Here is a 230686-nt window from a genome sequence, read left to right on the forward strand (position 1 = left end):
GTGATTGGCATATTGAATATTATCTTTTTCAGAATAGGCAGTATCTCCAATGACGGTATCGATCTTCATACCTGTGTCACGACTTTTTTCAATGAGAGTTTGGAGTTGTTTTCCATCACTTTTCTCACCAGTCGTAATTACCGCAGCTGTAATAATTCGTTCTCCATTCATAGCAAAATGTGTTTTGTAACCGAAGAACGAGGAGTCTGCCGTTTTGTGACCTATTCGTGCATCTGGATCATTGCTGAGTTGAAAGTGCTCATGGTGATCAGCTATGATTTCTTTTAAGTAGTTCAGCTTTTCTTTCACCTTTGGGTATTCACAGAGAGATTCTTCTTTTTCTACTGCATCTACAACTTTTTGGCAATAGTCCAGTTCATCAGATAATTCGTTCGTCGTTGTTTTCGGTGGGAATTTATCCTTCATTTTTTCATCGATCTTGTAAACGGATTTTCTCAACAACTTAGACTTTTGCATTAATATTTCTTTGGGTGATAGCTGATTAAATCGCGCTTTCGTATGGGTGGCATCCACAATAATTGCGCTGCTTTTGATAATTTCTTTCTCCAACGCGATCTTCATGGTCTTTTGAATTAGTATGTCGAGGAGGTTCACATCTTTCAAGCGAAGCTTGCGAAACTTCGTTAGTGAACTAGGATTAATGACTTCATCTTCAGGCGCCATATCTAAAAAGTACTTAAAGGACATGTCATATTTAGAACGTTCCACAACATCCGCATCGGATACATCGAAAATGGATTTCAACAATAGGTATTTGAACATTCGAATGGGAGGCACTGCATTGCGACCATTGTCGAGGCAGTATCTATGCTGCAATTCTACCTGAACAAATGAAAAATCTACGAGATCATTGATTTGACGAAGCATATTATCTTTAGGTACGACGATATCGTATATGTCCATAAATGCACTAAGGTTAAGAGATTGTTGGTTTGAAATCATCCGAGACACCACCTGAAATTAATCATTTAATTATACAGGAAAACAAATATCCCTCCTCAAAAAAATGAGGAGGGATATCTGTTTATAGATGTTGGACTTTTTCAGTGGCCTCGTAATTTCACAGCGTCATCTTTTTTGTTACCTGTAAGTTCACGTACTCTTAGTGATTTAGCATCATCGCTTAGCGGAAACCTTACCTGCTCCAGGCAGTTTGTGATCCAATCCCGACCACTTCGCGACAATCGCAGTGATGATCAGTGCAAGTCCATTAATGATAAAAATCCAGCGTATCGGCAACCAGCCACCGAGAACACCACCAATAATCGGTCCAGCCATCGTCCCGATCTGGGCAGCGGATTGATTCAGACTAAAAGCCCTGCCCCGGAAACTCGATGCGGTAGCCTGCACAATCATGGCGTTAATTGCCGGAAATACAGCGGCAAAGAATAAACCATACACAAATCGTAAAATGCCGAATGCGATATAACCTGTTGTAAAGAACTGCAGAAGATTCCCTACAGCCCCACCAACCAGTCCAATGATCAACACTTTACCGTATCCAATCCTTGAACCAATCTTGCCCCAACGCGGCGCCATAATAACTGTTGCTACCCCGACCGCTGAGAAAATAATACCCGAGCTGAGTGAGGCACGATCCGGCTGAACGCCCATTTCCATCACATAGACCGTCAATAGTGGCTCCAGAATCATGACGGAGAATGTACATATGCCCATCATGCCAAGCACCGTCATAAACAAACGATTCGCTCTTGCTTCACGAATGTCATCCATGACGTGGGAACGCGCTTTGTTCCGGTTGAAGTTCTCTTCTTTTACCCAGAAGGTTGCGATGATCGCGGAGACTAACACAACAATAGCCGAAAACAAAAATGCATTCCGGTTCCCATAATAATGACTCACCACGCCACCAATTAACGGTCCAATAATACCACCAGTGGCTCCTGCAGTGGACATAATACCAAGTGCATAACCCGTCTTCTCTTCAGGTGTATTCGTGCCTACCAGGGCTATCGCTGCTGGAACAAACCCTGCAAGCAGACCCTGAAACAATCGAACAACAATCAGAGAATACGGGTCCTGCACGAAATAATTGATTAAATACAAGACGGCAAGGCTGTATCCCGACCGAATCAGCATGGGCTTGCGTCCGTATTTGTCAGCCAGTGATCCCCAGAACGGAGACACGAGTGCACTCGCGAGAAACGTAATGCCAAATGCCAGTCCTGACCATAACTCCAGGTGATCACGAACCCCCAAGTCAGCACTTAGAAACAGGGGCAGAAATGGAATCGAGATCGAATAGGCGGTGCTGCAAAAAAATACACCAATCCACAATATGACCAGATTGCGCTTCCACGAGAAGTTCATATACCCGCACGCCCTTTCCGTTACTGACGCCGGGACTGCCGTGTATTGGAGCGGACGGAACAGACCCGTACGTCCCCGATGCGGAAGCATTTTCCTTATTTTACACCCATCATTCCATGAAGGCCATCCCTTGTTCACCACAAACACATGTATTACATTGCCATCCTGTCCACAAAAACGGTATGATAGTTGGGTAAATATCCAAATATGATTTGGAGAAAATATATAATGCAGAGATGCAAGGAGGAACGTTTTCATGTCTTTACGATGGAAAAAAAACACAGTGGTTTCGCTGGTTCTCGCGATGCTGCTTATCGGCATTAGTGGTTGTGGACGCCCTTCGAGTGGCGCTACAGAAACACCAGCTCCAGTTGAACCAACGGGTCCCAATCCGGTAGCTACTATTGAAATGGCAGATGGACAGAAGATCGTCATTGAGCTATATCCGGAAATTGCGCCCAATACGGTGAACAACTTTATTTCACTAGCGAATCAGGGTTTCTATGATGGCACAATCTTTCACCGTGTTATTCCAGGTTTCATGATTCAGGGCGGAGATCCAGACGGTAATGGTCGAGGTGGCCCAGGGTATGCCATTAAGGGTGAATTTACATCCAACGGTCACAAAAATCACCTGAATCATACCCGCGGAGTCATTTCCATGGCACGCGGAGATAATTTGGATTCGGCTGGTTCTCAGTTCTTCATCATGTTAGCTGACGCGGATCATCTTGATAATGCCTATGCTTCCTTTGGTAAAGTAACCGAAGGTTTAGAAGTCGTTGATGGTATTGCAGCTCAGAAAATAAGCAAAATCAAGGACAAACCCGATACCGATCAGGTCATGAAAAAAGTTACGGTAGACACCCATGGTCTGGAGTATCCAGAGCCGGTAAAAGTGCCTTAATCAGCAGCTTAGCCAAACAGATGAAACCTCATTTTTATATCTCGTTAATGAGTTAATAAACTGCAAAACAAACAAAAGCTCTGTCCTGTGCGTATCTCGCAAGGCAGAGCTTTATTTATTGATTTTAATGATAACGGTTACATATATGACTTTATAAAAAATGACCTCTTCCGGCATCATCCTCAATACATCCATCCCATTAAACGTAACCAGCCGATAATCGCAATCCATAACGGGCAGCTAAAGGCAACGCCCCATGCAAGCCCTTTCAGTAAACCACGGTTTACTTCCACGAACAACGACTCCTTTCTCCAGGGAATAGTCGCAGTATCGGTAATAGTATATGATTTTATACCCGTTTTCATTCGTCACGCAACCCTCGTTTTCCTGCTTTTGTTCCGCAGATTCATGGAATGCTTTACGGGAACCTGATATACTATGACTACTGTACGATAAATGGAACCTGATTCATGTTTGGAAAGGAGATTTTCCTATGGCAAAATCCAAAAAACGCACTCCTGCTCCCAAAGCAGCAGTAGCACAGGATAAACCCACAACACTGAAGGATCTGCTTAGCAGTGATGTGCTGGAGAAGCTGAAAGCTCAGGCGGATGAAGCCAAGGCTGCAGAAGCGGCTCTTAAAGAGCAGGAACGTCAGCAGGCAGAAGAAGCTCGCCAAGCGGAGCAGAAGCGCCGGGATAACGATTTCGAATATTTGCTCAATAACAGTGCAATGGACTGGAAGAAACATAAGTAAGCCAGGGCATGACCTAGGGGTGTCTCCTATCACACATGCCAAAATAATATTACAGCAGACAGATCATGAAGATGATCTGTTCAAAGAACAGGGCCGCATTGCGGTCCTGTTCTTTTTGATATATACACATATGATTCACGCATCTTGAGCCGGGTATGTTAGAAGTAGAGCGTACAACGATAATCTAACTCATGGAGGGATCAGAGATGACAGAACAACGTTTGGAAGGCAAAGTCGCGATTGTAACCGGAGGTGGATCCGGTATTGGTCAAGCTACCGCTATTCGTTTCGCCGAGCATGGAGCCAAAGTGTACATGCTGGATCGAACACCCGAAAATGCGGAGGAAACAAAACAGACGATTGAAAAGGCTGGCGGAGAAGCGTATGTGATCGAATGTGATATCTCCAAACCGGATAATGTGCAGAAGGCAATCAATCAGGCTGCGGCTGAAGCGGGTAAACTGGATATCATATTTGCGAATGCCGGCATTAACGGAACGATGGCCCCGATTGAAACGATGGAAATTGAGGACTGGGACCAAACGATGGAGATTAATATGCGCGGAACCTTCGCAACCGTCAAATATGCTATTCCCCATCTGAAAGAACATGGCGGCAGCATCATTATCACCAGTTCCATCAACGGTAACCGGGTCTTCTCAGGGATCGGTTTCTCTGCATACGCTTCCAGCAAAGCGGGACAAACTGCGTTTACCAAGATGGCTGCACTGGAGCTGGCTCGTTATAAGATCCGTGTTAACGCCGTCTGCCCAGGAGCCATCGATACCAACATTGATGATAACACCTACCCGTCGGATGATCTGAAAGAAGTACAGATTCCTGTTGAATTCCCTGAGGGTCACGAACATCCGCTCAAGGGCGAACCTGGAACGTCGAAGCAAGTGGCGAACCTCGTTCTGTTCCTCGCTTCCGATGAAGCCTCTCATGTTACAGGTACACGAATCTACGTGGATGGTGCGGAATCTCTGCTCCGTGGATAAAAATATCAATATAAGTTGGCCCCTTTCAGGGACAACGCCCAAACATCCCGTAAGTAATCTGATCCGTTCAGATTACTGCGGGATGTTTTATATATAAAGAGTTTATAGTACGGCGCAGGCGCAACTACAAGGATTATCCCTATACCGCGGAGCTTTTACCTTTTTTCACACGATGCTTCAACCGATCTGGAATGGCAAAGAGCAAAATGTACATCAGCGAGAACAAGACTAGCGCAAGTATCTCTTCCCCAAGGATGTACATTGGATAAGGACCTAACATATCAAGCACCGAGGGTGTACTCGGCTTGTGTCTCAAAAACATGTAATTCGCGTCAAGCATGACATCTACAACGTATACGATTAGTGCAGCCACATTCACAAATATCATGGAACCTGCTACAGATCTCCAGCTAGGTCGCAGCTGTTCCACCCAAGTCATGTAGAGTAAAGCCAGAATGATACAGGCATGAGCAACGAAAAATTGAATAAATCGAAAATGTGCATAACCATAACCTAGATTAGGAGTCAGGATCGCCATAAGGGCTCCAGCAATGCCTGCAAACAGCAATGCAGAATGTAACAGTCGACTGCGTGTCAGTAGTAACAACGCCGATAATAGCAGAGACAGACTGCATAGTTCGAGTGGCAGTGACGTCTGCAGGCTCCATATCCCTCCATACACATACCAGAGTTGCAGCACAATTTCACAGGCAAACATGATACAAGCCAGAACAATTCGCAGTATGCGGCGTGCCCTCTCTGACCATGATCGAAGATGGTGTCGAAGCAAAAACATCAGTACAATCATTGCTGTAATTACGCTAATTGAAACGATATGTGAAGTGGAGAACAGGATAAACGGCTCTGCATCATACGGGTCCAGCCATGGTGGATACGCCATGCATCTCTTCTCTCCTTTACAAGGATCTCACCAACATTATCTCTCTTTAATGTTAACTTTTTCATTTTGCCATTGAATGAAAGAGCTGTCCAGTTGGAATTCTAAATAAGCATTGTAATTTAAATATCTTTATGTTAAGATAAATTCAGAACCAAAACAAACGAAAAGTTAGTAACTTTCTTAATCGAAATAAAATATACCGTACTTAACAATTGTTCAACTAAACATTTACACTATCCCAATTCATCTAGGAGGAAATATTATGCAAATCAAAGGACTTCACCACGTATCAGCTCTAACAGCACATGCCGATCAGAACTATCGTTTCTACACCAACATCATGGGTATGCGCCTCATTAAAAAAACAGTCAATCAGGACGACGTGTCCGTCTACCATCTCTTCTATGGCGATGAAAAAGGCAAACCGGGTACCGAACTTACCTTCTTTGAGATTCCGATGGCCGGACAGACTCGTGAAGGGGTGAACAGCATATCCGGAACGTCACTGCGCGTTCCAAGTGATGCGGCACTTACGTACTGGCAGCAACGTTTTGACGAATTCGAAGTCCCACACGGAGAGATTGTTGAACGGGATGGCCGTGCCACGCTCTCGTTCACAGACTTTGAAGGACAACGTCTGATTCTGGTCTCAGATGAAAATAATAAAGGTGTCGCTGGTGGTAAACCATGGGATCAGAGCCCTGTGCCTGCCGAGTATGGCATTGTAGGCCTTGGCCCTATCCATCTTACGGTAAAAGATGCTTCCCTTACCGCTCCGGTTCTTACCGAACTGCTCGGTTTCAGAGCTAAAGGAAGTTATCCTGCCTTTACTCCAGGTCAACCTGATGTACTCGTTTTTGAATCCGGTGAAGGTGGCAGTGGCTCCGAGGTGCATGTTGAGGAACGGAATGACCTTGCCCAAGAGCGTCCTGGACGTGGCAGCGTACACCACGTTGCGTTCCGTGTAGATAACGAAGAAGAACTGAAACAATGGGTGGAACGGGTTCGTAACTTCCAATTCCCTAACTCCGGTTTTGTAGATCGCTTCTACTTCCGCTCCCTATATTTCCGTGAAGCAAACGGTATTCTGTTCGAACTTGCAACCGATGGTCCGGGATTTGATACAGACGAAGAATTGGAGCATCTGGGTGAATCGCTTGCTTTGCCTCCATTCCTTGAAGGTCGCCGCGCCGAGATTGAAGCCAATCTTAAACCGCTGGATACCGTCATTCGTTAATATTCGTAACAAAAAGAAAATAAAAAACGATGTTCACCAGGCAACTCTGAATACCGGATACGGTTCAGGAATCGCCTAGTGAATCATCGTTTTTTTATGTTTATGCTTGTCTTGCCCCTTCTGTAAGGTCGCAAACTTGCAGATTGTGTTTTACTTCGTCAGATACGATGTTGTGAGCGGTACAAACAGAGCCGAACCCGGATCTTCAGATACAATCTCTACATAGACAGCGTCTGTACCTTTAACATCCACATCTAGACTCATCATACCGCTTTCTGGAGTGATATTGAACTTTTTGAGTGTCGCGAGATCCTGATCATAGATATGAATCTCCTGATTTCCTTTCAGCGCGGCAAGTTCCAAGTGCAGAGAAGAATACTTTTTACCCGTATTAATCTGGATATCATCCCCCTGTTTCGTAGGATCATTATGCAGATAAACATCCTTGTAATCCTTGCCTTTATATGTGGTATCCTTAGGATCTTTGGTGTGCCAAGCGGTAGATCCCAGTACGGATGTTCCAAGTGCACTCAGCGTTACTTTTCCGTTGGTTACGGGCGCAGATCCATTCTTTCCGCCAATCAGGACGGATGAAGTTGCACTGTCATAAGTGATCTCTGTCCCAAGCAAAGATCCCACAGCACGCACAGGCAAATAAGTCGTTCCGTTGTAAGTGATAGGCAACACTGTTTTACCATTGGCATCTTTGGCTGTCACCGTGGCACCATCCATTTTTAGCGTAATCTTGCTGTTTAGATAGGCTTTAATCTGCTCCAACCCTGTTGCTGCGAGTGCACCTGTTCCGATCCCAAGCGTTAGTGTGCCTACCATCAAACCCAGTACAACTTTTTTCTTCATCAAAATCCCTCCTGAATGTTAAAATGATTTGTCCTTTATACATTTAAACGACTAAAGTGATAATGTCAATTGTTTACTGCATTTTTAGTACACATTGCCTATTTCCGGGCAGCACAAAACGAGGCTGTATGTCCCCATTTTTTTCAGCCTCGCCCTGTTTCCCATTGTCCGTATACGGAGAAAGGAAGATATTCTTGTCAGTTGTTCACTTAACTCCACAATCGAGAACTTTTAATTCCCACTGCACTATGATATCAACAGGATGATATCAATCAAAAGATTCATAATATTCTTCTTCATACACTTCCATGCTGTACTTCAAATCTACGGCCTTCCACTCGCCATCTTGATACTCATAAGCAAATGTCAGATCACCCGCATACAAAGCCGCACCGTAAGATCCTGCTGCTGATACAACAAGCTGGCCATCCTCTACACTGTAATAGGTAACTCCACCGAATCCCAACTCTTCGTTATATACGCCGCCACTCGTATCTTCCTCGATCCGTAAAGGTTCTGCTTGAACGCCATCAACGGCGACATCAACATCCACACGGTCTGATCTAACCGTAACTTTTGACTTCACATGCTGTTTCGCAATCTCATCCAGAGATTGCATCTTCATCTCTTCCAGCGTTACCGGATTAATGATACGTGCTTGTCCCAAATAAATACCTGTTCCATGACCTTCCGTGTACAAAACGATAATTTCTTTCTGGCCGTCTCCATTCAGATCCAACTCGTGCACTTCGGGTTTGTAAGACCCGCCTTCTCCCTGCCAATCACTAAATTCTCGCGTTTTGCCGTCCACTTCCAAAATCATTCCGTTATATATATATCCTGAACCCTCAACTTTCATAGGGTATAATCTGACGTTCTCATTCTCTGGAGCTACCGAAACGTATTCCTCTTTCACAGGAATGGATTCCTGTGTTGTCTTCGTTGTGTCATGCAGTTTATCTATATTGGAAGCCTCGACCACTTCGGTCTGGCTGGATTGATCATCTATGTTAAGCTGTTTTTGCGATTCATTCATGGTTCTGGCAGCCGAAGTTGTACTAATCGTAGCTACCGCCAAAATAATCATCAGCAGGATACCTGTCCAAGTTTTCAATATACTGGGCTCCTTTATCTGTTGTGATAATCCTATTATATCTTCATTTATCGCCTGCAAGTTGCGAATTTGTTAATCTTTCATAAAATAATCTTTACAAATTTTCGTTTTCACGAAAGAACGTTCGGCTTTAACCAGAATAAGCAAATTATCATGCCAAAACTGTGCTCCAAAAACAAAAAAAATCCCGAACACAGCTTAAGGCTGCATCCGGAATGCTTTGGTTTTGTCCAATAACCGATCGGTTAATTGTCTCAGTTCTTCAGCCGAGGATGAAATCTCCTCCATGATGGCTGTCTCTTCGTGTGCGGCATCCATAATTCGTCTCGCCTCATCCGAGAACGATCCAGCTTTCCCTTGGATCTTCTTCACATGACCGTGCGTTTGCTCCACGCGACCGGTCTGTTCTGCAATCTTGGAGCCGATATCATGCGCACCCTTCATAAATACTTCCACTGTTCCTGTCAGTTCATGCAACGTCTGATCCACAGAGACGGTCCGCTCTGATTCATTAACCACGAGACCATGCTGCTCATGAGACAGTTGGGCTGTCTCCCTGATCCGCTCTTGCACACGACTAATCAGCTCATTAATACGGTGTACCGATTCCTTACTTTCGTCTGCCAGCTTGCGGATCTGTTGCGCCACGACTGCAAAACCAGAACCCTCTTCGCCAGCTCGTGCAGCCTCAATGGAAGCATTCAGGGCAAGTAACCCTGTTTCCTCTGCGATGTTTTTGACAGACTGGGTAATTACCTCGATATCGGAGGCTTCCTTCTCCAGCAACAACATAATATCGCGGGAACGATTGTGCGACTCGGCCAGCTCGTCCATCCCTTTCATCAACGATGAGAAAGTCTGTTTGGTATGATCCACCGATCGTTCCATCTGACCGGACATCTCTGTCATATCCATGGACTGGCTATGCATACGCTGGAAATCGTTCAGCATCTCATCCGCAGTGATCAGAGATTGATGGGAAGTGACCTTCTGCTCTTCTACGCCTACCGCAATATGATCCACTGCATCCGACATCATCTCGATCTGTTCAGCGGCCTGGGTAATCGCTTCACTCAGAGACTGTGCGTTCTGTGAAGTCGTTCTTGTACTGTCTGCAATATCATTTACAATGCTTCGAAGGTTAGAAACCATTGCGCGAAAAGCATCATATAATACAGTAAGTTCATCCTGCGTGCGTCGCTGCGGAATCTCGGTTGTCAGATCTCCCGCTGATACCTGCTGTGCAGCCCGGGACAGGTGAACGATTGGACGAGTCAGCCAGCGTGAGGCAAACCATCCCAGAATCCCGTTCCAGCATACTCCCATGATCAGGATAATCGATATGTATACCCAATTCGGAATATCTAACGTAACCCAGTCTTTGACAAAAAATATAAAAAAGCCGCTAGTTCCGTAGGTAATAATCGAAATCAGTACCAGACCTGCGACAGTCTTTGCTCCTAAAGTCCATTTCATGTGCACACCCCGTAGTCCTTTTTTCCTATTTTACCAATCAAGTACCAAATTTCATGTGATATACATCACTGAAAACGTTCTATTCCCCCTCATATTTGCCGTTCATGCATGACTTCTCTACCATATAGCGCATAATGTATAAGACAAGCTTGGATATCCCTCACTTTCTTAAAAATTGAATAATATCCCATTTAAATATCCCTAATTTTATTTATTATCGGCACAAGAGGCCAAATGATTTAGATTGGCATCCATTTTGCTTAAATGATATACTGAGTGCGCTTCAGCAACGCTGGAGCCGAACTATTTTTATTGATGCCACTGGAGGCGAACGAGATGTCTACTATGTCCACACGGACGGAGAAAGATTTTATCGGTGAAAAAGAAATCCCGGCTTATGCTTATTACGGAATTCAAACGGTACGGGCCGTGGAAAACTTCCCGATTACCGGCGTTCCGGTACACCGGGAGCTGATCACGGCTCTGGCTGCGGTGAAGAAGGCAGCAGCCATTACCAACATGGAGTTGAAGATGCTGCCGAGCAAGATTGGCGATGTGATCGTCATGGCAGCTGAAGAAATGATGAAAGGCCATCATCTGGATCATTTTATTGTAGACTCCATTCAGGGCGGTGCAGGCACCTCCATGAATATGAATATGAATGAAATTTTGGCCAACCGCGGGCTGGAACTGTTAACCAAAAGCAAGGGAGACTACTTCCATTGCAATCCCAATAATCATGTGAACATGTCCCAATCTACTAATGACGTGGTTCCTACAGCACTGCGCATTGCGGCGTACCGACTGTCGGAGACGTTACTCGCTACCATGAAAAGACTACAGGATGCGTTCCGTAAAAAAGAAGTGGAATTTAACGATGTGGTCAAGGTTGGCCGTACCCATCTTCAGGATGCCGTACCTATTCGCCTTGGACAAGAATTCGGAGCTTATGCCCGTGTAATCGGACGGGATATTGAGCGTCTTGAATTCGCCAATCGCCGCTTGCTTACCATTAACATGGGTGCAACTGCGGTAGGTACAGGACTCAATGCCAAACCCGAATATATCGTCAAGGTTACAGAGCACCTGTCTGATGTTACCGGACTTCCACTACAAACAGCTGAGGATCTCGTGGATGCAACGCAGAACACAGATGCCTATCTGGAACTTTCAGCGGCGCTGAAGGTATGTGCGGTTAGCCTTTCCAAAATCTGTAATGATATTCGCCTGATGGCTTCAGGTCCGCGTGCAGGATTCAATGAATTGCGCCTGCCACCGCGTCAGCCAGGTTCGTCCATTATGCCGGGCAAAGTCAACCCCGTTATGGCAGAAGTCATTAACCAGGTATCTTTCCAGGTGATGGGGAACGACCATACGATCTGTATGGCGTGTGAAGCCGGTCAATTCGAGCTGAATGTCATGGGCCCAGTTATTGCGTTCAACTTGCTGCAATCGCTGAAAATTATGAATAACGGCATCGATGTTTTCACGCGTTATGCAGTTGAAGAGATGGAAGCTAACCGTGAGCGCTGCGAATTAATCATGAAGCAAAGTTTCAGTGTGGTTACGGCGTTGAACCCACACTTAGGTTATAATGTGGCAGCTTCCATTGTGAAGGAAGCACTCAAGACTGGACTTTCCTTGCAAGAGATTATTCTCGAACGCGGATTGTTAACACCGGAAGAACTGGAAGAGATTCTTCATCCGGAACAGATGACTACACCAGGGATTGCCGGAGAACACTTCCTGCGTAATATGGAACGTTTGTAGGTAATCAGGAAAACTGATGCAGCAACCCAAACACAAATAATTAACAAGAACCCTCGCAGACCGTTCATCCGGTTTGCGGGGGTTCTTGTATTCAGAGATGATAAGACGCCAGCTATTCGATTAAGCCCACCTTTTACGCTCAAGGGAAGGCAGAATCTGAAGTTCCTCCCTGTACTTGGCAACCGTTCTGCGGGAGATGACAATCCCCTCCTCGGCGAGCAATGTGGCCAAATGACTATCCGAGTATGGACGCTGAGCCTGTTCCGTGCGAATGATTTCTTTTAATCTACGTTTCACCGCTGATGCTGATGTTTTATCCCCTGACGTTGTACTGATTCCCGAGGCAAAAAAAGCCCTGAGTTCATATACACCATGTGGGGTCTCAATGTATTTACCGTTCACCGCACGACTTACCGTTGATTCATGTATGCCAATCTTCTCTGCAATAACAGCCAGTTTAAGTGGTTTTAGCGCGGATGGGCCTTTGACCAAAAAGTGCTTCTGCTCTTCCATCACTGCCGTCAACACACGTACTAAAGTCCTTCGCCGCAAGTGTACACTCCGAATGATAGCCCTCGCTTCTGCCACGCGGGTAGACCAGGTTGCGTCGGGAGCCTCTTCCCTGATCCAGCGGAAGCACGCTTCATTCATCGATACCCGAGGGTTACCTGCTGCATGCAAACTATAATGGACCTCACCGTTACGCAACCCAACAATGGCATCCGGAATAATGTAATGTGGCCGTTCCGTACATCCGATCGATCGACAGGGCTTGGGGTCCAGACGTGTAATATAGTCATAGGCAGTCTGAGCTTCCCGTGAAGTCATACCTAATCGACTCCCTGTTCTACCTGGGTGAAAAGGAACCAGTGCTTCCAATCCCGCTTCCACCATCCACTCCGCATTCAGCGCTGCTGATGGATCACGTCTAATCTGGAGCAATAGACATTCTTGCAGATTCCGCGCCCCTACACCAGCAGGGTCCAGCGATTGGAGAAGATCCAGTCCCGCTGCAATCTTGCTCATCGGAAGCTCAAGTGTTGCTTGCACCTCTGCCAGTTCAACCGTCAGATAACCATCATCATTAACGCACCCTGCCAAATATACGGCCATATTTTCCAATTCGTCTGGAATTTTCATCACTCGAATTTGCGCAATCAGCAATTGTTCCAGAGTAGGTTCGGCACCTTTGGCCTGAAGCAGCGGATCATAGGAACCATACCTGCGCTGATCCATTCGCCGCGGAATCCGGGCGAGGGGCGCGGCTTGTTCTTCCAGTTCGAGTACTGGATTTTCCTCCGCCGCATCCAGCAAGTAACGGGTCAGATCCTGGCCAGACATGGTTAGCAAATGAAAGGATTGTTTCATCTCCGGCGTGATGGACAGCCGAATACGTTGTTCCTGTACCAACTGAACACCCAACATCCGTTACCCTCCTTATACCTTCGGCAATAAGCATCTGTGTTTCTTATACGAACAAAAGGATTTGCAGGGATAATAGCATACTATTCAAGCAAATGTAAGAAGTTTTTAGTCGGATCATGGGTTTCTGTCTAGTATTTCTCCGATACCAGCTTCGCCTGGGTAAACAACAGCAGATAGTCTCTTCCACCTGCCTTGGAATCCGTGCCTGACATGTTAAATCCGCCAAATGGATGTGTGCCTACTAGTGCTCCGGTACATTTCCGGTTGAAATACAGATTACCCGCAAAGTACTCACGTCTTGCCTGCTCCAGATGTTCACGATTACGTGAGATCACCGCGCCGGTCAGACCATAGTCTGTATTATTGGCGATATCCAATGCATCCTGGAATGATTCTGCTTTGATGAACGCAAGCACAGGACCAAAAATCTCATCCTGAGCAATCCGGGCTTTGGGATCCACATCGGCAATTATGGTTGGTTCAATGAAATAACCTTCAACGTTCCCGGTACCGCCACCGTGCACAAGACGTCCCTCGCCCTTGCCAATTTCAATATATTCCGTGATCTTTGCATATGCCTTGTCATCGATAACTGGTCCAACCTGACTGCCAACTTCAAGTGGACTGCCCATCGTCAGTTTCTGTGTCCGTTCAATCACTTTTTGCAACACTTCATCATATACATCCTTATGAATAATGGCACGGGAACACGCCGAACATTTCTGTCCTGAGAAACCAAATGCCGAAGCGGTAATGGACTCTGCCGCGAGTTCCAGATCACTGTCACTGTCTACAACGATAGAATCCTTGCCGCCCATTTCTGCAATAACCCGTTTAATCCACTTCTGACCTGGAGCAGTACGTGCTGCACGTTCATTAATTCGCAGTCCTACATCTCGGGAACCGGTGAAACTGATAAACCGGGTGAGCGCATGATCCACAAGATAATCACCCACTTCACTGCCTGGTCCAGGTAAAAAGTTCACGACGCCATCCGGCAGACCAACTTCTGCGAGCAGCTCCATAAACTTCGCGGCAATCACCGGAGTTGTGCTGGCGGGCTTTAATACTACCGTGTTGCCGGATACCAGTGCAGCAGAGGTCATACCTGCCATAATCGCCAGTGGGAAGTTCCAAGGTGGAATAACAACACCAACGCCCAGCGGTATATAACTCAGTTCATTATCTTCCCCTGCAATCCGCACGAGGGGCTGCGGTTCACTCAGTCGCTGCATATCCCGTGCATAGAATTCCATAAAATCAATGGCTTCCGCTGTGTCCGCATCCGCTTCAGGCCAAGTCTTGCCGGCTTCATAGACCATCCATGCGGAGAATTCATGCTTGCGACGGCGCATAATGGCAGCTGCTTTGTATAGATAACGGGCCCGTTCATTCGGGTCAGTATGTTTCCATGTGTGGAATGTCTCCGCCGCTTTCTGAATGGCCTTTTCGGCCAATTCTCGATCTGCCTGATGGATCGTTCCGACAACTTGATTCTTGGCTGCGGGGTTCACGGAAGTTAACGTGCGGCTGCTTGTTATTTTTTTCCCACCAATAATAATCGGGTATTCCTGCCCAAGTTCAGCTTCTACCTGACGAAGTGCGTCTTCAAATGCTTCCTGGTTCGCCTGGACTGCAAAGGGTGTGAATGGTTCGTTAACAAAAGGGATATTCATCAATGATTCCTCCTTCAGGATGTAAGATTCGCTGGCTGCTCGCCTGAATTATTTTGCATGTTACTCATCACCAAATATATGTAGCAAAATCCGTGCCAACTCCGGTTGAGATTGAAATATTTTTCTCGTTAAATTTAACTAAAGAAAATTCACACGGGCCACTCCGATGACAGAATAACCTTCCGATCGCTGTTATCCCCAGATTTTTTTGATTCCTTTTTATAAAGTTAAAATTTCCATGAAAAATAGTAGACCATCGCCAAATCTGGCACGTTTCTTGCTTGAATTAAGGATGCACAATGCTGAAGGAGGAAACGAAAATGAGTGTGGGAACGGAAATATATCGCAAAACCTTATTAACCGTGGCAGGCAACAAAGCTGTAGAGAACCTGTCCATTAGATATGGTAAGAAGCTGGCAGGCAAATTTATTGCAGGAAACACCTTGGAAGAAGCTCTCGAAGAGATCCGCATACTCAATAACAAAGGCATTATGGCTACGCTCGATCATCTGGGTGAAGGCATCACCCGCCTGAGCGAAGCGGCATTGTACAGGGATGAGTATGTACGCCTGGTAGAAGGCATTGCACGTGAAGGCGTAGACTCCAACGTCTCGCTAAAACCAACCCAGATGGGCCTCGCACTTGACCCGGAAGAGGGTTACCAAAATATCCGTACCGTTGCCGCACAAGCCAAATCACATGATCTATTTGTTCGAATTGATATGGAGGATAGTCCATTTACTCAAGCGACGCTGGATATTGTCCGAAGACTGCACTCGGAAGGACTGCATAATACAGGCACAGTATTGCAAGCCTACCTGCATCGCACCGAAGAAGATACACGTGATATGATTCGGGAAGGTATTCGGCTTCGGCTGGTTAAAGGTGCTTACAAAGAACCCGGATCAGTCGCCTATCAGAATACTTCTGAAGTCATTCATCAATTCAAAACGATGATTCGTAATCACCTCGATCAGGGTGTGTACACTGCGGTTGCCTCGCATGATGATCACATCATTAACTGGACGAAACAATACGCCAAGGATCGGGGAATCTCGCCGGATGCCTTTGAATTCCAGATGTTATATGGTCTGCGGATGAGCGAACAGGAACGTCTCGCCAAAGAAGGCTATCGCATTCGCTGTTACGTACCTTATGGCACCATGTGGTATCCGTACTATACCCGCCGTTTGGCCGAAAAACCGGCTAATCTCTGGATGGTCGTTAAGAATATGTTCCGATAGTTATTCTCCAACTGGATCAATATATATGAAAAAAGACAAAAGAAAACCATGTTTCCTCTTTTTTTTCTGGGCACATGGTTTTTTCTGTACGAACACTTTACGAGAGCATCCAACTTGACGAATGGTCTAAACAAAAGTTGACAACTATATAGTTAGGCACCATACTATATGTATGGACAATCAAAACAAATCAACAACTGATATGTACCTCATCCCTTCGTTAGTACAAACCAAGCGTCAGGTTGATCGCTATCAATTAGACGTGGATGCACAAGCCGTGCTTGTCGCATCCAGACTGATGGTAGCAGGAGCCAAACTTGGGCATGCTGCGGAAATCCATTTCTCCAGATTCGGTTTATCGACAGGTCGATATCGTCTGTTGGCAGATCTTGAAGATCATGAAGGAGAAGAACTGCCCTCCCAACTGGCGGAAAATCTGGGTGTAACCCGTGCTACCGTAACTGGTCTAATCGAGATTTTAGAACGTGACGGACTGGTTGCTCGTCGGACGAGTTCCGTTGATGGTCGTCAGAAGTCAGTCATTTTGACCGCCAAAGGTGCGAAGAAACTAACGGATATGGCTGCTGAACATTTTGCTAGACTGGAAGCGATGGTCGGATTACTTACGATCGAGGAAAGGAGTGTGTTTCTCAACCTGCTGGGGCGTGTAACACAAGGTATTGCTGCACTTACAGATGAGTCACACGACTTGTCCGAACCAAAATCCTAGGAGCATAACGAAGAAAGGTAAACCGGGCTAGTTCAACTAGCCCATTTTCATCCCCATATAGTTAGGCTCCTAATTATATATAAATGAAAGCAAATCAGTGATTTCTAAACAAAAAAGGAGTAGTGATATGGTTAACCTTAATGACCCCATTCATTCCGAGGAAGCTTATCCAAACCGAGCCGCTAATCCTCCCCCAAAACCTTTTGTGCTGTGGCGTGAATTAATCCCGGCCTACTTGTCTCCTGCCATCATGGCAAGCATCGGGGGAATCGTTACCGCTGATAAAGTCCTTCAGTTACGAGCTTTAACAACGATTGGAGGGGCGTCTCTACTTATGGCTCTATGGGCCGGACTCTGGCTTCGTAACCGTAAGAACCGCACACAGTGGGTGGCGAAAGCACCCCGAATCGTTGTCGTGGGCTGCTTGGCACTTGCAGGCGCAGGGTTTGGCTTGGTGGCGGCGTGGGGGATTTCTAATGTATTGCAGATCGTAAACCCGAGTTCTTCATGGGCTTGGTTGGATCATATTGGGTTCGATTTTCCATTGTCCGGTGCAATAGCTTGTACGATCATGACATGGCGCTGGCGAGCTTACATTATCAAATAAACAAGTTCATTATAAGGAGAGATTGAAACATGATTACTATTATTGGAGCAACAGGCATGATTGGAAATGCACTTTTGAGACGTTTGATGAAAAGAGATATTCCCGTTCGGGCAGTAAGTAGAAAGCCGGATAAGCTTCGTCAACAAATGGCGGACTTGGCGTTGTCCGGGATTGAAATCTGTGCTGCCGATGCAAATGATTCCGAATCCATGCGTAGAGCTTTGGCGGGTACCAGTCAACTATTTCTAGCGTTATCCAACAACCCTAAACAAGTGGAACTAGAGACATCCATTATTCAGATGGCTGCGCAAGAGGGAGTCAAGCATGTCGTCAAAATATCCAGCCCAGCATATGACGAACGTTCACCAGTAACTGTAGCAGGCTGGCATGAACAAATCGAGCAAGCTCTAGTGAAATCCGGGATGACATATACAATGCTGCGGCCCTATGCTTTTATGCAAAATCTGCTCCGACTCGCACCAACCATTACAACTCAAGATGTATTCTTCGGCTGCATTGGAGATTCCCCGTGCAACTTCATCGATTGCCGAGACATCGCAGATATTGCCACAGAAGTGCTGACTAGAGACAAACCAGTGAACCGCATCTACACGCTTACCGGTTCCGAAGCATTCACTTATGCACAGATTGCAGATAAAATGTCCACCCTGTTCAATCGTCCGATCGGATTCTTCAACCTCAAACCCGAGGAGCTTCGAACGGATCTGATCGAACATGGACAGATGCCTCCTTGGCTTGCAGACCACGTTGTGGAAATTCAGACGATGTCTTCCGTTGTGCCAGAGAAGCCTACGGATACGGTCCAACGCTTGCTTGGCAGAGCGCCGCGTTCACTTGATGCATTCCTGAGAGAACATCGAGATGCATTTAAACCAAGGCTGTAAACCAAGTTATACAATAACGAAAAGGGGCTCTCTCGCTCCAAGCGCTAACGACCCCACCGCATATTAAAGCGATAAACAAAAATGCTAAGTTTAACGAACTTCAGCGTTCTAGAGGATGGTTATGAGCTCTACAGGAATCCTAGCCGGTAATAATGTTTTTAATGAGAGAACTTAACTATTAATTAAGCTAAAGTCTAGCCACTCAAAAAGAGCGGCTAGACTTTATATTATGACTCTTTTAATGCGAAAATTATTAAAGTGAGAACTTCCCATGATTTGCGACCGAAGACTGTCAACCACTAATTATGAGATAGGACCACAATTTTAAATGTCTATTTTTCTGGACACACCCATTTATTATTTAAAAGTTAACCACTTAACTGTTGAATAAGAATAGAAGCATTAGCATTGGTCTGTGTTCCACCTGCTAGTGTTTGCAGACCAACAGCTGATGCGCTGGAATGATTCCGTAATGTCAGCACATCACCGGGAGCAGCCGTAATAATGACCATGCCTGGATTCGGTTGAGTCCCAGCTCCTGAACCATAGACACTGCCACCTACAGGGGCTCCGTTTTGATAAAGGGTGAATTGGTTTGCCTGCACACCTGCAACGTTGAAAAACACCGCATAGTCCCCGGCATTACCAATAATAATCGCAGCGGTATTGGGCGCATGAGTAATATTAGTAAGATTTTGGTTGCTGTCGAAGATTACATCCGCTTCAATAGCTACAGTTTGAGCTGAAGTATTAAAAATATAGGCATAAGAGGACAACCCTTGCCCTGCTGTACCGGTTGCTCCAGTGACACCTGTTGTTCCGGTAACCCCAGTGCTTCCTGTTACTCCGGTAGCCCCGGTACTTCCCGTTGCTCCTGTCACTCCAGTAGCTCCAGTGCTTCCCGTTACTCCAGAAATGCCCGTGGCTCCTGTCACTCCGGTAGCCCCGATACTTCCCGTTGCTCCTGTAACACCAGTCGCTCCTGTCACTCCAGTAGCTCCAGTGCTTCCCGTTACTCCCGTAATACCCGTGGCTCCTGTTATTCCGGTGGCCCCTGTAACGCCCGTTGCTCCTGTCACTCCAGTAGCCCCGGTGCTTCCCGTTGCTCCCGTAACACCAGTGGCTCCTGTCACTCCAGTAGCCCCGGTGCTTCCCGTTGCTCCCGTAACACCAGTGGCTCCTGTCACTCCGGTAGCCCCGGTACTTCCCGTTGCTCCTGTAACACCAGTCGCTCCTGTCACTCCAGTAGCTCCAGTGCTTCCCGTTACTCCCGTAACACCCGTGGCTCCTGTCACTCCGGTGGCCCCGGTGCTTCCCGTTACTCCCGTAACACCCGTGGCTCCTGTCACTCCGGTGGCCCCGGTGCTTCCCGTTACTCCCGTAACGCCCGTGGCTCCTGTTATTCCGGTGGCCCCTGTGCCTCCTGTTACTCCCGTAACGCCCGTGGTTCCTGTCACTCCGGTGGCCCCGGTGCTTCCCGTTGCTCCCGTAACGCCCGTCGCTCCTGTTACTCCGGTGACCCCGGTGCTTCCCGTTACTCCCGTAACGCCCGTGGCTCCTGTTACTCCGGTGGTCCCAGTGCCTCCCGTTACTCCCGTAATACCCGTGGCTCCAGTGGCTCCAGTTACACCCGTTGTGCTCAGCGTTTCTCCCAATAACTCCTGGGATACCAATCGGTGAGCCGCGACTAATTCGCCTGCGGCATTTTTACCCCATACGGATATTTGTGCTTCTGGAGCAGCCGTGTCTGAGGTTGAAAATACAAACTCAAAAGCATCAAAATTCCCATTATAAACTTTGGTTATGACCTGATTAGGTGATACATTGAGCAGTTCTTCTACATATAATGTTCTGACTCCATTAAGGTAATAGCCCCGAAGAAGCACTGTGAACACATCTGTCGCATTCCGGTTATCGATTTTGACCGTAACGGATTGAGTTGGTCGGATCCCCGTTATTCCTGAAATATTATTCTCAATGGGCCCAGTTGATAGAATCGCCATTTCATCACCCTCCTTCGATTGAATTCATTCATTTCAGTCCTTGGTATAGTATTATTCAGACGATACTTAATGGTGTGGACAAATTGAGAGTCAACATATAGAATCACTTAACCTGCCCAGTGAATGTGTTGAGATTAACGAACTGATACTGTCATGTTCATGAATGCTTCACTTTCGCTTCAGATTGAGAGCGTATTCTAGTTGTACAAAACAAAATTAACCACTATTTCCGATTGTCTTATGTATGATTCATGTCAAAAAATCTATACACACTTCACTTTGAAAGCTATAATATGGATAACTATCTCACTCAAATATTTCCATTTATTCAGATCATAAAAGTTCCTTGTAACAGGTACAGGTTTACGTACAGTTCTGAAAGTTATGCCCAAACTGAGGTGATATCGATGAAACATTTACTTCCAGAATTAATGTCTTTATTGCGTACGGATATGGATATTCTGGATACAGACCTCTCCACACTTACCATTCCGTCCTCAACATCGTTGGTAGATGCCTTCTGCTTATTCGACACATCTTCTTTTCTATTCATTCAGGATGATGGCCCCCTATTGGGATATATCGCCGTATCCGATGTTTTGCATGCCATGATGCATGCGCATCGCCTAATAGAAGCTTATTTTGAGACCACACTGGAGACAGCGGGTTCAGCTCTGACATTAATTAATGAAGATGCCAAGGTGGCCTACTGGACAACTGGCGCGGAGCATGTTTTTTCGATCAGCAAAAAAGACATCATTGGACAACCCGCAGCGGACTTTTTCCCTCCAGATCGGCTACAGTCTCTCAAAACGTTGTATACCGGTGAAACGGTCTATCGCAAACAACATCAGCCACGGCCCGACCTCTTCGCCCTGATTAATGCTCGTCCTGTCCAACTGGATGGACATATTGTGGGTGCAGTTGCTGCCGAAGTGGATATAACAACCGAAATCCGATTACATCAGGAACTATTACATATGACCTCCAAAGTCCAGCACCTGGAGAAAGCCGTTGCTCGGCTACGTCCCGAATTAGATCCATTTGCCAGAATCAAGGGCAGCAGCCCGGTCATCAAGCAGTGCATGGAGACCATTCGCAAGATCAGTACCACCTCAGCAACCGTACTTATTCTCGGGGAGAGCGGCACAGGCAAGGAGTTATTCGCCAAAGCCATTCATGATCTTCGTGAATTGCAGACTGCACCGTTCATCGCTATTAACTGTGGGGCAATCCCTGCTTCCTTGTTTGAAAGTGAGTTATTCGGCTACGAAAAAGGCGCCTTCTCCGGAGCAGATCCCAAAGGCAAAAAGGGCAAGATTGAGCTTGCCGAAGGGGGTACTCTTTTTCTGGATGAGATCGGTGAGATGCCATTGGAATTGCAAGTGAAACTGCTTCGGGTGTTGCAGGAGAAGAGTTACTTTCCTGTGGGCGGAACGCGTATGAAACAGGCCGACTGCCGGATTATCGCAGCAACCAACCAGAATCTAATGAGTATGATTGCCCGTAATCAATTCCGAGAAGATCTCTACTATCGGCTGAATGTCATTAACCTAGTCATCCCTCCTCTGCGTATGCGCAAGGAAGATATATATGAATTAACCCAGACGTTCCTTCAAGAATTCTCATTGCTCTATAACCGTCATATTGAGTTGGTTCCACCTGAAGTGTTCAAGTTGCTGTTCCAATATGATTGGCCAGGCAACGTACGTGAATTACGAAATGTGATCGAACGCCTGACCATTCTGACGACAGATGGTGAGGTGAAGCAGGAATATCTGCCCGATCCCCTCACTTCCCTCACCATACAAGAACAGTCCGAAATTCAACTGACATCCGGAATCCATTCACACGCCAACAACGAAAATCAACAACGTCAGGATTCGGCGGGAGCAGAACAAGAACCTCGAACAGTTGCAAATATGGACGAAACAGATACCTCGAATGATTCCGAACTTGTCTCAGGTGTTACCTACCAGCAAAAATTGGACACCTATGAGGCGCAGCTTCTAATTCAATATCTGAAAGCAGCAGATGGCAACAAACGAACACTCGCCAAGCAACTTGGCATCTCCAGGGCAACGCTCTATAACCGCATGAAGAGGCTTGGTCTATGACCAGCCTCTTCTTGTCCTCATTATCGGTATGACGAACGAATAGAACCCTACAAAATCCGCGCCAAGCGAGTCAGCGCTGTTCTGAGATGGCGATAAAATGTCGCCCGACTCATGGAACACGTCTGGGCTGCGGCAGTTGGATTGCCAGCATGCGTCCAGTAGGCCGCGCATAACAGCATCTGATCCTGTGGAGATAGGCCATGTACTCTGCCTTCCAACAGATCCATGACATACAGCTGTAACTGGATTCCATCCTTTACTCCTCTAACCCTGTCAGCATATTCATGCAATTCTCCCGGGGAACGAAGATCCCCCAACATCTTGCGAACATCCTGTTCAGTCCAGATGACACCATCCACTTCTGTTGTTTCCGGCTGTATACGATCTTCTGTTGATTTCGGATCAAGCAGAGACATGACCCACTCTCCGAAATGCCCGCTACGCAAATCCAAATCAAGTATGTCCGCCTGGTCCTCGAATCTGTCACAGACACGAGTGCGGGTTCTTCGCATCTGGAATCCAATACTTTGCAAAAATAGTTTCAGGTGAGGATTCGTTGCAACGAGTATCGCTCGCGCACCATCACCCAGTAGAGACAGTCGGTCCAGTGCCATATACCCCACCAGTTCTTCTCGTGTGTAACCAGGCACGTCATCTCTTGCCGCAGCCAGCAAAGCAAAGTGAGTATCACTCTGATCCGGATCATTGCCAAGCTCCTGTGGTGTGAAGCATTCATTCATCTCATTTGGAAAATACTTCAGTAGCAGCCCGCTACTTTCCCTATGTACTAGCACTGTAATGAACATGGCGATTGACTCTCCAAGCTGGTCACGCATCAATACGATCCCTTCGGGATAACGGTGCGCCAGCTCATCCAGGAACGGGCCATAGGACACAGCCTGCCATGGTTCCACGCTGTACTCGCACCATTGCTGTAACAAGCTGTGCAGAGCGGGCAGATCCTCTTTTCTCATCGTCTCAAGAGGGGAGAACAGGGAATCACGAGACACGTCTGCGTACTTGCGGTATTGAAGCATCGATTCCTGACAGAGCAGCAGCATCTTTCGGGCGATTTGACGACGCTCATGAGCCCCTGCGTGTTCATGTAGCGGTTTCAGCAGCTTCGCAATCTTGATACGCAATGTCTGCAACCGATGTGGCTCACGCTGTCGAAAATCCCGTAGCAGATGTACCCTGGCCATGTCATGCAGTCCAAGACCATCCGGACCGGAACGGATAAACGACATCTGTCTCAGCATGTGGTAGTCTTCTTGCGTCACAGTCATGTCCAGGACAGATGATAACAATTCCTGATTGGCTGTCTCAATCAGTGTCAGTACCTCCACCATGGGATGTAGACGGGAATTCGTCAGTTCCAATAACAATCGTGCACTGATCATATGTGACAGTTCAGCCCATTCGGACTGTGGAAGATTCCTCCTCTGATCCGCAGCTTCTACAGCAAGGGCCAGCCCCAGCGGATGTCCATCGGTCATTCGCGTAATGGTACCCGCCATCCCCTGATTCAGAAAGCCTGCCACCGTGATGTATTCCGTAATCTCATCAACTGTAAAATGTTGAAGCCGCATCTGTATAAATCTCTGATGTAATCGGGGATGTGTCCGCCAGGTGGACGCCAGTTCCGGGCGTGATGCAAGAATGACAAGTATCCCTCTTAACGGAAGTTTGGATACAAAGACTTCCATGAACCAGCTTTCTAACAGAGCAAGCTCTTCATAATTATCCACGGCCAGAACCAATCTCTTCTCGATCGATGTGTCTCTCAGCAGACTCAATGGTCGCGGGTATCCTTCACTATCCATTGTTTCCAAGCCTAATGTAGAGGACAAATAATCCATAAAAACGGAAGGAGTTGCCCCACATGATCGACCATCCATCCATATTGCCGTCGCACCTCGATCCCGAGAGACAGATAACATCTCTGAAAGCAAGGAAGATTTACCAATGCCTCCCATACCCGTAATTGAAAATATGGTTAATGGGGCTTCCGGATGATTGAACCACCGCTCCAGTGTCGTCAGTTCCTTGGTTCGACCAATGAAACGTTTGCCATCCTCAAGATATTTGTCGTATTGAGCCTCACTACTGTTTCCCATATATGTCCTCCGTACTAGATACTGGTACTTTTAATATACTTTTTTCTCTCACAAAATTGAGACTATATTGAGACGCGCAATTGCATGTGAAGTGATAGAATCTTGTTAAAAGCCAATTTAATGGAAATATTCAAAACAGCGGACATGGAAACGTATAACAAGGTATACATAAACGCCTCCGCATTATTTCTTATCATAATGGATCATTCCGCCGATCAAACTGCAATCAACATGTTACATGAGCATTTACTGATCTCGAATTCATGCTTCCCTTTCATACCCTACTACCAGCCCGATATTCCAGGAAAGGCGGATTTGTGTGAGAATAAACCTCGATATCTGTAATCTGAGCGGACAACTCGGAATCAATCCCAAACGACTTAATGAATGGCTGCACCAAAGTGGCATTTCAATGGAGGACAACGTCGCAGAACCGGAAGGACTCCCTGACCGGTCATCCCCCCCGTATCGGCTGGCTGCACCTTCTTCCTTATCACTGGCACCATCCTCCGGTCAAGTGAAGCTTTATCGGGGCCGACGCTCCACTTCCACTCTGCAACGCCTGCCTGCTTCATTACAACATACCCGGCGGATTAGTAGAAACTGCTAGACTGTGCTCAAGGTAGTGTAAGATGGGTGCACAGTCTGTGTTGCATCCCTTTCACCTCATCAAGAGGATTGCCACTGCCCATTCTCAATCATCGCGTGCGCGAGCAGCGCCATCTCCAGACAGATTCTTCTCCCTTGATCCATGTAACCTGGACCCATCAGTTCTTCCAGCTTCTCCAGTCTGTTGTACAACGTTTGCCGATGAATAAATAACTGGGCAGCTGCATCCCGTTTGGAACCAAAGTTCTGCAGGTAAGCATCCAACGTCTCTACCAATCGCAGGTGATGCGTTTGGTCATGTTCAATCAACATACCCAGGTGATCCTGGACAAAGGGTTGCAGGAAGGATTGGGGTAATGCCTTTAACATTTGATATATACCCATACGTTCGTAAAAGTGAACATGTTCCATCGAATCTACCGATCTCGAAACTTCGATCACCTGATAGGCCTCCTGAAGGCTCTCCGGCAGACTGGTCAAACGGCTGCGAAACTTGCCAAATCCTACATGAATCATAACCTGGTTCAAGTTGCGGCTGGCAAACCGCTTCACATCCAGGGCGATTCCTTCCAGCAATCGCAGCAGTTGATGACGTGCAGCGGCCGTTACCGCTTCCTTCGCACAGCACAGATATACCTGGTTGTTCTTCAGCATAATCAGGCTAGGCAGATTGTTCTTCTTGAGCAGGGAACGAAGCAGGACAAGCACATCCTGATGATTCGCTTCCATCCTCTCCCGGCCCGTACCCTTCAATCGATGCTCAATCTCGATGACCCCTCCCGCAAACCAGTACTGTCCCTTCACCAGCAAACGAAGTCCCATTCGGGTCTGGGCCTGCTCCTCCTGATGGATGTTGCCATTCATCAGATCCTGGATCAGCTCGTTCTGATTGCGGACCATCTTCTCTTCAAGAAACTGGGAGCGAAGCGTGAGCGCTGCCGCTGCCTTCGCTGAATAGTCGAGCAACAGCTTGAGATATTCGACTGGAGCTGCGGGATGCACAATCATGCCTACAGCCGAAAATACCTGGCCAAAACAGACGACCGGATGACACAACAGAGCCTTCTCTTCGTCGATGTGGAACCATAATTCAGTATCCGAATCATTCAGATCCAGATGTTCTACCTCCTGTTCATACCAGGTATAGATTGCTTGCTCCATCTCCGGAGCAAGTTCGGGCACAAAGCTACCCGGCTCCATAGACGAGATGTACACCACCGGTTTTGCAGCGTATTCATGCAACAGGTTCAGCACAGCAGACATGTCCGTACTCTGTAATGTACGCTGCTGAAGCTGGCGGGAGTAGGCTTCCAGACTTTTCAACAGTTGGTGCTGATGATTAATGAGCAGTGAGTGAATATCCTGTGTAATCTCGACAAAACGGACCGGTTGCTCAAATACGATCAGCGGAAACTGGTGTCTGTCCGCCAGTTCAATCAGTTCTTCCGGGATTCCGTATATGCTGGTACCAAACTCCACACACAGCCCGGCTGCCTCACTGCCAATGAGCTGAAGCAGATACTCTTCGCGCCCTTCTTCCGATTGAAGCCACAGTCCAGTGGATAAAATAAGATCATGGGGGCTTACGAATGGAGATACATTGGTAATCTCCAATACATGAACCCAGCCAACCTGACGGTTCACTCCATCCTTCCCTGCCGCTAGTCGTGCTCGGCCAAATACCGGACGTGCAAGGATATCTTTGATCGTAAACACACGGTCATTTCGCAATGGCGATCCCTCTTCGTGTTATTTTTTCTTACATTATAATCCATGGACAAATGTCCTGAACAGTCTTTTTCGACAATATGTTGAGTTCGATTCCTAAAAATTAGACATCAAGTAAGGTGCAAAACGATTATTCAAGTCATAAACTTGTAGTATAAGCTAACAACCAATAAATGGACGAGGTGCATGGTGATGAGAATCGGAATTCCCAAAGAAATCAAGAACAATGAGAATCGTGTAGCAATGACTCCGGCCGGGGCTGCTGATTTCATCAGAGCCGGTCACCAGGTACTGATTGAACAAGGCGCGGGGATCGGCAGTGGATTCACGGATCATGAATATCAAGCTGCGGGCGCCGAGATTCGGATGGATGCCAAGTCAGTGTGGACCGAAGCCGATATGATCATCAAGGTGAAAGAACCGCTTGCCAGTGAATATGGATATTTTCGTCCGGGACTGATTCTGTTCACATACCTGCACCTCGCAGCGGAACCGGAGCTTGCCAAAGCCCTTATTAAAAGTCGGGTAACGGCTATTGCGTATGAGACGTTGGAGGTCAACAGTGCTCTCCCCCTGTTAACCCCTATGAGTGAAGTTGCAGGCCGCATGGCCTCCCAGATCGGAGCACAACTACTGGAGAAAACGGAAGGTGGCAAGGGTATTCTGTTGTCCGGCGTACCAGGCGTCAGTCGGGGGAAAGTGGTCATTATTGGTGGTGGAACGGTGGGAACAAATGCAGCCAAAATAGCTATTGGTCTTGGCGCCGATGTGACCATCCTTGACCTGAATCTGAATCGTCTGCGCCAGTTGGATGATATCTTTGGCAATCAGATCCACACGCTAGTATCCAGCCCGTCCAACATCGCAACAGCTGTTGCCGCGGCAGATCTGTTGATCTGTGCGGTGCTGATTCCGGGCGCCAAGGCGCCAACACTTGTCAGCGAGCAAGTGGTGAAGACGATGGCACCGGGTTCGGTCATTGTGGATGTGGCGATTGATCAGGGCGGTATTGTTGAGACCATTGATCATATCACAACCCACGATGAACCGACCTATGTGAAACATGGTGTCGTGCATTACGCGGTGGCGAACATGCCAGGCGCCGTGCCGCGTACGTCCACGGTGGCGCTAACCAACGCCACCATGCCTTATGCGCTGCAGCTGGCCAACCACGGTGCAGCCGCCGCGATTCGTGGCAGTTCGTCCATTCGCAGCGCGGTCAACGCGCTGAATGGACACATCACGTATGAGGCGGTTGCCCGGGATCTCGGGCATGCCTATGTTCCTGCGGGTCAGGCGCTGGAGAATACCGCCGCTGTCCAGTAATCTTGATATGATCGTTCCACCCGGCGCCTTGTCGCCAGGCCTGTGGGACGCAATAGAAGCGCAAGTCGGGCAGATGATGTTCCCGGCTTGCGCTTCTTGATTTTTTTCACATAAGAAATAGCTTGTTAGTTGGTATAAGGCCTTTAGGTTGTTCCGGTTTTGGCGCTTCAGACTGCTCGCTCACTGCACACTTCGCGGAAGTTGCAATCCCGGCAGGACCGGTGCGATGGCATCGCTATGAAGTAGGTGACGTCCTTGGGACGGTTGTAATACTCATCCTCCACGCAGGATCGCATCTCCTCAATGTAACGACCTACGTTCTCCTCCACCTTCCGGATATCCTCTTCTGTCGCTGTAAACTCCCGGTGTTTTCTGGTTAACAGGTACTCCACTCGCAGCTCAATCTGCTCCAAAGGGATTCGGTAGTGTTCTCTCACATAGGACGCGTACAGCATTAGCTGATCCGAGAAGTCATCTTCTTTGCCCGTCTTCCAGTCCACAATAACAATATTGCCGTTACTGCGTCGATACAATAAATCCATCTTCACATACACACGTGTATCGTGCAGCATCATGGTATCCCATTTCTCGATCTCCAGAATATCCGTACTCGCACGGGACAAGTCCTCCCACGTAAGCGTCTGGTACAGGTTACTGACACAGGCCGAAGCCCGTTCCTTAATCGTGGCGATCCGGTCATTCAACGTGTCATCCCCGTAATAGATCTCGGACAGCATCGTGCGATTCTTGGGGTTCAACCGCCACTGATCCGCGTCCATAGATTCCACATACGCCTGATTCAGCAGCTTGCGTATCGTCTGTTCCAGGAAGTGTTCACGCGGTTTATCTTTACCCTCTTCCCTGCTGCGTACCGCCGACTCACACATCCGATGTGCGAGATCCCCGAAGACAAGATACAGATTGCTGAGCTGCTTCAGACGGTACAGACGAACTTGCATCTCATCAGCAGCGTCTGTCTTCCAACCGTTATGGGCACCGTAATAATGATAATAATATTTGCGCAGGCACTCATCGAACATACTCGCCCGCGACTGCGAATAAGACCACTGCGGGTATTGTGCCATAAGTAATCTGCCTTTCTGTATGCCGGATCTGCATGAGATCCCTTAATGCTCACAGTATAAAGCCCGGGCAACCTTGCCGCAAGCGTGCTTCCGTTATTTTCTTCTGACGCAACCGTTTCCGATTCGATCCGTATCGTTTATATAGTAACATCACCAAAAGATGAAATTGCGGAGCAGAACGCATAATATACTCTATAGAGGGCAGCGAATCTGGAACCGGGAGGCTAGTACGGGTCTAGCCCGGGGCTAGTGCGGGGCCAGTGCAGGCCCGGCGCTAACGAATCTCACACACCTTATCACGTGGATCACGAGGTTTTACGGAATCTAACGAACCCCAGACAAGCTAATTAGTCTTATTTCGGTTGGAGAACGTGTTTACTGCGAGCAAATGAGCCAATAGCTTGTCTCTGATTCGTTACATTTTCAGATCTGCCAATTTACGTGAAATAAGACTTACTCAGTTCGTTAGAAAATGATTATATGAAAAAAAATTGTACAGGCATATCCTAAAAGGAGGCACCACCCATGAATCGACCGGATTGGTTCCAGGCGGAAGAAGCATTACAACAGATCCAAGTCATCGGAAGCGACCGGAATGAGCTCGTGAACATCATCGGCGATGTAGAAGGATTGAATTGCATTGGCACAGGTACGGATGCGGCTGTATTTACGTATGACGGCTTGCCGCAGTATGCCTTCAAGATGTACTCGGATCATGCCTTGGACAAACTCGAAAATGAAAAACAGGTATACGAGCAGCTCAAAGGCCTGCCATACTTCCCTACCTATTACGGCAGCGGCCGGAATGTACTCGTGATCAGTTTTGAACCCGGGGATACCTTGCTGGAATGTTTGGAAAAAGGAATCGCTGTCCCCGAGCAGGTGATGCTCGATGTGGACGCAGCTCGAGAAGCCGTTCGCAGCCGCGGGTTGAACCCTCGCGACATTCATCTGAAAAATGTAATTCTCCAGAACGGACGCGGGAAAGTGATTGACGTATCCGAGTATATTCAGGACGGCAATGACAATCGCTGGGAGCATCTTGTCTGGGCCTATCACAACATCTATCCACGGATCAAAGGAACGCCCATATCCCCACGCATGCTGCAAACGATCAAATGGGGATACAATCAGTTCGATCATGCCAACGTCAAAATGGACGACCTCGCCAAGAAAGCCAATCGTCTGTTCTCCAGATTTATGAAATGAGTATCCAAATTCACTTCACTTTAACCTAAATTCAGATGTTGCAGCTTATCCGGGTTACGCAAGATATAGATCCGCTCAACACAATCGTTTCTAAAAGCTAGGCTGACCACAGTCGGGAATGCCTCAGAGGGGCTGCTTAATACAAATCCTAGTTGTCCATTGACCTTGACCAGACGTACAATACCAGCGCTGTCCCCTTTGGATAAGAGCCCTTGAATGAACGCCAGCACCCGCTGGCTTGATGTAACGGGTTTAATTGCTGCCACAACTTTACCACCACCATCACTGTACAAGGCGACATCGTGGGAAAGCATTTTTAATAGTCCTCCCATGTCTCCACTCGACGTGGCTTGGAGGAAACGAAGCGCAAGCTGCTCGGACTGAACGCTGGGAGTCAACTCGACTTCCGGCTCGTCCTGGATTTTACGTTTAAGACGACTGTATATTTTCCGGCAGCCGACCTCCGTCTTGTTCAAGAAGTCTGCTATATCGCCATAATCAAATTCAAAAGCTTCTCGCAGAATAAATACCGCGCGCTCAATTGGGGTTAGCCGATCAAGCATGACCAGGAAGGCGTACGAAATCGTATCTTCCAGTTCAATCGTTTGAAGTGGATCATGTTCCACGGCTGATACTGATTCTCGAGCAGCCTTATAATTTTGCACCAGAGGTTCCGGTAGCCATGTCCCGACGTATAGTTCCCTTTTTTTACGTGTTGATTTCAAGTAATCGAGACAACGGTTAGTTACCATTTTGCATAAGTATGCTTTCAGGTTCCGAACAGAGCTACTCTCTTTATGAATACCCTGCTGCTGTACTGTTACAAATGCGTCCTGAACCACATCCTCAGCATGAATGACAGATCCCAGCATACGATATGCGATAGAAAGAAGAAGGGGTCTATATGTCCTGTATACCAATTCAATCTCCATAATGTATTCCTTCCTTATCTATTCCTCTACCTTCTATTATCATTTGAGCAGCCCGTTTTGCGCTCGCCAGAGAGGCATTAATCAGCATCCCTTCATCCCCTACCCAATCGCCAGCAACATAGAGCCCCGGTCTTCCTGTGATCTCAGATCCAGGTCTACCCGAGAGACCTCCGTTCTCAGCTGTGACACTGCCATGTGAGACAAGCATTCGTGGAAGAAACCGTTGCTTAATGATATGCTCGCGCCACCCCGGCTGAATCAAATCGAGAAAGCCCTTTAGTTCGTCTTCATCCTGCCTTGGATCCGATTTTGATGATTCCGACAAATACTTCATCACATGCACAACTTCATGTACAGGGTTCTCTGATAAGGAGGCCGCGGCGGAATGGTTGGAGTAGTACCAAGGATGATTTACGCCTAAAACAAATTTTGTTTTCGGTTGAGGCATCCCGGACACGACGAGATCCAGACATGCGGCTCGAACAGGAGTTAACTTGTGATACAGTTTGGCTTCAATGGGTGAAAGAGCAGGATTAAGCAGAGCTAAAGTATCCAATGGGCCAGCCGTTGATAAGACGTGGCGAGTCGTCAACTGTGAACCATCTTTTAAGGAAACCATCATCTGAGGATAACTTCCGGCAATTTCTCGTACGACCGAGCTTGTGCGGATGGATACACCCGCCTGCTGAGCTTGTTCTGTGAGCCGACTAACGAGGAATTGCCAACCTCCATCTATATACAATACTTGGTTCTGTTTGAGTTGTTCAATGACGGCGCCAGCACTGACCTGATCAGGAGCATCGCAATAGGTGCTCAAACGAACAAGCGCAAATACGACACTACGTACACGTGGACTGGATACCAGGGTTTCCAGGTAAGTCTGCAAACTAACGTTATGCAAAACGGATGTATCTACCTTTCGGAGAGAACTGTAGAACCGAAGAAGCTGGCACTTCTCTCTCCATTTCAAATACGATCCGAGCAAGAGCTGTGCTAGGGAAATTGTCTTATTCCCGCCGTTTGTTCCTTCAAACACCAATGTATCTGGCGGTTTCGGTACTGATCCGATAGGTGTGACGCCTACCTCATGGAGAATGGGTAACGCTGCTTTACTGAGAGCATGAGCCCCCAAGTTTACGCGTGCTCCCGCAATCTCATTTGAGATAGCGCGTCCTCCGAGCTGTACCCCTTTGTCGAGCAACAGTACAGTCTTTCCTGCACGGGCCAGATAAATCGAGGCGGTCAAACCGGCAATGCCTGCTCCAATGATGATAATATCCCATTCTGGCTCATTATGATGCTCTGTCATGTACATCAATCCCCTCCGCTTAATGCATACATGACGATGAGCAGCGGACTTTTGTGACTCAGACTTGCTTCTTCATTCGCCCCCCAGAAGGAGTTACTCCCTTGTACTGTTTGTATAACTTCGTAAAATAGTTCGCATTGTCGCAGCCAACTCTGGCGGCGATCTCCGTAATGGTCAGACTACTGCCTTGCAGCAGTTGCTCTGCCTCACTCATCCTGCACCCGTTCACGTATTCCACGAAGGTACGTCCGGTCAGCTTTTTGAACATTTTGCAGAAGTGATACGCATTTAATCCCACATGACTTGCCGCTTCCGTAACAGACATCTTACCTGTGGGGTCCGCTTCAATCTGTGCAATCAACTGTTTGAAACGTTCGCGGTTTGGAAAATACGATCCGACCGATCTATCCGGTAGCTGCTGCGGCATAAAGGTTCGCGCAAGCAGGGTGAACAAGGCATGCAGCTTGGATTTCACCACGAGCTGATAAGCCGGGGGCTGTAACGCCATTTCCTCCACAGCTTCATTTAACAAAGAATAATAGCCTGTGCAGGCTGTGTTTTCCTCTGCCGGTTTGACCGGAAACCTCACCCTTCCTTCCAAGTACGGCGCGACATATTGCTCATGCACAGGATCATGAGTGAAATCATGGAACAGTGCACGGTTGACCACAACGGAATCATAATGCACGTCCCCGTCATCCAGAGCATATCCAACATGCAATGTACCTCCAGGAATGATGATGACCTCACCTGCTCGAACCATATAAGGTTTGCTATCAATATGAAACAGCGCACTGCCCTTGCGCATAATAATCAGCTCAAAATGTTCATGCCAATGCAAATACAAAATGCATTCTTCCGCTTTCATATCTGAACACCGATTTTGGAACAGCTGAAATGGATGTGATTTATGGTCAATTCGGGTATTTTCGTGAAGCGCTTTCAGATCCAGCACGACTTCTTCCCCCTCTTCACAAGATCCGACTATTAATACACAAGATTGTTTAGAGCCATCCCGTTAATCCACGGCTATAATGAGTGTCACGAAGTACTATAAGCCAATATTGGAGTGAATTACAACCATGAATAAATCATTACGCATCGGTACCCTTGTAGGCGGGCAGGACGCCGTCCGCGTTACCCCGCAGATCATGCAACACGGCTTCGAATCATTTAACCTGACCTTCTGGCAAACGACTGGTGACCTGGACTTGGCAGAGACAGCCAAACGTGTCCGTGAAATCGTGGACGAACAAGGTATCGTCATCTCCGCGGTGAGTGTATTTGGTAACCCGCTCACCGGAGCCGGAGACAACGCCGATACACTGGCAAGCTGGGAGCGGGTGATTGATCATGCACAGCTCTTCGGTGCAGATATCGTCTCCGGGTTCACCGGACGTCTGACCGATCAACCCATTAACGAGTCCATCCCCCGGTTCAAGGAAGTATTTGGTGAACTGGCACGTCGGGCAGCAGACCGGGGTGTACGCATTGCTTTTGAAAACTGTGATATGGGTGGCACCTGGCAGACAGGCGACTGGAACATTGCCCATAACCCGACGGCCTGGGAGATGATGTTTGATGCTGTTCCAGATGAAAATGTTGGGCTGGAGTGGGAGCCTTGCCATCAAATGTCCAGCCTGATTGATCCTATTCCACAGCTGCGCAAATGGGCACATAAAGTCTTCCACGTACATGGCAAAGATGCCACGATTGCCTGGGATATTGTCAAGGAATACGGTGTGCATGGCCCACGTGAATTTGTCTGGCACCGCACACCCGGCTTCGGGGATAACAACTGGGCAGACATTATCACCATTCTGCGCCAGAACGGTTATCAGGGCACGATTGATATTGAAGGCTGGCATGATCCCGTCTACAAAGACGAACTCGAAATGACCGGACAGGTGCATGCATTGCGATATTTGAAACAATGCCGCGGCGGCGATTTTGTGCCCAATCCGGTATAGGAAACCATGCGAGCTGTATAACACAATCCATGCGAAGGAGATGAGAACATGACTCATCCTTATCGGGTAATTATCGCCGGCTGCGGTGCCATGGCAAACACGTGGGCGGATTATGCCTTGCAAAGGCCGGATACAGAAATCGTCGGGCTGGTCGATCTGTATGAACAGACAGCCCTTACTTTTGCTTCAAGACATGGCCTCACCTGCCCCACGTTCACCGATATCCGCGAAGCCATTCAAACGACTGGTGCAAATATCGTATTCGATGTCACGATTCCGGCGAGTCATTACGGCATTGCCATGACAGCCTTGAAGGAAGGATGTCACGTATTTGGCGAGAAACCACTGGCAGAGTCCTTCTCCGACTGCACAGATATTGTGCAAACCGCTCGCAGCACAGGACACATTCAAGCCGTCATGCAGAATCGCCGTTTTGATCCGCGTATCCGCGCCTACCAGCACCTCATTTCCGGCGGAGCTATAGGGCAGGTAGGTTACGCAGGAGCCGACTTTTTCCTCGGGCCACACTTCGGTGGATTCCGTGATCTGATGGATAGTCCACTGCTGCTCGATATGGCGATACATACATTTGATCAGGCACGGTATATTCTCGGAGCCAATCCGGTATCGGTGTACTGCCATGAGTTCAATCCTCCAGGTTCCTGGTATCAGGGCAATGCGATGGCGTTATGTATATTTGAGATGTCCGACGGGTCCGTATTCAACTATCGCGGGTCCTGGTGCGCAGAAGGTGTACCCACATCATGGGAAGCAAACTGGCGCGTAATCGGTGAAAAAGGAACCGCCATCTGGGATGGTCATGATGACATCTATGCTGAAGTAGTTACTGCGCAAAGCCTGAATGCTGATGGAAAACCATCCTTTTTCCAGCCAAGTGAGCGGATTGAAGCGGAACTGCCTGTCATGGACAAAACAGGTCATCACGGCTGTCTCGAAGACATGTTCGCTGCACTGGAATCCGGCCGACTGCCTGAGACCGATTGCAGCGATAACCAGTTCAGCATGGCCATGGTCCTCGCTTCCCTGGAAAGCGCCCGCACAGGACAGAAAGTGTTCATCGCCGATCTACTGAAAAACACATAGCAAAGCGCCTGTGTTTTTCATATTAAACAAAGCCCAACTGCAAAGTTCAGCAGTTTGGGCTTTCTTGTTTTTTTTACCTACTCACCTATTCTAAAAATGATATCGTTCAAAAACAGTCGCGCTCGATAGTAAAAGTAGTGTAGGGGACGAAATCGATTCTGAAGAAGCAAAGTGTTCGCCTAAAAGCTTTCTGAAAGAAAGCTGCATCGGAAGCATACGCTTATCACCGGATTTCGACTTTACAAAAGTCGATCAGGAAATCCGGGGATAACAGCGATCAAAAGAACGATTCGTAACCGGAACGGCTGCTTCGCGAGCAGTGAGTATTTTTTTGAACTTTCATCATTTTATAGAATTCCTTTTTTCATTGCCTTATACACCAGTTGCGAGAACAGGCTGTTGGACCAGGCAAACCATGGTCTAGTGAACGTGTTGGGATCATCGGCGTGGAAGCCCTCATGCATATATCCGGTACCCGCATCCGTACTTTCCAGCAATTCAATCATCGCCAGTATTTCCTCGTCATTGTTTGCGGTTAAGCCCTGCATGGATAACGCCATGTGCCAGATGTATCCCGGAGGGGTGTGGGGGCTACCTATTCCTTTGGCTACCTTCCCTTCATAATAAAACGGATTTTCCTTACTCAAAATGAATCGCCGTGTGTTCTGATACACCCTGTCTTCAATCGAAGCATACTCGATATACGGAATGGACATCAGTCCAGGCGTACCCGCATCATCCATCAGACAAAAGTTTCCGTAACCGTCCGTCTCATAGGCATAAATCTGCCCATACTCTGGATGACGATAAGTACCGTACAGAGAGATACCGTGTCGTATTTCTTCTTCCAAACGAGCCATCCGGCTTACCAGTTGTTCATCCCGGAACACCCACTTCGCGATCTCCCCCATCTGGCGCAAGGTTACCGCAGCGAACATATTCGCCGGAATATTATAATGAAAATCACAAGCATCATCACTCGGACGAAATCCAGACCAGATCATCCCCGTATAATTCACGGGCATACCCAATCCTTCATTTCGCAGCGTATCATGGGCTGGACAATTGCGCCGCATGAACCGGTAAGGTGAACGCTCTGCGTGATGCTGTTCTGTCTCCCACAGGTTTACGATATTCTCCATCACTTTCTTGAAGCGCTCGTCAAATATATCCGTAAGTTCAGTCTCCCGCCAATATGTATAAGCCAGCTTCATGGAGAAACAGAGGGAATCCAGTTCAAACTTCCGTTCCCACACCCAAGGTGACATCTCCGTCTCATCATTGGCATCCCAATGCCACCCATTCGCCGTTTCATTGAACGCATTGGCATAGATATCCATATCAGCGTAGAACGTATGGCGTTTGATCAGGCCTCCTATAATACGTTGCAACTTCTCGTCATCCTTCGCAAGCGGAACATAATGCATGACCTGCTCTACCGAATCCCTTAACCACATCGCGGGAATATCCCCTGTAATCACAAAGGTTGTCCCATCCTCCAGTAGCTTCGTGGTCGTTTCCAGTGTATTGGGAAAACAATTGCGAAACTGAGCCAGCAATCTCGGTCGATGTTGCAAGCGCTTCTCTGCCTCAGTCAGAATATCCTGCACAGCTTGCGGCAATTCCAGATGCGGCATAGGGATTTTCGGTAATCTGAACTGTTCCATGGATGTTGTCTCCTTATAACTATATTGTTATTTTTGTTATGATAATTTATAATAACATTATTATTTGTAAGTGTACTGTGTCAGAAGATGATCGTCAAATGAAGGAGTAATGATATGTCACGCAAAGTATCCATTCAGACGCTGGCTGACCAGCTCGGATTATCCAAATATGCCGTCTCCCGCGCACTCAGTGGCAAGACGGGTGTCAGTGAAGGAACACGCGCACGGGTTCTGGAACTCGCTCGGGCACTGGGGTATCGCCAAAGTACTCCAGGTACTAGCAATAGTTCTGCTACTGCAAACCATGCAGATCCGTCCGATCCACCGTTTGTTCTCATTTGCATGAATCAGCTCAACCGCGGTGAACCCCACTACTGGCAACGTGTTCTGTCAGGCATGATCTCCGCCTGTAATGAGCGTGGTTGGCATCATGCCATTGTATCTCCCTCACTCGGAGTGACGGACGAGAACACCTCTCCCGAAAAAGCTATTGCTCCTCACTTGGACTGGGAACGTTGTGCCGGGATTATTGTCATGGGAGCTTTCCCGCATACGGTTCTGCAACGACTCTCTCAGACGGGTCGGCCTATTATTTTGGTAGATCATCAGGAACCCCTGCTGAATTGTGATACGATCAGCCATGATAATCTGGAAGCTGGCATCACCGTGGCTAGATATCTAATGTCTATGAATTGCCGACGGATCGGCCTCATCACAGATGATGGTCGTGCTGCGAGCTTTGCCCAGCGGAAAATCGGGATAGAGTTGGCTTTGAACCATTTCCATGTGGATACCAGTCATACGACCAGCTTCAGAGAATGGAACATTCCGTATGAGAACGGCGAATGGGTTAACCAACTCGCTACCACCATTCAAAACATGCCAGATAACAAACGTCCCGATGCCTGGATTGGTGTTAATGATGATATTGCCTTGCAATGGATGCACAAATTACAGGAAATGGGCATCTCCACACCGAAAGATTGCCTTGTCATCGGTATCGACAATGTGCACTCCGCAGTCACGTCTTCTCCCCCTCTAACCACAGTTAATCTGTGCAAAGAGGAACTTGGACAGCGTGCCGTTGAAGCTTTACAACGCCGGATAGAACGCCCGGGGACACCAAAAGAAACCGTCATGTTATCGACCACGTTGATTCCAAGGGAATCGGCATAATTCGGAAAAGGTAACCACTCTTTTCTGAAGATGAATTCGTTAGGTACTTGCTGTCCCGTGAGTCTGGTACATATGAAAGAGGCCCCGCATACCATTATGCAGGGCCTCTTTCGTATATTAGGCTTATATCCTTATATTCCTGTACATTCACACTTAAATCTACTGATTCATCCACCCATCCTTATATCATCCATTCGAAGCTTCATTTACTTCATGTCTAAGAATTGTACTACTGGTTATTTCAGCCAAGGCAGGCTACTGTACGACGGAAGATCCACTTCCCAATTCACATCGCGATACTCTCTATTGACTACGGTTCTTTTCAAAGTGAATTTTGTACCCTTTTCTTCGTTAAACCCCCGAATTTTTAATTGCAGATCATCTTCAACGTATTCACCGTTATTATTAGGTTGATCCGGATAACCGTTCACTTCAACAGGATACTCTTTTCCATCCGAATCTACTGCAACCCAGCGATCACCCATGAAAGCATTTCGGAACGTCCCACTCCCCTTCAGAACTAGTGAATACCCTTCCTTTACATCAATCTTCGGAGGATCATACGATTCCATCAGTGGCTCGTACTCAAAATCATAGAATAATATTTTATCTCCAAGCTGTTCAAATTGTGCAAAAGTATAAAAATTCGTGTCCTTACGCCTCTTATTCAGATCAACTTCCACTGATTTCTCTTCTTTCACCGGCAGGGTGTAACCATCCAGAACAAAGCGAATGTTCTTCGCATCTACCGTTACCAACGCAGGGTCCCATGTCTCTGACAACTTCAACGGCCCACCGTTCCTCAAGTCACTCTGATCTTGGAGCTGGAACTTGGCTTGACGGGCATCTGGTCTTATTCCATTGAAAATTCGATATTCATTTGTTTCAGGAATCTCAAGATGGTAGATGATACTCATATAGCTCGCCCAATTCTCATCAACTTTGGCACGAAGTTCATCATCCAGACTCACATTCAGGTCAAGCCGGGTTCCGTTTGGCGTGCGTACAAGCTGTGTCATATCAAGCTTTAGTCCTTCTGGCGTCGTATATGTGTTATCCATAGAATTTTCAACAGCCAATGATTTGGCTTTGGTCATATCGATCTTGAATTTGAAGCTCCAATCCACCGTAACATCTCTATCTTCGTAGGATTTCTTCTCGTAATCATAATATCTGCCCACATTTAAATTACGCAGTTCACCCCGCACGACCACTTGATCCGGAATTTCATCATGAAACTGGAATAACAATCGTTCAGTTAGAGGGCCCTTTGTTCTTGCATCTCTTGCAAGAGTGGCGACCTGTCGCCCCTCTTCATCCGTAACATGAATTCTCCCCAACTCAGGCAGAAACCGTGATACCCCTAATCCATCAGGTGTTGTTTGTTGCATGGTCATTACCATATGAGATCGGTCTACAAGCACGTCTTCAATTTTAAGCGTGTAGCCCTGGTCATTGATATTGATATCTGGATTAACTACAAGTCCGAGAGGTTTAAGACGTTTGTAATCATCTGCAAAATAGGAATATTTCAACTCTTCCGGCACAGCCATGTTCGGTAGCGAGGTGCGATCCACAGCGCTCACTGAGGGTGAGGGTGGCTCTGCTGTTCGGTCAAAAGCAAACCACCCCCCTCCCGCAAGAATCACAACTGCCGCTGCAGCAATTCCAGTCCGGCGCATCCAAGGCGCTCTCTTGGATTTTTTCACGAATGGATGCTCATCTTCTCCATTTTCCATAGATACGCCATCCAGCTTCTGCATGACCTTAAGCGTAAAATCTGCGTCCGGCTCCTCACGGTACAGGTGCTCCTCCCACAACCGATCTTCATCCCTTGAAATAGGCTTCATACGTAGCTAAACCTCCTTTGCGTTCCATTTGCTTCCTCAGCGTTTTTTTCCCGCGATAAAGGGCGTTTCGTACTTTGGTTGAACTCATGCCTGTAATGTCTGCAATCTCTTCATAGCTCAACTCGTTTGTGTACTTTAGTAATAACACCAGACGATACGATTCAGGTAATTGTTCGAGCTGGCGGTATATTTCACGCTGCATCTCTTTATGCAGCACACGTTTTTCCGGTGTTTCATTACTGACAGGTTCGATCGCCTGATCGACCGGAGACATGACGGTTTTCTTTTCCCGCATAAAATCCCGCATCCGATTCACGGCAATGGTGTACACCCACGACGAGAAACTGCTTCCCTCCCGCCGCGACGGGAGATAACGATAGATACGAATGAACGTATCCTGAGCGAGATCCTGTGCATCCGGATGACTCGCGCCCATTCCGCGCATGATGCCGTAGACTTTATTTTTATATCGATCCACTAGCACGGAGAACAACTGCTTATCCCCTGCAACAATGCGCTGAATAAGCTCCTCCTCCGGTATCTGTTGAGTCATGTAATCCCCCTTCTCTACAGCTTCCATGCATGGTTCTGTACTATATAGACGGAAGCCGTTCCCGAAACCTCTCACTTTATCCAAAAAAAAGAATTCGCCCTTATCGGCAAAGCCGACTGGGTGAACTCTGCATACCTACATTCTGTGATTGCCGCTGCACATTCTCTATAGGCTTCGTGGTGAATTTTATGGAACCCCGAATCCACATTCCGTGGCAGTATATTCTTGCTATCTTTCTCTCTCCTGCCTTACTTGCCTCTTAATCTTCCCTGTTCTTCTCCGCAACAAAATCAGCAAGCTGGGAATAGATCGCCACAATCTCATCCATCGACATGCGCACGAGTCCACTGGACGACGGAGCGACGAACTCCTGAATTTCCTTGACGACCGGGTCGTCCTGAAATCCCCATTGCACTTTGGTACGCTTGCTGTACTGGGTGTACACTCCTTTTCCGACAAAACAGGCGATGTCTGGTCGGTATTCCTCCAGCTTTTGCCGTAAAATCTGTCGTCCTTCTGCGTACTCTTCCTTCGTAATATCCTCCATACCTCTGGTGGGACGGGCCACAATATTCGTGAATCCATATCCCAGCTTCAGCAACTCTCCATCCTCCTGTGCATCATATAAACGCGGGGTTAATCCCGAACGTTCAAGAATGCGCCAGAACCGGTTTCCTTTGTAAGCATAATGATGACCCGTCTCTCCAGACGTAATGCTCGGATTGAAACCAATAAACAATATCGATAAACCAACATCCAGATGATCTGGAATCATGATGGGAAGCCCCCTTATCTTTTTTAGCTAATTAAATCTTTCGTGTGTGTATAAAATGATATAATAAGCAAAGTATTTTCGAAATCGGATTGAAATTTTCATGAAAAAGGAAGCTGAACTAATGATTGCAGACATCATGCTTGAAGTCGTCCTGCCCGTCTTTCTCCTGATCGCCGTCGGGTCCTGGATGCAAAAGGTGTTCAAGCTGGACTTGTACACCCTCGCCAAAATCAATTTCTATTGTATTACCCCCGCAGCCGTCTTTATGAGCATGTACCACTCGGATATGTCGGGCGAACTGCTTGGGACCGTGACACTCTTTTACGCGATATATGTATTGATTCTCTATATTGTAGGTTCTGTATTTGCGCGCTCGCTTCGGATGAATAAAGGCATGAAGGCTGCTTTCAACAACAGTATTATGCTGGATAACGCAGGCAACTATGGACTGCCCATTAATGCACTGGTATTCCGTGGCGATCCACTAGCCTCATCCATTCAGGCGCTGGTCATGTCTTTACAAGCATTACTGACATTCACCTATGGTGTGTTGTCCATTCAGGGCGCGAAGCTCAAAGGTAATTACCGTGCCGTGATTATTGGATTTCTTAAAATGCCCGTTCCGTATGCACTCTTGCTGGGGATTCTGTTACACATGTGGAAGGTTCCCTTGCCTACGTTCCTGTCCATGCCGCTGACCTATGCGCAGCAAAGTATGGTTGCCGTGGCGCTTCTGACACTCGGGGCACAGATTGTAAAATATCCAATTCAACTGTATCGCCTTGATGTGTATATTAGCACATTTTTGCGTCTTCTGATTGGCCCGGCTATCGGGATTTCAATTGTGCTACTGCTTGGGTTGGAAGGTATCGCTGCACAGGCACTTATTATCGCTTCCGGTATGCCGACGGGTGTCAACGCATCCATTCTCGCAGAAGAATACGATAACGAACCCGACTTTGCAGCCCAGACAGTACTAATCTCAACGTTGCTTAACATCATCACAATTACGGCACTTATCTCTTATGCCAAAACGTTCTGAAACGAAAAATAAGTCCATGACCCATGAGCAGGGTTGTGGACTTATTTTTGCGGTGCTAAAACTATGTTTCAAACGTCGTTCGTTCCGGGAACTTGCCGCCTTCCCTGAATAAACATCGTACCAGTCGCTGCGCGGCTCGGTTAAAGAAAAAACTCGGGCTTACCCCATCCACCTGGACAGGTTCCAGTTCCTTCACACTTTCCTTAATCTTATTCATCTCAATGAGCCCCATCTTTCGCTCATTCGGTCCGAAGCGATAAATAACCTTCTCATCGTCCTCCGTCTGTTTCACCAGCAGAATCACAGATGCCATACAGGTTACCCCCTATCGTTACGTTATGAGATTCCATTAATCACTTGCCTACTATAATTATTACCCAGATTCTAGTGGAAGGATATAGGACTTAAGTTAGTTATACCTAAATTAAATATCCTGATATAAAGATTCTCTGGAATGAGTCGTTAGGCTCACAAACACCGTGTTTACACTATCCTAATGGATAGTCACTGTCATGAAAGTGCGTACTGCCCAAGTCGTTTTTCTCCGTTTATACTAACCTTATCTTGAATTCCCAAAGGAGAGAAACTTATGACTACAGCTCAAATATATAGCCACGGTGTCCCGTGGGAAGAAGCATTTAGCGTTGCTCAGGGATACAGCATTAACGGTACGATCTACATTGCAGGACAATTTTCGCATGATATGCAGGGAACGTTTATTGGTGTCGATGATATTGAAGCACAGGTTCGCCAGACATTGAATAACTTGGATCGCGTGCTCGCAGGATTTAACGTGACCAAGTCGAACATTGCTGAACTGGAGATTTTTTTGGTTCACCCGCAGGAGCATCTTGAGCCATGTGTTGCTGTGTATAAAGAGTATATTGGTACTCATCGTCCGGCTGTTACGATGGTTGGGACATCGGGTCTGGCCTTCCCTCATCAACTGATTGAGATTCGCGCCGTTGCTCATACCGACTGATCCAGGTCATGTCAAAAGTTGCAGCGCCAAGTAAAATGGCCTGATAAGGTTTCGCTTTAACGAAGTTCATATACAAAAAAAGAAGCAGGGCCGGATAAACTCCTAACCTGCTTCTTTATGAATTCTTATTCTTATTATTTGACTTTCACCGTCAGCGTATTACCAGATGAAGTGAGGGATGCCCCAAGCCCTTCTACCAAAACTCTGAGGGGAATGTACGTCGTTCCCTTAATTTCCTTGGGTGCTGCCTGTAGGGTGACTTCTTTTCCGTTCACCTTCACCTTTTTACTGCCCAAGGTAAAGATTAGCTTGTACTTGTCTTTGGTAACGGTAATGGTCTGAGTCTTACTGTCCCAAGACGTTTTGGCTTTCATTGCTTTGGCCATCTCACGCAGAGGTACGAGATTTGTGTTATTCATTATAATTGGAGACTCGGTGAAAATAACCTTGGAACCATTCACCTTCACCTGAATAGCAGACTTGATATATTCTGGTTTAGGAGTGGCTTTCTTTTGGGTTGCCGTTGAAGACTTATTACTTTTCTTGGTACTTCCTGAACTGGATGAACTTGAAGAGGAAGATTTGGAACTCGAAGAAGAACCTCCGTTGTGATAATGATATTCCCCTTGTTTCAGCCCCCATTTTGCACAGTTGGTTCGACAGGTATGTCCCCCATTTGCATCTGTTCTTCCCGGATGGGCAGATGCAACAGTAGCAAAAATCATAAAAATGGCAAGCAAACTGCTTATTAATTTGATACGCATACGGATAACCTCCAGCAATTAGTTTGGCCAGAGTATCATACCATAATTACCCATACAATATAGGTTAATAACAAAATTTATTTTCACATAACAGTTTACAAACGCGGGTCTACTCGCTCTGATTCTAGCGAAAGCGTCGCCAGCACGCATTCATGAATTCGTTCCACTGGCTCTCTGCGTATAAAGCGCTCGATCCCCTCCATGCCCAAAGCACTCTCCATTAAGGCGTGACGTTCTTTTTTGGACGTTTTGCGTTTACGAAGCCGGGACAGATTGTCGGGTGCCAGGTAATCCATACCATAGATGATGTGCAAATATGCACGTCCTCGTACTTTTATCGCAGGCTGGATGATTTTGTTGCTATTCCAGGCGCGGAATGTTTCGGGTTTGATCACAATCCCCTCATGTCCTTCCGCCGTAATCTCATCCCACCAACGAATGACATCCGCTTCATCTGCCTCACTTGCAATCACGCGATATTCCGTCTTCATCATCAATTTTGATATCCGGGCAAACTCACGGTTTTGTTCCATGTGCCATTCATGCGTTTGCTCCCAAAATGCTCCTGAGCTATGTGCCAGTGTGTGGAACGGCGCAATCCGAATATCTCCGATATCATCCACATCCCAGCAGTATTTCTGGAATACATCGCGAAATGTCTCCGCATTAGCGAGTTTACCTGCTGTCTCCTGCAACCAGTCATCTACATTACGACCTGCCGCTTCAGCTTCGCGCAGTTTGTCCAGCACCGTAGAGCGATCCATGAGCGAAGCTTCGGCCACATGTGCATATTGTGAAGCAATCAGCTCACGCGCCTTCAGATTCCAAGGTACAATCTCTGCATCGAGCAGTACGAACTCCGTCTGATGACGATCAAAATACCCATCTGCAGTCAAGTCCGTATGTAACCTTGACAGCACATCTTGCTCTGTTGAAGGGTCAAAAAAGGATCGGCCTGTCCGTGTCACAATGTTCCCCAGCATAGGTCGGCCCACTCGCTGCACCGCAGCTTGCTCATCGCGGAAAAGAAGTAAAATGGCCCGGCTGCCCATGTGTTTCTTCTCGGCAACCATACGGGTAACGCCCTGTGAGCGATAATACTGGAACGCATCCTGCGGATGCTCCTGATACCCCTCTACAGAACAGACACCCGGGGGCGGACTCATCGTAGGCGGGATGTAGAGCAGTTCTTCCAGCGGCACAGTATAATGGGAAAACGTATCAATCGCCGTCTTCGCCACCTCACCGTGCACAGACACGTCGAGTTTGGATGCTGTCTGAACTGTGAAACCCTCCTTGAACTTACGTATGTTTGGCGGAGCAAAACGCCGCTGTTCCCAGCGCTTTAATGGACTATCCGGATCTCCAGAATAATCCTGCTTCGCCGGAACACTGACTGCCTCACGTTCTGGCATTCGCCAAGCAGTGAGCATGCCACCAAAAACGACACCTTGATCAATGTTGACCGTATCATTCACAATCGTAGGATATGGACGGGGATCATGTCCCCAGACGATGCATTCACCCGAATTGTGATCCACATACCAATCCTTGCGCACTGGCCGACCCTGCTCATCCGTACCTTCCACATCGCCATACCGGCAGTAATCCTGAATACGTTTGGACTGTTTTCCGATAAAATGATCTCGTATCCCTGCGTGTGCCACAACCACCTGTCTTACCCCATTTCGGGAAAAGACCAGATGAGATGGTGCATCAAGCAGAAAGGTCCTAAGCTCTGCACGTACTCGCTTTGCTGTCTCTTGGCCGTGCTCCTGCTCAAACTGTAGCAGTTCCATCTCCACCCGTTCGTCACCATGACTCAGCGTAACGTCTCGACCATCCAGATAACGTGCGATCTTCCAGCCGTGATTACTGTCAATCATGTAGGCGAGCTCGGCGGCACAATGACGTTGCCAGAACAACAGACATTTTAACGATTCAGGTCCACGGCTCGTTACGTCACCAACGGAGACCAATTTGCGTCCTTCAGGGTGACGGTACAGGCCACTTCCGTCCTTGTCCACATATCCGAGGCGCACGATTAATTCCATCATTTCATCATAACAACCGTGAATATCTCCGATGATATCAATACCTGTACCCATGTCAGTCACCAGCGGATTGGATGTGCGGACAAACGTAATCTCATCTGGCCGCTTCAGCACATAACTGGCATCAAAGCCATCCTCACGGATCGAGCGTAATGTGCGCTTGAACTGCTGCACCTGTTGTTTCACCCGTTGACGGCCACGCGGATACTCCCGCTGGGCATCACGTTCCAGTAGTTCTTTTTCCGGAATATCCAACACGACAGCAATCACAGGCACATGAGCCTTTCTCGCCACCTGAATCAGGCGCTCGCGATCCTCGGGATACAGATGTGTCGCATCCACCCAGGTCAGCTTGTTCAGGCGGCAGCGGGTTGCCAGAATCGCCTCCATCGCTTCAAATGCTTTGGCCGATACTTGCTGATACTCCGCATAGATCACATCCGCTTCACTGCGGGGACGGTGTTTCCAATCCACATACTCATCATCTCCAACCAGCATGCGGAATTGATCGGATGAGACGGCTTCCGTGCGGCGAATGACGCTTTCTGCAACAAGACGATCCAGCAACGTACTTTTGCCACTGTTGGACGGGCCGACAAGAACGACAATGCCTGCGTTGGGTAGATGAATCTCACGCTGTCTTTCCTCCGTCCCACTTTCCCTATCCTGCTGCCCTCTGCCTACATCCGAGATTTCGTTCGGTGTTATTATTCTCCTCATGATTGGCTCTCCTTTCTCCGCTCAAAAATGACCAGTTGGGTAGGTTTTCCATAACCTTCTGCATGCTCACCGATACCTTTAATTTCATAGGCATAGTTCCCTTGTTGCGTCCATTCCTCACACCGGGAAACCAGCTCCGCACGGGTCCACTCAAAGCGATGATCATGGTGGCGAAAGCTTTCCTGCTCCATAGCATACACTTCGTTATATTCCTTGTTTGGTGTAGTGACCAGCAGCACTTCTGGCTGATATTCGTTCATGATTGTATCCATAATTCCGTTTAGACGATATTCCTCAATATGCTCAATCACTTCGCACAGGATCATGACGTCCTGGTTTTGCATCTGCTCGTCAAAATAAAACAGTGAACCGATGATTGGTTCCGGCATAGCCACCACTCCTGAACGACCCTCCAACTTAGCAAAGCGCTCCATGGCCCGGAGCCGCGACTGACCGGAAGGTTCAACGGCCAGAATTGCCTCCACACCGGGAATGTACGCCAAACGGGCAGAAAGCTTGCCTTCACCCGCTCCCATATCAACAATGCGCCGTTTGACTGGCAACGCTGCAACCACATCTGTAATCGCACGATAACGCAACTCGTTTAACCGCACAGGAGGTTCAGATTGTTCAGATTGCCCGCCATCTCCTCCAGCTGTACCTGTATCTACATCAGCAATCTTTGCATCACCATCTTCTATCTCTGTATCTGCATCCGTACCTTCACCTGTACCTCTAGAATCTGCATTCAGTTGCTTCTCATCGCTATCGGACTCGGACCCCAGGTGCTCTTGTTCTCCTTCTTCCTGATGTCCTGCTTTATTCTCCTGAATAATCGCTTCCGAGGTGTGGCCTATTCCTCTGTCCTGTCCAAAGGACACAGTCAAAGCACCCTCTTGACGCTCATACTGCCGAATCAGTTCGGTAAAACGTAGCGTACGCTTCACTATGAGTTCTTTCAGTGGGTGAGCATCCAGCCACCCTTCACCATACCGTTTGATTTTATCGATCTCATCTTCACTGATGAAATAATGTTTGTAATTATCCAGCACTGGAATCAGTAGAAAAAGCTGACGCAGTGCATGTTGTACCGTATTACGTCCACGCAGGATGATATGGCGAACCGTGCTTTTATTTTTCAGATCAAATGAATACGATAGTTCTCCACGCTCCACCGAAACGGCGTATCCTAATGGCGAGAATAATTCTTCCACAACTCGATCCGGCAGATCGGAAGCCACTGGTCCAAAGGTCAGTTCCAACTCAAAAGCATGACCTACCCATTGCACATAGTCTTCCTTGGGCTTACCATTCAAGGCCGTCCCTAGCGCCCCACGTATGTAGGAGCAGAACAAGCTGCTGGTCACGAACTCACGATCATTGATATATTGCGTAATGTCATACCCATCAGGTGTACCTCTGACCAGATCCACAGGATCAGGCTCGGCATGAATTAGTACTTCTGTTTCGTTCTCTGTAGCCGCAGTGTACACCATTCTTACACGCACACCTTTGTCTACGCGGTCATATATATTCAGCGGATTCTTCGCTAATAAATGGGATACAACCCCCGCGTCAGCGCCGCTTGCTTTCAAGATCAGATGCATCAGTTCTCCTCCTTATATATGAAAAATGTCGTCACGCACTAGTGCGTTTCTTGCAAACCTGCTGAAAGCCCAAGCGTACTTAAACGTCCCTGAGCCAAAGCAGCACAAGTGCATGATGGAGCGCTAACGAATCGCTGGCGTCTTATTTCATGATGAGAAGCCCCCTTGAAACCTAACGAACCCAAGTCACGCTATATGGGGCTAAACCGCCATTTTCCAGCCTTTTATCCGACTTTTTCGGACAATAACGTGTCCCATGTTCCTTACATTTTAAAAAGGCACCCTGGAGGCCATATAAGACGTCCTGTGTTCCTTAGAACATACTCTCCCTAGCAATTGCAATTCGTCACAATCAGCCAGCCGACCTGGACTATAAAACATTCGGACGCGGACATTCATCATCGAATCGCTTGCCTGGGTGAGAAGAAACGTCCTAATTGTTCCCCCATACTTCTTGCAGTGCCAAACGGAAAATCCGGTCCAATTCTTCAAATTGAATAATCCGCTCATTCTCCATCTGGCCGGCCAGTTGTTCAAAATGCTCAATCTTCTCCGCCAAAAAAGCCTGTATTGCGGGCAGTTGCGGCTCCAGATCCAGTTCCTCGCCCGCCTTTTTCCGGCGCAGCAATTCATGAATCTCCATATATAGCGGCGTAGTCGCAGGTACAAGTTCTTGCACAAGCTCTTCAAATGCCATCGGTGGCATCGCATCATAACGTTCAATCCAGCCACAAGCGAGCAATGGACGTAGAACATAGAAATACTTTTTGATCTTCACCTGCTCACCTTGTAAATAATCGCGGAAGTTCCCCTTTGCCATATTGAGATAATGATACATGCAGGACTTGGGCGAGAAGGTCAAAGGCGACAGTGCACGGATATGCTGTGCCACGTTATACTGTTCATCATACTGAATGGGGGATTGCAGCCACTCCAGTAACGGTGGATTTGATTTGCGAAACAGCTTCAAAGCCTTACGCAGATCCCAACCATTAATATCGAGCTGATCACTGATGGGGCGTTCGATAACATCCCTTTTATCCTCAATCGACAAGTACCACTCCAGCGGTCTTACATACAAGAAACGAACATCATAATCACTATCCTGTGAAGGAAACCCCCACGCCCGACTGCCAGATTCACAGGCATAGATGATCCTTACCTGCTCCTCCTGTTCAATCTGCTTCAGCTGTTGTCTAATCGTATCTCTCATTTCTTCATGAACGTAGGTCATGGTCCGTCCCCTCCAAATTCCCCAATTTAAATCTCTATCTCTCTCACCCGGTTCGCGAGTGTATCATATCCTGCCACAGTCTCGGCAATATACGTCAATACCGTTTCACTCCAACCGTAGATGTAAAAGGTTTTGCCATCCCGTGGCGGTACCATTGCCTGCTGATAAGGTGCTATATCCACAATAAATACCTTCAGCTCCGGATTCATCATCCGGCGATATCGCTCAAGCTCAGCATATAACGGGCTGCCTTCATTCTGCTGTTCATCGGTGATCATAATGATCTGATCCACTTTTTCTCCGATATCCCGAAGTTCCCGCACCGGTCGACCGGTGTCTGTTCCACCTTGTGCGCGAATAAGGTGAGCTTGGGAAAGGATGCTCTCATCCATCTTGGGACGAGCATCCTCAACCATATGGTCGAATAACCAGAACAGTGCGTTACCTCTTGTTTGTTTATAAAGCGCCAGTGCCAGCACCGAACCAATCCGTAAATAATCCCCTTGCATGGAACCGGAACGATCCAGGAAAATAGCCGTTCTTCCCGGCAGCGTTGGTAGGTTGCCAATGGATAGCTCTACCGCTTGTCGCAAAGCATCCCGCAGTTCTTCCCTCGCAATCATTTCATACGCACTGGCGAATCGGAAAGGTAAGATGCGCGACTTACGCAGGGCTTCTGCATCCGTTAGACGACCTGTTACGTAATCGATATTTTTCGATTTCTCAAAAACACCCGCACGATCCATTGCATTCAGATGGCGCAGCAACGCAAAAGTCGGCATTTGTGACATTAACGCCTCCCACACCGTACGTGTCGGTTGCATGATCGAGGTGACCACCGAATACGGGAGTTTACCTTTCTCGATCAGATGCATCCGGCTTGCCGGGTTTGGGGTAGCTTTCAGCTTTTCAAGCGCCTGCAACTGCGGAAGTTCCGTAAGATCCACCTCATGCCCGCGCAAATAACGGAATAAGGCTTTTTGCTTCGTATCTATCGGCTTGGGATGTGCTGTAGCGATCATATCGCCCAGACTGTATCCACGCCCACGCCCGTTGTATTTGATCGCCCAATATTCAGTAATGCCGTTCAAAAATTGACTCACCTGACGCTTCACCGCTCGGCCGCCCTGCCCCCGACCCAATCCTCTCAGAATGGTCAGAAAATCAGCCAAATCAGCCGGTGTCTGTACGACTTGGGAGAACACCTTTGCAAAATGATCCACATCCACTTTGGACAGCAGTGCCAGCCCGTATAGAGGCTGTAACCGCATCAAACCTTCATTACGAGCATAGACCAGCGCCCGCGCCATAAACCCTGCATCGACCTCAGCCATCTCCTGATGACTGACCATCGCATCGTCCATCAGTTGCTGGGTATCTGCATAGAACGTATTGTTCAAAGTATTGGTCATCAACATCTGTATATATTGTTCCTCCACCAATCGCTCATAGGCTCCGTAGCCCCCATGATTACGTGTCGTTGGCTGAGGTTGATTAAATAATTGTTTCGCTCTGCTCATCACTCATGACCTCCCGGTGTGAGTCTATTTACTGATATTCCATAATAAAATGTTCCGAGGAAAAAGGTGGGAAGGTATAATACCCGCTCTACCGCTGAGCTACACCGCCATGTACGGCGGCGATTGGATTCGAACCAACGACCTGGTCGATTAACAGTCGAAGTAACCCTCCCTGGCGCCTCGGAACCTTGATCCGCAGCGTTTGTTGCTGCCCCGCTTCACAACCTTATTATGCCTCACACATCTGCACGCGAACATGGCGAAAGTATGGCGACCATCATAAGTTTAAAATGAAACCTGCCACTCATCCTGCTACAATGAAGGGATAACAAGGAGTGAATGTTCATGGCAAGAGAGAGTTTTGACAAAGAAATTCAGTTCTTACGCATGTTATCCCTAACAAGCGGTGCATATAACCGCAAACAATATGCCGAGCGGCTTGGCATATCCGTACATACCTTTGATAAAACCAATCGCAGATTAAAAGAAATCATGCAGACCGTCGCCGACCAACGCTCAAGTGCCGAAGCAGGCCGGGAAATGGCAGATCTCGTCCGCTTCCAATACGGGGAGTCGGCAGAGCCTATGTTGCTCTTCCTCTTCCGCGCCAAGTCGATGAAAGAGACTGAAGTTCAGCGGCTTTCTGTCCTTTTGCATACCTTACAACATAAAACCCTGACCGCGATGGAACTGCTGGACGCCTGCTGTGCTGATCTGCCGGAGGATCTGGCGTTACCTGACGAGAAAACCATTCGTTCCGATCTAAAGTATCTGGAAGAGGTTGGGGTTATTCGAAAAGAGCCGGGTGGCAGGCCATATCAATATGCCTTACAACAGGACGTCCTTACCCAATTAACAGTGGAGGAACAGCTGGAGTTGTATGATTTTGTGGATATGATGGCGAACACCCAGGTTCCTTCCGTACAGGGGTACTTATTGCGCGACAGTTTAAAAAAAGCCATTACGGCAAGTTTCCCGCAAGAAGAAGCTACCGAGCCCTATATCTATAAGTATCACTATTATTCTCGTATCCTGGACGAAGCTCATCTCTACACGCTGCTTAGTGCGATTCGTCAGCGTAAACGTGTGCAGTTCCTATACTATTCACCGAAAAAACCATCCAGCTACAGTTCACAGAATACGAATCCGCGCTTTGAACGGGAAGCAGGTGGTCGATCCAACCGGATCGTGCCCCTTGAAGTGATCTATGACCATCAGTATGGTCGTTGGTATGTAATTGGATATCAGGGCCGGCGCGGCTTTGTGAAATTCCGCATGGAAGGCATAACACAGTTGGAGGAACAGGATTCAGTAGAAGAGCAATACATGCTCAAACTGAAGCAGCAGTGGACCGACATTAGTCGCTACAGTTGGCTCGTGGATACGGGAAATACCGTGACGGTTCAAGCTCGCTTTTTCCACCCGGAGCGTGGTCAGCGCAACTTTATTCTGGATCGGGTTCGTCTGCAAGGTCAATGGGGCAAAATTATACCCGAAACGGATCATACCTTTCTCTACGAAATCCAGGTCAACGGTACCACTGAGATCAAACCGTGGTTGCGGAGTTTTGGCTCAAGCTGTGAAGTAATCGCACCTCAGAGACTACGCCAAGAGATGATCAAGGAATGGAAGGAGATTGCGGAATATTATGAACCTGTTCGAGAAGATGTTCAACTATCAGATGATGACACGACTGAATGAAACCGGACTGTTCACCTGGACCTCACAGGAACGGGCCTGGCTTCGCATGATGCTGAATCACCCTGCTACGAGAGAAGCGCTGAGCCCTGTAACGTTGGATAAAATGCACAATATGTTGAATAGTGAGCAGGACCTGAACCTTCAAGATTACCTGACCGAAAAAGCCAAAAGCGAAGAAAACAGTGTCTCTCACCCACTACTTCGACAGTTACGGCTAATCATTCTGCATCATCAGGGATTTCGCATGACGGGTCGCGTCCGCAATGGACGCACGAGCCATGATGAATTCGGCTTCCCGTATAAACTGGAGTATTCCATGGTCAAAAAAGAATGGTACGTGCTCTGGTATGCTCCTCGCTTCGACAAACTCATGTCGACCAAGCTGCACAGCATCGTTACCGTGGAAGCCCAACCGGTTGAACCGGATACCGCCTCGGGTTACACTGCCCGAATTGCTGCGATAACAGAGAAGCGTAAAACGACCATCACCATCGAGGTACTGCCCGAGTTCAATCAGGAGCTGTCCCGAATCCTCTATGCCTTCTCCTGCTTCGAAAAACAGGTCGAGTACCTGGAAGCCAAGCAGACATATCGGATCGAGCTGACCGTTCCGCGCAATGAGATGGATTACGTCTTATCCAAAATGCGTTTTCTCGGCAAACGGGTTCGAATTGCTGACCACACAGTACTGCGGGAGCGAATGTCCGAAACAGCTGCGAAGGCACTGGCACGTTATGCGGAAAAAGATCCTGATACGGACTCCGAATGCTCCAATGAAGTTCAGCACCACCAACGTGAGGAAAAGCCCCTTGCGAAAGCCGATGGTCAATGATTTTGTAAGATTGGGTTAACCATAACTATTGCTCAAAAGCCAAATCAAATCCATATACGAAAAAAAAAGGTCTGGATAATTTCATCCAAACCTTTTTGGTATACTTGCTTGCTCGTAAAATATCGTGAAGTGGCAACCAGCTTTACTCCGTTCCACTTAAAATCGTTTCCAGTGTCCAACACATTGCTATGAACAAGGTTAAGCGAGTCTTGAAGGGACTGCCTTTGCTAAGATGACGGTTAATGCGCTCCTGTACTACGTTCCACCACTGCTGGCAGCCGAGTTCCGTCTTTTGTTAATCGCGTGCACGCCCATGACCACTGCAATTAATTCATACGTGTCCAGTTGTTCCGACTGGTTATCTAATACAAATGCCCCTGAACTAAACCAGCCGCTGGTGCGACGGAAACTGGCCACGATGCGGCCACCACTGCCACTTATATCATATTCCTGCGAAAATGCTGGAGCAGACACATCATATGTACCGCGTGATCCTGCGTCATATTCATACTTTTTACTAAAAAAACTGAATCTCGCCCGCAACACACCCAGATGTCTCCCATCTGCTGCAGTGATATCCCAACGATTCGTTAACATGCGAAATTTGCCGCTGCAGACCAATCCCGTGTTATCCGATACATCGAGCGAAGAACCAAAGACACTTTTCAAATCCAGATGCCCGGCCTGTTCCTGATTCGGATTCATAATCTCGGTGTAACCCGCGTTAAAAAAGTTATCCCTGAAGTATAGTTCCATAACGCTTCCTCCTTTCGCTTACATATCCTTTTGTTCTCTTTAACCTATTCTCGCCTCAAGCACACAATATATTTATATATACGTATAATTAATGGTAATGGATTCAAAAAGTGGATTATTACTGGATGTAAAAAAACGAGCAACCCTGGTTGCTCGCATCACGTTCAAATTATCCTGTCATCAAACTTCGACTTTTTTGTTGTTCAGGTAAATGGTAGCCCACACCAAGATGACCGCCACAATGACTTCAAATACAATGCTTCCCCACATGCCGTCCGACCATAGTACACCATTGGCTGTGATTGCAATACCTGTACTTTCTTCCGTATACCGGAACATCTCATTTGGACTAAAACGTCCTGTCGTAATGATATTTTCCAACCAGCCAAGCAGATTAACGAGGACAAAGAATGCAACGATTCCAATCCAAGGCCCCGTTCTCCAACGGAAGCTGCCTGCAATCGAGATCGAAAGGAAGATAATGACGGTCATGAATACCATAACCCATGCGCTAAACAGCAACAAACTAATATAATCCGAAACATGCAGACCCGAAAGATCAATATTGGTAGCCATGTTCATTCGTAGCTTCATTGAGATATAGATGTAGGCATGAGTCGCGAATATAATGACTAACCCCAACCCGCAAAGTAGTCCAAAGATCAAAGGAGACAACACATGTGATAGGCCCGTTACGGGTAACAGACGGCGATTATAAGAGCGGATATTGGACGTGTATGTTTTGATCATTTTCACATAAATAGCCACACCAACTCCAACATAACCCATAATGCCAAGCACAATCCCTGTGACCTCAGACACGAAAAGGGAAAGCCCCACTTGCGCGATAATCAAAATAACTAGCCCAGCCAGCAGTGTATTCCAGTTCCTTCTAAAGTCATACTTCAATAATGTCATCATTCCGCATAGACCTCCTTGAACATCTCATCCACACTTTTCCCATATTTCAGACGGAGCGTTTCCACTTCTTCCCGCATCACCAGCTCACCCTCGCGAATAAAGACAACTTCATCAAAAATCCGTTCGATATCATTCACAAGATGCGTGGAGATAATCAGACTGCTGTCTTCATCATAGAATTTGACGATCGCATCCAGAATCTTGCCACGCGCGACCGGATCTACTCCGCCAATCGGTTCATCCAGCAAATACAGACGAGCCTTACGAGAAAGTGCCAGTGTTAGTTGTAGTCGTTCATTCATACCTTTTGACAGATGTCGTACCCGGTCACTCTCGACAAGGTTCATGAAGTCCAGCATCTCCCGCGCCTTCTCCTCATCAAAATCAGCATAGAAATCGCGATAATACGCAATCGCATCCCGCACTCTCATCCACTTCTCGGTTAATGGGCGATCCGGCATAAATGAAACCAGCGCCTTTGTCTCCAGCCCAACAGGCTTACCTGTGACTTGAATCGTTCCGCTGCTCGGATGTAACAACCCTGCAACCAGCTTCATGAGCGTACTTTTTCCACTACCGTTGCTACCCAGCAGACCTACGATTCGTCCTGGAGCAATATCCAATGTAATATTACTGAGCGCTTTCTTATTGCCATATGTCTTATTGATCTGGTTCAGTTCAAGGATGTTACTCATGCGTTGTTCCTCCCTTTCCTTCCGCAACGGCATCGGCTACGATGGATAAGATATCCTGCTCTTCGATCCCCAGTTCCTGCATTCCGGTCAGAAAGCGTTCCAGCAATTCACCGGCCATCTCTTTTTTGATCGTCATAATCTTCCGCTCCTCACTGGTCACATATCTGCCCAAGCCCCGTTTGGTTTCGACCACTTCTTCCCGCTCAAGCTCCTGAAATGTCCGTTGTACTGTATTTGGATTGATCTGTAGTTCAGCCGCCAGTTCACGAACCGAAGGAATTTTGTCACCTGCTTGAAGTGTCCCGGTTACAATCTGTCTCTTGATGTACTGCATGATCTGCAGATAGATTGGTAAATTGTTATCAAATTCTATAGTCACAAAGCTCTCGCTCCCCTCTGTACTGGTGTGTTAGTTACATAGTACACTAGTGAAATAGTGTTGTAAAGCCCATTTGTTAAAATATATATTCGCTCAATTGATGGGCAAGCTTCTGCTATCGATATCCATACAAAAAAAGAGCAGATCGTGAAGATCTGCTCTGCATAACTTTATTAATCGTATTGTTATCTATTTTACACGATATCTAGAGGTACTTTGCCTTTAGGTGCAGGGAATGCCTCATCCAAACGGGCGAGTTCCTCTTGTGTCAAAACGATACTCACTGCTGCTGCATTGTCTGCCACATGATTCAGCTGTACCGCCTTCGGAATCGCCAGTACATCTCCATCCCTGATCACCCAGGCTAATGCGATCTGAGAAGTCGTAACTCCTCGATCCTGCGCAATCTTCTGAATAACTGGATGCTCCAACAATTCACTTCGAAGTCTGCCACCCTGTGCCAGTGGACAATACGCCATTACAGGAACGCTCCGTTCCCGCATCCAGGGAAGCAGATCATGTTCAATACCACGCGAAGCTGCATGGTAGAGCACCTGATTCACCATGCACTGAGACCCCTCCGGCAGACTCCATAACTCCTGCATATCCCTTGTATCCAGGTTTGATACACCCCAGCGAATGATTTTACCGGATTGCTTCAATTGTTCCAAAGCCTCAACCGTCTCTTCGAGCGGTACTCCTCCACGCCAGTGAAGCAAATACAGATCCAGACGATCTGTACCAAGACGCGTGAGACTACGCTCACAAGCGGTAATCATCTGTTTGTGATCCGCATGATGGGGATACACTTTGGATACGAGAAAAACTTCATCACGATAGCCCGCGATGGCCTTTCCCGTAACAACTTCTGCCCCACCTTCTGCATACATCTCCGCCGTATCAATTACGGTCATTCCCAGTTCAATACCGGAACGCAGTGCGCGTACTTCTTCTTGCTGGCTGGATTGCTTCTCTCCCATGTTCCATGTGCCTTGTCCTATCGCAGGCAAGGCAGTTCCATCCGGAAGTAGAATCGTGCGTGTTTGATTACCATGCATCATCTATATTCCTCCATTCTGAAGACTCTATGGACATTGTGACCTCTCTAACGACGACTATACGAATCATAAATCATATTATCACTCACATGTCTCCAGTGGCTCATCATCATGATATACAATTGATCCAGCGGCACTGTGAGGCTACTTTGGGCAACGCTGATGGTTGCATCGACCATATTGCTGTTGACCGTCATCAATTTGCGTTTCATCCCGTTCTGGCGATCCAGAAAGGCTTTCTCGTCCCGTAACTTGACCCCGATCATTTTCTGTCCCATCAATTCATACATAAAAATATTCTCAACGTCTTTCCAGGCCACGGCTCCTCCTGCGGTATAAGAAGATGCATCCACAAACCCATCCTCATCGATTACAAAAGAAGGTTCCTTCTTAATCATCTTTACCAGACTGTAGCAGAAACATAGCCCAAAAAACAAAATGGATAGAAGTCCAATCACATCCGAAAGGATGGAATCATTCGTAACTGAAGAACGATCAAAAATCAAAAAAAATCCGGCTGCCACAAAAAGTGCTGCCCCTGCCGTGAGCCACGCCATTCGTTTCCGGTTTGGATATTCCACATGTTGCTCATAGGATGTGCTCAACGTGACGTTCCTCCTCCATTGTGACTGAATCATACAAGTTCTATATAAACGAATGGCTATGAACCAAATAGCTGAATGTAGAACAGGAATTGCATTGTACATTAAACCAAATTCACCAATGTTAAACATTGAATTACGACCATTTTTCGTCATTTCTGCGCTTATTCAACATTAGGATTCGTCATCCTTCGAGCAAATCCTTTTAACACACCTATATGAATTGAACAAAGAATATTTACACTTGCCACTCCGATGACAGAACAACCTTCCGATCGCTGTTATAAAAGTCTCCCCTCCCATCCTTAGTCATATTGTCCTGTCCCTAGCTTTCCGTTAATATAAATGGAAAGGTTAGGAAATTAACCAATTCTAATTCATGGTGGGAGGACAAACAATGATGAGTCAGCGCGGCATAACATCGGAAGATCTTTATCAGATTACATGGGTTAATGATCCAACTCCGTCCCCTCAAGGCGGACAACTGGTATATGTAAGCCGGAAAACGAATGAAGCACGTGACGGTTATTGTTCTCACCTGAGACTGCTGCATCTGGGGAGTCAGAAGGACAGGCCCTTTACCTCTGGTGAGAAGGATCATTCCCCTGCCTGGTCGCCCGATGGGTCTCAGCTTGCCTTTTTAAGAGAGGTTGATGGGAAATACCAAGTTTGGATTATCGCATCAGATGGCGGAGAAGCACAGCAAATCAGTCACCTGAAACATGGCGTCAGTTCTCTGCTCTGGTCACCGGATGGTCATACCATACTTGCGAAATCATCCGTGGATATGAGCGGAAATGAAGAATCAGAACATACAGATCCTATAGACGATAAACCCAAACTGCTGCAAGAACATGTCGTAGACCGGATTCGCATGAAGTCAGATGCCAGTGGATTGTGGAACGGTCGACGTTCCCACCTTTTCGCTCTCGCACCGATCGATGCGGAAGCAATTCCTGTAACTACAGGTCATTATGACGTCGGAGACTACGCCTGGTCCCCGGACGGAACATCCATCGCTTGGATTGCGCAGATGCCTGAAGAAGGCGAGGACCATAATGATTACACCCTGACTAATCATGTGTACCTTGCCAAAGCAGACGGATCGGATGTGAAGCAGTTGACCCCGGAAGGATATACGTTCAGCCGACTGGCCTTTGCACCGGATGGACAATCTCTTGCACTGCTCGCCAGTGACCGTTCCTATGGAAATGCCACACTTTTGAAGTTGTACACCCTTCAGATATCAGGTGGTGAACTCGTATGTCTGAGCACGGATTGGGACGTACAGTTGAATCACAGCATTGTTGGCGACATGCGTTCACATCTGACAACCACGGGGCCTGTATTCAGCAGAGATGGTTCTTCAATCTTCTGTCTGGCGACCATCCATGGTAGTGTACGCATCGCCAAATTCGCTCGAGACGGCAGCAGTGCCGACTATATATGGCCTGACGAACGGGAGATTTATCAATTTGCCGAGTTGGAAAACGGGCAGATCGTTGCCGCTTTAGCCGATACACTAAATCCTGGTGATCTCTATATATATGAACAAGCGGAAAATCCCGGGGTAGAACCGATTCAGCTCACCCGCAGCAATCCACAGCTTGAGGATGAGATCCATCTAAGTACACCTGAGACCTTCTGGTTCAATTCCTCAGATGGCCTACGGCTGCAAGGATGGATCATGAAACCTCATGGCATGGTCGACGGGGCCAAAATTCCGACCATTCTGGAGATTCATGGCGGCCCGCACATGATGTATGGTTTTACATTTATGCACGAGTTCCAGATTCTCGCCGCACAAGGCTACGCTGTTGTGTATATCAATCCACGCGGTGGCCTCGGATACGGGCAGCAGTTTGTAGACGCCTGTCGCGGAGATTATGGCGGTGGCGATTATCGCGATCTCATGGAGAGTGTGGATTATGCCCTGTCCCAGTATGAGTTTATCGATGAATCCAGATTGGGCGTAACCGGGGGCAGTTATGGTGGCTTCATGACCAACTGGATTGTTGGACACACGGACCGCTTTAAGGCGGCTGTTACCCAGCGTTCCATCTCCAATTGGCTATCCTTCTACGGTGTAAGTGACATTGGATATTTCTTCACGGAAGACCAGATTGGCGGTAACGCGTGGGATGACACGGAAAAATTATGGAAACATTCCCCGCTCGCTTATGTCGGTAACGTGAACACCCCGCTGCTCATTTTGCATGGCGAACAGGATCTGCGGTGTCCAATTGAACAGGCTGAGCAATTGTTCATTGCGCTGAAACGGCGCAAGCAGACCACCAGGCTTGTTCGTTTCCCAGGTGCCAACCATGAGTTGTCCCGTGGAGGTCATCCTCATCTGAGGGTACGCCGTCTGGAGCATATTGCCGGATGGTTTAACGAGTACCTGTAACGGACTAATATTTAGACTATTAGTTCAGATTATAGAACCAGATATGGATACAACCCTAAAAGCCGTCCAATGAAATCTGTTATGATTTCAACGGGCGGCTTTGGCTGTTCACCTTTTATGGAAGGAAAGATTACTCTTCGCCCCACACTACGGTGATTTCATTCAGATCCTTGTTGGTTGCAGACACCGAACCTGTGATGGTTACGGCATATTTGCCATCTTCACGACCCACAATGCTGAAGCCATCTGCCTGGATATCCTGAGTGTTCTGGCTCAAGTTTTTGGTCTGGTAGTAGTCTTTGTAGGATGTTCCAACGGTTAGCAACGTTTCTTTGGTTGTGTACGTGAGCACTACTTTTTTGTCACCATCCATTATGTTCTCAATGAGACTTGTTGCCTTCGCATCCTTCGGTAATGGGAAATCAGCCGGAAGATACTTGGACTTTACTCCTGCCGCCTGTGTGTTTGTACCTGTTGAGGGCGATGTCGATCCGCTGTTGCCTGTGGATGTTGACCCACCAGAAGAGCTTGAAGAACCGATGCTTACTTTATTGTTTTGGGAATCATACTTCACTTCGGTCTTTAACGCATCGGCAATCGAACGAACGGGGAGATATGTACTGCCTTGATATGTAATTGGCGCAAGCTTTTTGCCCTGGTCACCTGTCGGTGTAAATTTCTGTCCGTTCACTTCGATGGCGAGCCCATGGTTCAGATAAGCTTTGATTGTCTCCAGTTGTGTACCTGCATATACACCTGCCGATCCGGTTAACACCATGCCAAACACACCCGCAGCAACCAACCACTTTTTGCTTTTCATCTCTAAACGCCTCCTGAGTTCAAATGTCAGCCTTATGCATAATACGATTCAAGACGATCGCTCGATGTACGCGAAAGACTCATGTAGTTATGCTCATCATGTATGGGTACGAGCTTATTCAGATAACAGCCCGTTGTTCCACCAAATGTTAGCAATATAATAGCATCTGACAAGAGGTTGTAAACGATAAATGGACAAAACAGGACCAAGGGCGTACAAAAATAGTCTTTGTCGTATGCCCGCTGTACTCTCGCTCGTTAAGTTGTTCTTATATGAATAAAGTCCTGAATTCCGGACCATACATATGAAGCTAATCATACACGCACAATAGTTGCGAAATTAACCAATGTATTAGATAATTATTTGTCGATTTGTGGTCGAAGGAACGGAACTCAAGGGGGATTAAATACGATGAACAACAATAACAGCACATTTGACCAGCCTATTAACCGGATCTCTACCGGATCAGAAAAATGGGATGCGCTTGAGGATATCTTCGGAGCCGCTGATGCGCTTCCGATGTGGGTGGCCGATATGGATTTTGCTGCCCCACCATCCGTCATTCAGGCCCTGAAAACACGGATGGAGCACGGGGTTTTTGGTTATACAGTACGGACTGAGGCGTATCATGCAGCTGTTGCAGGCTGGATGGAACGGCGCCACAACTGGAAAATTAACGATGACTGGATTGTATTCACTCCAGGTATTGTGCCTGCACTCAGCATTGCTGTACAACGATTCACTCAACCGGGAGATGCAGTGGTCATCCAAACTCCGGTGTATGCTCCCTTCTATGAAGTAGTACGTGGTCAGGGCCGTGAACTGATCACCAATCCTTTGGTAGAGAATAACGGTCATTACACGATGGATCTGGAACAACTGGAATCCAGCTTACAGACCGGTCGGGTCAAAATGCTGATTCTGTGCAGTCCTCATAACCCGGTTGGACGGGTATGGACTCGTGAAGAGCTTGAAGGGCTTACGTCATTGTGTCTGCAATACAACGTACTGATGGTTTCAGATGAAATCCATGCCGATCTTGTTCATCAGCGCGGAACTCATACACCACTGACCCTGATCTCGGACGCCGTCTCTGATCTAAGTATCATCTGTACGGCTCCAAGCAAAACGTTCAACATTCCTGGCCTCTGCACATCCAACATCATTATCCCCAATGCTAAGTTACGGGAATCGTTCGCTCAGGGTGTAAAAACGATGGGACTTGCCAATATCAGCACACTGGGAGCTGTCGCAACCGAAGCTGCTTACAATGATGCCGAGGAATGGCTGGATGAGTGCCTTGCCTATATCCGTGGAAATATGGAGTATGTACAGCAATATGTTGCGGAACATATGCCTCAGATTAAGATGCATCTGCCCGAAGCGACCTATCTGTTATGGATGGATTTCCGGGAGCTGAATATCCCACATGCACAACTATGCAATATGCTTCTTCATGAAGCAGGGCTTGCTTTCAATGACGGGAGCTTCTTTGGAACAGAGGGCTCAGGGTTCATGCGCATTAATGTAGCCTGTCCACGTTCCACGGTTGAAGAGGCGATGCGCAGGTTATCTGTGTTGTTAAGCAATGTGTCGGGCAAATAAGCTGTCCAGTTACATCTGTGTACGTTGCGAACAAAACGTGTACTGTTTGTTAAATGGTGAATATTTGTCAAAATAGAAAAAGGGGGGCCTCGTAGTCAAGTCCATGACTCATATTCATGGTCAATGACTTCACAAGGGTCACCCTTTTTGCATTCGATCATTTTATTTATTCGAACATAATTAAAATTACAGTGACATCGATATCGGCATCGGTGTAATTCTGTCGCACAACCTGTTCAACAAATCTCGATCATGGCTTATGATCAGTAATCCCAGATCACGCTGGCGAGCCACTTCCATCACGGTATGCCAGATCTGTGCCTGAGTGATTGCATCCAGCATCGTTGTCATCTCATCTGCGATCACATAACGTGTCGCTGTGCCAAGCGCCCGCGCCACACAGAAACGTTGCAGTTCTCCACCGGATAATTCAGTCGGCCTACGGTCCAACCAGGTCTGCTGAATACCCAAAGCTTCGAGCAACTGTTCATCCTGCACAGACGCCTCCTGAAGTACACGACGCATTCGCCAGCGTGGATTCACAGCTTTCTCCGGATGTTGGAATACCAGCTGAACCGGACATACTCCTGTACGTGGGAGTGGGTTCCCATCCAGAAGCACTTGTCCTGCCACAGGTTCGGCATATCCTGCAAGGATGCGTCCAAGGCTTGTTTTTCCACAGCCACTTGGTCCCCACAAGCCAACGACTTCGCCTTGTTTCACCTGCATATTCATCTGCTGGAACACCCACGATTTCGGATCATAACGGTAACTCACGTCCCGTGCTTCAAGTGACATGGAAACACCTCACTTCTCCGCCTCGTACCTTACGAAGCGCTGGACGCTCACCGATACATACAGCGGTTGCTGCATTACATCGGGGAGCAAATGAACATCCTGTCGTGATCTCTTGACCTGCCAACGGTTGGGAGCCTGGGAGTGGTTGAAATCCGTTCTGCGGCAACGCATTCCAGAGCGCTTTTGTATATGGATGACGCAGACGTTCTCCATTCCCTTTAAAATCATCCACCTGCGCCGCCTCTACATTGGTCCCCGCGTAAAATACAGCGATGCGATCGGCAGCCGTCAGCGCTGTCGTAACATCATGCGTAATCCATAGGATACCTACGCCTTCATTTGCAAGCTTGCGAAATTGCTTCATCGTCTCGGCCAACACTTCGGGATGGATTCCTGGTGTTGGCTCATCCGCAATGATCAGCTTTGGCTGACCTGAGGTCGCTGTAGCCATTAACACCCGCCTTGCCATACCTCCGGACAACTCAAACGGGTATTTCCCGGCTGTTCCTTGAGGAAGATGATAACGATCCGTCAGCTCCTGCTCCGTCTTTTTCAAGTGGATTTGATTCATAAATCTACGCTTCCTTCCCAAATCTCGGGTTACCGGCTGAACTTGCCTTCCCACCTTCATCAAAGGGTCCAAATAACTGACGGATTGTGGAATCAACATCAGCTCTTCACCACGCAGATGAAGCTGCCGCTCTGGGGGCAAAGGCTCGCCGCTATAGCTAATACGTCCCTCTAACCTGGCATTGGCAGGCAGAATGCCCATGATGGCCTGCGCCAGCACACTTTTACCCGATCCACTTGCGCCTACAACAGCCACGATCTCGCCCTTGTTTACGGAAAGATCCAGATTCTGAATGACATAAGTCTGTTCGTGCCCAAACCAACCACGAGCGCGCCGAAATGACACCGACACTCCCTCAATATCAAGAAGAGCCATATTTACCTCACCTCCCTTGAACTACCTGTACCCGTCAATGTCTTCAGACTGTTGCCCAATACATCAAACGCACGAACAACCAGCAACAATGCCAGTCCGGGGAAAAAGGCGAGCCACCACATACCAGCAGATAAATATCTCATCGACTCTGACAAAATAATTCCAATTGCCGGTTGTTGCGGGGACAACCCCAGCCCCAGAAACGTAATGGCTGCCTCATGCAGAATCGCATGGGGAAAGATTAGCAATATGCCCACGAACAGCTGCGGGACCAGATGTGGCAGCATATGTTGCATCGCAACCTGTAACCTCGATTGGCCCAACTTGTGTGAAACCTGAATGTATTCTGCGGATTTCAGTTGAATCATCTCCGCTCTTACAATCCGGGCCAGATTCGGCCAATGCGTCAGCGCAATCGCTGCCGCCACTCCTGCCAGACCTCCACCGAATACAAAGGCCAGCATAACTAGCGATACCAGATGAGGTACACTCAGGAACAGGTCGATAATCCATGAGATTACCCGGTCAGCAGCCTTGCTTGAAGCGGCAGTCAAACCCAACAGCAGTGCGATCAATCCGCCACCACATGCAGCAAGCAATCCCACTTGAATGCTGGTTGCCAATCCTTTTAACGTACGCATGAACATATCTCTTCCGAGCCAATCTGTGCCAAATGGATGGGCCCAGGTTGGAGCCAAATTCCGATCCATTAGTGAAGTCAGCGTAGAACCAGCCGGAAGCAGCCTGCCCGTCAACCACACAACGGCAATCCAGATCACCGCGAGGCTTCCCCAGATCACCGCTCTTTGGCGAGGGTTGCGGAAATTTTGGTCTCTGGCAGCCGTATACTCTTTTCTCGTTTGGCGTGTTGTTCCTGTTCCTTTTCCAGTCTCAGCTTGTAGAGACCCGGTATTAATGTTGTACCGTACCTCTTGACTCGCAGTTTTCACTTTCTGTACTTCGGCTATTTCTGTCGTCTGCTCGGAGGAGCGTTCTACCGTCTGCTTCATGACATCAGCTCCTCCTTCATCCGTGGATCAATCAAGCGATACAGAATGTCGGCAACCATATTACCTGTGAAAACAAAAATCGCACTGCACATCACAAGTCCAAGCAGCAGTGGAACATCTCCACGCAACCCCGCCTGAACCGTCGCCTGACCAAGGCCGGGGTATGAAAATACCTGTTCTGCAAGCACAGCCCCACCAAACAGTTCACTGAACGAAGCAAATTGTAGTGTTATGGCTGGCAAAACAACATGTCTGAACCCATGTCGACGGAACAGCTGAAATCCACGCTCACCCCGCGCTCTCGCAAACAGAATATAATCTGACTCGAGCACATCCGTGAGCTTCTGCCGGGTATGCAAAGCAATGGAAGCTACCCCAGTCAAACTGAGAGTCAACGCTGGTAGAATCATATGAATAGCCCGATCTCCCCAGGTCACCTGATCAGCTGACATTCCTGCGGGTACCCCAAGGCCAACTGGAAGCCATCCGAGCCACACCCCAAATACCATCAGCAGCAACAGCGCAATCCAGAATACCGGCGTGGAGGCCAGCGTATAACAATACCAACAGATCAGGCGATCCAGCTTCGAATTCCGTCTCATGGCAGCAACTACACCAAGAGTGAAACCAATGATGCCGGATAATATCCAAGCCACAGCCATAAGTGCAACAGAATTCATGAACCGTTCCTGGATAATATCCGCTACAGGCTGTCTGTAGATCATTGATGTCCCCAGATCTCCCTGAATCAGCGCTTGTCCCCAGGTTAGTAATCGTTCCACGGGAGATTCATTCAATCCCCAACGTTCTTCGATTAAACTGCGCTGTTCGGCGCTTACCCTGATCATGTCTCCACCAATGTAGGCTTCTATCGGGTCCACAGGAGAGAATTGCATTAATATAAAAGACAACACACTGACTCCAACCAATAAAGATACAAGTCGCAACATTTTAAAACCAACAAATCTCGCCCATCCATTCCTGCCTGTCATCCAATCTCTCCCCAATTCAGGCTAAAGCTACCGGTACGTTTCCTACTTTGTACTGTTATCCCAGGACCATTCCTCCAGATTGGTTGTCACCGGCCAGCCGTGACCATGAGGATGGATCTGCTGCTCACCAATGTTCAGTCCATTCGTAACCAGATACAGATGATCTATATTTACGAGCCATGCCCATGGCGCATCACCCTGATAACTGAAACCTGTTGTTCCATCCCATTCCGCTTTCTGCCAGAACGGCAATGCCTCTTCTTCACTTGTTGCCTTAAGGGCTTTGTCCATCCAAGAATCCACGACAGGATTACTGTACAGCCCCACATTGTAATACCCTTCTCCTTTATGAGTACTGCTATAGAGGTTATAGGTTTCCAAAGGATCATGACTGCCCCACCCAAACAATACAGCGTTGGAGTAAGCCATCTTTTTTGTCTCTTCACGGCTTTTGCCTTCAACATTGATTTTGATTCCCGCCTGGGCTACCATATCCGCAGCAGCCAGTGCCAGAGATTGTCTTGTTAAATCACCTGCAAAATAAAGCAGATTGAACTCGGCCTTAACGCCGTTTTTCTCGACGATACCATCACCATCCGCATCCACCCAGCCACCAGACGCCAGAATGCGCTTCGCTTCTTCGAGATTGGCATCTGTAAATACAGCTTCTGCATTGCTCCAAGGCAGATCATCACTGACGGAATACGCTGGACGACCGTACCCTTCCAGTACACCCTCAACCAAAGCCTTACGATCAATCACAACATTCACCGCTTGGCGAATCGCCAGATCAGATGTCACATCATTCCCTGCGGGAAGACCATCGCCCGACTTGGCACCAGCAGGTTGCATGGGGAACATGATGCCCCGGTTATCTACGGTTTTCACGGCCTCTAATGTCATGCCATTCACCTGTTGTTTGCTAAACGCTGCCGGGATAGCAGCGATATCCACCGTACCTGCCTGCGCAGCGGCGTAGGCTGCATCTTCATCCAGATAGAGGAAGGTGAGTTTGTGGAATGCAGATTTGTTACCATAATATTCTTCATTCGCTTCCACGATGGCCTGTTGTCCTTTGTCCCACTGAACCAGCTTGTACGGTCCCGAACCGACAGGATGTTCTGCGTAATCAGCCCCATAGGCGTGTTCAGGCACAATGCCAAGTGTCGTCAGCAGACTGATGAAAGTAGACTGTGGCGACTTCAGTGTAAATACAACCGTGCTATCATCAGGTGCCTTCACATCAGCCATATTCGTCAAATCAATGACAGACCCACTCTGAGCAGCCGTATCAAACGTAAATTTCACATCTTCAGCCGTAAGTGGCTCCCCATCAGAGAATTTTACATCGTTCCGAAGTGTAACCGTCCAGGTCAGCCCATCTTCACTAACTGAGTATGCCGTTGCCAGATCGTTAACCAGTTGTAACTTGGCATCCCTCTTCAGCAAGGTACTCTGGAAAAGTGGTGACCCATATTGCCCCCATCCGGTTGTTGGATCAAACCCACCTTCCGGCTCGGTGCCAACCGCCAGCACCAATTCGTCTTTGGTTGAGGTTGTTCCTGATTGTCCATTCTCTGCTGATGAAGCTGTTGGCGCTGTGCTCTGTGCACAACCAGATAAACCAATGGAACATACAAGCAAAATGCCTAATCCTGTTCTACCTTTTCGTTTTCCCCATCTCCATGAAAATCTGCCCATTCTGGTCGTTCCCCCTCTAAATATGTGCTGCACTCACTTGTTTCGTGTTACTTATTAGAGAAATTGTAGCACAAAAACTAAAAAGCATGTCAATAAAGTTGACTTCATAATCCATATTTTTTCATATTTTAGAATTAATAATTAAAAAGTTATATAATCGAGCATTTGTAGCGCTCTATAAAGTCAGGTATTATAACAAACAAAAAAACAGACGGTTGGCATCTAACCAATAGTCTGTTTTTTTTAGATTTGCTATATTTTCATAGAAATTACACCCATATTTGTCTTACTCCGCAGAGCGATGATGATGACTGTGACCATGCTGACCCGCACCTTGATTGTGATCCAGACTTTGATCCGGGTTGCCATCCTGACGACTCTGAGCATGAGCCAGTTTGTTGAGTTCATCTACATAAGTCACAGACAGCTCCGCATACAAAACACCTTTTTGTACCTGGATCTGTTGATGCAAATGACGCAATCGTCCCAGGTTACCCCGTACGGCAATTACCTCCAGGCATTGGTCATGGTTCAGGTGCACGTGCATATTGGAAATGATGTCATGATGCGCCTCATGCTGGAGCTCCATCAAACGAATGGGAAGATCACTGATATGGTGATCGTAGACCATAACAATGGTGCCGGCCACATCCTGATCGGATTGTAATGCAGAAGGTTGCAGTAATGTTTTGCGAACAAGATCACGGAAAGCCTCAGATCGGTTTTTGTATCCCTGTTCCTCAATATACTGGTCAAACTGCTCAATTAGAGGTGTAGGAAACGCCACCCCGAACCGGGTCAAATCTTCTTTATCTGCCATACTTCTCCTCCTGCGCCCTCATTTGCTTCGAGTGTACCACAGACTTGTCTGCTCATCGACTATACTGTTGCATGAATCGTACTGCCGAATGTATCGCCTGTTGTCCAGCGTCACTCTCCAGATCAAATTGATAATCATGTCCCAGCTTCTCTGATGAGTTTGAGAAAAACAAGGTTTCCACCTCAACATCAAGGCGCTTCAATACTTGTGCCAGCTCAATCGATTGACTGGTCAACGGGTCATCATTGCCTGAGGTAATAAATGCAGGCGGGTACGCTGCTGTGGCCTGAAGCACGGTCGACATTTCATGCAGTCGTGGATAGTCTTCGAATGTTTTGACTCCCGTATATGACCAGAGAAATGTCCGTATGAGTGGAAAGCCTGTATTGGCTACCGTGCTTAGATTGTATGGACCACAGAATAGCAGAACCCCACGCAACTCTTCCGGCTGGGCGGCTGGTGTTATGTTCATCAGCTTGGCGAGAGATGGATTGGTCACCACTGCCGCAGTCTGACTTGCAATCTGGGCACCTGCCGAATTGCCTGCGAGAAATATGTTTTCCGGGTCACCGTGATACTCACTGACATGGTTCTTCACGTAAGTCAAAGCCTGATTCGTCTGGATCACGGGAATGGGATATTTCGTATCCGGTGCGAGCGCATAATTCATACTGACCACAACGTAACCCTGTTTGGCTAATTGTACGGCATAATCTGCGATATCCTTTTTGTCACCCAAGACCCATCCACCACCATGAACCCACAACACGACAGGCAAAGGTTCCGATGTTACGGAAGGATAATAGATATCCAGCGTACTGTCATTACGCCCATCGTCTGCATAGGGTACATCCGCAACACGAGTTATCCCATCCGAGAGCATAGTGTCCTTGCTATTTGTGTCTGTATTAGTAGTTTCAATTAATGATTTTAATAAAAACACCGTTATTTTGGGTGTCCATTGTGTACCAATCCCAATAAAAGCTATGATCAAAATTAGTACAACGCTGGGAATCCAGTAACGTTTACGTTTAAAACCTTTTGCCCTCGTACGTTTCGTTTCCAACTTGGACTGCAATAGTTTCACCTCGTTCCATCATCATCGAAGCGTCTTTACATCTAAAGTTGTGTACGTTGCGGAGAGGACCAGGTTTCCTCTTATTTGGGTCTCTTAGCGATTTCCTGTCTGACTTTCACATACGTAGTGGATACTTTTTGCTCCAGTGTGTGGATATGTTGTTTTGTGCCTGCCCACTTCTCTGCTGCAGACGCCAAGGTGTTCAATGAGCTGAGTACACGTGACGTTTGGCTTTGTTTTGTACTCTGTTTGAACTGTTGTAGAGCGTTGGAATATCGTTCTTTTGCCAGACTCGCCTGTTTTTTAGCCGTTTGAATCTGTTTCTTCGCGGAGTCGGCCCCTGCTAGCATAGCTCGTAAACGTTTTATTTCAGCGCTCTTCCGTTTACGTGCTTCAGCAAGTTCCTTTTTCTTGATCCCGATGTCTTCTCTGGCAAGCTTCACAAAGGGTCTCAACGTCTCTGCCTGTGTGCGGATCGTTGCACTCCATTCCTTATTTTTGATGGCTTTGGCTGCATCCAACTGTCGATTGACTGAACTATAGAGGGCGAATAGCGGTTCATATCGGGCCTGTGTTTGCTTTACCTTTTCAGCTAGAGCTGCGACCTTCGCATCATCGATTTGTCTTATTTCTACACGTAATCGCTCCAATTCCGCGGTATTGGCGGCATGAAGTGTCTTTAGTTTTTGTTCCCAAACCTGCTCTTGAGCCTTCCAGTTCCCCACTTTCTCGTACGCTTGCTTCAACGTTAACTTGGTTTGTGCATCAGCTTTGTTCAAAACAGAATCCCATGCTTTTTGCGCGGTTACGCCAAGATCTATGCCCGCAGCCTCCACTGAAGAAGCAAAATAGATCGTGCCTGCGCTGAACAGAATTACAAGCCCTATAAGCAGGCGTGATCCAAAAATAAGATGAGTCATCGATGGCAATTGACGACGCCGGACGTTACTTTGTTCCATCATGTGACTATGGCTACCTGCTATTGGAGAAGGGAATAGAATGTCACTCGTCTCCATTAAAGCTATTTCTTCTGTAGATATATCTTCGATATGCTGTCGCCCCTTCTTCTCTTCTACTAAACCGTGATGTTCTATGAAGTTATGAGAGCTTGATCGTTCCAATAGGGAACAACATACCATGGCCTCCTGTTCATTTATCGTTTCCTTCCATGCTTCTGTTTGCATGCGTCTCTACACCCTTTCTTCTAAAATATTTAGCAGAATAGCCAACGAAATCAACGAACGACAAAAAAGCACCCGCAAGTCAGGCATTTGCCTGCTCTTACGGGTGCTTCCCTCATAAGCCGTTCCATATGAGATTCGATTGAACGAGTCACTCGAACCTTTCCTTTTTCTAATATATTCCATTCACTGTGTCTGGTCAAGTAAATCTGGTTTCACTGGTTGAATAAAACTTTCGATCAACGGGAGAACCCTTCCCGCTTATAGTTAACAACTGATACAGCCCAGCTTATTGATTGACCAAAATAGCTTTCATTTCCTCGGTCAGATCCTCTTCTTTCAGCATCATATAGATGTTCGGTCCCCTTACCGAGTTGAGCTTAATTTGGTAGACCGTATCCTGATCGGTGTAAAAACCGGTTCTTTGTCGCAGTAGCAGATCGCTGATTATTTTTTTATTTTTGGTAGCGACCTGTCTGTTACCATCGATATTTACATCCACAAAATTAGGCTCAGGATACACCATTCTGTATTTACCTTGATTATCAATCTCCTGTTTAACAAATTGGGCAGAAGCCATATCCTCAGCCGATACCGTAAGTTGATCATAGAGATTGTTCTGTTTGAGCCATTCCATCAAGCGGCCATAGCTTGCCTTGAACTGATAACTCACACTGTGGCTCGGTCGATCCAGCTTTTCTTTGGAAGATGCTTCATCAAGATAATCCTGATAGACTTCTATCGAAGCGAACGATTCCCATGAGGATAGCTGGTCCTCATATGTCTGATTGAGTATTTCAGACTTCAAAAGTTCCTTGAATTCACGAATCAGCTTAGGATCGCTAATGAATACTTTACGCTCCGAGTTGAGACTGGATCGAATACCAATACTGCGAACATCTTCATCCAGTGCATAGGTGTCATAAGTCGTTGATTTATAATCTTCCCACTGTTTCACCTCTGCTAATTCCTGCCTGAATTCTTCTTCGGGAATCTGATACCTACGTGTCATCGTTTTCCCATTATTGAGTTGGTAGTCGATCAATACATATTCATCGTTGCTTCTGTTCTGACCGCTGTTCTGATTACGTACTCTTTCGAGCAAAGGCAGATCAGAGTGCACAATTTTCTGATGCAGTGCAAGCACAGCATCCACATAACCCGGGGTATCTGAATAAAATGGGCTATCATCCAGTTTTACACTTTTATCATTCACATAGATGTAATGGTCTCCTCCCAGTCGTACCATTTGTACATTTTCCTTTGAGGGCACATTATTAGCGTAACCGTTCCAATCGGCTACAGGGATATACAAAATTAATCCTGCCACGATACCATATACTGCAAACCGGGGGAGTAACCTGCTGCTCCAGATGAGCCATGTTTTACGTATAATCATCTCAGCACCAATATAACCAACCACACCACCTAGCAGATAACCAAAGATACCCCATACACCTGATCCTTCAGGAGCAATTCTGGTAAAGTAGGCACCTCCTAATAATACCAATGTGAACATGAATCCAAAACGGAAGATGGGTTTGACGATCCTGAACGTAATTGCTTGTGTCGCCGACTCTACATGTCTTCTCGCATACAGCACATAACACAACACGAAGAGTATACAAGTTATAGCCGCATAAATTCCCAATTCCCCCCATTCTGGAGGATAATAACCCATAGAGCTCATTCGGAAGAGCAGGGATGTTTTTTCCATGTTAAAGTTACTCGAATTATTGTACGTAAAGCCAAGCAAATAACGTTGTAAATGAAGCTCATAAACTCCCCAAAAGATCACCGGAATTAATATTAGACCAAAAACTGTAAGTCCTTGCAGAATAGATTGGCCTATACACATTCCCACGGCAACCGTCAGGGTAAACATAAACAATGAGAAGATGCTCATCGTCACGCCCCACATCCAGATATCATGACCACTGAAAATATAGGATGGTTGATCGAGCACCGCCCATACCCACCCGGTAATCCCGGTGGTTATCCAGATCGGAAGCAGAATCATGACATATCCAGTCAACAGATTCATCGTTAACAGATGTTTACGCTGTAAGGGCAGACTGTGGTATAAGTCCGCAGGTGCACCAGTTTGAATATAGCGGAAGAGTAGCAGAGCTATGGCGACAGGAAAGGTCAGCGCAAATACCAGATGAATTTCATTGGCCTGAAACAGACTGGTGATTTCCAGAGGTACTTCTATATATTGTGTTCCAATATATAGCGGAAGTGAGAACAACAATGTGATGAGATATAAAATGCCTATCCATCCATGTTGTCTGAAATTTTGGATCAGGATGCCCCGGTTACAGAACAATCGGTTGAATATCATACCCTGCGTCCTCCATTTCGTAAATAAAGATTTCTTCTAGCGTCAAAGGCAGTACATCCAGCAGATACGGATCATGTATACGGAATTGATCCGTTACCTGTTGTCGGTTGCCTTTGACAATGTACAGGGATACACTTCCCCGTTTCTCTTCATGCAAAATATCAATCTGCTCATCCATGGCTTTCGCATGGTCCGGGTGGCGGAAAGCAACCTGGATTTTATGCGTATCGGCCTTCAGATCATCAAGATCCTTCTCTACAATAATTCTGCCTTTGTGCATAATCGCCACATGGTCACACAGATCTTCAATCTCACGTAAATTGTGGGACGAGATAACAATAGTTACTTGGCGCTCAGCTGCTTCCTGAAACAACAAGTTTTTGATCTGCTGACGCATGACCGGGTCAAGGCCATCAATCGGCTCATCCATCAGTAGCACTTCAGGCATACAGCTAAGTCCCAGCCATACGGCTGCCTGACGGCGCATGCCTTTGGACATGCGATGCAGCTTGCGTTTTACATCCAGTTTGAACACGGTAGCCAGTTGCTTGAACCGTTCCTCATTCCAGCGCGGATATACCGAACGATAAAATGCAGCCATCTGAGTTATTGAAGATTGCGGGAAAAAGTAGGGTGAATCTGCCATAAAAATTGTGCGGCCTTTGAGATCCATATTTTCATAAATCTCATTATCTTCGATACGAACAGTCCCGCTGTCCTGACGGTAAATACCAGCCATCATTTTGAGCAGAGATGTCTTGCCTGCCCCGTTGGAACCGAGCAAACCATAGATCGACCCCTTATGTATGTGCATCGTTACGCCATCCACTGCCTTTTCCTGTTCAAATGCTTTGACGACTTGATTCAGCTCAATCATGAGGCTCCTCCTTCTCTATACGGGCCATCGCTTCCTCAAACAAAAGCGTCATATCCGCTTTGGTCAAACCGGAATACGAAGCTTCTGCAATCAACTTCACCAGAGACTCTCTGATCTCATCTCTCATGGCTTCATTCGGATGTTCCACTGACGATGATACGAAGCTCCCTTTTCCCTGCAAAGAATAAATGTAACCTTCACGTTCAAGCTCACGATACGCTTTCTGAATCGTATTTGGATTCACGGTCAGCTGCGTGGATAACGCACGAACGGAAGGAAGCTGCTCGTCGGGCTTTAGAATACCGTATACGATCATTTCTTTGACTTTGTCCACTAGTTGCTCGTAGATCGCCTTACGGCTGCGTACATCTAATTCGAACATCCCGCACCTCCTTTCTGTAAATGTGTGAAATAACCCATGGGTTTTAAATGACTGTATCTGAGGTGTATGTGTAGTTATCTGGCTGTAAAAAGGCATTACCTAAGCTGTACAGCTGTACGTATTCAACTCTTAGGTGTATTAACTGTACTACTATTATTAATACAGTTAAAGCGAATTGTCAACCGTTGACTTTGACTTCTTGTTTTATTGAGAGTACGTTAATAAAGATAGGTTATATGGTTTAAATGACATATATAATTTGGGAAGCAGGTCCATTCCGGCTTAGGACGGGGCACGATCAGGGTGGCGTTCACATGAAGTGAGGCAAAACGGCTATCTGAAGCGATGTGGCTAGATGTGGCTACTCGAAGTGATACGGCTACCCGCAACCTTTGCTTGATTGCTTTTGACAGAATTACATGCAAAGGTTGTTCAGGTCTTTCCCCTTCCGTTATGATGGAGATGAAATATTGTTCAATAATCACTATATCTTTGTTACTTTTTGTGCGCGTTTAACCTGATTGATTGTTAGGTCTGTTATGCGTTAATTGTGTTGTGTTGTGTTGTCTCGCGTTATAGATCTATTGTCTGCACAAACGGTAGGCCGTACAGTAGCAGCTAAATTAGAGTTAGCGAGACTTTGTATTTGCTTTAAATTCGGGTTTGCACAAATAAGCTACTATGCAGTGGTCGAGTGTAGACTGGGCCCGTTATTCATTTGGCTTGTTGGTCTAAAATCCTAAGGCTTTATATGATTCGCGTTGGATGGGTCGGGCAGACTCCAGCCTTTTTAATCGTTTATCTGTTCGTTTGGAGTGCCAACTCGTGCTGTCCGCACTGAGCATACATATTGCATATTTGTCTTTTAAAGGGTGGACATGGACATGAGAAATCACCCTGGAATTGATATTCTACATATAGATCATTTTTAATTTTATATCTGAAAACATCTATATGTAGTGTCTCATTTTCCTGGATCGATATAGTATCTTTTTAGAAAAAGTGTCCACTCTTTGAAAGACAAAATGAAGATAAATGTCCTTTTGTAGTGGACAAATATATCCCCGAATTCCATTTATATAAGTTGAACTATACATTTACACGGAAATATAGAAGTCAGTAATAACCCTAAGAAGTGTAACTAGAAGCTTGCTGTAAGAAAGATACTATGGAAGCATATGTTACACTGCTAATACCTCACAAGGAGAATCCGATATGAATGAACATAGACAGGATGAAGATCAGAATATTAAAGCGAACGCATCATTCGAGACTAGTGACCAACAGGGAGAATTAAGCGGGGCAACAACGACTTCAGATACTAGTCCGGTACAAGCAAATTTATCACAACGTGTGTTAATTGTAACCGCGGTTGATGCGGAAAAAGATGCGGTCCTCCGTGGTTTGGGAGACATGGCCGCGGAACGATTTGACGTCATCGCTGCGGGCGTTGGCCCAGCCTCGGCCGCAGCAGGAACAGCCGCTACATTGGCATATGCCGTAGCGGCTGCGAGCACTAGGGCGTTGGCGCAGGGTTCCAATGCGCCAAGCCCATCCGATGTGGCACAGGCATCTGCCACATCTTCAAGGCCGGGGCCCCTTGCCGGGACCGGTAGTTCACCAGCCTACATGCTGGTGATCAGTGCCGGCATCGGCGGCGGGTTCCCCGGCCGGGCAGACGTCGGCTCCCTCGTAGTAGCCGACGCCATGGTTGCTGCCGATCTGGGCTCGCAGACGCCAGACGGCTTCCTTAGTGTGGACGAGCTTGGATTCGGCTCGTCCATTGTGGCGGCGGACGCGGAGCTTGCCGCTCGCCTGCGCCATGAGCTGCAGCGGTCTGGGCTCGCTGTCAGCGGAGGCACTGCGGTCACCGTGTCCACGGCGACCGGAACAGCGGAGACGGCCGCGGAGCTATTGCGCCGCGTGCCGGATGCCGCCGCCGAAGGCATGGAAGGCTTCGGCGTGGCAACAGCTGCCCAGCAGTTCGGCGTGCCAGCACTCGAACTGCGGGCCATATCCAACGCGGTCGGTCCACGCGACCGCAACGCTTGGCGCATCAAGGATGCCCTCGATGCGCTTCAGGCTGCAAGTTCCATTTTACGGGAGGTTATTACATCATGAAAATTGCATTTTCCCCTTGTCCAAACGATACATTTATCTTTCACGCGTGGGTGCATGGGTTAATCCCGGGCGCACCTGAGCTGGATGTCCGTTATGCGGATATTGATATTACCAATGGTCTGGCGGCAAATCCCGATGGACCCGATACACCTGAAGTGATGAAAATATCTTATGCAGCACTGCCATACGTCCTGTCTGACTATGCTCTGCTTCCAGCTGGTGGTGCACTCGGCAGAGGATGCGGCCCGCTGGTTCTGACCGCAAATGGCACGACCGATCCAGCATATCTGTCTGGACGACGGGTTGCTGTGCCAAGTGAACGCTCGACAGCATATCTATTATTCCGTCTGTGGGCAGCGCAAAATGTTCCTGGCGGTGTAGGCGAGATTGTTGTCATGCCATTCGACCAGATCATGCCTGCTGTTCGTGACGGCAAGATCGATGCCGGACTTGTCATCCATGAAGCACGCTTCACGTACCAGAATTATGATCTCAAACTAATGACAGATCTCGGGAACTGGTGGGAAAGCGACACAGGCCTTCCGATCCCGCTTGGAGCGATCATCGCACGTCGCAACATGGATGCTCATGCCCTCGCCGGATGGGCACGCGCCTCCGTTGAATATGCATGGGCGCACCCGGATGAGTCGAGAGCATACGTTATGGAACATGCCCAAGAAATGGACCCTGACGTAGCTGCACAACATATCGGCCTGTACGTTAACGAGTTCAGCGCCAACCTGGGTGATGATGGTTACGGTGCAATCACTGCACTGCTTGGTCGTGCCATGAAAGAAGGACTCGTTCCTGAGTTCGATCTTGATCTGTTGCGAATCTAACTTTGATTTAATTTGATTTAGTTTCTCTTCGCTCTATATCTAAAGAACACAGCACATCTTATTTAGCCGAATAACGTGGTATGAGAATTCTAAAGAATCTCAGACACCGTATTCGGCTAAATCTCGTTCAAATTGCCGATAACTCTCACACTCAAGCACAATAACGATCTTACGATTCGTTAGAAATTGGTATGTGCAGATTTTCCTAGAATAGCGTGTGCTCGGTTCGTTAGAGTTCGTTCCAAGACGCTCTGAGGAGCAAGCTTCGTAGAAGCCTATTCGGGGATTCGAAATTTAAGTGGTTTGTAAAAGTAGACTTAGGGTGCTACAAATTCGCAGTTTTTTTCTCTTACGAACCCAGTGCACCTTATTTAGCCAAATATCATGCTACGAAAATTCTAACGAATCCCAGACACTCTATTCAGCTAGAATTCGGTCATATCACCGACAAACTCGATTAATTCCACACAATAACGATCCTACGATTCGTTAGAAATTGGTATGTGCAGATTTTCCTAGAATAGCGTGTGCTCGGTTCGTTTGAGTCCGTTCCAAGGTGTTCTGAGGAGTAAGCTTCGTAGAAGACTATTCGGGGTTTTCGTGGATACAAACCACTTAGCTAGCTAAGATGATGGCTTTATCCTTGCGTCTTGTTTCTTAAGAGCTTGGTTACTTCGGGTTAATAGAGGTTGTATTCAGAAGCTTAGAAGGCTCACGAATCGGAGTCTGCCCTTTAACTCCCCCTGTACCTATTTCGCTGAATCTCTACTTTCCAGCAACAGTTATATAAGCCTTACCGGGTTTCGGGTTTCGGGTTTCGGGTTTCGGGTTTCGGGTTTGCGGTTTTAGAGTCTATTTTTTACCTAGGCAAAAAACTTTCATCAAGATACTTGCTGCAAACTAGTGACCTCACTAACCATGTTGGACTACACTACACATGACACATGACACACGAAATAGAAAGAGCTGTCCCCTAACGTCAGACTTATGACGATGGGACAGCTCTTTTTTTCACTTTATATTCAACTTCATATTTATACTCATATCTAACACTCTGCTCAACCCAAGATCGAAGCAGACAAAAACCATGCAACTACACGCTCTCCACGTCATCTTGAACCCTACTGTACCTCCATCACCCCAACTCACTACTCTCCATCTCACAACGGTGGTCTACGAATTCAACCGTCGCCTACGATCTGCTGCAACCGCAGCCGAACAATCGGAACCATCCCTACGAATTAGCCACAACCGTACGAATCATAATCCGCAGTGCATCCAGCATCATGGGAATAGGCAGCGACGGGACGGAAGGCTGCAACACAGCCATCTCTGTGGAGGCGGGAAAGTGTACAAATCCGGCACGAATCGGAAGCTGCCCTATACGAATGTAATCCAGAACCCGGTACATCGTGTTGTTGCAGATATATGTACCTGCTGTATTGGACACGGTAGCTGGAATACCCGCTGCGGACATGTCATTCACCATGGCACGTATGGGCAACGTGGAGAACAAACCGTCCGGGCTGCCATCTACAATTGGCTCGTCCACAGGACGTTGTCCCTGGTTATCCGCGTAGGAGCCTGGCGGAATATCTTTGACATTCACGGCGATCCGCTCCGGTGTGATGGATGTTCTGCCCTTGGCCAGCCCACAGGCAATAACGACATCTGGCCGATAGGCTTCCATCTCTGCGATCAGCAGGTCTGCACATTCATCGAAGTGCACGGGCAACAGTACTGTTTTTAGCTCAGCACCCTCGATCACTTCGTTTGCAAGAGCATCCATTAATGCCCCCGTCGGATTCACCGCATCCCCGCCAAAAGGTTCAAACCCGGATATCAGAATCTTCACCATCACACGTCAGCTCCTGTCTGTTTACTCCGATTTGTAACGTAATCCCCACTGGCCCCGAATCGTGTCCATCAGCTTCATGATTTCCAAGGATTCGTCCAGTTTAATGGTGTTGCTCTCCGTCCGACCTTCGAGGATACAACGTCCCGCTTCTTCTGCCTCAAAAGCATAACCAATACATGTTCGATCATCCGTGAACTTCTCCGGCTCGTCCTGACCATTCACATGCAGATAGGCTTCTTTACCCGCCAAGAATAAAGGAAGACGAATCTTGCCTTCCGTACCGTATATGACCGCTTCATTGCTAAGGTTCAGACGAATGGCAGCACTCAGTGATGCAGAACGTCCCTCGGAATAGGACAACAACACGGAAAATTGCTCGTCCACACCCGTCTCACCGATATTGGCTGTACTCCATACATGCTGGGGCTGTTCACCAAAGATCATCGATGCAAAGGAGATCGGGTACACCCCTGCATCCAACAATGCGCCTCCACCCAGATCCGGATTAAGCAACCTACCTTCCGGCTCCCAGCCGACACGGAATCCAAAGTCTGCCTGGAGCAAACGTACTTCACCAATTCGTCCTTCTGCAATCCATGCTCTGGCTTGAGCGATCGGTGGCAAAAAGCGTGTCCACATCCCTTCCATCAGGAAAAGGTTACGCTCCCGTGCCGTCTCCACCAGTTGCTCCAACTGACGCGCGTTCATCGTAAACGGCTTTTCACATAGCACCGCCTTGCCTGCCTCCAGACAAGCCATTACATTCTCCTTATGCACAGGGTGAGGTGTTGCCACATAGATAATATCTACCTCAGGATCTTGCAGCATTTCATCATAAGAACCGTAAGCGCGTGCAAAACCATATTCAGCTGCAAACTTCTCCGCACTTCCCGCTGTCCGTGAACCTACCGCTGCTTTCACAGCGTTTCCCGCATGCTCCAAATCCCTTGCAAACTGGGATGCAATCCATCCCGTGCCCATAATGCCCCAGCGTACTTTGTCCCGTCCCACTACTTCTGTCATATTAAAGCCTCCCTACTGCAATTTGAGTTGAAAAGGTTCATGATTCAGATCAGGCCAACATGTTATCCCCTGTATTTTACCAAAAAGAAACGCTTACGTCAGAAAACGATTTCGATTATGTGCTTTCAATAGACTTCAAGCTCATCAGGGCCTCGAACATATCTGTGTACATTTCAATTCTCCAGTAGATTTGCTAAGATTATCAGCAGACTAGGGCCAAGAAGTCTTGTCCGTAAACATACTTGTAACTAGCGACAATCTGGTTAAACTATCGATCACATCTGATAACGGGATCATATACCCTGTGCTATTCATAAAACATCTGACTATACTGCAAACGCGCTTTTGACAAGACAGTCAGTAATCATAACATCATGCAAAACGCATCAATAGACGTTTAAAATAGACCTTCATGTCCGAGAAAATATGGTACGTTCCAGATTCAATCATTACCTAAACTGTTCCAAAGAGAGGAGGACGCATAACACCATGACTACCATCCCAGGTACCGCCCACAGCGGCAAGAATCCACACCTGTTGCATCAGCAGACAAGTCCCAATGCAGAAAAGGAATCCTCAACTCGAGCAGACCTGGATGCATTCTTGAATGATACCCTGATCGAACTTCGTCAGGCAGAACATATTATAACCCGTGAGAAATGGCGCTGGTCCACAACTGAGTTAGCTCATCATACCTTCATATACATGCACAAATTCACAGGCCAACTGATCATGAATGGAATCCAATCTCACGTGGTTCGCAAATCAGCTTGTCTGTCCCTACCAGGAACTGCAATTGAACTGTTTAGTGATGAAGACCATGATATTGAACTGTATATCATTCACTTTGATATGTATCGGGCTACGGAGAAAACAAAAGCCAGACGAATCTACGAACGTGAGCTCAGTTCACCTGTTACAGGCTGGATTCAGGGCCCATTTTACGGTATACAGCGCATTGCCGCACAGCTTACACAATTAAGCAATGAAGGTTTGGAAAGGGGCTTGAAAGCACAGCTCTTCCTGACGGAACTGTTACATATGCTCTGGCCTCAAGAAGACCAGACTGACGTGGGGGCTGGGCAGGATGAACCCGAACAGTGGCTCAGGTCCACCCTGCAATACATGCGCGAAAACTATATGCACGAGATCAAGCTGGAGAAGCTGGCTGAACTGGCTGACATGCACCCGTCCTATTACTCGCAGCTATTCAAGAGCCGCATGCAGAAAAATCCGATTGAGTACATCACTCATCTGCGTATGAACCGAGCCAAGGAATTGCTACTTACTTCAGATCTGCGTATCCGTGATGTAGCTCGTGAAGTGGGTTACCGTGACGAATTTTATTTCAGCCGACGTTTCCGAAACCATGCCGGTTATGCGCCAACTTCCTATTCGAAGCAGGTCCACCGAAATATCGTGTCGCTCTCCTATCCATACACGGACCACCTGATGACACTTGGTATCACGCCATGCGCAGCTCAGATCCAAGGCCATCTTCCTCATATGCCCAAATCGCTGACGTTGCCCTTCCACGCCTATGAACCTTGGGAACAGGGACGTCAGGCTTTTCTTGATGTGAATCCTGAATTGATTCTGACCAAGGACAATGCAGTTGCCAAAGCGATGGAGCATATTGGCGATGTCGCGCCCATCATCACGATTCCCTGGAACCAGACAGACGTCTTCGGTCATATGCATCAGATTGCATCCATTGTGGATCGTACCCAAGCAGCCACAGATTGGCTGGATCGACATGAACGCAAGGCAGAGCGTGCACGCAAAAAAATCAAGGAATTCGTCGGGGACATCACCGTTGCCGTTGGCACGTTAACACCTAAAGGTCCACGGATGTACAGCCATCGGAACTTTGGACATGTCTTTTATCGAACCTTGCAATTGGCCGCTCCTCAGCGCATTCAGACCGAACTGGCTGGCAAATCTCCCGGCGTTGGATTCAACTGGCTGCCCTTCACACCAGGAGAATGGGACGGACTTGAGGCAGATGTGCTGGTACTGGCGATTAATTCTATGCATGAAAAGGCAACACTGTTGAAAGAGATGGCTTCGAATCCACTGTGGAACAGCCATCCTGCGGTAAAAAACGGACGTGTACATCTCATCGACTGGAACTCATGGGTCGTATATGCTCCATATTCCATCAACATCCAGCTCGATGAAGCGCTCTCTATGTTGACGAACAAACCTTCACTTTTGTAATCTAAAAAATGTCCATCTCCAGAATCTTAATTTATGCCATGTACGGGCCTGAATTAAGATTCTATAATGATCACTAATTGATAATGATAATCAATAACAATGAAATACGTTGTTGGTACCAAAGGAGTGACCCGTATTCAACATCCGGGACTGCCACATCGTCCGTCTAATTCAAGAAAATCTGCAGTGACCGTTGGGCTGACGTTTTTGTCTGCCATAGCCATACTGCTGCTAAGTATGTTTGTCGCAATCTCTTTAGGTGCCAAAGGGCTAACGCTGGAAACCGTATGGGCTGCCATATTTCAGTACAACCCAGCTTTGACACCACATCAGATTATTCATGAACTGCGGCTGCCTCGTGTCCTTGCCGCGGTTATTATCGGCGCTGCCTTTGCCGTTGCAGGAGCTTTAATGCAAGGTATTACGCGTAATCCGCTGGCAGACACGGGCATTCTGGGCATCAATGCTGGAGCCACTTTTGTCGTAGCATTGAGCTTTGCCTTTTGGCCCGGACTGCCATACGGCTGGATTATGTTTTTATCATTCGTGGGAGCTGTTCTGGGCACACTGCTTATCTTCCTGCTTGGAATGGCAGCACCTGGTGGTCTGAATTCCATCAGACTGACCGTTGCCGGAGCGGTTATTGCAGCCATGTTAACCTCGCTCAGCACAGGTGTTGCCATTTATTTTGACCTGAGTCAGGATCTGGCCTTCTGGTATGCGGGAGGTTTTGGCGGAATAGAATGGCGGCATCTGAAGTTAATTCTTCCCGTGCTGCTCGTGACGCTGGTACTGATCATGCCACTCGCCCGGCGTGTATCCCTTATGTCACTCGGTGAAGAAGTAGCGATTAATCTCGGGATTAACTTGCGCTGGACGAGGTTTCTCGCCCTCGCAGCGGTTGTTGTGCTGGCTGGTGTGTCCGTGTCGGCAGTAGGCTCGATTGGATTTGTCGGACTTGTCATCCCTCATATCTCCCGCAAACTGGTGGGTGTGGATTATCGACTCATCATTCCGATGTCTTCTCTACTTGGAGCGATATTACTGGTGCTCGCCGATCTGGGCTCACGCATCGTGAACCCGCCCGAGGAGCTCGCGGTAGGCATTATGGTCGCTTTTGTCGGTGTACCGTTCTTCCTCTATCTGGCCCGTAAAGAAAGGAGGGCCTTGTAGCGATGAATTTTAATACACCTTCACGAGGTAAACGTTCGATAGTCGTCAGTATCACCCTGCTCTGCATCGCCATTGCCGTTATTGTGATCAGCCTGAACACAGGAACCATTCGTCTCTCCCCAATGGCTGTGTTACAGACTTTGCTTGGTAATGGCAGTTCGGATGATCAGATTGTACTGTTTGATTACCGACTGCCTCGCATCCTGGTAACTGTACTGGCCGGAGCGGGACTTGGTATTGCCGGAGCAGCCTTGCAAGGGATCACCCGCAATCCATTGGCGGACCCGGGCATTCTGGGATTACATGCAGGGGCTGCATTTGGACTAATGGTGTTTGTTAGTCTCTCCTTTACGATGGATGGTTCTGTGGCCTTGCTGATCCCGTTGTTTGCTTTTGCAGGCAGTGTTGCCGCCGCCCTGATCATCATGCTGTTATCTTATGATCGGCACAACGGCGTATCACCCATTAAGCTGATTCTGGTGGGAATCGCGGTAGCGGCCGGGTTCCATGCGTTGACACTCTACCTTTCCCTGCGTCTGGATGAAGACACCTATTCCTTTGCCGCTCGCTGGTTGGCAGGAAGCGTCTGGGGCCGGGATTGGATTCATGTGCAAGCTTTGCTTCCTTGGGTGGTGTTATGTATCTCGTACATCTGGAGTCGATCCAAAACGCTCGATGCCTTCAATCTTGGAGATGCTGCCGCAACCAGTATCGGAACACCTGTCCGATCCCAGCGTATTATTTTACTGCTTTGTGCCGTGGCTTTGTCTGCCGTCAGTGTATCGATGGCTGGTGGGATCGGCTTTATCGGTCTGGCGGCGCCACATCTGGCGCGTAGACTTGTCGGTCCGATGCATCGGCATCTGATCCCTGCTGCCGGGCTCATCGGTATGGTTATTCTGGTGACCGCTGATACGATCGGGCGAACGATCTTTCAGCCTAACGCCATTCCCGCAGGCGTAGTGGTTGCTGCGATTGGTGCACCTTACTTTTTGTACCTGTTAGTACGAAGCAAGTGATCTTTTTTTCAAAAAAACAATAAAGACATCCAAGAGATGTTCAAGGAGAATGTGACTATTCATGTTAAAGAAAAATCTTATGCTTGTCATGAGTATCTGTCTGGTGCTAGTGCTTGCAGCCTGTGGAACGACCAATAATTCATCATCTGCTTCTGGTGGTTCGTCTACGGATACTTCAACCAAGAATCAAGACAACAGTGCAAATTCGGGAGAGCAACGTATTGCCTCCATGTCGATCCACTTGACCAATGATCTGCTGTCTCTTGGCATTACTCCGGTTGGTTCCGTTATCGGTGGCGAAGCCAAAGGTTTCCTGTCCCATGTTGCTGATCAACTTCAAAATACAACGCCACTTGGTCCGGTTAAAGACCCGGATATGGAAGCTTTGCTTGCCCTGAAACCCGATGTGATCTATCTGGACGAAGAATTCTCCGGTGGTGATATTGCCAAATTCGAAAAAATTGCTCCGGTGCATGTCTTCAATCTGGATGACGGTACATGGCGCGACCATCTGAAAGACATTGGCAAACTCGTAAATCGCGAGAAGGAAGCCGAGCAATACATTCAGGACTACGCAACCGAAACGGAAGAAGTGAAATCTCTGATTCATGACACGATTGGTGATGGGACTGTGATGGCAATCCGTGTTACTGCCAAAGAATTACGTGTATTCAGTACACGCCGTCCCATGGGTCCCATTTTGTATGAGGATCTCGGTCTGACTCCTGCCAAAGGGATCACAGATATCGATTCGACTAAACCGTATCAAGTCGTCTCCCGTGAAATATTGCCGGACTATGATGCAGACGCGATCTTTGTGGTTGTGAATTCGGATGATGAAGCCCAGACCATGTTTAAGGAGCTGCAAAACAATCCGATCTGGCAAGGCCTGAAAGCAGTCAAAGCCGGCCATGTCTACCCTATTGGTGCACAACCTTGGCTGGATTACTCATCGATCGGTAATAAAATGGCGATGGATGAAGCCAAAGAAATGTTCTCCAAAAAATAAAGTGTCCGATACATCTGATACCCATCAACTATAAAAACAACAAAAAACCTCACTTTGAAATCGGAACAGCGTTTGTATGAATCATACTTACACTCTATTCCCCTCAAAGCTGAGGTTTTTTTGCTTTGGGTCTGCCAGCAAGCTGCAGTCCATCCTCTTCCACCAAGTGCGCTCACAGTGTACAGACAATGATCTCAACATCCGTATCGGCAAAAGCTTCCTGGATAATCGGACTGACCTTATCCCATTTCAGCCTGTCCAACCCGCATCCTATTCGGGGCATAGCCAGTTTCGTAATGCCATTCATAATACATACGTCCCGCATGGATTCTACCGCATTAGTCAACGATTGATACGTCGGCTTATTGGAGAACTTTGCCTTGGTGACCAGATTCATCGTCCGTCCTACCGGATAACATCGTCCAATCTCAAGCGGCTCTTGTTTGGCCTGCTCTTGAAGATTTTCCAAACCAAATCGCTCCCGAAACTGTACCGCAATGCCCTTGCCCATCCTTGCATCGGCTGATATGCAGTGCGCAAGCGTGTACTCATCCCCCAGTTCAAATAAATCCTGTTCTCTCTCATGAAACTGCATCGCATTCCTCTCCGTTATCGTGCAAATGATTAGTTCAAACTATGTAGATCCCTTATTTTTTTATTAGGCCTCTGCCAAAAAAACGTTGAAATACCTTTAATGTTCGCTGACCTGAGGATCGATCATATACAGCAAATACAATTCGTTCAAAGGAGTCCTTAAATCCCTCTCCCACTAACACATCATGAAAATACTTCGCCACCACTGCCGGTTCATTACGAAATACTCCACAACCATATGCACCGAGAACAATCGTCCGATGACCATTCGTAGCAGCCACGTCCAGAATATAACGGATGCGTTCCTTCATCACGGACTCAATCTGTAGATCATCCGCTTCTCCACGCTCTTTCACCACACCCGCATTCACCGCTGGCGCAGTAATGAATGATGATACATAATATTGGTCCAGCAGTCGGTCTTCATCATCACGGATCACCGGAACATCCGGAGAATAGATCATATAATTCGAATAGAGACCTGATCGCTGTTTGCGATTGTACTCGTACATTTCATCCATTTGGGCGATGCACGGGTATAGTCCTGTCGCTCGGGCCAGACTCTCTTCCTGTGCCTGACTTCCACCAAGGAAACCGCCGCCAGGATTTTTCGCCGATGCAAAGTTCAGACAGACCACATCTTCTCTTCCTTCAGCTACCGTCAAACGTGAAGCCGCTCCAAGTGTAGTCTCTCCAGTAACCTCAATGCGCACTGACACAGATGCAGCTTCAGCTTCAGTTGATGAGGCTACCGAATGAGTTTCTGCGTGAGCTTCTGTACGGAACTTCCCCCTGAGTGTGGAAAGCTCCGAAGGACGATATAATACCGAATTTCGAATGGCTTGCTGCACATCGATACCTATCTCAACCTTGCAATCATACCCATTTACGTATTGCCCTTCATCCAAAATAGCCAGCGTCTGCTGTGCGATACTGGCCCGCATGGTACGTGGATTGGAGCCGGTAATACCCGTTGATCTATCAAGTGTACTGTTGTTGTTGTAACGTCCACTGCTGTTCTTGTTATTACTGCTATTGTTCTTATACTGTTGCTTATCACTCATCTGAATCACTTCCTATATCTTCTCTTAGACGGGTGAGAATCTCACCCAGCCAGTTGGTTCCCCGCCATGTTCTTCTATTCCGAATACGCGGATCTTCCTCCGCCAGTCCCACACCCCAGATGCGATCATCCGGACTTGCTTCCACGAGAGTCGTTCCACGGGTGGCACGCAGCGCGGTTAGCATTTCTTTGTTTTGTGTAAATTTGCCCCAATTGCCTTCGTAGACAATGCGCTGGCATTCCGTTTCCCATAAAGTCTGGTCGAAACCTGCGACCTGTCTGCCCAGCTTTTTTTGTACTGAAGCAGAGCTTGCCTTCAGAATCTTGTCTGCGATGGTCTGATCGCCAAACAGCAGCGCTTTCTGGTGCATCATGTATTGCTCCGCACTCGTGTAGTGAACCCCGTTCATGGTAAAATCCGCCGGGTGCCACTGCGAGAACGGAGATGCAGTCCGCCAGAAAAACGTAAACTTTTCCATCCATATCCCCTCTTTACTTGTTCCTCATGGTTGCAGTGATCCCGCCCATGGCTTGAATCACTTCGTCCGTGTTCATTGATGCTTCCCCTTTTCAGGGTGTCTGCCTCTCTGGGTTCAATCTGTATAAACGTGATGGTCGATGACCGGCACTGCTCGCATACTCTCCCGTCTCAATAACCCAATCGGCGATTTTACGCCGGAAAGCGGCAGCCAGCAGTTTTTTGCCACTGATGATCTCATGTACTTTCTGAAGTGCAGTCAGCGTAAACGTCTCCGGCATCAGATTAAATGCAATATCCGTGTACTCGATCTTGGATCGCAGACGTTCAAGTGCATAATGAATGATTTTGGCATGATCAAATGCAACCCCCTGAACCTCCCCCAACGTCAAACGATGGCTTCGTACTTTTCCTTCTATGGTTTCTTTCGTTTCAACAATTGCCGATAACTCTTCTGTTCCATTGGTCAAAATCAACTGCAATCTGCGTTCTGTCACACGTCCACGCTCATGGATATGGCGCTTCTCTTCCAGAAGCCGCTGCTCCACCCGAAACCAATTGGCCTCACTGGCATCATCGCCAGCCTGAAGCTCCAGCTCGCTGCTATCGACTAGCGCCATATAGGAACAACTGATGACCCGTGTACGCGGATCTCGCTCCACATCTCCCCAGGTGTACAGTTGCTCCAGATAAATATCATCCAGCCCTGTCTCCGTCAACAATTCCCGCCGAGCAGCATCTTCCAATGATTCCTGCATGGAGACAAATCCGCCCGGTAACGCCCACTGTCCCAGATAGGGATGGCCACCCCGCCGGATTAGTAGTAACTGGAGTTCGGGTTCCGCAAGCTTGCGATAATTCTCCTGAGCTTCACTGCGAATCGTAAAGACCAACATGTCCACGGTGACGGAAGGACGTTCGTAATCACCAGCATTATACGTTTCCAGAAACTGTTGTTCACTGATATGTACCTGATTCTGATGCTCCCGGTAATCGGGAGTTTTTCCTCCAGAGGAACCTTCGTAAGTCATAATATACAAACTCCATTCTGTTATTAACATTATGTTATTAACAATTAGATAATATCAATTTATCACATCATTTTATCTCAGGTCAATATTTCCAGTCTAAAATAAATGATCTGTATTCACTTGACGATATGTCAAATCGAACTTAAGATTTAGTTAGTCGACTAACTAAAAGGATAGGAGTAGATGAAATGAACCCAGTCCAAAATGATCGGTTAATGGGACAGCTATCCGAACTCGTGAAACTGAAACGCTACAAGGTTCATGAGAAACTTGTGAACCACCCCGAGTTATACCCGGGGCAGCCCCCTTTGCTGTTCCAGCTTGAACGGGAAGATGGCCAATCCCAGAAAAACCTGGCCGAACAACTTCAGCGCAGTCCCGCAACGGTAACCGTCATGCTCAAACGTATGGAATCATCCGGTTATGTGAGACGCGAAGCAGACCCGAAGGATCTGCGTAGTCTGCGGGTATACCTGACGGATCAGGGGCGCTCTGCGCTACAAGAATTGAGAGAAGTGATTCAGGAGTTGGAACAGCAGGCCCAGAAAGATTTTACACCGGAAGAATCCGAGATCATGTCTGCACTTGCACAGCGTATGCTCCAAAACCTGCGTGAATCCTGAGGTGATGCAGACCAGCTAAAGGTATTATGAAATTGATTCACTTATGCTATGAAGATTGAGGTGATTCCCTATTGTGGACGTTAAAACGATTCTTGACCCCGTATAAGTCAGCAGCAATCGTCGCCCCGCTGCTCATGGTACTTGAGGTTACCATGGACCTGCTCCAGCCCAAGCTGATGTCCAGCATCGTGGATGATGGTGTACTTGCAGGGAATCTGCCCCATATCGTGACTACAGGTCTGATCATGCTACTTGTTGCGTTAATCGGCTGGGTTGGCGGCGCAGGCTGTACACTCTATTCAAGCAAAGCTGCCGTTGGATACGGCACAGATCTGCGCCAGGAGTTGTTTGACCATATTCAAACCTTCTCCTTCCGTAATCTGGATACGTTCCAGGAAGGATCTCTGATCACTCGTCTGACGAGTGACATTACCCAGATGCAGACCTTTGTACAGATGCTGCTGCGGATGTTTATCCGTTCGCCAATGTTGATCATTGGTAGTATCATCATGGCGTTTACGATCAGTGTAAAGCTGGCTTTAATTCTTATTGCGACTGTACCGGTGCTGTTTATTATTTTATTTATTCTGATAAAAGCTTCCTATCCGCTGTTCGCCAGTGTGCAGAACAAACTTGATCAGGTCAACGCTGTGCTTCAGGAGAATCTTGCCGGCATTCGTGTCGTCAAAGCATTTGCACGTGCACGTCTGGAGAAAAAGCGGTTCAAACAATCCAACGAAGATTACACTACAACCGCCGTCAAAGCTTGGCGGATCGTCACACTGAATGCACCCGTGCTCAGCCTGATGCTGAACGCTACCATTGTAGCGGTGCTGTGGTTCGGAGGTTTCCAGGTAGTGGGAGGCGATATTGCTGCCGGAGATCTGATTGCTTTTATCAACTATGTCACAGTTGTACTCTCTTCCCTCACGTCGATCGGCATGATGATGATGAGTTTCTCCCGCGCCAAGGTATCAGCTGCACGGATCAACGAGGTGTTACATACACAGCCGGATATTCAATCGGGAATCGATAACTCCGGGAATGTACAGTCACATCAGTCTAAACGTCAGCAGTCCTCATACCAACCGTCTCCCCTTCCTTCGCACACAGGCGGTCAAGTGGAGTTCAGAGACGTATCTTTCCGTTACGACGGAGACCATGCACTCACCGGAATTAACCTGAAGGCTCGCCCGGGTGAGAAAGTGGCCCTGATCGGTTCAACAGGTTCAGGCAAGACCTCGCTGGTGCAGCTGATTCCCCGTCTATACGATGCTTCGCAGGGTGAAGTGCTCGTGAATGGAGTGAACGTTCGCCACTGGGATCTTCAGGATCTTCGCAGCCGTGTATCCATTGTGCTCCAGGAATCCATTCTGTTCAGCGGCAGCATCCGGGATAACATTTGCTTCGGCCGGCCCAATGCAACAGATGCTGAATTGCGTGCTGCGGCGCAAGCTGCGGCAGCGGATGATTTTATTATGAAACTGAAAGATGGCTATGACACGGAGCTGGGTCAGCGCGGGGTCAATCTATCCGGTGGACAGAAACAACGTATATCCATTGCACGCGCCCTGCTCATGCGGCCAGAAGTGCTGATTCTGGATGATAGCACCAGTGCTGTGGATCTGCGTACGGAAGCGAGCATTCAGAAGGCTTTGCAATCCTTGATGAAAGACAGCACGACCTTTTTGATTGCACAGCGGATCTCCTCCGTGAAGGATGCAGACTGTATATATGTTATTGATGAAGGACAGATCGTTGCCAGGGGCACACATGATGACCTTATGGCTCATTCGACTCACTATCAAGCCATCTATTATTCGCAGCAACGGAAGGAGGATGTTCAATTTGGCTAAACCTGCATCTTCCTCCATACAACAAACGGTCGTGCCTCCCATCGGAAGACCCGGACCAGCAGGCAGAGGACCTGTTCCCAAAGTCAGAGCCAAAAATGCTCGCCATGCCCTGATCCGGGTATGGTCGTACATGGGACGTCATCGCAAAGGAGTCATTGCTGCATTAGTGCTGACGGCTCTTGGAACACTGCTCAATCTGGCAGGACCTTACCTTCTCGGCCGTGCCGTTAACGAACATATCGTGCCCAAAGTAACAGCGGGTTTGCTGAAGGAATGTCTCCTCTTGCTGAGTGTTTATGTCCTTGGCTCACTCCTGATGTGGGCTCAATCCTATGTCATGATTGGTGTGTCCCAACTGACCGTTAAGGATCTGCGACATGCGTTGTTCTCCCGACTACAAGAGCTGCCTGTCAGCTTTTTTGATAAAAATCAAAGCGGGGATCTGATGAGCCGGGCGACCAATGACATCGATAACGTATCTACAACGCTGAACCAAAGCGTAACCCAATTGATGTCCAGCGCCATTTTGCTAGTTGGCTCCTTGTCGATCATGTTTGCACTGGATGTTCGGCTTACCCTGCTCAGTCTGGTGACTGTACCGTTGATTACCATCGCCACTCGCCTGATCGCGTCAAGAACACGTAAACACTTCACAGCCCAGCAGAAATTGCTTGGTGAGCTTAATGGGTATGCTCAGGAAACCATTGCTGGACAAAAAGTCGTAGCGGCTTATAACCGTCAGGATCAGGCACATCAACATTTTGAGAATTTGAACGAGAAACTGCGCACATCCAGCACACAGGCCCAGACCGTTTCGGGTTTGGTTGGACCTACGATGAACGTGATGAACAATATCGGGTTTGCCATACTCGCTTCTGTAGGTGGATGGATGGCTTATCATGAAATGACGTCCATCGGACTGATCGTCAGCTTTCTCGCTTACTCCCGCCAGATTGAGCGGCCGCTCAACGATCTGGCCAATCAGTACAATCTGATTCAGGCTGCAATTGCAGGTGCTGAACGTGTGTTTCACATTATGGATACGCCTAGCGAATACGTAGAGGAACAGAAGAAACAACTGGACCAGATTCAAGGTAAAGTGGTATTTGAAGACGTCTCCTTCGGATACAGTGCGGAGCGAGACATTTTGAAGAAGGTCAGTTTTACTGCAAAACCTGGTGAGATGATTGCACTTGTTGGACCCACCGGCGCAGGCAAAACGACCATTATCAACCTGTTACCCCGTTTCTACGAGATTACAGGCGGACGGATTACCATCGATGGATGTAACATCTCGGAACTGGAGAAGGATCAACTCCGTCGGCAACTCGGCATTGTACTTCAGGATGCCTACCTGTTCTCGGGTACCATTCGCGACAATCTCGCCTACGGCAAGCCCGACGCAACCGATGAACAGATCAGGCAAGCGGCTGAGCTGGCGAATGCACATTCGTTCATCCGCAAACTGTCACAAGGTTACGACACCCCCATCATTTCCGGGGGAAGCAACCTGAGTCAGGGACAACGACAACTGCTGACCATTGCCCGGGCAATTCTGGCTGATCCGGCCATTCTTATTCTGGATGAAGCAACGAGTAGCATTGATACGCGCACGGAGATGCACATTCAGGAAGCGATGCGCACTTTAATGAAAGACCGTACCAGCTTTGTCATCGCCCACAGACTGAGCACGATTCGTGAAGCCGATCAGATTCTCGTCATTGATGATGGACAGATCGCTGAACGGGGCAACCATGATGAGTTGATGAAGCAACAAGGATTCTACTATCAGTTACATCAGGGACAGCTCAATAAGTCGAACTAAAGCGACTCTGCAAAGTTACTCCATGCCGAAGCGGACCTTAGCGCGTATGGAGCAAGTAATTGCGCTGTATCCTGAATGTGGGAGAACATGTCCTTCGCGTGCGAACAAGCGATCAATATGCCACAAAAGTGGGTTTTCTCTATTCCAAATGAAAAGCTCCACTCCGTGCCGGGCGGGCTTGAGGACATCGTCCAGCTCGCGGTTGGAACAGAGCAAGAGCGTAAACTAACGAATCTGAGGCGCCTTATTCAAGCTTTTGAAGCTCCCTCAGAAATCTAAAGAATCTGAGACACGTTATATCCAAATAAACAGCCATTTTCAACGTTTTTTCATGGGATGTTGGGAAATAACGTGTCTGAAGTTTCTTACAAATTAAAGTAAGGACTTGAAGGCCAAATAAGACGTCCTATGTTCCTTAGAAAATCGACTACCCATTCGCCAGGATCAACTGGCTTGAACTTCAGACTTTTATACGCTGACCTCCATCATCATATCGCTTACTTGAATTTGCAGACACACTCTTATATATCTAAAATGATCGGAACCGATGTAGTCTCCACACATCAACTTATTAATCGAAATATTAAACGCCGCACGGGGTTCTTCTGGACCCATGCGGCGTTTTTATGTTTTTGTCTAATGACTACTTAATTGCTATCTTTGGATCCCTTATATGATTTAAGTCTCCATTGGCAGATGAAGCGTGAAGGTGGAGCCAACCCCCATTTCGCTATGGACGGTAATTTTACCATTGTGATCCTGAACGATTTTCTGGCAGAGCGCAAGTCCAAGTCCCGTACCTTCTTCTTTGGTTGTATAAAATGGATTAAAGATGGTGGATAGCGAATTTTCCGGAATGCCGCTTCCTGTATCTGTAATTGAAATGAGCACTGCGTCTCCGTCCTGCAACAAATCCATATGGACCTCACCAGGGTCTGTCATTGCTTCAAAAGCGTTACGAATCAGATTGATCAATACCTGCACAATTTTATCTCGATCCATGATGATCACAACTGGCTCATTAGTCATTTCAAGCGTAATTTGATGCCCTCGGGATGCCGCATCTGACTCGGTCAAAGACATCACTCGTTCAAGGCAGTGACCCAAATGTTCAGGCTTCATGTGATTCGCATGTGGTTTGGAAAACTGCAAAAATTCAGCCGTCAGATCGGTTACTCTTGTCACCTCACCCATAATCACTTCATACCATGGCGCGATATTAAACGCTTGTCCACGGGACAGCTGCAGGAATCCCCGAATTGCGGTAAGCGGGTTCCGAATTTCGTGAGCCATACCCGCGGCCAGTTCACCTACAGCCCTTAGTCTCTCGGAACGAAATACTTCTTCTTCATTTTTCAGCCATTTGCTGCGCTGTTGTTGAAGCAGCCTATCCTCGGCTACCGTCATAAAGTGCTGCAACGAATCCGACATTTCCGGGTACAGGGAGATGCTGTAGCTTACCTGGAGTCCTTGAAGTTGCACGGATAGTAGTGACGACATTCGTTCTTCCACATCCTGTATCTCTGGCAAAACGACCGCAAATCGGTCTCCTGCATACCGGGATATGCCATAGGCCTCGGTGAAATGATTGCTGATCATCTGGCCTGTACCTGTGATTACCGTACACCAAGGATCTTCTGACTCTTTTTTAAAGCCGCTAAAGTTATTGACGTTCAAAAGGACAAGCAAAAAAGACCGTTGCTCTTCTACTGTCTTATGTAACACCTCCATGTAACCTTCGTAATTCAACAGTCCGGTAAGCGGATCATGCAGGGTCAAGAACCGATTTTTTTCCCGAAGCCTGCGCTTCTCGACCTCACTGTTGATTAAGGTATGATACAAAAAAATGATAACAACCGAGGTTAACAGGTCAAATAACGAAACCAGCAAAGCATATGTATCTACAGGCACATACGAAAGCCGAATCAACGTATATTGCAACATAAGCAGCAACGAAATCGGCAAGGTCTGCGCCAACCTTGGTTTGTCCTGGATCATTGAAATAATGAGCATATAATACAGCATGTTGCACCAGTTCAGTTCACTGAAATAGTGGAATATCCCTAGAAAAATCCACTGAAATTTTCGCAACACAGGATATCGTCTCTCCCCATAAATACTTGCTACCAATAATGTCGCCGAAAGTGACATTATTGCCATATTAGGGGTAAGCCTGAGAACATAAGAGGACAGAATGACAAGCAGACAACCTAGCGGGAATATCACCATTTTCATCGTGTAACTAAGCAAACAGCCTCGCCCCCTTTGACATAAAACTCACATCAAATAACTTATGTACATGTATTATATCGATTATGATTAGCTGATGTTGTCGATTAGTGGAGGCTCGCCAAATTCGCACGAATGTATAAATTATGAAGGCAATAGGACATATGATGTAATTGTAATCAACAAAAGTGAAACAATTCCTCTTCGCATAGATCAATATTGTGGTACAATACATTAATGGATTAATTTAGGATAAATACTTGGTAATGGAGGATATCACATGACAACACAACGAAAACCTTTCGGTCTGGGTACTCTATCTCTGCTCATACTGGCTATGGGATTCGCTTTTAACTACGGGTGGGGAGAAGAAAATTTCAGGTTAGGTTATCGACTATTCGAACTATTAAACTTGCCTATTTATAGTAACGGAGATCAAGGACTTCATATCCCCTTTGTAGCCACAGCAATCTTCTGGATCCCTACCATCTGGATAGCCAAAAAAAATCGTTCACATTATGGCTCAAGTGTTGCCTGTAACGTGGCTGCGTTTATGCTAGTGTTTTGCATTATTGGCCCTATAATTACTGTCGTAGATTGGTTTGTAAATGCATAACAATTAAAGCCAGCTCTCTATATCCCGAGGGCTGGCTTCTTTGCTGCTTTTCCATATAAGATGAATGGAATTTTTACACCATAACGTAGAGTGCAGAACCAATCTGAAGAAGCGATAGCGTTCGCCTAAAGCTTTCTAGGAGAAAGCTACATCGGAAGCATACGCTTATCACCTTATTTTCCCCTATTAATATAGGGAATCAAGAAAATCAGGGGATAAGGGCGATCGGAGGATAGTACTGCACTCGGAGTACAACGGTGTAACCTTTTCACGTTAATCTTATTTTTTCGCCATATACTTACGGATATCAAAAGCCACCGCAGCAACAATGATCAATCCTTTGATAATCAACTGCCAGTATGGACTTACACCGATAAACGTTAGACCATAGTTGATGACCCCGAAGATCAGCACACCCGCCATAACCCCGGGTACCGTTCCAATACCTCCTGCCGTTGATACGCCGCCTACCACACATGCAGCAATCGCATCCAGCTCATACATGTTACCGTAATTGTTTGTTGCTCCACCTGTGCGTGCTGCCTCAAGCACACCACCCAAACCATACAGTGCACCCGCAATGGCATACAGCGTCACCAGGTTGCGAGCCACATGAATCCCGGATACATGCGCTGCCTGAATGTTGCCACCGATCGCGTACATGTTTTTGCCGAGACGTGTTTTGTTAAAGATCACCCAGCAGACTAATGCCACCGCAATAGCAATGAGGACAATATACGGGATGGAATAACCCCCGCCCAGATCAATGTATCCAGAGCCAATAACCGTAAAATCGGGTCTCAATCCTCCGATCGGCTGTGACTGGTTGGGTTCCGTATCAAAATAAATGGAGTTCAGTCCGTACACAGCAACCATTGTGCCCAGCGTTGCGATAAATGGGGGCACATGTAATTTGGCGACAATCAGTCCATTTACCAATCCCACGAACAGACCCGCGGTAATCCCGACAAGGATCGGCAGACCCACCCATAACTGCGGCAGATCGGGGAAGAAGCGATTGGCATATTCATCAATTTGCAACATCGATGCCGATACAACCGCTGTCAGACCAACCACCCGTCCAGCGGATAGATCGACCCCGCCCGTGACAAGGATAAAGGCTGCACCGAGCGCAATAATGGCCCGTGTGGAGGATTGCTGCAAGATGTCCCGCAGTGTGGAGAAGGCCAGAAAATTCGGATCCGCAATCGCAATACCAATAATGAGCAGGATCAGTACAATAAAGATGGCGCGTTGTGTTACATATTGTTTCACTTGATTGATCATCTGTGTGTGCATCTGTTTCCCTCCTGACTAAGCCATCCGCTGCTGCGCGGCCAGCCTCATAATATCCTGCTCAGTTGCCTCGGCTCCGTCCACGATTCCGGTGAGACGCCCTTCGCTCATCACCATAATGCGATCCGACATACCCAGCAGTTCGGGCATCTCTGAGCTAATCATGATAATGCTTTTGCCCTGACGAGCCAGTTCCGTAATAATGGTGTAAATCTCAAACTTGGCTCCTACATCGATTCCACGTGTCGGTTCATCCAGCAGCAGAATCTCGGGGTCGGTCAATAACCAACGGGCCAGCAGAACTTTCTGCTGATTACCGCCAGACAGGTTTCGAATCAGCGTGTTAACTGAAGGAGTTTTGGTTCTGAACTTCTGCGTCTGCTCACGTGCCTCTTCGCGGCCCTTTTTCTCGTCCAGCAAGCCCACACGATTTCGGTAGCGCCCCAGACTGGCAATGATCGTGTTCTCATACACTGACAATACAGGGAATATCCCTGTAACCCTTCGTTCTTCCGTGAGCAACGCAATGTTATGACGCTTCGCTGCTGCGGGGGAATTAATCTTCACCTTGCGCCCATGAATCGAAATTGTACCTGAAGCGAGTCCGCGCAGTCCAAACAAGGACTCAATCAATTCTGTCCGCTGTGCTCCAACCAGGCCGCCAATGCCAAGCACTTCACCTTTTCGCAGCTCAAAGGATACATCACAAAACGATTTGGACTGGCTTGATGTCAGACCCTCGGCTTTTAATATCACTTCACCGGGTACGTTCGTCCGTTCCGGGAAACGTTCGTCCAGATCACGGCCAACCATACGTGTAATGATCAGATCTGTCGTTAGATCAGCAGCATCCCATGTCCCGACAACAAAGCCATCACGCATGATCGTCACTTCATCCGAGATCGTCAGGATCTCCTCCATTTTGTGTGAAATATAGATAATGGATACGCCGCGACTGCGCAGTTCATTAATAATGGCGAAGAGTTGATCCACTTCCTTGCCTGTCAGGGAAGAAGTTGGCTCATCCATGACGATGACTTTGGATTGAAAAGAGACCGCCTTGGCGATTTCCATGGATTGAATCTTGGAGACAGACAGTGTTCCCGCCTGAGCCTTCGGATCAATATCCAGGTTCAAGTCCTTGAACAGGGCCAGCGTATCAGTATACATCCGTTTCTCGTCCACCAGTATTCCCCTCATCGGAAAACGACCCAGCCATATATTCTCCATCACCGGACGATGCGGGACCGGGTTCAGCTCCTGATGAATCATGGATATTCCTTGCTGAAGTGCCGCTTTGGAATTCGGAATATCCACATCCTTTCCTTCGATTCGTATCGTTCCTTCATCTGGACGATACATGCCGAACAGACATTTCATAAGTGTGGATTTCCCCGCTCCATTCTCTCCCATCAAGGCGTGAACCGTCCCCGGCTTTACTTTCAATGTGACCTGACTTAGTGCCTGCACACCCGGAAATGCTTTGGAAACTCCATTCATCTCCAGCAGGTAAGGTGACTCCATCTTGGTTCCTCCCTTCCATATGACCGTCAAAAAAGGGACGCTACCCGAATGTCGGACGTCCCTGTCTCGTGCTGTTATTGGGCGTCGGCGATGTTGTCTTTTGTAATCTTCTTGTATGCAATCCAGACGTATTTACCATCTGTAATGTCGTATTTGGTATTTTCCTTTGTTGGTGTCTCACCTTTGGCAAGTACGGAAGCCAGTGCCACGGTGGCTGCACCCTGATTCTTGGCATCATTAAGCACCGTGCCCAGCATTGTGCCATCCTGTAGAGCCTGAATGGCTGGAGCTGTTGCATCCACACCTACCACCGGCATGGATTTGCCATCCTTGAAGTATCCGGCTGCTTTCAATGCCTCAATGGCACCCAAGGCCATGTCATCATTGTTCGCGAGAACAGCTTCAATCTTGTCACCATGGGAAGCCAGGAACGCCTGCATTTTCTCCTGACCTTTCACCCGGTCCCACATCGCCGTGTCTTCCGCCAGTGCTTCCACTTCGATACCGGCATCCTGGATCGCCTGAACCGAATATTTGGTTCGAAGCTCTGCATCCTGGTGACCCGGTTCCCCTTTCAGCATGACGTATTGCAGTTTGCCATCGCCGTTTTTGTCCGCTTCCGGATGTGCTTTCCAGTAATCCACAATCAGCTGACCGGAGATCGTACCGGACTCCTCCGCTTTTGCTCCTACATAGTACACTTTATCCCATTTGTTCATATCTTCAGCTACTGGCTCACGGTTGAGGAATACCACTGGAATGTTCGCTGCCTTAGCCTTGTCAATGATGACACCTGCCGCCGTCCGGTCCACCGGGTTCACGGCCATTGCATTGTATTTCTTGGACACAAACAGATCCACTTTCTCATTCTGGGTCGGCTGTGCATTCTGGCTATCTACGATATCCAGGGTCGCAATGCCTTCCGCTGCTGCGGTCATCGCATTACGTACACCCGTCATGAATGTATCATCAAATTTGTAGATGGCAACACCAATCTTGGGCGTTTCCGTACCGGCTGCTGTCTGGCCTCCTGTATCTGTTCCCGTACTTCCACCTGCACTGTCTCCGCCGCTACTACACCCCGCCGCCACAACCATACATGCCGTAATCAACAGTGTCATCCATGTTTTCTTCATATCCTAATGACCTCCCCCAAGTTCATTCGGCTTCACCGATGTCTTTATTATGAAAGGGTTTACATTAAATTCGAATACAATATCTTCACCTGTTCTATCGAAATCTTCCTCAAGTTAACAAACACCTTAATTTCTTCATTCAGTATTCGTTCCGGCACTCGTTCCAGCATTGGTTCATTGTACAAAAGGAAACAACAGCTTCTGGTTATCCATCCAGAACATATTGTCTGTACTAACCAGCTTGGTCTCAAGTAACACTCTCGCTTGCACCTGTTGATTGTTCAGCCGCGCAACAGCTTGATTCAATCCCAGATAACCTGCACTGTATCCATTCTGGACGATGAGATGATCAAAGACTCCTTCTTGCAATTGCTCCAGTTGCTGTTGTTCACTGCCAAATCCAACAATCCTTACCTTGTCCGCAGAGTTGCGTCGATTCAGTTCATCGGCTGCTCCCAGAGAAGCCGGTTCCTGAAGAGTAATGAAACCATCTACCTCCTGCTGGTCCAGCAATTGCTTCGCAGTCTGCCAACATCCATCCCGTGTATTACATATCGATTTGGGTTCCACTTGAATATTAGGATACTGTACCAAGGTTTCCATAACTCCCTGCTCTCTCTGAATCAGACCAGAATTAAGAGGATCGGGGCCCAATAAGGCCACATGCCCTTTCCCTTCCAAGAGCTCCGCCATAGCCTGGCCGGCCTGCCTTCCCGCCTCAACATTATCCATCGAGATGAAACTGGTGATGCCTTTCACGGGAAATTCATCGTTAAGCACAATGACAGGAACAATGGTTCCATCGGAATTCGTTGTCTGTGCCTCCTGAATGATGTCACTAAGGGCCTTCTCACTTAGGGGATCAACCAATAGAGCTGATGCCCCCTGCTTCAGAGCCGATGCGGCGGCCTCCACTTGAGCCTGCTCTCGCGCACTGCGAGACAACGTTCCACGGCCTGCATTGGCCTGCTTAACCTGCATCTGACTTCCAGCAGAGTCCAGAATGGCAGGCGTGTACACATCACCATCGGAAGGGTATGCTTCCACAGTAATCAGTTCGGCTCCGTTCTCTTTGGCAGCCGCTTCGGCGCCAAGCCGGATAGCTTCCGCAAGTTCCCCTGTCCCAGCTGGCGTAATGAGCGCAATACGTGGCGGTACTGCCGTAGTATCGGGACTCGATAAGCCACAGGCGCTGCATATGAGCAGACAGCAGCTTGCAACTGTCAGGGTTACTAACCGACGTTTCCGGATTCCAGGGAAGCTCGAAGCAACCTTTTTCCAAAACGTACGAATGTATGACCCTACAATTCTGTGGCTGTGGATATCGCTCCTATTCTCCTTATTGTCTGTCATTAGGCTCGCCCTCCTTCTGCTGCGATTGAATGGGAATCCGAATCCAGACCGTGGTTCCTTCTTCCAACTCACTTGCAAATTCAAGTCCGAAGCCCTCCCCATAATAGAGCCGGATTCGGTCATGCACATTGCGCACCGCTACGCCGGAGCCTGCACCACTTTTGACCACAGGACGACCACTTAATAATCCCGACATCTGTTCTTCCGTCATGCCGACCCCATTATCTGTAATGCGAAACACCAGCTTGTTGTCCTCACGATAAACATCGACCTCAATACTTCCTTCGTCCATGTGGTACTCGATGCCATGAACAATGGCGTTCTCAATCAGGGGTTGCAGCACTAGCTTTAATGTCAGGCATTCCAGGAGCGTCTCATCTGCATGGATGGTAAAGTTGAATTTGCGCTTGAACCTCATCTGTTGAATCGTCAAATAATGCTGCGCATGTTCCAGCTCTTCCCTGATCGTGATAATCGTTTTACCTTGACTAAGACTGATGCGGAACAGGCGAGAGAGAGACGTGATCATCGTGATCACTTCCTCATTGCGGCTCATGCCTACCATGCGCACCACGGAATTCAGCGTATTGTACAAAAAATGCGGATTAATCTGGGCCTGCAAAGCTTCCAGCTCCAGACGCCGCTTATGTTCCTGTTCATGAATGATCTCATCCATCAGGGTGCGAATTTTATTGACCATCAGGTTGAAGCGACGGGATAGTCGTTCCACCTCCAGTGGCCCTTCAATCGGCAACTCCACGTTGAAATCCCCGCGCTCTACGGCCTTCATTTTACGTTCCATTCGCCGAATCGGACGAGTCAGACTGGAGGATAAGAACAGCGAGACAAGAATGACCAGTACCAGTACAACGACCAATACACGAATGAGATATCCGTTCACTTCCTGACGCGTTGTCATAATCTCATCCAGATAAGCAACACCGACGATTTTCCACCCGATATTGGCAACGGACTTTACGGTATTCAGCCTTTTCTGCCCATCTGCTTCATCTTCGTAACTGCCGGAAGCCACCAAAGCCTGTTCGATATTCTCGCTTTTGAGTCCCATATACATCAATTGTTGCTGCGGATGGTACACGATATTGCCCGCACTCTCATCAATGATATACACGTATCCTCGTTGCCCCAGACTGACCCGACGGCTCAGTTCATCCATCTGTTTGAAATTGATATCGACCAGCAGAATAACCTGCCGATCCTGACCATTTTGCCGTATCGTTATGCCTTTGCTCATGGAAACGACCCATTTATATGGGCCTGTGTACATGTTCTGAATATGAGGTAACGAGAAACTCAGGTGATCCGGCACACGAAGCGCAGACTGAAACCACCCTTGCTGTGTCACATGGGCGCTGGTTTTTAATTCGGCTGTAGGTCGGTTCTTGAGCAATTTCCCCGTGGAATCAAGCAAAGTAATCGAGATGATATCTTCACGACTGCTGAGCAGTGTGTCAAGCTGTTTGTCCACCAGTTCCCCTTCCCATGTCCCGTCACGCAGCATGTGTTCCTCAATGGCACGGTACAGATGCGACATACTGCGGACATAATCCTCCAGATTATAACTAACCTGATCCACAATCTGTCTCGTCGTCAGTTCCGCACTTCGCTCGGCAGCCTGCGTGAACTTGTCATGCAGAAGCATCGCCATGATGGTTAGCACCAAGACGATGAAGACGGAAAAGGACCACGTTATAATAAACCGGATACTGCTGACTCTGGACGAACGCAGACGAGAGCGTAATTGAACTCCCATGGATTTCACCCATCTGGACAAGAACTTCATCGGATTGAACCTTCACTTGCCGCCTGGGAAGCCTGTTTACGATATTCTTTCGGCGAGACACCAATATGTTTTTTGAAACAAAAACTGAAGTAATTGGGTTCGGCAAAGCCAACCTGCTCCGCAATCTCAAACGACTTCAGCTCGGTCGAGCGAAGCAGTTCACGCGCTGCCTCCATTCGGATCTGCATCAGGTACTGCAGGAAGGTAAGCTGTACTTCTTTTTTGAAAATGCCACAAAAATAACCGGAGCTGATATGCAAATGTCCGCACACCTTCTGAATGGACAGGTCCGGGTCGGCATAATGCTCTTTCGTGAAGACTAACGCCTGCTCGACAATATCTTTGTATACATGCTGGCGTCCGCTCGCAATGCGATGTTGCACGAGTAGACAGACCTCCTGTACCTTCTTCTGTGCCTCAGTGAGTCCCGGCAGTCGGAACAAATCCGCATACAACTGGAACCCTGCACCAAAGATGTCTTCCATTTCTTCCCCTGATGCCTGTGCTGCCTTCCATACTGTTGTTAACACTTCAATTAAATAGAGCTGAATATCACTTCGCCCGTGTTCCACTGTAATTTCCCGGAAAATGATCGCCAGTGCTTCCTCCAGCTCTGCTTGTGTACCTGCCTTCAGGCATCGTGTCAACGTCTGCTGCTTCAACTCGTCGAACCGCAACTTGCCCGCCGTCTGTCGCTCCACGTCCGCAATGTATATGATTGAATCTGTCCCCGGCACAAGCCGATAATCCAATGCCAGCAGGGCATCTTCATAGGCATGATTCACATCCGCGAGTGTATCCACAATCTGACCAGAGCCCACCGTAGCCGGGATACGTAAATAGTGGTTGATGCTGCGCATCACATTTTCCAATGCCTTCTGTTGCCGCTTCACTCCATCTGTACCGCCCGTACGATCCACATAGAGCAGGACAATCGTCTCCTGATGCATAAAGGCATGACCAGCCCCATGCTCCGCCCAAACTTCTGCCGCAATGTTAAGTGCCGCAAAGCGTTTCAGCTCAGCATCCTCAGATTGACGCAAGGAACCTCCGGGAATGAATATCTCAGACTGATCCGCTACCTCGGATGTTGTTTTGTTATGTCGTTGTGGGGGCTCGCTGAATACTCCCTCAGACTTCTCCTTCTGTACATCTCCATCCATATGCAGTGTCAATACGGACACCCCATAACGTTCTCCTGTCAGATCCAATCCGCATTGTTTGGCTTTACTATGAATATATGTTGAGGATTTCTGTCGATGGAGCAAGGTCGCCATCAGATCTGCCTGTAATAAAGGCAAACTGGTATGATAGTGCTCACGCAGCTGCTGTACATCTTCACGCTCAGCCACTTCAGCCGCCATCTGAGCGCGCAGTCTTGTGAGCAGTTCGGTGAGATGTCCTGCCGAGAACGGCTTCAGTAGATATTCGTCCACACTTAACGAGATGGCTTGCCTCGCATAATCAAATTCATCATATCCAGTCAAAATGACCACCTTCACGAGTGGATTACGTTTCCTCAATCTTTGTGCGAGTTCCAGACCATTCATGAATGGCATGCTGATATCGGTCACCACAATATCCGGCTCCACCCGCTCCGCCATCTCCAATGCTTCCCGCCCATTCTCAGCCAAACCGACAATCCGCAGATCGAGCGCTTCCCAATCGACCTCTACAACAAGTCCTTCACGCACATCTTCTTCATCATCCACCAGCAGTACCCGGTACACGTTTGGATTCCTCCCTTTTGATGACGGCCTTATGCCCTATCAACGAATATATATGTAGCATTGTGAATCATTTGATTTCTTATGGCTCAACGAATTGAAGCAAAACGCAAAGGCTCAGCGTTGATCTGTTCCAAGGTTGCCATCATAATATACAATATTATCAGGGATATGTAATCGCTTTCTTTATTGGAGGTAAGGCAACCCTGTCGGGCAGTGCCTAAGTCAAATGTGAAGGTTAGTATATGAATGCTAAAGGTAGGTTAAAGTAATACAAACACGGGAAATTTCGAAGTACTTCTAATAAGAGGTGTTTTGACTGTGATTATAATTCAGATTCTTCATTCTTGTTCTCTACGATGATTTCGTACTTAATGCTTTAAAATAAATCATTGTTGTATCTGGGTTGGTGTGTCCCATTATCTCGGCCAAACGGTGCAGTGGCGTATGCTCAGCCATGGCGTAGCCAAAACGATGACGCAGGTCGTGTGAACTCAGTCCTTCCAGCCCTGCTGTTATCATTACTTTTTTAATCAGGTGGCGCAGTGCTCTCTCCGTTAAACGATCATTTGTCTTCTCTGAAGGAAAAAGGTACGCACGATCGGTAGCAAGATCAGATAAGTACTGATTCAACATGACAACACACTGTATATTCAAAGGGATCTTACGTTGCACGTTGCGTTTATCGGCGCTCACTGTCAGGTGACCGCTTCGTCTACCAAGTTCGATATCATGAGGCTTGAGGTTGCATACCTCCATCGTTCGCAAGCCTGTGTGAAACATAAGGGTCAGGATGGTCTGATCACGAAGGGAATTACCATACTCCACTGCCGCGAGGAATGCCTGCTCTTCTTCAAAAGTCATTCGACGTGGACTTACTTTGTCTTCCGGAATGAATTTTAATGGCTTGGAAGGGTCATGACTGATCCTGGATTCCAAGACAGCCCATTTGAAAAAACGCTTCAGCGTAATCAACCTCCGGTTAATGGTGGCTGGTTTCAATAACATAACTTTGTGAGCATCTTCACGATAACTGACTAAAGTGGATGTATCCACATCTTCAATTCGCAGTGAGAACTCTTCGCTGAGCATGGTGCTTTCCTTGTACCATTCGATAAAATGTTTCAGATCACTTGTATATTCCTTCACGGTTTTGGGATGCAATTCTCCCTCTTTAGCAAGCATATGTATGAATTCCTCTACTGTCGGTTCCCGCTGCACCGAAACCCCTGATGACTGATTCATTAGAAAATACCTCCAAATCTTGACTTATATTAGCGGACATGGTATTATCATATTAATCGATACATTAGCGGACATCAAGTTCGTGGTTTAAATGCACCAGGTGAGTGTCAATTTTAAATTATACTCGTCATAATGATCGGCTAAAAACTTATTTTTTGGAGGAATCACATGCAAACAGGTACAGTGAAATGGTTCAACGCGGATAAAGGATTCGGCTTTATCGAAACTGAAGAAGGAACAGATGTATTCGTTCATTTCAGTGCAATTCAAGGTGAAGGTTACAAATCTTTGGACGAAGGTCAACGCGTTCAATTTGAAGTAACTCAAGGTAACCGTGGACCACAAGCTGAGAACGTTACTAAACTTTAATTATATGAAAGCTGCCTTATTAATAAGGCAGCTTTTTATTTACACATATGTGTCACAGCAAAGTTTCCACATCCCAAGAATGAAAGCGAGGTATTCCACATGGATAAAGAACAATTGATCACAGAAGTAGCCAAGGCTGGCGGTTTCTCCAAGAAGAATGCTGAAAAAGCTGTAACCGTTGTATTGGATTCGATTCTCGAAGCTCTCAAAGAAGGCAAAGAAGTTCAACTGGTCGGATTCGGGAAATTTGAAGTGCAGAAGCGTGAGGCAAGAACGGGAAGAAGCCGGAAAACAGGCAAAGAAATTCAACTACCTGCAGGTAAAGTTCCTGTATTCACAGCAGGCTTAAGCATGAAAGAAGCTTTGAATTAAACAACGCAACAACTTATTGAAAAGAGGTTTTTATTCAAACACACAATGATAATATGGATTTAAATGTCGTGTTTACTACCGTTGATGATATCATTAACTTTTATTCAGGCAAACAGACAAACTCGGATCATACAGAAAATCACACTCATTTGAAGCCCCCATCAACAAAGTCTGATTGTACCCTACGACCACCCACCCGTTAAATTAACATTTCATCTTGGACAACAAGAGGCCCTGATCCGCTCAAAACGGTCCAGGGCCTGATTTGCTTGGAAGCCGGCTCCATCAGGAACCAGCTTTTCTTGTCTTTTAAGCACAATGCACATCCAGCCTATTTGCTGTTCAGAAGTTCGCGCAAGATCTGTAGATCATATGCAGAGACAAGACGTTCCAAATGCGTATCCAGCCATTCCTCGTCCTGATCCCACCACTTCAATTCCAGCAGCAGTGCAATCGTCTCTTCGTCAAAACGCTTTTTAACAGTCTTGGCTGGATTACCACCAACAATCGTATAGGGTTCAATGTCCTTAACGACGGTTGAATTGGAGGCAACAATTGCCCCGTCTCCAATCGTGATACCAGGCATGATCGTTACATTTTGTCCAAGCCATACATCGTTCCCCAGTACCGTGTCACCCTTATATGGAAGTTGTTCCAGTGTAGGTGTCACACGCTCCCATCCTCCACCAAAAATGTTGAACGGATACGTGGTCATACCCTCCATCCGATGATTCGCGCCATTCATAATGAATGTCACACCTTCCGCAATTGCACAGAAATTGCCAATGACCAGGCGATCACCAATAAAGTCATAATGATGCTGTATCCGGTCATAGAATTGCTCTGGCGGATTTGTGTTGTCACTATAATACGTATAATCACCGATGTCCACGTTGGAACGCGGCGGCAGGTTTTGAATGTAACATACCGTACGGATATTCTCATTCGGGAAAAGTTTTGTTTTATCAGGGGCCATATTGTAGTCCCTCCTTTTCCCTATTGTAACAGATATTAAATCTTAAACGGACTAAGTGAGGTCTGCAGCTCTGTCGACACATCAGACAAAATAGCCGCAGATGCCTTGATCTGCTCTACCGACTTGAGCTGTTCATGGACAGAATCGGCAGCCTGTTGTGAATTGGTACTAGCCGTTTGCGCATGGCGAGCGATCTCATGCACAGAAGCTACAATCTGCTCCACGCCTGCGGACATCTCTTCACTTGTCGCAGCCATGTCCTCAATCTCTGTAGCAATACGCAGGTTTGTATCCCGGATCAGGCTGAAGTTTTGCTCCGTTTCCCGGGTCAAGCGCAGTCCTTCCTGTACTTCGTCCTTCACTCTCGACATGGCCGATAGCGATTGCTGCATATCTTGTTCCATGGCTTCGACCAGTTCTTCAATACGATCTGAAGAGTCTCCGGCTTGTTCAGCCAGTTTACGAACCTCGGTAGATACGACGGCAAATCCTCTGCCATGCTCCCCTGCTCTTGCTGCTTCAATGGATGCATTGAGAGCAAGCAGATTCGTTTGATTTGCAATCTCATGTATGGCGGAAACCATCTGGCTAATCTGTGCCGACTTCCCTTCCAGCATACGAATGACTTCATCCGTTGTGGTAACGGAAGATTCAATGGTAGACATCTGCTGAACGGTAAGTTGCACCGCTTCACCTCCGGTTTCAGCCTGTTTGCGTGAATACAAAGCAGAGTCCGAGATGCTGGAGGCCTTGTCCGCCATGCGTTGTACGGCTATCGCCACTTCTTCCATGGCCTGCAGATTTTCTTCCGTACTAATTGTCTGACTCTCAGCTCCTTGTGCGACTTGTTCAACGGAGGATGCAATCTGCGCCGATTCTTTGGACGTTTGGTCCGCAATCTTCAGTAGCAGCCCAGTCGAATGCTCTGCTTTCTCCGCAGCTTGAAGTCCTCCTTGAATGATGACCTGGAGATTACTTCTCATCTCATTGTATCCCATGCCGAGCATACCAATCTCGTCTTGGACGTTGTCCACAACTGGCTGTGTGAAATCGCCCGTACCCGCACGTTTAATCGCTACGGATACCCGTTCGATTCTTACTCTCACCCTGCGAACGTACAGCAGGATCAGGGTAATTGCGACTAACATTGCAAGCAGGAATACGATCAGGAATGTCTTGAGGAACGAGGAGATAATCACATCAATTAACGATTGAGAAGCGCCAACATAGAAAATTCCGATAATCTCTCCGGATGCGTTCTTGATTGGTTCATAGGCCGTCTGATATTTCTGACCCACAACCACGGCTTCACCGAAGTATCTTTCCCCTTGCTGCAAAACGGTCTGGGCGACCTCGTCCGATACCTTCGTGCCGACAGCACGCTTTCCGTCCACCATGACATTTGTTGCAACACGTTCGTCACCTCGGAAGATCGTCACCGTGTCACCAGAAGCTTCTCCAATCTCATCCACCAGTTCAAAGTTGCCTTCCAGCGCGGTATCTCCCTTGAATAATTGTCCGTTCTTAATGGCCCAATCTCCTGGATGCTTATATGTAATGATACTATTTGCCATCTCCAAATCGCTCTTTGCCTTCTCTGTAGCAAATGTCGTGATCCCCTGCTTCATCTCCAGGATTACACTTACCGCCACGGCTGATGAGAAGACGATAAATATACTGATAACGATCAAACTGATTTTGGTACCGATGCTCATGCTTCGCATGTGTGTGAGCCACCCTTTTCCCTATGTAATTGTGGGGATATTCAAACCAATTTCGATTCCGTTTCGAATATCACTATAGTCTTATCGGTAGGAGTCTTCACAATATTTATAATATTTCAGTGACTTTTATCACAGTAATAAAAATTAAAAATCAAAGTTTTTCCGCTTTCTCCGTAATTATGTGAGAATGATCTGCTGTCTGGAAATTTAGAGGAGCTGTATAAGTTGAACTAAAGAATATTTACACTGGACACTCCGATGACAGAACAACCTTTCGATGAAGCTTTCTTTCAGAAAGCTTGTAGCCGAACACTCCGTTTCTTCAGGTTCTTTGTCCTTTACGTTTCGTGTAAATATTCATTTTATGTTGCCAACCACATATTTAATTGTTATATTTATGTTGCCGACAACGCAATTAAGAAAGTTGAGGTACATGATGACAGCCAAAGATGATTTCAAAAAGCCTGATAATCTCCAGGAATTAAATAATGAGGAATTCAGTGCAGTAGCGAACTATCCCATCAGTTTTAGCATTTTTGCTCTTGCGCGCTCTCACAAAGGGCTTGCTGCGCAGTTGATTCGGGATACCGGGCTTTTTCCCGGTCAAGAGATTATGCTGATGCAGTTATATGCCCAAGATCATCAATCCCAAAACTCTCTGGGTCGCACCCTTCGCTTGGACCACTCAACCGTAGCCAAGTCTGTTCGCCGTCTGGAAGATGCCGGTCTCGTTACTCGGAGTCGTTCCAAAACAGATGGACGGGTGACCATTGTATCCCTGACAGAAGCCGGATACGCACTGGAGGATCGAGTGAATAACGCCTGGCGCCAAGTGGAGCAGATCACCACAGCTGGCCTCTCCGATGAAGAGAAGAACTTGCTGTTATCTCTTTCACAGAAAATTGCTGCACAGATTGATTCATCCCTATCCTAAATTTCCTTAACGAATGGAGCGTGTACACAATGCATACATCTAAAATGAAAGCTATTCAGATTTATCAATACGGAGGACCCGATACATTACAGTTCGAACAGGAAGTCCATAAGCCCCAGCCAGCTGCCGGCGAAGTTCTGGTACGCATTCAGTATGCTGGAGCCATTCCACTGGACTGGAAGATTCGTAACGGCTGGTTGCAGGACGTGTTTGTCAAAGAGCTACCTTATACACCCGGAACGGCCATGTCTGGCATCGTTGAAACCGTGTCAGAAGGTGTCGATACCTTTCAGCCGGGAGATCGTGTTTTTGGTAATGTGAAGGGTAGTTATGCAGAGTATGGTATGGCTCCTACTACGGATTTGGTGCATATGCCAGACGACCTGAGTTTTGAGGATGCTGCGACCATTAAAGGCGGAGCTGAAGCTGCATGGAAAGCACTGTTCACCGAAGGTGAGTTGGAAGCCGGGCAAACCGTTCTGATCCACGCTGCTGCGGGAGGTGTCGGACAATTCGCAGTGCAGCTGGCAAAATGGAAAGGCGCTCATGTTATTGCTACCGCGTCTGCTGCAAATGTTGATTTTGTTGCTTCATTGGGTGCTGATCAAGTGATTGATTACAAGACAACCTTGTTTGAAGAGCTGGTAAGCAATGTAGATCTGGTTGTTGAATCGGTCGGTGGAGAGATCGAAGATCGCTCATGGGGTGTTCTGAAACCTGGGGGCAACCTGGTATCGTTAACTCAACTGCCTTCTGCCGAAAAAGCAGCGCAGTATGGCGTTACAGCCAAGTTTAATTCCAAATTCCCGACATCAGAGGATCTGTACACAATCGCTCAGCTAATCGCTAACGGTTCCCTCCGCTCAGAGATTGATTCTATCTTCCCTTTAAGTGAAGCGAATCAAGCGCATGCCAAAAGTGAGGCCAGACATGGACGAGGCCGGATTTTGCTGGATGTTCGCTCCGTCTAACCTGAAAAGCAGAACAAAAAGGGATTCGATCTGACCATCGAATCCCTTTCTTATTCTCCATACAACAACGGTGATCTGCAGGAAATATTTTCTTATTTGGATGTAAGGCTTACTTGTGCAGCGGTTTGATCCCAGTCCACGGTAAGTCCCAGACCTTCTGAGATGAAGCGTACAGGCACGAGTGTGCGACTGTTTTGAATGATCGCTGGTGCATTAATTTCGAGTGTCTCTCCATTTACGGTTGCGGTGCTGCTTCCAATCTTGAGCACAAGGGTCTGGTCATTCAGTACAGCTGTTACCGTCTTCGCCATTTTGTCCCAAGTCACTTCTGCACCTAGTGCTTCGAGAATTGCGTTCACAGGTACCATTACTCGGCCACTTTGCTGCAGTGGGTCCTGATCCGGGAATGTGATCAATTTACCATCGAGAGTTACGGTAATGGTTTTGTCGGTTGTTCCGGATGAGGTATTCGAACCTGTCTCTTCCGAAGTCTCAGGCAAAGGCGTTACTTCACGTCCAAGTTGCTCTTGCAGATTCGCAAGACGGTTCAGTGCAAATGTCGTCAGTGACCCGGCTGCCATGGAGCCCATGCCTCCACCCCCACCGCCAAAGTTACCACTAGGGCGTGTCTGCGTATTATCTGTACCCGTTGTTGCATCTGTTGTACCGTTTCCAATTGCAGCACCCGGCTGAGTTGGAGGTGTTGTTCCATCTGGAGGTGTCATTCCTTCCATGCCTTCAAATCCTTCTGGTGGTGTACCGCCCATACCACCTGCTGCGTCTGCATTTGCAGAATAAGCGATGTTGGATTCAAACTGTTCTGTCGTATAAAACTTCGTTGGATCTGCTTCCACATAAGGATGAATCTCATCGGCAAGGTCAGTAATACGATCCTGAATACCTTCCATATAGTCTGTCAGTTCATTGACGTAGCTCAAATATTTTTCCTTATACTCTGGCACAGCAAGCAGGTTGTTAATCATCGGTACATTTTCCATGTTAATGCCTAGTACCGGCTCGTCCACAGATACGTTCGTTGCGTTGGTGTTGGTCGTGGTTGATCCGGTTGTTGTGCCACGTCCACCTCCACCCGAGTACCCGTTGAAGGACATGTTGAAGTCCCAAGGAACAACGGTGAACTTGCCCGCGGCATCACTGTAAAGCATGTAGTTGTGTCCTTTGTCGCCGTTATAGCTGTCATAGTTGCCAAAAACCATGTTGCCTGCAATATATTGAAGCGCTGAATCCACGTCCAGTACACTTTCAATATCACCTTTTTCACCTTCTGGCATCTCGTTCAGCGTTTGGATGAAGGTTTTGAGTTTGGCTTTGTCCTTATCCGTACCCAAATCTTTGGTGATTGTACTGTAGTCACTGCCCTCTTCATATTGAAGATAACTCTTCTCATCCGTATCATAGAGGACACCTTCTTCGTAATCCTCACCGTAGTTGCGCTCCAGATAGCTATCATCCACTGCTTCAACGCCAGTATAGAAACCAACCAGCTCGCCGTTAACGTACAGATTAACATAGTTCGTCATTGGTACATCCATGCCAATACTCCGCAGTGCTTCATAGTGAAGAACTTCACGCATATAGGATGGATCGGCGTAGTTATTGTTTAGTACCATTTTGTCCAATCCAAGCAAGGTTTGTGTTTTGTCGTATTTATCAAACTTCAGTCTGAAGCTGTAACGGTCCGAATCTTCCATTGAGGCTACAGCTTTCAAGGTCAGATTGCCCTTGGTGGAGAAACCGACATTGTCCAGCTTGTTGCCGTCCACTTCCACACTCACATTCTTATAATCCTTATCCAACGGACTTTCGAGCATGCTCTTCCAGTCTGCATCATCAATCGTTACATTCACATCAATGACGTTATCCGTCTGGAACAACGATTCATAAGCTTGCGTCACGCCTACACTCGTGGTTGTCGCTGTACTTTCTGCGGCAAATGCCGCATTCGGACTTCCGATCAGACCAAAAGATGTCGTTACCATCGTCACGGACAATGCCGTTACTGCAACTTTTCGTAATAAAATATTCAAATGATGAATCCTCCTTCTTGGATTTCTGTTAAGCAACTGAGGCTTATGTAACCATGGTAGGGGACGAACCTTTAGTGAATCTTAAATTAAGGATTCATAACAAAAAGTAGCCCATCAGGCTACATAAGTTGAACTATAAATGTTACACCTTATCACTCCGATTGCAGTATGGTGTAATATTGAGCTTCAACTTATATAGACGCCTGCCAGGCTATTTGTTCTGATTCTTTATAACTCGGTAACTGTAACACCTGCTGCTTTGTAGTAGTCCTCATCTACATTGTTTAGAATGTTGGCCTTCATTAGAATGTTTACTCCGGCAAAGAGGCCGATTCCGTTTGAATTCCCTTCAATAAGGTTATTTTCAATCCACACATTCTCAGGGTCCCCTTCGCCGACATTGCCTGCTCCGGCATCGCCTTTGTCGCGCTCAAGCCTCACACCCCAGTAACCGCTCGCCGTATTGTTACGAATTACATTGCCGCGAATCACCGTGCCCGGTCCGTTCAACACTTTGATCCCTGCTGCCTCTGCAATCATAGTGGTATTCTCGATGAGATTATCCTCAATTAGGGTATCGGGGGTACCCATGGTTACCGAAATACCGATTCGGCTGTTCGTAATTGTGTTGTCATGAATGTAGTTTCCTTTGCCCGACTTGCTGTGGTTGCTGGGCGCCGAACCCCCAGTATTGCCGAGCCCAATCCCTGCGCCTGTCAATACGTCCGTAATGACATTGCCGGAGATTTCATTTAAATACTCCAGTTCACCATGAAGATCAATGGCATCCAGCTTTGTTCCGTTAAATGTATTACCACGTAGCACGTTATTATGTGCCACAAACTGGATCAACGCTCCATGTCTCAGATAAGGTCCCTCAAACACGCTGTCCTCCACCACATTCCATAACGTATCATTGTCAAATCCGAGCCGATCGGTCTTGGCCGTTCCCTGAATTGAAATTCCGTAACCTGAACCTCCAGGACCCAGATCTGTTGCATTGCGGAAGGTTGCATGCTTCACAACAACATCGCGGCTGTGCTCAATGCGGATCGCCATTCGTTTGAATTTCTCCACAATTACGCCGTCAATCGTAATGTCATACGATGGTGCCTCACCATAATTGGCGATGTGTATCATGCTATCCGGCCCCCCTGCGGAGGGGTTATTGGATTGATGATCAGTCGTGTAGCTGCCGGACCAGGATGAATTTATGGTCATGTTGGATACGAGAATGCTGTGCTGAGCCGATGCTTTCAGAACGGCACTTCCCGTCACCTGATTCAGCGATGTCTTGAGCACAGTTCCTTCACGGCTCTCACCTCTCAGATTCACTCCGGATTTGAGCATCAGATTGGTGCTCAAATCCGGCCCGGATAACAAATTGTACACTCCATCAGGTAAAAACACTTCATCCCCAACGTTGGCTTCGTCCATCGCAGCCTGTATAGCAGGGCGGTCATCACTCGTGTTGTCAGCAGGATCTGCTCCATAATCCCGTACATCAATTGTACGTCCGGTCACGGCATGTGGAGCATGGACAGCATGTGGTGTGCCATCTGTTTCTGTCAGACCTGGGGCGATAAAGGGCATCGTCCCTTCAGGTGGTTGTGGCACGATGTATGGAATCAGAGCCACAGGTGTCCCTCCCCCTGCAAAAGGGGCATACAGATGCACATCGCTCAGACTTGTGTAAATACTTCCATCGGAATTGCCACGTCCGGTAATTCGCACATAACGTGCAGATATGTCCGGGATATCAAACGCCTGCATTTCGGTTGTATCTCCACTGCTTTCGCCATTAAATATCTGGGTCCACTGCTCACCGTCAACAGACGATTCCATCTCAAAAGATGTCTTTCGGATATCCCCTTTGTAAAAACCAATTCCAACATAACCTACTGGCTGTGCCTGCCCCAGATCAAATGTGATCCATTGCCCCTCTCCTGCAACAGACCAGCGTGTATAGCTGTTATTATCGAGGGTATTGGTCGCCAGGTTGCCGTCGCTGCCACTTGCCGTGACGGAAGCCACAGGCAGGGACGATACCGGAACGCCAAGGGTTGTCAATTCGGTTGATAAAGCACTGCTGACGTTGCCCGCTTCGTCAATCGCCCTCACTTGAAATGTATATGGTGTTTCCGCTGCAAGTCCGCTGTCCCGAAATGACTGCTTACCTTGTTCGCTCAACAAAACGCCATCCCGATAAATCCGGTAGGCAGATACAGCTGTATCATCGCTGGCAGCGGGCCATCTCAGTTCCGCAAAATCCGTTCCCCAGTTGCGAATCTCCAGTTCAGCTCCCTGCTCCCATTCGGGTGACTGCGTGTCACTGCCTTCTTCGATTAAAGCAATGACAGATAACTGCGGACGCGGATTGCTCGTTCCGTTGGCTTCCTTGGTATAGACGTTAACGGAAACACCTGTTGATCCCGCATCCGCGAGCAAAAATGCCACTTGCCCAACATCTGCACGTTCCTTCACATAATCGGTTACATCCACTTCATAGACTGCCGGACTTCCATTCCGATCTGCCGTGACCTGGAATGTGCCCAGCAGCGAAGCTTCGCTCAGACTTTGGACGGGAGCATTCGACCAGGTTAGTGATGATTCACCCCAGTCTGTGGCATCCAAACCATAAAGAGACAACTCCGTATCGGTATTTGAAGTGCCTTTCTTGGCGGCAATCCGTAGTCGATAACGATCTCCTTCCGGCTCATTTCCGGTCATATCAAATTTGAAATAAACATACTTCTTGGTGGAAGTAGTCGAAGAAATACTTAGTAATCCGGTGCTGGAACCTGTAGCCTGATTGAGATTCAGATCAGGCTTGCTACTATCAATCGCCGCATCGTCGCTTGGCAGCTTGCTGGCGATGACCTTCTCCATCAACGGTCGTTCTTCTTCCTCTTCACCCTCGCCAGATGAAGTATCTTCGGAGTTGCTTTTGAAAATAACTGGCTCCGTAACGGTCCGGTTCTTCACATGTTCATCCAGGAATGCCCATGCCTCCGCATTGGCATTCTCGGTAGCTGTACCTGTAAATCCATGGCCCTGACCGGGTACAATCTTCACATCCACAATCGGCACACCCGCAGATTGAAGCTGCTCTGCAAAGGTAACACTGTCCGTGTATGGAATGGTGGCGTCAGCATCCCCGTGGCGAATCCAGAACGGTGGATCATCCGGTGAAGCATAGGTGCCCGGCATCGCAAGTCTGGCCTGTTCCGGTACATCCAATGCGCGATGACCGCCTAGCAGAGCCGTGACCGAGCTATAATTATTGGCAAATGTCGTCATAAAATCAGCGGGTCCGTACCAGTCGGCAACCGCCTGCACTTTGTCCGAATACTCCGGCCATCCGCCAGAACCCTCGAGATCTGGTATCTCTACCGTGACTCCTGTATCAAGCACGACGGGATCACCAACGACCAAGTCCCCCGTGGTCCCGAGTAATGCGGCCAGGTGACCGCCCGCAGATGATCCCCAGACGCCGATACGACTGGGGTCCAGATTGTACTGGGCGGCATGGGCCCGCAAATATCGAATAGCAAGTTTGACATCCTGAATCTGGGCAGGGAAAGGCGCCTCAGGCGTCAGCCGGTAGTCCAGAGATACACCGATGTAACCGCGTTTGAGCACATAATTGCATATGGAGTTCAATGCCTGCTTCCGATCCCCGTGGTTCCACCCACCTCCGTGAATATAGATCATGACTGGCATCGGTTCAGCTGCCGCTGTCTCGGGAACGGCAATGGATGAATACATTGCCCGCCCACCAGCCATGCCAATCTCCACATCCTCGTATAAAGTCACTCCTTGTGGTGGCGTAAACTCAGTATTCTCTTCTCCAGGCGGCACTGGGGAAGGGGCAGGCGTTATACCCGGAATGGCCTGACCGTAAATGGCAACATTATCGATATACATGTTGGCCTGCATGGTATCTCCTGTCCGAAATCGAATATTCACTGTACTGTTATTGTTCCCTTCGGAACCCAGCGTCCAGCTTTTTAAGGTATTGCCTTCCTTATTCTTCATATCTGTAGTTCCTGGAGGAAGTTCAAACGTCTCCAACGTCGTCCAGGAAATACCTCCATCCTTCGACCATTCAATAATCACGCTTCCGCTTATATAGGAGGAAGCTCTTGTGAAGTAGCTTAGCCGAATGTTTCCGTATCCGGTCAGATCAAGTGGCAACGCGAGTGCATCGGTTCCATCTATCTTGACCATGTTGGGTTGGGATGGTGCGGTTGTTGAAGAAGACGTTTTGGCCTTGCTCCCGCCCGCACCGTCCTGACGCCATGGTGCCTTCAATGCAATTCCGCCCGTAGAGCCAAAATTGTCGGGATCATCAAAGTTTTCCGCGTAAATCTCCAGTTCGGGCCCCTCGGGTTCCGGGATATTTTCTTCCTGTGCAGCATGGATAACAGAATGAGGAATATCTTCTTCCATCGCCCGGACTTCATGCACAGGAATGGCGATACCGGTAATGAGTATGAAAGATATGGCAACAAGTACAGCCCGCTTCGTCCACGTTTTGAACAAGTCCTTCATTTGTATCCCTCCGTATTCAGCTGACTTGCCACTCCAATGACAGAACAACCTTCCGATCGCTGTTATCGTGTAAAATGTATAGTTCGACTTATATCGTTAGCGACGCGGTGCTGACACGCCTTCACCCTTATTGAATTTCTCCGTAGCTTCTTTGATGGCCTGATCTCCACCCTTGGATTTCCATTCCTCAACCACTTTCGGCCAATCAGAGATCGGCTCCTTACCATAAACCATTTTGATCATGTGCGTGAGCAATACTTGAGGAGGTGTATCCGAATTGGGAGCAATCTCGGGATTCTGCACAAAGGCCTCCAATCGTGGATCAAAGTTGATGCCATCCCGGCCTTCTTTGGCTAAAATCGTATCGTAAATATTCATCAGTTTCTTGCCTTCTTCTGTCAGCGATAACGAGCCTTTATTGTACGTTGTGTCCTGTACAAACCATAAGAACGACTGACGGTAACGCTCTTCGTCCACGCCAGCGGAATCCGTTGGAGCGGTGTACGAAATCACCCCATTATCCTCTGTGTAGGTTTCTCCTTCCGTGCCGTACGTGAAAAACTTCTCCGCTTCATCGGACACCATCCAGTTAAAAAAACGGATAATGGAAGCCGGATCAGCCGCATCCTTATTGATAAAGTAGGCACGTGTCACCGGACCGTACAGATAATAACCACCTTTACCGTCCGGGCCAACAGGCGAAGGGATAATTTCGATTTTGGCATCGGGAACCGACGCTTTGATCTGTTTCTCCCATTGGATCAGTTCGTTGGCATTCATGGACCACATACCCGCCTTGCCGGAGAGAATCGTATTTTTGAATACCGTCGAATTGATGGTCGCAAACTCTTTGTTAATTAGCCCTTGCTCGTACATCGTTTTATAGACTGTCAGGGCTTGCTGCATATTCTCGTTATCCATGAACTTGGGTACAATCTGGTCGCCCTGCTGCTCCATCATGGACAGGAACTGCTGCACATCATAGGCACCAAAGAAGGTATCCGCATATTTGAAATCTTCACGCCCCATATATGGATTCTCCACGCCAAGCTTTTTAAAGGCGCGCAGCACTTCCAATGTTTCCTCCACCGTGGTGGGCACAGGCAATCCCGTTTGATCCAGCAGATCCTTACGAATCCAGGTTGCCCGGCGGGATGGATTGGATAAATATTCGGGAATGGCATAGATCTGGCCGTCATGGGTGACCTGGTCCCAGGCTTCCTTCGGCACGGCTTTCAGCAAATCTTGCCCATACTGCTGCAACAGCTCATCCAGCGGCTGGAATACTCCGGCTTCAACCGAGCCGGCCATCTCCTTGCCGTTGACACCGCCATCACCTTGCACCACATCAGGAATATCATTGGTGGCAAACATTTGGACCATTTTCTGCTCATATTCCTTATGAGGCACAAGCACGATTTTCAGATCGCTATTGGTCAGCTCCTCCAGCTTTTTCACCCATTTATCCTGGTTGATGTCCGGTGACTTTTCCACATACGTATACGCCAGCGTTCGCAATGACATGGAGAACCTCGTCTTGCCGTCTCCTCCATTCTCACCGGATTCCGCCCCGTTTCCCTTGCTGCATCCCGCCATGAAGGTTGCCGCCAGCAATAGCGCCATGCCTGTGACCATCCACTTTTTCATGCTACCCCTCTTTTCATCCTGATTTAGGTTTAGGTATCACTTGTCGATGAAGCGCTTTCATTAAGATGATAAAACATCCCCACCGCCTGCAACAATGGGGATGTTTTAGATGAGATTGCGTTTTCTTTAGGTCCGCATTTACTAGTACGTCTTGGATACCTCGATCTTCTTTGTTACACCGTTGTCGGTAAAATAGAGATGGATGCCGTGATCCTGGTCATCGATGAAATAGGGGACATACTTCGGCTCCTCGATCTTATATGGTACAAGCAGCGTAACAATTGTATGACTTGTGGCAGGCCGCGTTTCCGCGCTCAGATGATAATGTCTGTCCAGCGCTTCGTACTCTGCCGGGTCCACCTCTGCGAATTGATCCGTCTGGCTAAGCGCCAGCTCACCGGAGGAAGCATATACAAACGTGCCCTCAAGCCCCGCCTTAGTACCGTTCAGACGGAAGCTCTGCCCTTTCAGCTCTAGCGGGTGCAGTGCATGGAACAGCCATTGAACGCTGTCTGGTTTCTCCAAGTCAATATGGTCCACAATGACGAAATAGGATGATTGCAGAAAATGAATCTCTCGTACAACACGTTTCACATGGGGTACTGTGCTGGCATAGGCATCGGTCGCCAATGCGCGAACATAACCATCGCCGTCCCGCCAATAGGCCTCTTCGATCTGCCCGGTTGCGGCCATATTTAGCACCTTGTTGTTCTCAGCATACTGGCCTGTTCCACCAATCAGCAGATTGTTTTTGGAGCGTGTCTGCCTGCGCCATTCCCGGTGGAAGGAGCTGCCGTGCGCGATATAATAGCCCGTATCCGCCGCGAGTGGCTCACCGAATGCATGCAGAGTAAAGCTATTCTGATCGGCATGACTGTGGCTGATCGAGCCATAACGACTCGACTTGAGCAGAAGCATCATATGCTCATCCGGATCGTCCATCCGGTGATGCATGGCTACCCACCCCACATCACGGAACCACTTCAGCGGCTCGATGTCCACAGGCGACTCTTCCTCCACCTGCGGATAATCATGCCGGTATACTAATTCGTCAAAGTTAAAGTCCCACCAACCGTAGTTATAAAAAGCACCCTCTGTCCCCGGATCAGATTGACGTACACGCTCAAAATACCACTGGTACCAGCGATTGCCTGTAACCCCAGCCAGTTGGCGGACAAGATAACCTGTTTTCAAGTTTACCGGGTCACCCAGCGTAGACTGGTCCCCAAAGCTGGCGCGCCGTGCATCAGGCGGGTAGACGTAGAAGGGAAAATCCCCGGTACGACGGAAAAATGGCCGACGGAAAAAGTCGATGCCCGCATAGTTTCGCAGCAAATTCATCGCTTCGGTCACATAGGCCATACCTGTTGTCCAATACATTGGACCTTCGGCCCAGCCTCCATCACTTCCTCCCCAAGGGGAGTACAGACAGGCATAATAATCGATTGCATAATCCAGCCACTGTGCAGCCTGCTGCTCCTCATGCAACAAGGACATACAGCAGGGCACAAGCACGGAGGATAATGAACGCACCGCATGACTGTCATAGGGCACATGATGAATCTTCGAGCGAACCATCACATGCTGGGCTACCTGTTCTGTCCGCCGCAGCAAACTGCGCCTGACCACTTCCTGCTCTTCACTGTTCAACTCATCATGCAGCCAGTCATAACCCCAAGCGAGCGCAGCGGCGACTCTAAAGGCCGCCTCATCGTTATAATCACGGGAGGTCGTTCCCTCCGTATCCCAAGCTGCCACATGCAACAGCCAGGTTTTCGCCGCATCAAGCAGCCGTTCATCTCGAAGCACTCGCCCAGCGATACTCAGATGACGAATCGCATATAACACTTCCTGACAATCAATATACATTTGCCTCCAGAGTGCGGCGACACGTTTGTTCTCGGGGTACGGTTGCGGTTCACGAATGGGCTCACGGTTTGCCCACGGCTCCACGGAATGTGCCATAAACGCATCCCAGCCGCAGTATGTAGCATCTGACGCAATGGCATCCGCAAGTGCATTCAGCCCACGCTCACCAAGCCACAGCCGGGGGTGAGACATGTCTGTGAAATCGTATCGCTGCGCCCGGGAAGGTAGCGGTGTCTCGGGTAATCCCACTGGTACAGTGAACCGCCGCACCTCACTCCAAGCCGACATTTCCCCTTGCTTCCCTTGCGAGGCATGCCCTTCGGCTTCACTCCCTTGCTTCCCCTGTGAGACATGCGCTTCGTATTCGCTCCCTTGCTGCACTGGATGATCTACAAGTAGCGCATATCGCCAATAATAATCCCCAGGTTCAAACACCCGGTCAGGCGTGAAAAAGTTATACGGGAGCGGCGCAAAGGTCATCGTCTCTTCTTCCTGAAAAGAAGGGCTCGCCGACACTTGCAGCAGATAGCCATTCTCATCCTCCTGTTGTGCCGCCATCCAGGTAAACCTTGGCGGATTCTCTGCCAGAACGGTATGCTCGTCAGGGGCATAGTCCACATGGAACGGCCCGCTGATGGGTTGGTACAACGATCTTTCTGCAAGCTTTCGCTTCACTTCCATCGTTTTGTCCCCTCCTTATCACAATGTTGTATCATCAACGCATATACATGCCGCCATTGATTTCAAGCGTCTCTCCGGTAATAAAAGAACCCAGGTCGGAACACAGGTACAACGCCGCTCCTGCGACATCATCGGGAGTCCCTTCCCGTCCAAGCGGGATGCTGCTTACCGCAGAAGACCGACCTTCTGCCGAGGTGAACGTAGCATGGAAAGCCGTCTGTCCGATGAAGCCCGGGGAGAGTGCATTCACCGTAATCCCGCCAGGGGCAAGCTCTTTGGCGAGCCCTTTGGTTAACGCAATGACGGCCGCCTTGGATGCTGCGTAAATCGCTGCACCCGGCCCGCCCCCATTATGAGCCGCTACGGAGGTCAGATTGATAATTCGTCCGCCACCTGCCGCCTTCATGCCAGGAATGACTGCTTTGGAGACAAAGACGGCGCTCTTCAGATTGACATCCATAATCCGGCTGTACAGCTCCTCACTCATCGTTTCAATGGGACTTCGCTTCACCAGATGTCCTGCGTTGTTAACCAACAGGTCAATTGGACCGCCGAAACGGAGTGTAATATCTTCAACCATCGCTCTGATCGCATCCGTATCCGTCACATCTGCCTGGAATGCCGCCGCTTCACCACCAGCATCCCGGATTGTAGCCACGACTTCCTCAGCCCGATCCATGTTATGCAGACCATTCACAGCAACCTTTGCCCCGCAACGAGCCAACGCTCCAGCGATAGCAGCACCAATCCCTCCACTGGAACCTGTTACCAATGCGATTTTGTTCTGTAAATTGATATTCATGTTTTATCTTCCTCCTTGTTATTGGTTTCAATTAAATTCGCTTGCTGTGCTGGTCCGCCGGAAGCGCCATCGTAATGGTCGTTCCCAAGCCTTCCTCACTCTCCATCATCAAGCCGTACGTCTCCCCAAATACGAGCTGAATCCGTCGATGTACATTCATAAGTCCGATGCCACCACGATGATAAACATCATCGGTGTCTTCACCTGCCAGACGGTTCAGTTCCAGACGGCGACGCAGCTTCTCCAGACGTGCCTTGCTCATGCCCATACCATTATCCTGAACGATGACAAGAAATCGATCTTCCAGACGCCGAGCATCGATGCGGATAAAATGACCCGGTTCCATGCCCCGTGGAAACGCATGTTGCAGCACATTTTCCACCAGGGGCTGGAGGGTGAGACGAACCATTTTTTCCAGCAACAGATCCGGTGCAATGATGACCTCAACTTCAAGCTCCCGATCCATGCGATGTTTCATGATGGAAAGGTAGGCCAGCACATGCTTCAGCTCATTGGCAACCGTAATTTCCTCCAGATTGGTCTGAATGGAATAACGGAGCATATGAGCCATCGATTCCACCATCTGCGTAATTTCTTCGGAATCCTGTACAACGGCATAACATTTGATCGTCTCCAGCGTGTTGTAGAGAAAATGCGGATTGATCTGCAACTGGAGCGCCTGAAATTCCGCACGGTGTCGTTCCAACGCTTCCTGCTGTAGCTCAATTTCCGACTTCTGGCGGCGCAGCTCCGACTCATATACACTCTCAATCATGTCCGACAAACGGCTGACCATCAGATTATAGCTGCGAATCAACACTCCGATCTCATCGCGCCTTTCCTTCATCTCCACCTTGTTCCAGATTCCCTTCTCCGTCTGTCTCATTCCGTTCATCAGCACACGAATGGGTTCTACTTGAGATGCTCCGATCCGGTAGGCCACCACAAGCGCAGCGAGCAAGGTCCCTGCACCAACCCATAATGTAGCTGAGCGGATCGTTGCAATCGGCCTTTGAAGCTCCGAGAGCGGCACGGAAGCAACAAAGCGCCAGCCCGAATAGGCAGATAGCTCCGATATAAACAGCCGTTTGGTGCCATCCGTGTTCTGTTCCAGTGACCCTGCCTCCATGTCCATAAGTCTGTCCACGGTGCTGGACGACATCACGGTCTGCGCCTCCTCGTCCCCAGGAGTGTAGATGACATTTCCGTTCTGATCCATCACATACTGATAGCCCCCTTGACCGAGATCGAGTTCTCCCCAGATGTTGTCAAGTTCCAGCACATTCACTTCCATCGCCAGCACTCCGTTTGGTGTATAGGAGGACACCCCCCTGATCCGGCGCGCAATCGTAATGACATTTGCATTCTGTCCACTGCGGATACTGCGTGTGAGCAAAGTCGATTCGCCATTCGCAGGGGTTGCAGCGAGCAACTGCTTATACTGCTGTGCAGCATCGATATCGGGTATGCCCGCTGAATTCTGGTTGTCATCGATGACAACCCGCCCGTTCTCCCCGATAACATACAGGAACTTGATCTGTGGATATAACATAAATACAGGCGGGAACACGTTCCTTTTAATCTGACGGCTATACTCGTAATAGTTATAACTATCCTCCGAACTCATATCGAGGAAGTGCTTCACACTTCCGTTGGAGAGGATGGAGTAAGTCGCGCGATCATAATTTTGCAAATACAGATCGGTCTGGTACGCCGTATTACGCATCGTTTGGGCGATGTTGTCCGCAAGCTGATCGTTCATCTCAGTCGAGGCATAGGTATAGGTGAATAAGCCAATGGCAGACAGGGACAACGTAATTACGATGGCAAAATGAAAGAACAGGCGGATCGACAGGCTGCGCTTCATCATTCAATGCCCAACTTACTGCGATATTCGGACGGGGTCAGTCCGGTAATTTTCTTGAATGTCTTGGTAAAATGGGGATGATCCGCATACCCCACTTCGTAGGATATATCCGTAATCCGGTTGCCCGGCTGTTCCAGCATGCGTTTGGCCAGTTCCATTTTGCTGCGTATACGGTATTGGATAAAGGTCTGACCGGTCGTCTGCTTGAACAGTTGGCTGAAGTAGGATGGATTCAGCCCAAGCTTGGAAGCAATCTCGTCCAGTGACACTTCCCGGCGCAAGTGCTTCTCCAGATAAGCTTTTGCTTCTTCTACCGGATGCTTGCGCTTGCCGCTGCGTTTTTCCTTGATCCTATTCATCAACGTCTGGATTCCGTTGCCCAGAGCCTCGAAGCACTCTTTTGAGGAAGCGCTTACAATAATCTTACTGGACGTACTCATCGTTCCGTTGCCACGGGCGTTCATGCGGGCCACAATCAATTCCAACAATTCCTGAAAAAGCTCCGCCGTCTGCTCAGGCATCAGGGCATATGCTGGATAACGATTCGACCATGCTGCGAGTAGCTCCGTCACATCGGATTGCCTTAACTCCCATATAGCCTCTTCCAGACGCATGGCCCAATCATTCAGCTCCCTCACGGGTACAAGGGATACCGTAGGTTTATCCTCTTCGCTTGCCAGCAATTTGAGCAGCAGTTCATGCAGCTCCTGTCGTCCCACTGGCTTGAGCAGATATCGCTTTACCCCATAATCCATACAGGCTCTTGCATATTCAAAGTCTGAATAACCGGAGACTACAATAATGCGCATCGTACTGCCTTGCTCTGATAAATGTCGGCACAACTCAATGCCATCCATCGTTGGCATGCGAATATCCGTGAACAGGATGTGTGGTTGAAAGTCCTTCACCACCTGAAGGGCCTCTTCCCCATGCGCCGCCTGCCGAATCTCACAATCGAACAGTCCTGCTTGCTTAATCATCTTCGCCAGACCCATCCGAATCATCGGTTCATCGTCCGTAATCAAGATTCTGAACATCGCCATTCCCCCGTTTCCGTCAGATCTGTATGCTGCTTGTAGTTAAGATTTGACGGAGCCGACCATGATTCCTTTTACAAAATGCTTTTGCAGGAAAGGGTAAATGATAATGATTGGCAAGGTGGCGATGATAATGGTCGCCATTTTGATACCTTCCGGCGATGTATGTGCAAGGGTGCTATAGACCGCAGAACCCGGATCGACGGAAATATCGTCACTCTCAAACAGCTTCTTGAGTGTGACCTGGATCGGCCACCAGGCCGGATCATTCAGATAATAAAGCGCGGTGGAATACGCATTCCAGTGGCCCACCGCATAGAAAATGCCGAGTGATGCCATGGCCGGTTTGGATAATGGAATAACGATACGCCAGATGATGCCAAACTCTCCACAGCCATCGATACGGGCGGCATCGATCAGTTCACCCGGCAGCTGTGAGAAGAACGAACGCATGACAAAAAAGTTAAAGGCGTTAATCGCTCCTGGCACAATCAGCACCAGTGGATTGTTGACCAGGTGTAACTCTTTCATCAGGATAAAGTTCGGAATGAGCGGTGCCGAGAATACAACGGTTATCAGGACAAACATAACGACCAGTGAACGCCCTTTGTACTCTGGACGGGACACGGGATACGCGAGTGATGCCGTTGCGGCGAGATTGACCAGCGTACCCACTAACGTCACCCCAACCGATACCGCAAAAGCCCGCCAGAAGGCAGCATCGCCGAATACATATTCGTAATTGATCCAGGTAAAAGCTACAGGCCAGAAGCTGACCTTTCCGCCCATGATCGCTTCCGAGCTGCTAAGTGATTGGGCCAGTACATTAATGAAAGGCAGAATCATCGTTAACGAGAGCAGCGTAAGAAAAACGAGATTTCCAATGCGAAATATACGGTAACGGACACTGGGGGTACGCATCCATCTCGCCTCCTAATACAGGCTTTCGCCGGTTGTTTTTTTGCTAAAGAAGTTACCGAGTAGAATAAGCATCAAGCCCACGACCGACTTGAACAACCCGATGGCTGTTGTATAGCTGTATTGCTGTGAGAGAAGCCCGGCTTTGTAGATGTACGTATCGAGAATCTCGCCAGATTCCAGATTGAGCGGATTCAGGAATACAAACACACGCTCAAAGCCCAGATCAAGGAACTTCCCGATGTGCAGCAGCAACAAAATCATAATCGTTGGCAGCAAGGATGGCAGGGTAATCGACCATATTTGCTTCAAACGTCCAGCTCCGTCCACCTCTGCCGCCTCATACAGATCGGGATTGATGCCCGCAATGGCAGCCAGGAAAATAATCGTGCCGTACCCGGAGTCGCGCCAGATCCCGGAACCGATCAGAATGGAACGAATGTACGAGTCTTCTCCAAGGAAGTAGATCGGTTGCATGCCCAGAAATCCAAGTGCCTTGTTGACCACCCCGGCATCCATCGAGAAAATACCCATGAAGATACCGCTAATGACGACCCAGGACAGAAAGTGAGGCATGTATACAATCGTTTGCAGCAAACGCTTAAACACAATCATCCTTAATTCATTCAGCAGAATCGCCAGTAAGATCGGTACCGGGAATGCAATCACCAGATCATATAATCCAAGCAGAAGTGTGTTATTGAGAATTCTTAAAAAATCATAATGGCTGAACATCTTCTGGAAATGCTCCAGACCTACCCAATCACTTCCGGTGATGCCTTTAAAAATGTTGTAGTTCTGAAAGGCAATCACTGAACCGAATAAAGGTACATATTTGAAGAGGAAAAAATACAGGATACCCGGTAAGGAGAGCAGATATAGTATCCGGTATCGCCACAGATAACGTCCCGCATCTCCGAGCCGAACGCCCAGACTAGACGAGTGAAGTCCGGTTGCACCCCGGCTTGGTGGCACGATATCTGCCGGCTTCACGTCTTCTCCCCTCCCTGCTTCTGTGATTGCGCGCTTTTCAAGTTATCAGGAACGTTCTCGTCCCATGGGATCTCATTGAATTCGATGGAAATGTAATCCGGCTCACGGTCGATAATACGTGAGAGCTCGCGTGTGAACACCTCCACTATCTCCTGCTTTTGCTCATCCGTCCTGCCTTCATACAGCCTGATCGTAATTTCTGGCATCCGATTTAAGCTCCCTTCATTACGTGATGTAAACGCTTTAACAACTTCATCTTAGCGTTCCTGCGAAAGGGCAACAATGGACTATCTTTTCGTTCACTTGTGTTTTCTTTAGGTCATGACAAGTAAGCCCAAAAAGCCCCCTTACGAATGGGGGCCTCTTGGAACATAATATTTTTGGGATATATAGTAATTAATTTCATCTATCTCACTAGAACCTTGCATTAACAAACGTAATAATAAAGATCGAAAATGAAAACGCGCCCACAGAACCAGTACCTTAGAACCATTTTTGCTCTAAAAGCTAATATTAATATGACTTTATAACGATATAATCTACGAGTAACTTACCTGGGGGTCCTATAAGTGAAGTAGAACTTGAAACAATGCAAAAAGCACACTGAAGCATGAGAAAATGTCACGTAACCACAGCAAAAATCAGAATTATAGAAGTTGCACGATAACAATTTTCCACTAAATATTCATTAGATTACATAGCGTATAGCATCCCATCCAGGTATAGTGCATTTTCACAATCGTAGAAGGAGTGAACCATCTTGTTTAATAAGCTTCGCTGGAGTACCATGCCTTTCTTCATCAAAAATTTGGTGATTTCATTCGGCAGCATCATGTTGATCGGTGTAATCCTGATTACTGCCGCGTATCAATTGCAAAAAAATATCTTGGTTGAACAGTTGCACGACCAGGCTACCGTCATCACCCAGAAATGGTATGATGATCTCGACACTGCCAAAGTGGCAGAAGCGGCTAAGGAAAAAAGCTACTCCGGTCCTGTACAGCTGGAAATGAAAACTTATCTCGATTCCATCCATGAATTCTATCCAAACATCGCGCAAGCGTACATTTTTGGTTCAGAACTTGAGCAAGGAAACGGAACGTCCATCATCGCGATTCCAACGAATCTGTTGGAACCATTCGAGGAAGGTAATCTACCCGCAGGTGCCATGTACCCGCTGCCTCAGAATAACGTCGTAGTGCTGGAACAGATGAAAAAGGACGGAAAGCCTGCCTTCAGTGATTTCTACACGGATGAGTACGGAACCTGGACCACTCTGATCTATCCGATTAATAACGCAGATGGCTCCATGTACGCTGCTCTTTACTTCGATGTAGATGCAAGTGCCGTTCCAAAAGGCCTGAACAAACTGCTTACGTACGGTTTGATGTTCCTGATCGGTTTCCTGATCCTGTTCATGGTATTGCAATTCATTTTGCTGAAAAGAACGTTGCTTCCGATCCGCAATCTGATGAAAGGTATCGAAGAAGTCAGCACGGGTAATCTGGACGTAACCATCGATACCGGACGAGATGATCTGGGTATCATCAACGAGAAGTTTAATGCGATGATCCATCGCTTCAATACAACCATCTATAAAGTACAGAATGCTTCACATCACCTCTCGGAATCTTCCAAACAACTACTGGGCATTTCCGAGAAAAATAATGTGAACATTCAATCCATCAGCACCAATATTCGAGAAATATCTACTGGACTGGTGTCACAAGACAAAGCCACTGTGGAGAACGCACGTGCCATGACAGAGATGTCAACGGTAGTGCAGACGATCGCCAGTAGCTCAGCCGATGTGGCAGATGAAGCACTCAGCATGGAGCAGCGCTCCAGCACAGGTAATGTGGTGATGCAACAAGTCATTGAGCAGATGCGCCTGATCTCCGGTGCGGTGCAAAATACGTCAAATTCGATTCAGTCTTTGGAAAATAACTCGAACCAGATTAGCAACATTGTTAACGTGATTACGGAGATTGCTGGACAAACCAACTTGCTTGCACTTAACGCTTCAATCGAGGCAGCCCGCGCAGGTGAAGAAGGAAGAGGTTTTGCGGTGGTTGCAGGTGAGGTACGTAACCTTGCAGAGCAATCGCAGGAATCAGCGAAGCAAATTCGACAGTTAATTGAAGAAATTCAACGGGATATCATGCAGTCTTCCGAAGCGATGCAGTTGGGTTCCAAGGAAGTTACCAAAGGCTTGGAAGTTACCCAAGAGACTGGTGTATTCTTCGAGAATATTCTGACTGCTACGAATAAAGTTGCAAACCAGATTCAGGATATCTCCAGTTCTACTGAAGAAATCTCGGCAAGCACACAGGAAATGTCTGCCACCGCCGATGAACTGTCTGCCAATGTCAGCAAGGCAGCAAGCAGCAGTAAACAAATTGAGCAGTCAATTGATGAGCAGGAAGCCTCCATGGCAGCCATTGTGAGTGCCTCCGATGAGCTCTCGGTTGTATCCGAGCAACTGCAAGAACTGATCTCATTCTTTAAAGTACGCGCAGAATAGAATTAATAGGATATAGATAAAAATAATAAGACACAGTAAAAACCAAGGCTCATGAGTGACTGAACTCAAAGCCTTGGTTTTTTTGTTGTTACCAGGGTAGGCTTTATACCTTCCCGGTATCATTTAACAGACAGTATTTCTTCTGCTCTTATCATCATCTTTTTCTCATCATTGTAGCCGGATTGTTCGGATCGAAATCCAGCATTAAGAATAAGATCGGCCTCACTATTCGATATATATTGAACCTGCTCCGGTGTAAGGGTTATTTCAACTTTTTCTGAATACCAGCTATCTTTCGTTAATTTCGTTACCAATTCTTCACTGGTACTCGACCTCGGCGGGAGAAACGTCTTGCCATCCATTTGCAGATCGATATCAAAAAGCTGTTTCGAATGGAAAATCTCGTGGTTGACATCTTGTCCTCTATACCTTATTCCCGGTTGAAAAGTGAAGTCGTGATCACCAGATTGTTGGACACTTAATCGGAGTTCATAATCACCCAATTGTCTGGTTGCCGTCATCGTCTGTCCCTCTCTTTGAATCCGGTCTGCTGTATCGTTGCTTTCCAATGATGAATCGGAACAACCGAGTAGGACAAGACACATCATCAGGATGTAGGAGAAATATTTCAAGGTAGACCTCCTCTCACTCTAATATATAATTTGGCTCTTAGATTTTGGACGCAGAATTGTACCATTAAGTTACATTGTTAATAAAATATAAAAGAAGTTCTCCGCTTAAGAGAAAGCATATCTAAACAGCCCATAGTATAGAGGTCCAATCGCGATAACTAATGTTATCAACATCCAAACTCTCCTCGTCATAATTGGTAATCCATCCAAAATCTCTTCCCCTTCGTTATCCTTTAAAAGCATTGCGAATAATACATCCCATAACAGAGCTGTCACAGCAATAAATTTCCACAAAGAAGGATTTAAAATAGCTATTTCCGTTACATATCCTAGCAACCCTATCCATGTAATAACGGATACGACAAAATCGATTTTGCTAAGTTTCGACTTATACTTTCCTTTAATAAGATACGAGAGTGATGCTGTGCCAAGCAATCCAAGATAGATCGTCCATAAAACGTGTTCCATACGTATTCCTCATTCTTTGCTGTATTTTAATATTTATTGTTTCTTCGCCACCCTTTGCTATTATAGCTATTCAACTCTATAACTGATATATTTAGCACTTTTCCATATTATAGTAACTCCTCATCCGTACTTCCTCTACTCATTTATTGTTTTCATCCCCCAGCCCACATTATGACAATGATCACATCCATCTTCCCTGTTCAAGTGCTACATTTGTTAACGACCAGTTGACCGAAACAGTAAATGGGTCATTAGATAACTTACCTTACCCATTACCTTTCAACATATAAGGAGGTGTATATGCGATGAAAACGATAGATCGAAGGCAACAGGTGATGGATTCTGCCGAGAAATCCTTTGCCCTGTTTGGCTACAAGGCCACAACGATGGAGCAGGTTGCGAGACTTGCCAATGTGGGCAAGGGAACGATCTATACTTTTTTTGATAATAAAGAAGAACTGTTTAGCGAGATTCTGCGCTCGATCATTGCGGATATGAGACAGATTACAGAGCAGACGGTGAAGGAAGAGAACTCCTTTCTGGATAACGTGCATATGAGTATGGATTCTTTGCTGGAGTACCGGGAGGAACATGAGCTGTTGATCAAGCTCTTTCAGGAGGTCAACGAGTTTGGTACACCGCAAGCCAAGGAAGGTTTGCAGAAAGTGGAGACAGCCATTCTCGAATATCTGGAGCGTCAGGTGAGCCGTGCCATGGAGTTGGAGCAGATTCGCAGAGATGATCCCAAGCTGGTTTCTTTTGTCCTGCTGAAGCTGTATGTCACCTTAACCTCAGATTGGAACAAAGCGCATCCTACGTTGCACAAAGATCAGATCAAGGATTTTGTGGGCCTCTTTCTGAAGAATGGCTTATCCACCACATAGAAGAAAGGCATACCACTAGATTCGACACATATTAGAGTTAGAACAAACGGATTAGCGTAAGGATAGGGAGAGAACATGATGAAATCATTCCACGTATTTGGGCAGGAACTGAAGTCCGCCTTCAAGAAACCAAAAGTATTTATTCCGATCCTCGTTGTACTGTTCATTCCGGTGCTGTATAGTGGCCTGTTCCTGAACGCATTCTGGGACCCCTATGGCAAAATGAATGAGTTACCTGTGGCCGTGGTCAACACGGATCAGGGCGCAGTCTACAATGACAAATCACTCGAGGTCGGTCAGAATCTGGTCGATGAATTGAAAAAAAGCGATGATTTCGACTGGCAATTCGTGACTCGTGAACAAGCAGAAACAGGTATGCAAGACAACACGTATTATATGACGATTGTGATTCCGGAGGATTTTTCAGCAAAAGCTACCACTCTGATGGAGGATCACCCACAACCAGCGGAGCTGATCTATGAACCCAATGAAGGATATAACTTCCTCGCGGGTCAGATTGGCGGCACGGCGGTCAAACAAATTCGTTCCAAAGTCGCTGCCAAAGTCACAGAATCGTACACTGAAACGCTATTGGATCAGGTCGAAGAAATCTCTGGTGGTTTGGCAGATGCCGGGGATGGAGCAGGTCAGATTCATGATGGTGCGATCACGCTGGATGAGGGTGCCGCTACATTAAAAGAGAACCTGTCCAAACTGGCGGATGGAACCGACAAACTGGAAACAGGTGTGGCACCGTTAAAAGAGGGTACAGCTACCTTGGCACAAGGAATCGGCACGCTTCATGCAGGAGCCAACTCTCTGTCCGATGGATTATCCCAATTGGCGGCAGCAGGCACGAAGCTGGGTAACGGTGCATTGCAGGCTGAAGCAGGTGGAAAACAGTTACAGGCTGGCATTCAATCCGCTCAGGAAGGCGCGGCTAAGTTGGATGCAGGACTCGCGGCTTCCGAGCAAGGAAGTGCGAAGCTGGTAGCCGGATTGCAAACCTCAGTCGAAGGCAGTAGCAAAGTGAGTGAAGGTGCTAAGGCCGTTGCGCAAGGTCTTGCCCAATTAGCCGAAGCGAGTCCCGAGCTTGCCGCGAGCCCTGCTGTTCAGCAATTGCTGGTAGCAAGTCAGGCCGTTGCCACTGGCAGCGAACAGATCTATCAAGGCGGACAGCAATTAGTGGAAGGCAGCAAACGCCTCCAGGCTGCGCAACAGCAACTGCATCAAGGCAGCACCCAACTAGTGCAGGGTGAACAGCAACTTTTACAAGGAGTGACACAATTATCGACCGGACATAAGCAGCTTGCAACGGGCCTTCAACAATTTAACGCCAAGTTGACCGAAGCAGCAGTCGGAGGAGCCAAACTTGCAGATGGTTCGAGTCAGTTAAATGTAGGTGCAGGCCAATTGGTTACGGGTATGAACCAGCTTTCAGACGGAATCACCACCATTGCCGACGGTTCCCACAAGCTAGATGATGGTGCAGGAGCATTAAAAGAAGGCACGGCCAAGTTAACCGACGGCTCTGGCGAACTTGCCACCAAGCTTAATGAAGCGGCCGATGAAACTAGCAGTGTGAAAAAGACGGATGAACTTGTTGAAATGTATGCACAGCCTGTTCAGGTGGATGAGCATAAACATAACGAAGTGCCCAACTATGGTACTGGATTCTCCCCATACTTTCTGTCATTGGGGCTGTTTGTCGGAGCATTGATTGCAACGCTAGTTGTACCCACACGCGGCAGTACGGTTACCGATGCGAGTAGCTGGAATCGTTTTGTGAGCAGAACCCTTGCTTTCACGATCATGAGTGCTGTCCAGTCCCTTCTCGCTTCCTGGCTCGTATTGTCCGTATTGGGTCTGGAGGTTCAGAGCGTTCCATTGTTCCTCTTGTTCAGCTTTGTTACCAGTCTAAGCTTCATGTACATCATTCAGGCTTTGGTGACTTGGCTGGAGAATCCGGGTCGTTTCCTCGCGATTCTGATGCTGATCTTCCAGCTCACCACCAGTGCAGGCACCTTCCCGCTCGAACTAATTCCAAATTGGCTGAAAGTGTTTAATCCATGGCTGCCTATGACCTATTCGGTAACAGGTTATAAAGCAGTTATCTCGAGTGGACAGTTCAGTGTAACCTGGGATCAGATTGGTATTCTGTGCATATTCGCCGTGATTGGTCTTGGAGGAACCTTAACGTATTTCCTGATGCATCGCACCACGGAGAACGCAAACGTCAGCAGTGAAGTCGCACTTCACCTGTAAATTCGTAAATTAAAAAGCAAAGGCGTGTACCTAAGCCCCCTCTTATGGACAACAGAGGTGTTGGCTAAGGTACGCCTTTGCTTTTCTAGTTTTAGATACAATCTAAGTTTGCTAACTTCATATTTCTAATATGTAGAGTAAATTTCAGAACTTGAGATAGCGAAATTAAACAATAGTACGAGCAAAATAAGTAATACATAAATGGCTGTACCTATGATTCCACAGACAAGACCAGCAATCGCTAACCCTTTTCCTTGCTCCATGCGAACTCTGATCTCTTTGAAGGCCAAAGATGCAAATATAATCGCAACGATGCCGATTACAATACCCACATAAGGAATCGTGACGGACAGAATCCCCAAGACGAGAGATGTTATGGACTTGCCGTTTGTTTTTGGTACTACATAAGGTGGTGGTGGAACTGTATCACTATAATATCGATCTACATCATTCTGGCGATAATCCAAAGTATATCCTCCTTCTTTGTTAAGTAACATCATTATACTTGATTAGTTGGAAAATTATGCTACATATTTTGTAAATATCCCAATTATATTAAAAATATTTACTTTATCAAACACAATATGAAGTATGTATATATAGGAGGTATATTAATCCAGTTTCAGGATGAGGAGTTCAAACATAACAAAAAGATCTGAAATAACCTTGCCTTTAATTCCACTCTTCACTTCACCGATTACAATCTACGCACTCCATACAGAGTGCGACTCCATGTTTCGATTATCTTGATCATTATCTTAATGATTTCAATCCACGCACTCTATATGGAGTGCGACCACATAAGCTCGATGACGGTACTGGTCAGTTAAAAATTTCAATCCACGCACTCCATACAGAGTGCGACTTGGGACAAACATGTTCTAATTTGTAAAGATAAATTTCAATCCACGCACTCCATACGGAGTGCGACGATGGCACGTGAGCCGGGACAGGCTCTTCGTACTATTTCAATCCACGCACTCCATACGGAGTGCGACATTCACGGCAATGATTTCCTTTGCTGTAGCACACGATTTCAATCCACGCACTCCATACGGAGTGCGACACCACCAATCACAAAACAATTCCCCGATGAAAGAGATTTCAATCCACGCACTCCATACGGAGTGCGACTATAAATGAACCGAATGAACAGCTTATCCTACATATTTCAATCCACGCACTCCATACGGAGTGCGACAGCGAAAAAACACGTAACAGCAGCATATGCGTATATACTTATTACGTGTTTTCGTTTATCGAGCTAATTATTATATTCATTTTAATCTACAACATCCAGAATATTCAAGTATTTATTGCCAAAAGGGAACAAAAATGCCACATTCGACAAAATCTGAGGTGCGAATCCCCCAGGGATTTCATGTGAGCTTGGCATTCGCACCTGGCTACATCTACGTTCAGCCTTCTATCCTTCCACTTTCACCCGCTGTAAAAACGTCCGGGTACGTGCGAGCCTCGGATTGCCGAAGATCTGTTCTGGTGGACCTGCCTCTGCAATTTCCCCGTTATCCATGAAAAATACACGATCCGCAACGTCACGGGCGAAGCCCATCTCATGCGTGACAATCATCATGGTCATATTTTCCTGTGCCAGTTGTTTGATTACGCGTAATACCTCCCCGGTCAGCTCTGGATCGAGTGCCGACGTCGGCTCATCAAACAGGAGAATGTCCGGCTGCATCATCAGTGCCCGGGCAATAGCTACACGCTGTTTCTGTCCACCGGACAGATTACCAGGGTAGACATCGGCCTTGTCCGACAGCCCTACTTTGCCGAGTAATTCCAGACTACGATATCGAATGACGCTTGAGCTTTCTTTTTTCAAAGTTTTCGGTGCAAGTTCCAAATTATCTTGTACAGTCAGGTGCGGGAACAAATTGAAATGCTGGAACACCATACCCATACGATCCGTCATCTTGCGAATATCTGCGGCACCCGCGTAACGGCCATTATCAACCAACGTTTGATCCTGAATGCGAATCGTTCCACCCGAAATATCCTCCAGATGAATCAGGCTGCGCAGCATCGTACTTTTCCCCGAACCCGAAGGTCCGATGACGGCAATTACTTCGCCTGGTTCCACGTTAAAAGATACCTGTTTCAGTACATCAAGTGCACCGAATGATTTTCTCAACTGATTTACTTCTATTATATGTGTCATATGCAGACAGTCCTTTGATTGATCAGATTTAATTTATTCAAATGAAAACCGCTTCTCAAGTAGCTTGAACAGCACGGTGAGTACGAGTGTCATGAGCAGATACATAACCGCCGCCACGAAGAAAGGTGTCAGCTGTAAGTCGCGATTTACCGCCGCTTGGGCGTAATACAACAGCTCAGGTACAGCCACGGCATAGAGCAGTGCCGTATCCTTGATGAGCGTAATGGATTCATTGGCCGTTGCGGGCAATACTACACGAATCATCTGAGGAATAATGACTTTAGTCATCGTTTGCCACTTTGTTAACCCCAGTACCTTCGCTGCCTCATGTTGCCCTTTATCAATGGAAAGCAGTCCGCCCCTGAAGATTTCAGCGAAGTACGCCGCATAGTTCAGGATGAACGCAATCCCCGCTGCAACAAAACGATCAAACACCAGATACTCTCCAATCACCGGAAGCAACGGTAAACCGAAGCAGAAGAATAGAATTTGGAGCAGTAGCGGTGTTCCTCGCATCACATATACATACGTATGGGCAATCCACGCCAGCAGTTTAATCTGGCTTCTCATCGCAAGCGTGACCGCAAATCCAAGCGGTACAGATAACACGATCGCTAGCAAGAACATGAAAATGGTGGTCTGTGCACCCTCTAGCATAGGTTTTAAAATGGTCGATAAATAATCCCAACTCATTGTGTTGTCTCCTCTAATCTGTTAACCCCGCATTCCTCTGGGGCATAAATCGCTCCAGCATGGAATACGGGGTCCGTTTTGTTTCTAACTATATAACAGGTGTGTAACCTGCCTATTTCAGAACCTTATCTTCACCCAACCATTGGGTGGAGATTTTAGCAGCTGTTCCGTCTGCATTCAGCTCATCCAACGCTTTTTGCAGCTGATTCAGAAGCTCTTCATTGCCTTTTTTGATACCAATGCCATATTGTTCCGGTGCAAGAGATTCATCCAGCAGTTTGAATGTTCCCTCTTCTTTGGACATGTAGTATCTCGCTACCACTTCATCAATGATGACCGCATCCAGACGTTTTGTCTTCAGATCCGTTAGTGCAAGCACGTTATCCTTAAATTCGGAAGCTTTCACTTTATCCTTCAAAGGACTTGCTGCCAGTGCATCTGCCGCGGAGGACAGCGCCTGCAATCCCACATTTTTACCATCAAGTTCATCCAGCTTTGTGATTGGCGAGTCTGCCAAGGTAATAGCTACTTGACTGTTTTCCAGATACGGCTTCGTGAAGAGTACTTTCTCTTTACGCTCATCCGTAATGGTGTACCCGTTCCAGATCATGTCGATCCGGCCACTGTTCAGCTCTGACTCTTTGGAAGACCAGTCGATCGGCTGGAATGTGATTTCTTTACCCATTTTCTCCGCTGCAGCTCTTGCGTAATCAATATCAAAACCAACAATTTCATTTTGCTCGTCCCGGAAACCCATTGGAGCAAACTTGTCATCAATTCCTACAACAATCGTGTTATCGTCTTTGCTTGCGGAACTGGAACAACCAGCCACAATCAATACACATATGCTAATGAATAATAGTAGAATCGCTTTTTTTCTCATCTCTCGAACCCCTCCATGTCTATAACCAAAACCCAAACGCTTTAGTTCGTTACCACGTTATCAGAGATTTATAATAACATAGCATGGGAGAAGAGTCGAGTCTCTTGCCTATTTCCTTCTATTTCATGCAGTTTAATTGTCAACAATCTGTGAAAAAGCCTCTTTCACTTGTGCCGGTTCTACCAGCTTCTCGCGTACAGTCGAATTCCATAGCTCCGGGTTCTGAAGTTCCTTTAATTCCGTACCTGTCCATTGTTGGGCAGATTCACGACGTAAGGTATGGCTGGTATTCTCAAACTGGTAGACGATCTGCTCCAGATTATCGATCATAACGAAGTTCGCAACCGCATTATATACAAGTATCCGCTCAAGTTCCTCTGTATCCATCTCACGCGTATCCAAGCTATAATTCACTTGGACCGTGAAGGTCTCCGGATACAGTTGGTAACCATTCAATCTTTCACGTAAAGGTAAAGCCTGATTCAGATGACTAAGGTTTGAATTATCACCCATGTAGGGACTGCGATATTTGGCTAAAGCGGCAAAATCATGTGTCAGCGGATTCTGCTGCTCTTCCTCGTACCGAGCCTGTTTCGCCTCGATCTTCGGATTAACGAAGCCCTCAACAATCACTAAGCCACTGATGCCCAACACAACAAGTGTTATAATCCATATGTTTCTAATTCTCATAACGCATCACTCACTTCATACTTACTAACAATCCGATACGCCCGATGCACAACCAAAGGAATAATGACACTCAGTAATGGGATGGCAAAGGCAATGACGATCACAGCAAACTGATAGGGTCCATCCACCTGAATGGGTCGATTAAACCAGATGTTGCTTCCGAATCGCAACGCTGCCTGCGTTCCCCATAGTACGAGTATTAATGCTGCCCACAACCACCATATCCTGCGATTCCACTGCACTAAGGCAGGGATTCGAATAACCGTTGTTTTCACGGAAGTTGCAGAATCGTTCGACTTGTTGATCAACAGATACAATACATATGTGCCACCAACAATGAGACTCACGATCATAAGCAGATTGTTTATGGCGGAGCCTTGCATCAGCACTCTCATTGGAATGGTAATGATCCAGGCTATGAGGCTATAAATCAGAGCAGACTGCAACAACGCTGTCCAGTAAGGAACACGTTGTACCCTTCGATGGTCACTCATCACTTCATCCATACCAGCGATATGCTGAATGGCGGTCTGGAACGCCTTCTCTTCACTCATACCCTGCGAGATATAATCGTCAATCCGCGCAGCGAGATTGCTGTGAATCTCTTCTTTTAATTCTCGATTGTCTAATGTATCTTGTGCGTGAGCGAACAAACGATTCACATGACGGGTGATGCGAGCATCCAATCTCATAGGTCTTCATCTCCTTTTTCTCCAGTGACAATCATGCAATCAATCAGTGCCTTGGCTGCTTGCCAAGCATGAACCTGCTCTCTATAGGCTTCAAGGCCTTGCGTTGTAATTCGGTAATATTTGCGTCGTCCTCCCTGCGTCTCTCCCCCCCAGTAGGACTCCACATATCCACTCTTCTCTAGCCTCTTCAAACTGGAATAAAGCGTAGGTTCCTTCAATTCAAACTGCTCTCCGCTCTTACGATAGATCTCCTTAATAATGCTGTAACCATAGTTATCTGCGGGTATAAGTACACTCAGAATGATGGGGTCAATATTGCCCCGAATCAGATCACTGTTAATCACTTGCACATCCATCTACGAGTTTCACCGACTTTCTTTCGTCCTGTGTATACTATAAGACATATTACTATGTCTGTAAAGGTAATATGTATCACATGGTAAATATGCATCGCAAGAGTAACACTAGCAACATTCCTCTCTTGCAAATAAAATTCTTCAATCCGATAAGAACATTGACCCCATTGTTATTTCTTTCAACTTTGCTTATATTATCCGGCTGTAATCCTACTCCAAGTCATGGTACAAACAAAACTGCCTCACCCTCAACTCTTTGCGAGAAGGTTCATTCCAGTTAGCGCAGGAAAAAGGTACTCATTATTATGGAGCCTTTGCCCGCTGGACTTCCCCTCAAAATTCCCAGGTTTCCTTGGGTGATACCTCTTTTGCCTTTGTTATCCGTGGTGTCGAAAAAAAATAGAAACAAACAGGGCCCCTCCATTTCGGAGAGGCCCTTACGCATTTTTATCTATTGCTGCACTTTCTCGCGATCTTTCCCTTTATCGGATTCCCCCGCGTTTTTGTTCGCGGCATCGCGATCCTGCTGCATCTCTTCCACTGTTTTCACCTTCAGACGTGCTGCACCTTCATATTCATTTGTTGGAATCAAGTCACCTGCAGCAAGTCTTGCTTCTGCAGCTGCAATCGCATCTCCGTACTGCGGCAACCACTCGGCCTGTGCAACGAGCATCTCGTCGACCATCTGCCAAATTTCTTTTGGATTACACACGGCACCCACCAGCGGGTCCATCATGAACGCCTGACGAAGTAATTTGTCATCTCCGTTGACCGCTGCTTCAACCGCGAGGCGTTGCACGGAAATGCTCACATTACATACCGCAGCCGGACCAAGTGGCAGATCGCCTACATGTGGCATGGAGATGCCGTTGCGGTCCACATATCCCGGTGCTTCAATAATAGCATCATCTGGCAGGTTAGAGATTACTCCATTGTTAACGGTATTGAAATGTCCACGATAGACACGTCCCGTCTCCAGTCCCTCGATAATATATGAACCGTGCTCCTCGCCCCGTTTTTCCGGAATGAATTGCATCGGTTCATCCTTCATCCAGTTAGGAAAATCAGTCTCGAACCAGTTGCGCCCCTCGGTACATACCCGCAGATACCCACCTGTCTCTCCGTTAATCCAATTGCCGAGGTCGATCCATTCGTTAATCTCTTCCGGACGTTTGCGGTACCACGGCACATATTCACTCAGATGACCATTCGATTCTGTACTGTAATATCCGAACCGGCGTAGCATATCGATCCGCACTTTCTCAGTACGGCTATACTCCGGATGTTTCTCGAAGGCTTCGAGCAGGTCACCTGTAAGGTCTTTACCTTCATGAGAAGCCTGAATATACCAGGTCTGATGGTTGATGCCGGCACAGACAATATCCACTTCACTCTTTTTCAATCCAAAAGCTTCCGCAATCTGATGATGACCATGCTGTACGCCATGACACAGTCCGATCGTCCGTACACCACCGTACTTGTTGCAAGCCCATGTCAGCATCGCCATCGGATTGGAATAGTTCAAGAGCAGCACGTCGGGTGCGCTCTGTTCACGAATATCCTTACAGATGTCCAGCATCTCGGCGATTCCCCGTTGTCCGTACATAATGCCGCCTGCACACAGCGTATCGCCGACACATTGGTCTACCCCATATTTCAGTGGAATATCTACATCTGTTGCAAATGCTTCCAGTCCCCCAACACGAATCGTACACAGTACATACTTTGCATCTTTCAATGCTTCTTTACGATCTGTTGTCGGCTGAATCTGAATATTCAATCCATTCTCACGGATATCCCGCTGACACAGCTCAGTCACCATGTCCAGATTGTGCTGGTTAATATCGCAGAACGCAATCTCGATGTTGTTAAACTCGGGTACCGTGAGCAAATCCCTTAACAATCCCCGTGTAAATCCGATACTTCCTGCCCCGATAAACGCCACTTTAAAAGACATCCCTATGTCCTCCCTTAATCCGAATCTTTCGCTTCGGTTAATGACTCTCTTCATGAAATCATTGTACCAACCGCTTATAGGGAAGCGTTATCAAAATCATGACCTGTTCAAGATCTTGTTGTCAAAAATCCTAACTTTTACGCGCTAGCTCCAATAATCCAGTTGTATTCGAAATAACTGCAATCGGCTCATTCATCGGACGGGTACTGACTGACATGTCGTTCCATAGAGGAGCGAAATTCAACCGGCGTACGACCTGTATATTTTTTGAACAACATATGAAAATACTGACGACTGCCTACTCCAACATAGTCGGAGATTTCCGAAATAGGAATATTCGTCTGCTGAAGCAGCATCTTGGCCTTCTCCATGCGAAGCATCGTCAGGTAGTCGGTAGGTGTGCGCTGCGTGTGCTGACGAAAAATACGATGTAAATAGCCTGGATGCAGATTGACGGCTGCCGCAATATCCTTCATCTGAATGTTGCGATCCATATTGTGATGCATGAATTCAATGGTTCGTTTGACGTACAGTTCCGCCTGATCTGGCGCACTCCGGCTCATTTCTCCGCGCAGACGTGCAACACGAACCAGCAACTGGATAAACAGCGTACGCACCAGCATACCCTGTTCAGGAGACGACAGATTCCGGGCTTCGCGATGTTGTGCCCTTTCCTCTGTAGGAATAACTCCTATCGGTAAAGACGACCTTCCTTGCTCCTGCAGACCGCGCTGGTCGAGTTCCAACACCAGACTTTTCATAATGTGATACACTTCTTCCGGGTCAGGCAGTACCAGATATGGCGAAGCATTAGTGAGTAGAGTGTGGACTTCTTCCTCTTCCAGCGCGAGTTGGCGAATGGATAGCTGTCCAGGAGGCGAGTTTGAGAATGCAAACTCCACATTAAGCATCCGGCAAGGAACGCCATCTTCCACCAGTAAACGGTGCGGGACACCTGCATCTAGCATAATGAACTGTCCTTTTTTCAAAACAGCCTGCTCCGAGCCCCCATCCGGCATCTGCACATCCACCCGGCACATTCCCGAAATAATATACATGATCTCTGTGGAATCATGATGGTGATAGGACATACGATAGTTGTCCCACTGCTTGTAATAGTACGCGTAGAAACGCGGCCCGCAATCCTCTGTTCGCAATGCCTCCTGATACAGGCTTCCTGTCCAGCGCTTTGTGATGCTCATATCCATACCCCCATTCCTGCAACGATCATCCTCACTTTTCTCCATTGTAGCAATTCTGTCGGGTGGATATAAACTGTCTTGGTTAAAAGCCTCATTGTATTATTTAATTAGATAAATACTACCGAGCATCTAAACTTCAACGATGTAAAAGAATGATGTAACACGGATGGCTGGGAAAAAGCCAAGCTCTACCCGCAGATTCCAATGTAAAAAAGCTCTGAACCCCCCATGTGCCGAAACACAATGGGATTCCAGAGCTTCCAAGCTTTGATGCCAACTCTTAAAACTGACGACGCTGCGTTACGTTACAGCCTGATCATGAACACATGTTATGTTGCTATTGCTCATCCAGTCTGCTTACTTTCCGCCCTTACCTGGCGTGTAGAACTTAGGTAGCGTTACTTTGGACCAGTCCATATCCGATGCCATGTAGAAGGACGGATAGGAAGGCTGGTTGTATCCACTGTTCTGTCCGGCAATACCCACGCGATACATCGCATCATGCATGAGCGTGTACAACTTGCGGTCCGTTTTCTCGGTACTCAGATAGATACGAATCGCGGAACTGTCCGTGGTTCTCACCAGCATCTCTTCCCGCCAATCCCCGAAGATATCAGCTACAAGAGAAGGTGTACCTTTGGTGTGATTGTTAGTCAATGTGCCTGTTGCCGTCAGCAACGTGCCACGATTCCAGTCTTTGATTGTAGGTGTGACGTCGATGGCACCATCAACGATCTGTGTCGACATATCGGCAGACCAACGGATATTCATATTCGTTCCCGGCATCTGATCACTGATTTTCTCACCCTTAGCTGTCCACAAACCTACAGCCCATGTCTCCAGCCCACGGCGAGTCGGATCAACATCACCCACCATGCCGCGACCGGTATCTTTCCCCGTGTACCCACCATAGATTACTTCTCCGGTCTTCGCATCACGCAGGGAATAGCCGTATGGCGCCCACGGACCACCCTCGTGAACCATGAAAATTTCAAGTCCCGGACGATCCGGGTCGATATCTGCCACATGAAGTGCGTCCCCATGACCCAGACGGGCGATGGTTCCCGGTGCAGCACTCTCGGCAGGCATCAGGTCTGTGGAGCTGTACAGCACGCTGCCGTCATGATCAATCGTAGCGGAGCCATAGATAATCTCCTGTTTGCCGTCACCATCCACATCCGCCACACTGAAATAGTGCGCTCCCTGAGTTGTAATGGAGCCATACTGCGGATCTGTACCATCCACGCCGTGCGGTCCGTCATTGAATGGGTTCTTCATCGGTGTCCAGCCGCTATCCACTTTCCATTCCTTCTTCAGCTTCTTGCCGTCCCAATTGTAGGCAACCATCGTCGAACGTGTGTAGTATCCGCGTGCAAAGATTGCAGACGGCTTCTTGCCGTCCAGATAAGCCACTCCGGCTAGGAAACGGTCCACTCGATTCCCGGGTTCAATCCGTGCCATCGCATAATCGCCCCACATCAGGCCATCATCATGACGCTCAGGTTCATATGGAATGGTTTCCAGCTCTTTGCCTGATTTGCCTTCAAATACCGTAACATACTCCGGTCCATCCACGATAAAACCTTCAAACTTGCGCAGCTCATTTCGGTTACTGCGTTCTACCGCGTACACATCAATGAAGTAGTCAGCCAAGCTCTCGGCATCCTGCTGAGATAATGGGTAATTATATTTTTTCTCGATTCCAAAAGCTTCTTCTAATGTTGCAGGCCAGTTCCCCTTTACAACCTCGTCGTGCTTATGCCAGTTCCTGAACATATCCACCACATGATCGTAGTAACCATCAGCACTCAAGCGATAATCATCTTCGTTCGAATACCCTGCCTTGCGATCCTGCTTGGGAAGCGTGATGTACTTCTCGGATGTTACTTTTCCTTTTTTGTTATATTTGATAATCTTCGTGCCCGGAGCGGTCTTGAACATCATCTCGGCCTTGCCATCTCCGTCAAAATCGTAAACGAGCATCTGTGTATAATGAGCACCTGCACGGATATTGACCCCAAGATCGATCCGGTACAACAACTGACCGTCCAAGGTGTAAGCATCAATGTAGGTTTTACCTGTGTATCCTTTTTGCGATACGTCCTTGGCGTTGGAAGGGTCCCATTTGACGAAAAACTCATATTGGCCATCCCCATCCACATCACCCACGCTCATGTCATTGGCGGAATACGTATAAGCTTCTCCGGCAGGCGTCACGCCATCGGCGGGTTTTTGCAGTGGAATGTCCACATAGCCGTTCGCCCAAGGTTTGACGGATGCACTGCGTTTGCTCTCCTTGCCCTTCTTGTTCACCGCTGCCACTTCATAACGGGAAGACGATTTACCCGCGGCATCTACATAGTTGGTGCTGTCGGTGACGGTAGCGATCTTTTTGCCATCACGATAGACGTTAAAGTCCGTACCTGTCAGCCCTTTGTCGCTATACCCTGTGGCCTCGTCACCAAGCAATCTCCAACTGAGAAAAACACCTTCAGATGTCGATGCAGCCACCAGTCCCCGATCCAGATATTCCAGTTGAATCTCTTTCACGTGACTGCCCCCCTTATGTGATTGCAGGCCAGCCTCCGTCGCCCCATTACCGTTCGAAGCTTCCGCTCCCGTAACGCCAGCTGTTCCTCCAATGAGCAAAGCTACGCTGAGTGCCGAAGAGAGCACCTTGGCTGCAAGTGGCATACGTGCCTTCTTGCGACCGGATTGCCGACCTGACACCGATCCCTTATGTACCGGCGCTGTTGTTTCTGAGTTCATCCACCTTCACGCTCCTTGAGACAGAATGGGTAACGCTTGTACACATCGATGATGATTAGACGTTCGATAATTCATAGAGGCCTTCTTCGAAAGAAGGTTTCAACCCGAAATGATTACGCTTACAATATTAAAAAAGAGAAATCAGCTTGCCCGACTACCAGAGTGCGGTCCCCCTTCCATTCTCTTTTCAGTCCGAGCGAGGGAATCCCGCCCATCGGGTTCTATTATAGACATCCTGTCTGCCAGACCCTAGGCAAATATCCGTCCAAAACGATTAATAATCAGTGTTTTTAGGAGTCATTAGGAAATAAGTACTTGCAACTCTGAGGGTTATCCGTTCCGGTTACGAATCGTTCTTATGATCGCTGTTATCCCCGGATTTTCTTCCATCCCCTTTCCAAGGGAAAAATCCGTTGATAAAGGCGAACGCTTCGCTTCTTCAGAATCGATTTCGTCCCCTCCACTACGTTTCTCAGTTGATCAAGAACTTCAATCTAGAATGACTCCTTGTAATGCATAGCAAAAAACCGCAATCCTCTAACACACAGAGGATTGCGGTTAAGTCAGTTACAAATAAAGTTTAAGGCTCAATACCCCATACCAGGTTTCCACCTTGGTGGAGTGTTACCTTATTCCAATCCTGGTAGGATGTTTTCGTTGGATCGAAAGAGTAGTCATTCGTCTCGTCAAAGTTGGACCAGTCTGTTTTGTACATGCGAAGCTGGATGTCTCCAGTCTGTCCACCAGCCTGAATGCTGCCAGCTGCAGATGTGAAGCTCAGCTCCACATACGAGTCTGTGAAGGTCCGCTGGATATTGGCTCCGCCAACTTGAGCGTAATCGATGGCAGAATCCATCGCAGCCGAGCCCTCTTTGGAGAAGTAATACCGGATCTTCAGATCACTCAGATTCACAGCAGTACTCCCCAGATTTTTGATGTTGAAATACGGTTTGATCTGGCTATCTTGAGCATTGGTATCTCCAGCACGATATTGCACGACAAGATCACTCGTTGGTACAACGACACTTTGAGGTGTCGCGGAAGCTACAGCGGAATTGGCACTTTGCCCTGCTGCATTCACTGCACTTACCACATAATGATACGTTGTGCCGTTCGTCAGGGCAGTGTTGGTGTAGGACGTGCCACTCACATTCGCCGCGATCGTTGTGAACGGACCTGTTGCACTCAGCGCGCGTTTCACATCATAACTTGTTGCACCTGTAGAAGCGGTCCACGTTAGGCTCACCTGTGCATTGCCTGCAGTTGCTGTGAGAGCAGTCGGTGCAGCTGGCGCCGTTACACCTGCAACAGGTGTAGCCGTTGCTGTTGCAGAGTTAACACTTTCACCTACTGCATTTGTTGCCGTTACCACATAATAATAGGTTGTACCATTGATCAGACCGGTGTTGCTGTAAGATGTTCCACTTACATTAGCTGCAACTGTTGTGAATGGACCTGATGCACTCAGTGCCCGCTTCACACTATAACTTGTAGCCCCTGTGGAAGCAGTCCACGTCAAGGAGACCTGAGCGTTACCGGCAGAAGCTGTCAATGCTGCTGGTGCTGCCGGAGCTGTTGTTCCACCCGGAGGATTGCCTCCACCGTTACTTGCAGGAAGTACAGGGAATGCGTTTTTCACCAGTGCCACGAATTGATCATGGAACCAGTGACCCGATACCGGAGCATTAGGCAACGCACCTGTTAATACACCATCCCGAGTTGTGAAGGTTGGATCACACATCCGGTCGAAACCTTTGCCTTCGTTATTCGGAATTTCGGAGCTGGAGCCATCGGATTCACCCGGAGGTTTCACCCATACATAAGCATCCAGATGCGCTGGTCCTGGTGCAGCCTTAGGTGCTTCACCAATACCTGCGCCACTGGCATTACACCAGTTCCCCCGATGCTCCCGGCGATCTACACGTCCAGAATTCACATAATCGTTGATGTTGCTGCCCGTAGCAGATGCTGGACGGTCTACCCCGCCCCACCCATTCCGGCTAGTATCAATCAGGAAACCTGTGCTGCTTGGCCAGCCAGCTTGTACGAAATCGGCATACAGCGCAGCGGTGAAATCGGTTTCGTCAAAATAAGGATTCCACTCATAAAACTTGGCAGATTTAATCGGTTGTCCACCGATATTGAGATCAGGGTTAGAGAGGTTCGGCTCCCCCAGCGGTGTAGTGTTCGCTGTATTTGTAATGAAACCATCTGCACTGCTCAAACCTGCGGCTGTTCCTTGCACAACACTTGTATACAGCGCGACTGCTGCAGAACGGTTGTTATCCCATCCAAGCCAACCGGAGTGGCCGATATCCAGATAGTTGTACACATTAGGAATGGCGTGCAGCTTGTCCAATGCATACTTCACACCCGCCTCGTAGATACCTGTTGAGCTGGCTTGCCCACAAGCTGGTGTACTCAGGTTGGTCACAAGGTTAGGCAGACTGTCCGGTTCAATGACAGCAATAATACGAATATCCTGATACTTCGGATCTGCGAAGATATCTGCGAGCACATCAATATAATCCGTTTTATAGGTCTGCAGTGCCGCCTGTGTTAGTGGAAGCTCACCATTCGATGCAAGTGCATGACAATCCCGTCCGGGCAGATTGTAAATAACAAATGAAGCCGTTATTGGTGTACCCGGTTTCTTTTGAGCGAGAACGGCATCAAGATGTTGCTCTACACTTTTGCGACCAGCGTTGTCCGTACCGCCATAGATTGCAGCAATCCGGTCAACCCATACTGCGGTTGGATACGATTTGACGGTCTCCATCTTGGCCTTCAACGACGCATCGTTGGTCAGTGCAATGGACGTATCCACGAGAGCTGAATAGTCCTCGTTCAGATAAGCGGTTGCCCCTACAAATGGATTATCCACATGTGCTTCAGCCGCCTGAGTCAAGCCTGGAGACAGTCCAGGGAAAATCCCCGCAGCGAGCAGCGTTGCTGCAAGCATTTGTTTTACACCTTTGCGCAGGATCTTCTTACCTCTCGATTTGGTTTTCAATTTAGTCTTCATAGTTCCACCTTTCCTTTAGTTAGATTGGGTTGTACTCATGTCTGATCCTCTGTGTCATTATGATGCTTAGCACGAAGAGAACGTTCGGATGAGTTGGTTGTATCACCTCCAAAAGAAATGGTTGTATCACTGGAATCTGGAGCAAACAAATGGTGTGTGAGGGCGGCGAATCATGTGAATGAGTATAATATGGTGGGTGTGGTTGAACGTGTGTTAGACATGAAGAAGTGTGAACAATGACTTATGGGATGTCTGAATCCTAAATTGGGTAAGCGCTTTCTTCAAACGGTTAAAAAAAAGGTCTTCGCCTATCCATCTACAAACATGATGTTCGGTGTCACCTCCTTATGTTCTGATTATACGACATGTAAATTTTACTGTAAATTGAATTATATAAATTTAATTATATTTTTTTTCCATAATTCAGGCAGGAATCTGGACATCCCTTGCTCCAAAAGACACACGAGGTCCATCCTGGCAATCTGCCACAATGAACCTCGTGTTTTACAATGCCGAATTAACCCTCTCGTCTAGCTAGTCACTACATATAATGTCTTGTTCTTATATTCCTACATCTAAGGCAAAACGACAATGTCTCCCGGTTTCAAGCCACTAACCACTTCCGTCTTGTCCCCCGATTCCATTCCAGCCTGGATCGTCAGCGGCTCGGTCTGTCCATTGCCTTTGTCTAACAGTACGTAAGGCTCGGTCTCATCCCGCATGATCGCGAGACTGGACACTACCGTCACTTTATCCTTCCGCATCGTCTCGATATCGCCTTCCAGACTCACGCCTCCATACATTCTGGCATCCGGCTTCAGATCAATGACCACGTCAAACTGTGAAGCTTGCTTGAGGTCCGTATCGGTACTCTTGCGGGCGAATTTGGACACCTTACTCACCTTCCCGGTGAATTGCAGGTCTTTCTGCGCTGTCATTCGCACCTTAACTGGCATGCCCACCTTGAGCCTGAACATTTCTTCCTCACCAACAATCGTCATGAATTTCAGTTTGCTGATGTTTGTAATGGACCCGATCAGCTGTCCTTCCGTCACCGCACGTGTCTTGCTATCCTCTTCATTCATCTGAAATATACCGGAAGCGGAAGCATACACAACAGACTTACTTATAACTGCCTGCTTTTTCTGTATCTCCTTCTCCTTGAGGACCAATGCTTTTTGGTTCAATTCATTCGTCAGGCGTTTACCTTCCCGATCTGCAAATGCCTTCTTGCGCTCCTCTTCCGTCACGCCAAGGGACTCACTCATATTCGCCTGATCCAGGGTAACCTGATTCATCTTGTTTTCCAGCTGAGCTTTCTCCAGATCACTCTGCAACTGTTCTACTTCCGTTTGTAACGTGGAAGTACCGAGGGTAAACAGGATATCACCTTTGCTCACCTGCTCACCACTTTTCACATGCCACTGCTTGATGTTGGAAGCATACGGAGCAAAGATATCCGTCTGATCGGTGTATACGGATTTCCCTTTCACCTGTATCGTTTGCGTCATCGTTTCCTGTGTCACATCAAAGGTAATCGGGGGTGGAATCTCTATAGGCGCCTCCGGTTTTGGCTTGTAATTTTCATACAGCCAGTACCCTGCACCTGCCAAAAGTACAACGGTGATGATGATTTTAATCCATTTCTTCATGTGCCCAATTTCCCTTTCGCTGATAAAATTACATTGATTTGATCACAGTTAATGCATTGGTCCGAGATGCGCTGATTGCCGGATATATACCTGATACAATGCCAACCAGAACAGCAAAAACGATGCCAAGTGGCAGAGCCGACTGCTGAATAACGACGGTCATCGGACCATTCATCTGATCTGCCATCTGACTCGCCAGCAGACTGTTCACCCCGCCGAGGGCAGCAAAGGCGATCCCCACACCAGCCACGCCGCCCATTAATCCAAGCATCGCTGCTTCCGTAATAAACATCTGACGGATCTGCCATAGATTTGCGCCCAGCACCTTCATCACACCAATCTGTTTACGCCGCTGATGCGTGGACATAATCATCGCTACAATAATGGATAATGAGGCCAGCAGCATGATAAAACCACCGATCCCCAATGCCGCTTTTTGGTACATCGCCAATTGACCTGCCATCGCTTCCTCCTGGAACAGATTACTCTGTGTGTTTAAAGTCAGCTTTTTAATCTGTTCTTCCACCTGGGATACATAACGTTTGTCCTCAACCTTGACCAGAGCTGAGTTAAGATGCTTGGCCGTATTGCTGTCGGCCTGCTGTAATCCAAGCTCATCCTGCAATGCACGAGCTGTATCGAGCGGCAGATATACTTTTTTATCGTTTTGAGCGCTCATATCATCCATGTTGGAAGGCTTCATCAGTTCTCCAGACACGCGTATAGAACCACTCATTTTGGTTTTACTCGCATTCGCATAATCTTCATATCGAAACTGAATACGCTGCTGCACCAACTGATCCTGCTTCGCAGACATTTCCGTAAACTGCTCCAAAAGCTCATTGTTATATGGATCAGCATTCAACTGCTCGAATAACTTCTGAGTTACTTTGGGGTCCACGAGTCCAAATGCAGCCCCATAACTGGTTACCGCCATACGACCATCCTCTGCCCCACGTCCCTCAGCATACTTGTATCCAAACCCGCCCAGGGTCTCCAGCTGGGTACCAATGACCTCAACATACGTGCTGCGACCATCCGGAAGCACCATTTCCAGCGAATCCAGCTTTAACATGGGAGCCACGGCAACAACATGGGGTAGTCTTTGGATAATCTGAATCTTTTCCAACGTCAATGCTCCCCGTTCAAACTTCGATGTCTGACCATTCCCCTTGCCGTTCCCAGTACGTATGCCTTCATTGGGCGTAATCGTGATTTCATCCATCTTGTAATTGTCGTTCAATGTTTTCTCGCTATAGGTCTGTACGGACTGCCCCACGCTAAGTGCAATGATCATGGCGGCAGAACCGATGGACAGCCCCATCATGCACAACAGTGTGACCATTTTTCTGCGAATGATCTGTCCCCAGGCCATACGTGCTACATCCCGTATTCTCACATTTCCTCTCCTTTTGCCTCAAACTTCCCTTACAGCCTCTTCAACCAATATTCCATGTTGCAGTGTAAGCACAACTTGCATCTGCTCCGCGACCTCTGCTTCATGTGTCACAATGACAAAGGTTGTATTCATATCCCGGTTAAGCTGCTGCAAAATCGCAATAATCTCTTCCTCCGTCTCGGTATCCAGATTCCCGGTAGGCTCATCTGCAAAGATCACCGAGGGTTCAGTAATGAGCGAACGTGCAATACTGACACGTTGTTGTTGACCGCCCGACAACTGGGACGGGAACAACTTTGTTTTTTCACCCAATCCAACCTGTTCCAACAGCTTCAATGCTTTTGCTTTGCGTTTCGAAGGGCTTATCCCCATAAACACCAAGGGTAATTCTACATTTTCCCGGATCGTAAGATTGGACAGCAGTTCATAGGATTGAAAAATAAACCCGATATGACTGCGCCTGAACTCAGCCAGGCGATTCTCACTGAAACGTACAATATCTTGTCCCGCAATTAGAATCTTGCCCTGATCCGGTTTCATCAGCCCCGCCATCAGATTCAGCAGTGTGGATTTACCCGAACCAGAACTGCCCAGCAGGGCTACCATCTTGCCTTCTCCAATCGTCAGGTTGATATCCTGAAGCACCGGCACGGTTCCCTGACCATTGCGGAACGAGTGGGATAATTGTTCAACTTGAAGCATTACTACATTTCTTCCTTTCTACTTGCTAAATATGTACAGAGGTTGTTCAAAAAAGCCCGCTTTTGATTACGAAGGATGTCTAATGACATCATCAACATCGAATATAGAATTCAGCCGAAATGTCCGTTGCTCACGTAGTTTTCCCTACGCTCTGCTACTCCATTTCTAGCTTCATCCCATCTTCTCAGTACTGAAAACCAGTTTTTTTGAACTTGTATGTATAGATTCGCGTAGCACATTCCCTTATCATTATAGGGTGGAGATGTATCCGGGCTGGCCCGAGTTGTATCCAACTTGTAACATGTCATAACAAAAAAAGACCTTGTCCACAGAGCAGCTATCGCTCCATCAGACCAAGGTCTTATATTCGTATACCTTCCGCAGCTTACCAGGCTCTGAAACTAAAGCGGTACATTTCACTTTTATCCACTGAGCTGCTTACAGCAAATAATTCATCGTCATTCCATTTCAGACTGATGAAGTTATCAATATTGCGATAGATCACCGTATCCGACGAAATCTTGCTGTCATTCAGGTAGGCAACATGCAACTCATTTTTCTGATTCTGAATATCCATTGGATAAAAGTAAGCGATTCGCGATTCATCTGCATCCAGTTCGAAGTTCCAGATGGAACCTTGTAATACCAAATCATACTGCTCCTCCGATGCGTGATACCGATACAGCCCCTGAACCTTATTCATCGTTCCCTGGATGAGCATGTCACCATTTTTCAGCAACTTGTACTGTTGGATGTCTTCCATTGCAGCATACGCCTTCACTTCATGCTCATCCTCAAGCGATACACGATAGATGGCATACTTGTCTTTCAGCATCACCAGTATATAAAACTGTTGGTGATCCTCACTGACCTGCAACACATCCATAACGATAAACGTATCACTCGAACCTTTCCCTTGTTTTGGTCCTGTGAACATGCCCATCAGCTCATCATACGTGTAGATGACTTGACTCGTCCCCTGGCTCAGATCGACTTGTTTAAATAAAAGATCATCCTGACCGATGTAGGATTCATTCCCTACAAACACTCGATAATACGAGTTGTCGTTCGGAAGCTTGCGACGTTCCCCGCTCTGAATCATATACTCATACGTTGTCTTCTGCGTCTGACCTGACCGATACTGGGAGTAAATGATCTTCTTGTGGTCTGGGCTGATCGTTATGCCGTAATCCGTATTAGCCGCAATGTTCTTCACTTCCTTATCATCCAGATGCAGGAGAGACAGCTTGAGTCCTGAATAGGAAAATTCCGGCTGATTTAATATAATCGTGTTCCGGTCTACCACTTCAAAATCAAAGATCGCAAAGTCATTTGGAATCTTGGTAGCCGACTCGATCTGAATCGTACTGCTCGGTGGTGGCGCCAGACGGCTGTTGAATTGCTCACTTGGCAAAATCACCGTTCTTGGTTTGAGATTTCCAAGACTGAACAGGCTCCCAATCCCGAAAATTCCGCTGACAAATGCGATCAACAACCCTGACAGCATCAATCTATCACGGTTTTTACGCCAAAATCCAGAATGTCTCATGCGTTCATTTCCCCCGGAAGACTGATATTCACTTGTGTCCCTTCCCGCATGATGCTCTTCATCTCCACTGTTCCTCCATGACGCTCAACGATGTTCTTCACAATAGACAGCCCCAGCCCGGCACTGCCTTTCTCGGCCCTGTTAATTCCTTTATCCTGGTAAAAGGGTTCAAATACATGCTGGAGCGCTTCAGCACCGATTCCTTCCCCCTGATCACGGATCACAATAGCAATGGACTCACCTAACCGGAAGGATTGTACTTCGATAATGGAGTTCACATCACTGTACTTGACCGAATTATCCAGGATGTTGAGGAAGACCTCTTTCAACTTATCCCGATCTCCCTGTACATACTGATGTTCCTCCAGCTCATAGTGAATGCCTATATTGTACTTGCTCGCCTTAATCGACATGTCCTCACAAGCTTCGCGAATAATATCTGATATATCGATACGTTCGAACCGGTATGCCTGAATGACCGCAGAGGAGACCGAGACCTCCAGAATATCCGCAACCATCGTGTTGAGACGCTGGCTTTCCTTGATGATATAATTCATGCCCTTGTCAAAAAAGTCCTGGTCGGTAAATCCGTTATCCCGTAAAATCTGGGCGTATCCCAGAATCGTCGTTAAGGGTGTCTTCAATTCATGTGTCACATTGTCAAAAAAGACTTTGCTTCTCGCCTGTACTTGCTTCACTTCGTCTCGCTCTCGCTCAATCACATCAATCTGCTCCCGAACCCGATCAATCATGACGGTGAAGCTTGAAGCCAGTTCACCGATCTCATCCTTGGTTGTAATCTGAATGTCCGCATTCAGACTTCCCTGGGCCACTTCTGCAGAACGTTTTGTCAGTACACGGATGGGTTGTGTAATTTTCCGGGAAATAAAGATGGATGCGATAAATACAAATACGAAAATAACTGCTGCAAAAAACTTGATTGTATTTTGAAAACGAAGGTTGCGTTTGAACAATTCCGTGTAATCCTTCTTCATCTGTACGATTCCAATCAATTGTTGATCCATCTGGAGAGGGAAGGACAGACTGGCTGTGACCCGACCCTTATCCACAACTGTGGTGTAAGCAATCCGGGAATGTACGGCTTCCTCCACATCAGGATGGTCAGACCGCTTAGCAACGTTAACCTCGCTGCCAACAGATTCGTATGGCGAAGCATCGGGGCGATATACTATAATCTCCCCACCAACGGCTGATCCAATCTGCTCCGCGAGCTCGCGACTCCCTGCTTCGAGCGAGTCTCTGCTCATGCGTTTGTTATGTATCAGAAAGTACTGATTCAGCGCGATGTCCAGATTTCTTTTGGATTGCACCATATCCTCATGCACTTCCCGGTACATATTCTCCTGGGCTACCTTATTGGACAGAATCAACAGGACGGAGAATCCGATAAATACAATGACCGAGAACAGCACCACCATTTTGAACTGGATCGTCCACTTCATGTCTGTACCTGAATATTCAGCTTGTACCCCACACCGAATACCGTTTCAATCATCGAAATGCCTTGCACACCACTATCCAGTTTCTTGCGAATCCGTTGTACATGAATGTCCACCGTTCGGGTATCCCCTGCAAAATCAAATCCCCATACCTTGTCCAGTAGTTCAGAACGTGTATGCACCTTGCGATGATGGGTCACGAGAAATAACAACAGATCGTATTCTTTATTCGTGAGTCCTGCCCGTTCCCCGTCTTTCCACACTTCCCGTTCATCCTTGCGGATCTCAATATGCTTGCCTAGCCTTACCACCTCATAGGACTGATTCTCCAGTGTCTCGCTGATCAGATCAATCCGGCGAAAAATCGCCCGAATGCGCGCAACCACCTCACGGATATCAAAAGGCTTCGTGATATAGTCATCCGCCCCAAGCTCCATGCCAAGTACCTTGTCCAACATGTCCGACTTCGCAGTGATCATGATGACAGGTATCTTGGAGTTCACAGATAGTTGCCTGCACACATCAAAACCGCTCATATCTGGCAGCATCAGATCCAGCAGGATCAGATCCGGCTTCGAATCCCGAAGCAGATCCAGACCTTCTTTTCCCGTAGCTGCTTCCTTGATCTCAAATCCTTCCTTACGTAACGAATAGGACAAAATATCGCGAATGGACTCCTCGTCCTCAATAATTAAAATCTCTTTTTGTCTCATGATACTTTCGTAATCTCCCTGCTCTATGAATTTCCTTCATCTGCCTTTATTTTGTATCCCAAGCGGTATGCTTGAATAGAGGGAAGCACGAAATGTTACAACTCCGATACAACTCTGAACCTTTTGGAAACAACCACCCGATATACTTGGATCATAAAGAGACTCATACCAGACCGGACCCAAGCCTGATCTGTATCCAAGGGGGATTCACATCATATGAACAGCACACAAATTAATGATGCTTATATCAACTATAAATCAGAAATCACAAGGTATCTATCCCATATCGTCAAACAACCGCAAGACGCAGAAGATTTGGCACAGGATTGTTTCATTCGACTAATGAACGTTACCGTGGATATCCCTGAAGATCGCATTCTCTATTATCTCAAACGCATTGCCCGTAACCTGGCGATGGACAGCTTCCGCAGGCGGACCCGTACACTCAGACGAGACAGCCGTCTGGAGGTACCTACCCATCACGTCGATACATCCCACCTTGAAATTAGCGAAGGTGTTCATGATCTTGTTTCCCATATCAACAACACCGAACATCGTAAAATATTAGAACTTCGCCTCATCCATGGATACTCCATTAAGGAAACGGCAGAGCTGGTGAATCGCAGTGAAGGCATGATTAAATCCTCTGTCTTCCATGCCGTCAATCGAATTCGGGCCAAAGTCATCTCATAAGAGATGGCTTTTTATTTGCGTAAAATCAATATGTACGCAGAATTGGATGGATTATGACGGGACCGAAATACCTATGGATATGTCAAAAGACCCAATTTTACAAATATCGAGTTAATTTTTACAAATTGTTATGACTATGTGAGATTTTCATGTGGTAGAATATGGACGAACTCATGAATCAACTAATATTTGGGAGGGATTTGGTTGGGTAAATTAACAGGTATGCGAGGAGTATTTTTAAAATCACTCCTGGCATTGTCCATGGCTTTGCCGCTTCAGGTCGGATTATGGAACGGAGATGCATCGGTTCATGCGGAAGGACCGACAGACCCGGCACCGTTCATCCAGGCAAAGGTTGTGAACCAAAATGCAGGTAAAAAAGTATTGTTCGACAACTCTCACGGCCAGACGGCTGGAGCTGCAGACTGGGTCATTGATGGAGGTTTCTCCGACTTCGGGAATGCACTCGCGAATGATGGTTACTATGTCAAAGAACTTCGCAAGACAACTCCATTTACCTATGATGATCTGAAAGAGTATAACGTATTCGTTATTGCAGAGCCTCAAATTCCTTTCAAAACATCCGAACAAGCAGCACTGAAACAATATGTTGAAACGGGCGGCAGCATCTTCTTTGTTGGAGATCACTATAATGCAGACCGTAATAAAAACCGCTGGGATGGCTCTGAAGTCATCAACGGCTATCGTCGGGGAGCATTCGAAGATCCGGCCAAAGGTATGAGCACCGATGAGCGTAATTCTGAAGCGATGCAAAATGTAACCGGCTCGGACTGGTTGTCCGATAACTTCGGCGTACGTTTCCGCTATAACGCACTTGGCGATATCAACGCCAATATCGTTGTACCGGCAGATCAAGCCTTCGGCATCACAGAAGGCGTATCGGCTGTAGCCATGCACGCCGGTTCAACACTTGCAATCACCGATCCGGAAAAGGCAAAAGGTATTGTGTACCTGCCAAAAACCAACGCAAAATGGAATAACGCGGTAGACCAAGGTGTCTACAACGGCGGCGGGATTGAAGAAGGTCCTTACGTGGCTGTATCCAAGCTGGGCGCAGGTAAAGCTGCCTTCATCGGTGACTCCTCTCCAGTAGAAGATGCATCACCAAAATACTTGCGTGAAGAGACAGGCACACGCAAAACAACTTATGACGGTTTTAAAGAAGCCGATGATGCCGTGTTGCTCGTGAACACCGTAAACTGGCTCGCTACACAAGAGAACTACACAAGCTTAACTGAAGTGAACGGACTTGAACTGGACACAGCTACAGCGCTGTTGCCATTCGAAGAGCCGGCTGCTTCCACAGAACCACAGGCTGAACCTTGGTCCGCACCTGCTGCCGGATATAAGTGGTACGATCGTTCCACGTTCAAGGCTGGTTCTTACGGTGGCCCTGCATCCAGTGCGAACGCTGCATACAGCTTCGTGAAACAGGATACTCTTCCGAATGCAGAAGACTTCCAGATTCGTGTAGTTGTGGAGAATATGGCTCCAAACACAACCGTATCCGGTTATAGTGCCGGTATCTATCTGACTGGCGGAACACAGGTCGCCATGATCCAGAATGAAAGTGGTACTTGGCCAACTTCGTACGGCTATAGTTCCACATTCAGTGTAACCTCGGACAGCCAAGGTCGCGGGATCAAAGATCTGAACGTCCGGATCAAACCAGGTACAACTGGCGCTGCCAGCTTGCGTCTGCGTCTGAATGGCAGCAACCTGATCACCAATGCCGTGACTGTTGGCAATGTGCCAGCAGAACAGCTTCCGGAAGAAGAAGGACCGATTCCAGCAGCTATCACAGTTGCTGAAGCACGCACCAAAGCTGCTGGCACTACCGTAACCATCGAAGGTGTTGTGACGACAGAGCCAGGTGCATTTGGTGGACAAGCCTTCTATCTTCAAGATGAAACTGCCGGAATCTACGTATTCCAGCACACTAGCGGCTTCCATGCTGGTGACAAGGTGAAAGTAACAGCAGCAACAACCATCTATAACAGCGAGTTCGAGCTTACCGATATCGTTGCGATTGAGAAAACAGGTACGGCTTCCGTACCTGCTCCAATCGAGGTTACTGCAATTACAGATGCGAACCAAGGTCAACTGGTTCAATTGAAAAATGTAACGATTGAGAATATCATCAGTGCTACACCAGTTGGATCTTTTGAATTCGACGCGGTAGCAGCAGATGGAACGAGCACACACATCCGTGTAGACACCCGTACAGGTGTGACGGAGACTTCCTTCCCTTATGCTGCTGGTGACAAAATCGATATCACAGGCGTTTCCGCTATTTTCAAAGATGTATATCAATTGAAACCTAGAAGTTTGAATGATTTTGTACCTGCTGAAGAGCAAGGTGGCGGCGAAGTGCCTTCCACTCCAGCTGCAGGAGCACCGGGTAAACCGGTGCTTTCTTCTGATAATGGATATACCACTGGCCTGTTCGAAGGTTCGTACAACGTAAGCATGAACCTCTGGTGGGGTGAAAACGGTTCTGAGTACAAACTGTATGAGAATGGCGTTCTGATCGATACGCAGAAGTTGACTGCGGCTTCACCATCGGCTCAGTCCTCCAAAACCGCCATTACAGGCAAAGCCAACGGCACGTATACCTACGTAGCCGAACTGACCAATGACAAAGGCACAACACGCAGTGACGTGCTGACGGTACAAGTAACCAATGCCGCTCCAGGCAAAGCTACGTTGTCCCAAAACAACTGGGATGGTGACGGCAACTACAACGTATCCATGAACCTCTGGTGGGGTACAAACGCAACCGAATACCGTCTCTACGAGAATGATGTATTGATTGATACACAAGCGTTGAACGCGGCAACACCAGCTTCTCAAAATGCTACAACTGAATTATCGGGTCGCGCTAACGGAACGTATACGTACCGTGCTGAGCTGATCAACGCTGCAGGCGTAACCAGCACAGAGACAATTACGGTTCAAGTTACTAAAGCTTTGCCTTTGGCTAGCTAAGTCTCAGCTAAGAAGCCTAACGTTTAACCAAGCAACTAAAAAACCGAAACCAACATTGCCTGATTCACAGGGCAACATGGTTTCGGTTTTTTTTATTCATTTCAAACGTTCCGGCTCATATCCATTTCTAACAAATAGAATGCTGTTCCATACAGCACAATAAACGGCCACGGCGATGACACTAATGACAAAAATCAAGTTCATCTGTGTAAACGTATAACTGCTTCCCGTGAAAATGATCAGGATTGCACTGAGCCCAATATTTTCTCTGTTATTTTTTTTAAACTTCTGAAAGATCATTCTGTACAGCAATAGGAGTACCATAAACCCAATCCATATATATTGAAATAATTCCATAAGTCACCTTCCTTTTGAAAACTCACTTCTTAATATGGATATCTAAGAGGAGTATTGATTAATATCCTTAATTCCCTTTATATAGAAACCTATTAATATTACATGGATTTGGAAAATAATTCAATCATCTTTATACATATTCTTGGAATCCTCTTATTCCTCAACGCTTAACAGAGCAACAAGAACGCACCGTTGTTTATTTGCAGACACAAAAAAAGACTATCCCTGCCAATATTCCGGCACCGAATAGCCCTCTCTTCTTCCGCTCTCAACTAATCTTAATTTATCATCTAGTATATTCGTAGCGCCACATTAACCCTTACACCAGCTTCTTACGAATATACCCCGAGATCAAGTCAATAATCGTGATCATCACGATAATACCCAGCAGGATTATACCTACTCGCGGCCAGTTCCGAGTACTTAACGCAAAAATCAGCGGTGTACCAATCCCCCCTGCTCCAATTACACCCAGTATAGTCGCGGAACGTACATTGATCTCAAAACGATACAATGTATAGTTCAGGAAGCCAGGCATAACCTGTGGCAGGATGGCAAACCACAACTGCTGCATACGATTGGCTCCGGAGGCAAGCAGCGCCTCGGATGGGCCGTAGTCGATATTTTCAACTTCATCCGCGTATAATTTGCCTAACATGCCGATGGAGTGCAACCCAAGGGCGAGTACCCCTGCGAACGATCCGGGGCCTACTGCCTTGATGAACAACAAGGCCATGATAATCTCAGGGAACGTGCGAATAAAGCTGAGTACCATTTTACCTGCACCCGAGATGGAACGATGCCCACTCATGTTACGGGCAGACCAGAACGCAAACGGGATACAGAGCACGGCCGAGATTACAGTACCTAGTACGGAGATTGCCAACGTGTCTAGCAGTCCGCGCAGCAAGTCTTCTCCCTCAGGCAAATATACAAACTCCCAGTCCGGTGAGAAAATCCCGGCTACAATAGCTTTCATAATCTGAGCGGCAGTTTCCTTGAAACCAGTAAACGGTACACCGGCAAGCGCCCAGGCATACATAAGGATTAACAGTAACACAATGACCCAGCGTAGCGGGTTCTTCCGTGGTTTAGGCCGGATGCGGCTTGTTTCATTTTTCATCATAGCAATTTCTCCCGCAGCTTAGTACTTACATAATCAATGACCAGAACAATGACAAGGGTAAACAGAATGATTACACTGGTCTTGTCATACTCCAGGAACCCAAGTGTGGCCTCATAGTAGAGTCCAATCCCTCCGGCTCCCACCAGTCCCAGAATAGCAGCAGCACGTATATTAATTTCGAAGGCATACAGCACATAGGATGTGAACTGGGCAGCCAGTTGCGGCACCACGCCATATACAATGAGCTGAATCCGGTTCATACCAACTGCCGTCATCGCTTCCAGTGGCCCCTGATCAATGGTTTCCAGCGTCTCATACGTCAGCTTCGCGATCAGACCTATCGAGAACACAGCCAGTGCCAAGATTCCGGGGATTGGCCCCAAACCAAACACAGCAACGAACAAAGCAGCAAGCAACAGATCCGGCACGGTCCGAATCAGGTTCAACAGAAAGCGCGCCGGATAGTAGATCCAGCGACTTGGCATCAGGTTACCGGCACAGATGATCGAGACCGGAATCGCAATAATCGCACCAATGGTTGTCCCAATCAGGGCCATTCGGATCGTTTCCAGCATGCCTTGCACGATATTATCAAAGTAACTCCACCGGGGTGGGAACATCTCCTTCAACAGATCCAACATGTTGGGGAAACCTTCAAACAACTCCGTAAAGCTGGCATCCGTCTGTTTGGCACTGGCCCACAGAAGGAGCAGAATGATCACTAAGGTGAGCAAATGTTTCGTACGCCCAGGCGGTTTTGGGCGATTTACAACCTGAGCCGGGCTGGAACCAGGTTCCTTCCCTACTCCGCCTGAATTCTGAAGTGGAACATTGGACTGCCCCTTCATACCACAACTTCTCCCTGCTCATGCACAGCCTGCTTGTCCAACAATTCGTCAGCCAGAATTGGTCTGCCGTATATTTCTGCAAAGCGCTCATCCGTTGCCTCTTCCACCGGACCGTCGAATACGACCTCGCCTGCTCTCAATCCGACAATACGGGTCGCATACTCTCTCGCCAGATCAATAAAGTGAAGGTTAACGATGGTCGTAATCCCAAGGTCTTGATTGATACGTTTCAGGTCATCCATGACCTGCTTTGTTGTAAGCGGGTCAAGTGAAGCAACCGGTTCGTCGGCCAGAATGATTTTTGCTTCCTGTGCCAGTACACGGGCAATAGCCACACGCTGTTGTTGTCCACCAGACAACTGATCTGCACGGGAATAAGCTTTCTCCGAAATATTCACACGATCCAGCGCAGTGAATGCCAGTTCAATATCCTCTTTTGGAAAACGACCCATAATGGTGCGCATAGTGGAATGATATCCAACCCGTCCAGCGAGTACGTTACGTAGTACACTGGACCGTTTTACCAGATTGAAACTCTGGAAAATCATGCCGATGTCACGTCTGATCATGCGTAGCCGTTTGCCTTGTGCCTTCGTGATGGAACTTCCGTTAATCAGAATCTCGCCCTCACTAATGTCGTGCAGTCGGTTAATGGAGCGTAAGAGCGTTGATTTACCCGCACCGGACAGACCCACTACAGCAATGAATTCACCCTGCTCAAATTTCAGATTAATATTATCCAGGCCCTTGGTGCCGTTAGCGTAAGTTTTGGTAACGTTATGAAGCTCAATCATGACAATATCCTTCTTTCATTCATAATGATCAACCATACATGAGTCCTTGCTATAATGGCACAAGCCAGCGCAGCGTAGATCACGCTGAACTGGCCTGTCCATTGCTACGATTAAGCTGTTCCCATCCAAGAAAGCGACTACAATGTGAACAGATCCCGAACTACTTTTGGATCAAAATTATTCACCTTTCACTTTTTCGCCATACTGACGAACGATCTCAAACTTGCTATCATCGGACTCTACATAACCTTCATGCGTATAGATTTCTTTGATGATCTGGTGACCTTCAGTATCTTTACCGATATCGATGAAGGCTTGTTTGATCTTCGCAGTCCAATCTGCATTCATGTCTGTACGAACGGCAATGGTATCGTTAGGAATAGGCTCAGTGAACGCCAGTACTCGTGTATCTTCAAATACAGTCGGATAGTCTTTAGCTACCGTGTTGCGGGCATCTTGGAAAATAGCTGCTGCATCAACGTCACCGTTTAATACAGCGATAACACCTTGGTCATGACCTTTCAACGTTACAGGTGTTACATCTTTTAATGGATCAATGCCTCTGTCCAGCAACAGACCTGCTGGCCATACATAACCTGCGGAAGACGTTACGTTTTGGTAAGCGACTTTTTTACCTTTAAGGTCCTCGATGGATTGAATCGGCGAATCTTTTTTCACAATGAACATGGATTTATAGGAATCCGCCAACTCTTCGGTTGGAGCACCTGTCTCATCATTTACACCGAAACGTTGTGCTTGCAAGATAACCTGCGCAGCGCCTTTTTCTTTAGCCAGTACATAAGCTGTCGGAGGCAAGAAACCTACGTCTACTTTGTTGGAAGCCATTGCTTCAATAATTGTGTTGTAGTCGGTGGATACGCTGACTTTTACCGGAATGCCCAGTTTGTCACCAAGCAACTTCTCCAGCGGTTTCGCTTTGGCTTCAAGCGTATCTGCGTTCTGGGAAGGAACAAATTGAACCGTCAGTTCAGTTGGCACATAACCTTCGACAGCTTTCTCTGTCTCTGCCGTAGACGTACCGGATGCATTTGAACTCGAATTATCCCCGTTAGCCGAACCTGTTGTACTACTGCTAGACCCACAAGCACTCAGAAACAGAACCAAAATCAACAATGGTAAAAATAAAGCAGACTTCTTCAAACGAACACCCTCCAAAGAGTTTCTATTTTTCAGTACTTATCTACTATAGTTGCCAAATATTAGCGCGATGTGAAACGAAATTTGGAGTTTTGTAAAGTTTCCTGTCAGGCTGTCAGCGCGACTTGTATCTGTTAGAATAGGCTCATTATGGTTGAAGATATAGGAAGAACATCGGAGATAACGGCGCATACTTCGGTTCTTCAAGCTATTCATTCTTCTCCGTTTTATAGTAATTCCATATATCTGAACTTATATATTAGAGGAGATTGTAAAATGACATCCACAAACCATACGGCAAGCTTCGACATTCTGTTCACCAGTGATCTGCACGGGGCGATCCGTCCCATTCATTACAATACCAATGCCTACCGCCCGACTGGGCTTGCCCTGCTGGCTTCCCTGATTCGTAAGGAACGTGAACGTTCACCTGAATTGATGCTGGTGGATAACGGGGATCTGCTGCAAGGATCACCCTTGGCCTCCTATGCAGCTTCACAGGTTTCCAAAAACGAAGTGCATCCATTCATAACAGTACTGAATAAACTGGGTTATGATGCTGCGGTGATGGGCAATCACGAGTTTAACTATGGTCAGGCATTATTACGCGGAGCAGTTGGAGCTTCCAATTTCCCCTGGCTGTCTGCCAATATCGTAAAAGATGAGCAACCAGACGTTCCTGCCTTCGGTCCTCCGTATCTAATCAAAACATTGTCTGCGGGTGTCAAAGTAGCCCTGTTGGGCGCAACTACGCATTACATCCCAAACTGGGAGCATCCGAAAAATATTGAGGGGTTACAGTTCCTTGATGCCTTGGAGACCATCCGTACATGGGTTAACTATATACACGAGCATGAACAACCAGATGTAATGGTTGTCAGTTATCACGGTGGATTTGAGAGTGATCTGGAGACAGGCGAGCCCACCGAACGGTTAACTGGAGAAAATCAAGGCTATGCCATCTGCCGGGACATCGAAGGCATCGATGTGCTGCTTACCGGACATCAACATCGTCAGCTTACCGCTAATATTCATGGCGTAACCGTCATTCAGCCGGGATTCAGTGGAAATGGTGCGGGGCATGTATCCGTTCAGTTGGAACAATCATCGGGCGGGAAATGGCAGATTACAGATAAGAAGGCTCGGTTGTTACTTCTGGATGAACATCATGAGGTTGAACCTGATGCAACCGTCATGAAACTGACAGAAGAGCTGGAAATTGAGGCACAAGCATGGCTTGATCAACCCATTGGCGAGGTGGCTGGGGATTTATCCATCACCAATGCTACGGCTCTGCGACTCAAGGCACATCCATTCATTGCTTTTGTACATCAAGTGCAGATGGAAGCGACTGGAGCGCAGCTCTCCAATACCGCCATGCTGAGTGAAGAAGCTCGCGGTTTCGGGAGTCACATCACCGTTCGGGACGTGTTATCCAACTTCATCTATCCTAATACTCTGACGGTGCTGGAGTTGAGTGGTCAGGATATCCGGGAGGCACTGGAACAAACGGCACGTTACTTTGAAGTGAATGCTTCTGGTGAGGTGGTAGTCAATCCGGCTTATATGGAGCCCAAACCCCAACATTATAATTACGATATGTGGGCTGGCATGGAATACGAGCTGGATATCTCCCAACCTGTAGGCAGTCGAGTTGTGAAGTTGGAACATGAAGGCAAGCCAATGGACATGAATGGCATGTACTCTGTGGTGATGAACAGCTACCGCGCTGCTGGCGGCGGGGATTATGCAATGTATCCGGGCAAAAAGGTACTGCACGAAGGTGCCACGGACATGGCCGCACTGGTGGAGGATTATATTCGCAGACACCAACCGTTAACGGTTGAACAGCCGAATAACTGGAAAGTTAGTGGAAGTTAGATGAGAAAGAGCAGGTCCTGTGATCAGGATCTGCTCTTTTGTTTTCAACCTATTGCTTACTTGTTCTTGTTGAATTATCCTATCCTGTCCCTTCATCCAACATATTGAAGGATTAACTGATATAATGCTATTGAAAATCCTAAGATACTCGCTTTCATTTTAGATGGATGATTTCTTTCGCTGCGAATCAAATAAAAGAAAACCAAAATAAACCCTGCGGGGATCCATAGCTCAAAGACACCTTCTGATGTACTTTGAGAATAAATTGGAGTAATGAACGTACTAATCAAAAAGTAAAAGAAAACCGTAAAACGTCTTGTTTCTAACTGCTTGCTCCACCTTACTAGAATGAAAATAATAATGATTGCGATAATCGTAATGTGTAAAGGGGGAAGAAGAAGAGCAGCATTCCCAAATTTGAATTCCATTCCGCATTGCCCTCCTCTCTTTTAATGCATCACATGACTGACTACAGGCATACGTGTAAAAATTCATTCTCATGCTCAAAAACCGCTGGCAACCGTCCAAAAACGGACCTATTCCAATATATCCTTATTTTAACATACAATCACAGTTCCGTTTTCCACGTTTATTCAATAAAATATGCAAAAAGAGCAGAAGTGAGGAGTATCGTACCCTCATCCCTGCTCTTTTTACATACCTACAAGTTTTCTAATACATGTCACATATTATCCAAAATGACTACTGAGCCTTTTTACGCAGCTGACTGTAATACAGCTCGCTGTAGAAACCGCCTTGTTCCAGCAACGCATCATGAGATCCTTGCTCTAATAGATGCCCATCCTTCAGCACCAAAATTCGGTCGGCCTGACGGATCGTGTTCAGCCTGTGGGCAATGACAAAGCTGGTACGGCCTTGCATCAGACGTTGTAGCCCTTCCTGGATTTTAATCTCCGTGACGGTATCAATACTGCTCGTCGCTTCGTCCAGTACGAGTATCGATGGATCTGCCAAGATTGCCCGGGCAATGGCGAGTAGTTGCTTCTGCCCCTGACTAATGCCGCTCCCGTCGGCCTGAAGCACTTTGTCGTATCCATCCTTCATTCGCACAATGAAGGAGTGGGCATTCGCCAGCCGGGAGGCTGCTTCCACCTCTTCATCCGTTGCGTCCAGACGGCCAAATCGAATATTTTCTCGAATCGTGCCCTGAAACAGAAATGAATCTTGTAGTACAAATGCCATATGTGACCGCAGATTCTCACGCCGAATGGTGGTCATATCGCGTCCATCTACGGTTAACGTGCCACCTGTTGGATCATAGAAACGGGATAATAGCTGAATTAATGTTGTTTTCCCCGCTCCGGTCGGACCCACAAGGGCAATCATCTCCCCCGGTTTGGCTTCAAAGCTGATCTCATGCAAAATGTTACGCCCTTCATCGTATCCAAAGGATACTTTATCAAAGCGAACGGCTCCCTCTACCTTGTCCAGAGATACCGCTGCCCCTTCATCCTTCGCTTCCTCATCTTCGTCCAGCACCTCGAATACGCGCTCAGCCCCCGCAATCGCGGACAATAACGTATTCCACTGGTTCGCCAGATCATTCAGCGGACGGGTGAATTGACGGGCATATTCCACAAAGATAATAATCACCCCGACTGTAACCGAACCCTGAATCGCCAGAATACCACCGATGCCCGCCACAATCGCAAAGCTCAGGTTATTCAATCCATTCATCAGTTTCGGGATAAAGCCAGAGATCGTTTGTGCCCAGAAACCGGAAATCCGGATGCGGGTATTTCGTTCCTCAAAACCGCGAATCACTCGCTCCTCTTGGGAGAATGCCTTAATGATCCGCTGCCCGGATAAAGTCTCTTCGATGTAACCGTTAAGTTCACCGAGATTGCGCTGCCGCTCCTTGAAGAGCGGTCCCGTTCTGCGCGTAATCCAACGCATGCCGATGGCCATCAGAGGCACAACGATAAAGGTAAGCAGGGTCAGTAGCGGACTGAGCCAGAGCATAACCCCAAACGTTCCGAGCAGTGTTAATACACTCGAAAAAATCTGGATCGCCGAGCTGTTCAACGTACCGCTGACATTCTCGATATCATTGGTCACCCGGCTCATAATCTCCCCCTGCTGGCGTTTACCGAAGAATGGAATCGGTAATTTGTGCAGATGGGAGAACAGATCATACCGCATGCGGAACACGGTTTCCTGTGCAATTTCGATCATCCATATATTTTGTAACCAGGATGTAAGAGAGAACAAGACATACACTGCGGTTAATCCAATCAGAAACCGAGTCCAGCTTGCCCCGGCTTCACCCGCGATGAAATCATCCACGGCCACCCCTACCATGTAAGGGCCAAGCAAAGCGAGTGCGGAACTGGCAAACACCATCAACAGTACCATGGACAGCTTAACCTTGCGCCGTGCCAGATAGGTCCAGATACGACCTAGCGTACCTGACCAGTTCTTCGCCCGTGCCTTGGGTTTACGACCACCACCTGATCGTAACGTCTCCGGATCAATCGGCGGTGGCGGCTGACGGAAAGGCTCAATGAATGCTTTGAACATGCTGTGCACCCTCCCCGTATTGTGATTCATGGATTCGACGATACAGCTCTGACGATTCCATCAGGTCTTCATGTTTTCCCTGTCCAATGAGTTGTCCATCATCAAGCAGCAGAATCAGGTCCGCCGAAGTCGTTGAACTGATCTTCTGGGTGATGATAAACGTGGTACACGACAATTCCTCCAGCGCATCGAGCAGTCTGCCTTCTGTAGCCACATCCAGCGCACTTGTGCTATCGTCCAGAATCAGAATTCTTGGTCTACGTACCAGTGCTCGTGCAATGGAAAGTCGCTGCTTCTGTCCGCCGGAGAGATTCACTCCCCGTTGACCCAGCAATGTATCATAACCGTTTGGTAAATTCTCAATTGTTTCATGGATCTGCGCGCGCTTTGCGGCTTCCACGATCTCATCCAAGGTAGCCTCTTCCTGACCCCAGGCAATATTCTCCCGGATGGAACCGGTAAACAGGACAACCTCCTGCGGCACATAACCAATCGCACCACGCAGCATGGACAGATCCAGCTCTGATGCATCGGCACCATCAATCCGTACCTTTCCTTGATCCTCTGTGTATAACCGCGGAATAAGCTGCACCAGTGAAGATTTGCCTGAGCCAGTTGCTCCCATAATGGCAATGCGCTCCCCCGCTTTTGCCGTGAATGTGATGTTATCCAGTACTGTAATTTCACTATTCGGATAACTGAAGCCTACACTGCGGAATTCAACCGCACCCTGCACAGCGGGCTGTTTCTTCGCCGGGTATACAGATTGCGGAAAATGCGAAGATTTCACAGATCCAGCAGATGGTACAGACGTTGATAACGACTTCGTCTGTTCAGTCTCCGACGTGTCCTCCGTATTAAACACTTCATTCAGCCGTTGCGCCGAAGCGCTTGCTCTCGAGAAGGTTACCAGAATCCATGACAACGCAGACATGGCACCAATTGTGCGAAGCAGGTAGTTAATGACAGCGACCACTTCACCCACGGTTGCATTACCGGAGGCAATGTCGACTCGTCCAAACCATAACACGGCGATGATACAAACGTTCATCATCAGCAGCATAAACGGCATCGTGGTCTCCGTCAGGCGCAGCGCGGAGATTGTGCCTTTCATCAGCTTGCCGCTGAATCCGGCAAAGCGTTCGATCTCATGGCCCATCCGTACGAAAACACGGATCAGCCGAATGCCTGTCAGATTCTCCTGGATGACTCCATTGACGGCATCCAGTCTGCGCTGCACATTGCGGAACAGCAGCGCTGCCTTTTTGATCATCCACACTACAACAATGAGCAGTACAGGCACCATGACAACCAGCAGCAGACCCAACCTCGGGTTCACGATTACTGCCATAATCATGCTACCAATCACCACCAGGGGCACACGCGTCATGAAACGCAGACTCATGAAGACCGTGTCCTGAACTTGGGTCACGTCCCCCGTTAATCTCGTAATCAGGGACGACGTTGCGAACCGGTTAAAGACGGCATAAGAGAACGTTTGCACTTTCTCATACAACTTCTCCCGCAGATCGTATCCGAACCCCAAGCTCGCATGGGATGCAAAGAACGAACTCGCAATTCCGGCAGCAAAAGCCACAACAGCACTGCCAACCAGCACCCCCCCCCACAACCAGACGACAGAAAGATCTCCCTGCTGAATCCCGTTATCAATGATCTTGGAGATCAGATAAGGCTGAGCCAGCTCCACCGCAAGCTCAATTAACATCATGACCAGGGCTGCAATCGCGGCAACTCGGTACTTCTTCAAGTAGTACAACAGCTTGATCATAAGCATTCCTCCGGCTCGGAGCACCCTAAACCGATAACACGTTCCAGCTCAGAGCCTCCATTAGACATGTTGTTTTCTCCACAGCGTCCAATATGTAATCATTTCTATGTACACATATGGTTATTATAGCGTATTTTACAATGCCGCTTCTATTCTTATTACCCTACTTTTCCCAATACAATAAACTTCTCTTCATTTTGGCAGTAAAAAAAGGAAGGTCTCCCTTCCCCGCGCTAGTTATGTGCTTACAGCTGACGTAGTTTTTCACTTAGATACTCCCGACGTTTCAGCACATATTCGCGAATTCTTTCCGGTTCACCTGCAAATACATCCATGGGCCATTTCATGTAAGGATCTTTGTTGACATCTTCACGAATCCCATTGTGCAATCGATGGACTAGAGGCATAATTCGCTTCTCTGTAAAAGCATTCATCAGATGCTGCCGCATCAGCTTTTTATATTGTTGACGGAAACTGCGGAATGCCAGCAATCGTCCGGTAAGTCTGTTATACCCCTGAATACGAACAAGATTGGGATCAACTCGTGTTCCATAACAGTTCCTCCCCCAAGTACCCTCATAATCCCAAGGCAGGATGCCATATTTACCGCTTTTGATTTTCTCATACCATGTGTAATTCTGATGAAATCCGTCGAAGTTCCCTGTAAGCACAGCTCCACTTAACCAGCGTAAATAATTGTCTGTATCCACCCTCGACTGTAAAAAACGAAACAATTCCAGCCTGGACTTTATGTTCAACTGCTGAATAAAGTTACGTAGCCTTGTGCGATCCACATCTTTACCACGAATTAAGCTGTACCCTGACAATAGATCGGTACTTGTTGAAGAGGAATTCGAATTTATCATAAAACCAGCATGATCATTCACCGCATAGAAGATACTGCGCACAGGGATTTTCCGTTGGCGAAAAAAGAAGGATTTCACTCCTTCGATCCTCAGGTATACACCCAGAAGCTGCCCGTTCAGATAGAGTACGCAGTGTTGTGTAGACGGTGCGGGTACACGAATCGACTCAAAAAAACGAAAAGAAAGTGCATTGCGCAACAACGAAGGATCATCATACTCCGCATTAAAATGATACGTTCGGCTGGATGTACGAATCTCAAATGATTTTTTGGGATAACCGCGTGTATGTCCTCCACGGTATCGAAGCCGGATCGGAAACGGCTTACCGTCCATCTGCATCGTGCTGTTCACAAACGTCTCTGACCATATATTGGACGTTAACTGTTGATATTCGGTTGGAGACAAGCTGATATGGTAGACAGGTAGAGCCATTTCCATCCGCCTTTCGAGTACCTGTAAGATTCGCCCGTAGGCTCTTACATCATCCTATGCAGATGCACAGAAAGTCGTACGGGCGAATGCACAGTCCTGATACTTATCACATCCCAATTCACTTGTCATAATGCGGAATAACCGAGTTATTAATCTATAAATTTACATCATTTTCATAGATTATAGCTGAAATGGTATAAATATAGTTAACTGGCTAGTCCCTCCAAGAAGCATGTCACATATGCTTAAACTACAGACAGACACGAATGACGAATGGAAGGGATCACATTTACATCCACCATTTCTGTCCATCTGAACTTATATCATGGAAGGGGTCAAACACAATGTCTATGAATGGTCAAGGAATAAGAGGTTTGTTGGGAAGAGAGATTAAGATTAACCGGGGAGGACCTGATTCAATACAAGGTACACTTACGGACGTACGCTGGGACTACATGGCAATGAACTGCAAAGAAGGGATTGTCTACGTTAATGAATCACATGTCAAAAGCATAACAGATACAGGCCGTTCCGGTGGTAACCGAAATGCAACCATGGGGAACCCTATTCCTTCCAACACGTTTTTGGGCGTTATGCAAGCACTCCGCTTCCGCCATGTTCAGATTAACCGGGGAGGACCTGAAAAAGTGGAAGGCATCCTGGCCGATGCCAACCAGAACCAATTGATCATGACTTTGAAAAATCAGGAGATTGTTCGTATTCCGATGCAACATGTGAAATCTGTATCCCTCGTACGTGGTGGTGGGAACAACAACAACAACAACAATAGCAGTAATAATAAAAGTCAAGGGAACCAAGCAGCCCAAGGTAATCAGGCGGCTCAAGGCAACCAGTCGCGTGGCAATCGTTCTCAAGGGAACCAAGCAGCTCAAGGCAACCAAGCTCAGGGGAATAAGTCCGGCGGCAATAAATCTCGAAGCAATCAAGGCAATCGTTCTCAGGGGCAACGAGTTCAAGGCAACCAATCTCAAGGCAATAAATCAGGTGGCAACAAGTCGCGTGGCAATCAAGGCAACCAAGGCAGTCAATCCCGTGGTAACAAATCCGGCAATAAAAAGAAGTAAATAAAATAAACTGACAACTTAAGTTATCTACCAGCTTAAAGGGGGGAATTATCATGTTGATCTTCGTCGCATTAGTCTTGATTGGTGTGCCTTTTTACTGGATCGTTACACCCGGAAGGCCCACTCCATCCCATGAACATCTGCTTCAGGCTTCGTCAGGACTTCTCCCCCTGGGAGGTGAATCACAGTAAATGCCTGACTACCAGTTGTGGTTAACCTTCGGGGTCTTTATCATCACTGTCATTTTCCTGATGTGGCGTCCTGGCGGATTGAATGAATCTATACCCACCTCGCTTGGCGCCCTTCTTCTTATTTTAACTGGAGTGAGCAGCTATGCTCACATAGTTGGAATCTTCGGGATCGTATCTGGTGCAGCCGTAACAATCCTCTCTACCATTGTCATGTCGATTATTTTAGATAGCATCGGTTTTTTTCGCTGGATCGCTTTGAATATGATTGAGAAAGCAAGAGGTTCCGGCTTTCGATTGTTCTGGCTAATTCTATTACTTTGTTTTCTCATGACCATCTTCTTCAACAATGATGGCAGTATTCTGATCACAACTCCGATCATTATTCGAATCTGTTCTATACTTCGTCTGAAAATGCATCAACAGTTACCCTACCTGATCTCCGGTGCTCTAATCGCCACGGCTTCCAGTGCGCCAATTGGACTTAGTAATCTGGCTAATCTGATTGCTTTGCAAATGGTTGGCTTAAATCTGAATACTTATACTCAGATGATGTTTGTGCCATCCATGCTTGCGATCATGGTGATGACTGTACTACTGTTCTATTATTTTCGTAGAAGTATTCCCAAAGTTATTCATCATTTCCCTGTATCCCTGCAGTCTTCATCAGGTTCAGGATATCATCCGCTTCAGACAACTGAATCCGAGAATAAAGTAGACTGGTGGCTGTTCCGTGTCTGTATTGGTATCGTTGTATTTATCCGTGCAGGATATTTTCTAGCTGAGCAAGTCGGTATACGTATGGAGGTAGTTGCAATCACTGGTGTTATTCTCATGCTCGCTGTGCGTTGGTATCGCACCCGGACTGGACTCAAAGATGTGATAACACAAACGCCCTGGCACATTCTACTCTTTGCCTTCAGCATTTATGTTATTGTGGATAGTCTTCACCGAGCAGGCATGACCGCATCGATCATTCAGTGGATGAAACCTATAATAGAAGGAGGAAATGCCAGCATCATTGCTGTGTCGGGGTTAATGCTCACTCTGCTTTCCAATCTATTCAACAATTTGCCCTCCGTCATGATTGGGACCTTTGCTGTTACAGATCTTCCACTAAGTGAATCTCAACTGCATCTTGCGTATCTTGCCAACATTCTGGGAAGTGATATCGGAGCCTTGCTGACGCCTATTGGCACCTTGGCAACGTTAATTTGGATGTATATATTAAAGACCCATCATATTCGAATCTCCTGGAAACAGTATATGAAAGTTACCTTTATTGTGATACCAATAAGTCTAATTGTTAGCCTAATTTCACTATATATTTGGACATCTATTCTCTATTGAGAGGAGGAATACTGTGGAACTTCTTACTCATTGGCTGGGTAAATCCGTCGAATTGGAGCTGTCTGGCTGTAAACTACCGATCCAGGGTGAGATCATTGATGTAGGCCAGGATCTGATTGTAGTCTACGGAAACCAGCGATTTGTTTATATTCCACTTCATCATGTTCAATCCATGCATGTCAATACGGCAGATGATTCAAGTATAGTTTTGCCAACACCCGACCCCGAGATGGATCACACCAACATCTCTTACCGCAAAATGCTGATGAACGCCCGTGGACGTTTCAGTGAAATTTCCATCGGAGGGAAAACATTACATGGTTATATTACAAATATTATGAATGACTACTTTATGTTCTACTCTCCGTTATATCATTCTATCTATGTTTCCATTAATCATCTGAAATATATTATTCCTTCCCCTACTAACAGCACACCCTATTCTCTTAGTAAGCAACATTTCCCTATGCAACCTTCGTCCATGTCACTCTCCCGTACACTCGATCAGCAACTTCATAAAATGATAGGTGAACTTGTTGTACTCAACCTCGGTTGCAAGCCTTACCGAGCAGGGTTATTGAAGAATGCAGACAACCACTTGCTTGCGTTGGTAGAAGCGGATGGGACTTCTTTAATTATGCATACCGATCATATCCAAACCATTCATCTCCCTTGAATATCAGAAGAACAAAAAGGTTCATCTGCCTATGGCTGATGAACCTTTTTTTCACCTTTACATCCTACCATCTTCTGCGTCCACGATCACCCCTATTATGATCATTCAACTCACCAAGACGATCGTATGTCTCCTTATATATCCGAATCACGGCCTGAACTTTGATGAAATCAGCATCTTCCGGTCCAAGCCCCTCCATAAACATTCTCTGAATGATCTGTTGGAAGAATTGCACTCTGGCCTCAATCTGTTCTTGCTCAAGCTGTAATATGTCTTCGAAACTGTGGTTCCCTATGTAATCCATCAACTCATCATCAGGACTGGAATAATCTGCGTTTCTCCGATCTGCTACCCATTCATCCGGCTCATTGGACTGGAGGTTAACACTGGTGCGTAATTGGGATAAGATGATTTTCTCTTTAGCCAACATGACATGAAAATCTTTGTTACGGAGTAGCTCCGATACAATCAGACTGCACATTTCACGGTTTTGGATCAGTATGCCGTCAAATGGATGCAGCGTCCACTCCCCGTTTGCAAAGTCCAGCATGTTCAGCAAGCTCCTTCGCACAACCCCAGATTTTACCATCATTCTATCAAATAAATGAAACAAAGAGACGCACTCGGCGTCCCTCGTAGAAAATAAAACCATGTAGCAATCTCGATACGATATGCAGCGAGTCCTACCCTAATCCAGGAAAGATCCTAATGCACTGGAATCCGGTTTGTTTTTCTCCGGAATGGCAGCAGCCTTCGGTCCTTCCAGACCAAGTCGATCGCTCATTTTGGCGTTAAGGGTTGTCATCTTGTTGGTATAGTCATTACAGCTCTCGATGATCCGGCGATTGGACTGCTCGGACAGATCCAGTGCAGACATCAGATCACCCATCGCTTGATTGACCGCTTCAAGGGACATCGCAGGTTTGGACAACAGTTCATTTGTTTTCTCTGTTGTTGTCTTCAACAATCTGGCGTTCTCCTTGAATTGATCTTCAATCGTCTTATTCGTAGCTTCCACAGCAGAAATGACCTTCTCCTGATCATTAAGAGCCATCGCAATCATGGCCGAAACGGTGATTAGATTTGCTGTTTTATCAATGGCATTATTAACGGAATCAATCAGCTTGTCATTGTTATCATTAATGATGTCGGTAGCTGCGATTGCCTGATTGTACAGCATGATCATCTCTGTCATGGATTGGGTACGTGTTACCACTTTGCGCAACCCACGCTCCAGATGTGCTTTACGATTCTCGTTCTCAGGCTTGGCGATCTCGGTTTCGAACAATGCTTTCAATTGATTACCAAAAGAGATTTTGGTCTGCAAATTGTAGATCTCCTGAATGGAAGAACGTTTCAATTGACGCATGTTCACGATGCTTTCTTCCAGGTTGTCCTTGCCGTCCCGCAACCCGTTAATGATCGCATCAATGTTCGTGCGAACAGATTGATAACGGTATACATAGTTTTTCAGCGGGCTTTTACGTAACAACTTCCCGACAAAACTCACATTTTTACTCTGCTGCAAACTCTCACATTCATCACGGAGCTTCAGGATCATGTTTGATACCTCTGCCCGGTTCCCGGACATCAATTCATTGACTGGGCGATCAAGCAACTTGAGAGTCTGTCCTGCTCTCTCTTGTGTTTTCACGCCCAACTTGCCGATATCATCCATTAAGGTATCCAGATGAGCCGGATCACTTTGGGACACTTTCTGAATAAGCTGTGTTGCTTCCTGGTTAATCCGTTGCTCATCTTCCTGCTTCAACTGAGCCCATTCCGTTGCCATGCCAATCCCTCCTATAATTCAGAGCTGTTATACCGTTGATGTATTAGTTCCGCTTTGTTCTGGAGCTCCATTAAGTCTTTATGTTCAATCGTTGATACAATATCCGATATCTTGGAATCCACGTCTCGAAGACCATTCAGCAGCATACGCCGATTGTTGCGTTTGGCTTCTCCACTTAAACGTAAAAATGGATTAATAAAACCGTTCAGGTCTTTCAAAATAAGTCTGCGCACCGTATGGTTGATATCTCCGTTATTTAGTTCCTGAAGGGAAGGAATCACACGCTGCAAACGGGCAAACAACGCCAATGATTTCTCCACGATCTCATTATCCAGCTCGTTCTTCTGACCTTCTGAGATGATCATATCCTCCAGAACTTCCAGGTATTCAATCACCGGATCAAATACAGGATCTGGTTCAGTCCGGGAAGGCTTCGCTTGTTCTGTGCTTGCATGCTGTGCGGGAGTGGAACTCGGTTGGGGCTCTGCCAGAGAAGCTTCTCGTGCCCCTGTTGGCACTGTGCTCGGTGCTTGTCCACCATTCAAGCGGGATGGTTCATTTCCGATATCTGTAATGGGTACAGGGGCTGATGACGAACCCTGGACCTGTGTACGTGGCGTGGAACGTGAAGGAATCAATCCTCCGACCACAGTTGCCAGTGCCGGAATTGCCCACGTGATGACATCCGGTAGAAAGGGACTCGTGATCGCCGCGAGACCATAACCGACCAATGCGCCTATACCTATCTTCGTTTTCCGTAACATTACTTGTCCTCCTGCCTTAACAACACATACAGTGCATATTCAAAAAGTCTGATTTTCAGTACCGAGAAGATGGACTTTTTGAATAACCTCTCATCCGTATTGTAAAAAAACCATCCAGAAGGTGTCAATGTTGAGGGAAATTCTCAGCTAGACGTGGTGTACTCCGCTTACCTTCTGAACGTCGATTATAAATGGCTGTTCGATATGACTTCCCAGTATGCCAAACTTCGGATGAAGTGGTCCAATATCATGGCCAAGTGCAGACTTGACCGCCAGATACGGGAAGTTCACGCCCGACAGACAAGACATGTGCAACCCACCCGACATACGCGGATTGATCTCCAGCAGCTTCGGTGTATCCTTGCGATATTTCATCTGTATATTAAAATTATAAGGAATCCGATATACTTCTGCCACATTGCGGGCAATCGCCAGCAATTCCTCGTTTTCTTCAAGCAAGCGCAAACGTCCTCTTTCTTTTCTACGCGGGATAGCCGTTATAAGTTTCCCATTGCGATCCGAAAGACAATCAATGCTGTATTCATATCCTTCCAGTACCTCCATCACCATGACATTTTGAAAGGACGGAGCAGAAGAGAACGCACGCAGGGCATCTTCATACGAAATGGAGTTAAGCGCGTATCCGAACAACTCCTGCAACGGATCACGTTCATTATTAATCACTCGGAATCCCATACCACCCTCACCATTACATGGTTTGAAGCATACATCGTGTCCACGTGCACGTAGCGCCTCATAGGCTTGCTGGAATTGTGCAGCATTACTGACCGTGAAATAATCCGGAATCTCCATAATGCCCTTCTCACGCACCGATTCATAGAACCGGTCTTTCTCCATCAATTGTTCCAGCAATTCCGTGTCCGAGCATACGATAACCCGTGTACCGATCTCTTCGAACAGGGAGATATGTCTGCTGATGTCCAGCATGTTCCAGCGTGGAATAAACACATCAATCTGATGACGACGGCAAAAGTCGAGGCAAAAATCAACATACTCCCGGCCCGTTAGACGCGGTTCAACTTCTGCAACATCACAGCCCTGTAATGCCATATGTCCAGGATCAGGATGAGTACCGTAGATCTCAAATTCCATACCGTCCTCATTGTCCCGAATCGCATTCATATAATGATACGTTACAGAGAACCAACGGTTGAAGTAAATCTTCATTTTTTTCATTTATACGGTCTCCCTTATCTCGGCATGGTCTATCTGGGTCTGTTGATCGTTATGAATACGGTGAACGTAATCGAGAATCTCATCTGCTGCAAAAGCACCGAATTGTTCCGTAAATTGATACGGTACCTGCTCAGGTACACGCTGTCTCTCCACATGTAACTCTCCGTGAGACGGAGCAATGGCGTAGTGCGCAAAGTCCAGCAAACAACGATCCAGCAAGGAATCACCCGAAGCAATCACAGGCACATCGCCAATGCGTTGCCTAATATGCTCCACTGCAGCTCGTTTGTTCACGGCCGAAGGCACCAGATAGAGCTTCCGCCCCTGAATCGAACTCTCCCATCCCAGCGTCTCTAACACCCGAATCTTTTCCGCAATATGCTCCATTGGAAGCTTGTCACGTTCGATTAGCAATGCAAAGAACAGCTCATCACACAATCGCTGATTAATTACCCACTCCGGGCTCAGCACATCGTCAAATAAATTCAGGATCTCTTCGGGAGTAGCTGCCTGCTGACGAAGCAAAGAACGAATATGCAGATTCCATTCATCGTCTACCTGACCGTCAACAATGATGTTGCCACCATTACTCGTCACCGCATATTTCGGAATACATTCGCTCTGAAAAATATGAATGCGCCGGTACTGCTCCACTGTACGTGTCGTCACAGGCATAAATACAATGTCTTGTGGCAAAGACTGCAACCGCTCCAATGCATATGCTGACATAAAAGCGGACAACTTGCCGTTAATCCACTCTGCGGGAACAAGTCCCGGTGTATCTTCGGGAATACGGAGCGCACGACGGGAGTACACCAGCGTCTGGTCCAGATCACTTGCGTAGATCATCATTCTCCGCCACCTCCCAGGGATTGAATAATGCCGCAACAGGAATAGGTTAATCCCGGATATACCTCAACCGGCACATTTCTGTCTCTGGCGAGCATCATGATATGTTGCAAATCCGGATTATCCAGACGGTCCACAAGAATCTTCCAAGGGACACGGCGCAGTAACACCCGGGTTGTTTCTCCGATTCCAGGTTTGATCAGATTAATGTTCGCAATGCCAAAAGATTGCTGGATGGACTCAATATCCTGCCATCCTTTCCAGGTAATTTCCGAAGTACCGGTAGCATTGTCATCCGAGCGAATCTCCGCTTGGTTCATCACCTGTGGAAAATACTGAGCGATGGTATCCACGTATTGGGTCGACACATCCGCTGAGGACCATTCACGATACCATTTGGCCCCGTGAAAATCTGCCGGTCCAATCAGATCATCGCGAAGTACTGTACGGCTCACCAGTCCCGATACCGTGGAATTCAGACAAGCACTAGGAATAAGATAATCTTCCCTTGTCCCAAAAGTTCCTGAACATTGCCCCGGATCAGCCAACACAGCAAGATCATCATCAAGACTTACGCCATAAGTCCGTTCCATGTGGTCACAGGACTCTTTCAGCACTTTGCGAATAGCCCCTTTGCCTGTCCAACCGTCTACAAACTGAATAGCTGTTTCCAGACCATGCTGCTGTAAAATATATAAAATTGCGTTCTCGTCCATACCCTTGCCACGGATAATAGAAATACTATAATGCGGAATCGTCACTTTGTATTTCAATTCAATATAACGTTTGATCAGGATGCCCACAGGTGTTCCGGCTCGAGCCAGAGATACCAGCACCAGATTCAGTCCCCTACGCTCTACAATCTTCTCAGCCACAATGGCGGTATGACGTGCGATTCTTGCAGCGGATTGTTCCAGCGTCTGATGGAACAGCTCGATGTATTCTGCTGTGGGCTGATATTCCACGGGCAACATCTCCGAATAATGAACCCCGGATTGGATCGCCTGCTCCCGTTCACCCGTTCCCTTTTCCAGATCAACATGGCTGATATCTTTCAGTAGGAAAACAACGTCCGATGCAGCATAACTGCCCATCGGTTCGGGAGACGGAATCTCACGTTGTCTGATTAGCTCCAGTGTAGTTAAGTTCATTGCTCGTTGTCCCCTGTCTTCTCTGGCAAGCCGCAATATACAATATGAATGTGTCCACACCCCAACTGCCCCAGTACCTTCAACATCGGTTCCATTCGTTCTTTGGACATCTGTCTCTCCAGCAGAACAAAAATCTCATCATATTGTCCCGGAGCGATGTTATAGATAAAGTTACGAACAGATGCGTCTTCCGGTGAGGCATATCCGGCACCACTACGAACAGCATATCCTGGAGCCGGATGTGTATGGATTGGACTGCGGGTAGTGGATTGATACAACACGCCTTCTCCCATCTCGGCAGCAATACGCATCGGAATGTACATGAACTCCCCTGTTCCCATCACCAAAGTCCGTTCTCCCGTACGCTGCGTCCGAAGCCGTTCTGCAATCCGACTAATCTCCTGGCGCAATTCGCCATTATGACGGGATTGCATACCAAACCTGCCCGTATGCTGGACGTAGCTCGCTGTGCTACGTTTACCTTCCCCATCCTCCGAAGTAGCGTGCAGCTGATCGAAGGCATCGGCAACGGTAGTGGTCTGAAGCGTTACGGCAGGATGGGATAGCTGCTCATCTTGCAGTGTTGGTTCCAACTGTGGAGTACCCACCACTTCAATACGGCCCTTCAACAGGCATAACGGTGTAATGGTAATTCCCAATTCAGCTTCCAGCTCGGCAAATCGATTCTCGTCCGCTTCCGTACGCCAGTCCAACAGCGAAGCAATCACATATTGCTTCCGGGGGTATCTGGCCTGAATATCCCGAATGATATTCAACGTCGTTTTGCCCGTCGTAATCTCGTCGTCCACCAGAACAATCGGACCCTCTCCTGCAAAGGCTTCATGATCCAACGCATAACAACGATGAGCCATCGCATGGGAATGTTCTTCTTCAAATTGAATATCTGGATGCATCGCTGGAACATATTCGCGAGTGGTGTGAATATAGGAAGCTTGATCAGCAAACATCTCGTACATGCTGTGACCCAGCGCTGTCGCTGTCTCGGCAAAACCAACAAAACGAATCGTTTCCGGCAAACTCAATTTCTCTTGCAACAACATGCCGTACACTTGCCGAGCTTGCTTGGGATCAATCAAACCTTCGACCATTTCCCGTTTCCACTCGGTGATCTGATCTTTGATCTCTTCCGTCTTTTCAGTCAGGTGCTCATATAACAGAACAGCCAATGCCGCGCCACTCAGAAGCGAGGTATACGGGTTAACCGGGATGTGCTTGCCTAGCAGTCTGCTTACAAACAGAAATGAACGTTTCTTATTGATTCGTGCAGCCATGGAAAATAGAGATTCTAGTGGAAGTTGCAGCGGGTTATGTGTAACCTGAACGTTCAGACTGAATTGATCAAGAATTGGGAACGTAGTTGTGTTGTTGCTCATGCTTGGGCAAGAGCCCGACAAAATGCTGCTGTTCATGTAACACCCCATATATTTGTGATCGGATTAGAATTCGATTCGCCCAGCTCAAGTGTGGTTTAATCTCATTCATTTTGTTATAGTAATTACTTTTGAACACACCCAGGCTACCGTCATTACGGGCGATGATGTCTTGGGCATCGGAATATTCCTCATGTGTAACAACGTACATCGCTTGTACGGGCTTAATATGAGAAGGATGAATGATCGTTTTGCCTACAATTCCATTTTCCTTGTCCATCATGACTTCACGCATCAATCCATCCATTGTGTTCGTAATATATTTCATTCTCAGATGCAGCCCTGATTTGCCCAGGGTTTCTTCGAATGGAGTCTGTCGTAATTGAGGTTTGAACACGCGCTCCCGCTGACTGAAATATTCCCAGACAGGACCTGAGATCACATACGGCTTGTCCATTCGACCAAACAGATTGATAATATCCGAGATGCAGTCACGGATCGTGGCGATATCGTATATGGTCAATTCCGGGCTTCGGCGCAGTCCAAACAGGCTGGAGAAATCGGTCGCACCAATGCGTACATTGAGCACATATTCAACATTTTCATCGAGGATGTTTCGAAGGCCCAGTAAGGTCTCCCAACGTGTCTCCCGATATATAATTGAAGCCGTTTCCAATATAGGCATTCCGTAGAGAACGGGATAATGATCCGGTTTCCGTTGATTATACTTGCGGATCTGGTCGAAATAGGCTCTTCCATTGCCCACACAAAACTTGGGCAATGCCACGCCTGTCAGCATGGACACCAATTCTCCCAACGTATCAATGAGACGTTCCAACTGTTGTGGTGAACGTACACGAGCAAACAGAAGAGGCATTTGATCCTGACTCAGCATGCCTGTCTCCATATAAGTCATCAGTTGAGTTAGATGCTGTACCAGACACTGCTCGGCAAACTCTACTTGGTCGTCACCCACAGCGTCCTCCAGATCAATAATAATAGTCGTCAGACCTTCATGTTTACCATTCATAATGTCGTCCGCGATATGTGTGCGCGTCGCGGGCATATATAAAGCAGCCCCAACAGCATATGCCAGTAGATCTTTGGAAGTCCGGTGATTGAACGAGACGGGTGAAGAGAAAAATAAAGTATCTTCTTCTTCCAGACTCAAAAAGTTAAAATATTTCAGGGTTGTCTCCTCCTCGCACCTTTGGCAATAGCCAATCTGCAATAGTTGATTCCAGCTGTCGGGGCATAAAAACCAATCCCTCCTAGTCTGGAGGGATTGATGGTCTATTATCGAGGATAACGTTGGTCAACAGTATCCTTGCAATGGTGCTGACCGATACAGCGTTTATATATTGAATAAATACAAATGATTACTTTCTTCCCGCAACCCACTGCATTCCCCAATCATGAGCCTCGTCCAACGCCTGATGCCCATTATAGAACTGCACGATTCGTTCAATACTGAATGTCTCATTGTTCACATTGCGTAACATCGCGATGCCACACATGCCAAGCGGACTCCCGTATTCATTCATTCGGACAATGATATCCGGGCCATCCTTCTGCTGGATAGTTACCACACCGTCTACTTGAGACCAGTTGGCCACACCACCATAAATATAGGTAAATACCAAGATGCGCTCAATTTCCGAGATACGGGCACCATTAATCCGCAGATTCTCTCCCGTCTTAACCGATCCCGTCCGGTCATCCCCATCCAGTGCAATATAAGGGAAACGATTCAGTGAACCAAACGTCTGTCCCAAGGCCTGAATCACATCTCGTGTACCATCCTTCATCTCGAACAGGCAGCCCAAGTCCAGATCCACACTCTTGCTACGACCAAACAACCCTTTGCTACCCTGTTGATTCCAGTTCAGGTTAATCAGGATTTCACCAAGTCCCCCCGCATTTTTCTTGAGGTTAATGGTGTCGCCCTTCTTCTTCAATTCAATTTTGCTGAAATTGATCGAATTCACAGGAGCAGGCGTCGGTTCTGGTGCGGGCACCGGGGGTGGTGGAGTCGGTACAGCTGTCGGAGGAACGGTTGAAGTCGTTGGTGCAGGTTCTGATCCACCATCTACATCCACACCAAAGTTAGCGCAGAGTGCATTCAAACCACCTGCAAAACCCGATCCTATCGCATTGAACTTCCATTCACCGTTATGGCGATACAATTCACCGATGACAATTGCGGTCTCCACTGTAAAACCGCTTCCCAGATCATATCTCATTACTTCCTGACCTGTAGCTGCATTGGCAAACCGTAGAAAACCATGCTGAACCTGTCCAAAATGATGGCGTCGTGCTTCACCGTCATGAATCGTCAGGCTGAAGGCGATTTTCTCAATTCGGGCAGGGATTTTGCCAAGATCAATGGCGAATTGTTTCTTCTCGCCACCAACCTGTCCACCATCCATGTACGTGATGAACGAGGTAGAGGGTTGATTATAAAAGATAAAATCCTCATCTCCAGCCACTTTATTGTCTGAACCCAGAAGGAATGCTGATGTGTCCAGCTCTACACCCGAGGCTGCCTCCCAACCAATGCCTACCGTTAGACGGGACAAGCCCGGATTGGTTTTGGTCAGATCACTCTTCTGGCCTTTCACGACAGAAATCGCCATAGCAGAATCACCTTTCTATGCCAAGTTATGTTATTGTGCATCCAGCCCGTAATTTTTGCATAAAGCAGATAGTCCACCTGTGAAGCCACTGCCTACCGCCTGGAATTTCCAGTCTGCACCTGCACGGTAGAACTCACAGAACACTACAGCTGTTTCTGTGGAATAGTCCTCTCCGAGGTCGAACCGAAGCACTTCCCGATCACTTGCAGCATCTACAACACGAACAAAAGCATTGGAGACTTGTCCAAAATTCTGCCCTCGTCCATCTCCATCATAGATGGTTACCGTAATACCGATCCGGTGAATGTGCGCAGGGATTTTACTGAAATCAACAACAACTTGCTCATCATCGCCATCACCTTCACCTGTACGGTTATCACCAGTATGTGTTACTGAACCCGCACCGCCGCTTGGATTGTTGTAAAAAACAAAGTCATCCGTACCTTTGGCTTTTCCATCTTCGTACAACAAAAAAGCCGAGGCGTCCAGGTCAAAGTCGACTCCACCACTATATTTGTTTGTATCCCAACCCAAACCAACCACCACACGGGTAAGGCCCGGATTCGTCTTAGTCAGGTCAATACGTTGTCCTTTGGCAAGACTGATCGTCATTTGTTTTTCCACCTTTCCAAAATATGTGATTAAATGAAAAGGAGAACCGTCCAGGAGACGGTTCTTCCCATCCTGTAAGTCGTACTGTACGTCCTATTGCAAACCGTAGTCGCGTGTCAATCCAACCAATCCATCTTGGTAACCACTACCGATGGCACTGAACTTCCACTCGCCGCTATGACGATACAATTCACCAACAACTACACCTGTTTCGATGGAGAAGTCTTCTCCCAGGTCGAAACGAATCAGTTCTTCGCTGTTTGCTTCGTTGACGATTCGCACATAAGCACGGGAGACTTGTCCGAAGTTCTGGCTACGTTCTGTAGCTTCGTAGATTGTAATGGAGAATGCAATTTTCTCTACATTCGCGGGTACGTTAGGCAGGTCGATATTGATCTGCTCGTCATCACCATCGCCATCTCCTGTACGGTTGTCACCGGTGTGAACAACAGAACCATTTTCATTTTGTGGATTGTTGAAGAAGATGAAGTTTTTCTCGCCTTCTACTTTACCGTTTGCATTGGCACAGAATACCGATACATCCAGGTCAAAGTCTTTTCCGCCATCATACTTATTGGTATCCCAGCCCAAGCCTACTGTGATTTTTGTCAAACCTGGGTTCGTTTTAGTCAGATCGATTTTTTGACCTTTAGAGAGATTAATTGCCATCGTATGATCATCCTCGCTTATTTAAGTGTATTGTAGTTATCGTGACATATGAATATCAGGATTATTGTCGATTTAGGTTAAATCTTGTACTTAGGAGTACCTGCGAGCGAGTTCATTGATATGTACCGCATGGGAACCCTCTCCAATTGCCGAGAATTTCCATTCGCCTCCATGACGATACAATTCACCACAGATCAACGCTGTTGAACCTGTGTAGTTTTCGGATAGATTGAACTTCACGAGCTCACTGGAATTTTTACCATCCAGAATACGAATATAAGCCTTCTCAATCATGCCAAAATCTTGCTTGCGATTGACACAGTCGTAGATATTAACAACGATTAATACTTTATGAACATCAGCAGGAATACGGGACAGATCCATTTTGATCTGTTCGTCGTCACCGTCTCCCTGTCCTGTTAGATTGTCACCTGAATGGATAACCGAACGACATGCACTTTGCTTGTTGTGGAAGCAAACCAGGTTGGAGTCCTTGACCAACTTGCCTTCCTCATTCAACATGATCGCCGATGCATCACAATCGATATCCGCTTGTTTCTTTCTTCCGAAGAAACCTTTGGCAGTTACCGGGTCCCAACCGAGACCAGCAATCACCTCAGTAAGTCCTGCATTGCCTTTGGTTAAATCAATCTTTTGTCCTTTGACCAAATTAATGCTTGCCACTGATTTTCACCTCCCTTCATATGTAAAATAGCTACTTAGAGATTGAATTCACTCGGGTTCAGTCCAAGTACAATGCATATCTCGGCAACGACTCTTTTCTCCTGATCATCAAAGTTGCCGTCAGCTGAACCAATCGCACTGCATACACCCACAATAACGCGTCCTACATCCGGCTTGGCTTTGAATTTCCCAATAGCTTTCAGCGCTTCCTGCTTCCCGATCTCTGGAGAGAACTCAAAGTTCGCGACATAATGATTAAATCGTGTAATCACTTCAGCCATATCAAATACTTTCAATTCCTGACTCAGGTTGATATAACCGGCCATCTTGTTCTTTTCTGCTTCGTCAATGGAACCATCTGCAAAAGCAACCAGTGCACAACCTGCTACCACGGCATCCATAAAATCTTTATTTTTAAACTTTTTGACTTGCTCTTCAAGTCCTTGTTTTGTTGAATTTAACCAGCTTTTAAATGAACTCATACTCAACCTCCAATAGTTTCAACCTGGTGTTCCGTACATTCTTTTCAAGATTTTTCAGTAACTTTCATGTCTACATCATGTTGAATATAAGTTAAATTATTCCTTAACTATACTCTGAAATACGGCAATATTCTACATTAAAAAACAATTAATACCTTATGATACGCATCGTTCTGGATATAGTTTCAAGCGAGATGCGAGAACTTTCTATTCACTTCATTTTTCAGTCAAATATTCCCCTATTTGAAGCCCAAACATAAAAAGGCTCTGATCAGGGGATCAGAGCGCTTATTTCTACCAACACCAAAATTATAAATCTTATGAATGATTTGAATCCATGAATTCACTCTGCTTTTTCAAAATCAGCCTGTTGTTGTTCATAGATTTCATAGAAGTCGTCCCAGACTAGTACATTATCCTTTTCCTTGCTCCACCAGTCTTTGTACCATGCTTCAATCTCCGGGCCCCCGCCTTGCTCCCACTTCTGCTGTGCTTCCGTTGCAGCCTGTTCGACTGTATATTTGCTTCCGCCAATGATGGAACGGGTAAAGATATCGTTGATCGCTGTTGTCACATTGGTCAACTTGACCTGAAGCTCCTTGGGTAGCTGCGGCATATGTTCTGAATGGGTAACACCCTCTCCTACCGGAAGATCCGTCATGTATACCTCACGCGCTTCCTTGAATAGTCGAAGTCCTTCCTTCTGCGACGGAATCTCTTCGCTGAACAGCATTTCTGTGTACCCGCATTTGCCTTCCTCCAGACGGCTGTACAACATGGCGTAATCGCCTGCCCAGCTGATCTCCTGTTTGTATTTCTCCTGATCCGAGATGCGCGGACAACCTTGATCGTTCAGCGTATAATGCGTGTTTTCAAATCCATTTTTGAAAGTTCGGCCTGACTCTATTTTGGTCAGAAAATCGATATATTGCATAACTGCTTCCGGATTTTTGGCTCGTGAATTCACAGCTGCAGTCATCTGAACCGGGTTATTCCACACCATCGTGTGCTGTCCTACGGACGTGGTTGGCAGAGCGATAACCTTTAATTTGGCTTCAGGAACATTCTGCATCAGTGTATCCAGTTCCTTCGCTGCAAACCCGGTATAATCCGAAGTCATGGCCGCGTACATACCGATTTTGCCATTCAGGAAATCCTGCTTTGCCTTGGCCCCATCCTTGTCGGTCAATAAGTCCTTATCCACCACTCCTGCTTCATATAATGCACGTTTGAATGCCGTGGCTTCTTTCATGTTGTTGGGACCAACCACCATCTCCCCGTCCTCCACATTCACCCAGTTGGCGTTGTACATATAGCGGAAAAGACCCGCTGTATCGCCGAACTGAAATCCACCGATGCCGTATGTATCCTTAGCTCCGTTTCCATCGGGATCATTCTCCGTGAATGCCTTGGCTACCGCCAGCATCTCTTCCTCATTGGTCGGTACCTCCAGATTCAACTTTTCCAACCAGTCTTCCCGAATAAAAAAGCTCGTTAGTGGAAACACCTCGTTCATACGTCCCACTTCATAGAGCTTACCATCGCTTTTGATGCCAGCCTTCTTGAGCTGGGGATATTTCTCCATCAAGGCTTTGTATTCCACACTCGAGTTCTCGATCAACTCATCCAGTGGCATCAGCTGTTTTTGATTAAACAGAGTGTTACGGATGGGCGTACCGAATTCAAAAATGATATCCGGTGCACTGCCAGAAGCGAATAATACGTTAAGTTTCGACTGAGATTCCCAGCGGGGAACTGCTGTATATTTTACATTAGCCGGGCCATTCTCGTTAATCCACTTGGACCACATATTATCTTCGATCGTACCCATGCCGCTTGGGACCGCGCCCCGATCATAGATCGTTGACGTGATGTTCCCCCTGTTGCCTTCGCCTTCCGCCTGTTCGCTACCGTTACCTCCTGTACATCCCGCCAGCAAACCACCGATCAAGCCCAGAACGAGACCCGACTTCATCCATGCCTTCATCGTTAACGCCATAGATAAGACCCTCTTTCTCTCCTGTAATATGAACCCATGCGGGTTAACCCACAGCCTGCTTTAACCTTTTATTGATCCAAGCATGACCCCTTTAACGAAGTACTTCTGCAAGAACGGATACACTGCCAAAATGGGTATGACCATCACAATGACAGCTGCTGCCCGGATGCCTTCCGGGGTCAGATTCGATATCATCGTTGGATCAGTAAAATCCTGTACATTCAGATTGGACATAATCATATTTTGGACGAGCACGGTCATGTTGTATTTGGACGTATCATTGATATAAATCATCACACTCATGAACGAATTCCAGTAACCCACGCCGTAAAAGAGAGCAATAGTCGCCAGCAAAGGTTTGGATAATGGCAACACGATTCGGAACAAAAGCCCCAGTTCACCACAACCATCGATGCGCGCAGCCTCGTCCACTTCCCCCGGCAGATTTTCAAAATAAGATCGCATAATCAGCATGTTGTAAGTGCTTACCAGACCCGGTAGCCAAAGCGCGCCGTAACTGTTCACAAGACCGAGATTTTGCACAACCAAATAAGTCGGGATGAGTCCACCGTTAAAAATCATCGTGAACACCATCGCCATCGTAAAGAAGCGCCGGTGGTAAAAATGTCTACGTGACAGCGGATATGCCGCCATAATCGTCACCGCCATGCTGAGCCCTGTACCGATCAATGTGATCTCCACACTGTTCCAGAATGCATTCAGAATCGGCGTTCCCGTAATTAGGCTGTGATAGGAGAACCAGGTGAAATCGACGGGCCATAACCCCACTTGACCTGAAACAACCGCTCTCGCATCACTAAATGACAAAGCAACAATGTTCAGTAAGGGCAGGATACAGCTGACGGCAACCAATGACAACAATACATAATTGATTAGATAAAAGACTTTTTCTCCTTTGGTTTTTCTCATGCTGTTCTCCCTCCCTACCACAAACCTTCGTTAAATCGACGCGCGATATAATTTGCACTGAAAATGAGGATAAATGCAACCAGTGATTCGAACAATCCCATCGCTGTTGTCAGGCTGAACTGTGCTCCCTGTAGACCGGTGCGGTAGATATAGGTACTGATTACATCTGCTATCTCATTGACATTGGAATTCTGAAGCATATACACCTGGTCGAATCCGACCTCCATCACCCGCCCCATCGACAAAATCAGCAGGAGAATAATGGTAGAGCGTATACCCGGAAGGGTGACATGCCAGATCTGGCGCATTTTGCTGGCCCCATCCATCTGTGCAGCCTCGTATTGACTCGGATCAATGGTCGTTAGTGCCGCGAGAAAAATGATGGCATTAAAGCCCATGTCCTTCCATATCCCTGAGCCAACAAACACCGCTACCCACGAACCCTTGTTGTACATGAACGGATAAGGTGCTCCCGTCCAGGCCTCGACCCAGCGGTTGACGATCCCATTTTCCAAAGAGAAAACCGTCATGATCATCATCGCAATGATGACCCAGGAAAAGAAGTGTGGCATATAGACCACCGTCTGCACCGTTCGCTTAAAGGCCATGTTTCGCACTTCATTCAGCATAATGGCCAGAATGATCGGAATGGGAAACCCGATAATGATGCTTAACAGACTGAGGAACAAGGTGTTGCGAATAATCTCCACCGTGCGCGGATCACTGAACAGCGTCTGAAAATGCTGAAAGCCCACCCATGGACTGTTCCACAGCCCATCATAGAAGTTGTAATCCTTAAAGGCCATGACCAGCCCTCCGATGGGTGCATAACGAAAGGTAAGGTAGAACATAATCACCGGAACAAACATCAAGATTAACGGAATATTCATCTTGAATCGTCGAAGCCGCTGCTGCCGAAGCCGCTGCTTCATCTCACTGTCCGGCGGTTGTAATCCAGACGGCGGACCTGCGGTCAGTTCTCCCTTCACATCCATCACTCCTCTCTGCTGTTGATGTACTATAGTTGTATTTTAGATAAAAATGTAAGCGTAAACATTTGTTATTTAACGATCCTTTTATAATTTTCTACGCAAAAATAACCCCACATGGTGGGGTTGACCTTGGAAACGAACAGATATTAAGAGAAGGCTTCTCTTTAATTTGAGACCCTGCAGCAGTTCGAGGGGGATTGCTACCGGGCACTTCACTTGGCTACTTGCTTGCGATATTCGCGGGGTGATACCCCCGTCATCTGTTTGAATACGGTTGTAAAATAACTGGAGTTATCGAACCCGGTCAGTTCCGCTATATCTGCCATGCTCTGCCGAGTGCTGTGCAGCAGCAGCTTCGCCTTATCAATTCGGCGCTTGCTGACATATTGGCTGAAGCCATGTCCTGTCTCTTTTTTGAACAAATGGCTCAAGTAGTTGGGTGTCACATGAACATGGGCAGCCACGGCCTGCAACGTGCATGTGCTGGAATAGTTCATTTCAATATACTGTATAACACGTGTAACGACATGATCCTGCTGTTCCTGAGTTAGCCGCATCAGCATATCCACCCACTCTTCGCTCTTACATCTGGCCCAAGCGATCACTTCAGGTATGGTATGAATCCAGAGTAGTGGATCTGGGGCAGTTGAGTCCATACCACTGGATTCCTGAGGCTGAAGCTGTTGTACCAGTAAGTCCGTCATGACCTTCATAAGCATATGAATCTCCGCTTTGCCTTGTGACAAGCTCATCCCGGACGCTTCTTCTAGCAACATCTCGATTCGATTCATTATCGCTCCGAATTGATGGTGGAGCAGCAACAAAGTCAGTTCCTCTCGCAGTCTCTCGGTACGGTCCACCTGGCTGTATTGTTCCCTGATCCGAATGTCGGACTGTTTTCGGCGATATCGTTCATGTGCCTTTTGTAACACCTGACATGCTTCATCGAGCGAGAACGGCTTTAACAAAAATTCAATTGCCCCATACCGGATGGCACGCTGTGCATATTCGAACTCACGATAACCTGTCAAAATGATAATCATAATGTCCAGTCCACTCTCGTGTATGCGTTCGGCCAAATCTAGACCATCCATCACAGGCATGTTGATGTCCGTAATGATCAGATCAGGTGTGTAGCTGTGTACAGCCTGTATCGCTTCTTCTCCATCGGCCGCTTCCCCAACGACCTCCCAACCGAGGGGGTTATTGCGAACCAGATGAATCAGACCCTGACGAAATAATGCTTCATCATCCACTACAAGCATACGTCCATTCAACAGAACCTACTCCTCTCAGTCACCTGAATTTCCCGGCATGAGTCCTCACCGATCTGATAAGGCAAACGAAGACGTACTAGCGTACCCTCTCCCACAGTCGACTCGATCTGTACACCGTAGGGTTCACCGTGAATCAACTCAATTCTTCGAAGTACACTCCGCATGCCAATGTGCTGACGTTCCTCATCTGCATGTGCCACTGGCGTCATAATGCGTTCAATGACCGATGCGTGCATGCCGCAGCCGTTATCTGAAATTTCAATGATGAGCAAATCCGGCTCTCTTTCATGCCCGTTTTGCCGCGAGCCACGAATCTCCAGATGGCGGTTGTTCCTTTTGTCCGAGAAGGCATGAACAAAAACATTCTCCACGATGGGCTGAAGCAACAGTCGGATCACCTGACAGCGAAACAATTCAGCAGGAACGGCAATTTCAATCGACAAGGCTTCCTGATACCGGGCCTGCTGAATCTGCAGGTAGTGATCTATTTGCTTCATCTCATCCTGCACGGTCGTTAGTTGCTGCACGGGTTCCAGCGTATACTGCAGCATCTCGGACAAGGCAGTGACCAGGCGAGCCGATTTCTCATCACCAAGCATATAGAACTTCCAGAAAAACATGCTCAGCGTGTTATACAGAAAATGGGGATTCAGCTGGGCCTGAATAGCTTTGAGTTCAGCTTCTTTTTCACTGAGTTCGCGCTCGTACACTTCATGTATAAGCGTATCAATCCGGGAAGCCATTGCATTGAATCGTTCACCGATGAAACCGAGCTCATCCCGTGTCTCGATCCGTACCCGTGTATCGAACTGTCCATCACGCACTCTTTTCATCGCGTTGACTAGACTCGCAAGTGGACGCAACAGTCTGCCGCTAATTACGGTAATGATGAACCAGGAGCATAATATGCTGGCTACCGCAGAGAACACAGCAACTTTTACAATAATCTTTCCCTTGTTCTGAATCTGAGCCAGTGAGACCTTGCTGACCAGGGTGAAGCCCGCTTTGTCTGACGTTTGCTTCGTATACAATTGGGTTGTTCCCTGCTCGTCCCTGATCTCCGTCGCCCCTAGGCTTAGCTCGGTAAGTGGTGGTGGATCCGCATCCTGATTATGAAAGGCATATAGAAGCTCACCATCTGCGTCAAACAAGTAGACAGCAACTTCCTCATTCAGTCGCAGATCTTTGAGATACGATTCGAACAACGAGGTGTTAAACAGAATTAGCATTACGCCATAGGTCTCCAGATCAACAGACCGCATTAATCGTCCCGCCAGAATCCAATTGGATTGTTCCTCCTGCAAGAAAGCATCCGGCCCCAAACGATTCCAACCATATTCGCCGCCCGTTCCTTCCAGTCTATGAACCATCTCTGCCAGATAGGAAGGATCCATCTGTTGAAATGAGCCAGCAAAGGCGCCGAGATTAAATATGTTATCCTTCAGGTCATATATGCGGAGCCCCATGATCTCCGGTGCATCCAGCCTTACCTGATACAACTGATCATCCAGTTCATCTTCTAGCTTCATCTGATCATAGGACGAGATGCCAGAGGTCTGTGCTTTGATGGCATTTTTTACGGAGGGATTCAGTGTGATATAATCGGTGACTTTATACATGTCGTGTACCCTGGAATCCAGACGTGCAAGAATCTGCTCTGCGGTAAGACTATACTGGCGACTGACCTCTTCATTGAACAGGTCGATATGGATGCGATAGGTGATCAACCCTGTGATTCCGGAGATTAAGACCGTTGCGGTAGATAAAAACAAGATTAGCTTCGTTTTAAATTTAAAGCGTTTACAAAAGTTCATCCACCACATCTTTCACACACCTCACCTATATTCCGTACATGTCTTACTCCTAAAAACATATCATACACCTATTGGAAAAAACCAGAAAAACCCTGACCCCGCTTCAAGCGGTAGTCAGAGTTTGAAGGCATGTGATCCAGACATGTTACCGGGATGTTCCAGATTAACTCTGGATCACGGCATTTTTATTCCCCGTAAATCTCTTTGACCCGTTCTTCTTCATTGGTAGACAAGAGAACATTAAGCAACCCCATGGCATTATTGGCATCGGTTCTCGTCGTCTTGTACATCTCGGCAAACGCCGCTTCATCCTGCTCCGGGTCCATCGCAGCAAGCTTGCCCCATGACGTTCGTGCTTTGTCGTATAACGTACTCAACGTAATGTCACGCGGATGCTGTGCAACAGGTGCCATGGATTCAAATTTCGCTGTGACCCTGAAGAAATCCATCGAATCCTGGAACGATGTACTGTTATAATCCTTATTTTTCATCGCATCTTCGGTAATCAGCAGACCTTCACGGGCGATAAACAGTGTTTTCACCATGGCACGTTCCAGATTGGTTGCTTCTTCCCAAGTTACATAAGATTCATCAGGTGCTTGTACGGTTGTAAAAAAAGGAAAGGCATCATCAATCAACCGCTGCGAATCGGAATGAATTGGAACCTCTGCGTTCATGTCCACAACAGCATCACTGTAGTTGGCTACATTAATGTTTTTGGAACCTTCCTCACTGACCCGACGTACTGGATGATCCGTAAGCGGAATACGGATATAACCGAGCTTATCGGCATACTGCTGCTTCAACTCTTCCAGTGTAGAGTCCTTTCCAATCTTGCCGTCGTCAGCTGAAGAAGCTTCTTCTGTAGCTGAACCTGTCTCATCACTCCCATTCGAACCGGTTGCTGTGGTTTCCGTTACGGTCGCATTCGAGCTGCTTGTTTCTGATGAAGCAACTTCTGTAGCGGAAGCAGACTCCGGCGATGACGTCTCTTTCGCTCCGCCACCACAAGCTGTCAGAATCGCTGCCAAACCAAGCATAACTGTGAACGTCTTTATCGTATAATTCCATTTCATCGTATTATCTTCCCCTATCGTATGTATATTCCTGAGAACCATTAACCTCTGCTCCAAGACTTGAACACTTACTTACAAAAATATCCTTTCATATAACATGCTTGATTCACACAATTGGACATGCTCTACATTCTATCATAAGTTAAAAATCGGTTGTATACGACGATATACCTGTGTCTAAAGCCTTTTACTATGCACGCATTAACTACCACCGCAACGCAAAAACACTGCCGCCCGTATGGACAACAGTGTTCGTGAAGCGTAATTATTTGATACCTTTAGCCTTCTCCATATGCTCTGACCGAATCTGAGGATCGGTGGAATTGACCGATGATAACAGAGCGTAGATCGCCTGAATATCCTTCTCTTGAAATACGGTTTCGGGAACCTCAGTCTCAAGTCGTTCCGTTTTGCGCTGAATCGTTTCCACCAATTCATGATCGTAGATGATCAGTTCATCCGAATTCACATACCTCACAGCAGGATCAACACTAATTCGGCAACGGTTGGTGAAGGTCACCATGGAGACGAGACGTACTCTTTTGTAGTCTCCGAGGTGTGCATGGATGGCTTCCACATGTGCACGATGCTGCATAAGTGGATTGTACATTTTGACCCGGCTGCTGCTGACCGACCAATTGGCCTCTCTTCGTCCGCCGCGAATCTCACCTGTCGTCAGATTTCTGGTTTCGATCACAAAGATTGCCCGAGGGCCGATCACAACATGATCAATCTGCGAATAACCGGAGCGTGACTTCGGATTGGTAACGAGTAGGTCGTTCAGCACTTTATATTGACTTGGAAGACCTATCAGCTGATCTGCTGTACTGGGCTCCTCCGGCTGGCGTGTCCAATCCCCTTCCGCCTTTTTCTTGCGCTTGCTACGGACCATACGCGGGGGAATGGTTGTCGTTGATGTTAACGCTGAAGCGGAGGCTGTAATCTGGTTCGCAAGCTCTGGCTGTGTCTTGAACAGAGACAGGATTTTCTTGAACATGGGCAAGCTCCGTTCTATTATAGTGTGGGTTACGGGTGACCATTACAGGAGGAATAACATCCTTTGACACATTCATTATGTAAACTTCTATTACTTATGTCGGATAAAGCGGGGTAAAAATAAAGGGAAAACGATCAAAATCTCTCCAATACGCAAAGTATATATGAACATTTAACCAATTCCGTGACTTTAGACGCATAAACAAACCGCAAAATTGAAAAAAAACAGCGCAACCCTTTCCTGAATAGAAAAAGAATACGCTGCTGTTCTCTTGGTTGTTAAGCCTGAAGATAATAGGTGTAGAGCACCTGAGTACCCTTCTCTTCCAGACCATTCTTCGCTATTTCCTGATACAGAGATTCGGCCAAAGCCAACCCAGGCGTTTTCATGCCCATCGCTTTTGCAGACTCCAGTGCAATTCCCATGTCTTTGATAAAATGTTTCACATAGAATCCAGGCTCATAATCGCCTGCGATCATGCGCGGACCGAGATTGCTGAGCGACCAGCTTCCGGCTGCACCGGTAGCTATACTCTTCAGCACGGTCTCCGCGTCCAGACCAGACGTCTTGGCATAGGCAAGTGCTTCGCATACACCCATCATGCCAGAGGCAATAGCAATCTGGTTGCACATTTTGGTATGCTGGCCGGCTCCCGCCTTGCCTTGCAGCACAATGTTGGTACCCATCTGCTCAAACAGCGGACGCACGGCTTCAAAGGCCCCCGAACTACCACCAACCATAATGGACAACTTCGCGTTCTGCGCTCCGATATCACCACCCGACACAGGCGCGTCCAGTGCATGCAGTCCTTTGGCTTCCGCAGCTTCAAAGATTCGTGCAGCCAGTAACGGACTTGAGGTCGTCATATCAATCAGATATGAACCCGGTTTGGCATTGGCTAATAGACCATCCTCACCGAGATAAATCTCCTCTACATCTTTCGGATACCCCACCATTGTGATGATGATATCACACGCAGCAGCCAGTTTGCCTGGTGTGTCATGCCATACAGCACCCTCTTTCACCAATGCTTCCGCTTTGGCAACAGTTCGCGTGTACACATGCAGCGGATACCCTGCTCTCTGGATGTGCCCAGCCATGCTTTTACCCATCACGCCTGTACCAATAAAGCCAACTTTTGTCTCTCCAGGTGCCTTCGTTGTATTTGTCATCGCAGGTTTCCTCCCAATTTCTCTATGCTTCGCTCTGTGCTTGTCTTCGACATTGCTATATCTGTATGTTAAAGCTTTCTGCGTAGTCCGTCCATATTGCTTGCAGCTTTCTGTGAAAAAATCTGAAAAAGGAATCAACTTCCTGTATGCTGTACAACCTAACGGAAACTTCCTTCATTGGAAAGGAGGATTCGCATGAGTCGTGAAAAAGGTCAAATTACCATTTGGTTGTCCTTTTCCATCATTTTATTAAGTGCCGGACTGGTCTGCCATGTCTTGTCCATCCCGGCAATTCTCGAAGCTGGCGGCAGAGACGGATGGTTGTCTGTCGTGGCGGCAGGGCCTTTTTTCATGTTGTTTCTATGTATGATGTACATCATCATTCGGCGAGTACGCGGACAGCGATTAACAGATTGGATTACCCGAGAATTCGGGGCGGTCCCTTCCTGGATCTTCCGAATCTCCGCTTCCATTCTGTTATTCACGCTTGGCACACATACGTTGTATGAGACAACCAACTGGACCGTATCCACGTATCTTCAATTCACACCTCCTTATGTTCTGGCAGGTGGCGGAGCACTGGTTGCTGCGTGGGCAGCGGCTAAAGGCATACGCTCCATTGCGATGACTTCCAGTCTGCTGCTGCCCTTTGTCATTTTGCTTGGTTATTTTGTAATGTCCGCCAATATGAAATACAAAGACTACAGTCTATTGTTCCCGATTATGGAGAACGGCATGGGTCCCGTGTGGCGGGGCATGATCTACTCTCTTGCCGGGCTTATGGAAATCTGGATTATTATGTTGTTCCAACATGAAGTCAAAGGCAAAATTCGTTGGTGGCATGTTCTGATCCTTGGCGTGTTTATGCTCAGTATGGCGATCGGTCCCACGATCGGAGCCATCGTGGAGTTTGGCCCAGAAGAAGCAGCCAAACAACGAAACAGTCCCTATGAGCAATGGAAACTTGTGAATATAGGCAAGCTGCTGCAGCACGTTGATTTTCTATCCATCTATCAGTGGCTTAGTGGTTCCTTTGCAAGGGTGGCCATATCCATGTATCTCATCGTGGATCTGCTGAATTTCCGCAGACCGAAGAAACGATATATCGCGATTCTCACCATTACCGTCATCATGAGCTTCATGGCGATGCAATGGTGGCGCATTGATTACGTGGATTATTATGTGGACCATATTCAGTTCCCGGTCATGCTCGCTTATGTATCCATCGTTACCGTAATATTGACCATTGCTTCATTAATCCACAAAAAGGACAAGGAGGCTCCCAAACGTGCCGATCTCAACCCAACCCAAGAATAATCCTGACGTTGAACCGTTCCGAATGAACGAGCATAACCTGAATACCTTTTTTGCCGGATCTGATGATGTCATCATCAATAGTCATATGATCGGAGAACCTCCGATGCAAATCCTTATGACCTATTGCAGCGGTATGGTAGATAGTGAAGCGATCTACCATATTATTCTCCCGGAACTCAAACGAACATATGAAAATACACACTTTATCCGTACATCCGACATTGAAAAGTGCATCAGCCTGGATTGGACCCGAATGGATCTGGAAGATCCGGCATTTGGAACTGAACTGATGTCTCTCCGTGTTTTTGAAGGCCATATGTTAATCTGTATTCCTTCCCTGCAAACCATGTGGAGTATTGATATATCTAACATCCCTACTCGGACACCGGAGGAATCGACCACCGAAGTTTCGATCCGCGGGGCAAGAGATGGGTTCATTGAACCACTTGCCGTCAATGTTGCCTTGATACGCACCCGTCTGCGTACGAACCAACTTGCCTGCAATATCGAACTGATCGGTACACGTTCTGCAACCAAGGTGGCTTTGATGTATATCAAAAATATCGCCAATCCGGAGCTGATCGAGGACGTTCAGGATCGGTTGCGTAAGATTGAGACCGAACGCATCTTGACCGCCAATGAACTGGAAGAGTTGCTGTCACCTTCGAAAATTACTTTGTTTCCCGTCACCCATTATACGGGCAGGCCTGACTTTGCTGCAGAATGTCTCCTGAACGGACGTTTTATCCTCATTGTCGACGGCAATCCCAGCGCCATTATTGGGCCAGTCAATTTGTTTCTTTTGCTCAAATCCCCGGAGGATGCCAGCTTTCCCTTCTTGCCTGTGAACGTAGGACGGATGCTGCGCTTTCTTGGCCTGATGATCACCGTGTTCCTGCCCGGATTCTATATTGCGCTGACATCCTTTCATATGGATCAGATCCCCTTTCCTCTAGTCGCGACGATCTCGGTTGGACGCATGGGACTTCCGATGGAATCGGGAATGGAGATGTTTCTCATTATGCTGCTGATGGAGCTGTTCCGTGAGGCAGGGGTACGTTTGCCAAGTGCCATCGGCCAGACATTAACCGTCGTTGGAGGTCTGATTATCGGTGATTCCGCCATTCGAGCCGGCATGGTCTCTCCCCTCATGATTGTCATCATCGCAGTTACCGTCGTAGCTGGAGCAACCATTGTGAATCAGGTCATGACCAGTTCTGTGCTGATCCTGCGGTTCCTTTGTTTTGTCTTGGGGGCATCCCTCGGCATCTATGGGTTCATCCTGTCGTTGATTCTGTTCCTCATCTACTTGACCGATCTCAAATCATTTGGCATTCCGTATCTCACGCCGCTAACACCGCTTCATTTCAAACAAGCGATAGCTTCATTATTCAAACTGCCAAAGGGGTTAGGTAAACGAAGACCCGTCTATCTTGAGACTCAAGAACCGCGTAAGAAAGGAAACGGACGATGAAACACTTGTTACAGCGATGTTTGCTGGGTCTGTTAAGCCTATCGATGTGCGTGATGACGAGTGGGTGCTGGAGTGCCTTTGAGATTCAACAGGTAGACTACGCCAAAGCATTTGGGATTGATTATAAGGACGGCATGTATCACCTGTATGTACAAACGCTGGATTTTGCCAGTGTCGCCAAAAGTGAAAGTTCAACCAAAAGTGCAGATACACCGCCTGTATGGGTCGGACATGCCGAAGGGAAGACCATGAGTCTGGCGCTGAACGAACTGTTCCGTACGGCTCAATTACACATGGCTTGGGGGCATGTGACAGCCATCGTTATGGCTGAAGGTGTGCTGACCAGCAAACACATCAAAGAAGTGTTCGACATGCTGGGACGATTTCCAGAATCCCGTTATACAACCTGGGTGTACGGAACACGAGAGCCTCTGGAGAAAATCCTGAGTGCAACGTCCATCTATAATATGTCGCCACTGGACAGCATTCTTCACAACCCGCTCCCCACGTACATGGAAGAATCGTTGTACCCGCCTGTGCTTAGCTTTAAGCTCATTGCAACACATAATGATCCGGCTACCACGACGTATCTGCCGAGTCTTGCATTGAACAATACCCAGTGGGCTGAGAATGAGAAGAAACATGATTTGTTTCTGGTGGAAGGGGCCTTTTTCGAGAAGACTGGCTATGACTTTGAATACTTTCCACGCAGTCAGCTTCCCGGTTATCACTGGCTAATTAAGGACATGCGGCGTGCCCCCTTACTAGTCCAGAAGGATGGAACGATCTACGGGGCGCTCAGTGTAGGGTTGCCAAAGATCAAAATTAAACCTGTCATTCAGGGTGAAGACGTTACGTTCAACATTGATGCCCACTACCTAACTGCCCTGTACGAATACCTGGTGCCCACTTCTTATGAAGAGATGATCCAGATCAGTGAAGTGAAGTTGCGGGAGCAGATCATGCAGACCTATCGTCACGGCCTTGAGCGTGGTGTGGATATTTACGGTCTTCAGGAAAAGCTGTATCGCAAAAATCCGAAACTCTGGCGTAAGTTATCAAACAATGGCAGCAAGATGATGCTTACCGAAGACTCGATTAAAGATCTGAAAATCCATCTCACCATCCCGTATACAGGGAAATATAAAAGGAAAGTGTAGCCAGAACGCGAAACACCCCTTGTCCGGTATGCAGCCGGATAAGGGGTGTTTGTGTAGATGGAGGTAGTTCGTTTGTAGTTCGGGTCATGCAGATCTATGACAGCGAAGTTTCCATTCCATAAGCCAGCCTGCTTCCTAATCCTCACTATCGAGAGATGAGTAGATGACGTGACCTTCGTCGTTCAATCCTTTTATGTCCCATATCATCTCGTGAATCGGCTGCTGGATTACTGCATACCACAACCTGCCGCTGGATTGATCGGAAGACGATTCCACAATTTCCGCTTCCAACCGTGAAGATACCAGATTTGGTTCGTAGCGAATATGCACCTGGGTAATGTCAGCATCGTGGAGATACCCGTATATAATATATATCATTTTGCCTTTAGACTCCTCGTATCCTGATATATGAGAAGAAAGCGGCTCGACCGGATTATCCTGCAGACCACCGCCCATTCTGGCCAGTTCGGAGAACCACATCTTTTGCTGAATCAAAGCAGGAGTCAGGTTATTCGTAGTGAGATCTTGATATAATACCAATTGAGTTCGCGTTTCAATAGTTGTAACTAGCTTTACCTGTTCTGGGGGAATACCTTTTTCGCTTAAGATTGTGTCGATGTCCTGCGAACCACAAGAGCGTATCAAAAACAGAGCGACCAATACAAAGAACAACACGTACGCTACCCGTTTACGGTTGCTTGTCTTGGGCATAGATTAACCTTTCCTTAAAATTGAATCTCTATAAACAATTAATTATCGTAGAAATGGTATGTCAGATAGTGCTGCCCCGAAGTAATTTACCAGCATCCATGCAGCGATCCATAACAATGGCAACTGCATGATCCAGTAAGGAAAGAGGTATCTTTTCTCATGATAAGAAACCCATCCCGAAACCAAAGCCGCAATAACGCAGAGTGGGTATGACATCAGTATATCGCCCTCCAAACGACTTGCCACCTGATACTCAGAAGGAGTGGGTGCAGCAAGCGACATTCCCATGGCAAATGCGATCAACGGCCAGATCAGTAATGTCAGACCATATATTAAGGTGAAAATCATGATGTACAAAAAACTTCTTTCTTTACTTCTTATATCTTTGCTCAACAATCGAAATCTCTCCCATGCGCTCATTTCATTTTAAAAAGACGACCAACGGCCGCCTACTCTCATCTAACTTTCACTTTTTATAATAATGCATTACCCGCAACCGAGTAGTCAGGATTAAGGTCTGAGGAATGAGCACAAAGACAATATACATAAGTACAATTAACCATAGATGTGCGGCAAAATGTTCTGCACCGAATGATGGTTTAGGACGTTCAATCAAATACCACCAACACGGGATGGCAATAAACCATGTCAATCCCGTCGAGACGAACAAGTCTTTCACATCGCTCCAAAGGAAGCAGAACAGCGCGACAAACAAAATGGGACCCGTCCACGAATCCAATATCGGTCCCCAGCTCTGGAAGACAAAGATAATGGCAGGATATAGAAGATTGATGGTCCAGCGCCATATGTTATTAGTATACAGATTCATTATTTTCCACCTCGCTACGTACCGTTGCAATTTCACGTGAAAATACAGGCTACAAAAATTTGCGAAGATATGTACTCTCGATTTTAAAAGGTTATTCAACTACATACTGGGAATGAAATGAAAAGAAGAAGCATGATTTTGGATATTATTGCTCATACTACCTTCAGGAAATTATCGAAGGAGTGACAGCATGAGGTTAAAAAGTATCATCGCCGTTGGAGCCGTGTTAACCTGCTCATCTCTGTTATGGGGCTGTGGTAATGGCACTGCGAATAATGCATCCCAGCAACAGAATGACACCGTTCGATCAGAGAGTTGGAGCGATCCCAAACGACTGGAAGCTTCCCATCTTGAGGCGCTTGAACGTATGGAGAAAGATCATATTCACCGAATGGTTTCGCTTAGCGCAAGTACAGATGGAGACAAAGTGATGACCACACTTGAACGGTCGAGTCAAAAATTGGAGGAAATGAGACCGCTCGCCGAAATGCTCCAGCATGAGGGACATCCGGCATTATTACAGCGAATCCAGGACATGTCCGGTGATATCCAAGGTTCCAAATCCGTCATTGCTGAGATGAAAAGTTTGCCTCAGGACGGCAAAATTAAGATTCAGTCCGAGAATTCCGATTCCTTGCATCACATCAGCAGCTTCCGTGATTACCACCAGTACATTCAGGGACAAGTGCAATCCTTAGACGGTAAATCTACGCAAATGTCCCACTAACCCTAAAGATAGCTCAGAGAATCGTTACAGTCGGAATACGATAATCCGATGGTTAACGGTTCTTTTTTATTAACTTTATATTGTTATCCCTATACTACAGCTTCATTCCACCCACAACGATACCCAGATGAACATGCTAAATAACAAGACTGGTGCAAGTGCGCCTGTGGCTAAGATGATCCAAAGTGTCGCGGGTTTGATCCTTTGGCAGTATGTATCAACCTTGCGCATCCGATCTTTGCGCCACTTGGCGAACCTGAGCTGTCTGACCATCCGACTCAGAACTATTTGCCGCTGCTCGCCCTCTTCGAATTCATCGATCGCACGCCGCAACTCCTCGTATAATTGAGCCTCTTCCTGCCCAGCTACTGTAGGTGTAATCATCTGATCCTTCCTCCCATGAGAACATTATTGAGATATAGCCACTACTTAAATAACACATTACAGACCTTCAAAGTTTGAGGATTTTTTAAAAAATGAACAACCCAAAAAGCCCGGGCATAGCCCGGACTTCGTAGAATCATGTTAGAACTATTTATCTGAGTGCTTTTAGCCTGCGTTAGCGATTAATGCATTCAGACATACTGCGCCTTGTGCACGCACATTAACAACAATAATCGGTGTGTCCAACATGTCGTGCATCCAAGACATATACTCTTCTACTTTTTCGTTCGGAAGGATCGTCAGAATAACCCCTGCGAATCCACCACCATGAATACGACAAGCGCCATCACCCAGGTTTTGCAAATAATTCTCGGTCAGTGCCAGCGCGATGCCAATCTCCTGTTCCTTCACAGCACCACTCTGATATACATTCTGCAACCACTTCCATGATGAGTTACCGGACGCCGTAATCAGTTTCAAGAAATCAGCAAAACGTCCATCCCGCAACGCCTGAACCTGACCATCGACACGATTATTTTCCTCCAGGAAATGAAGCGCACGCAGCACGGCACGATCCCCAGCAGCTTCACGAACCTTCTTGAGGTTGGCGTAGATTGCGTCAGCTGTAATTTCCCGAACATACTCACTTCCCAGTGCCTGAGCAACCGCTCTCATCTCATATGGCACAGCAGCGTAATCTTCTGTCAGATCGGCGTGGTTACCACCTGTATTCACAATGACCAATGAGTAACCGTTTTGTTGGAAATCCCACTGAACAGGCTCGATGACTGGCTGTGCAGGATTTTCAAAATCAATAGCAATGAGTCCGCCGTACGCACAAGCCATCTGATCCAGCAGACCGGAAGGTTTGTTCCAATAGTGATTCTCCGCATACTGACCGATTTTGGCCAAGGTCACAACATCCAGTGCTCCATCATTATAGAAATGATTCAAAATCGTACAGATCAGCATCTCAAATGACGCCGAGGAACTTACGCCTGATGCCGAAAACACGTTACTCGAGAGATACGCCTGGAAGCCGCCTACCTTATATCCGAATTCTCCAAATCCTGCAGCCATACCGCGAATCAATGCTGTTGTGCCATCGTCTTCCGTATTTGGCGTGAGGTCCGTGAGATCGATTACATATTTCTTGTCATAACCTTCTGAGTAAAACGTAATAACCGAATCCGCAGTTGGTGCTGCCACTGCAATCGTATCCAGCGTAATGCTGCCCGCCAGCACTTTACCGTGGTTATGATCCGTGTGATTGCCGCCAATCTCGCTGCGTCCTGCTGCGCTGAACAACTTGCTACCCTCTTGCGCGCCAAAGTACTCTTCGAACGTTGCGTTCAGCTTTGTGTAACGTGCAGTCTGTACCTCTACTTGTGATTGTCCATACATTTGGGCAAGCAACGCTTGGCCCTCCGTGGATTGGATCAGATTCAATGGTTGTGTCGTCATTCATAATCCTCCTATGGATATGCAGCTTTTATTTTTGACTGTTGGTGAACATGGTTGTCGCGTCTGTTTCATACCTTATTCCTCTCCCATTATCTCAGCTTCGTAGCGGAAAAGGTAGGGTAGAATTGAAAGTTTGTAAGCGTTTTGTGAAGTTATTTGTTGTAAAAATAGGATTGAAAACCATTTTAGAATAACTTAAATTTGGTTTAAGTGAAAACACATTATTTTCCAACCTCAAAGTTGCTATGCTTAACATCTTATTGATGGAGGGAACGATGAAAATCAAGTCGAACTATACCAAGTTATTTGGTGCATTTTCGCTTACATTTTTGGGTGATGGACTTACGCTTGCTGCAGTTCCTTGGCTCATATCAACACTAACGAGCGATACGTTGTATGCTTCTGTCACCATGACGGCACTTCGTTTACCCTGGCTACTATTCAGTCTTCCTGTAGGTGTCCTCATCGACCGTTACTCACGCAAACATATGCTGATTGGGGCAGGCTTTACTCGAATGATCCTTCTCCTTGTCCTGACGTTATGTATCTGGGGAGGATGGGTGAGCATTCCGATTCTGGCTCTGTTCATGTTTGGGATTGGATTGAGCCGAGTTGTATTCGACAGTACGGTGCAGACGGTGATCCCACAACTAGTAGATGAAAGTAAATTGGAGAAAGCGAATGGGCAGTTCACCGCCGGACAGTTAATCACAAGTGATATTCTGGGCGTTGCTCTGGGAGGGTTTATCATAACCCTGCATATTGTTTTTCCTTTTGCCATAGACGCTGTAACGGCTGTTATTGCTCTGCTCTTTTTGATCAGTTTGAAAGGAAACTTCTACCCCGGGGATACGGAAACAACCAAGAAGGAAGTTCGCCCGATGAAGAATTGGAAACGTGAGATGTGGTCCGGTATTCAATATGTCTATCATGATCGTTTTCTCCGCGGACTAGCCATTCTATCTGTCACCATTACGCTGATGTATTCGATCATCCTGGCTACTCAGATCTTTTTTGTACGAGATGTGCTTCAGTTGGATGCTTTTGCATTTGGTATTCTCATCTCCATTGCAACAATCGGCAGCATCGTGGGAAGCCAGGCTGTTGCTTATATGCGTAAGAAATGGAGTACAAAACAATTGATTATCTCCTCCATTTTGTGCATGGGAATCATCTACGGTGTGGTGGGGTTAACCACGAATGCTTATATGGTAGGTGGACTGTACTTCTGTGCTGCATTTTTCATTATTGTCTACAATGTTACCCGTTCCTCCATCCTGCAACGTTCCGTTCCTAATGAGATGCTTGGCCGGGTCGGAAGTGTGTTTCGCTTTTTGTCCTTTGGGATCAGTGCCATTGGTACGCTTCTCGGCGGATTATTGGTGCGGATTAGTGAAACAACATTTGATCGTGTATTCTCGCTGCAACTCCCTTATCTCTTGTTAAGCCTGATCTATCTCCTGTCTGCTCTGATATTCGCAATGAAGATGCAGAATCATTCAGAGAGCCAGCAGCGTAACATCAACGCTTGACTGTTACGTTAGGTCATACTTGATAATGATCTCAAGCTTACATGAAGGAGAGATTAAGGATGAAGATTACCGCGTTACGTTCAGATCAAATCTATGAGGAAATCATCCAGGCTGCACCCGATGAGAAATTGGAGTTATACCGCGAGCGAATGATGAGTCCATTCATGAACAAATGGAACATTCAACAGATCCCGTTTCGCTCTCAAGAGCCTCACGGCTTCGATGTGATCATGATGAATAACTTTATGAATATCGCTCCAGCAGATATTACACCTGAAATTAACGAATCGTTAGCAGCGATTTCGTCTGAAGCATTTTGGCAACAGTGTCATGAAGCTGTCCGTAGGAGTCTATCTACCTTTACAGATCACGGGATTGAGCTATCGGTCCCCGAATATCTATACACGATTTTATTAGGCGATAAGAACAGTCCTTCACTCACCATGAACGAAGGTATCAGCGGAGATGGTGGAATCCCCGGTTATATTATTGCGAACCTGATCCCCAATGGGTATACTCTACCTCGTATGCAATCCGTGTTAGCCCATGAATGCAATCATAACGTGAGATATCAATATATCCAGTGGAGTCCGCAGATTACGCTTGGCGAGATGGTTGTTAGCGAGGGGCTGGCCGAGAGCTTTGCCACATCCCTGTATGGAGAAGAATTGTTAGGCCCCTGGGTAGCCAAGACGGATATGGAAACATTGAATAAAGTTATCAAACCAAAGATGAAAGACCAGCTGCATGTCACCGGTTTTGACCAGATTAATCCGTATCTATACGGCGATGAACTTGCCATTATGCAAAATTTCACGCCCGTGGGTATGCCCTATGCAGCTGGCTATGCCTGCGGTTATCACTTGATTCAATATTATCTCAACAAAACAGGTACACCGATTACCGAAGCGACCATCACTCCGGCAAGTGTCATCCTTGCGGAAACAAAGGAATTTTGGAATGAAGACACCTTATTTCACCGTTAAAGATATCATTCAGATCACTGGCATCACCAAACGCGCATTACATTATTACGATAAAACGGATCTATTGAAACCGAGCAAAGTCGAGGACAATGGCTATCGGTATTATGATCAAGAGGCACTGGGGAATCTGCAAATGATTCTGTTGTTCAAAGAAATGAATTTCTCATTGAAAGACATTACAGCCATGGTGCAACTTTCCAAAGAAGAACAGAAAGATATCCTGAGAGAGCATCGCAGTACACTCGTTCAACGCAAACAAAAGCTTGAAACCATCATCGACCAGTTGGACGAGTATGTGGATGGGACGGATATCTCTCATCTTCATCTGTTTGACGACTCTTCCATCCTTTCCATTCAAGAACAATATGAATCCGAGGCGAAGTTTGTATATGGAAATACCGAGAAGTATCAGGAATTTGAAGCAAATGTGAGCGAGCTGTCTGCGGAAGAGCAAGAAAAAGCCTACCAGCAGTTCTCGGTCAACATGGAGCAGGTTTTTCGGGATTTGGCGAAGCATCAGGATCTGTCCCCTGCTTCTGGTGAGGTGCAAGCGTTAGTGCGTGAATGGAAGAGTTGCTTGGAACAATTTATGAGCTGTGATGATGAGATTCTGAGATGTATCGCGGAAGCCTATACGACAGATCGTCGCTATGTGGGTTATTTCGATCAGTTTGGCGATGAGGACTTTTTGAGGTTTTTGTATCAAGCGATTATGGTTTATGTGGAGGGTGGGGAGGTATCAGGTGTGAAAGATTTTAGGTGACCTCCAAAAGAACGCACTGAAAAAACACGGAACAATGGTAATATCAATTAAACGCCCCATTATGTAAATGATCAATCTAATAAACCCATGGCTAGAGCACCTTAGCCATGGGTTTATTAGATTGATATTTTAATTTCGAGAAATGTTTTTATCTGAACTCACCGGCTAAATCAACTCCGTCAAATGTAGCCTTTGGATAATAATAAACAAACATAGGTAGGCCTGTGAATGAATCAGACTTATTTAAGGTAAGGAAATCCACTTTGCCGGACGATGTCTGGCTTACTGTATTGTTATAGATCTTACCTATTGCTCCAGTTTCAAAATTTACAATACCTACACAATCAATTTTAACTTCTGCTCGGATGTTTCTTTTTATGCCAGCTGTGTCCCATGCGTCCATATAGAAATTCCAACTATTTTTACCGAATCCGTTATCGTATTCTACATAACCAGTTAAAGCTAATGTTTTATTGTTACCTGTGAAAAATTTCTTTGAGACCGAAAAGACTGATACGTCCCCTTTATTTTGAATATATGTTATATTATTGTTTAAAGCTGAGTTTTCTTTTAAATATTGTGTATCTTCGTCAGAAAATGGTTCGTTAACTTCATACTTATCTAGTATATTTTGTATTTTTAAGGCTGTATCATCCTCACCTGTACTTGCGTGGGCTGAATTAGTAAAAAGAACGGAAATGGATATTGAAACCAAGAATAATGTCAATAACATACTGATCTTCTTCACTTTAAATACCTCCTAAAAATTATTATGAAAGGGGTTTCGACAATGCACATTGTGTGGAATAATATACTTATTCTCGTTGTTAGCCTTCTTATCTTAGCTGGACTAGTTTCTGGCACAATCTACTTTTTAATAAAAAATAGATCTAAATAGTTCACCTCCTTATGACGATACCACTTCCATATATTATATATTATTCAATAAATTATAATAAAACCCTCTTTTAATATTAATAATGTCTAATCTTTTTTAAGTTGATATATTTGTTGTTCGATCTCTCTGCAATTATTAGACAGTTCCCCCTATTCGAATAATATAAGTGAACTACAAAAAGTTAATTTCAAGTAAGCAAAAAGCGTACCACTACTCCATTGGTACGCTTTTTGCTTTCTCTTCTTGGTAAATTTTTATTTGCCAAGTAAAATTTCAATTTGACTGACTGTATAAGAACTTCTTCTCGCTACTTATCAATAACTTCCTCGCTCAAAATACGTATGCAGCCGATACAGACATATTTCCCGTGTCCAGCGATATAACACTGCCTGTTCCTCCCTATCATGCACTTTTACATTCAGCGAGAACACGCCATTCTCGAAACGGGTCATACTACTCTTCGCCCCGCTCCACTTGGACATTGGCATGTCGATAATCAACTTTTCAATCTCCGTTGCCGTCTTCTCATTCCATTCCCATAGCGCAAGTTTGCCTTTGTCCGAAAAGTCTTTCCGTTTCCGATATTCCTTCTCCGTCAGGTACGTATGGAAAAAACTCGCCATCTCCCCCGGCGTGATCGGGTCCATCCAGTGCGCTTCGCCTCGCTCCAGCATGTACAGCAGCACGATCATTTTGTAGCTTTTGTTCATGAGTGTCTTCTCCACATCACGCAGCCACGCCTCATGCCGGACGTACACCTCTCCCTCAGCAGGGGACAGCAGCTCCGCCCAATAGAGAAATCCAACATAGGAACCAAAATCGCTTCGATATCCGATACTCTTCGAACGCCCCATCAGATGCAACTCCAGATAAGTCGGAATACGCCCCAGCTCTCGCTTCACATCCAAAAAATCCTGATGCAGCTTCTCGCGGCGCGGCAGCCGTTTGCGGCTTAGCTCCTGAAGCAGATTCACCACTCGGGTCTCCAGATGAATCCCGCAGTTGTCTGGAACTTCCGGTACAGCCGAATCCCGGTCTTTCGCGGTTCCCTCCAGCTCCCCGCGCACATCCAGCAGACTCAACTTTACATCCGCATTGCGGTAATTCCCGATCAGGTCAATGATGACGCAATGTGATTTGCCTTCCGCCAGCCGCAAACCGCGACCTACCTGCTGAGTGAACACCGTAAGCGACTCCGTTGGACGCACAAAGAGTAGCGTGTCTACACTCGGAATATCCGTACCTTCATTGAACAGGTCCACCGTTAACACAACCTCCAACTCACCCGCATCAAGCTGCCGAATCGCTTCCTCCCGCGACATTTCCGATGTTCGCGAATGAAGACTGAGCACCTTCACCCCCTGACTGCGAAAATACGCAGCCAAATAATCCGCCTGACGGATCGACGAGCAAAAACCAATCGTTCTCGTCTGCTTGTGTCGGACCCAGGCTGCATAGATCGTCTCTACATGCTCCTCTTGCAATTGAACGGCCATGAGCTGTTCTTCATCATACTTTGTCCCGATCCAGCGAATCTGCGAATAGTCCGTATCGTCGAATACCCCGTAATATTGAAATGGCGCCAGCCAACCTCGCCGGATCGCTTCAATAAAATGCATCTGGTAAGCCACATTCCCATCACAGAGCGCATACACATCCTTGCCATCCAGCCGATCCGGGGTAGCCGTAATGCCCAGAAGGAACTTAGGCTGAAAATGCTCAATCACTGACATGTACGTCTTCGCCGCCGCATGATGAAACTCATCCACCACAATCAGATCAAAGGCATCCACCGCAAATCCATCCCGGTGCTTCTGCATACTCAGCGTAAAGATCGAAGCATACACACAATCCGCCGCCCCATCCTTGTACTGTCCGTTATAGATCCCATGACTGCGCTCCGGCATGATCCGCTGAAAAGACTTCTTCGCCTGGAACAAAATCTCTTCCCGGTGCGCCACAAACAGCACCCGCTGGAACCGCTGGGCGAAGAAACCCGCCAGATACGTTTTGCCAAGCCCGGTCGCCATGACGACCATCGCTTTGTCGTACTGCTCCTCCATCGTGCCCTGGAGTGCTTCAAGCGCATCCAACTGCGCCAAACGCGGCTGAATCGGGGCAAGCGACAGCTCGGCGGCTTCTTCCTCTTTGTCCTCAGGTAGCCCCGTCTCGAACTCTGCTTCTTCCATCTCCATGATCCGCTGGATCATCTCCGGGTTCTTCTGGTGATATTTGCGGTACTCTTCCTCATACAGCGCAATCGAATCCGGGTTCACTGGCAAGGTTGTCTCGTGGTAGAAGCTCTGCATGAATTTGTCCAAAGCCATCTGGAACGTATACGGCTCCGCTTCCGCATTCATCGCCAGATTCCATTCATACCCCGTCTTGAGCGCCGTGAACGAAAAGTTAGACGAGCCGACAATCAGCAGTCCTTCCCCGTTGTCATGATCGAACAGATACGCTTTCGGGTGAAAAGAAGTGCCCATACTTCGCCACAGCCGTGTCTCAATTCGGGGATGAACCTCACACAGCGCCCGCAATCCTTCTGGCTGTGTTATGTACAGATAATCTCCCGCGAGCATCCGCACCTCGGTCCCACGCTCCGCCGCCCGCTTTAAGTGCGGGGCCAGCAGCTTCACACCAGACTGCATAATAAAGGACGTCATAATATAAATCCCGGATGCATGTTGCATCCGGGCAATCAGTTCGTCTGCCAAGTTATCTGTAATGAGTTTAACGTTAAGCTTCGTCGACATCGATCAGATACACCCGTTCCTGGAATCCACCACGCTCCTCGGCTTTGTCTGCTCGAAGCTTATCCAACTGGGCCGCATTCGCCCCGTGTACCTCCGCCAACGCCCGGATGACCTCCAGCATGTCGGCTAGTTCTTCTAGGGCTTCCTGATCACTCGCTGCATTTACGTACTCATCCGATTCTTCTTGCAACTTCGTTCTTAATTCTTGCTTATACTCCTCCGGGTCCAGAATGCGTGTGCGGCATTCCTTACCGCTGGATGTGATAATATGCGGGATCTTGTCCCGCACCAATTTGTTGTATGTAGGCATGTGGTATAACATCCTTTCTGCTGTGAGAGCCTTCGAGCCTCGCGCTAGAATCTCCCTTTTTGCCATTATACCATTTGCCGTGGTAAGGGAAGGATTGATTTTGTAGTGCAGTAGATTCGATTGAGGAGATGAGAATAACCCATGACTACTCGTATTCGAGTTGAAATGGGCTTTCTGCCAATTAAAGTCTAATTGTTCTGCATCAAACTCTGGTTAAGAAGGATTCTAAGCCAACAGTTTTGCGATAATAGCATTAATATTCGTTGTTTCTTTATCAATCTCGACCAAGCAAGTGTCATCATCCATAGCTGGTTCATAACCGATTCTAACCTTCTCAATTGCATACTTGTTCTTAATATCAAGAATATACTCTATTAACTTCTGAGCTTTTAACGTTGTCTCTGAATTTTCTCCGCTGAACAATTCCTCTTCAGGAAAGTTAATTACAATATCTCCAAATTCCTCATCAAATGAGAATACAATCATCACGTCGTTAAAGGTATGACCCCGGTTAAGCTGAGACAACAATACATTTCCCGTTCCCTTAGGAGAAAGAATCTCTTCAAGGCTCTCTATTTGCTGAAATTCAATATCGTTTTCACTACGGTTATCATAAAAGTGAGAACTTTTGATCTGATCCGCCTGAATGTTCAAATCATTCTTAATGAATCGATCCAGATTATTTTTGTTAAAATCAATTAAAATGATTTCTAAACTTTGCACAATACAGACCCTCTTACATCAGGTAATTCTTCATATCACATTAATTCGGTATTGTAGGCGCATGTAGTTGCTTATGTTCCAACCCAAACCATTGCTCAATATGATTACATAACAATGGAATGTCTTGAATGGCTTGCTCACAGATTTCTTTATATGAATCTTGAAGCACTTCCTCAAGTTCCAAATTCACTTGATATGCCTCAGTTTGTTTAGCATGGTGCACATCCGCTGGCTCAATGACATAATTTTGATTTTTGGTTAAAGGACTTACATAGATCATCCACTCAAGGTTTCCCTTAAAGTGCTGAATACAATGCTTTAATTCCTCGTAAAGCTGATCAGCGTTATGGAATCTAAAATAAAAACCCGCAGGTTTCTCATATATCCGATTCGGATTATACATCTCTGTTCTATTCCATTCATACGAACCTAATTTGGCCAAGGTATACGCCATAAGTTCCGGCATAAGCACCTCTTCTTTACTTTTCATGTAAATACTTTTTGACACTTTATCCACCTCATTTGAGAGTACGTTTACTTACTACAATATCACCATTGTTCTGTCTACTCACTGTATCCATGTATTCCTTTACAGGAACGGGATCACTAGTCAGACGAGGATCATATATATATTTGCCATCAGAATATACAGTATGGTAAACGTATGATTTCATCTCCCCATACTCTTTAACTTGGATATCCTTTAATTCTGTCCTCGATTTAATCGTGAAAATCTCGCCTCTCCCACCTGCCGCATGAGCTAAATCATCTGCAATTTCCGAACAATCGTACGCTAGCTCTTTTTTGTAAAATTTCGACTTCGATTCCATCGTATTTAGAACCGCCGAATTCCCTATTACAGTAGTCGATTCCTTGGTTAATTTAGTTCCATGTTCAGGCGTGGGACTTTTATTAGAAGAAGTCCTCTCTCTCACACCATCTAACCTAGATTTTGATAGAACTGATCCATCTTTCGGAACCTTATAACCCCTATTATACGTTCCTGTAAAAGCCAACACGAGCTTAGCAGTCTGTAAACCTCCAATAGAAACTGCTGCTTGCCATGCAGGTATGGATTCTCCAGTTACGGGATGATGACCTTCCTTAAATGCGCTGATCTGTTCATCATATATATCTCCCCCACTAGACACCGGTTGCTTAGGCCCAGCCCTCATTTCCTCATAGGTACCACCCTGTTCCCAATACTTAACAAACTCCTTTTGCCCTGGCATCCCATCCTCTGCTTCACTGGCAGGCATGTTAACTCCAAACAAAGGGTTATATACCATTCGTCGTTGTTCTTCTGTGTTACTTATATTATGGTTCATCATTGTATGGACAGCAATCTGTCCAGCAACGGCTCCCAAGCTCACCTGTTCCTGATCTGCTTGTTCGAATCTCTCAGCAATCGCGAACAGATCTTGGGATGACTTAACCATACTTTCCAGTGCTCGATCAAGTACTGAACGTGACTGCTGAAAATCATAGAAAAATCGTTCTTGTGTTGCTCCCGCCCACTGAGACTGGATGAATCCGATCCGTGCGGTCAGGTCATTACGTATACCCTCCAACTGCTGCCTACCCTGCTCGATCTGTCTGGATACATACAACAGTTGCTCTGGTGTCACTTTAATTGTACTCATATCATTCTCCGCGTTTGAAATAGGATTTTACCATGTTAGCAGAAGCTTGATGTATATACATCCTTCTAACATCCTAATCTTTCCTTTCTCACCATAACAATATTTCCAACAACGTACTTCGTAGGTCTTAATTCAAAGGAAATCTTCTTAATCTCTTGATTTAACAGAAAATAATTAACAAACACACCAACGGGCACGCCGTTAACAATGCCGCTGTAAAACTGATCTGTGCCGCGACTCGTCCTCCGGTAAACTCTTGCCGTGAAAAGAACATCCAGATCGAGAGGTACGTAGCGCCTAGTGGGAATGAAATTATCCCTCTAAACGTACTCGGTTCCATGTATCCAGTCATCATGCTTTTACCAATTAGGATTAGAGTAACCAATTCCAATATAGATAATATGAAAAACACGATAGCAATCACTCTTTTCAAAATGTACACCTACTTTCTAGACGCAAAGCAAAGAGCATCCTTTGTATTCTCTGCATCATATATCCTTTATTTGGATGATGTCATCTTGTAAGCGTAACATAGATAAATCAAACATTTAACCCAAATGATCAATTAAAAAAACATCTTACTCTGATGAATCCTTCATCAAACGTGCAGATAGATCATCCAATATCTCTTCCGTTCGTTGAATAAGACTTTCGATGTTGTTTAGTTTTAGTGGTTGATCGTGTGGACAATCCTCCAAAGATGACATATGTTGCATCGTGCCGATGAACAATGCAATATCCAATCCGAGTTCAGTGTCCGTATGCACTAAAGGCAAGATTTCATTCATGGTGAGTTCTTTGGGGGGATGAACTGAATGATACTTATGGATATAAAGCGCCTTAATCATGGAAGCTAGAGCCCAATCACATAGAATTAGGCAGGCTTTAAACTGATTGTGATTACACATGATGGCGGAAAGTTTGAGATGATACTTAGCATGTTGGTGGTAGGCCATTATTGTGGTACGTAGCATGTGGTAAGCAGGAGTATGTTTGGAACTAGGTTGTGTGGAGATATCATGGTCTTGCAAACGTGGGGTAAAATCTACTTGGTGATTACAATGTGCTACGGTTATGGACCAATTTCTTGCCATTGTCATCCCTCCAAAGAGTTAATACCAGTATTATACAATAAAATGATACATATAGTAATCAATTAGATTATTTGTATTCTTCGTTTGGTGTTTACCTTGAGGAAACTTGTCTACACTTTTGAACATAGAGAGGTGAATACCATGAACGAGGACAGAGAAGTTCTGAAGCTGGTCGGAGCCAGAATTCGCGCACTACGCAAAGAAAGAGGGTATTCACAGGAATCCCTCGGAGAAAAAGGTGGATTTCATTTTTCATACATAGGACAGATCGAACGTGGAGAAAAGAATGTTTCTTTGGTAAACCTCGCAAAGATCGCTGAATCTTTGGATGTTAATTTGATTCAATTATTTGCTTATATAGAAGAAGAGTTTGAAGTAACTGAAGATGAGAAACAAATCAAAGAAATTGTACAACTGCTAAGAGATTCTTCTCCTGATAATATTCGAGTAGCCAAAAATGTTATTAAAGGAATATTGATGTGAAAGCACGAACCCTATCCGTCCATTTATGGACGGATAGGGTTTCTCTCTACTTTGCACAGTCCATGGTACACATCATTTTGAATTTGCTCTGCTACATAAATAATTCATCAATTCTTGATCCCGACAGTAAACATAACAACCTTTCATACCCCGAGACATCAAAATTTTATAAATATTTTTGATAAGTTTTGTTAGTTCCTCATTCTTAAATTTAAGCCCTCGTTTTCCCATTCTATCTTTGTACTCATCATAATCTGAATAAAGTTCCATTTTCTCCGAATCGAATTTAAGATCATTCCCTATAATTACGCCTACATAATCAAATTCAAGACCTTGAGATGTATGAACGCACCCGATCTGATCTATACCACTCTCATGAATTGCCCAGGTGCTTGATATAGAACGTGCATTCCAAGGCATAGCAAAACGATGTTCTTCAATAGTGACATCCGGAATTTCCCCATTGCGATTACCTTCTTTATCAGCTGTCCAATTCCAAGCAAATCCTGCTAACATCCTCGCCTTATATCCCTGATCGTTTTTACTTTTGATTAGATCGTATACTTCGTTAGGCGTATCTACTAATTTGAATTCAAAAGAATCTTGATCCCAACCATCGAAATTAGCGGTGGGACGAATCTGTAAAGCATCATCAACCCAATTCAAAAATCCTTCTGCTCCAGAACAACGGAACTGTGCTGCTAGTGAATATTCATGCACTTCCGAATCATATAGGGCAGCTAAACGTTTAATCTCGTCTATAGAACCTATATCTTCAGGACGAATACGTTGAAAGTCATCTATGAAAAACACATTCACTTTAGATGCTTTTATGATATCCTCGATCTGATTCTCCCCAAGATATTGATATGCTCCTTTACCTTTTAAACGATGCGCCTCATCCACTACAAGTACGTCGAACATATCAGCTGGCTCTTTGTAAAACTGACTTGATCCCGTAAATAACATCTTTGTCCTAGTTTTGTTTCTAGCTTGTCGCTGAGTCAAGGTCTCTACCATAACCGTCCGGAATGAAGCATTCGGGGCAATGAATTTAACATTCAACTTATTTTTAAGTAATCCACCAAGGGCATTCATAGATATCACTGATTTACCTGTTCCAGGCCCACCTTGCACAATGATTGTGCGTTTTACATCTGTTTGCTTGGCAAGGCTCATAATGGCCTCGTATGCAACCTTCTGCTCATCAAGTAAAACAAAATCAGAGTTCCCTTGAAATAATCCATCGATATGATCGATTAGCTTCTTGGAAGGACGAATCTTACCGTTCTCAATTAAATAAAGTAAATTAACTCCATTTCCTTCACCTACATGCCTTTTCAGAAAATCTTGAAGTTTAGATGCATCATCAGCTAGAAACAAAGGAGCTTCACGGATGATATCCTGATATTGATTATATTGGAGAGGGTCAGGCTGAACTTTTCTGTAATTATGTAGATATGCACATGAGTATCCGTTAATATCTTTAGAGTATACAGCCTCATTCATATCACTCAAATATTGTTTGTATGACCAAGCTTGATACGAAGGATGCGGTGTCTCTCTTGTCCTACCTCCTATAAAAGCCCTTACTACATCTTCTCGATCCATAGCCTCTACTGAATCCCATTGTTTTAACTCAACGATCACAAAGTTATCATTCTTCTGTTCATCCTGACCTGCAATGATAAAATCTATCCGCTTACTTGTAGAAGGAATATTATATTCAATCAATATTCCGCAGTCATCTGCTACCTTCGAATTACGGATAATTTTCTCCATAAACTGCATAGAGTTGTTCCAAGCTCGTACTTCCCCTTGATTAGGTCTTTTTCCCATGCCTTTAATGAATGCTTCTTCAATCTGAACTGTAATTTGGTTGTTATCAACTGATTCCCGGAAAGCTAATGCGTTACTGCTGTAGATAATCATGATGCGCCGCCTGTAATTGAATTAATTCATCTGATTTTTATATGTGATAATCTATTGATTCTTCTCCGTTTCTCAATAATCTTAAAAAATAAATTTTTTCAGAGAGTATCTCTGATCGTTGTTTTGTGCGGAATACTGTCGCTTCCTCAATATGTAACTCATTACCAAGTAAAAAATACTCATTATCAATAGGATAATAGATATACCATTTTATATTGTCCTTAGCCTTAATGTAAAAACACTCCTCAGAGTATTTATTGTATTTCTTCAATAGTTGCGTTGCTGTCTGAATTGTCAAAGCAACAAAACAAATATTCACGAAGGTAATGGTTAAAAGAATAGCTATAATAGAACCTAACAACTGTTCAATTATATTAAAGTTTATAGATAATTGACTTTCTAAAATTGTCGCAACTAAAAAACCAGGTATAAATGAGAACAAACATCCAATATGAAAAATAAAGATTATGGATACCACAATAAATTTATTGGCTTTTGGAAGTAATCTATCAAAAACATCTATCTTAAAATAAGATACATAAATTAGAACAACATAACTAGTAATAGTTCCCCATAGAATATAGTAGACAATGGACGAACTAATTTTAATTTCGTAAAAGAAAATAATTATAAGGCAACTACACAAAACAGAAAAAATAAAATTCATGAAAAATTTAAACATTCTAACATATAACTTCTTTTCTTTAGTGAAGAATAATTGCTCGATTTTAGTAGACGTTACAGTAGTTATTATTTGATTTTTTCTTATAAAAGCAACTAAAGTTCCAATGAAAACAATTATACTGCCCAGACCACTAATTTTTGATATTATTGACCATTCCGCAATTTGACTCCACACTTTCTTACAGCTCCATTCCAACTTATAATATAACTTATATTTTCAAATAATCTTCAAACAATACACTTATTCGCCACCGCCACCATCTTCGCAGGCATCTCTTCCCGCAGTCGCCATACAAAGCTCATCGGTTTGTTCCCCTCATGACTCACATAATCTGCTTCGCCCAGGAAAACAAATGGAGAGGTATAGTTATGCTCCTCCTTATACTCCCGCACGAACAGCACGATCCGGTGGCCTGTCTGGCGGTGATGAATATACCGCTGCGCGGTAGCTGTATGCTCCGACACCCTGCTCTGTGTCTGCCAGTGGAATAGACGCTCGTTAATCGCATAATCCTCGTACAATGTGGAGGGTGAGAAATCTTTGTCCGATTTGTTCAACGTAATGAAGAAAATATCGGTCTGTTCATCTGCAAAATACTTCACGCCTTCACGGAAGGCAGGTGATTGCTGGGCATTCCAGTAACCGAAGGCGGCAAGTACTTGGTCAATAGAGTACAGACAGTGGATATCCAGTGGACAAGTGTACGGGAACGAATTGCTTTTATCCACAAATCGCAGATGAGCCAGATTATATTTAAAAATATTCACAAGTTCTGCTCGGTATGCTTCACAAGACAGCACACGCTGCACACCCTCTTCGATGCTGGTCAGTCCTAGCTTCTCGGGCGCAGCTCGATGGAAGGTGTAATAGAACATAATCAACATGCGCCGTTCATCGGCGGTGGTTGCTTCTTTGCCTTTTTCAATAAAGTCGATCAGGAACGTCAGCCAGCTTCGGGAGTTAATCGTAAGCACAGACGGCAGTCTGCGGATGTACTCCTCGTATTCATCTTCGATGGGTGCTGTTAATCCGGCTTCGGCCAACATGCCGCGGAAATACCTTTTGCCCGTACGTCCACCATACAATTCAACTAGTGTCATCCCGTGATGTTCAACAAAATGAGCCAAGGTCAGCGGTAGTCCGGTGTCTTGCTGGAACGTTTGCAGCTTCTGGATCAACGCTCTGCGATTACGACTCATCTGCTTGAGGTTGCGCATGACGTATTCCTTCGCTTGTTTTTCCAATTGAATGAACGTGCCGCGAGGCAGGTTCGAAAAGCCGTTCTCGACGTAGTACGAGATGGAATGTTTGGTAGCGCCAATCAGGGCGCGGAATTTATCCTGGAACCTGTACTCCTGATGCGCTTGCCCGATGAAGTCGAGCACGGTCAGGCACTCTTTACCATCCGCCATCCGTAGTCCACGTCCCAACTGTTGCAGGAATACGGTCAGACTCTCGGTAGGACGCAGGAACAGGATGGTGTTCACCTCAGGGATATCCACGCCCTCATTGTACAGATCAACGACAAAGATCATGCGCAGTTCCCCGTTCACCAGCTGTCCTTTCGCAGAATGACGTTCCTGTTCGCTCGACCCGCCATGCAGGGCCATGGATGGAATGCCGGCTTCGTTAAATATTTTTGCCATATACATTGCATGATCCACCCCTACGCAGAAACCAAGCCCCTTCACATCGTCCAGATCGGTTACGTATTTGTTCAGACTTTGGATGATCTGGTTGGCACGGATTTTGTTATGAGTGTAGAGCTTCTCCAGTTCGTTCAGATCGTAGCCTTTACGCGACCACTTCACCTGAGATAGATCGACAGTATCGGTGACGCCAAAATATTGAAAAGGGCTCAGGAGCTTGCGGTCAATTGCATCGGTTAGACGGATCTCGGCGGCAATCGTATGATCGAAGTAGGCGGTAATGTCTTTGCCATCCATCCGTTCAGGCGTCGCGGTGAGTCCCAGCAAAATCTTCGGTTCGTAATGGGACAACAGCTTCTGGTATGAAGGTGCAGCCGCATGATGGAATTCATCCACAATGATGTAATCGTAATAGTCTGGGCTAGTGATCTCCGTCAGCTTCATGGAGTTAAGACTCTGAATACTAACAAACAAGTGATCCAGCGCCTCTGCTCGGTAATTCCCGACATGCAGCTCACCAAAGTTCATATCCTTCAGGATATACCGGAACGTGTCCCGACTTTGCTTCAAGATTTCTTCCCGATGGGCAACAAAAAGCAGCTTTGCTCCCGTATGGCTTGCCCGGAATCGCTTGTAGTCGAAGGCAGAGATGACCGTTTTGCCAACGCCTGTGGCGGCGACGATCAGGTTGCGGGTTCGTCCATACAACGTACGCTCGGCGTTCAGCTGTTCCAGCACTTCTTTTTGGTAATCGTAAGGCTGGATGTCGAGGTGAAAGTGGTTGGACTGATCTTTTTTACGATTCAGAGCCGCCTTCAACTGTGCCTCATGCCCTTCATCCTCAGCTACATATCGCGTGAATTCACGGTCATTCCAGTAACTCTCGAAGGTCGCTTCAATCTTGCGCAGCACATCGAGTGAATCTTTCTCCGTCACCTTGAGGTTCCACTCCATACCACTGGTCAGCGCTGGGTTGGATAGGTTAGAGGAGCCGACATAGGCTGTTGTGAACCCGGTATCGCGGTGGAAAATATACGTTTTGGCGTGCAGCCGGGTCACTTTGGTATCATACGAAATCTGGATCTCTGTGTTAGGTAATTTGCTGAGTTCAGTGATGGCCTTTAGGTCGGTTGCCTCCATATAGGTGGTCGTGATGATCCGCAGCTTCCCGCCACTAGCCGTGAACTGTTGAAGCTGTTCCAGCAGCAGGCGAAGTCCGCTGAATTTGATAAATGACACCAACCAGTCGATCCGATCGGCTGTCACGATCTCCTTTTGCAACTCCAATAACATACTCGGCTCGGACTTTGCACCTGTGAATAAAGAACTTTGGGAGATGGGCGTATCTGGACGAACGATTTTGGTATCCCGGACTGCACGAATGCTGTTCAGCTTGGAATACACATGGGTCAACACTTCCCCCTGCTCATCCAGTTGCAATTCATTGTACTCTTCTTCCCCCAGCGTACCTTTCAAGGTAGCAATAATCTCATTACACGTTCGAATCTGCGCCAATACTGCCGTTTTATCTTCCGTCTGTTCCCGCACAATCTTGAGCGCTCGCCGGGTTACCGCCGCCAAATACGTGGACAGCAGCTTGCGCGCTTCCTCTGCATTCAACTTCTCGGTCCCAATGTTATACACATCCGGGTCCAGCGCCGAAATCTCCTGTCTGGTGATGGTGTTGATAAGCTGTTCATATATGCCTTGTTTCATGAATGTACCTCGCGAGAGTTAGGATTTGTGGATAGTTCTCTATGTATATGTTAGCTGAAAGTTGCTTCTTCTATATTATCGACCAATCTGTGGAAGATTTCATTAGTTGTTTGATTTCATAGGAAAAAGCACCTTTACCTGTGGTCTGGTAGAAGTGCTTAATGATATGACTTTAAATCGTGCATAGATGTGCGCAACTCATATCATCTTTTCACTGTATCACTTAGAATTATAAGTTAGTATGACAGTCTTCTCTCTTAAATTGAAAATAAGGTTATCATCTTATCTTTAATAAAGATTGATAAGTAATCGCTTGTTTTTTGAGTTTGAATATCAGCACAAAGGCTAGTTATCTCCTTTTGAAGTACCAAAAGCGCGGCTGGAATAACAAAAATGTTCATTTTCTTTATATTCAGACCCTCATCATCAGTTTCAATCTCAATTCTCTTTATATCGTCATCAGCACGCAAAATATCACCTAGACAATAGACAATCTTGTCTTCTCTAGCCTCCTTAACCACTTTTTCTCCTAATAACCCTAAGAGAACTTGATAATTCGGGTCTCCGTCTTTAAATATATTAATTAACTCAATGATTAGGTCATTCAGAGAAATATTTCTTAATTTCTCTTCCATCCTCTCTCTTGAATCATCTAGAAACCACGATTCGAGGTCCACTGGTGTATCGTCTATTATCCCGGGAACATAGGGCTTAGTGTAAAGAAAATCTTTATTCATTGTTTAACCTACCTTTTAATGTTTTTTATATTCCCCACCTATTTTTTTAGCAACTCTGTCAAATAGCATATCCCACACTGCATCTTTATTACCAGTTTTGAAATATTCTTGTGCTTTTAGATCACTTCTTAGCTCTTTTTGAATATTAGCGAATATAATTCCTATGTCTTCTGCATTTTCTTTCCAACCTTCTGCCCCTCGTTTCATACTCAAATTAGTACCATTTGGAGAAACAGCTCTTATCTCAGCCATATTAAAATCTATTGCAGTGGCTATATCTTCAAGACTGAAAGGCCCGTTAGTTGGATGGTTATGAGTAAATACCGTATCTTTAGCTACATCTTTATGGTTACTTATATTTATAGACTTTTCAGTACCAACAACCGTTTCTCCTATTAAATTACCATTCTTATCAAAAAATTGCCCGTGTTCCAAGGGTTTATTTCGAATTTGATCCTCAAACTTATTAACAGATTCTAAATAATGAGTTCTACCCGTCCTGTCGTTTCCTTTCTCCTTATTCGACTCAGGCTTGCCTCCGCCCGACCCAATGTCGTCCTTTGAACGAAATGCTTTGCCAAACAAAACATACGCCAGGGCCTGTCCCGTCATCGCCCCACCGTAATACCCTGCACCATTCTCATCGATCTGCTTCTTCTGTTCTTCTACAAATTGCTCTATATCTGACCTCGCCGTTCCCGTACCCCAAGCGGTATCCCATGCAAACTGAATGCCACGCCCAACGTCTACAACTTTGCCCACTGTCATGGCATATGCCACACTGCTTAATGTACTGAACGGGTTATCGAAGAGAGCTTCTGCCGTCTGGCCCATTCCCGTTACTGTTTCTCCTACTGATTTATCAAGCAGCCCTACAGCGAAATTTCGCTTTAGTTCTTCTGGAATGTACAGTGCAACCTCACCTGAGCCGTCTGTTGTTCTGAAGTTCATTGCTATAAACGTAAACTCTTTCTGGATTTCGTCCAACAGTCCGAGTGTAGTCGGGAACACTTCTTTCACCTGCATAAAATCCCAAAAGAATCGCTCTCCTGTCACACCAGACCAATCGGACTGCAACATATAGATCGATTTTTCCAGTTCCCAGACCATTCGCTCCAGTTCCTGTTTCTTCTGTTGGACCAACCGGGCCTTTTCCTCTAATAGATCGGGATGTACCTCGATTCGCTGCATTTCCTTATCACCCGCCAACCTGACCTTAGTTTATGTACCTAAATTTTAACAAGTGGGAAGGAAGATTGGAATCAAACGGAAGGATCATTTCCTCAGAGGTTATCCGGTAGTTGGGCAACATCCTTGGGTAACTATTTTTGCACATTAATGCATGGATGAATGCCGTTGAGTCGACTGGGTATCTTGTACAAAAAGAACGACTTCTATTACAGATAGAAGTCGCACAAGATAACAATACAGCATGATTAAATCTTCTTTAAGACACTACAAATTGTACGACAATTGGAGTCCCATCATTTAATGCATCTCCTCCGGGAATTGTAATTGTAGTCGTCGTAGCCGAGGATGTATCTGCTGTTTGCATAAGGCCATTAATATAAAGATTGTAGTAGTTGTAGGTGCCTGGAAATGCGGTTGCAGCTACACCAGCGTCGTTTGTAAAAGCAGTCGCAGCAATGGCAAACGTTGCCCCAGTGCCGGTCCCATCACCAATGGTTGCAACAAATCTTAAACTGTTCTGAAATGGTGTCACAAGTGGCATGTTTCTCACCTCCTACCTAACATAGTATATGTGGTAGGTTTGGGAGTAGTGAAGGCAAAGGAACCAGCAACTAAATCCAATTTTAACCATTTATAATATTGGCTGTTATTATAATTATCTCGATAGTGATAGGTGTCCCTGCAAAGATCACACCGTTTTGTGACGAAAAAAACAACCTCTCTGCACTTACACTGTATGAGTTTCCTGGTTGGACAATCCCGTTTATATAAAGATTGTTGAAACTAGTAAGTCCAACCCCGGCAAATTCGGTTATGCTGTCGCCATCGTCATTTGTGAATTCTGTGGCAGGAATTACAACCGATGCCGACAAATCCAGATCGGTGTCCGGAAAATAGAAGTAACGGTTTGCCGTAGGAATGATTTCAATTCCGGGTACGGTGCCCGGCGGACCTTGCTCGCCTGGGGGACCCGTTGGTCCTTGGACTCCGGGAGTTCCCGGTTGACCTGGCTCACCCTGAGGACCTGCGGGACCCTGCGCTCCGGGAAGTCCTGCTTGACCCGGTTCACCTTGAGGCCCTGCGGGACCTTGCGCCCCGGGAACTCCGGGTTGACCCGATTCACCTTGAGGGCCTGCGGGGCCTTGCGCTCCGGGAACTCCCCGTTGACCCGATTCACCCTGAGGACCTGCCGGGCCTTGCGCTCCCCGAACTCCCGGTTGACCCAGCCCGCCGTGAGGACCAACAGGACCCTGCGCTCCGGGAACCCCCGATTGACCCAGCTCACCCTGAGGGCCTGCAGGACCCTGCGCTCCGGGAAGCCCCACTTGACCCGGTTCACCCTGAGGACCAACCGGGCCTTGCGCTCCGGGAACCCCCGTTTGACCCGGCTCGCCGTGAGATCCGGCGGGGCCTTGGACACCTGCCACACCTTGCGTTCCAGGGAGACTCACAGTCCCCAATTCATGTTGTCTCAACGGAGCGAGCAGGGGGCCGGGCTCACAACATACCGGGTTGCTGCCTCCCCCTCTCGGTAATGCAATGACTTTTTTGTCACGGGCCATTTTCTGTGATCTTAATGGACGCTTCGGTGAGCAGCGCTTTTTCCGATAAGACCTACGGATAATATGGCATCTCTTTCGTTTTCCCAAGTGTTTGTTTCTGCATTTCGACGTAGAACGACTGGGCCTTAATTTGTTGAGGGTGGCTGTCCTCTTGTTCAGATACTTCAAAATGGTCATCTCCTTAGGCCAAGGCACACAGTATATATGCCCTATACTATGTCCTTAGCACATTCGGAGAGTGTGCGAATAACTATGAGGGAAGCCCAATAAAAAAGACAAGAGTCCTGCTATAGTTGTCCTTTGCCTTGCCAGCACGGCTTCATTGTCTCCTCAGTAGGACCTCACAGATCATATTTTATGTTTAACTCAGACGATCCATCAGGATCAAACTTTTTTTCAGTAGACTCTTACCTCTCCTTAAAATGCTGAACGATCTCTTTCGGTTCCTGCGTCTCCAATGTAATCTGGCCTTTCTCGAATAGGATCATGTACGGATATGATTTCAGACCAAAAATCTTCTCATAATTAAACTTATTCTCATCACGGAAATTATAAAAGGTTACGTTAGTTATTGGGCCTTCTGCCCTCAAATTCTCGTTATTCACTTCATTTAATTGCGTCTGTAACTCAACAATAAATGGTCGCTCCGAAGGTCGGTCGGTAAATACAATGAGTGATGCATCATTTCGTTGATTTTGCGTTAGATAATCAATGGCCTTCTCTCTATTGTTCTGACTACATCCTGTTAATAGGAGTATCAAAATACATAACACCCAAAGCCTCTTCATTTATATAACCACCCAAAATATGATATAATTGGTTATTAACTATTAAATTCACTTCATTAAAAAATCTATTCGCTGAAAGGAAGATGCACATTGAACAAAAGGAATATCATCATCTTTATCATTATTGCTCTTATCATATTGATACTTCAACTTGTGCTTTATTTTTCTGTAACTAATAAAGAAGAATCCACACTTCCCGATTCTAACATCCCACTTCAAACCAAAACCGTAGATGAGCTTACCATCTCACTGCGTAATGCAAACTAACCTATACAGATCATGAAGTGCACTTGGGTTATGAGATTCAGGGTGGTGGACAGTCAATGCTTTGTACAGATAAAATCTCGATTTTTCACCTTTCAAATAGCAACAAAAACCTGCATAGCCAGCCTCGGCTTCACAGTTTTTATTAAGAATTTGCATGTGGATACATCTCATTTACAACTTAGGCAACCAAAAGGGGTTCTCTTCCTTCTCACACCCGGTTAACACGTAAAAAATATGTCCCTGCTCACTCTTCATCGTACCGATCCCTTTGCAGGTGTCTGTCTTCATTCCCTGTTTGGAGCCATAGGCATCCCTTGAGTTATCGTAAGTCGATTGAATAGCTGTACCATCATAGATCAATTCCTGGATAATGGGCCCACCTTCAATGGTATACATCGTTACACGAACCTGATCCTGCTGTTTTTTCTTCACATTTTTCATAAATGTGTCCCACTTATCTTCGTTCCGTATGCCTCCATGAAGCACAACCACATCGCCGCTTTGCTCCGCTTGCTCTGGATTATGAGGCTCAATAATTTCTGGGAATGATTTCGTGATTACTGGAGAATCCGTTGTTGGATCATTTGCCTGACAGGCAGTTAACAGCATTAAAGCTAACGATAGGATAAGCATACTTTTTCTCATTCCATCACCTCATGTATGAAACGCTTCAATCTTATCCTTTGTTGCATGATTATGCTTAATTTGTCATTTATCTGTAACTCCCTCGTTGTCCCGAACGTACTCTCACACCTACATACAAGAAAAACCCTTCACGCAAGCGATTCAGATCCACGTTCCCATGAACCGATGCCTGCTTGAAGGGTTTTATATTTCCATCACATTTATTTCTCGAATCGGAACCAGCCAAAGTCAAACTGACTGCCTGGCAGGAAGATAAAGCTTACTTTCTGCTCACCTTTCACCTGTTCAAGCTCAAACACCCGCTCCTCATATCCACCCGACTGGGTGAACTCAACCAACTGGTTGCTCTGTCCGTCCGCACCTGCAAAACGAATATGAATGGTATTTTTATCAATCGGCGAATGACCGTAGATCACGAGCTTGGATGTGCCTTCTGCCGTAAAGTCCATGTTTTCAAACTCCAGCGATACATTGTTCCCGATACCTTCTACTCTGTCGCCCTCAATTTTGAACGTATCTCCGTAGAGATGATCACAGGATGCAG

The 230686-nt window shown here is 46.9% G+C and carries 195 protein-coding genes and 1 CRISPR repeat array (1 of these 196 cut by a window edge); of the genes, 54 read left to right on the plus strand and 141 right to left on the minus strand.

Features of this window, described 5'->3' with window-relative positions:
• Positions 1-963 (minus strand): IS1182 family transposase (locus C161_RS20305; protein ID WP_036672356.1); only part of this gene is annotated, 963 nt, incomplete at its 3' end.
• Between the two features lie 174 nt (positions 964-1137).
• Entirely contained in the window at positions 1138-2352 is a 1215-nt protein-coding gene (locus C161_RS20310) for an MFS transporter (RefSeq protein WP_036672358.1), read from the minus strand.
• Positions 2353-2608: 256 nt separating this feature from the next.
• Here C161_RS20310 and C161_RS20315 point away from each other — a divergent pair, with 256 nt between their 5' ends.
• From C161_RS20315 to C161_RS20325, 3 genes are all read left to right on the plus strand, one after another.
• Positions 2609-3259 (plus strand): peptidylprolyl isomerase, encoded by a 651-nt coding sequence (locus tag C161_RS20315; protein WP_036672360.1) that lies wholly within the window; start codon positions 2609-2611, stop codon positions 3257-3259.
• A 493-nt stretch (positions 3260-3752) separates the two neighbouring features.
• Complete coding sequence (locus tag C161_RS20320; protein WP_036612099.1) at positions 3753-4016, plus strand: YqkE family protein; 264 nt, start codon at positions 3753-3755, stop codon at positions 4014-4016.
• Between the two features lie 206 nt (positions 4017-4222).
• The gene (locus C161_RS20325) at positions 4223-5017 is read left to right on the plus strand and encodes an SDR family oxidoreductase (protein ID WP_036612094.1); all 795 of its coding nucleotides are present in this window, start codon (positions 4223-4225) and stop codon (positions 5015-5017) included.
• A gap of 139 nt (positions 5018-5156) precedes the next feature.
• Here the strand turns inward: C161_RS20325 and C161_RS20330 are convergent, their stop codons facing one another.
• Positions 5157-5918 carry a YwaF family protein gene (locus C161_RS20330; protein ID WP_036672363.1) on the minus strand — a complete coding sequence of 254 codons (762 nt, stop codon included), beginning with the start codon at positions 5916-5918 and terminating at the stop codon, positions 5157-5159.
• A gap of 262 nt (positions 5919-6180) precedes the next feature.
• Here C161_RS20330 and C161_RS20335 point away from each other — a divergent pair, with 262 nt between their 5' ends.
• Positions 6181-7155, plus strand: coding sequence for a ring-cleaving dioxygenase (locus C161_RS20335; RefSeq protein WP_036672365.1), 975 nt, complete (start codon positions 6181-6183; stop codon positions 7153-7155).
• 150 nt (positions 7156-7305) lie between these two features.
• Here the strand turns inward: C161_RS20335 and C161_RS20340 are convergent, their stop codons facing one another.
• The 3 genes from C161_RS20340 to C161_RS20350 form a co-directional block, all read right to left on the minus strand.
• The gene (locus C161_RS20340; RefSeq protein ID WP_036672368.1) at positions 7306-8013 is read right to left on the minus strand and encodes a stalk domain-containing protein; all 708 of its coding nucleotides are present in this window, start codon (positions 8011-8013) and stop codon (positions 7306-7308) included.
• A 268-nt stretch (positions 8014-8281) separates the two neighbouring features.
• Entirely contained in the window at positions 8282-9127 is an 846-nt protein-coding gene (locus tag C161_RS31640) for a hypothetical protein (protein WP_051449833.1), read from the minus strand.
• Positions 9128-9325: 198 nt separating this feature from the next.
• The gene (locus C161_RS20350; protein WP_036672371.1) at positions 9326-10603 is read right to left on the minus strand and encodes a methyl-accepting chemotaxis protein; all 1278 of its coding nucleotides are present in this window, start codon (positions 10601-10603) and stop codon (positions 9326-9328) included.
• Positions 10604-10939: 336 nt separating this feature from the next.
• On the opposite strand from C161_RS20350, the gene C161_RS20355 reads away from it, so the two are divergent.
• On the plus strand, positions 10940-12373 hold the full coding sequence (locus C161_RS20355; RefSeq protein ID WP_036672373.1) for an aspartate ammonia-lyase: 1434 nt from the start codon (positions 10940-10942) through the stop codon (positions 12371-12373).
• 120 nt (positions 12374-12493) lie between these two features.
• Here C161_RS20355 and rpoN read toward each other — a convergent pair whose 3' ends face one another.
• Together rpoN and pruA are read right to left on the minus strand one after the other, a co-directional pair.
• The gene (gene rpoN, locus C161_RS20360; RefSeq protein ID WP_036672376.1) at positions 12494-13798 is read right to left on the minus strand and encodes an RNA polymerase factor sigma-54; all 1305 of its coding nucleotides are present in this window, start codon (positions 13796-13798) and stop codon (positions 12494-12496) included.
• Positions 13799-13926: 128 nt separating this feature from the next.
• Positions 13927-15474 carry an L-glutamate gamma-semialdehyde dehydrogenase gene (pruA, locus tag C161_RS20365; RefSeq protein ID WP_036672380.1) on the minus strand — a complete coding sequence of 516 codons (1548 nt, stop codon included), beginning with the start codon at positions 15472-15474 and terminating at the stop codon, positions 13927-13929.
• Positions 15475-15794: 320 nt separating this feature from the next.
• Here pruA and C161_RS20370 point away from each other — a divergent pair, with 320 nt between their 5' ends.
• The 4 genes from C161_RS20370 to C161_RS20385 all read left to right on the plus strand — a co-directional run bounded on the left by C161_RS20370 (position 15795) and on the right by C161_RS20385 (position 18960).
• Entirely contained in the window at positions 15795-16718 is a 924-nt protein-coding gene (locus tag C161_RS20370) for a proline dehydrogenase family protein (protein ID WP_036672382.1), read from the plus strand.
• A 172-nt stretch (positions 16719-16890) separates the two neighbouring features.
• Positions 16891-17448 carry a MarR family winged helix-turn-helix transcriptional regulator gene (locus C161_RS20375; protein ID WP_051449834.1) on the plus strand — a complete coding sequence of 186 codons (558 nt, stop codon included), beginning with the start codon at positions 16891-16893 and terminating at the stop codon, positions 17446-17448.
• A gap of 127 nt (positions 17449-17575) precedes the next feature.
• Complete coding sequence (locus tag C161_RS20380) at positions 17576-18055, plus strand: hypothetical protein (protein WP_036672385.1); 480 nt, start codon at positions 17576-17578, stop codon at positions 18053-18055.
• Positions 18056-18084: 29 nt separating this feature from the next.
• The gene (locus tag C161_RS20385) at positions 18085-18960 is read left to right on the plus strand and encodes an SDR family oxidoreductase (RefSeq protein ID WP_036672388.1); all 876 of its coding nucleotides are present in this window, start codon (positions 18085-18087) and stop codon (positions 18958-18960) included.
• A gap of 368 nt (positions 18961-19328) precedes the next feature.
• On the opposite strand, the gene C161_RS20390 is transcribed toward C161_RS20385, so the two are convergent.
• Complete coding sequence (locus C161_RS20390) at positions 19329-20963, minus strand: beta strand repeat-containing protein (protein ID WP_051449835.1); 1635 nt, start codon at positions 20961-20963, stop codon at positions 19329-19331.
• Between the two features lie 407 nt (positions 20964-21370).
• Between C161_RS20390 and C161_RS20395 the strand changes: the two genes are divergently transcribed.
• Entirely contained in the window at positions 21371-23080 is a 1710-nt protein-coding gene (locus tag C161_RS20395) for a sigma-54 interaction domain-containing protein (RefSeq protein WP_036672390.1), read from the plus strand.
• Between the two features lie 47 nt (positions 23081-23127).
• Here the strand turns inward: C161_RS20395 and C161_RS20400 are convergent, their stop codons facing one another.
• Positions 23128-25197, minus strand: coding sequence for an nSTAND1 domain-containing NTPase (locus C161_RS20400; RefSeq protein ID WP_036672392.1), 2070 nt, complete (start codon positions 25195-25197; stop codon positions 23128-23130).
• 319 nt (positions 25198-25516) lie between these two features.
• On the opposite strand from C161_RS20400, the gene C161_RS32425 reads away from it, so the two are divergent.
• Complete coding sequence (locus C161_RS32425) at positions 25517-25807, plus strand: hypothetical protein (protein WP_152683010.1); 291 nt, start codon at positions 25517-25519, stop codon at positions 25805-25807.
• Between the two features lie 59 nt (positions 25808-25866).
• Here the strand turns inward: C161_RS32425 and C161_RS20405 are convergent, their stop codons facing one another.
• Positions 25867-27537, minus strand: a complete 1671-nt coding sequence (locus C161_RS20405) for a PucR family transcriptional regulator (RefSeq protein WP_036672394.1) — start codon at positions 27535-27537, stop codon at positions 25867-25869.
• Between the two features lie 189 nt (positions 27538-27726).
• Between C161_RS20405 and ald the strand changes: the two genes are divergently transcribed.
• Positions 27727-28860 (plus strand): alanine dehydrogenase, encoded by a 1134-nt coding sequence (ald, locus tag C161_RS20410; RefSeq protein WP_036672396.1) that lies wholly within the window; start codon positions 27727-27729, stop codon positions 28858-28860.
• Positions 28861-29027: 167 nt separating this feature from the next.
• Here ald and C161_RS20415 read toward each other — a convergent pair whose 3' ends face one another.
• Positions 29028-29945: a PD-(D/E)XK nuclease family protein gene (locus tag C161_RS20415; protein ID WP_036672398.1), complete on the minus strand. Its 918-nt coding sequence runs from the start codon at positions 29943-29945 to the stop codon at positions 29028-29030.
• Positions 29946-30470: 525 nt separating this feature from the next.
• Between C161_RS20415 and C161_RS20420 the strand changes: the two genes are divergently transcribed.
• A complete protein-coding gene (locus C161_RS20420) occupies positions 30471-31154 on the plus strand; it encodes a serine/threonine protein kinase (protein WP_036672400.1) in 684 nt (227 codons plus the stop codon).
• Between the two features lie 20 nt (positions 31155-31174).
• Here the strand turns inward: C161_RS20420 and sigJ are convergent, their stop codons facing one another.
• Genes sigJ through C161_RS20435 form a run of 3 tightly spaced genes read right to left on the minus strand, consistent with a single transcriptional unit; the run spans position 31175 to position 34350 of the window.
• On the minus strand, positions 31175-32086 hold the full coding sequence (sigJ, locus tag C161_RS20425) for an RNA polymerase sigma factor SigJ (RefSeq protein ID WP_036672403.1): 912 nt from the start codon (positions 32084-32086) through the stop codon (positions 31175-31177).
• On the minus strand, positions 32076-33395 hold the full coding sequence (locus C161_RS20430; protein WP_036672676.1) for a phytoene desaturase family protein: 1320 nt from the start codon (positions 33393-33395) through the stop codon (positions 32076-32078). The genes sigJ and C161_RS20430 overlap by 11 nt, the downstream gene beginning before the upstream one ends.
• A 58-nt stretch (positions 33396-33453) precedes the next feature.
• Positions 33454-34350: a helix-turn-helix transcriptional regulator gene (locus C161_RS20435; RefSeq protein ID WP_036672406.1), complete on the minus strand. Its 897-nt coding sequence runs from the start codon at positions 34348-34350 to the stop codon at positions 33454-33456.
• 127 nt (positions 34351-34477) lie between these two features.
• On the opposite strand from C161_RS20435, the gene C161_RS20440 reads away from it, so the two are divergent.
• Positions 34478-35365 carry a sugar phosphate isomerase/epimerase family protein gene (locus tag C161_RS20440; protein WP_036672408.1) on the plus strand — a complete coding sequence of 296 codons (888 nt, stop codon included), beginning with the start codon at positions 34478-34480 and terminating at the stop codon, positions 35363-35365.
• A 48-nt stretch (positions 35366-35413) separates the two neighbouring features.
• Positions 35414-36469: a Gfo/Idh/MocA family protein gene (locus tag C161_RS20445; RefSeq protein WP_036672410.1), complete on the plus strand. Its 1056-nt coding sequence runs from the start codon at positions 35414-35416 to the stop codon at positions 36467-36469.
• 347 nt (positions 36470-36816) lie between these two features.
• Here C161_RS20445 and C161_RS20450 read toward each other — a convergent pair whose 3' ends face one another.
• The gene (locus tag C161_RS20450) at positions 36817-38136 is read right to left on the minus strand and encodes a glycoside hydrolase family 125 protein (protein ID WP_036672413.1); all 1320 of its coding nucleotides are present in this window, start codon (positions 38134-38136) and stop codon (positions 36817-36819) included.
• A 114-nt stretch (positions 38137-38250) separates the two neighbouring features.
• On the opposite strand from C161_RS20450, the gene C161_RS20455 reads away from it, so the two are divergent.
• The gene (locus C161_RS20455) at positions 38251-39312 is read left to right on the plus strand and encodes a LacI family DNA-binding transcriptional regulator (protein WP_036672415.1); all 1062 of its coding nucleotides are present in this window, start codon (positions 38251-38253) and stop codon (positions 39310-39312) included.
• A gap of 236 nt (positions 39313-39548) precedes the next feature.
• On the opposite strand, the gene C161_RS20460 is transcribed toward C161_RS20455, so the two are convergent.
• From C161_RS20460 to C161_RS20470, 3 genes are all read right to left on the minus strand, one after another.
• Positions 39549-41162 (minus strand): hypothetical protein, encoded by a 1614-nt coding sequence (locus C161_RS20460; protein WP_036672417.1) that lies wholly within the window; start codon positions 41160-41162, stop codon positions 39549-39551.
• Positions 41140-41715 carry an RNA polymerase sigma factor gene (locus C161_RS20465; protein ID WP_036672419.1) on the minus strand — a complete coding sequence of 192 codons (576 nt, stop codon included), beginning with the start codon at positions 41713-41715 and terminating at the stop codon, positions 41140-41142. Before C161_RS20465 ends, C161_RS20460 begins: the two co-directional genes overlap by 23 nt.
• Before the next feature lie 259 nt (positions 41716-41974).
• Entirely contained in the window at positions 41975-42490 is a 516-nt protein-coding gene (locus C161_RS20470; RefSeq protein WP_036672422.1) for a mismatch-specific DNA-glycosylase, read from the minus strand.
• Positions 42491-42611: 121 nt separating this feature from the next.
• On the opposite strand from C161_RS20470, the gene C161_RS20475 reads away from it, so the two are divergent.
• Positions 42612-43532, plus strand: a complete 921-nt coding sequence (locus C161_RS20475) for an AEC family transporter (RefSeq protein ID WP_017690279.1) — start codon at positions 42612-42614, stop codon at positions 43530-43532.
• A 61-nt stretch (positions 43533-43593) separates the two neighbouring features.
• Here C161_RS20475 and C161_RS20480 read toward each other — a convergent pair whose 3' ends face one another.
• On the minus strand, positions 43594-43845 hold the full coding sequence (locus tag C161_RS20480) for a hypothetical protein (protein WP_036606446.1): 252 nt from the start codon (positions 43843-43845) through the stop codon (positions 43594-43596).
• A 276-nt stretch (positions 43846-44121) separates the two neighbouring features.
• On the opposite strand from C161_RS20480, the gene C161_RS20485 reads away from it, so the two are divergent.
• Complete coding sequence (locus tag C161_RS20485) at positions 44122-44514, plus strand: RidA family protein (protein ID WP_036606444.1); 393 nt, start codon at positions 44122-44124, stop codon at positions 44512-44514.
• A gap of 134 nt (positions 44515-44648) precedes the next feature.
• Here the strand turns inward: C161_RS20485 and C161_RS20490 are convergent, their stop codons facing one another.
• The 5 genes from C161_RS20490 to C161_RS20510 all read right to left on the minus strand — a co-directional run bounded on the left by C161_RS20490 (position 44649) and on the right by C161_RS20510 (position 52413).
• The gene (locus tag C161_RS20490; RefSeq protein WP_036606441.1) at positions 44649-45278 is read right to left on the minus strand and encodes a copper amine oxidase N-terminal domain-containing protein; all 630 of its coding nucleotides are present in this window, start codon (positions 45276-45278) and stop codon (positions 44649-44651) included.
• A 95-nt stretch (positions 45279-45373) separates the two neighbouring features.
• A complete protein-coding gene (locus C161_RS20495) occupies positions 45374-48052 on the minus strand; it encodes a polynucleotide kinase-phosphatase (RefSeq protein ID WP_084650413.1) in 2679 nt (892 codons plus the stop codon).
• The gene (locus tag C161_RS33090) at positions 48049-49659 is read right to left on the minus strand and encodes a methyltransferase type 12 (RefSeq protein WP_036606439.1); all 1611 of its coding nucleotides are present in this window, start codon (positions 49657-49659) and stop codon (positions 48049-48051) included. The genes C161_RS20495 and C161_RS33090 overlap by 4 nt, the downstream gene beginning before the upstream one ends.
• A gap of 433 nt (positions 49660-50092) precedes the next feature.
• Entirely contained in the window at positions 50093-50893 is an 801-nt protein-coding gene (locus C161_RS20505) for a nucleotidyltransferase domain-containing protein (RefSeq protein WP_036606437.1), read from the minus strand.
• 26 nt (positions 50894-50919) lie between these two features.
• Positions 50920-52413 (minus strand): TROVE domain-containing protein, encoded by a 1494-nt coding sequence (locus tag C161_RS20510; RefSeq protein ID WP_036606435.1) that lies wholly within the window; start codon positions 52411-52413, stop codon positions 50920-50922.
• A 345-nt stretch (positions 52414-52758) separates the two neighbouring features.
• Here C161_RS20510 and C161_RS20515 point away from each other — a divergent pair, with 345 nt between their 5' ends.
• Together C161_RS20515 and C161_RS20520 are read left to right on the plus strand one after the other, a co-directional pair.
• On the plus strand, positions 52759-54114 hold the full coding sequence (locus C161_RS20515; RefSeq protein WP_036606433.1) for a helix-turn-helix transcriptional regulator: 1356 nt from the start codon (positions 52759-52761) through the stop codon (positions 54112-54114).
• Positions 54062-54946, plus strand: coding sequence for a WYL domain-containing protein (locus C161_RS20520; protein ID WP_036606431.1), 885 nt, complete (start codon positions 54062-54064; stop codon positions 54944-54946). Before C161_RS20515 ends, C161_RS20520 begins: the two co-directional genes overlap by 53 nt.
• A gap of 255 nt (positions 54947-55201) precedes the next feature.
• Here the strand turns inward: C161_RS20520 and C161_RS20525 are convergent, their stop codons facing one another.
• From C161_RS20525 to C161_RS20550, 6 genes are all read right to left on the minus strand, one after another.
• A complete protein-coding gene (locus C161_RS20525; RefSeq protein ID WP_036672424.1) occupies positions 55202-55702 on the minus strand; it encodes a hypothetical protein in 501 nt (166 codons plus the stop codon).
• Positions 55703-55882: 180 nt separating this feature from the next.
• A complete protein-coding gene (locus C161_RS20530; RefSeq protein ID WP_036672426.1) occupies positions 55883-56623 on the minus strand; it encodes a hypothetical protein in 741 nt (246 codons plus the stop codon).
• Positions 56620-57318, minus strand: coding sequence for an ABC transporter ATP-binding protein (locus C161_RS20535; RefSeq protein WP_017690291.1), 699 nt, complete (start codon positions 57316-57318; stop codon positions 56620-56622). Before C161_RS20535 ends, C161_RS20530 begins: the two co-directional genes overlap by 4 nt.
• A complete protein-coding gene (locus tag C161_RS20540; RefSeq protein WP_036606428.1) occupies positions 57311-57697 on the minus strand; it encodes a GntR family transcriptional regulator in 387 nt (128 codons plus the stop codon). The genes C161_RS20535 and C161_RS20540 overlap by 8 nt, the downstream gene beginning before the upstream one ends.
• A 194-nt stretch (positions 57698-57891) precedes the next feature.
• The gene (locus C161_RS20545) at positions 57892-58755 is read right to left on the minus strand and encodes an aldo/keto reductase (protein ID WP_051449861.1); all 864 of its coding nucleotides are present in this window, start codon (positions 58753-58755) and stop codon (positions 57892-57894) included.
• A 47-nt stretch (positions 58756-58802) separates the two neighbouring features.
• The gene (locus tag C161_RS20550; RefSeq protein WP_051449837.1) at positions 58803-59360 is read right to left on the minus strand and encodes an STM3941 family protein; all 558 of its coding nucleotides are present in this window, start codon (positions 59358-59360) and stop codon (positions 58803-58805) included.
• Between the two features lie 394 nt (positions 59361-59754).
• On the opposite strand from C161_RS20550, the gene C161_RS20555 reads away from it, so the two are divergent.
• Entirely contained in the window at positions 59755-61764 is a 2010-nt protein-coding gene (locus C161_RS20555; RefSeq protein ID WP_036672431.1) for a S9 family peptidase, read from the plus strand.
• A gap of 130 nt (positions 61765-61894) precedes the next feature.
• Here C161_RS20555 and C161_RS31645 read toward each other — a convergent pair whose 3' ends face one another.
• Positions 61895-62584 carry a stalk domain-containing protein gene (locus C161_RS31645; RefSeq protein WP_051449838.1) on the minus strand — a complete coding sequence of 230 codons (690 nt, stop codon included), beginning with the start codon at positions 62582-62584 and terminating at the stop codon, positions 61895-61897.
• 411 nt (positions 62585-62995) lie between these two features.
• Between C161_RS31645 and C161_RS20565 the strand changes: the two genes are divergently transcribed.
• The gene (locus C161_RS20565; protein WP_036672434.1) at positions 62996-64189 is read left to right on the plus strand and encodes a MalY/PatB family protein; all 1194 of its coding nucleotides are present in this window, start codon (positions 62996-62998) and stop codon (positions 64187-64189) included.
• A gap of 186 nt (positions 64190-64375) precedes the next feature.
• Here C161_RS20565 and C161_RS20570 read toward each other — a convergent pair whose 3' ends face one another.
• The 11 genes from C161_RS20570 to C161_RS20620 form a co-directional block, all read right to left on the minus strand.
• Positions 64376-64987, minus strand: a complete 612-nt coding sequence (locus C161_RS20570; protein ID WP_036672435.1) for an ABC transporter ATP-binding protein — start codon at positions 64985-64987, stop codon at positions 64376-64378.
• The gene (locus C161_RS20575; protein ID WP_036672437.1) at positions 64977-65933 is read right to left on the minus strand and encodes an ABC transporter ATP-binding protein; all 957 of its coding nucleotides are present in this window, start codon (positions 65931-65933) and stop codon (positions 64977-64979) included. The genes C161_RS20570 and C161_RS20575 overlap by 11 nt, the downstream gene beginning before the upstream one ends.
• 2 nt (positions 65934-65935) lie before the next feature.
• Complete coding sequence (locus tag C161_RS20580; RefSeq protein WP_036672439.1) at positions 65936-66943, minus strand: ABC transporter permease; 1008 nt, start codon at positions 66941-66943, stop codon at positions 65936-65938.
• The gene (locus tag C161_RS20585) at positions 66940-67935 is read right to left on the minus strand and encodes an ABC transporter permease (RefSeq protein ID WP_036672441.1); all 996 of its coding nucleotides are present in this window, start codon (positions 67933-67935) and stop codon (positions 66940-66942) included. Before C161_RS20585 ends, C161_RS20580 begins: the two co-directional genes overlap by 4 nt.
• Positions 67936-67977: 42 nt before the next feature.
• Positions 67978-69636, minus strand: a complete 1659-nt coding sequence (locus tag C161_RS20590; RefSeq protein WP_051449839.1) for an ABC transporter substrate-binding protein — start codon at positions 69634-69636, stop codon at positions 67978-67980.
• Positions 69637-69922: 286 nt separating this feature from the next.
• A complete protein-coding gene (gene nikR / locus C161_RS20595) occupies positions 69923-70456 on the minus strand; it encodes a nickel-responsive transcriptional regulator NikR (RefSeq protein ID WP_036672443.1) in 534 nt (177 codons plus the stop codon).
• Positions 70457-70508: 52 nt separating this feature from the next.
• Positions 70509-71543 carry an alpha/beta hydrolase gene (locus C161_RS20600; RefSeq protein WP_235193875.1) on the minus strand — a complete coding sequence of 345 codons (1035 nt, stop codon included), beginning with the start codon at positions 71541-71543 and terminating at the stop codon, positions 70509-70511.
• Between the two features lie 71 nt (positions 71544-71614).
• Positions 71615-72718: a hypothetical protein gene (locus tag C161_RS20605; protein ID WP_036672445.1), complete on the minus strand. Its 1104-nt coding sequence runs from the start codon at positions 72716-72718 to the stop codon at positions 71615-71617.
• 286 nt (positions 72719-73004) lie between these two features.
• Positions 73005-75059, minus strand: a complete 2055-nt coding sequence (locus C161_RS20610) for an ABC transporter permease subunit (RefSeq protein WP_036672446.1) — start codon at positions 75057-75059, stop codon at positions 73005-73007.
• Positions 75034-75936 carry an ABC transporter ATP-binding protein gene (locus C161_RS20615; protein ID WP_036606401.1) on the minus strand — a complete coding sequence of 301 codons (903 nt, stop codon included), beginning with the start codon at positions 75934-75936 and terminating at the stop codon, positions 75034-75036. Before C161_RS20615 ends, C161_RS20610 begins: the two co-directional genes overlap by 26 nt.
• Complete coding sequence (locus tag C161_RS20620) at positions 75929-76318, minus strand: GntR family transcriptional regulator (RefSeq protein ID WP_036606399.1); 390 nt, start codon at positions 76316-76318, stop codon at positions 75929-75931. Before C161_RS20620 ends, C161_RS20615 begins: the two co-directional genes overlap by 8 nt.
• Positions 76319-77533: 1215 nt before the next feature.
• Here C161_RS20620 and C161_RS20625 point away from each other — a divergent pair.
• Entirely contained in the window at positions 77534-78439 is a 906-nt protein-coding gene (locus tag C161_RS20625; protein ID WP_036672448.1) for a futalosine hydrolase, read from the plus strand.
• Positions 78436-79278, plus strand: a complete 843-nt coding sequence (locus tag C161_RS20630; protein ID WP_036672450.1) for a 1,4-dihydroxy-6-naphthoate synthase — start codon at positions 78436-78438, stop codon at positions 79276-79278. The genes C161_RS20625 and C161_RS20630 overlap by 4 nt, the downstream gene beginning before the upstream one ends.
• 1234 nt (positions 79279-80512) lie before the next feature.
• Here the strand turns inward: C161_RS20630 and C161_RS20635 are convergent.
• Both C161_RS20635 and C161_RS20640 read right to left on the minus strand, forming a co-directional pair.
• Complete coding sequence (locus tag C161_RS20635) at positions 80513-81136, minus strand: pyroglutamyl-peptidase I (protein WP_036672451.1); 624 nt, start codon at positions 81134-81136, stop codon at positions 80513-80515.
• A 21-nt stretch (positions 81137-81157) separates the two neighbouring features.
• Entirely contained in the window at positions 81158-82159 is a 1002-nt protein-coding gene (locus C161_RS20640) for a Gfo/Idh/MocA family protein (RefSeq protein ID WP_036672452.1), read from the minus strand.
• 489 nt (positions 82160-82648) lie between these two features.
• Between C161_RS20640 and C161_RS20645 the strand changes: the two genes are divergently transcribed.
• The 4 genes from C161_RS20645 (at position 82649) to C161_RS20660 (ending at position 87580) form a co-directional block, all read left to right on the plus strand.
• On the plus strand, positions 82649-84379 hold the full coding sequence (locus tag C161_RS20645) for an AraC family transcriptional regulator (protein WP_036672455.1): 1731 nt from the start codon (positions 82649-82651) through the stop codon (positions 84377-84379).
• 99 nt (positions 84380-84478) lie between these two features.
• Positions 84479-85552 (plus strand): FecCD family ABC transporter permease, encoded by a 1074-nt coding sequence (locus C161_RS20650; protein ID WP_081745833.1) that lies wholly within the window; start codon positions 84479-84481, stop codon positions 85550-85552.
• Positions 85553-85554: 2 nt separating this feature from the next.
• On the plus strand, positions 85555-86571 hold the full coding sequence (locus C161_RS20655; protein WP_036672457.1) for a FecCD family ABC transporter permease: 1017 nt from the start codon (positions 85555-85557) through the stop codon (positions 86569-86571).
• A 61-nt stretch (positions 86572-86632) separates the two neighbouring features.
• On the plus strand, positions 86633-87580 hold the full coding sequence (locus tag C161_RS20660) for an iron-hydroxamate ABC transporter substrate-binding protein (protein WP_036672459.1): 948 nt from the start codon (positions 86633-86635) through the stop codon (positions 87578-87580).
• A gap of 172 nt (positions 87581-87752) precedes the next feature.
• Here the strand turns inward: C161_RS20660 and C161_RS20665 are convergent, their stop codons facing one another.
• The 4 genes from C161_RS20665 to C161_RS20680 all read right to left on the minus strand — a co-directional run bounded on the left by C161_RS20665 (position 87753) and on the right by C161_RS20680 (position 90746).
• Positions 87753-88175 (minus strand): macro domain-containing protein, encoded by a 423-nt coding sequence (locus C161_RS20665; protein WP_036672461.1) that lies wholly within the window; start codon positions 88173-88175, stop codon positions 87753-87755.
• A 52-nt stretch (positions 88176-88227) separates the two neighbouring features.
• Positions 88228-89118: a TIGR02452 family protein gene (locus tag C161_RS20670; RefSeq protein WP_036672685.1), complete on the minus strand. Its 891-nt coding sequence runs from the start codon at positions 89116-89118 to the stop codon at positions 88228-88230.
• 112 nt (positions 89119-89230) lie between these two features.
• The gene (locus C161_RS20675) at positions 89231-89716 is read right to left on the minus strand and encodes an NADAR family protein (RefSeq protein ID WP_036672465.1); all 486 of its coding nucleotides are present in this window, start codon (positions 89714-89716) and stop codon (positions 89231-89233) included.
• Positions 89717-89807: 91 nt separating this feature from the next.
• On the minus strand, positions 89808-90746 hold the full coding sequence (locus C161_RS20680; protein WP_051449841.1) for an NUDIX domain-containing protein: 939 nt from the start codon (positions 90744-90746) through the stop codon (positions 89808-89810).
• A gap of 188 nt (positions 90747-90934) precedes the next feature.
• On the opposite strand from C161_RS20680, the gene C161_RS20685 reads away from it, so the two are divergent.
• The 3 genes from C161_RS20685 to C161_RS20695 all read left to right on the plus strand — a co-directional run bounded on the left by C161_RS20685 (position 90935) and on the right by C161_RS20695 (position 95050).
• The gene (locus C161_RS20685) at positions 90935-91369 is read left to right on the plus strand and encodes a MarR family winged helix-turn-helix transcriptional regulator (RefSeq protein WP_036672467.1); all 435 of its coding nucleotides are present in this window, start codon (positions 90935-90937) and stop codon (positions 91367-91369) included.
• A 71-nt stretch (positions 91370-91440) separates the two neighbouring features.
• A complete protein-coding gene (locus C161_RS20690) occupies positions 91441-93225 on the plus strand; it encodes an ABC transporter ATP-binding protein (protein WP_036672469.1) in 1785 nt (594 codons plus the stop codon).
• Positions 93209-95050: an ABC transporter ATP-binding protein gene (locus C161_RS20695; RefSeq protein ID WP_051449842.1), complete on the plus strand. Its 1842-nt coding sequence runs from the start codon at positions 93209-93211 to the stop codon at positions 95048-95050. The genes C161_RS20690 and C161_RS20695 overlap by 17 nt, the downstream gene beginning before the upstream one ends.
• Positions 95051-95728: 678 nt before the next feature.
• On the opposite strand, the gene C161_RS20705 is transcribed toward C161_RS20695, so the two are convergent.
• Positions 95729-97144 carry an ATP-binding protein gene (locus C161_RS20705; protein ID WP_051449843.1) on the minus strand — a complete coding sequence of 472 codons (1416 nt, stop codon included), beginning with the start codon at positions 97142-97144 and terminating at the stop codon, positions 95729-95731.
• Between the two features lie 415 nt (positions 97145-97559).
• On the opposite strand from C161_RS20705, the gene C161_RS20710 reads away from it, so the two are divergent.
• The gene (locus C161_RS20710) at positions 97560-97895 is read left to right on the plus strand and encodes a hypothetical protein (RefSeq protein ID WP_036672474.1); all 336 of its coding nucleotides are present in this window, start codon (positions 97560-97562) and stop codon (positions 97893-97895) included.
• Positions 97896-98174: 279 nt separating this feature from the next.
• Here C161_RS20710 and mglC read toward each other — a convergent pair whose 3' ends face one another.
• The 7 genes from mglC to C161_RS20745 form a co-directional block, all read right to left on the minus strand.
• Positions 98175-99194 (minus strand): galactose/methyl galactoside ABC transporter permease MglC, encoded by a 1020-nt coding sequence (gene mglC / locus C161_RS20715; protein ID WP_036672477.1) that lies wholly within the window; start codon positions 99192-99194, stop codon positions 98175-98177.
• A 15-nt stretch (positions 99195-99209) separates the two neighbouring features.
• A complete protein-coding gene (locus tag C161_RS20720) occupies positions 99210-100715 on the minus strand; it encodes a sugar ABC transporter ATP-binding protein (RefSeq protein WP_036672479.1) in 1506 nt (501 codons plus the stop codon).
• 74 nt (positions 100716-100789) lie between these two features.
• Positions 100790-101851: a galactose ABC transporter substrate-binding protein gene (locus tag C161_RS20725; RefSeq protein WP_036672480.1), complete on the minus strand. Its 1062-nt coding sequence runs from the start codon at positions 101849-101851 to the stop codon at positions 100790-100792.
• Positions 101852-102025: 174 nt separating this feature from the next.
• The gene (locus C161_RS20730) at positions 102026-103204 is read right to left on the minus strand and encodes a substrate-binding domain-containing protein (protein ID WP_051449844.1); all 1179 of its coding nucleotides are present in this window, start codon (positions 103202-103204) and stop codon (positions 102026-102028) included.
• Positions 103191-104978, minus strand: a complete 1788-nt coding sequence (locus C161_RS20735) for a sensor histidine kinase (protein ID WP_051449863.1) — start codon at positions 104976-104978, stop codon at positions 103191-103193. Before C161_RS20735 ends, C161_RS20730 begins: the two co-directional genes overlap by 14 nt.
• Positions 104979-105004: 26 nt before the next feature.
• A complete protein-coding gene (locus C161_RS20740; RefSeq protein WP_036672483.1) occupies positions 105005-106738 on the minus strand; it encodes a response regulator transcription factor in 1734 nt (577 codons plus the stop codon).
• 351 nt (positions 106739-107089) lie between these two features.
• Entirely contained in the window at positions 107090-107980 is an 891-nt protein-coding gene (locus tag C161_RS20745) for a tyrosine-type recombinase/integrase (protein ID WP_036672486.1), read from the minus strand.
• Between the two features lie 168 nt (positions 107981-108148).
• On the opposite strand from C161_RS20745, the gene C161_RS20750 reads away from it, so the two are divergent.
• Both C161_RS20750 and C161_RS20755 read left to right on the plus strand, forming a co-directional pair.
• Complete coding sequence (locus tag C161_RS20750; protein WP_017690333.1) at positions 108149-108349, plus strand: cold-shock protein; 201 nt, start codon at positions 108149-108151, stop codon at positions 108347-108349.
• A gap of 99 nt (positions 108350-108448) precedes the next feature.
• The gene (locus C161_RS20755; RefSeq protein WP_036606368.1) at positions 108449-108721 is read left to right on the plus strand and encodes an HU family DNA-binding protein; all 273 of its coding nucleotides are present in this window, start codon (positions 108449-108451) and stop codon (positions 108719-108721) included.
• A 331-nt stretch (positions 108722-109052) separates the two neighbouring features.
• On the opposite strand, the gene C161_RS20760 is transcribed toward C161_RS20755, so the two are convergent.
• Both C161_RS20760 and C161_RS20765 read right to left on the minus strand, forming a co-directional pair.
• Positions 109053-109697: a Vat family streptogramin A O-acetyltransferase gene (locus tag C161_RS20760; RefSeq protein ID WP_036672489.1), complete on the minus strand. Its 645-nt coding sequence runs from the start codon at positions 109695-109697 to the stop codon at positions 109053-109055.
• A 35-nt stretch (positions 109698-109732) separates the two neighbouring features.
• Complete coding sequence (locus C161_RS20765) at positions 109733-111421, minus strand: methyl-accepting chemotaxis protein (RefSeq protein ID WP_036672490.1); 1689 nt, start codon at positions 111419-111421, stop codon at positions 109733-109735.
• 433 nt (positions 111422-111854) lie between these two features.
• Here C161_RS20765 and C161_RS20770 point away from each other — a divergent pair, with 433 nt between their 5' ends.
• The gene (locus C161_RS20770) at positions 111855-112355 is read left to right on the plus strand and encodes a MarR family winged helix-turn-helix transcriptional regulator (RefSeq protein ID WP_235193876.1); all 501 of its coding nucleotides are present in this window, start codon (positions 111855-111857) and stop codon (positions 112353-112355) included.
• Between the two features lie 29 nt (positions 112356-112384).
• Positions 112385-113326 carry an NADP-dependent oxidoreductase gene (locus C161_RS20775; protein WP_051449845.1) on the plus strand — a complete coding sequence of 314 codons (942 nt, stop codon included), beginning with the start codon at positions 112385-112387 and terminating at the stop codon, positions 113324-113326.
• A gap of 92 nt (positions 113327-113418) precedes the next feature.
• Here the strand turns inward: C161_RS20775 and C161_RS20780 are convergent, their stop codons facing one another.
• From C161_RS20780 to C161_RS20825, 10 genes are all read right to left on the minus strand, one after another.
• Positions 113419-115374 carry a CotH kinase family protein gene (locus C161_RS20780; protein ID WP_036672491.1) on the minus strand — a complete coding sequence of 652 codons (1956 nt, stop codon included), beginning with the start codon at positions 115372-115374 and terminating at the stop codon, positions 113419-113421.
• Between the two features lie 228 nt (positions 115375-115602).
• Positions 115603-119928 (minus strand): alpha/beta hydrolase fold domain-containing protein, encoded by a 4326-nt coding sequence (locus tag C161_RS20785; RefSeq protein ID WP_036672492.1) that lies wholly within the window; start codon positions 119926-119928, stop codon positions 115603-115605.
• Between the two features lie 96 nt (positions 119929-120024).
• Entirely contained in the window at positions 120025-121575 is a 1551-nt protein-coding gene (locus C161_RS20790) for an extracellular solute-binding protein (RefSeq protein ID WP_051449846.1), read from the minus strand.
• A 141-nt stretch (positions 121576-121716) separates the two neighbouring features.
• The gene (locus C161_RS20795; RefSeq protein ID WP_036672493.1) at positions 121717-124125 is read right to left on the minus strand and encodes a DUF4962 domain-containing protein; all 2409 of its coding nucleotides are present in this window, start codon (positions 124123-124125) and stop codon (positions 121717-121719) included.
• A gap of 34 nt (positions 124126-124159) precedes the next feature.
• On the minus strand, positions 124160-124927 hold the full coding sequence (locus tag C161_RS20800; protein WP_036672494.1) for an SDR family NAD(P)-dependent oxidoreductase: 768 nt from the start codon (positions 124925-124927) through the stop codon (positions 124160-124162).
• A gap of 31 nt (positions 124928-124958) precedes the next feature.
• A complete protein-coding gene (locus tag C161_RS20805) occupies positions 124959-126797 on the minus strand; it encodes a cache domain-containing sensor histidine kinase (protein WP_036672495.1) in 1839 nt (612 codons plus the stop codon).
• Positions 126794-127831 (minus strand): response regulator transcription factor, encoded by a 1038-nt coding sequence (locus C161_RS20810; RefSeq protein ID WP_036672496.1) that lies wholly within the window; start codon positions 127829-127831, stop codon positions 126794-126796. The genes C161_RS20805 and C161_RS20810 overlap by 4 nt, the downstream gene beginning before the upstream one ends.
• A 42-nt stretch (positions 127832-127873) precedes the next feature.
• Positions 127874-128752 carry a carbohydrate ABC transporter permease gene (locus tag C161_RS20815; protein WP_036672498.1) on the minus strand — a complete coding sequence of 293 codons (879 nt, stop codon included), beginning with the start codon at positions 128750-128752 and terminating at the stop codon, positions 127874-127876.
• Between the two features lie 12 nt (positions 128753-128764).
• Complete coding sequence (locus tag C161_RS20820; RefSeq protein ID WP_036672698.1) at positions 128765-129682, minus strand: ABC transporter permease; 918 nt, start codon at positions 129680-129682, stop codon at positions 128765-128767.
• Positions 129683-129738: 56 nt separating this feature from the next.
• Positions 129739-129948 (minus strand): tautomerase family protein, encoded by a 210-nt coding sequence (locus tag C161_RS20825; protein ID WP_036672500.1) that lies wholly within the window; start codon positions 129946-129948, stop codon positions 129739-129741.
• A 581-nt stretch (positions 129949-130529) separates the two neighbouring features.
• Between C161_RS20825 and C161_RS20830 the strand changes: the two genes are divergently transcribed.
• A complete protein-coding gene (locus C161_RS20830; RefSeq protein WP_036606543.1) occupies positions 130530-132266 on the plus strand; it encodes a methyl-accepting chemotaxis protein in 1737 nt (578 codons plus the stop codon).
• 119 nt (positions 132267-132385) lie between these two features.
• On the opposite strand, the gene C161_RS20835 is transcribed toward C161_RS20830, so the two are convergent.
• Together C161_RS20835 and C161_RS20840 are read right to left on the minus strand one after the other, a co-directional pair.
• Positions 132386-132898: a hypothetical protein gene (locus tag C161_RS20835; RefSeq protein ID WP_036672503.1), complete on the minus strand. Its 513-nt coding sequence runs from the start codon at positions 132896-132898 to the stop codon at positions 132386-132388.
• A gap of 105 nt (positions 132899-133003) precedes the next feature.
• Positions 133004-133366: a hypothetical protein gene (locus C161_RS20840; protein WP_036672506.1), complete on the minus strand. Its 363-nt coding sequence runs from the start codon at positions 133364-133366 to the stop codon at positions 133004-133006.
• A 305-nt stretch (positions 133367-133671) separates the two neighbouring features.
• On the opposite strand from C161_RS20840, the gene C161_RS20845 reads away from it, so the two are divergent.
• Together C161_RS20845 and C161_RS20850 are read left to right on the plus strand one after the other, a co-directional pair.
• On the plus strand, positions 133672-134250 hold the full coding sequence (locus C161_RS20845) for a TetR/AcrR family transcriptional regulator (RefSeq protein ID WP_036672507.1): 579 nt from the start codon (positions 133672-133674) through the stop codon (positions 134248-134250).
• 78 nt (positions 134251-134328) lie between these two features.
• The gene (locus C161_RS20850) at positions 134329-136515 is read left to right on the plus strand and encodes a YhgE/Pip domain-containing protein (protein ID WP_036672511.1); all 2187 of its coding nucleotides are present in this window, start codon (positions 134329-134331) and stop codon (positions 136513-136515) included.
• A gap of 125 nt (positions 136516-136640) precedes the next feature.
• Here the strand turns inward: C161_RS20850 and C161_RS20855 are convergent, their stop codons facing one another.
• The 17 genes from C161_RS20855 to C161_RS20935 form a co-directional block, all read right to left on the minus strand.
• Complete coding sequence (locus tag C161_RS20855) at positions 136641-136982, minus strand: DUF4190 domain-containing protein (RefSeq protein WP_156946142.1); 342 nt, start codon at positions 136980-136982, stop codon at positions 136641-136643.
• 229 nt (positions 136983-137211) lie between these two features.
• Positions 137212-137716: direct repeats of the CRISPR family, unit length 33 nt; unit sequence ATTTCAATCCACGCACTCCATACGGAGTGCGAC.
• A gap of 225 nt (positions 137717-137941) precedes the next feature.
• Positions 137942-138697: an amino acid ABC transporter ATP-binding protein gene (locus C161_RS20860; RefSeq protein WP_036672516.1), complete on the minus strand. Its 756-nt coding sequence runs from the start codon at positions 138695-138697 to the stop codon at positions 137942-137944.
• A gap of 33 nt (positions 138698-138730) precedes the next feature.
• Positions 138731-139390, minus strand: coding sequence for an amino acid ABC transporter permease (locus tag C161_RS20865; RefSeq protein ID WP_036672518.1), 660 nt, complete (start codon positions 139388-139390; stop codon positions 138731-138733).
• A 112-nt stretch (positions 139391-139502) separates the two neighbouring features.
• Positions 139503-140273, minus strand: coding sequence for an amino acid ABC transporter substrate-binding protein (locus tag C161_RS20870; RefSeq protein WP_036672520.1), 771 nt, complete (start codon positions 140271-140273; stop codon positions 139503-139505).
• A gap of 132 nt (positions 140274-140405) precedes the next feature.
• The gene (locus tag C161_RS20875; RefSeq protein ID WP_036672522.1) at positions 140406-140963 is read right to left on the minus strand and encodes a DUF4825 domain-containing protein; all 558 of its coding nucleotides are present in this window, start codon (positions 140961-140963) and stop codon (positions 140406-140408) included.
• Positions 140960-141655 carry a permease prefix domain 1-containing protein gene (locus C161_RS20880; RefSeq protein WP_036672524.1) on the minus strand — a complete coding sequence of 232 codons (696 nt, stop codon included), beginning with the start codon at positions 141653-141655 and terminating at the stop codon, positions 140960-140962. Before C161_RS20880 ends, C161_RS20875 begins: the two co-directional genes overlap by 4 nt.
• Positions 141652-142011 carry a PadR family transcriptional regulator gene (locus C161_RS20885; RefSeq protein WP_036672526.1) on the minus strand — a complete coding sequence of 120 codons (360 nt, stop codon included), beginning with the start codon at positions 142009-142011 and terminating at the stop codon, positions 141652-141654. Before C161_RS20885 ends, C161_RS20880 begins: the two co-directional genes overlap by 4 nt.
• 451 nt (positions 142012-142462) lie before the next feature.
• Positions 142463-143968 (minus strand): alpha-glucosidase/alpha-galactosidase, encoded by a 1506-nt coding sequence (locus C161_RS20890; RefSeq protein ID WP_036672531.1) that lies wholly within the window; start codon positions 143966-143968, stop codon positions 142463-142465.
• A gap of 188 nt (positions 143969-144156) precedes the next feature.
• A complete protein-coding gene (locus C161_RS20895; protein ID WP_036672533.1) occupies positions 144157-145170 on the minus strand; it encodes an AraC family transcriptional regulator in 1014 nt (337 codons plus the stop codon).
• A 357-nt stretch (positions 145171-145527) separates the two neighbouring features.
• Positions 145528-147864 (minus strand): rhamnogalacturonan lyase, encoded by a 2337-nt coding sequence (locus C161_RS20900; RefSeq protein ID WP_036672699.1) that lies wholly within the window; start codon positions 147862-147864, stop codon positions 145528-145530.
• A gap of 655 nt (positions 147865-148519) precedes the next feature.
• Positions 148520-150964 carry a glycoside hydrolase family 6 protein gene (locus C161_RS20905; protein ID WP_200869431.1) on the minus strand — a complete coding sequence of 815 codons (2445 nt, stop codon included), beginning with the start codon at positions 150962-150964 and terminating at the stop codon, positions 148520-148522.
• A gap of 575 nt (positions 150965-151539) precedes the next feature.
• Complete coding sequence (locus C161_RS20910; RefSeq protein WP_036672535.1) at positions 151540-152616, minus strand: efflux RND transporter periplasmic adaptor subunit; 1077 nt, start codon at positions 152614-152616, stop codon at positions 151540-151542.
• A 28-nt stretch (positions 152617-152644) separates the two neighbouring features.
• Positions 152645-154015 (minus strand): ABC transporter permease, encoded by a 1371-nt coding sequence (locus C161_RS20915; RefSeq protein ID WP_156946143.1) that lies wholly within the window; start codon positions 154013-154015, stop codon positions 152645-152647.
• 18 nt (positions 154016-154033) lie between these two features.
• A complete protein-coding gene (locus C161_RS20920; protein WP_036606319.1) occupies positions 154034-154717 on the minus strand; it encodes an ABC transporter ATP-binding protein in 684 nt (227 codons plus the stop codon).
• A 385-nt stretch (positions 154718-155102) separates the two neighbouring features.
• Positions 155103-156266 carry a hypothetical protein gene (locus tag C161_RS20925; protein WP_036672536.1) on the minus strand — a complete coding sequence of 388 codons (1164 nt, stop codon included), beginning with the start codon at positions 156264-156266 and terminating at the stop codon, positions 155103-155105.
• Positions 156263-157729, minus strand: a complete 1467-nt coding sequence (locus C161_RS20930) for a sensor histidine kinase (RefSeq protein ID WP_036672537.1) — start codon at positions 157727-157729, stop codon at positions 156263-156265. Before C161_RS20930 ends, C161_RS20925 begins: the two co-directional genes overlap by 4 nt.
• Positions 157726-158439: a response regulator transcription factor gene (locus tag C161_RS20935; RefSeq protein ID WP_036606313.1), complete on the minus strand. Its 714-nt coding sequence runs from the start codon at positions 158437-158439 to the stop codon at positions 157726-157728. The genes C161_RS20930 and C161_RS20935 overlap by 4 nt, the downstream gene beginning before the upstream one ends.
• A 216-nt stretch (positions 158440-158655) precedes the next feature.
• Here C161_RS20935 and C161_RS20940 point away from each other — a divergent pair, with 216 nt between their 5' ends.
• Together C161_RS20940 and C161_RS20945 are read left to right on the plus strand one after the other, a co-directional pair.
• Complete coding sequence (locus C161_RS20940; RefSeq protein ID WP_036606312.1) at positions 158656-159132, plus strand: RNA polymerase sigma factor; 477 nt, start codon at positions 158656-158658, stop codon at positions 159130-159132.
• Positions 159133-159354: 222 nt separating this feature from the next.
• Positions 159355-162141, plus strand: coding sequence for a DUF5689 domain-containing protein (locus C161_RS20945; protein WP_051449864.1), 2787 nt, complete (start codon positions 159355-159357; stop codon positions 162139-162141).
• Positions 162142-162237: 96 nt separating this feature from the next.
• Here the strand turns inward: C161_RS20945 and C161_RS20950 are convergent, their stop codons facing one another.
• From C161_RS20950 to C161_RS20970, 5 genes are all read right to left on the minus strand, one after another.
• Positions 162238-162498, minus strand: a complete 261-nt coding sequence (locus tag C161_RS20950; RefSeq protein ID WP_036672539.1) for a hypothetical protein — start codon at positions 162496-162498, stop codon at positions 162238-162240.
• A gap of 319 nt (positions 162499-162817) precedes the next feature.
• Positions 162818-163624, minus strand: a complete 807-nt coding sequence (gene phnE / locus C161_RS20955) for a phosphonate ABC transporter, permease protein PhnE (protein WP_101314703.1) — start codon at positions 163622-163624, stop codon at positions 162818-162820.
• Entirely contained in the window at positions 163621-164472 is an 852-nt protein-coding gene (gene phnE / locus C161_RS20960; protein ID WP_036672541.1) for a phosphonate ABC transporter, permease protein PhnE, read from the minus strand. The genes phnE (C161_RS20955) and phnE (C161_RS20960) overlap by 4 nt, the downstream gene beginning before the upstream one ends.
• Positions 164469-165266 carry a phosphonate ABC transporter ATP-binding protein gene (phnC, locus tag C161_RS20965; protein WP_036606306.1) on the minus strand — a complete coding sequence of 266 codons (798 nt, stop codon included), beginning with the start codon at positions 165264-165266 and terminating at the stop codon, positions 164469-164471. Before phnC ends, phnE (C161_RS20960) begins: the two co-directional genes overlap by 4 nt.
• Positions 165267-165443: 177 nt before the next feature.
• Complete coding sequence (locus tag C161_RS20970; RefSeq protein ID WP_373865020.1) at positions 165444-166442, minus strand: phosphate/phosphite/phosphonate ABC transporter substrate-binding protein; 999 nt, start codon at positions 166440-166442, stop codon at positions 165444-165446.
• A 258-nt stretch (positions 166443-166700) separates the two neighbouring features.
• Here C161_RS20970 and C161_RS20975 point away from each other — a divergent pair, with 258 nt between their 5' ends.
• Positions 166701-168305 (plus strand): bifunctional metallophosphatase/5'-nucleotidase, encoded by a 1605-nt coding sequence (locus tag C161_RS20975; RefSeq protein ID WP_036672543.1) that lies wholly within the window; start codon positions 166701-166703, stop codon positions 168303-168305.
• 92 nt (positions 168306-168397) lie between these two features.
• Here the strand turns inward: C161_RS20975 and C161_RS20980 are convergent, their stop codons facing one another.
• From C161_RS20980 to C161_RS20995, 4 genes are all read right to left on the minus strand, one after another.
• Positions 168398-168733: a hypothetical protein gene (locus C161_RS20980; protein ID WP_036672545.1), complete on the minus strand. Its 336-nt coding sequence runs from the start codon at positions 168731-168733 to the stop codon at positions 168398-168400.
• A gap of 274 nt (positions 168734-169007) precedes the next feature.
• Positions 169008-170846: an ABC transporter ATP-binding protein gene (locus C161_RS20985; RefSeq protein WP_036672546.1), complete on the minus strand. Its 1839-nt coding sequence runs from the start codon at positions 170844-170846 to the stop codon at positions 169008-169010.
• On the minus strand, positions 170827-172635 hold the full coding sequence (locus C161_RS20990; protein WP_036672547.1) for an ABC transporter ATP-binding protein: 1809 nt from the start codon (positions 172633-172635) through the stop codon (positions 170827-170829). The genes C161_RS20985 and C161_RS20990 overlap by 20 nt, the downstream gene beginning before the upstream one ends.
• 245 nt (positions 172636-172880) lie before the next feature.
• Entirely contained in the window at positions 172881-173933 is a 1053-nt protein-coding gene (locus tag C161_RS20995) for a CotH kinase family protein (RefSeq protein WP_235193877.1), read from the minus strand.
• 344 nt (positions 173934-174277) lie between these two features.
• Between C161_RS20995 and C161_RS21000 the strand changes: the two genes are divergently transcribed.
• Genes C161_RS21000 through C161_RS21010 form a run of 4 tightly spaced genes read left to right on the plus strand, consistent with a single transcriptional unit; the run spans position 174278 to position 177232 of the window.
• Complete coding sequence (locus C161_RS21000; protein ID WP_051449848.1) at positions 174278-175018, plus strand: hypothetical protein; 741 nt, start codon at positions 174278-174280, stop codon at positions 175016-175018.
• Between the two features lie 53 nt (positions 175019-175071).
• Positions 175072-175209, plus strand: coding sequence for a hypothetical protein (locus C161_RS32430; RefSeq protein WP_155985018.1), 138 nt, complete (start codon positions 175072-175074; stop codon positions 175207-175209).
• Entirely contained in the window at positions 175210-176556 is a 1347-nt protein-coding gene (locus C161_RS21005) for an arsenic transporter (RefSeq protein ID WP_036606287.1), read from the plus strand. It begins immediately after the preceding gene.
• A 13-nt stretch (positions 176557-176569) separates the two neighbouring features.
• Positions 176570-177232: a hypothetical protein gene (locus C161_RS21010; RefSeq protein ID WP_036606285.1), complete on the plus strand. Its 663-nt coding sequence runs from the start codon at positions 176570-176572 to the stop codon at positions 177230-177232.
• Between the two features lie 64 nt (positions 177233-177296).
• Here C161_RS21010 and C161_RS21015 read toward each other — a convergent pair whose 3' ends face one another.
• From C161_RS21015 to C161_RS21115, 21 genes are all read right to left on the minus strand, one after another.
• Positions 177297-177782, minus strand: a complete 486-nt coding sequence (locus C161_RS21015) for a hypothetical protein (RefSeq protein ID WP_051449849.1) — start codon at positions 177780-177782, stop codon at positions 177297-177299.
• A gap of 138 nt (positions 177783-177920) precedes the next feature.
• Complete coding sequence (locus C161_RS21020) at positions 177921-179024, minus strand: toxic anion resistance protein (protein ID WP_036606281.1); 1104 nt, start codon at positions 179022-179024, stop codon at positions 177921-177923.
• An 11-nt stretch (positions 179025-179035) separates the two neighbouring features.
• Complete coding sequence (locus tag C161_RS21025) at positions 179036-179788, minus strand: hypothetical protein (RefSeq protein ID WP_036606279.1); 753 nt, start codon at positions 179786-179788, stop codon at positions 179036-179038.
• A 147-nt stretch (positions 179789-179935) separates the two neighbouring features.
• On the minus strand, positions 179936-180985 hold the full coding sequence (locus C161_RS21030) for an ATP-grasp domain-containing protein (protein ID WP_036606276.1): 1050 nt from the start codon (positions 180983-180985) through the stop codon (positions 179936-179938).
• A complete protein-coding gene (locus C161_RS21035; RefSeq protein WP_047844115.1) occupies positions 180986-181834 on the minus strand; it encodes a hydrolase in 849 nt (282 codons plus the stop codon).
• The gene (locus C161_RS21040; RefSeq protein ID WP_036672550.1) at positions 181834-182985 is read right to left on the minus strand and encodes a cysteine protease StiP family protein; all 1152 of its coding nucleotides are present in this window, start codon (positions 182983-182985) and stop codon (positions 181834-181836) included. The genes C161_RS21035 and C161_RS21040 overlap by 1 nt, the downstream gene beginning before the upstream one ends.
• Entirely contained in the window at positions 182982-184277 is a 1296-nt protein-coding gene (locus tag C161_RS21045; RefSeq protein ID WP_036672552.1) for a phosphoribosyltransferase family protein, read from the minus strand. Before C161_RS21045 ends, C161_RS21040 begins: the two co-directional genes overlap by 4 nt.
• Positions 184278-184344: 67 nt before the next feature.
• The gene (locus C161_RS21050) at positions 184345-185547 is read right to left on the minus strand and encodes an HpcH/HpaI aldolase/citrate lyase family protein (protein ID WP_051449850.1); all 1203 of its coding nucleotides are present in this window, start codon (positions 185545-185547) and stop codon (positions 184345-184347) included.
• 208 nt (positions 185548-185755) lie between these two features.
• Positions 185756-187012: a TerD family protein gene (locus tag C161_RS21055; RefSeq protein WP_036672554.1), complete on the minus strand. Its 1257-nt coding sequence runs from the start codon at positions 187010-187012 to the stop codon at positions 185756-185758.
• 30 nt (positions 187013-187042) lie between these two features.
• The gene (locus tag C161_RS21060) at positions 187043-187624 is read right to left on the minus strand and encodes a TerD family protein (RefSeq protein WP_036606267.1); all 582 of its coding nucleotides are present in this window, start codon (positions 187622-187624) and stop codon (positions 187043-187045) included.
• 93 nt (positions 187625-187717) lie between these two features.
• Positions 187718-188293, minus strand: a complete 576-nt coding sequence (locus C161_RS21065; RefSeq protein ID WP_036606264.1) for a TerD family protein — start codon at positions 188291-188293, stop codon at positions 187718-187720.
• Positions 188294-188383: 90 nt separating this feature from the next.
• Positions 188384-188977: a TerD family protein gene (locus C161_RS21070; protein ID WP_036672556.1), complete on the minus strand. Its 594-nt coding sequence runs from the start codon at positions 188975-188977 to the stop codon at positions 188384-188386.
• Positions 188978-189012: 35 nt separating this feature from the next.
• Positions 189013-189459 (minus strand): tellurite resistance TerB family protein, encoded by a 447-nt coding sequence (locus C161_RS21075; RefSeq protein WP_036606259.1) that lies wholly within the window; start codon positions 189457-189459, stop codon positions 189013-189015.
• Positions 189460-189802: 343 nt separating this feature from the next.
• Positions 189803-191458 (minus strand): extracellular solute-binding protein, encoded by a 1656-nt coding sequence (locus C161_RS21080; RefSeq protein WP_036672558.1) that lies wholly within the window; start codon positions 191456-191458, stop codon positions 189803-189805.
• A 60-nt stretch (positions 191459-191518) separates the two neighbouring features.
• The gene (locus tag C161_RS21085; protein ID WP_036606256.1) at positions 191519-192388 is read right to left on the minus strand and encodes a carbohydrate ABC transporter permease; all 870 of its coding nucleotides are present in this window, start codon (positions 192386-192388) and stop codon (positions 191519-191521) included.
• A 14-nt stretch (positions 192389-192402) separates the two neighbouring features.
• Complete coding sequence (locus tag C161_RS21090) at positions 192403-193320, minus strand: ABC transporter permease (protein ID WP_051446994.1); 918 nt, start codon at positions 193318-193320, stop codon at positions 192403-192405.
• A 272-nt stretch (positions 193321-193592) separates the two neighbouring features.
• A complete protein-coding gene (locus C161_RS21095; protein ID WP_036672560.1) occupies positions 193593-194657 on the minus strand; it encodes a response regulator transcription factor in 1065 nt (354 codons plus the stop codon).
• The gene (locus C161_RS21100) at positions 194654-196429 is read right to left on the minus strand and encodes a cache domain-containing sensor histidine kinase (protein ID WP_162163206.1); all 1776 of its coding nucleotides are present in this window, start codon (positions 196427-196429) and stop codon (positions 194654-194656) included. Before C161_RS21100 ends, C161_RS21095 begins: the two co-directional genes overlap by 4 nt.
• A 227-nt stretch (positions 196430-196656) precedes the next feature.
• Positions 196657-197547, minus strand: coding sequence for a hypothetical protein (locus C161_RS21105; RefSeq protein ID WP_036672562.1), 891 nt, complete (start codon positions 197545-197547; stop codon positions 196657-196659).
• Positions 197548-197812: 265 nt separating this feature from the next.
• Entirely contained in the window at positions 197813-198544 is a 732-nt protein-coding gene (locus C161_RS21110) for a nuclease-related domain-containing protein (RefSeq protein ID WP_036672563.1), read from the minus strand.
• Positions 198545-198822: 278 nt separating this feature from the next.
• Positions 198823-199716, minus strand: a complete 894-nt coding sequence (locus tag C161_RS21115) for an NAD(P)-dependent oxidoreductase (RefSeq protein WP_036672564.1) — start codon at positions 199714-199716, stop codon at positions 198823-198825.
• Positions 199717-199911: 195 nt separating this feature from the next.
• On the opposite strand from C161_RS21115, the gene C161_RS21120 reads away from it, so the two are divergent.
• From C161_RS21120 to C161_RS21130, 3 genes are read left to right on the plus strand one after another with little or no spacing between them, the layout of a single operon-like run.
• The gene (locus C161_RS21120) at positions 199912-201033 is read left to right on the plus strand and encodes a GerAB/ArcD/ProY family transporter (RefSeq protein ID WP_036672566.1); all 1122 of its coding nucleotides are present in this window, start codon (positions 199912-199914) and stop codon (positions 201031-201033) included.
• Positions 201005-202507 carry a spore germination protein gene (locus tag C161_RS21125; protein ID WP_235193878.1) on the plus strand — a complete coding sequence of 501 codons (1503 nt, stop codon included), beginning with the start codon at positions 201005-201007 and terminating at the stop codon, positions 202505-202507. The genes C161_RS21120 and C161_RS21125 overlap by 29 nt, the downstream gene beginning before the upstream one ends.
• Positions 202504-203667 (plus strand): Ger(x)C family spore germination protein, encoded by a 1164-nt coding sequence (locus C161_RS21130; RefSeq protein WP_036672569.1) that lies wholly within the window; start codon positions 202504-202506, stop codon positions 203665-203667. The genes C161_RS21125 and C161_RS21130 overlap by 4 nt, the downstream gene beginning before the upstream one ends.
• Before the next feature lie 135 nt (positions 203668-203802).
• On the opposite strand, the gene C161_RS21135 is transcribed toward C161_RS21130, so the two are convergent.
• The 3 genes from C161_RS21135 to C161_RS21145 all read right to left on the minus strand — a co-directional run bounded on the left by C161_RS21135 (position 203803) and on the right by C161_RS21145 (position 205207).
• Positions 203803-204378 carry a hypothetical protein gene (locus C161_RS21135; RefSeq protein WP_036672571.1) on the minus strand — a complete coding sequence of 192 codons (576 nt, stop codon included), beginning with the start codon at positions 204376-204378 and terminating at the stop codon, positions 203803-203805.
• Positions 204379-204420: 42 nt separating this feature from the next.
• The gene (locus C161_RS21140; protein ID WP_156946144.1) at positions 204421-204771 is read right to left on the minus strand and encodes a hypothetical protein; all 351 of its coding nucleotides are present in this window, start codon (positions 204769-204771) and stop codon (positions 204421-204423) included.
• A 73-nt stretch (positions 204772-204844) separates the two neighbouring features.
• Entirely contained in the window at positions 204845-205207 is a 363-nt protein-coding gene (locus tag C161_RS21145; RefSeq protein WP_036672573.1) for a hypothetical protein, read from the minus strand.
• Between the two features lie 190 nt (positions 205208-205397).
• On the opposite strand from C161_RS21145, the gene C161_RS21150 reads away from it, so the two are divergent.
• Positions 205398-205934 (plus strand): hypothetical protein, encoded by a 537-nt coding sequence (locus tag C161_RS21150; protein ID WP_036672574.1) that lies wholly within the window; start codon positions 205398-205400, stop codon positions 205932-205934.
• A 102-nt stretch (positions 205935-206036) separates the two neighbouring features.
• On the opposite strand, the gene C161_RS21155 is transcribed toward C161_RS21150, so the two are convergent.
• Positions 206037-206318, minus strand: coding sequence for a hypothetical protein (locus C161_RS21155; RefSeq protein WP_036672575.1), 282 nt, complete (start codon positions 206316-206318; stop codon positions 206037-206039).
• A gap of 165 nt (positions 206319-206483) precedes the next feature.
• Positions 206484-207782, minus strand: coding sequence for a galactokinase (locus C161_RS21160; RefSeq protein WP_036672576.1), 1299 nt, complete (start codon positions 207780-207782; stop codon positions 206484-206486).
• Positions 207783-208057: 275 nt separating this feature from the next.
• Between C161_RS21160 and C161_RS21165 the strand changes: the two genes are divergently transcribed.
• Genes C161_RS21165 through C161_RS21175 form a run of 3 tightly spaced genes read left to right on the plus strand, consistent with a single transcriptional unit; the run spans position 208058 to position 211063 of the window.
• Entirely contained in the window at positions 208058-209314 is a 1257-nt protein-coding gene (locus C161_RS21165) for an MFS transporter (RefSeq protein WP_036672577.1), read from the plus strand.
• A 59-nt stretch (positions 209315-209373) separates the two neighbouring features.
• A complete protein-coding gene (locus C161_RS21170; RefSeq protein WP_036672578.1) occupies positions 209374-210300 on the plus strand; it encodes a DUF2268 domain-containing protein in 927 nt (308 codons plus the stop codon).
• Positions 210275-211063, plus strand: a complete 789-nt coding sequence (locus C161_RS21175; RefSeq protein WP_036672579.1) for a MerR family transcriptional regulator — start codon at positions 210275-210277, stop codon at positions 211061-211063. Before C161_RS21170 ends, C161_RS21175 begins: the two co-directional genes overlap by 26 nt.
• Before the next feature lie 148 nt (positions 211064-211211).
• Here the strand turns inward: C161_RS21175 and C161_RS21180 are convergent, their stop codons facing one another.
• The 8 genes from C161_RS21180 to C161_RS21210 form a co-directional block, all read right to left on the minus strand.
• Positions 211212-211811 carry a hypothetical protein gene (locus C161_RS21180; RefSeq protein ID WP_036672580.1) on the minus strand — a complete coding sequence of 200 codons (600 nt, stop codon included), beginning with the start codon at positions 211809-211811 and terminating at the stop codon, positions 211212-211214.
• Positions 211812-212275: 464 nt separating this feature from the next.
• On the minus strand, positions 212276-214717 hold the full coding sequence (locus tag C161_RS21185) for a DEAD/DEAH box helicase family protein (RefSeq protein ID WP_036672581.1): 2442 nt from the start codon (positions 214715-214717) through the stop codon (positions 212276-212278).
• Positions 214701-215027, minus strand: a complete 327-nt coding sequence (locus C161_RS21190) for a nucleoside triphosphate pyrophosphohydrolase (RefSeq protein ID WP_036672582.1) — start codon at positions 215025-215027, stop codon at positions 214701-214703. Before C161_RS21190 ends, C161_RS21185 begins: the two co-directional genes overlap by 17 nt.
• Positions 215028-215252: 225 nt before the next feature.
• On the minus strand, positions 215253-215750 hold the full coding sequence (locus C161_RS21195; RefSeq protein ID WP_036606227.1) for a hypothetical protein: 498 nt from the start codon (positions 215748-215750) through the stop codon (positions 215253-215255).
• Between the two features lie 40 nt (positions 215751-215790).
• Positions 215791-216240: a hypothetical protein gene (locus tag C161_RS21200; RefSeq protein ID WP_143781108.1), complete on the minus strand. Its 450-nt coding sequence runs from the start codon at positions 216238-216240 to the stop codon at positions 215791-215793.
• A 28-nt stretch (positions 216241-216268) separates the two neighbouring features.
• Entirely contained in the window at positions 216269-217393 is a 1125-nt protein-coding gene (locus C161_RS31650) for a WXG100 family type VII secretion target (RefSeq protein WP_051446974.1), read from the minus strand.
• A gap of 160 nt (positions 217394-217553) precedes the next feature.
• On the minus strand, positions 217554-217778 hold the full coding sequence (locus C161_RS33095; protein WP_235193879.1) for a hypothetical protein: 225 nt from the start codon (positions 217776-217778) through the stop codon (positions 217554-217556).
• A gap of 193 nt (positions 217779-217971) precedes the next feature.
• Positions 217972-218487 (minus strand): hypothetical protein, encoded by a 516-nt coding sequence (locus C161_RS21210; protein ID WP_051446973.1) that lies wholly within the window; start codon positions 218485-218487, stop codon positions 217972-217974.
• A 141-nt stretch (positions 218488-218628) separates the two neighbouring features.
• Between C161_RS21210 and C161_RS21215 the strand changes: the two genes are divergently transcribed.
• The gene (locus C161_RS21215; protein WP_036606225.1) at positions 218629-218970 is read left to right on the plus strand and encodes a helix-turn-helix domain-containing protein; all 342 of its coding nucleotides are present in this window, start codon (positions 218629-218631) and stop codon (positions 218968-218970) included.
• Positions 218971-219042: 72 nt separating this feature from the next.
• On the opposite strand, the gene C161_RS21220 is transcribed toward C161_RS21215, so the two are convergent.
• The 10 genes from C161_RS21220 to C161_RS21265 form a co-directional block, all read right to left on the minus strand.
• Positions 219043-220902 carry a DUF2075 domain-containing protein gene (locus tag C161_RS21220; RefSeq protein ID WP_036606224.1) on the minus strand — a complete coding sequence of 620 codons (1860 nt, stop codon included), beginning with the start codon at positions 220900-220902 and terminating at the stop codon, positions 219043-219045.
• Positions 220903-220939: 37 nt separating this feature from the next.
• Positions 220940-221761, minus strand: a complete 822-nt coding sequence (locus tag C161_RS21225; protein WP_036606223.1) for a hypothetical protein — start codon at positions 221759-221761, stop codon at positions 220940-220942.
• A 53-nt stretch (positions 221762-221814) separates the two neighbouring features.
• The gene (locus C161_RS21230) at positions 221815-224952 is read right to left on the minus strand and encodes a DEAD/DEAH box helicase (protein ID WP_036672584.1); all 3138 of its coding nucleotides are present in this window, start codon (positions 224950-224952) and stop codon (positions 221815-221817) included.
• 257 nt (positions 224953-225209) lie between these two features.
• On the minus strand, positions 225210-225689 hold the full coding sequence (locus C161_RS21235; protein ID WP_036606221.1) for a hypothetical protein: 480 nt from the start codon (positions 225687-225689) through the stop codon (positions 225210-225212).
• Between the two features lie 15 nt (positions 225690-225704).
• Positions 225705-226880: a WXG100 family type VII secretion target gene (locus tag C161_RS31655; protein WP_051446972.1), complete on the minus strand. Its 1176-nt coding sequence runs from the start codon at positions 226878-226880 to the stop codon at positions 225705-225707.
• A gap of 256 nt (positions 226881-227136) precedes the next feature.
• Positions 227137-227421, minus strand: a complete 285-nt coding sequence (locus C161_RS21245; protein ID WP_036606220.1) for a DUF4183 domain-containing protein — start codon at positions 227419-227421, stop codon at positions 227137-227139.
• A gap of 82 nt (positions 227422-227503) precedes the next feature.
• On the minus strand, positions 227504-228442 hold the full coding sequence (locus C161_RS31660; protein ID WP_162158946.1) for a DUF4183 domain-containing protein: 939 nt from the start codon (positions 228440-228442) through the stop codon (positions 227504-227506).
• Positions 228443-228849: 407 nt separating this feature from the next.
• Entirely contained in the window at positions 228850-229230 is a 381-nt protein-coding gene (locus C161_RS21255; protein ID WP_036606219.1) for a hypothetical protein, read from the minus strand.
• A 438-nt stretch (positions 229231-229668) separates the two neighbouring features.
• Positions 229669-230142, minus strand: coding sequence for a DUF4362 domain-containing protein (locus C161_RS31665; RefSeq protein WP_051446970.1), 474 nt, complete (start codon positions 230140-230142; stop codon positions 229669-229671).
• A 200-nt stretch (positions 230143-230342) separates the two neighbouring features.
• A protein-coding gene (locus C161_RS21265) for a glycoside hydrolase family 2 TIM barrel-domain containing protein (RefSeq protein WP_036606218.1) crosses the window boundary here: on the minus strand, positions 230343-230686 show its 3' portion. Its footprint extends 3139 nt past the window's final position; 344 of the gene's 3483 nt are visible here — the last part of the coding sequence; its start codon lies off the right edge, out of view; it ends in the stop codon at positions 230343-230345.

It is taken from the genome of Paenibacillus sp. FSL R5-192 (genome assembly GCF_000517845.1).
In the GTDB taxonomy this organism is placed as follows: domain Bacteria; phylum Bacillota; class Bacilli; order Paenibacillales; family Paenibacillaceae; genus Paenibacillus; species Paenibacillus amylolyticus.

Coding starts and splice junctions, on each gene's coding strand:
- C161_RS20310 (WP_036672358.1), bottom strand. CDS start 2,352: ATGAACTTCTCGTGGAAGCGCAATCTGGTCATATTGTGGATTGGTGTA.
- C161_RS20315 (WP_036672360.1), top strand. CDS start 2,609: ATGTCTTTACGATGGAAAAAAAACACAGTGGTTTCGCTGGTTCTCGCG.
- C161_RS20320 (WP_036612099.1), top strand. CDS start 3,753: ATGGCAAAATCCAAAAAACGCACTCCTGCTCCCAAAGCAGCAGTAGCA.
- C161_RS20325 (WP_036612094.1), top strand. CDS start 4,223: ATGACAGAACAACGTTTGGAAGGCAAAGTCGCGATTGTAACCGGAGGT.
- C161_RS20330 (WP_036672363.1), bottom strand. CDS start 5,918: ATGGCGTATCCACCATGGCTGGACCCGTATGATGCAGAGCCGTTTATC.
- C161_RS20335 (WP_036672365.1), top strand. CDS start 6,181: ATGCAAATCAAAGGACTTCACCACGTATCAGCTCTAACAGCACATGCC.
- C161_RS20340 (WP_036672368.1), bottom strand. CDS start 8,013: ATGAAGAAAAAAGTTGTACTGGGTTTGATGGTAGGCACACTAACGCTT.
- C161_RS20350 (WP_036672371.1), bottom strand. CDS start 10,603: ATGAAATGGACTTTAGGAGCAAAGACTGTCGCAGGTCTGGTACTGATT.
- C161_RS20355 (WP_036672373.1), top strand. CDS start 10,940: ATGTCTACTATGTCCACACGGACGGAGAAAGATTTTATCGGTGAAAAA.
- rpoN (WP_036672376.1), bottom strand. CDS start 13,798: ATGTTGGGTGTTCAGTTGGTACAGGAACAACGTATTCGGCTGTCCATC.
- pruA (WP_036672380.1), bottom strand. CDS start 15,474: ATGAATATCCCTTTTGTTAACGAACCATTCACACCCTTTGCAGTCCAG.
- C161_RS20370 (WP_036672382.1), top strand. CDS start 15,795: ATGAGTGTGGGAACGGAAATATATCGCAAAACCTTATTAACCGTGGCA.
- C161_RS20375 (WP_051449834.1), top strand. CDS start 16,891: ATGGACAATCAAAACAAATCAACAACTGATATGTACCTCATCCCTTCG.
- C161_RS20380 (WP_036672385.1), top strand. CDS start 17,576: ATGGTTAACCTTAATGACCCCATTCATTCCGAGGAAGCTTATCCAAAC.
- C161_RS20385 (WP_036672388.1), top strand. CDS start 18,085: ATGATTACTATTATTGGAGCAACAGGCATGATTGGAAATGCACTTTTG.
- C161_RS20390 (WP_051449835.1), bottom strand. CDS start 20,963: ATGGCGATTCTATCAACTGGGCCCATTGAGAATAATATTTCAGGAATA.
- C161_RS20395 (WP_036672390.1), top strand. CDS start 21,371: ATGAAACATTTACTTCCAGAATTAATGTCTTTATTGCGTACGGATATG.
- C161_RS20400 (WP_036672392.1), bottom strand. CDS start 25,197: ATGGGAAACAGTAGTGAGGCTCAATACGACAAATATCTTGAGGATGGC.
- ald (WP_036672396.1), top strand. CDS start 27,727: ATGAGAATCGGAATTCCCAAAGAAATCAAGAACAATGAGAATCGTGTA.
- C161_RS20415 (WP_036672398.1), bottom strand. CDS start 29,945: ATGGCACAATACCCGCAGTGGTCTTATTCGCAGTCGCGGGCGAGTATG.
- C161_RS20420 (WP_036672400.1), top strand. CDS start 30,471: ATGAATCGACCGGATTGGTTCCAGGCGGAAGAAGCATTACAACAGATC.
- sigJ (WP_036672403.1), bottom strand. CDS start 32,086: ATGGAGATTGAATTGGTATACAGGACATATAGACCCCTTCTTCTTTCT.
- C161_RS20430 (WP_036672676.1), bottom strand. CDS start 33,395: ATGACAGAGCATCATAATGAGCCAGAATGGGATATTATCATCATTGGA.
- C161_RS20440 (WP_036672408.1), top strand. CDS start 34,478: ATGAATAAATCATTACGCATCGGTACCCTTGTAGGCGGGCAGGACGCC.
- C161_RS20445 (WP_036672410.1), top strand. CDS start 35,414: ATGACTCATCCTTATCGGGTAATTATCGCCGGCTGCGGTGCCATGGCA.
- C161_RS20450 (WP_036672413.1), bottom strand. CDS start 38,136: ATGGAACAGTTCAGATTACCGAAAATCCCTATGCCGCATCTGGAATTG.
- C161_RS20455 (WP_036672415.1), top strand. CDS start 38,251: ATGTCACGCAAAGTATCCATTCAGACGCTGGCTGACCAGCTCGGATTA.
- C161_RS20460 (WP_036672417.1), bottom strand. CDS start 41,162: ATGAAGCCTATTTCAAGGGATGAAGATCGGTTGTGGGAGGAGCACCTG.
- C161_RS20465 (WP_036672419.1), bottom strand. CDS start 41,715: ATGACTCAACAGATACCGGAGGAGGAGCTTATTCAGCGCATTGTTGCA.
- C161_RS20470 (WP_036672422.1), bottom strand. CDS start 42,490: ATGATTCCAGATCATCTGGATGTTGGTTTATCGATATTGTTTATTGGT.
- C161_RS20475 (WP_017690279.1), top strand. CDS start 42,612: ATGATTGCAGACATCATGCTTGAAGTCGTCCTGCCCGTCTTTCTCCTG.
- C161_RS20480 (WP_036606446.1), bottom strand. CDS start 43,845: ATGGCATCTGTGATTCTGCTGGTGAAACAGACGGAGGACGATGAGAAG.
- C161_RS20485 (WP_036606444.1), top strand. CDS start 44,122: ATGACTACAGCTCAAATATATAGCCACGGTGTCCCGTGGGAAGAAGCA.
- C161_RS20490 (WP_036606441.1), bottom strand. CDS start 45,278: ATGCGTATCAAATTAATAAGCAGTTTGCTTGCCATTTTTATGATTTTT.
- C161_RS20495 (WP_084650413.1), bottom strand. CDS start 48,052: ATGAGGAGAATAATAACACCGAACGAAATCTCGGATGTAGGCAGAGGG.
- C161_RS33090 (WP_036606439.1), bottom strand. CDS start 49,659: ATGCATCTGATCTTGAAAGCAAGCGGCGCTGACGCGGGGGTTGTATCC.
- C161_RS20505 (WP_036606437.1), bottom strand. CDS start 50,893: ATGACCTACGTTCATGAAGAAATGAGAGATACGATTAGACAACAGCTG.
- C161_RS20510 (WP_036606435.1), bottom strand. CDS start 52,413: ATGAGCAGAGCGAAACAATTATTTAATCAACCTCAGCCAACGACACGT.
- C161_RS20515 (WP_036606433.1), top strand. CDS start 52,759: ATGGCAAGAGAGAGTTTTGACAAAGAAATTCAGTTCTTACGCATGTTA.
- C161_RS20520 (WP_036606431.1), top strand. CDS start 54,062: ATGAACCTGTTCGAGAAGATGTTCAACTATCAGATGATGACACGACTG.
- C161_RS20525 (WP_036672424.1), bottom strand. CDS start 55,702: ATGGAACTATACTTCAGGGATAACTTTTTTAACGCGGGTTACACCGAG.
- C161_RS20530 (WP_036672426.1), bottom strand. CDS start 56,623: ATGATGACATTATTGAAGTATGACTTTAGAAGGAACTGGAATACACTG.
- C161_RS20535 (WP_017690291.1), bottom strand. CDS start 57,318: ATGAGTAACATCCTTGAACTGAACCAGATCAATAAGACATATGGCAAT.
- C161_RS20545 (WP_051449861.1), bottom strand. CDS start 58,755: ATGCATGGTAATCAAACACGCACGATTCTACTTCCGGATGGAACTGCC.
- C161_RS20555 (WP_036672431.1), top strand. CDS start 59,755: ATGATGAGTCAGCGCGGCATAACATCGGAAGATCTTTATCAGATTACA.
- C161_RS31645 (WP_051449838.1), bottom strand. CDS start 62,584: ATGAAAAGCAAAAAGTGGTTGGTTGCTGCGGGTGTGTTTGGCATGGTG.
- C161_RS20565 (WP_036672434.1), top strand. CDS start 62,996: ATGAACAACAATAACAGCACATTTGACCAGCCTATTAACCGGATCTCT.
- C161_RS20570 (WP_036672435.1), bottom strand. CDS start 64,987: ATGTCACTTGAAGCACGGGACGTGAGTTACCGTTATGATCCGAAATCG.
- C161_RS20575 (WP_036672437.1), bottom strand. CDS start 65,933: ATGGCTCTTCTTGATATTGAGGGAGTGTCGGTGTCATTTCGGCGCGCT.
- C161_RS20580 (WP_036672439.1), bottom strand. CDS start 66,943: ATGAAGCAGACGGTAGAACGCTCCTCCGAGCAGACGACAGAAATAGCC.
- C161_RS20585 (WP_036672441.1), bottom strand. CDS start 67,935: ATGACAGGCAGGAATGGATGGGCGAGATTTGTTGGTTTTAAAATGTTG.
- C161_RS20590 (WP_051449839.1), bottom strand. CDS start 69,636: ATGGGCAGATTTTCATGGAGATGGGGAAAACGAAAAGGTAGAACAGGA.
- nikR (WP_036672443.1), bottom strand. CDS start 70,456: ATGGCAGATAAAGAAGATTTGACCCGGTTCGGGGTGGCGTTTCCTACA.
- C161_RS20605 (WP_036672445.1), bottom strand. CDS start 72,718: ATGCAAACAGAAGCATGGAAGGAAACGATAAATGAACAGGAGGCCATG.
- C161_RS20610 (WP_036672446.1), bottom strand. CDS start 75,059: ATGATATTCAACCGATTGTTCTGTAACCGGGGCATCCTGATCCAAAAT.
- C161_RS20615 (WP_036606401.1), bottom strand. CDS start 75,936: ATGATTGAGCTGAATCAAGTCGTCAAAGCATTTGAACAGGAAAAGGCA.
- C161_RS20620 (WP_036606399.1), bottom strand. CDS start 76,318: ATGTTCGAATTAGATGTACGCAGCCGTAAGGCGATCTACGAGCAACTA.
- C161_RS20625 (WP_036672448.1), top strand. CDS start 77,534: ATGAATGAACATAGACAGGATGAAGATCAGAATATTAAAGCGAACGCA.
- C161_RS20630 (WP_036672450.1), top strand. CDS start 78,436: ATGAAAATTGCATTTTCCCCTTGTCCAAACGATACATTTATCTTTCAC.
- C161_RS20635 (WP_036672451.1), bottom strand. CDS start 81,136: ATGGTGAAGATTCTGATATCCGGGTTTGAACCTTTTGGCGGGGATGCG.
- C161_RS20640 (WP_036672452.1), bottom strand. CDS start 82,159: ATGACAGAAGTAGTGGGACGGGACAAAGTACGCTGGGGCATTATGGGC.
- C161_RS20645 (WP_036672455.1), top strand. CDS start 82,649: ATGACTACCATCCCAGGTACCGCCCACAGCGGCAAGAATCCACACCTG.
- C161_RS20650 (WP_081745833.1), top strand. CDS start 84,479: ATGAAATACGTTGTTGGTACCAAAGGAGTGACCCGTATTCAACATCCG.
- C161_RS20655 (WP_036672457.1), top strand. CDS start 85,555: ATGAATTTTAATACACCTTCACGAGGTAAACGTTCGATAGTCGTCAGT.
- C161_RS20660 (WP_036672459.1), top strand. CDS start 86,633: ATGTTAAAGAAAAATCTTATGCTTGTCATGAGTATCTGTCTGGTGCTA.
- C161_RS20665 (WP_036672461.1), bottom strand. CDS start 88,175: ATGCAGTTTCATGAGAGAGAACAGGATTTATTTGAACTGGGGGATGAG.
- C161_RS20670 (WP_036672685.1), bottom strand. CDS start 89,118: ATGCGGGCCAGTATCGCACAGCAGACGCTGGCTATTTTGGATGAAGGG.
- C161_RS20675 (WP_036672465.1), bottom strand. CDS start 89,716: ATGGAAAAGTTTACGTTTTTCTGGCGGACTGCATCTCCGTTCTCGCAG.
- C161_RS20680 (WP_051449841.1), bottom strand. CDS start 90,746: ATGACTTACGAAGGTTCCTCTGGAGGAAAAACTCCCGATTACCGGGAG.
- C161_RS20685 (WP_036672467.1), top strand. CDS start 90,935: ATGAACCCAGTCCAAAATGATCGGTTAATGGGACAGCTATCCGAACTC.
- C161_RS20695 (WP_051449842.1), top strand. CDS start 93,209: ATGTTCAATTTGGCTAAACCTGCATCTTCCTCCATACAACAAACGGTC.
- C161_RS20710 (WP_036672474.1), top strand. CDS start 97,560: ATGACAACACAACGAAAACCTTTCGGTCTGGGTACTCTATCTCTGCTC.
- mglC (WP_036672477.1), bottom strand. CDS start 99,194: ATGCACACACAGATGATCAATCAAGTGAAACAATATGTAACACAACGC.
- C161_RS20720 (WP_036672479.1), bottom strand. CDS start 100,715: ATGGAGTCACCTTACCTGCTGGAGATGAATGGAGTTTCCAAAGCATTT.
- C161_RS20725 (WP_036672480.1), bottom strand. CDS start 101,851: ATGAAGAAAACATGGATGACACTGTTGATTACGGCATGTATGGTTGTG.
- C161_RS20730 (WP_051449844.1), bottom strand. CDS start 103,204: ATGACAGACAATAAGGAGAATAGGAGCGATATCCACAGCCACAGAATT.
- C161_RS20735 (WP_051449863.1), bottom strand. CDS start 104,978: ATGGGAGTTCAATTACGCTCTCGTCTGCGTTCGTCCAGAGTCAGCAGT.
- C161_RS20745 (WP_036672486.1), bottom strand. CDS start 107,980: ATGAATCAGTCATCAGGGGTTTCGGTGCAGCGGGAACCGACAGTAGAG.
- C161_RS20750 (WP_017690333.1), top strand. CDS start 108,149: ATGCAAACAGGTACAGTGAAATGGTTCAACGCGGATAAAGGATTCGGC.
- C161_RS20755 (WP_036606368.1), top strand. CDS start 108,449: ATGGATAAAGAACAATTGATCACAGAAGTAGCCAAGGCTGGCGGTTTC.
- C161_RS20760 (WP_036672489.1), bottom strand. CDS start 109,697: ATGGCCCCTGATAAAACAAAACTTTTCCCGAATGAGAATATCCGTACG.
- C161_RS20765 (WP_036672490.1), bottom strand. CDS start 111,421: ATGCGAAGCATGAGCATCGGTACCAAAATCAGTTTGATCGTTATCAGT.
- C161_RS20770 (WP_235193876.1), top strand. CDS start 111,855: ATGATGACAGCCAAAGATGATTTCAAAAAGCCTGATAATCTCCAGGAA.
- C161_RS20775 (WP_051449845.1), top strand. CDS start 112,385: ATGCATACATCTAAAATGAAAGCTATTCAGATTTATCAATACGGAGGA.
- C161_RS20785 (WP_036672492.1), bottom strand. CDS start 119,928: ATGAAGGACTTGTTCAAAACGTGGACGAAGCGGGCTGTACTTGTTGCC.
- C161_RS20790 (WP_051449846.1), bottom strand. CDS start 121,575: ATGAAAAAGTGGATGGTCACAGGCATGGCGCTATTGCTGGCGGCAACC.
- C161_RS20795 (WP_036672493.1), bottom strand. CDS start 124,125: ATGGAAGTGAAGCGAAAGCTTGCAGAAAGATCGTTGTACCAACCCATC.
- C161_RS20800 (WP_036672494.1), bottom strand. CDS start 124,927: ATGAATATCAATTTACAGAACAAAATCGCATTGGTAACAGGTTCCAGT.
- C161_RS20805 (WP_036672495.1), bottom strand. CDS start 126,797: ATGATGAAGCGCAGCCTGTCGATCCGCCTGTTCTTTCATTTTGCCATC.
- C161_RS20810 (WP_036672496.1), bottom strand. CDS start 127,831: ATGTTCAGAATCTTGATTACGGACGATGAACCGATGATTCGGATGGGT.
- C161_RS20815 (WP_036672498.1), bottom strand. CDS start 128,752: ATGCGTACCCCCAGTGTCCGTTACCGTATATTTCGCATTGGAAATCTC.
- C161_RS20825 (WP_036672500.1), bottom strand. CDS start 129,948: ATGCCAGAAATTACGATCAGGCTGTATGAAGGCAGGACGGATGAGCAA.
- C161_RS20830 (WP_036606543.1), top strand. CDS start 130,530: ATGCCTTTCTTCATCAAAAATTTGGTGATTTCATTCGGCAGCATCATG.
- C161_RS20840 (WP_036672506.1), bottom strand. CDS start 133,366: ATGGAACACGTTTTATGGACGATCTATCTTGGATTGCTTGGCACAGCA.
- C161_RS20845 (WP_036672507.1), top strand. CDS start 133,672: ATGAAAACGATAGATCGAAGGCAACAGGTGATGGATTCTGCCGAGAAA.
- C161_RS20850 (WP_036672511.1), top strand. CDS start 134,329: ATGAAATCATTCCACGTATTTGGGCAGGAACTGAAGTCCGCCTTCAAG.
- C161_RS20860 (WP_036672516.1), bottom strand. CDS start 138,697: ATGACACATATAATAGAAGTAAATCAGTTGAGAAAATCATTCGGTGCA.
- C161_RS20865 (WP_036672518.1), bottom strand. CDS start 139,390: ATGAGTTGGGATTATTTATCGACCATTTTAAAACCTATGCTAGAGGGT.
- C161_RS20870 (WP_036672520.1), bottom strand. CDS start 140,273: ATGAGAAAAAAAGCGATTCTACTATTATTCATTAGCATATGTGTATTG.
- C161_RS20875 (WP_036672522.1), bottom strand. CDS start 140,963: ATGAGAATTAGAAACATATGGATTATAACACTTGTTGTGTTGGGCATC.
- C161_RS20880 (WP_036672524.1), bottom strand. CDS start 141,655: ATGAGATTGGATGCTCGCATCACCCGTCATGTGAATCGTTTGTTCGCT.
- C161_RS20885 (WP_036672526.1), bottom strand. CDS start 142,011: ATGGATGTGCAAGTGATTAACAGTGATCTGATTCGGGGCAATATTGAC.
- C161_RS20890 (WP_036672531.1), bottom strand. CDS start 143,968: ATGTCTTTTAAAGTGGCGTTTATCGGGGCAGGAAGTATCGGATTTACA.
- C161_RS20895 (WP_036672533.1), bottom strand. CDS start 145,170: ATGAGCATCACAAAGCGCTGGACAGGAAGCCTGTATCAGGAGGCATTG.
- C161_RS20900 (WP_036672699.1), bottom strand. CDS start 147,864: ATGCCACTTGCAGCCAAGGTGCTCTCTTCGGCACTCAGCGTAGCTTTG.
- C161_RS20905 (WP_200869431.1), bottom strand. CDS start 150,964: ATGAAGACTAAATTGAAAACCAAATCGAGAGGTAAGAAGATCCTGCGC.
- C161_RS20910 (WP_036672535.1), bottom strand. CDS start 152,616: ATGAAGAAATGGATTAAAATCATCATCACCGTTGTACTTTTGGCAGGT.
- C161_RS20920 (WP_036606319.1), bottom strand. CDS start 154,717: ATGCTTCAAGTTGAACAATTATCCCACTCGTTCCGCAATGGTCAGGGA.
- C161_RS20925 (WP_036672536.1), bottom strand. CDS start 156,266: ATGAGACATTCTGGATTTTGGCGTAAAAACCGTGATAGATTGATGCTG.
- C161_RS20930 (WP_036672537.1), bottom strand. CDS start 157,729: ATGAAGTGGACGATCCAGTTCAAAATGGTGGTGCTGTTCTCGGTCATT.
- C161_RS20935 (WP_036606313.1), bottom strand. CDS start 158,439: ATGAGACAAAAAGAGATTTTAATTATTGAGGACGAGGAGTCCATTCGC.
- C161_RS20940 (WP_036606312.1), top strand. CDS start 158,656: ATGAACAGCACACAAATTAATGATGCTTATATCAACTATAAATCAGAA.
- C161_RS20945 (WP_051449864.1), top strand. CDS start 159,355: ATGCGAGGAGTATTTTTAAAATCACTCCTGGCATTGTCCATGGCTTTG.
- C161_RS20950 (WP_036672539.1), bottom strand. CDS start 162,498: ATGGAATTATTTCAATATATATGGATTGGGTTTATGGTACTCCTATTG.
- phnE (WP_101314703.1), bottom strand. CDS start 163,624: ATGATGAAAAATGAAACAAGCCGCATCCGGCCTAAACCACGGAAGAAC.
- phnE (WP_036672541.1), bottom strand. CDS start 164,472: ATGAAGGGGCAGTCCAATGTTCCACTTCAGAATTCAGGCGGAGTAGGG.
- phnC (WP_036606306.1), bottom strand. CDS start 165,266: ATGATTGAGCTTCATAACGTTACCAAAACTTACGCTAACGGCACCAAG.
- C161_RS20975 (WP_036672543.1), top strand. CDS start 166,701: ATGACATCCACAAACCATACGGCAAGCTTCGACATTCTGTTCACCAGT.
- C161_RS20980 (WP_036672545.1), bottom strand. CDS start 168,733: ATGGAATTCAAATTTGGGAATGCTGCTCTTCTTCTTCCCCCTTTACAC.
- C161_RS20985 (WP_036672546.1), bottom strand. CDS start 170,846: ATGTTCAAAGCATTCATTGAGCCTTTCCGTCAGCCGCCACCGCCGATT.
- C161_RS20990 (WP_036672547.1), bottom strand. CDS start 172,635: ATGATCAAGCTGTTGTACTACTTGAAGAAGTACCGAGTTGCCGCGATT.
- C161_RS20995 (WP_235193877.1), bottom strand. CDS start 173,933: ATGGCTCTACCTGTCTACCATATCAGCTTGTCTCCAACCGAATATCAA.
- C161_RS21000 (WP_051449848.1), top strand. CDS start 174,278: ATGTCTATGAATGGTCAAGGAATAAGAGGTTTGTTGGGAAGAGAGATT.
- C161_RS32430 (WP_155985018.1), top strand. CDS start 175,072: ATGTTGATCTTCGTCGCATTAGTCTTGATTGGTGTGCCTTTTTACTGG.
- C161_RS21005 (WP_036606287.1), top strand. CDS start 175,210: ATGCCTGACTACCAGTTGTGGTTAACCTTCGGGGTCTTTATCATCACT.
- C161_RS21015 (WP_051449849.1), bottom strand. CDS start 177,782: ATGCTGGACTTTGCAAACGGGGAGTGGACGCTGCATCCATTTGACGGC.
- C161_RS21020 (WP_036606281.1), bottom strand. CDS start 179,024: ATGGCAACGGAATGGGCTCAGTTGAAGCAGGAAGATGAGCAACGGATT.
- C161_RS21025 (WP_036606279.1), bottom strand. CDS start 179,788: ATGTTACGGAAAACGAAGATAGGTATAGGCGCATTGGTCGGTTATGGT.
- C161_RS21030 (WP_036606276.1), bottom strand. CDS start 180,985: ATGAAAAAAATGAAGATTTACTTCAACCGTTGGTTCTCTGTAACGTAT.
- C161_RS21035 (WP_047844115.1), bottom strand. CDS start 181,834: ATGATCTACGCAAGTGATCTGGACCAGACGCTGGTGTACTCCCGTCGT.
- C161_RS21040 (WP_036672550.1), bottom strand. CDS start 182,985: ATGAACTTAACTACACTGGAGCTAATCAGACAACGTGAGATTCCGTCT.
- C161_RS21045 (WP_036672552.1), bottom strand. CDS start 184,277: ATGGCTGCACGAATCAATAAGAAACGTTCATTTCTGTTTGTAAGCAGA.
- C161_RS21055 (WP_036672554.1), bottom strand. CDS start 187,012: ATGGCGATTTCTGTCGTGAAAGGCCAGAAGAGTGATCTGACCAAAACC.
- C161_RS21060 (WP_036606267.1), bottom strand. CDS start 187,624: ATGACGATCAGTCTTGCCAAAGGACAACGTATTGACCTGACTAAGACG.
- C161_RS21065 (WP_036606264.1), bottom strand. CDS start 188,293: ATGGCAATTAATCTCTCTAAAGGTCAAAAAATCGATCTGACTAAAACG.
- C161_RS21075 (WP_036606259.1), bottom strand. CDS start 189,459: ATGAGTTCATTTAAAAGCTGGTTAAATTCAACAAAACAAGGACTTGAA.
- C161_RS21080 (WP_036672558.1), bottom strand. CDS start 191,458: ATGGCGTTAACGATGAAGGCATGGATGAAGTCGGGTCTCGTTCTGGGC.
- C161_RS21085 (WP_036606256.1), bottom strand. CDS start 192,388: ATGAGAAAAACCAAAGGAGAAAAAGTCTTTTATCTAATCAATTATGTA.
- C161_RS21090 (WP_051446994.1), bottom strand. CDS start 193,320: ATGAAGCAGCGGCTTCGGCAGCAGCGGCTTCGACGATTCAAGATGAAT.
- C161_RS21105 (WP_036672562.1), bottom strand. CDS start 197,547: ATGAAATGGAATTATACGATAAAGACGTTCACAGTTATGCTTGGTTTG.
- C161_RS21110 (WP_036672563.1), bottom strand. CDS start 198,544: ATGTTCAAGAAAATCCTGTCTCTGTTCAAGACACAGCCAGAGCTTGCG.
- C161_RS21115 (WP_036672564.1), bottom strand. CDS start 199,716: ATGACAAATACAACGAAGGCACCTGGAGAGACAAAAGTTGGCTTTATT.
- C161_RS21120 (WP_036672566.1), top strand. CDS start 199,912: ATGAGTCGTGAAAAAGGTCAAATTACCATTTGGTTGTCCTTTTCCATC.
- C161_RS21130 (WP_036672569.1), top strand. CDS start 202,504: ATGAAACACTTGTTACAGCGATGTTTGCTGGGTCTGTTAAGCCTATCG.
- C161_RS21135 (WP_036672571.1), bottom strand. CDS start 204,378: ATGCCCAAGACAAGCAACCGTAAACGGGTAGCGTACGTGTTGTTCTTT.
- C161_RS21145 (WP_036672573.1), bottom strand. CDS start 205,207: ATGAATCTGTATACTAATAACATATGGCGCTGGACCATCAATCTTCTA.
- C161_RS21150 (WP_036672574.1), top strand. CDS start 205,398: ATGAGGTTAAAAAGTATCATCGCCGTTGGAGCCGTGTTAACCTGCTCA.
- C161_RS21155 (WP_036672575.1), bottom strand. CDS start 206,318: ATGATTACACCTACAGTAGCTGGGCAGGAAGAGGCTCAATTATACGAG.
- C161_RS21160 (WP_036672576.1), bottom strand. CDS start 207,782: ATGACGACACAACCATTGAATCTGATCCAATCCACGGAGGGCCAAGCG.
- C161_RS21165 (WP_036672577.1), top strand. CDS start 208,058: ATGAAAATCAAGTCGAACTATACCAAGTTATTTGGTGCATTTTCGCTT.
- C161_RS21170 (WP_036672578.1), top strand. CDS start 209,374: ATGAAGATTACCGCGTTACGTTCAGATCAAATCTATGAGGAAATCATC.
- C161_RS21175 (WP_036672579.1), top strand. CDS start 210,275: ATGAAGACACCTTATTTCACCGTTAAAGATATCATTCAGATCACTGGC.
- C161_RS21185 (WP_036672581.1), bottom strand. CDS start 214,717: ATGTCGACGAAGCTTAACGTTAAACTCATTACAGATAACTTGGCAGAC.
- C161_RS21190 (WP_036672582.1), bottom strand. CDS start 215,027: ATGCCTACATACAACAAATTGGTGCGGGACAAGATCCCGCATATTATC.
- C161_RS21200 (WP_143781108.1), bottom strand. CDS start 216,240: ATGAAAAGTAAAGAAGAGGTGCTTATGCCGGAACTTATGGCGTATACC.
- C161_RS31650 (WP_051446974.1), bottom strand. CDS start 217,393: ATGAGTACAATTAAAGTGACACCAGAGCAACTGTTGTATGTATCCAGA.
- C161_RS21210 (WP_051446973.1), bottom strand. CDS start 218,487: ATGGCAAGAAATTGGTCCATAACCGTAGCACATTGTAATCACCAAGTA.
- C161_RS21215 (WP_036606225.1), top strand. CDS start 218,629: ATGAACGAGGACAGAGAAGTTCTGAAGCTGGTCGGAGCCAGAATTCGC.
- C161_RS21220 (WP_036606224.1), bottom strand. CDS start 220,902: ATGATTATCTACAGCAGTAACGCATTAGCTTTCCGGGAATCAGTTGAT.
- C161_RS21230 (WP_036672584.1), bottom strand. CDS start 224,952: ATGAAACAAGGCATATATGAACAGCTTATCAACACCATCACCAGACAG.
- C161_RS21235 (WP_036606221.1), bottom strand. CDS start 225,689: ATGAATAAAGATTTTCTTTACACTAAGCCCTATGTTCCCGGGATAATA.
- C161_RS31655 (WP_051446972.1), bottom strand. CDS start 226,880: ATGCAGCGAATCGAGGTACATCCCGATCTATTAGAGGAAAAGGCCCGG.
- C161_RS21245 (WP_036606220.1), bottom strand. CDS start 227,421: ATGCCACTTGTGACACCATTTCAGAACAGTTTAAGATTTGTTGCAACC.
- C161_RS31660 (WP_162158946.1), bottom strand. CDS start 228,442: ATGGCCCGTGACAAAAAAGTCATTGCATTACCGAGAGGGGGAGGCAGC.
- C161_RS21255 (WP_036606219.1), bottom strand. CDS start 229,230: ATGAAGAGGCTTTGGGTGTTATGTATTTTGATACTCCTATTAACAGGA.
- C161_RS31665 (WP_051446970.1), bottom strand. CDS start 230,142: ATGAGAAAAAGTATGCTTATCCTATCGTTAGCTTTAATGCTGTTAACT.